This is a genomic window from Streptomyces sp. NBC_00442 (genome assembly GCF_036014195.1).
In the GTDB taxonomy this organism is placed as follows: domain Bacteria; phylum Actinomycetota; class Actinomycetes; order Streptomycetales; family Streptomycetaceae; genus Streptomyces.
Window position 1 is genome coordinate 569344 of the sequence record NZ_CP107918.1, and the last position, 227908, is coordinate 797251.

Annotated in this window: 204 protein-coding genes, 2 tRNA genes and 6 pseudogenes (1 of these 212 cut by a window edge); 72 read left to right on the forward strand and 140 right to left on the reverse strand. The window is 72.1% G+C overall.

All coding sequences use genetic code 11. The annotated features are described in order from the left end of the window. Positions 1 to 643: the start of an AMP-binding protein gene (locus OG432_RS02610; protein ID WP_328307278.1), read on the reverse strand. The gene continues 797 nt to the left of window position 1, outside the view; 643 of the gene's 1440 nt are visible here — the first part of the coding sequence; the start codon lies at positions 641 to 643; its stop codon lies off the left edge, out of view. A gap of 205 nt (positions 644 to 848) precedes the next feature. Further along, entirely contained in the window at positions 849 to 1895 is a 1047-nt protein-coding gene (locus tag OG432_RS02615) for a glycosyl hydrolase family 18 protein (RefSeq protein ID WP_328307280.1), read from the reverse strand. A 71-nt stretch (positions 1896 to 1966) separates the two neighbouring features. Between OG432_RS02615 and OG432_RS02620 the strand changes: the two genes are divergently transcribed. Beyond that, positions 1967 to 2428 (forward strand): type II toxin-antitoxin system PemK/MazF family toxin, encoded by a 462-nt coding sequence (locus OG432_RS02620; RefSeq protein WP_328307282.1) that lies wholly within the window; start codon positions 1967 to 1969, stop codon positions 2426 to 2428. On the opposite strand, the gene OG432_RS02625 is transcribed toward OG432_RS02620, so the two are convergent. Then, positions 2413 to 3291, reverse strand: a complete 879-nt coding sequence (locus OG432_RS02625) for a TIGR02452 family protein (protein ID WP_328307284.1) — start codon at positions 3289 to 3291, stop codon at positions 2413 to 2415. The genes OG432_RS02620 and OG432_RS02625 overlap by 16 nt on opposite strands. A 138-nt stretch (positions 3292 to 3429) precedes the next feature. On the opposite strand from OG432_RS02625, the gene egtA reads away from it, so the two are divergent. From egtA to egtD, 4 genes are read left to right on the forward strand one after another with little or no spacing between them, the layout of a single operon-like run. Beyond that, positions 3430 to 4683, forward strand: coding sequence for an ergothioneine biosynthesis glutamate--cysteine ligase EgtA (gene egtA / locus OG432_RS02630; protein ID WP_328307286.1), 1254 nt, complete (start codon positions 3430 to 3432; stop codon positions 4681 to 4683). Continuing rightward, positions 4629 to 5981 carry an ergothioneine biosynthesis protein EgtB gene (egtB, locus tag OG432_RS02635; RefSeq protein WP_443058324.1) on the forward strand — a complete coding sequence of 451 codons (1353 nt, stop codon included), beginning with the start codon at positions 4629 to 4631 and terminating at the stop codon, positions 5979 to 5981. Before egtA ends, egtB begins: the two co-directional genes overlap by 55 nt. Further along, a complete protein-coding gene (gene egtC, locus OG432_RS02640; protein WP_328307290.1) occupies positions 5981 to 6733 on the forward strand; it encodes an ergothioneine biosynthesis protein EgtC in 753 nt (250 codons plus the stop codon). Before egtB ends, egtC begins: the two co-directional genes overlap by 1 nt. Then, positions 6733 to 7695, forward strand: coding sequence for an L-histidine N(alpha)-methyltransferase (gene egtD / locus OG432_RS02645; RefSeq protein WP_328307292.1), 963 nt, complete (start codon positions 6733 to 6735; stop codon positions 7693 to 7695). Before egtC ends, egtD begins: the two co-directional genes overlap by 1 nt. Positions 7696 to 7752: 57 nt before the next feature. Here egtD and OG432_RS02650 read toward each other — a convergent pair whose 3' ends face one another. Beyond that, a complete protein-coding gene (locus tag OG432_RS02650; protein ID WP_328307294.1) occupies positions 7753 to 8199 on the reverse strand; it encodes a nitroreductase family deazaflavin-dependent oxidoreductase in 447 nt (148 codons plus the stop codon). Positions 8200 to 8441: 242 nt separating this feature from the next. Here OG432_RS02650 and OG432_RS02655 point away from each other — a divergent pair, with 242 nt between their 5' ends. Together OG432_RS02655 and OG432_RS02660 are read left to right on the forward strand one after the other, a co-directional pair. Beyond that, positions 8442 to 8936: a DUF2243 domain-containing protein gene (locus OG432_RS02655; protein WP_328307295.1), complete on the forward strand. Its 495-nt coding sequence runs from the start codon at positions 8442 to 8444 to the stop codon at positions 8934 to 8936. 26 nt (positions 8937 to 8962) lie between these two features. Next, positions 8963 to 9778, forward strand: a complete 816-nt coding sequence (locus OG432_RS02660; RefSeq protein ID WP_328307296.1) for a cytochrome c oxidase assembly protein — start codon at positions 8963 to 8965, stop codon at positions 9776 to 9778. On the opposite strand, the gene OG432_RS02665 is transcribed toward OG432_RS02660, so the two are convergent. The 3 genes from OG432_RS02665 to OG432_RS02675 form a co-directional block, all read right to left on the reverse strand. Next, positions 9758 to 11119 carry an NAD(P)/FAD-dependent oxidoreductase gene (locus OG432_RS02665; RefSeq protein WP_328307298.1) on the reverse strand — a complete coding sequence of 454 codons (1362 nt, stop codon included), beginning with the start codon at positions 11117 to 11119 and terminating at the stop codon, positions 9758 to 9760. The genes OG432_RS02660 and OG432_RS02665 overlap by 21 nt on opposite strands. Positions 11120 to 11364: 245 nt before the next feature. Continuing rightward, complete coding sequence (locus OG432_RS02670) at positions 11365 to 11856, reverse strand: peptidylprolyl isomerase (protein ID WP_328307300.1); 492 nt, start codon at positions 11854 to 11856, stop codon at positions 11365 to 11367. Positions 11857 to 11940: 84 nt separating this feature from the next. Continuing rightward, entirely contained in the window at positions 11941 to 13197 is a 1257-nt protein-coding gene (locus OG432_RS02675; RefSeq protein WP_443058325.1) for an extracellular solute-binding protein, read from the reverse strand. A 252-nt stretch (positions 13198 to 13449) separates the two neighbouring features. Here OG432_RS02675 and OG432_RS02680 point away from each other — a divergent pair, with 252 nt between their 5' ends. Continuing rightward, positions 13450 to 13671: a dodecin gene (locus OG432_RS02680; RefSeq protein WP_328307302.1), complete on the forward strand. Its 222-nt coding sequence runs from the start codon at positions 13450 to 13452 to the stop codon at positions 13669 to 13671. Positions 13672 to 13779: 108 nt separating this feature from the next. Here OG432_RS02680 and OG432_RS02685 read toward each other — a convergent pair whose 3' ends face one another. Then, positions 13780 to 14301, reverse strand: coding sequence for a phosphatase domain-containing protein (locus OG432_RS02685; RefSeq protein WP_443058326.1), 522 nt, complete (start codon positions 14299 to 14301; stop codon positions 13780 to 13782). 55 nt (positions 14302 to 14356) lie between these two features. Between OG432_RS02685 and OG432_RS02690 the strand changes: the two genes are divergently transcribed. From OG432_RS02690 to OG432_RS02715, 6 genes are all read left to right on the forward strand, one after another. After that, positions 14357 to 15388 (forward strand): MsnO8 family LLM class oxidoreductase, encoded by a 1032-nt coding sequence (locus tag OG432_RS02690; RefSeq protein WP_328307306.1) that lies wholly within the window; start codon positions 14357 to 14359, stop codon positions 15386 to 15388. Between the two features lie 175 nt (positions 15389 to 15563). Then, positions 15564 to 17918 (forward strand): excinuclease ABC subunit UvrA, encoded by a 2355-nt coding sequence (locus tag OG432_RS02695; RefSeq protein ID WP_328307308.1) that lies wholly within the window; start codon positions 15564 to 15566, stop codon positions 17916 to 17918. A 128-nt stretch (positions 17919 to 18046) separates the two neighbouring features. Next, positions 18047 to 19753, forward strand: a complete 1707-nt coding sequence (locus OG432_RS02700; RefSeq protein WP_328307310.1) for a right-handed parallel beta-helix repeat-containing protein — start codon at positions 18047 to 18049, stop codon at positions 19751 to 19753. Continuing rightward, a complete protein-coding gene (locus tag OG432_RS02705) occupies positions 19750 to 20157 on the forward strand; it encodes a hypothetical protein (protein WP_328307312.1) in 408 nt (135 codons plus the stop codon). Before OG432_RS02700 ends, OG432_RS02705 begins: the two co-directional genes overlap by 4 nt. Before the next feature lie 245 nt (positions 20158 to 20402). After that, on the forward strand, positions 20403 to 22151 hold the full coding sequence (locus tag OG432_RS02710) for a carbohydrate binding domain-containing protein (RefSeq protein ID WP_328307314.1): 1749 nt from the start codon (positions 20403 to 20405) through the stop codon (positions 22149 to 22151). Positions 22152 to 22313: 162 nt separating this feature from the next. Beyond that, positions 22314 to 23684 carry an eCIS core domain-containing protein gene (locus tag OG432_RS02715; RefSeq protein ID WP_328307316.1) on the forward strand — a complete coding sequence of 457 codons (1371 nt, stop codon included), beginning with the start codon at positions 22314 to 22316 and terminating at the stop codon, positions 23682 to 23684. Between the two features lie 59 nt (positions 23685 to 23743). Here OG432_RS02715 and OG432_RS02720 read toward each other — a convergent pair whose 3' ends face one another. From OG432_RS02720 to OG432_RS02730, 3 genes are read right to left on the reverse strand one after another with little or no spacing between them, the layout of a single operon-like run. Beyond that, the gene (locus OG432_RS02720; protein ID WP_328307318.1) at positions 23744 to 24499 is read right to left on the reverse strand and encodes a succinate dehydrogenase/fumarate reductase iron-sulfur subunit; all 756 of its coding nucleotides are present in this window, start codon (positions 24497 to 24499) and stop codon (positions 23744 to 23746) included. Further along, positions 24496 to 26445 (reverse strand): fumarate reductase/succinate dehydrogenase flavoprotein subunit, encoded by a 1950-nt coding sequence (locus OG432_RS02725; RefSeq protein WP_328307320.1) that lies wholly within the window; start codon positions 26443 to 26445, stop codon positions 24496 to 24498. The genes OG432_RS02720 and OG432_RS02725 overlap by 4 nt, the downstream gene beginning before the upstream one ends. A 1-nt stretch (position 26446) precedes the next feature. Next, complete coding sequence (locus OG432_RS02730; RefSeq protein WP_328307322.1) at positions 26447 to 27175, reverse strand: succinate dehydrogenase; 729 nt, start codon at positions 27173 to 27175, stop codon at positions 26447 to 26449. Between the two features lie 83 nt (positions 27176 to 27258). Between OG432_RS02730 and OG432_RS02735 the strand changes: the two genes are divergently transcribed. After that, a complete protein-coding gene (locus OG432_RS02735) occupies positions 27259 to 28161 on the forward strand; it encodes a LysR family transcriptional regulator (RefSeq protein WP_328307324.1) in 903 nt (300 codons plus the stop codon). 57 nt (positions 28162 to 28218) lie between these two features. On the opposite strand, the gene OG432_RS02740 is transcribed toward OG432_RS02735, so the two are convergent. From OG432_RS02740 to OG432_RS02750, 3 genes are all read right to left on the reverse strand, one after another. Next, the gene (locus tag OG432_RS02740) at positions 28219 to 30393 is read right to left on the reverse strand and encodes a putative bifunctional diguanylate cyclase/phosphodiesterase (protein WP_328307326.1); all 2175 of its coding nucleotides are present in this window, start codon (positions 30391 to 30393) and stop codon (positions 28219 to 28221) included. Continuing rightward, entirely contained in the window at positions 30390 to 31202 is an 813-nt protein-coding gene (locus OG432_RS02745) for an SAM-dependent methyltransferase (RefSeq protein ID WP_328307328.1), read from the reverse strand. Before OG432_RS02745 ends, OG432_RS02740 begins: the two co-directional genes overlap by 4 nt. A 256-nt stretch (positions 31203 to 31458) precedes the next feature. Further along, positions 31459 to 32409, reverse strand: coding sequence for an SCO0930 family lipoprotein (locus OG432_RS02750; RefSeq protein ID WP_328307330.1), 951 nt, complete (start codon positions 32407 to 32409; stop codon positions 31459 to 31461). A gap of 226 nt (positions 32410 to 32635) precedes the next feature. On the opposite strand from OG432_RS02750, the gene OG432_RS02755 reads away from it, so the two are divergent. The 3 genes from OG432_RS02755 (at position 32636) to OG432_RS02765 (ending at position 34766) form a co-directional block, all read left to right on the forward strand. After that, entirely contained in the window at positions 32636 to 33223 is a 588-nt protein-coding gene (locus OG432_RS02755) for a hypothetical protein (protein ID WP_328307332.1), read from the forward strand. A gap of 25 nt (positions 33224 to 33248) precedes the next feature. Continuing rightward, the gene (locus OG432_RS02760) at positions 33249 to 34013 is read left to right on the forward strand and encodes a bestrophin-like domain (RefSeq protein WP_328307334.1); all 765 of its coding nucleotides are present in this window, start codon (positions 33249 to 33251) and stop codon (positions 34011 to 34013) included. Between the two features lie 204 nt (positions 34014 to 34217). Then, positions 34218 to 34766 (forward strand): hypothetical protein, encoded by a 549-nt coding sequence (locus OG432_RS02765; protein WP_328307336.1) that lies wholly within the window; start codon positions 34218 to 34220, stop codon positions 34764 to 34766. 112 nt (positions 34767 to 34878) lie between these two features. On the opposite strand, the gene OG432_RS02770 is transcribed toward OG432_RS02765, so the two are convergent. Continuing rightward, the gene (locus OG432_RS02770; RefSeq protein WP_443058327.1) at positions 34879 to 35343 is read right to left on the reverse strand and encodes a hypothetical protein; all 465 of its coding nucleotides are present in this window, start codon (positions 35341 to 35343) and stop codon (positions 34879 to 34881) included. A gap of 353 nt (positions 35344 to 35696) precedes the next feature. Between OG432_RS02770 and OG432_RS02775 the strand changes: the two genes are divergently transcribed. Continuing rightward, positions 35697 to 36356, forward strand: coding sequence for a class F sortase (locus OG432_RS02775; protein ID WP_328307341.1), 660 nt, complete (start codon positions 35697 to 35699; stop codon positions 36354 to 36356). Positions 36357 to 36404: 48 nt separating this feature from the next. Here OG432_RS02775 and OG432_RS02780 read toward each other — a convergent pair whose 3' ends face one another. Together OG432_RS02780 and lysX are read right to left on the reverse strand one after the other, a co-directional pair. Continuing rightward, positions 36405 to 37250, reverse strand: a complete 846-nt coding sequence (locus OG432_RS02780; protein WP_328307343.1) for a polysaccharide deacetylase family protein — start codon at positions 37248 to 37250, stop codon at positions 36405 to 36407. A 129-nt stretch (positions 37251 to 37379) separates the two neighbouring features. Then, positions 37380 to 40649 carry a bifunctional lysylphosphatidylglycerol synthetase/lysine--tRNA ligase LysX gene (lysX, locus tag OG432_RS02785; protein WP_328307345.1) on the reverse strand — a complete coding sequence of 1090 codons (3270 nt, stop codon included), beginning with the start codon at positions 40647 to 40649 and terminating at the stop codon, positions 37380 to 37382. 71 nt (positions 40650 to 40720) lie between these two features. On the opposite strand from lysX, the gene OG432_RS02790 reads away from it, so the two are divergent. Beyond that, positions 40721 to 41200, forward strand: a complete 480-nt coding sequence (locus OG432_RS02790) for a universal stress protein (protein WP_328307347.1) — start codon at positions 40721 to 40723, stop codon at positions 41198 to 41200. An 80-nt stretch (positions 41201 to 41280) separates the two neighbouring features. Here OG432_RS02790 and OG432_RS02795 read toward each other — a convergent pair whose 3' ends face one another. Further along, positions 41281 to 42471 carry a CapA family protein gene (locus tag OG432_RS02795; RefSeq protein ID WP_328307349.1) on the reverse strand — a complete coding sequence of 397 codons (1191 nt, stop codon included), beginning with the start codon at positions 42469 to 42471 and terminating at the stop codon, positions 41281 to 41283. Positions 42472 to 42823: 352 nt separating this feature from the next. Here OG432_RS02795 and OG432_RS02800 point away from each other — a divergent pair, with 352 nt between their 5' ends. Beyond that, the gene (locus OG432_RS02800) at positions 42824 to 43528 is read left to right on the forward strand and encodes a sigma-70 family RNA polymerase sigma factor (RefSeq protein WP_328307351.1); all 705 of its coding nucleotides are present in this window, start codon (positions 42824 to 42826) and stop codon (positions 43526 to 43528) included. Here the strand turns inward: OG432_RS02800 and OG432_RS02805 are convergent. Further along, positions 43498 to 43734: pseudogene (locus OG432_RS02805) on the reverse strand (hypothetical protein); the annotation flags it as partial. The gene OG432_RS02800 and the pseudogene OG432_RS02805 overlap by 31 nt on opposite strands. Here OG432_RS02805 and OG432_RS02810 point away from each other — a divergent pair. Further along, positions 43677 to 44171: a hypothetical protein gene (locus OG432_RS02810; RefSeq protein ID WP_328307353.1), complete on the forward strand. Its 495-nt coding sequence runs from the start codon at positions 43677 to 43679 to the stop codon at positions 44169 to 44171. The pseudogene OG432_RS02805 and the gene OG432_RS02810 overlap by 58 nt on opposite strands. Before the next feature lie 19 nt (positions 44172 to 44190). On the opposite strand, the gene OG432_RS02815 is transcribed toward OG432_RS02810, so the two are convergent. The 4 genes and pseudogenes from OG432_RS02815 to OG432_RS02830 all read right to left on the reverse strand — a co-directional run bounded on the left by OG432_RS02815 (position 44191) and on the right by OG432_RS02830 (position 48301). After that, positions 44191 to 45417: a sensor histidine kinase gene (locus OG432_RS02815; protein WP_328307355.1), complete on the reverse strand. Its 1227-nt coding sequence runs from the start codon at positions 45415 to 45417 to the stop codon at positions 44191 to 44193. Next, positions 45414 to 47090 carry a sodium/solute symporter gene (locus OG432_RS02820; protein ID WP_328307357.1) on the reverse strand — a complete coding sequence of 559 codons (1677 nt, stop codon included), beginning with the start codon at positions 47088 to 47090 and terminating at the stop codon, positions 45414 to 45416. The genes OG432_RS02815 and OG432_RS02820 overlap by 4 nt, the downstream gene beginning before the upstream one ends. A 59-nt stretch (positions 47091 to 47149) precedes the next feature. After that, positions 47150 to 47509, reverse strand: a pseudogene (locus OG432_RS02825) (hypothetical protein); the annotation flags it as partial. Between the two features lie 45 nt (positions 47510 to 47554). Continuing rightward, positions 47555 to 48301, reverse strand: a complete 747-nt coding sequence (locus tag OG432_RS02830; RefSeq protein WP_328307359.1) for a LytR/AlgR family response regulator transcription factor — start codon at positions 48299 to 48301, stop codon at positions 47555 to 47557. Between the two features lie 165 nt (positions 48302 to 48466). Here OG432_RS02830 and OG432_RS02835 point away from each other — a divergent pair, with 165 nt between their 5' ends. After that, positions 48467 to 49087 carry a zf-HC2 domain-containing protein gene (locus OG432_RS02835; RefSeq protein WP_328307360.1) on the forward strand — a complete coding sequence of 207 codons (621 nt, stop codon included), beginning with the start codon at positions 48467 to 48469 and terminating at the stop codon, positions 49085 to 49087. Between the two features lie 221 nt (positions 49088 to 49308). On the opposite strand, the gene OG432_RS02840 is transcribed toward OG432_RS02835, so the two are convergent. Both OG432_RS02840 and OG432_RS02845 read right to left on the reverse strand, forming a co-directional pair. After that, on the reverse strand, positions 49309 to 50169 hold the full coding sequence (locus OG432_RS02840; protein WP_328307362.1) for an Fpg/Nei family DNA glycosylase: 861 nt from the start codon (positions 50167 to 50169) through the stop codon (positions 49309 to 49311). A gap of 64 nt (positions 50170 to 50233) precedes the next feature. After that, positions 50234 to 51379 carry a serine hydrolase domain-containing protein gene (locus OG432_RS02845; RefSeq protein ID WP_328307364.1) on the reverse strand — a complete coding sequence of 382 codons (1146 nt, stop codon included), beginning with the start codon at positions 51377 to 51379 and terminating at the stop codon, positions 50234 to 50236. 242 nt (positions 51380 to 51621) lie between these two features. On the opposite strand from OG432_RS02845, the gene OG432_RS02850 reads away from it, so the two are divergent. After that, a complete protein-coding gene (locus OG432_RS02850; protein WP_328307366.1) occupies positions 51622 to 52326 on the forward strand; it encodes a TetR/AcrR family transcriptional regulator in 705 nt (234 codons plus the stop codon). A 78-nt stretch (positions 52327 to 52404) separates the two neighbouring features. Here OG432_RS02850 and OG432_RS02855 read toward each other — a convergent pair whose 3' ends face one another. The 5 genes from OG432_RS02855 to OG432_RS02875 form a co-directional block, all read right to left on the reverse strand. Then, positions 52405 to 54414, reverse strand: a complete 2010-nt coding sequence (locus OG432_RS02855) for a SpoIIE family protein phosphatase (RefSeq protein WP_328314977.1) — start codon at positions 54412 to 54414, stop codon at positions 52405 to 52407. Between the two features lie 174 nt (positions 54415 to 54588). Continuing rightward, the gene (locus OG432_RS02860) at positions 54589 to 55620 is read right to left on the reverse strand and encodes a hypothetical protein (RefSeq protein ID WP_443058544.1); all 1032 of its coding nucleotides are present in this window, start codon (positions 55618 to 55620) and stop codon (positions 54589 to 54591) included. A 140-nt stretch (positions 55621 to 55760) separates the two neighbouring features. Further along, positions 55761 to 56939, reverse strand: a complete 1179-nt coding sequence (locus OG432_RS02865) for a DUF6777 domain-containing protein (protein WP_328307368.1) — start codon at positions 56937 to 56939, stop codon at positions 55761 to 55763. Positions 56940 to 57076: 137 nt separating this feature from the next. Then, positions 57077 to 59125: a S9 family peptidase gene (locus OG432_RS02870; protein WP_328307370.1), complete on the reverse strand. Its 2049-nt coding sequence runs from the start codon at positions 59123 to 59125 to the stop codon at positions 57077 to 57079. A 218-nt stretch (positions 59126 to 59343) separates the two neighbouring features. Continuing rightward, positions 59344 to 59517, reverse strand: coding sequence for a hypothetical protein (locus tag OG432_RS02875; RefSeq protein ID WP_167152006.1), 174 nt, complete (start codon positions 59515 to 59517; stop codon positions 59344 to 59346). 342 nt (positions 59518 to 59859) lie between these two features. Here OG432_RS02875 and OG432_RS02880 point away from each other — a divergent pair, with 342 nt between their 5' ends. Continuing rightward, entirely contained in the window at positions 59860 to 60462 is a 603-nt protein-coding gene (locus OG432_RS02880; RefSeq protein WP_328307378.1) for an inositol oxygenase family protein, read from the forward strand. Positions 60463 to 60588: 126 nt separating this feature from the next. Here OG432_RS02880 and OG432_RS02885 read toward each other — a convergent pair whose 3' ends face one another. The 3 genes from OG432_RS02885 to OG432_RS02895 all read right to left on the reverse strand — a co-directional run bounded on the left by OG432_RS02885 (position 60589) and on the right by OG432_RS02895 (position 63264). Continuing rightward, positions 60589 to 62115, reverse strand: coding sequence for an SDR family NAD(P)-dependent oxidoreductase (locus tag OG432_RS02885; protein WP_328307380.1), 1527 nt, complete (start codon positions 62113 to 62115; stop codon positions 60589 to 60591). 358 nt (positions 62116 to 62473) lie between these two features. Further along, the gene (locus OG432_RS02890) at positions 62474 to 63019 is read right to left on the reverse strand and encodes a Clp protease N-terminal domain-containing protein (RefSeq protein WP_328307382.1); all 546 of its coding nucleotides are present in this window, start codon (positions 63017 to 63019) and stop codon (positions 62474 to 62476) included. 2 nt (positions 63020 to 63021) lie between these two features. Further along, positions 63022 to 63264 carry a hypothetical protein gene (locus tag OG432_RS02895; RefSeq protein ID WP_161248636.1) on the reverse strand — a complete coding sequence of 81 codons (243 nt, stop codon included), beginning with the start codon at positions 63262 to 63264 and terminating at the stop codon, positions 63022 to 63024. Between the two features lie 380 nt (positions 63265 to 63644). Here OG432_RS02895 and OG432_RS02900 point away from each other — a divergent pair, with 380 nt between their 5' ends. Continuing rightward, positions 63645 to 64580: a DMT family transporter gene (locus tag OG432_RS02900; RefSeq protein WP_443058328.1), complete on the forward strand. Its 936-nt coding sequence runs from the start codon at positions 63645 to 63647 to the stop codon at positions 64578 to 64580. Here OG432_RS02900 and OG432_RS02905 read toward each other — a convergent pair. Further along, entirely contained in the window at positions 64550 to 65800 is a 1251-nt protein-coding gene (locus OG432_RS02905; protein WP_328307386.1) for a peptidoglycan DD-metalloendopeptidase family protein, read from the reverse strand. The two genes, OG432_RS02900 and OG432_RS02905, sit on opposite strands and share 31 nt — an antisense overlap. Before the next feature lie 231 nt (positions 65801 to 66031). Between OG432_RS02905 and gndA the strand changes: the two genes are divergently transcribed. Beyond that, positions 66032 to 67474 (forward strand): NADP-dependent phosphogluconate dehydrogenase, encoded by a 1443-nt coding sequence (gndA, locus tag OG432_RS02910; protein WP_328307388.1) that lies wholly within the window; start codon positions 66032 to 66034, stop codon positions 67472 to 67474. A gap of 78 nt (positions 67475 to 67552) precedes the next feature. Here the strand turns inward: gndA and OG432_RS02915 are convergent, their stop codons facing one another. The 6 genes from OG432_RS02915 to OG432_RS02940 form a co-directional block, all read right to left on the reverse strand. Further along, positions 67553 to 67822 carry a hypothetical protein gene (locus OG432_RS02915; RefSeq protein ID WP_328307389.1) on the reverse strand — a complete coding sequence of 90 codons (270 nt, stop codon included), beginning with the start codon at positions 67820 to 67822 and terminating at the stop codon, positions 67553 to 67555. A 61-nt stretch (positions 67823 to 67883) separates the two neighbouring features. Continuing rightward, entirely contained in the window at positions 67884 to 68642 is a 759-nt protein-coding gene (locus OG432_RS02920) for an arylsulfatase (protein WP_328307391.1), read from the reverse strand. Beyond that, the gene (locus tag OG432_RS02925; RefSeq protein WP_328307393.1) at positions 68639 to 68977 is read right to left on the reverse strand and encodes a GNAT family N-acetyltransferase; all 339 of its coding nucleotides are present in this window, start codon (positions 68975 to 68977) and stop codon (positions 68639 to 68641) included. Before OG432_RS02925 ends, OG432_RS02920 begins: the two co-directional genes overlap by 4 nt. 94 nt (positions 68978 to 69071) lie before the next feature. Further along, the gene (gene panD, locus OG432_RS02930; RefSeq protein ID WP_328307395.1) at positions 69072 to 69527 is read right to left on the reverse strand and encodes an aspartate 1-decarboxylase; all 456 of its coding nucleotides are present in this window, start codon (positions 69525 to 69527) and stop codon (positions 69072 to 69074) included. A gap of 324 nt (positions 69528 to 69851) precedes the next feature. Beyond that, positions 69852 to 70199 (reverse strand): VOC family protein, encoded by a 348-nt coding sequence (locus tag OG432_RS02935; protein WP_328307397.1) that lies wholly within the window; start codon positions 70197 to 70199, stop codon positions 69852 to 69854. A 176-nt stretch (positions 70200 to 70375) separates the two neighbouring features. Further along, on the reverse strand, positions 70376 to 71227 hold the full coding sequence (locus tag OG432_RS02940; protein ID WP_328307399.1) for an aldo/keto reductase: 852 nt from the start codon (positions 71225 to 71227) through the stop codon (positions 70376 to 70378). A gap of 253 nt (positions 71228 to 71480) precedes the next feature. Here OG432_RS02940 and OG432_RS02945 point away from each other — a divergent pair, with 253 nt between their 5' ends. Beyond that, the gene (locus tag OG432_RS02945; RefSeq protein WP_328307401.1) at positions 71481 to 71747 is read left to right on the forward strand and encodes a MarR family winged helix-turn-helix transcriptional regulator; all 267 of its coding nucleotides are present in this window, start codon (positions 71481 to 71483) and stop codon (positions 71745 to 71747) included. Positions 71748 to 71799: 52 nt separating this feature from the next. On the opposite strand, the gene OG432_RS02950 is transcribed toward OG432_RS02945, so the two are convergent. The 5 genes from OG432_RS02950 to OG432_RS02970 all read right to left on the reverse strand — a co-directional run bounded on the left by OG432_RS02950 (position 71800) and on the right by OG432_RS02970 (position 77780). Then, positions 71800 to 72438, reverse strand: a complete 639-nt coding sequence (locus OG432_RS02950) for a LysE family translocator (RefSeq protein WP_328307403.1) — start codon at positions 72436 to 72438, stop codon at positions 71800 to 71802. A gap of 110 nt (positions 72439 to 72548) precedes the next feature. Beyond that, complete coding sequence (locus OG432_RS02955) at positions 72549 to 74102, reverse strand: GMC family oxidoreductase (protein ID WP_328307405.1); 1554 nt, start codon at positions 74100 to 74102, stop codon at positions 72549 to 72551. Positions 74103 to 74136: 34 nt separating this feature from the next. Further along, on the reverse strand, positions 74137 to 75705 hold the full coding sequence (locus tag OG432_RS02960) for an APC family permease (RefSeq protein ID WP_443058329.1): 1569 nt from the start codon (positions 75703 to 75705) through the stop codon (positions 74137 to 74139). A 52-nt stretch (positions 75706 to 75757) separates the two neighbouring features. Further along, the gene (locus OG432_RS02965; protein ID WP_328307407.1) at positions 75758 to 77227 is read right to left on the reverse strand and encodes an aldehyde dehydrogenase family protein; all 1470 of its coding nucleotides are present in this window, start codon (positions 77225 to 77227) and stop codon (positions 75758 to 75760) included. Between the two features lie 259 nt (positions 77228 to 77486). After that, the gene (locus OG432_RS02970; protein ID WP_328307409.1) at positions 77487 to 77780 is read right to left on the reverse strand and encodes a hypothetical protein; all 294 of its coding nucleotides are present in this window, start codon (positions 77778 to 77780) and stop codon (positions 77487 to 77489) included. A gap of 141 nt (positions 77781 to 77921) precedes the next feature. On the opposite strand from OG432_RS02970, the gene OG432_RS02975 reads away from it, so the two are divergent. Beyond that, positions 77922 to 79079 (forward strand): ABC transporter substrate-binding protein, encoded by a 1158-nt coding sequence (locus OG432_RS02975; protein ID WP_328307411.1) that lies wholly within the window; start codon positions 77922 to 77924, stop codon positions 79077 to 79079. 39 nt (positions 79080 to 79118) lie between these two features. Further along, positions 79119 to 79502, forward strand: a complete 384-nt coding sequence (locus tag OG432_RS02980; RefSeq protein ID WP_328307413.1) for a DUF4440 domain-containing protein — start codon at positions 79119 to 79121, stop codon at positions 79500 to 79502. Positions 79503 to 79539: 37 nt separating this feature from the next. Here OG432_RS02980 and OG432_RS02985 read toward each other — a convergent pair whose 3' ends face one another. The 4 genes from OG432_RS02985 to OG432_RS03000 form a co-directional block, all read right to left on the reverse strand. Then, a complete protein-coding gene (locus OG432_RS02985; RefSeq protein WP_328307415.1) occupies positions 79540 to 80718 on the reverse strand; it encodes a cytochrome P450 family protein in 1179 nt (392 codons plus the stop codon). A gap of 234 nt (positions 80719 to 80952) precedes the next feature. Next, entirely contained in the window at positions 80953 to 81483 is a 531-nt protein-coding gene (locus tag OG432_RS02990) for a DoxX family protein (RefSeq protein WP_328307417.1), read from the reverse strand. A 163-nt stretch (positions 81484 to 81646) separates the two neighbouring features. Next, positions 81647 to 82582, reverse strand: a complete 936-nt coding sequence (locus OG432_RS02995; protein WP_328307419.1) for a M56 family metallopeptidase — start codon at positions 82580 to 82582, stop codon at positions 81647 to 81649. Beyond that, positions 82579 to 82974 carry a BlaI/MecI/CopY family transcriptional regulator gene (locus OG432_RS03000; RefSeq protein WP_328307422.1) on the reverse strand — a complete coding sequence of 132 codons (396 nt, stop codon included), beginning with the start codon at positions 82972 to 82974 and terminating at the stop codon, positions 82579 to 82581. The genes OG432_RS02995 and OG432_RS03000 overlap by 4 nt, the downstream gene beginning before the upstream one ends. A 122-nt stretch (positions 82975 to 83096) precedes the next feature. Here OG432_RS03000 and OG432_RS03005 point away from each other — a divergent pair, with 122 nt between their 5' ends. Both OG432_RS03005 and OG432_RS03010 read left to right on the forward strand, forming a co-directional pair. Beyond that, complete coding sequence (locus OG432_RS03005) at positions 83097 to 83771, forward strand: DedA family protein (protein ID WP_328307424.1); 675 nt, start codon at positions 83097 to 83099, stop codon at positions 83769 to 83771. 139 nt (positions 83772 to 83910) lie between these two features. Further along, the gene (locus tag OG432_RS03010; RefSeq protein ID WP_328307426.1) at positions 83911 to 84582 is read left to right on the forward strand and encodes a phosphatase PAP2 family protein; all 672 of its coding nucleotides are present in this window, start codon (positions 83911 to 83913) and stop codon (positions 84580 to 84582) included. A gap of 75 nt (positions 84583 to 84657) precedes the next feature. Here OG432_RS03010 and OG432_RS03015 read toward each other — a convergent pair whose 3' ends face one another. After that, positions 84658 to 84858, reverse strand: coding sequence for a hypothetical protein (locus OG432_RS03015; RefSeq protein WP_328307428.1), 201 nt, complete (start codon positions 84856 to 84858; stop codon positions 84658 to 84660). 333 nt (positions 84859 to 85191) lie between these two features. Next, entirely contained in the window at positions 85192 to 86427 is a 1236-nt protein-coding gene (locus tag OG432_RS03020; protein WP_328307430.1) for a hypothetical protein, read from the reverse strand. A gap of 309 nt (positions 86428 to 86736) precedes the next feature. Here OG432_RS03020 and OG432_RS03025 point away from each other — a divergent pair, with 309 nt between their 5' ends. The 3 genes from OG432_RS03025 to OG432_RS03035 all read left to right on the forward strand — a co-directional run bounded on the left by OG432_RS03025 (position 86737) and on the right by OG432_RS03035 (position 89038). After that, positions 86737 to 87741, forward strand: a complete 1005-nt coding sequence (locus OG432_RS03025; RefSeq protein WP_328307431.1) for an SPFH domain-containing protein — start codon at positions 86737 to 86739, stop codon at positions 87739 to 87741. Then, the gene (locus OG432_RS03030) at positions 87738 to 88637 is read left to right on the forward strand and encodes a hypothetical protein (protein WP_328307433.1); all 900 of its coding nucleotides are present in this window, start codon (positions 87738 to 87740) and stop codon (positions 88635 to 88637) included. The genes OG432_RS03025 and OG432_RS03030 overlap by 4 nt, the downstream gene beginning before the upstream one ends. Positions 88638 to 88780: 143 nt before the next feature. After that, positions 88781 to 89038 (forward strand): hypothetical protein, encoded by a 258-nt coding sequence (locus tag OG432_RS03035; RefSeq protein ID WP_328307435.1) that lies wholly within the window; start codon positions 88781 to 88783, stop codon positions 89036 to 89038. A 30-nt stretch (positions 89039 to 89068) separates the two neighbouring features. On the opposite strand, the gene OG432_RS03040 is transcribed toward OG432_RS03035, so the two are convergent. Beyond that, entirely contained in the window at positions 89069 to 89893 is an 825-nt protein-coding gene (locus OG432_RS03040) for an SAM-dependent methyltransferase (RefSeq protein WP_328307438.1), read from the reverse strand. A 126-nt stretch (positions 89894 to 90019) separates the two neighbouring features. Beyond that, positions 90020 to 90904, reverse strand: coding sequence for an ABC transporter substrate-binding protein (locus OG432_RS03045; RefSeq protein ID WP_328307440.1), 885 nt, complete (start codon positions 90902 to 90904; stop codon positions 90020 to 90022). Positions 90905 to 91144: 240 nt separating this feature from the next. Here OG432_RS03045 and OG432_RS03050 point away from each other — a divergent pair, with 240 nt between their 5' ends. After that, positions 91145 to 91666: a hypothetical protein gene (locus OG432_RS03050; protein ID WP_328307441.1), complete on the forward strand. Its 522-nt coding sequence runs from the start codon at positions 91145 to 91147 to the stop codon at positions 91664 to 91666. A gap of 78 nt (positions 91667 to 91744) precedes the next feature. Here the strand turns inward: OG432_RS03050 and OG432_RS03055 are convergent, their stop codons facing one another. Next, a complete protein-coding gene (locus OG432_RS03055) occupies positions 91745 to 92428 on the reverse strand; it encodes a chaplin (RefSeq protein WP_328307442.1) in 684 nt (227 codons plus the stop codon). 383 nt (positions 92429 to 92811) lie between these two features. On the opposite strand from OG432_RS03055, the gene OG432_RS03060 reads away from it, so the two are divergent. Further along, complete coding sequence (locus OG432_RS03060; RefSeq protein ID WP_328307443.1) at positions 92812 to 93528, forward strand: hypothetical protein; 717 nt, start codon at positions 92812 to 92814, stop codon at positions 93526 to 93528. 79 nt (positions 93529 to 93607) lie between these two features. On the opposite strand, the gene OG432_RS03065 is transcribed toward OG432_RS03060, so the two are convergent. The 7 genes from OG432_RS03065 to OG432_RS03095 form a co-directional block, all read right to left on the reverse strand. Continuing rightward, on the reverse strand, positions 93608 to 94327 hold the full coding sequence (locus tag OG432_RS03065) for an MgtC/SapB family protein (protein WP_328307444.1): 720 nt from the start codon (positions 94325 to 94327) through the stop codon (positions 93608 to 93610). Positions 94328 to 94438: 111 nt separating this feature from the next. Further along, complete coding sequence (locus OG432_RS03070) at positions 94439 to 95959, reverse strand: helix-turn-helix domain-containing protein (RefSeq protein WP_328307446.1); 1521 nt, start codon at positions 95957 to 95959, stop codon at positions 94439 to 94441. A 376-nt stretch (positions 95960 to 96335) separates the two neighbouring features. After that, positions 96336 to 98447, reverse strand: coding sequence for a xanthine dehydrogenase family protein molybdopterin-binding subunit (locus tag OG432_RS03075; protein ID WP_328307449.1), 2112 nt, complete (start codon positions 98445 to 98447; stop codon positions 96336 to 96338). 173 nt (positions 98448 to 98620) lie between these two features. Next, entirely contained in the window at positions 98621 to 99607 is a 987-nt protein-coding gene (locus tag OG432_RS03080; protein WP_328307451.1) for an FAD binding domain-containing protein, read from the reverse strand. Next, the gene (locus tag OG432_RS03085) at positions 99604 to 100218 is read right to left on the reverse strand and encodes a (2Fe-2S)-binding protein (RefSeq protein ID WP_328307452.1); all 615 of its coding nucleotides are present in this window, start codon (positions 100216 to 100218) and stop codon (positions 99604 to 99606) included. The genes OG432_RS03080 and OG432_RS03085 overlap by 4 nt, the downstream gene beginning before the upstream one ends. 152 nt (positions 100219 to 100370) lie before the next feature. Continuing rightward, positions 100371 to 100841 (reverse strand): Dps family protein, encoded by a 471-nt coding sequence (locus OG432_RS03090; protein ID WP_328314980.1) that lies wholly within the window; start codon positions 100839 to 100841, stop codon positions 100371 to 100373. A 213-nt stretch (positions 100842 to 101054) separates the two neighbouring features. Beyond that, a complete protein-coding gene (locus OG432_RS03095) occupies positions 101055 to 101405 on the reverse strand; it encodes a PRC-barrel domain containing protein (RefSeq protein ID WP_328307454.1) in 351 nt (116 codons plus the stop codon). A 330-nt stretch (positions 101406 to 101735) separates the two neighbouring features. Between OG432_RS03095 and OG432_RS03100 the strand changes: the two genes are divergently transcribed. Genes OG432_RS03100 through OG432_RS03115 form a run of 4 tightly spaced genes read left to right on the forward strand, consistent with a single transcriptional unit; the run spans position 101736 to position 104474 of the window. Continuing rightward, entirely contained in the window at positions 101736 to 102296 is a 561-nt protein-coding gene (locus tag OG432_RS03100) for an STAS domain-containing protein (protein WP_328307456.1), read from the forward strand. A 32-nt stretch (positions 102297 to 102328) separates the two neighbouring features. Further along, positions 102329 to 102985, forward strand: coding sequence for a response regulator transcription factor (locus tag OG432_RS03105; protein WP_328307458.1), 657 nt, complete (start codon positions 102329 to 102331; stop codon positions 102983 to 102985). Between the two features lie 17 nt (positions 102986 to 103002). Then, entirely contained in the window at positions 103003 to 104082 is a 1080-nt protein-coding gene (locus tag OG432_RS03110; protein ID WP_328307459.1) for a PAS domain-containing sensor histidine kinase, read from the forward strand. After that, complete coding sequence (locus tag OG432_RS03115) at positions 104082 to 104474, forward strand: response regulator (protein WP_328307460.1); 393 nt, start codon at positions 104082 to 104084, stop codon at positions 104472 to 104474. Before OG432_RS03110 ends, OG432_RS03115 begins: the two co-directional genes overlap by 1 nt. Before the next feature lie 114 nt (positions 104475 to 104588). Here OG432_RS03115 and OG432_RS03120 read toward each other — a convergent pair. Beyond that, positions 104589 to 104662: transfer RNA gene (locus OG432_RS03120), tRNA-Pro, on the reverse strand. Positions 104663 to 104755: 93 nt separating this feature from the next. Here OG432_RS03120 and OG432_RS03125 point away from each other — a divergent pair. Further along, entirely contained in the window at positions 104756 to 105241 is a 486-nt protein-coding gene (locus tag OG432_RS03125; protein WP_328307462.1) for a DUF309 domain-containing protein, read from the forward strand. Here OG432_RS03125 and OG432_RS03130 read toward each other — a convergent pair. From OG432_RS03130 to OG432_RS03155, 6 genes are all read right to left on the reverse strand, one after another. Beyond that, complete coding sequence (locus tag OG432_RS03130) at positions 105231 to 105863, reverse strand: LutC/YkgG family protein (RefSeq protein WP_328307464.1); 633 nt, start codon at positions 105861 to 105863, stop codon at positions 105231 to 105233. The genes OG432_RS03125 and OG432_RS03130 overlap by 11 nt on opposite strands. Then, positions 105860 to 107272 carry a LutB/LldF family L-lactate oxidation iron-sulfur protein gene (locus OG432_RS03135; protein ID WP_328307466.1) on the reverse strand — a complete coding sequence of 471 codons (1413 nt, stop codon included), beginning with the start codon at positions 107270 to 107272 and terminating at the stop codon, positions 105860 to 105862. Before OG432_RS03135 ends, OG432_RS03130 begins: the two co-directional genes overlap by 4 nt. Further along, the gene (locus OG432_RS03140; protein WP_328307468.1) at positions 107269 to 108024 is read right to left on the reverse strand and encodes a (Fe-S)-binding protein; all 756 of its coding nucleotides are present in this window, start codon (positions 108022 to 108024) and stop codon (positions 107269 to 107271) included. Before OG432_RS03140 ends, OG432_RS03135 begins: the two co-directional genes overlap by 4 nt. A gap of 44 nt (positions 108025 to 108068) precedes the next feature. After that, on the reverse strand, positions 108069 to 109298 hold the full coding sequence (locus OG432_RS03145; protein ID WP_328307470.1) for a cytochrome P450: 1230 nt from the start codon (positions 109296 to 109298) through the stop codon (positions 108069 to 108071). A 109-nt stretch (positions 109299 to 109407) separates the two neighbouring features. After that, positions 109408 to 110265: a class II fructose-bisphosphate aldolase gene (locus OG432_RS03150; protein WP_328307473.1), complete on the reverse strand. Its 858-nt coding sequence runs from the start codon at positions 110263 to 110265 to the stop codon at positions 109408 to 109410. A gap of 52 nt (positions 110266 to 110317) precedes the next feature. Further along, positions 110318 to 111202 (reverse strand): SIS domain-containing protein, encoded by an 885-nt coding sequence (locus OG432_RS03155; protein WP_328307474.1) that lies wholly within the window; start codon positions 111200 to 111202, stop codon positions 110318 to 110320. 131 nt (positions 111203 to 111333) lie between these two features. Between OG432_RS03155 and OG432_RS03160 the strand changes: the two genes are divergently transcribed. Then, positions 111334 to 112113, forward strand: coding sequence for a DeoR/GlpR family DNA-binding transcription regulator (locus OG432_RS03160; RefSeq protein WP_328307476.1), 780 nt, complete (start codon positions 111334 to 111336; stop codon positions 112111 to 112113). A 70-nt stretch (positions 112114 to 112183) separates the two neighbouring features. On the opposite strand, the gene OG432_RS03165 is transcribed toward OG432_RS03160, so the two are convergent. Then, on the reverse strand, positions 112184 to 112783 hold the full coding sequence (locus OG432_RS03165) for a TetR/AcrR family transcriptional regulator (protein ID WP_328307478.1): 600 nt from the start codon (positions 112781 to 112783) through the stop codon (positions 112184 to 112186). A 170-nt stretch (positions 112784 to 112953) separates the two neighbouring features. Between OG432_RS03165 and OG432_RS03170 the strand changes: the two genes are divergently transcribed. The 3 genes and pseudogenes from OG432_RS03170 to OG432_RS03180 all read left to right on the forward strand — a co-directional run bounded on the left by OG432_RS03170 (position 112954) and on the right by OG432_RS03180 (position 115867). Continuing rightward, positions 112954 to 113940 (forward strand): phosphatase PAP2 family protein, encoded by a 987-nt coding sequence (locus OG432_RS03170; protein WP_328307479.1) that lies wholly within the window; start codon positions 112954 to 112956, stop codon positions 113938 to 113940. Beyond that, the gene (locus OG432_RS03175) at positions 113937 to 114890 is read left to right on the forward strand and encodes a DMT family transporter (protein WP_328307481.1); all 954 of its coding nucleotides are present in this window, start codon (positions 113937 to 113939) and stop codon (positions 114888 to 114890) included. Before OG432_RS03170 ends, OG432_RS03175 begins: the two co-directional genes overlap by 4 nt. A gap of 53 nt (positions 114891 to 114943) precedes the next feature. After that, a pseudogene (locus tag OG432_RS03180) lies at positions 114944 to 115867 on the forward strand (IS5 family transposase). Positions 115868 to 115883: 16 nt separating this feature from the next. On the opposite strand, the gene OG432_RS03185 reads toward OG432_RS03180, so the two are convergent. From OG432_RS03185 to OG432_RS03195, 3 genes and pseudogenes are all read right to left on the reverse strand, one after another. Then, positions 115884 to 116207 (reverse strand): hypothetical protein, encoded by a 324-nt coding sequence (locus OG432_RS03185; protein ID WP_328307483.1) that lies wholly within the window; start codon positions 116205 to 116207, stop codon positions 115884 to 115886. Between the two features lie 31 nt (positions 116208 to 116238). Beyond that, positions 116239 to 117083: pseudogene (locus OG432_RS03190) on the reverse strand (IS5 family transposase). A 37-nt stretch (positions 117084 to 117120) separates the two neighbouring features. Continuing rightward, positions 117121 to 117519 carry a hypothetical protein gene (locus OG432_RS03195; protein ID WP_328307485.1) on the reverse strand — a complete coding sequence of 133 codons (399 nt, stop codon included), beginning with the start codon at positions 117517 to 117519 and terminating at the stop codon, positions 117121 to 117123. 328 nt (positions 117520 to 117847) lie between these two features. Between OG432_RS03195 and OG432_RS03200 the strand changes: the two genes are divergently transcribed. Then, entirely contained in the window at positions 117848 to 119056 is a 1209-nt protein-coding gene (locus OG432_RS03200) for an IS701 family transposase (protein ID WP_328307487.1), read from the forward strand. A 329-nt stretch (positions 119057 to 119385) separates the two neighbouring features. On the opposite strand, the gene OG432_RS03205 is transcribed toward OG432_RS03200, so the two are convergent. Then, the gene (locus OG432_RS03205) at positions 119386 to 120495 is read right to left on the reverse strand and encodes an FAD-dependent monooxygenase (protein WP_328307488.1); all 1110 of its coding nucleotides are present in this window, start codon (positions 120493 to 120495) and stop codon (positions 119386 to 119388) included. Positions 120496 to 120704: 209 nt separating this feature from the next. On the opposite strand from OG432_RS03205, the gene OG432_RS03210 reads away from it, so the two are divergent. After that, positions 120705 to 121670, forward strand: a complete 966-nt coding sequence (locus OG432_RS03210) for a TetR/AcrR family transcriptional regulator C-terminal domain-containing protein (RefSeq protein WP_328307489.1) — start codon at positions 120705 to 120707, stop codon at positions 121668 to 121670. Here OG432_RS03210 and acuI read toward each other — a convergent pair. The 8 genes from acuI to OG432_RS03250 all read right to left on the reverse strand — a co-directional run bounded on the left by acuI (position 121660) and on the right by OG432_RS03250 (position 130411). Beyond that, complete coding sequence (acuI, locus tag OG432_RS03215; protein WP_328307490.1) at positions 121660 to 122646, reverse strand: acrylyl-CoA reductase (NADPH); 987 nt, start codon at positions 122644 to 122646, stop codon at positions 121660 to 121662. The genes OG432_RS03210 and acuI overlap by 11 nt on opposite strands. A gap of 141 nt (positions 122647 to 122787) precedes the next feature. Further along, positions 122788 to 124980 carry a TIM-barrel domain-containing protein gene (locus OG432_RS03220; protein ID WP_443058546.1) on the reverse strand — a complete coding sequence of 731 codons (2193 nt, stop codon included), beginning with the start codon at positions 124978 to 124980 and terminating at the stop codon, positions 122788 to 122790. 1086 nt (positions 124981 to 126066) lie between these two features. After that, positions 126067 to 126477, reverse strand: a complete 411-nt coding sequence (locus OG432_RS03225) for a transposase (protein ID WP_328307491.1) — start codon at positions 126475 to 126477, stop codon at positions 126067 to 126069. Positions 126478 to 127061: 584 nt separating this feature from the next. Continuing rightward, a complete protein-coding gene (locus tag OG432_RS03230) occupies positions 127062 to 127427 on the reverse strand; it encodes a hypothetical protein (RefSeq protein WP_328307493.1) in 366 nt (121 codons plus the stop codon). 302 nt (positions 127428 to 127729) lie between these two features. Then, positions 127730 to 127951, reverse strand: coding sequence for a hypothetical protein (locus OG432_RS34900; RefSeq protein WP_443058330.1), 222 nt, complete (start codon positions 127949 to 127951; stop codon positions 127730 to 127732). Between the two features lie 40 nt (positions 127952 to 127991). After that, the gene (locus OG432_RS34905) at positions 127992 to 128696 is read right to left on the reverse strand and encodes a hypothetical protein (protein ID WP_443058331.1); all 705 of its coding nucleotides are present in this window, start codon (positions 128694 to 128696) and stop codon (positions 127992 to 127994) included. Between the two features lie 45 nt (positions 128697 to 128741). Then, positions 128742 to 129461, reverse strand: a complete 720-nt coding sequence (locus OG432_RS03245; RefSeq protein WP_328307495.1) for a helix-turn-helix transcriptional regulator — start codon at positions 129459 to 129461, stop codon at positions 128742 to 128744. Between the two features lie 11 nt (positions 129462 to 129472). Next, positions 129473 to 130411 (reverse strand): alpha/beta hydrolase, encoded by a 939-nt coding sequence (locus OG432_RS03250; protein WP_328307496.1) that lies wholly within the window; start codon positions 130409 to 130411, stop codon positions 129473 to 129475. Positions 130412 to 130775: 364 nt separating this feature from the next. On the opposite strand from OG432_RS03250, the gene OG432_RS03255 reads away from it, so the two are divergent. The 3 genes from OG432_RS03255 to OG432_RS03265 are packed head-to-tail and all read left to right on the forward strand — an operon-like array spanning position 130776 to position 133767. Continuing rightward, entirely contained in the window at positions 130776 to 131213 is a 438-nt protein-coding gene (locus OG432_RS03255) for an NUDIX hydrolase (protein ID WP_328307498.1), read from the forward strand. Further along, the gene (locus tag OG432_RS03260) at positions 131210 to 131743 is read left to right on the forward strand and encodes an NUDIX hydrolase (protein ID WP_328307499.1); all 534 of its coding nucleotides are present in this window, start codon (positions 131210 to 131212) and stop codon (positions 131741 to 131743) included. The genes OG432_RS03255 and OG432_RS03260 overlap by 4 nt, the downstream gene beginning before the upstream one ends. After that, on the forward strand, positions 131740 to 133767 hold the full coding sequence (locus OG432_RS03265; protein ID WP_328307500.1) for an ABC transporter ATP-binding protein: 2028 nt from the start codon (positions 131740 to 131742) through the stop codon (positions 133765 to 133767). Before OG432_RS03260 ends, OG432_RS03265 begins: the two co-directional genes overlap by 4 nt. Positions 133768 to 133866: 99 nt before the next feature. On the opposite strand, the gene rph is transcribed toward OG432_RS03265, so the two are convergent. Next, positions 133867 to 136569, reverse strand: coding sequence for a rifamycin-inactivating phosphotransferase (gene rph, locus OG432_RS03270; RefSeq protein ID WP_328307502.1), 2703 nt, complete (start codon positions 136567 to 136569; stop codon positions 133867 to 133869). A 401-nt stretch (positions 136570 to 136970) separates the two neighbouring features. Here rph and OG432_RS03275 point away from each other — a divergent pair, with 401 nt between their 5' ends. After that, complete coding sequence (locus tag OG432_RS03275; RefSeq protein ID WP_328307504.1) at positions 136971 to 138416, forward strand: aminopeptidase P family protein; 1446 nt, start codon at positions 136971 to 136973, stop codon at positions 138414 to 138416. A gap of 109 nt (positions 138417 to 138525) precedes the next feature. After that, positions 138526 to 139968, forward strand: coding sequence for an aminopeptidase P family protein (locus OG432_RS03280; RefSeq protein ID WP_328307506.1), 1443 nt, complete (start codon positions 138526 to 138528; stop codon positions 139966 to 139968). Between the two features lie 42 nt (positions 139969 to 140010). On the opposite strand, the gene OG432_RS03285 is transcribed toward OG432_RS03280, so the two are convergent. From OG432_RS03285 to OG432_RS03345, 13 genes are all read right to left on the reverse strand, one after another. After that, positions 140011 to 140769 (reverse strand): DUF1206 domain-containing protein, encoded by a 759-nt coding sequence (locus OG432_RS03285; RefSeq protein WP_328314981.1) that lies wholly within the window; start codon positions 140767 to 140769, stop codon positions 140011 to 140013. A 347-nt stretch (positions 140770 to 141116) separates the two neighbouring features. Beyond that, positions 141117 to 142721: a fused response regulator/phosphatase gene (locus tag OG432_RS03290; RefSeq protein ID WP_328307508.1), complete on the reverse strand. Its 1605-nt coding sequence runs from the start codon at positions 142719 to 142721 to the stop codon at positions 141117 to 141119. After that, on the reverse strand, positions 142718 to 144163 hold the full coding sequence (locus OG432_RS03295) for an ATP-binding protein (RefSeq protein ID WP_328307510.1): 1446 nt from the start codon (positions 144161 to 144163) through the stop codon (positions 142718 to 142720). The genes OG432_RS03290 and OG432_RS03295 overlap by 4 nt, the downstream gene beginning before the upstream one ends. A gap of 21 nt (positions 144164 to 144184) precedes the next feature. Beyond that, positions 144185 to 145249 carry an ATP-binding SpoIIE family protein phosphatase gene (locus OG432_RS03300; RefSeq protein ID WP_328307512.1) on the reverse strand — a complete coding sequence of 355 codons (1065 nt, stop codon included), beginning with the start codon at positions 145247 to 145249 and terminating at the stop codon, positions 144185 to 144187. After that, positions 145237 to 145659 carry an ATP-binding protein gene (locus tag OG432_RS03305; protein ID WP_328307514.1) on the reverse strand — a complete coding sequence of 141 codons (423 nt, stop codon included), beginning with the start codon at positions 145657 to 145659 and terminating at the stop codon, positions 145237 to 145239. The genes OG432_RS03300 and OG432_RS03305 overlap by 13 nt, the downstream gene beginning before the upstream one ends. Continuing rightward, complete coding sequence (locus OG432_RS03310) at positions 145656 to 146027, reverse strand: STAS domain-containing protein (RefSeq protein ID WP_328307516.1); 372 nt, start codon at positions 146025 to 146027, stop codon at positions 145656 to 145658. The genes OG432_RS03305 and OG432_RS03310 overlap by 4 nt, the downstream gene beginning before the upstream one ends. Continuing rightward, positions 146024 to 146875 carry an STAS domain-containing protein gene (locus tag OG432_RS03315; RefSeq protein ID WP_328307518.1) on the reverse strand — a complete coding sequence of 284 codons (852 nt, stop codon included), beginning with the start codon at positions 146873 to 146875 and terminating at the stop codon, positions 146024 to 146026. The genes OG432_RS03310 and OG432_RS03315 overlap by 4 nt, the downstream gene beginning before the upstream one ends. A 266-nt stretch (positions 146876 to 147141) precedes the next feature. Continuing rightward, a complete protein-coding gene (locus tag OG432_RS03320; protein WP_328314982.1) occupies positions 147142 to 147579 on the reverse strand; it encodes an ATP-binding protein in 438 nt (145 codons plus the stop codon). Between the two features lie 189 nt (positions 147580 to 147768). After that, positions 147769 to 148410: an endonuclease gene (locus tag OG432_RS03325; RefSeq protein WP_328307520.1), complete on the reverse strand. Its 642-nt coding sequence runs from the start codon at positions 148408 to 148410 to the stop codon at positions 147769 to 147771. Continuing rightward, positions 148407 to 149417: a non-homologous end-joining DNA ligase gene (gene ligD / locus OG432_RS03330; protein ID WP_328307522.1), complete on the reverse strand. Its 1011-nt coding sequence runs from the start codon at positions 149415 to 149417 to the stop codon at positions 148407 to 148409. The genes OG432_RS03325 and ligD overlap by 4 nt, the downstream gene beginning before the upstream one ends. Continuing rightward, positions 149414 to 150091, reverse strand: coding sequence for a DNA polymerase ligase N-terminal domain-containing protein (locus OG432_RS03335; protein ID WP_328307524.1), 678 nt, complete (start codon positions 150089 to 150091; stop codon positions 149414 to 149416). Before OG432_RS03335 ends, ligD begins: the two co-directional genes overlap by 4 nt. A 338-nt stretch (positions 150092 to 150429) precedes the next feature. Then, a complete protein-coding gene (locus OG432_RS03340; RefSeq protein ID WP_328307526.1) occupies positions 150430 to 153189 on the reverse strand; it encodes a KGGVGR-motif variant AAA ATPase in 2760 nt (919 codons plus the stop codon). A gap of 678 nt (positions 153190 to 153867) precedes the next feature. Next, a complete protein-coding gene (locus OG432_RS03345; RefSeq protein WP_328307528.1) occupies positions 153868 to 154479 on the reverse strand; it encodes a class I SAM-dependent methyltransferase in 612 nt (203 codons plus the stop codon). An 84-nt stretch (positions 154480 to 154563) separates the two neighbouring features. On the opposite strand from OG432_RS03345, the gene OG432_RS03350 reads away from it, so the two are divergent. Next, entirely contained in the window at positions 154564 to 155253 is a 690-nt protein-coding gene (locus OG432_RS03350) for a TetR/AcrR family transcriptional regulator (protein WP_328307530.1), read from the forward strand. Positions 155254 to 155342: 89 nt separating this feature from the next. Here the strand turns inward: OG432_RS03350 and OG432_RS03355 are convergent, their stop codons facing one another. From OG432_RS03355 to OG432_RS03380, 6 genes are all read right to left on the reverse strand, one after another. Beyond that, positions 155343 to 156953 (reverse strand): FAD-dependent oxidoreductase, encoded by a 1611-nt coding sequence (locus tag OG432_RS03355; protein WP_328307533.1) that lies wholly within the window; start codon positions 156951 to 156953, stop codon positions 155343 to 155345. 127 nt (positions 156954 to 157080) lie between these two features. Next, positions 157081 to 158049 (reverse strand): AurF N-oxygenase family protein, encoded by a 969-nt coding sequence (locus tag OG432_RS03360; RefSeq protein WP_328307535.1) that lies wholly within the window; start codon positions 158047 to 158049, stop codon positions 157081 to 157083. A gap of 33 nt (positions 158050 to 158082) precedes the next feature. Continuing rightward, on the reverse strand, positions 158083 to 159582 hold the full coding sequence (locus OG432_RS03365; RefSeq protein WP_328307537.1) for a flavin-containing monooxygenase: 1500 nt from the start codon (positions 159580 to 159582) through the stop codon (positions 158083 to 158085). A gap of 191 nt (positions 159583 to 159773) precedes the next feature. Further along, on the reverse strand, positions 159774 to 161387 hold the full coding sequence (locus tag OG432_RS03370; protein WP_328307539.1) for a Na+/H+ antiporter: 1614 nt from the start codon (positions 161385 to 161387) through the stop codon (positions 159774 to 159776). Between the two features lie 307 nt (positions 161388 to 161694). Beyond that, positions 161695 to 161768, reverse strand: a tRNA-Pro gene (locus tag OG432_RS03375). Between the two features lie 96 nt (positions 161769 to 161864). Continuing rightward, positions 161865 to 163061: a Gfo/Idh/MocA family protein gene (locus OG432_RS03380; protein WP_328307541.1), complete on the reverse strand. Its 1197-nt coding sequence runs from the start codon at positions 163059 to 163061 to the stop codon at positions 161865 to 161867. Between the two features lie 1080 nt (positions 163062 to 164141). Here OG432_RS03380 and OG432_RS03385 point away from each other — a divergent pair. After that, complete coding sequence (locus tag OG432_RS03385) at positions 164142 to 165350, forward strand: acyl-CoA dehydrogenase family protein (RefSeq protein WP_328307543.1); 1209 nt, start codon at positions 164142 to 164144, stop codon at positions 165348 to 165350. 24 nt (positions 165351 to 165374) lie between these two features. Here OG432_RS03385 and OG432_RS03390 read toward each other — a convergent pair whose 3' ends face one another. The 7 genes from OG432_RS03390 to OG432_RS03420 all read right to left on the reverse strand — a co-directional run bounded on the left by OG432_RS03390 (position 165375) and on the right by OG432_RS03420 (position 172785). Further along, the gene (locus tag OG432_RS03390) at positions 165375 to 165947 is read right to left on the reverse strand and encodes a GAF domain-containing protein (protein ID WP_328307545.1); all 573 of its coding nucleotides are present in this window, start codon (positions 165945 to 165947) and stop codon (positions 165375 to 165377) included. Positions 165948 to 165949: 2 nt separating this feature from the next. Continuing rightward, the gene (locus tag OG432_RS03395) at positions 165950 to 166567 is read right to left on the reverse strand and encodes a GTP-binding protein (protein WP_328307547.1); all 618 of its coding nucleotides are present in this window, start codon (positions 166565 to 166567) and stop codon (positions 165950 to 165952) included. Continuing rightward, positions 166545 to 166916, reverse strand: coding sequence for a DUF742 domain-containing protein (locus OG432_RS03400; protein WP_328307549.1), 372 nt, complete (start codon positions 166914 to 166916; stop codon positions 166545 to 166547). The genes OG432_RS03395 and OG432_RS03400 overlap by 23 nt, the downstream gene beginning before the upstream one ends. 2 nt (positions 166917 to 166918) lie before the next feature. Then, entirely contained in the window at positions 166919 to 167353 is a 435-nt protein-coding gene (locus tag OG432_RS03405; RefSeq protein WP_328307551.1) for a roadblock/LC7 domain-containing protein, read from the reverse strand. A gap of 7 nt (positions 167354 to 167360) precedes the next feature. Then, the gene (locus tag OG432_RS03410; protein ID WP_328307553.1) at positions 167361 to 169379 is read right to left on the reverse strand and encodes an ATP-binding protein; all 2019 of its coding nucleotides are present in this window, start codon (positions 169377 to 169379) and stop codon (positions 167361 to 167363) included. Positions 169380 to 169742: 363 nt separating this feature from the next. Beyond that, positions 169743 to 171818: a transglycosylase domain-containing protein gene (locus tag OG432_RS03415; RefSeq protein ID WP_328307555.1), complete on the reverse strand. Its 2076-nt coding sequence runs from the start codon at positions 171816 to 171818 to the stop codon at positions 169743 to 169745. Between the two features lie 79 nt (positions 171819 to 171897). Continuing rightward, a complete protein-coding gene (locus OG432_RS03420; RefSeq protein ID WP_328307556.1) occupies positions 171898 to 172785 on the reverse strand; it encodes an NmrA family NAD(P)-binding protein in 888 nt (295 codons plus the stop codon). Positions 172786 to 173455: 670 nt separating this feature from the next. Here OG432_RS03420 and OG432_RS03425 point away from each other — a divergent pair. Next, positions 173456 to 174457, forward strand: a complete 1002-nt coding sequence (locus tag OG432_RS03425) for an alpha/beta hydrolase (RefSeq protein WP_443058547.1) — start codon at positions 173456 to 173458, stop codon at positions 174455 to 174457. A gap of 66 nt (positions 174458 to 174523) precedes the next feature. Here OG432_RS03425 and OG432_RS03430 read toward each other — a convergent pair whose 3' ends face one another. After that, positions 174524 to 174946, reverse strand: a complete 423-nt coding sequence (locus OG432_RS03430; RefSeq protein WP_328307557.1) for a hypothetical protein — start codon at positions 174944 to 174946, stop codon at positions 174524 to 174526. Positions 174947 to 175139: 193 nt separating this feature from the next. After that, on the reverse strand, positions 175140 to 175622 hold the full coding sequence (locus OG432_RS03435) for a zinc ribbon domain-containing protein (protein ID WP_328307558.1): 483 nt from the start codon (positions 175620 to 175622) through the stop codon (positions 175140 to 175142). 285 nt (positions 175623 to 175907) lie between these two features. Here OG432_RS03435 and OG432_RS03440 point away from each other — a divergent pair, with 285 nt between their 5' ends. Genes OG432_RS03440 through narI form a run of 4 tightly spaced genes read left to right on the forward strand, consistent with a single transcriptional unit; the run spans position 175908 to position 182587 of the window. Then, the gene (locus OG432_RS03440) at positions 175908 to 179579 is read left to right on the forward strand and encodes a nitrate reductase subunit alpha (protein ID WP_328314984.1); all 3672 of its coding nucleotides are present in this window, start codon (positions 175908 to 175910) and stop codon (positions 179577 to 179579) included. 4 nt (positions 179580 to 179583) lie between these two features. Continuing rightward, complete coding sequence (gene narH / locus OG432_RS03445; protein ID WP_328307560.1) at positions 179584 to 181233, forward strand: nitrate reductase subunit beta; 1650 nt, start codon at positions 179584 to 179586, stop codon at positions 181231 to 181233. Continuing rightward, positions 181230 to 181850: a nitrate reductase molybdenum cofactor assembly chaperone gene (gene narJ / locus OG432_RS03450; RefSeq protein ID WP_328307562.1), complete on the forward strand. Its 621-nt coding sequence runs from the start codon at positions 181230 to 181232 to the stop codon at positions 181848 to 181850. Before narH ends, narJ begins: the two co-directional genes overlap by 4 nt. Continuing rightward, positions 181847 to 182587 (forward strand): respiratory nitrate reductase subunit gamma, encoded by a 741-nt coding sequence (gene narI, locus OG432_RS03455; RefSeq protein WP_328307564.1) that lies wholly within the window; start codon positions 181847 to 181849, stop codon positions 182585 to 182587. Before narJ ends, narI begins: the two co-directional genes overlap by 4 nt. A 339-nt stretch (positions 182588 to 182926) precedes the next feature. Here the strand turns inward: narI and OG432_RS03460 are convergent. Both OG432_RS03460 and OG432_RS03465 read right to left on the reverse strand, forming a co-directional pair. After that, a pseudogene (locus tag OG432_RS03460) lies at positions 182927 to 183010 on the reverse strand (NAD-dependent epimerase/dehydratase family protein); the annotation flags it as partial. A 31-nt stretch (positions 183011 to 183041) separates the two neighbouring features. Beyond that, positions 183042 to 183629, reverse strand: a complete 588-nt coding sequence (locus OG432_RS03465) for a MarR family winged helix-turn-helix transcriptional regulator (protein ID WP_328307566.1) — start codon at positions 183627 to 183629, stop codon at positions 183042 to 183044. Positions 183630 to 183771: 142 nt separating this feature from the next. On the opposite strand from OG432_RS03465, the gene OG432_RS03470 reads away from it, so the two are divergent. Both OG432_RS03470 and OG432_RS03475 read left to right on the forward strand, forming a co-directional pair. Then, positions 183772 to 184023: a hypothetical protein gene (locus OG432_RS03470; protein WP_328307567.1), complete on the forward strand. Its 252-nt coding sequence runs from the start codon at positions 183772 to 183774 to the stop codon at positions 184021 to 184023. A gap of 244 nt (positions 184024 to 184267) precedes the next feature. Beyond that, a complete protein-coding gene (locus OG432_RS03475; protein WP_328307569.1) occupies positions 184268 to 186175 on the forward strand; it encodes a chloride channel protein in 1908 nt (635 codons plus the stop codon). Positions 186176 to 186219: 44 nt separating this feature from the next. On the opposite strand, the gene OG432_RS03480 is transcribed toward OG432_RS03475, so the two are convergent. Beyond that, positions 186220 to 186645 (reverse strand): thiol-disulfide oxidoreductase DCC family protein, encoded by a 426-nt coding sequence (locus OG432_RS03480; protein ID WP_328307570.1) that lies wholly within the window; start codon positions 186643 to 186645, stop codon positions 186220 to 186222. A gap of 107 nt (positions 186646 to 186752) precedes the next feature. On the opposite strand from OG432_RS03480, the gene tsaD reads away from it, so the two are divergent. Further along, positions 186753 to 187814, forward strand: a complete 1062-nt coding sequence (tsaD, locus tag OG432_RS03485) for a tRNA (adenosine(37)-N6)-threonylcarbamoyltransferase complex transferase subunit TsaD (protein WP_328307572.1) — start codon at positions 186753 to 186755, stop codon at positions 187812 to 187814. Between the two features lie 72 nt (positions 187815 to 187886). On the opposite strand, the gene OG432_RS03490 is transcribed toward tsaD, so the two are convergent. Further along, complete coding sequence (locus OG432_RS03490; RefSeq protein ID WP_328307573.1) at positions 187887 to 189083, reverse strand: MBL fold metallo-hydrolase; 1197 nt, start codon at positions 189081 to 189083, stop codon at positions 187887 to 187889. A gap of 125 nt (positions 189084 to 189208) precedes the next feature. Further along, positions 189209 to 189658 (reverse strand): PPOX class F420-dependent oxidoreductase, encoded by a 450-nt coding sequence (locus OG432_RS03495; RefSeq protein WP_328307574.1) that lies wholly within the window; start codon positions 189656 to 189658, stop codon positions 189209 to 189211. Positions 189659 to 189728: 70 nt separating this feature from the next. Between OG432_RS03495 and OG432_RS03500 the strand changes: the two genes are divergently transcribed. Next, complete coding sequence (locus tag OG432_RS03500) at positions 189729 to 190328, forward strand: GNAT family N-acetyltransferase (RefSeq protein ID WP_328307576.1); 600 nt, start codon at positions 189729 to 189731, stop codon at positions 190326 to 190328. Positions 190329 to 190417: 89 nt separating this feature from the next. Continuing rightward, positions 190418 to 191407 (forward strand): NAD-dependent epimerase/dehydratase family protein, encoded by a 990-nt coding sequence (locus OG432_RS03505; protein ID WP_328307578.1) that lies wholly within the window; start codon positions 190418 to 190420, stop codon positions 191405 to 191407. Between the two features lie 45 nt (positions 191408 to 191452). Here OG432_RS03505 and OG432_RS03510 read toward each other — a convergent pair whose 3' ends face one another. Beyond that, entirely contained in the window at positions 191453 to 192244 is a 792-nt protein-coding gene (locus OG432_RS03510; RefSeq protein ID WP_328307581.1) for an SGNH/GDSL hydrolase family protein, read from the reverse strand. Positions 192245 to 192555: 311 nt separating this feature from the next. Here OG432_RS03510 and OG432_RS03515 point away from each other — a divergent pair. Further along, positions 192556 to 193677 (forward strand): annotated as a pseudogene (locus OG432_RS03515) (erythromycin esterase family protein). Between the two features lie 109 nt (positions 193678 to 193786). Here OG432_RS03515 and OG432_RS03520 read toward each other — a convergent pair. Further along, on the reverse strand, positions 193787 to 195031 hold the full coding sequence (locus OG432_RS03520) for a S53 family peptidase (RefSeq protein WP_328307583.1): 1245 nt from the start codon (positions 195029 to 195031) through the stop codon (positions 193787 to 193789). 409 nt (positions 195032 to 195440) lie between these two features. Between OG432_RS03520 and OG432_RS03525 the strand changes: the two genes are divergently transcribed. Next, positions 195441 to 196256, forward strand: coding sequence for a tyrosine-protein phosphatase (locus tag OG432_RS03525; protein ID WP_328307585.1), 816 nt, complete (start codon positions 195441 to 195443; stop codon positions 196254 to 196256). Between the two features lie 33 nt (positions 196257 to 196289). Here OG432_RS03525 and OG432_RS03530 read toward each other — a convergent pair whose 3' ends face one another. The 18 genes from OG432_RS03530 to OG432_RS03615 all read right to left on the reverse strand — a co-directional run bounded on the left by OG432_RS03530 (position 196290) and on the right by OG432_RS03615 (position 216237). Next, complete coding sequence (locus OG432_RS03530) at positions 196290 to 196460, reverse strand: DUF6126 family protein (protein WP_328307587.1); 171 nt, start codon at positions 196458 to 196460, stop codon at positions 196290 to 196292. Positions 196461 to 196475: 15 nt separating this feature from the next. After that, positions 196476 to 197069: a helix-turn-helix domain-containing protein gene (locus tag OG432_RS03535; RefSeq protein ID WP_328307588.1), complete on the reverse strand. Its 594-nt coding sequence runs from the start codon at positions 197067 to 197069 to the stop codon at positions 196476 to 196478. A 91-nt stretch (positions 197070 to 197160) separates the two neighbouring features. Then, positions 197161 to 198597 (reverse strand): aspartate aminotransferase family protein, encoded by a 1437-nt coding sequence (locus OG432_RS03540; RefSeq protein ID WP_328307590.1) that lies wholly within the window; start codon positions 198595 to 198597, stop codon positions 197161 to 197163. After that, positions 198594 to 200501 carry a 1-deoxy-D-xylulose-5-phosphate synthase gene (gene dxs / locus OG432_RS03545; RefSeq protein ID WP_328307592.1) on the reverse strand — a complete coding sequence of 636 codons (1908 nt, stop codon included), beginning with the start codon at positions 200499 to 200501 and terminating at the stop codon, positions 198594 to 198596. The genes OG432_RS03540 and dxs overlap by 4 nt, the downstream gene beginning before the upstream one ends. A gap of 117 nt (positions 200502 to 200618) precedes the next feature. Then, positions 200619 to 201641: an adenosyl-hopene transferase HpnH gene (hpnH, locus tag OG432_RS03550; RefSeq protein WP_328307594.1), complete on the reverse strand. Its 1023-nt coding sequence runs from the start codon at positions 201639 to 201641 to the stop codon at positions 200619 to 200621. Positions 201642 to 201646: 5 nt separating this feature from the next. After that, entirely contained in the window at positions 201647 to 202288 is a 642-nt protein-coding gene (locus tag OG432_RS03555; protein WP_328307595.1) for a phosphorylase family protein, read from the reverse strand. Further along, positions 202288 to 204282 carry a squalene--hopene cyclase gene (shc, locus tag OG432_RS03560; RefSeq protein ID WP_328307597.1) on the reverse strand — a complete coding sequence of 665 codons (1995 nt, stop codon included), beginning with the start codon at positions 204280 to 204282 and terminating at the stop codon, positions 202288 to 202290. The genes OG432_RS03555 and shc overlap by 1 nt, the downstream gene beginning before the upstream one ends. Before the next feature lie 109 nt (positions 204283 to 204391). Beyond that, a complete protein-coding gene (locus tag OG432_RS03565; RefSeq protein WP_328307599.1) occupies positions 204392 to 205501 on the reverse strand; it encodes a polyprenyl synthetase family protein in 1110 nt (369 codons plus the stop codon). Continuing rightward, positions 205498 to 206880, reverse strand: coding sequence for a hydroxysqualene dehydroxylase HpnE (hpnE, locus tag OG432_RS03570; RefSeq protein ID WP_328307601.1), 1383 nt, complete (start codon positions 206878 to 206880; stop codon positions 205498 to 205500). The genes OG432_RS03565 and hpnE overlap by 4 nt, the downstream gene beginning before the upstream one ends. 136 nt (positions 206881 to 207016) lie before the next feature. Further along, positions 207017 to 207967, reverse strand: a complete 951-nt coding sequence (gene hpnD / locus OG432_RS03575) for a presqualene diphosphate synthase HpnD (protein ID WP_328307603.1) — start codon at positions 207965 to 207967, stop codon at positions 207017 to 207019. Next, positions 207964 to 208875: a squalene synthase HpnC gene (gene hpnC, locus OG432_RS03580; RefSeq protein ID WP_328307605.1), complete on the reverse strand. Its 912-nt coding sequence runs from the start codon at positions 208873 to 208875 to the stop codon at positions 207964 to 207966. Before hpnC ends, hpnD begins: the two co-directional genes overlap by 4 nt. Positions 208876 to 209277: 402 nt before the next feature. Then, complete coding sequence (locus OG432_RS03585; protein WP_328307607.1) at positions 209278 to 210093, reverse strand: ABC transporter ATP-binding protein; 816 nt, start codon at positions 210091 to 210093, stop codon at positions 209278 to 209280. Next, on the reverse strand, positions 210080 to 210961 hold the full coding sequence (locus OG432_RS03590; protein WP_328307609.1) for an ABC transporter permease: 882 nt from the start codon (positions 210959 to 210961) through the stop codon (positions 210080 to 210082). The genes OG432_RS03585 and OG432_RS03590 overlap by 14 nt, the downstream gene beginning before the upstream one ends. A gap of 55 nt (positions 210962 to 211016) precedes the next feature. Then, positions 211017 to 211901, reverse strand: coding sequence for a glycosyltransferase family 2 protein (locus OG432_RS03595; protein ID WP_328307611.1), 885 nt, complete (start codon positions 211899 to 211901; stop codon positions 211017 to 211019). Further along, on the reverse strand, positions 211898 to 212677 hold the full coding sequence (locus OG432_RS03600) for a CDP-alcohol phosphatidyltransferase family protein (protein ID WP_328307613.1): 780 nt from the start codon (positions 212675 to 212677) through the stop codon (positions 211898 to 211900). Before OG432_RS03600 ends, OG432_RS03595 begins: the two co-directional genes overlap by 4 nt. Continuing rightward, a complete protein-coding gene (locus OG432_RS03605; protein WP_328307615.1) occupies positions 212655 to 213716 on the reverse strand; it encodes an iron-containing alcohol dehydrogenase family protein in 1062 nt (353 codons plus the stop codon). The genes OG432_RS03600 and OG432_RS03605 overlap by 23 nt, the downstream gene beginning before the upstream one ends. Continuing rightward, positions 213704 to 214441, reverse strand: coding sequence for a phosphocholine cytidylyltransferase family protein (locus tag OG432_RS03610; protein ID WP_267057466.1), 738 nt, complete (start codon positions 214439 to 214441; stop codon positions 213704 to 213706). The genes OG432_RS03605 and OG432_RS03610 overlap by 13 nt, the downstream gene beginning before the upstream one ends. Continuing rightward, a complete protein-coding gene (locus OG432_RS03615) occupies positions 214438 to 216237 on the reverse strand; it encodes a DUF5941 domain-containing protein (protein ID WP_328314985.1) in 1800 nt (599 codons plus the stop codon). The genes OG432_RS03610 and OG432_RS03615 overlap by 4 nt, the downstream gene beginning before the upstream one ends. Positions 216238 to 216647: 410 nt before the next feature. Here OG432_RS03615 and OG432_RS03620 point away from each other — a divergent pair, with 410 nt between their 5' ends. Together OG432_RS03620 and idi are read left to right on the forward strand one after the other, a co-directional pair. After that, a complete protein-coding gene (locus tag OG432_RS03620) occupies positions 216648 to 217589 on the forward strand; it encodes a cation diffusion facilitator family transporter (RefSeq protein ID WP_328307621.1) in 942 nt (313 codons plus the stop codon). A gap of 152 nt (positions 217590 to 217741) precedes the next feature. Continuing rightward, a complete protein-coding gene (gene idi, locus OG432_RS03625; RefSeq protein WP_328307623.1) occupies positions 217742 to 218344 on the forward strand; it encodes an isopentenyl-diphosphate Delta-isomerase in 603 nt (200 codons plus the stop codon). On the opposite strand, the gene OG432_RS03630 is transcribed toward idi, so the two are convergent. Together OG432_RS03630 and OG432_RS03635 are read right to left on the reverse strand one after the other, a co-directional pair. Then, positions 218319 to 218819, reverse strand: a complete 501-nt coding sequence (locus tag OG432_RS03630) for an ATP-binding protein (RefSeq protein ID WP_328307625.1) — start codon at positions 218817 to 218819, stop codon at positions 218319 to 218321. The genes idi and OG432_RS03630 overlap by 26 nt on opposite strands. 135 nt (positions 218820 to 218954) lie before the next feature. Then, positions 218955 to 219659, reverse strand: coding sequence for an HdeD family acid-resistance protein (locus tag OG432_RS03635; RefSeq protein ID WP_328307627.1), 705 nt, complete (start codon positions 219657 to 219659; stop codon positions 218955 to 218957). A 74-nt stretch (positions 219660 to 219733) separates the two neighbouring features. Between OG432_RS03635 and OG432_RS03640 the strand changes: the two genes are divergently transcribed. Next, on the forward strand, positions 219734 to 220501 hold the full coding sequence (locus OG432_RS03640; RefSeq protein ID WP_328307629.1) for an enoyl-CoA hydratase/isomerase family protein: 768 nt from the start codon (positions 219734 to 219736) through the stop codon (positions 220499 to 220501). Here the strand turns inward: OG432_RS03640 and OG432_RS03645 are convergent. Both OG432_RS03645 and OG432_RS03650 read right to left on the reverse strand, forming a co-directional pair. After that, entirely contained in the window at positions 220473 to 221111 is a 639-nt protein-coding gene (locus tag OG432_RS03645) for a DJ-1/PfpI family protein (protein ID WP_328307631.1), read from the reverse strand. The genes OG432_RS03640 and OG432_RS03645 overlap by 29 nt on opposite strands. A 329-nt stretch (positions 221112 to 221440) precedes the next feature. Further along, complete coding sequence (locus tag OG432_RS03650; RefSeq protein WP_328307633.1) at positions 221441 to 222403, reverse strand: GlxA family transcriptional regulator; 963 nt, start codon at positions 222401 to 222403, stop codon at positions 221441 to 221443. Between the two features lie 199 nt (positions 222404 to 222602). Here OG432_RS03650 and OG432_RS03655 point away from each other — a divergent pair, with 199 nt between their 5' ends. Both OG432_RS03655 and OG432_RS03660 read left to right on the forward strand, forming a co-directional pair. Continuing rightward, complete coding sequence (locus tag OG432_RS03655; RefSeq protein ID WP_328307634.1) at positions 222603 to 223466, forward strand: SCO6745 family protein; 864 nt, start codon at positions 222603 to 222605, stop codon at positions 223464 to 223466. A 66-nt stretch (positions 223467 to 223532) separates the two neighbouring features. Then, entirely contained in the window at positions 223533 to 225995 is a 2463-nt protein-coding gene (locus tag OG432_RS03660; protein ID WP_328307636.1) for a Tex family protein, read from the forward strand. A gap of 188 nt (positions 225996 to 226183) precedes the next feature. On the opposite strand, the gene OG432_RS03665 is transcribed toward OG432_RS03660, so the two are convergent. After that, positions 226184 to 227821, reverse strand: a complete 1638-nt coding sequence (locus OG432_RS03665; RefSeq protein WP_328307638.1) for an ABC-F family ATP-binding cassette domain-containing protein — start codon at positions 227819 to 227821, stop codon at positions 226184 to 226186. Between the last annotated feature and the right edge of the window lie 87 nt (positions 227822 to 227908).

The following is a 227908-nucleotide window of genomic DNA, read 5'->3' on the forward strand; positions in this document are numbered from 1 at the left end:
GCGTCCCCTCGCCGTCTTCGCCGACCAGGAAGAACGCCACCTGGCGGGCGTCGAGCGTGAGCGCGGGGCCGGGTGCCTCGTCGAGCAGGCTCAGCGGGGAGTACTGGCAGCCCGCCGGGTCGGTCGTGAGGCCGCCGTACGGCGAGGTGGTGCCGGGCGGCTCCCAGGTGAACACCCGTCGCAGGAAGGGCCGTCGGGCCGCGATGCCCGCGCACATCGCCGTGTGGTCGAAGCCCCGGTGCGTCGCGGGCCCGACGTAGGCGACGGCCTGGGCGACCCGCACGAGGTGGGCCACCTCGGGGCCGCGGTGGGTGAGCGGGCAGAGCACGGGAATCACGCCGGCGCGCATCAGTGCGAAGACGGTGACCACGACGTCGGGAACGTTCGGCAACTGGACGACGGCCCGCTGCCCGGGGCGCAGGCCACGCATGCGCAGTGCGGCCGACATGCGGTCCACGCGCCGGTTCAGCTGCGCGTAGGTGACGCGGTCGGCGCCGTGCACGAGCGCGGTCCGCGGACCGTACTGGTGGGCCCAGCCGCGCAGCAGGTCGTCCAGCGTGTTGCCGCGCCAGTGCCCCGCCGCCCAGTACCGGTCGACGAACTCCTCGGGCCAAGGCGTACAGCCCGCGAGCAGGGATGGCATGTGCTTCCTTCCACCGGAGCGTCCGCGCGCCCCGGTTCCGGCCTGCCATCCAATCCGCTCGGCTCCCCGCGCTCAATGCGCGTTCCGCACGACGGCCACCGGCCCGTCCCGGGCGAAGCTCCAATACCGACGCCCGACCGGCCGAAACGCCGCGCCGCACACCCCTGCGGTCCAACCTCGACACGTCTCGGCCGCGTTCACCCGTTCACACACGGCCAAGGACCGGCCAGAGCTGCGGGTCCTCGAAGTTGAGGGCCCAGATCGTGGTGTTGCGGATGCCGTAGCGGCGGAGCACCGGCACGTCCGCGGCGACGCCCGTCGCGTCCTGGTACCAGACGTCGCGGACGCTGTCGTCCTCCTCGTAACGGAAGTGGGGCGTCCGGGAGTCGGGGTCGAGGTGGTAGGGAATGCCCTTCGTGGTGCGCAGCGCCTCGGCCTCCCGCCAGGTGACGTGCCGGGTCGCGCCGCCGTCGACCCAGTCCCAGCCGTAGGCGGGCAGGCCCATCTCCAGTTTGGCGGCGGGGATCAGCGCGGTGGCGCGGCGCAGGATGTCGTCGTACCACTGGGGCGTGGCCAGCGGGCCGGCGCTGCCGCCCTGCCAGTGCAGGTCGTACCCCATGATGCGGACCGTGTCGGCGGCCCGGCCGAGTGCCGGATAGTCCCAGATCCGGCCGGTGGTCGCGGTCTGCGGCGACACCGTGAGCACGCACTTCTTTCCCGACGCGTGCAGTTTCGCGCACAGTTGTGAGGCGAAGGACGCGTAGGCGGCGCGCACGGCGGGGTAGGCGGTGTCGCCGGTCGTCGCGATGGACTCGTAGTCGATGTCGATGCCGTCGTACGCGTGGCCGGCCACGAGCGTGAGCAGCGTGTCGATGTGGGTGGCGCGCAACGCCGGGTCGGTGAGGATGTCGGCGAGCGCTCCGCGTTCCATCGTCTCCATGACGGTGGGCACGACCTTGATTCCGGCGGCGTGCAGCCCGTCGATGATGCGGGTCTCGCCCGCTCCCGGGTGGCCCTCGATCCGGTCGGCCGCCGCCGCCCGGTACCAGAACGGGCTGACGGTGTGCAGTTGGGCGGCGTGGCGCAGGGCGTCCGCGTAGGCGCCCTCCTGGTCCCAGTACGGCAGCCACCCGGAGACGGTACGCGGGAGGGGTTCGTCGGCGGCCGCCGGGGGCTGCACGAGGGTGACGAGCAGGGCCGTGACGGCGCACAGCACGGACAGGCGCACGCGTGCGCCGAAGCGAAGGGCCATGGTGTCGAGCCTGCGGTGCGCCCGGCGTGCCCGCCCAGCGGGTTGGGCCGTCCAGGTCCTACCGTGTGCGGATGACCGCATATCTTGACGACGCCACCGACCGTCCCGCGCTCCCCGGCCGGAGCGGCCCGACGGCCACGACCGAGGCCGATCCGCTCGAGGTGGGCACCGTACGCATGGGTTACGCGCCGGACCGGGACGGCGATCCCGATCCCGGCGAGATCGTCTGGACGTGGGTGCCGTTCGAGGAGAACGACGGGCGCGGCAAGGACCGTCCGGTGCTCGTGGTGGCCCGCGAGGGCGCCGGTACCGTGCTGGCGGTGCAGTTGTCGAGCAAGCGGCACGACCACGACCGCGAATGGGTGCCGATCGGCGTGGGCCCCTGGGACCGGGAGGGGCGCGAGTCGTGGGTGGACCTCGACCGCGTACTGCGGCTGCACGAGCGGGGCATGCGGCGCGAGGCGTGCGCGCTGGACCTGCCGCGCTTCACGCTGGTCGCGGACCGGCTGCGGGAGCGCTACGGCTGGCGGTGACCGCCGGCCCCGCGCGCGCGGGTCGCGGGAGTCAGTGCCGCTTGGAAGGCCCGCAGGGTGGCCTGTTCGCGGGTGCGGTCGAGGACGGCGAAGACGACCTCGTCGAAGTGGCCCGCGAACCGGCCGTCCCCGGCGAGGTGGCGGCGGAAGGCCCCGGCCACCCGGGCGGGGTCGTTGCGGAAGACCCCGCAGCCCCAGGCGCCGAGCACCAGGCGGCGGTAGCCCCACAGGACGGCCGTCTCCAGGACCCGTTCGGCGCGCGCGTCGAGCACGGGCCCGACACGGTGGGCCTCGTCGGGTGTTCGGCTCCTGATCACGCCGGCGTTCGGCGCGGGCGAGGTGAGGAATCCGGCCAGGAAGGGCCGGTCGAGGAGCCGGCCGCGGTCGTCGCGGAAGACCGGTACACCGGGTGAGTGGATGACCCGGTCGGTGTAGAAGACGTCCCGGTCCTCGCGGTGGTGGGCGTAGAAGTCCGGTGCGCGCAGCAGGGTGGAGTACAGCGCCGAGGAGCGGCAGAGCGCTTCCTCCTGGGCCTGGGCGCCGTTGAGGAACCCGCCGCCGGGATTGCGCGCGGAGGCGAAGGTCAGGACGGCCACCTCCCGCCCGTCCTCCCCCTCGTCACCGCCGGTGGTCACCATGCGGCGGGCCGCGTCCAGGCTGCTCTCGCCGGTGACCTCGACGCGGGTCGACCGGTCGCGGCCGGGGGCGACCGCGAGCGGCCCCGGGCCGTGCACGGTGGTGCCGGCGAGGGCGGCGGCCACCGGCTCGGCGATCGACACGTCGAGGCCGTTCTCGCTCCGGTACCGGCCGCTCTCGGTGATCTCCACCGTGTGGCGGGCGATCCCGCGCAGTCGTGCACTCATGGGTGGCATCGTGTCCGCCCGCCGAAGGTTGTCGCAAACGGATATCCGGGCGCGGAGGCGCTCTTGTGCGATGCGGCGGCGGCGTCTTAGGTGGGACGGCATGTCTTTTCACGGACCCACGAAAGGAGGGCTTTCCCCATGACTCCACGGGAGTTGAGCGAGACGGCGGCCGACGATCTGCTGCGCGGCATCTGCTTCAAGACGGGCCCGCCACGCGCCGTCGGCGTGGAACTCGAATGGCTCGTCCACGATCTGGACCGCCCCCGAGTCCGCGTCCCGCACGACCGTCTCGAAGTCGCCTACGCGGCCTTGCGCAAGCTGGGGCTGCGGTCGGCGCTCACCGTCGAACCCGGCGGTCAGCTTGAGCTCAGCTCGCTGCCCGCCGCATCCCTCATGGAGTGCGTCTCCAGCGTTTCCTCCGATCTCACCATCGCGCGCGCCGCGCTGCGCCGGCACGGACTGGCACTCGTCGGTCTCGGTCAGGACCCCTGGCATCCCCCGCGCCGCATCCTGCGCCAGGCGCGGTACGACGCCATGGAGGCCCATCTCGACCGTACGGGCCCGGCCGGCCGCGCCATGATGTGCTCCTCCGCCTCCGTCCAGGTCTGTGTCGACGCGGGGTACGAGGAGCCGGGCCCGCTCGGCTTCGGGCGCCGCTGGCTGATGGCCCACCTGCTGGGCGCGGTCCTGGTCGCCGCGTTCGCCAACTCACCTTTACAGAAAGGGACGTTGACGGGCTGGCGCTCGACGCGTCAGGCCAACTGGACCACGCTCGATCCGGTGTGCGCCCTGGCTCCGCCGCTCGACGCCCCGCCGCGCGCCGCCTGGGCCGCACACGTACTGGACTCGCCGGTCATGTGCGTCCGCGCCGATCGGGGCCCGTGGTCCGCGCCGCGGGGGCTCACCTTCCGGCAGTGGGTGCGCACCGGGGTGCCGCGGCCCCCCACCCGGGCCGATCTCGACTACCACCTGACCACCCTGTTCCCGCCGGTGCGCCCGCGCGGCCATCTGGAACTGCGCATGATCGACGCACAGCCCGGCGACGACGGCTGGACCGTGCCGCTGGCCGTGACCAGCGCGCTCTTCGACGACCCGGAGGCCGCGGAGGCCGCGTACCGGACCGTCAAACCCCTTGCGGAGCGCGCTGGTTCGGCGCCCGCGCCGCGCAATGCGCTGTGGGAGTCGGCGGCCCGCGACGGGCTCGCCGACCCCGAGCTGCGCGAGGCCGCCACGGCCTGCTTCACGGCGGCGCTCGGCGCGCTCCCCCGGCTCGGCGCCTCGCGCGAACTCACCGACCGGGTCGCCGCCTTCACCGACCGCTATGTCGTACGGGGCCGATGTCCGGCCGACGACTCATCCTCGCCCGCCCCACCGGAGGACCTTCGCCCATGACCGACCCGGAGCTGCTCAGGGAACGCGCCCTGGCAGCGCTCATAGCCGCGCGCGCCCGCACCGGCGCGCTCACCTCCAGTGTCGACGATCACGAACTGACCTCCCAGCACTCCCCCTTGATGTCCCCGCTGGTGTGGGACCTCGCCCACATCGGAAACCAGGAAGAGCAGTGGCTGCTGCGGGCGGTCGCCGGGCAGGACGCGATCCGGCCCGAGATCGACTCCCTGTACGACGCGTTCGAGCATCCGCGCGCCGCCCGGCCCGCCCTTCCGCTGCTGGCCCCCGCCGAAGCGCGCCGCTACGCGGCCGACGTCCGGGGCCGGGCGCTGGACGTCCTGGAAAAGACGCCGCTGCGCGGAGGCCCGCTGACCGACGCCGCGTTCGCCTTCGGGATGATCGCGCAGCACGAACAGCAGCACGACGAGACAATGCTGATCACCCATCAGCTGCGCCGTGGGCCGGCCGCACTCACCGCGCCGGACCCCGCGCCCGGCACCACCGAGGGCCTCCCGGCCGAAATCCTCGTCCCTGGCGGCCCGTTCACCATGGGGACCTCCACCGAGCCCTGGGCCCTGGACAACGAACGGCCGGCGCACCACCGCGTCGTGCCCGCGTTCCATCTCGACACGACGCCGGTGACGTGCGGCGCCTATCTCCGCTTCATCCAGGACGGCGGCTATCGGGAGCCCCGCTGGTGGGACCCGGACGGCTGGGCGATGGTGCGCGAGCACGAGCTGGAGGCGCCGCTGTTCTGGCGGCGCGAGGGCGGCCAGTGGCTGCGCAGGCGGTTCGGCGTCAGCGAGCCGGTGCCGGCCGACGAGCCGGTCCTGCACGTCAGCTGGTACGAGGCCGACGCGTATGCCCGCTGGGCCGGGCGCCGCCTGCCGACCGAGGCGGAATGGGAGAAGGCGGCCCGCCACGACCCGGCCTCGGGGCGCTCGCGGCGCTACCCCTGGGGCGACGCCGACCCGACGCCGGCCCACGCCAACCTCGGCCAGCGCCATCTGCGCCCCGCGGCCGCGGGAGCGTATCCGGACGGCCGGTCCGCCCTGGGCGTGGGGCAGTTGATCGGTGACGTCTGGGAGTGGACGTCGAGCGACTTCCTGCCCTATCCGGGCTTCGTCGCCTTCCCCTACCGCGAATACTCGGAGGTCTTCTTCGGGCCCGGACACAAGGTGCTGCGCGGCGGGGCGTTCTCCGTGGACGAGGTCGCCTGCCGGGGCACGTTCCGCAACTGGGACCTGCCGGTGCGGCGGCAGATCTTCGCGGGCTTCCGCACCGCGAGGGACGCCGACTGATGTGCCGTCACATCGCTTACGTGGGCGTGCCCCTGGTCCTCGATGACGTGCTCGTGCGACCGGCCAACGGCCTGTACCGGCAGTCGTGGGCGCCGCGCCATCAGCGCCACGGCACCGTCAACGCCGACGGCTTCGGCGCCGGCTGGTACGCCGACGGCGATCCGGTGCCCGCCCGCTACCGGCGCACCGGGCCCATCTGGTCGGACCCGAACTTCGCGGATCTGGCCCGGGTGGTGCGCACCGAAGCGCTGCTCGCGGCGGTCAGGGACGCGACCGAGGCGGGGGCCGACGGCGAGGCGGCGGCCGCACCGTTCTCCTCCGGGCGCCTGCTGTTCAGCCACAACGGTGCCGTGCGGGACTGGCCGCGCAGCGCGGCCGGACTCGCCGCGGCCCTGCCCGCCCGTGCGCTGCTCGGGCTTGAGGCCCGGTGCGACTCCGCGTTCGTCTGGGCGCTGGTGCTGCACCGCCTCGACCGCGGCGCGACGGCCGGTGACGCGCTGGCCGTCACGGTCGCCGAAGTGGCGGCCGCCGCGCCCGGCTCACGCCTGAACCTGCTGCTCACCGACGGCGAGACGATCACCGCGACCGCGTGGGGCGACACGCTGTGGTTCCTCCACACGCCCGGCCGCTCCACCGTCGTCGCGTCCGAGCCGTACGACGACGATCCCCACTGGCGCGAGGTGCCCGACAACACCCTGCTCCGCGCCGGCCGAACCGATGTCCTGCTCACCCCCCTCAAGGAGCCCCAGTAGTGCGCCCGTTCCAGTTGACCCGCACCCTGCCCGAGGACGCCACCGGGGCCGCACTGCGCGCCGATGTGCTCCACGGGCTCACCCGCACCCCCAAGTCCCTTCCGCCCAAGTGGTTCTACGACGCACGGGGCAGCGAACTGTTCGAGGAGATCACCCGGCTGCCCGATTACTACCCGACCAGGGCCGAGCGGGAGATCCTGGCCCGGCGCGCGGTGGAGATAGCCGGGGCGACCGGTGCGCGCACCCTGGTGGAGCTGGGCTCCGGCTCGTCGGAGAAGACCCGGCTGCTCCTGGACGCGCTGCCCGAGCCGCTCACCTACGTGCCGGTCGACGTGAGTGAGAGCGCTCTCGGCGGCGCGGCGCGGGCCCTGCTCGCCGAACGGCCGGGCCTGAGCGTGCACGCGCTGATCGCGGACTTCACCCAGGTGCTCGAACTGCCCGAGGCACCGGGGCCCCGGCTCGTGGCGTTCCTCGGCGGCACCATCGGCAATCTGCTGCCGGCGCAGCGCGCCGCATTCCTCGCCTCGGTCAGGAAGTTGACGGCACCGGGCGACTCCCTGCTGATCGGGACCGACCTGGTGAAGGAGGAGTCCGTCCTCGTCCGCGCCTACGACGACGCGACGGGCGTGACGGCGGCGTTCAACAAGAACGTGCTCAGCGTCATCGACCGTGAACTGGGCGCCGACTTCGATCCGGACGACTTCGACCACGTGGCGCTGTGGAACCGCCGGGAGGAGTGGATCGAGATGCGGCTGCGGGCCCGCCGCGAGGTGACCGTGAAGATCCCCGAACTGGATCTGGCGGTCTCCTTCGCGGCCGGCGAGGAGCTGCGCACGGAGGTGTCGGCGAAGTTCCGCGAGGAGGGCGTACGGGCCGAGCTGACGGCCGCCGGATTCGTGCCGTCGCACTGGTGGACCGATGACGCCGGGCGGTTCGCGCTCTCCTTGGCGACGGCGGGCTGACCGCCCGGGGCGGCCCCCGCTCGGCGTGCATGGCCGAGGGGGTCCGCCCGCAGGCGGTCAGTGGCCGCCGGGCACCGTTTCCAGGACGAACACGGGGATCTCGCGGTCGGTCTTCTTCTGGTAGTCCGCGTAGTCGGGGTAGGCCTCGACGGCGCGCCCCCACCACAGGGCCTTCTCCTCGCCCGTCACCTCGCGGGCCTTCATGTCCTGGCGCTCGGTGCCGTCCTGGAGCTCGACCCTGGGGTCGGCGACGAGGTTGTGGTACCAGACGGGGTGCTTGGGCGCGCCGCCCAGCGAGGCGACCACCGCGTAGCGGCCGTCGTGCTCGACGCGCATCACGGGCGTCTTGCGGATCTTGCCGCTCTTGGCACCGTGCATCGTGATCAGGACGACGGGCATGCCGCGCATCGTCATCCCTTCCCGGCCGCCTGATCGCTCGATGGCCTCGACCTGCTCGCGCGCCCGCTGGCTGGTGCTCGGCTCGTACTCGCCGTCGAGAGGCATGGTGGGGGGTCCTTTCGTCCGTGACGTGCGGTCCGGTCCGGCTTCGCCCGGGGCCGGACCACGCTGGTGGCTGCATCTCCATCTTCCCCTCGGCGGACGCCCGCGCCCCGCAAGGCACCGCCGTCCGGGGCAGGAAGGCCGGATCCGGACGCTTGTTCGTGCGGGGGCACGGGCAGCAGCACCGGGTGTCCCGCTCCACGTCGGCCGATCTCCCGCAGACTCCCCCCGAGGACGTGCCTCCGATGGCGACTCCAGCCGCTTCGCCCCGCACCCCGCAGCAGCCGCGAACCCGTCCGCGACATGCCCGTTCGGCCTGGTCCGGTGTGCTCATCGGCGTGGGCGTCGCGGCGTTCGTCGACGAGACCGTCTTCCACCAGCTGCTGCACTGGCACCACTTCTACGACCGCTCGACCCCGGACATCGGCCTGGTCTCCGACGGCCTCTTCCACGCCTTCGGCTGGTTCGCCGTCGTCATCGGCCTGTTCATGGTCGCCGATCTGCGCCACCGCGCGGCCCTCGCGGGTCGCGCCCTGGCCGGCGGCATCCTGGCGGGCGCGGGAGGGTTCCAGCTGTACGACGGCACCGTGCAGCACAAGCTGATGGGGCTGCACCAGATCAGGTACCACGTGGACCTCGCCCCGTACGACCTCACCTGGAACATCCTCGCCGTGGTGTTCCTCGCGGCCGGCACCCTGCTGCTGCGCGCCGGCCGCCGTGCCCCCGACTCGCTTTCGTGACAGCACAATTGACGGTTCATCAGCATGTGGGTGGTCAGCCGGGCGCGCCCGCGCTGCTCGCGGCGGGGCTCGCGCTCGGCGGTGCCGCGGCCTATGTGCTCGCGGCGGCCCGGCTGCGCCGCCGCGGGGACCGCTGGCCGCCGGTGCGGGACGCCGGCTTCGTGGCGGGCGCGACGGCCCTGATGGCGGCGGCGCTCGCCCCGCCGCCCGGCGGGCCCTTCGCGGCCCACATGACGCAGCACCTGCTCACCGCGATGACGGCCCCGCTGCTCCTCGCCCTGGCCCGCCCGGTCACGCTCGCCCTGCGCTCCCTGCCGCCCGCGCCCCACCGCAGGCTCCTCGGCGTGCTGCACGCGCGCCCGGTCGCCCTGCTCGCGCACCCGGCGACGGCCGCGCTGCTCGACGTGGGCGGTCTGTGGCTCCTGTACCGGAGCCCGCTGTTCGCCGCCGCACACACCAGGTCCTGGCTCTCGGTCCTGGTCCACGTCCATGTCTTCGCGGCCGGACTGCTTCTCTCGGTCACCCTCTGCGGGCTCGACCCACTGCCGCGCCGCCACGGAACGCCGCTGAAGGCTGCCGCCCTCGTCGGCGCGGGCGGCGCGCACTCCGTCCTGGCCAAGAGCCTGTACGCCGCTCCCCCGCCCGGCACCCGCTTCGCGCCGGGCGATCTCGCGGCCGGCTCCGAGATCATGTACTACGGCGGCGACCTGATCGAGATCGCTCTCGCGGTCGCCGTCGCACTCCACTGGTACGCGGCCGGCAGCCGCCGCCTGGCCCGGGAGAGGCGGCGGGCGGCGGCACGGCCCGCGCCGCCGCCCGCGTCAGCCTCGTACGGTCAGTGAGGCCGTGTGCGAGCGGACCTGCTCCGGCGTCAGATAGGCGTCGGTGTACTCGAAGTCCTTCAGCGTGGCGGGCTTCTGGGCCTGGAAGCCGGTGCGGACGAAGTCGTCGCCCGCGACCGCGTTCAGCATCCAGTTGGTCAGCACGCGGGTCTTGGCGACGTTGGTGCGCAGCGCCGACCAGTGGTAGCCGCGGGCCACCGCCTGGGCGGGCAGGCCGCGCAGCTCGATGCCGAGCGGCTTGGAGACGGCGTCACGGCCGCCGAGGTCGACGACCAGGCCGAGGTCCTTGTGGACGTAGGGTCGCAGCGGCTCGCCCCGCAGCGAGGACACGATGTTGTCGGCGGCCTTCGGTCCCTGGCGCATCGCGTGCTGCGCGGTGGGCGGGCAGAAGGCGCCTTCGCCCTTGGCGAGGTCGGGCACGGCGGCGGCGTCTCCGAGCGCGAACACCCCGTCGAGACCCGGCACCGTCATCTCGGGCGTGACCAGGAGGCGGCCGCGTTCGGTCTCGGCCTCCAGGGTGCCCACGAGCGGACTCGCGGCGACGCCCGCGGTCCAGATGAGGGTGCGGCAGGGCAGGACGCGGCCGTCGGTGAAGGTGACCTTGTCCGCGCCGGCCTCGGCGATGGAGACGCCGAGCGACACCTCGATGCCGCGCTTGCGCAGGATCCCCAGGGCGACCTTGCCGAGCTTGTCGCCCAGTTCGGGCATCAGCTTGGGCGCGATGTCGATGAGGTGCCACTTGATCTGCCGCGGGTCGAGGCGGGGGTACCGCTTGATCGCGTTCATGGTGATCCGCTGGAGGCAGGCGGCCGTCTCGGTGCCCGCGTAGCCGCCGCCGACCACGACGAAGCGGAGCCGGGAGGCCCGCTCGTCCTCGTCGTCGCTCGCGTCGGCCAGGTCGAGCTGGGCGATGACGTGGTCGCGGATGTACGCGGCCTCGGCGAGGGTCTTCATGCCACGGGCGTTTTCGACCAGGCCGGGAATGTCGAAGGTGCGGGTCACGCTGCCGGGGGCCAGGACGATGTAGTCGTACGGCTGGTCGAGTGTCTCGCCGGTGATCTTGCGGATGACGCAGATCTTCGCCTTGGGGTCCACACCGATGGCGCCGCCCGGAATGATGCGGGTGCGGTGCTTGGCGCTGCGCCGCAGGGACACCGCGACCGACTGCGGGGTCAGCACCCCGGCCGCGACCTGCGGCAGAAGCGGCAGATACAGCTGGTAGGAGAACGGCGTGACCAGGGAGATCTCCGCTTCTCCCGGGGTGAGGCGGCGTTCCAGGCGCCGTACGCATTCGACCCCGGCGAAGCCGGCGCCTACGACGAGAATCCTCGGTCGTGCCACGGTGTGCGTCCTTTCCCTGGGACCTGCGAACGGGGCGAGTACTGAGCCGTCACTGCCCGAGTGCCCCCGACCGGCGTCCGTCAACACCTCCATAGTGATCAACGCAGCACCACCGCACCACCGCACCACCGAACGCCCCGCCCCGGACACGCGAAACGGCGCCATCGCGCCGGATGGAGACCCGGGGCGGATGGCGCCGTTCGTGTGGTGCGTGCGTCGGGTGACGCCCTGCCGTGGTGCGTGCGTCAGGCGACGGTGCCGCTGTCGCTGATGACGACGTCGGCGCGCGGGGCGCCGCTGGGGGTGCCGAGCGCCTCGATCTGCTTCACCAGCTCCTGGCCCTCGACGACCTCGCCGAAGACGACGTGCTTGCCGTCGAGCCAGGGGGTGACGACGGTCGTCACGAAGAACTGGGAGCCGTTGGTGCCCGGACCGCGGTTGGCCATCGAGAGCAGGAACGGGCGGTCGTGCTTGAGGGAGAAGTTCTCGTCGGTGAAGGTGGCGCCGAAGATGCTCTTGCCGCCCGTGCCGTTGCCGTGGGTGAAGTCGCCGCCCTGGAGCATGAACCCCGGGATGACGCGGTGGAAGGAGGAGCCGGCGTAGCCGTAGCCGTTCTCGCCGGTGGAGAGCTCACGGAAGTTGCGCGCCGTCTCCGGGACGACGTCGTCGAAGAGCCGGAAGACGATGCGGCCGGCCTTCTCGCCGCCGATGGTGATGTCGAAATAAACGTTCTGCATGGCCCCATCCTGACATCCGCCGTCGCACGACCCGGCCGCGGCTCACCCATTGGCCCCTCCGCGCCCCGAGCCGGGCCTCGCGCCTCAGGGGAAGAGCAGCGTCGTGATCCGGTCGGACGCGGTCTTCGCGGCCTTCTTGGGGTCGGCTCCGTCGAGCACGGCCGTCATGTACGGCTTGATGGGGTTGTCCGCCTCGACGGCCGCCCACTGCGGCGAGTTGGGGGTGGCGCGGCCCTGGGCGGCGCCCTTGGCCATGGCCGCGGTGCCCTCCTGGCCCTCGACGGCGGGGGCCAAGGTGGACTTGTTGGGAACGTAGTTCATGGTCGTGGCCAGATCCGTCTGCCACTTCTCACCGGTCAGCGCCGCGACGACCTGGACGGCCGCGGCCCGGTGCGCGGTCTTGCGCGGGATGATCAGGTCGGAGCCGCCGGTGAAGACCGCGCCCGGTCTCGCATCGGTGGGCCCCGGGACCGGGAAGTAGCCGAGCTTCCCGGCGAGCCCCGGGTTCGCCTTCTGGATGGCCTTCGCGGCGCCGGGCACCGCGATCATCTGGGCGGTCCGGCCCTTGGCGAAGACGCCGGCCTGCGGCGGGGTCTCCTCGTCGGCGCCGCGCGGCCCCTTGCCGAGCGCCTGGAGCTGCTTGTAGAACTCCATGCCGCGCAGCGCGGCCGCGCTGTCGAGGGCGCCCTTCCAGTCGCCGGTGTCCTCCTGGGCGAGCTCGCCGCCCTCGTCCCAGACGAATCCGGCCAGCGTGTACCAGTCCTGACCGGCCAGGTAAATGCCTTGATTCTGGCCGGTGTTGAGCTTCGCGGTGTCGGCGAGCCACTCGGCGCGGTCCTTGGGGGGCTCGCTGATGCCGGCGGCCGCGAAGAGGTCCTTGTTGTAGATGACGACGCGGTTGGCGGCGTACCACGGGATGCCGTACTGCATGCCGTCCACGTTCCCGGGCTGGGCGAGGCCCGCGAGCCAGTCGCTGCTGCCCCAGTCGCGCAGCGATTCCAGGGTCATGTCGAGGAGCCCGCCGCTCGCCGCGTACTGGGGCACCTGGGTGTTGCCGACCTCGATGACGTCCGGAACGTCGCCGCCGCCCTGGAGGGCGGTCGTGATCTTCTGACCGATTCCGGTCCACTCCTGGATGCGGACAGTGAGCTCGACGCCGTCGTGCTCCTTCTCGAAGTCCTGCTTGAAGCGCTGCACGAAGTCGTCGGACGCGCTGTCCTTCATGAGCCACACGGTGACCTTGGTGGTCTTCCCGCCGAACCCCGGCAGCGCGCCGCAGCCGCTGAGGGCGCACACCGAGACGAGCGCCAGGGAACAGGCGAGGGCACGACGGATCTTCACGAAAGGTCACCTTCTGCGTGTGGGCAAGCAGTCATGACCCGACGTGGGGCAAGCGCGTGTGGCTTGTTCGGGTGCGATTCGTGAGTTTGGTATGGACCAATGGGGTGGTCAAGCCCCGGCGGGGACCGAACTTTTCCGGCCACCGAAAGGCGGCCGGGAACGGGCGGGAACGGGCCCGGCGCGGGCCGATGTCTCGCGGAGCGCGGCCGAGTGGGGCACGGTGGAGGAACGCGACGAGAGGAGAGCGTCTCCATGTCCAACCACACGTACCGCGTCAGCGAGATCGTCGGCACCTCCCACGAGGGCGTGGACCAGGCCATCCGCAACGGGGTGACCCGCGCGGCACAGACCTTGCGCAATCTGGACTGGTTCGAAGTGACACAGGTCCGCGGCCACATCGAGAACGGCGTGGTCGAGCACTACCAGGTCGGCCTCAAGGTCGGTTTCCGGCTGGACGACGACGCGGAAGTCTGACCCGTAGGTCCGACCCGTAGGGAGGCCCGGCGGCCACCCGGGCCGGTGGGACCGGTCCCGGGCGGGCCGGTCCCCGGTGGGCCGGTCCCCGGTGGGCCGAGACCGTCCTCAGGTGCGGCCCTCGCGCTCCTGGGCGTTCTTCAGCGCCTCGCTCGCGCCGGTCCACCGCGCACGTACGACGTGGAACCCCGCCTCCTCGGCGGCGTCGCAGACCAGCTCGTCGTCGTCGACCAGCATGCGGATCTCGCGGCCGCGGCCCAGTGCGCGCAGGGTCTCCAGTTTGGTGAGGCGGGCCGGGCGGCGGTCGCTGTCGCGGCGCATGTGCAGGGCCCCGCCGGGCAGCCCCTGCGCGGCGAGCCACTCCACGGTGTCCTCGCGGCACCGCTCGGGCCGCCCGGTGAGGTAGACGACCTCGCACTCCTGCGCCGCCTCGCGGCACAGCGTCACGCCCTCGGCCAGCGGCGGGTCGGCGGGTGCGGCGGCGAAGAACGCGTCCCAGTCACGGGGTCTGCGGTCGAGGAGGTGCTGGCGGTGCGAGCTGTCGGCGAGCGTGCCGTCCAGGTCGAAGACGGCCAGGGGCCGGGTTCTGTCGATCACGCTCCCCAGGCTAGGGCCCCGCGTCCCCGTCATGCCGTGCCGGGCCGGGTTACGGGAATCCTCGTGCACCTCGGGTGTTGAACCCTGTGTGAGCTCACTGATCGCGACGACCCGATTTTCCGTGCTGGACCGCTCGCGCGTCCGGGCAGGGCACGACGGACCGCAGGCGCTGCGGGACACCGTGGCCTTCGCCCGCGAGGCCGAGCGGCTCGGCTACCACCGCTTCTGGGTGTCCGAACACCATTCGGTGCCCGGCGTCGCCGGCTCCGCGCCCGCCGTGCTCGCGGCCGCCGTCGCGGCGGCCACCTCGACGATCCGGGTCGGCACCGGCGGTGTGATGCTGCCCAACCACCAACCCCTCGTCGTGGCCGAGCAGTTCGGGGTCCTCGAGTCGCTCTTCCCCGGGCGGATCGACATGGGACTCGGCCGCTCGGTGGGGTTCACCGACGGCATCCGCAAGGCGCTCGGCCGCGGCAAGGAGGACGCCGAGGACTTCGGCGCGCAGCTCACCGAACTGCTCGGCTACTTCGACGGGACCCAGCGGGCCCACCCCCAGGTCCACGCCCACCCCGCGCAGGGCCTCGCCGTGCCGGCCTTCGTGCTTGCCACCGGCAAGGGAAGCCGCGTCGCCGCGGAGGCCGGGCTCCCGCTGGTCATCGCCAATGTGCGGGGCGAGGAGACGATGTTGCGGGCCATCGACGACTACCGCGACGCGTTCCGCCCCTCCGCGCACGCGCAGCGCCCGTACGTCGTGGTGTCCGGCGCGGTCGCCGTGGCGGACACCACCGGCGCCGCCCGCCGGATGCTGCTTCCGGAGGCCTGGTCGACCGCGTACTCCCGCACCCGTGGCGCTTTCCCGCCGCTGCTCCCGCCCGACGAGGTCGTCGCGCAGGTCATGAGCGACCGTGAGCGCGCGCTGTTCGACGAGGCCTTGCGCGGGCAGGTGTACGGGACCGAGGCGGAGGTGGCCGACGCGCTGGACACACTCCTTGCGCGCAGTGGCGCGGACGAGTTCCTCGTCACGACCAGCACGTACGACCGCGAGGCGCTGTTCGACTCCTACCGAAGGCTCGCCCGGCTCGCCCCGCTCGCGGGAACGGCCACCACCGCCGGGCCCTGACACGGCGGGGGTCTGAGACGGGCGGAGGGCCCCGACGCAAGCGGCGTGTCCGGCCCGCGGGTCCCGCAGCCGGGCCGGCCGCCGTCGCCGGGCCCGCCCCGCGCGGGTGGCCGCTCGCGCACGCTCCGCCGCGCTGCGAAGATCGCGGAACCCCGTCCGCCCGTAGAATTCCGGTATGCACAACCCCTCCACCCCCTCCATCGCCTCCGACCCGTTCGTCCGTGTCCGTGGCGCCCGCGAGCACAATCTGCGGGGGGTGGATGTCGACATTCCGCGTGACTGCCTCGCGGTGTTCACCGGCGTCTCCGGGTCGGGGAAGTCCTCGCTCGCGTTCGGCACGATCTACGCCGAGGCCCAGCGGCGTTACTTCGAGTCGGTCGCGCCCTACGCACGCCGGCTGATCCATCAGGTGGGCGCGCCGAAGGTCGGCGAGATCTCCGGGCTGCCACCCGCCGTCTCCCTCGAACAGCGCCGCTCGGCGCCCTCGTCCCGTTCATCGGTCGGCACGGTGACCACGCTCTCCAACTCGCTGCGGATGCTCTTCTCCCGGGCCGGCCGCTATCCGGCGGGCGCCGAGCGCCTCGACTCGGACGCGTTCTCGCCCAACACGGCCGTCGGCGCCTGCCCCGGGTGCCAGGGGCTCGGCCGTGTCCACCGCACCAGTGAGGAGCTGCTCGTCCCCGATCCCTCGCTCTCGATCCGCGAGGGCGCCATCGCCGCGTGGCCGGGCGCCTGGCAGGGCAAGAACCTGCGCGATGTGCTCGACACCCTCGGGTACGACGTGGACCGGCCCTGGGGGGAGCTCGACCCGAAGGACCGGGACTGGATCCTTTTCACCGACGAGCAACCGGTGGTCACGGTGCACCCGGTGCGGGACGCCGGCCGCATCCAACGGCCCTACCAGGGCACGTACTTCAGCGCACGGCGCTATGTGATGAAGACGTTCGCGGAGAGCAGGAGCCAGACGCTGCGGGCGAAGGCCGAGCGTTTTCTGACCGCGACCGACTGCCCGGTCTGCGGCGGCACCCGGCTGCGTCCCGAGGCGCTCGCCGTCACGTTCGCGGGCCGTACCATCGCCGACCTGGTGGCGCTTCCACTGACCGCGCTGGCCCGGTTGCTGCGCGACACCGACGGCGGTCCGACCGCCGCCGCCGTCACCGGCGACCTCCTGTCCCGCATCGCCCCGGTCGTCGAGCTGGGCCTCGGCTATCTCAGCCTGGACCGCACCGCACCCACGCTCTCGGCGGGCGAGCTGCAGCGCCTGCGGCTCGCCACCCAGCTGCGCTCGGGGCTCTTCGGCGTCGTGTACGTCCTGGACGAGCCCTCGGCGGGGCTGCATCCGGCCGACACCGAGGCGCTGCTCACGGTGCTCGACCGGCTGAAGGCCGCGGGCAATTCGGTGTTCGTGGTCGAGCACCACCTGGATGTGATGCGGAACGCGGACTGGCTGGTCGACGTGGGCCCGCTGGCCGGCGAGCACGGCGGCCGTGTCCTGCACAGCGGGCCGCCGACCGGGCTGGCCCACGTCGAGGAGTCGGCGACCCGGCGCTACCTCTTCGACCGCGCCCCGGCGCCGCGCCGCACCGTGCGCGAGCCGCGCGGCTGGCTGGAGCTGACCGGCGTGACCCGGCACAATCTGCGCGGTGTCGACGCGGTGTTCCCGCTGGGGGTGTTCACCGCGGTGACCGGCGTCTCGGGCTCGGGGAAGTCCACGCTCGTCGACGAGCTGGACGATCAACTGCCGGGCGTCGGACGGCTGGTGAGGGTGGATCAGAAACCCATCGGCCGGACACCGCGTTCCAACCTCGCCACGTACACCGGCCTCTTCGACGTCGTGCGCAAGCTCTTCGCCGGGACCGACGAGGCGAAGGCGCGCGGCTACAAGGCGGGCCGGTTCTCCTTCAACGTGGCGGGCGGCCGGTGCGAGACCTGCCAGGGCGAGGGATTCGTTTCGGTGGAGCTGCTGTTCCTGCCGAGTACGTACGCGCCCTGCCCGGACTGTCATGGCGCGCGCTACAACGCCGAGACGCTCGAGGTCACCCATCGGGGGCGCACCATCGCCGAGGTGCTCGACCTGACGGTGGAGGCCGCGGCCGAGGTCTTCGCCGGCACCCCCGCCGCGGCGCGCAGCCTCGCGACGCTGCTCGATGTCGGGCTGGGCTATCTGCGGCTCGGCCAGCCCGCCACGGAGCTGTCCGGTGGGGAGGCCCAACGCATCAAGCTGGCAACGGAGTTGCAGCGCACGCATCGCGATCACACCCTGTACGTGCTGGACGAACCGACGACGGGTCTGCACCCGGCCGACGTCGAGATCCTGCTGCGCCAGCTGCACGGTCTGGTGGACGCCGGCCACTCGGTGATCGTCGTGGAGCACGACATGACCGTGGTGGCGGGCGCCGACTGGATGCTCGACCTGGGCCCGGCCGGCGGCGACGAGGGCGGCCGTGTGGTGGCCGCCGGCCCCCCGTCCGAGGTGGCCGACGCGGGCGCCGGGCGCACGGCGCCCTATCTGGCCAAGGTGCTGGCCTGACGCGGCTCGCCGAAGACGCGGGGCGGACGGTCGACTGGGCCTGGCGCGACGGGCGTTGAGCGACCTTGCCGCCCCCGGCCGCTCGGGTAATATCGGCGGCTCCAGCGGGCCGCGCGTGGAGGGCGGGAATGGTCGCGAGGTATCTCGTCTCGCCGCAGGGTGGTCGTCGTGCGTACCCCGACATCACCTCCGCTCTGGCTGCCGCGGCCCGACGGGGCCGGGCGGCGCTGATCGAGATCGCACCGGGCCGCTACGAGGAGGCGCTGACCGTTCAGGGCGAGGTCCAGTTGGCCGCGCTCGGCGACCCGGGCTCGGTGGTGGTGAGCCGGCCGCACGGCGCCGTCCTCGACGCCTCCGGGTCGGTTCGTGTGCACGGCCTCGTGCTGGTGGGCCGCGAGGCCGACGTCGTCGGTTGCCGCGCGGGATCACTCACGGTGGAGCACGCGGAGATCCGGGCGCACAGCGGCGTCGGTGTGCACGCGCGGGCGAACACCTCCGTGACGCTCCGGGACAGCGTGATCGTGCATGGCCGGGCCCTCTTCAGCGGGGCGGTCGGGCTCGTCGAACGGTGCCGGTTCGTCGACGCCATCGACAACGCGGTCGCCGTGATCAAGGGCGCCCACGTCTCGGTCCACCACAGCTGGATCGGGGGCAGTGCGATCCACGGCGTGCGGGTCAGCGGTGCGCGTGCCCAGGTCACCGGGTGCGAACTGACCGGCACCGGCAAGGCCGCCGTCATGGCGGACGCACAGGCGGACCTCACCGTGGCCGGCTGCTCAATCACCGCCGTGCACGCGGAGGGAATCGCGTTCATCGAGCAGTCGAAGGGTTCGGTCGACGGCACGCGCGTCACCGATGCGCAGCACGGCGTCGCGGTGGTGAGCGGCGCCGATCCGGTGGTGCGCGACTGCGTGTTCACCGAGTGCCGCGACACCGGCATCAATGTCCACGCCTCGGGCCGTGGCCGGTTCGAGGACTGCGAAGTTCGCGACGCGGGCAACATCGCGGTGTTCGCGACGAAGGGCGGCGCTCCCGAGGTTCATGGCTGCCGCATCGCGCGAGGCAACGTCGGCGTGGCCGTCACCGACGGCGCCAGAGGCCGCTTCTCCCGGGTGGAGATCGAGGATCTGACGAGCGTCGCGCTGCGGGTGCACGACGGGGCCAAGGGCGTGTTCGAGCACGTCCGTGTCGAACGCTGTCCGTCGCACGTGGAGGCCCGGGGCGACGGCGGGACCACGGCGAGCATCGCCGACGCGGTGTTCCGTGATTTCGACATGTCCGCCGTGGAGGTCATCGGCCAGTCCCGGGTCACGTTGAAGGGCGTCTCGGCGGAGCGCGGAACGCTGGGCTTCGGCGTCGGCGAGGAGGCGCAGCTGTTCGTGGACGACTGCGCCGTCACAGCGGTGAGTTCGTGCGGGGCGCTCGCGTTGGGCAAGGGCAGGCTCACCGCCCGGAACCTCACGGTGACCGGCTCGGAGGCCTTCGGTCTGTGCGGAACGGACTCCGCCCGCTTGGACGTCGTGAACAGCGAGTTCGCCGACTGCGCGACGGCGGGTGCGAGCTTCCAGGACACGTGCGGGGGACGGATGGTGGACTGTTCCGTGAGCGGAACGCGGGGTGTGGCCGTCCAGGACAACGGCCGTGTCGACCTGGTCTCCCTCCGTACGTCCTTGCCGGTCGTCAAGCAGCTCGCGAAGCCGGCCGAGCGCCCGGCGATGATCGTCAACCACTACGAAGGCCCGGTGTTCAACGCCGAGGTCCACGGCGCTCAGCTGGCGTGGAACAACAACAGCGTCATCCAGGAGCAGACCAGCGAGGACGGTTCCAGCACATGAACGAGCCACGGAGCGGCGACCACTACGAGGGGCCGGTGTTCAACGCCGCGGTCTCCGGCGCCCAGATCGCCTGGAACAACAACACGGTCACCCAGAACCAGAGCAACACCAGTGCCGTGACCCCGGGTTTCGAGGAGCTCGCCGAGCTGGTCACCGGCCTGCTGCGGCAGCTGCCCCGGGCGGGGCTCGCCGATCAGGACCGCGAGGACGCCGATGCGGCGGCCAGGGAAGTCCTCGCGACGATCACCCGGCCGGAGCCGCCGGAGCCGGGCAGGCTCCGCCGCGCGATCGCCACGCTCCGGGGAGCACTGGCTCCGGTCGCGACCGGGGTGGTGGCCGGCACGGCGGTGGGGGCACAGGAGTGGGCGCGGACGGCGATCGAGGGCTTGACCGGCATCGTCTGATCAGCGTCCTTCACCGAGGTGGCGGTACGTGCGCCGCGTCGGCGAGCGCATCCGGCGCGGGGGCCGCCGGGGCTCCGGCCGGGCGGCCACCTGCCGGGCCGAGGAGTCGACTCCCTTATGGCACACGTCAGTTGGCGTCACGGCAAAGCGCGCGGAATTAATTGGCCTAGACCCTTGACCGGTTGCTGGTCCAGACCAATCATGGGGCGTCCGCACCCTTCTCTCACCCCCGTCGGAGAGCCCCGATGAGACGCCCGAGATCCGTCCGCGCCCTGCTCGCCACGCTCAGCACCGTCGCCGCGTCCGCCGGCCTGGTCATCGGGGCGGGCGGCGCGGCGCACGCCGCGACCCCGCTGCCCGCCCACATCTTCGCGCCGTACTTCGAGGCGTACGCGTCCGACAGCCCCGCCGATCTGGCGCAGAAGTCCGGCGCCAAGTACCTGACCATGGCGTTCGTGCAGGCCGAGGCCAAGGGGTCCTGCACCCCGTACTGGAACGGCTCCACCGATCAGCCGATCTCGTCGTCCGTGTTCGGCGCGGACATCACCACGATCCGCTCGCGCGGCGGCGACGTCATCCCGTCCTTCGGCGGGTACGCGGCCGACAACGGCGGCACCGAGATCGCCGACAGCTGCACCAATGTGGACTCGATAGCCGCCGCGTACGAGAAGGTCATCACCACCTACGACCTCTCGCGCCTCGACATGGACATCGAGGACAACTCGCTGACCAACAAGGCCGGCGTCGACCGCCGCAACCAGGCGATCAAGAAGGTGCAGGACTGGGCCGCCGCCAACGGGCGCTCCGTGCAGTTCTCGTACACCCTGCCCACCACCACGGGCGGTCTCGCGGACAGCGGGCTCGCGGTGCTCAAGAGCGCGGTCAAGTACGGCGCGAAGGTCGACGTCGTCAACATCATGACGTTCGACTACTACGACGGCGCCACGCACAACATGGCGAACGACACCCAGACCGCGGCCACCGGGCTCTACAACCAGCTGGCCTCGCTCTACCCGGGCACCTCCTCCGCCCAGCTGTGGGGCAAGATCGGTGTCACCGAGATGCCCGGCATCGACGACTACGGCCCGGCCGAGACGTTCACCACCGCGGACGCGACCGCCGTCTACAACTGGGCCGTCGCCAAGGGCATCAACACCCTCTCGTTCTGGGCCCTCCAGCGCGACAACGGCGGCTGCCCGGGTACCGGCGGGTCGGACACCTGCTCCGGAATCGCGCAGGACACCTGGTACTTCAGCCACACCTTCGAGCCCTTCACCGGAGGCGGCGGGCCCGTCCAGGACGACTTCTCGGTGGGTGTCACACCCGGCTCGGCCTCGGTCGCACCCGGCGGCTCCACCACCGCGACGGTCAGCACGGCGGTGACCTCCGGCAACGCCAAGTCCGTCGCCCTGACCGCCACCGGCGCCCCCGCGGGCGTGACGGCGACGCTCAGCCCGAGCTCCGTCACCGCGGGCGCATCGGCCCAGCTCACGGTCGCCGCGTCGGCCTCGGCGACGCCCGGAACGTACCCGATCACCGTGACGGGCACCGCCGGCACGCTCACCCACTCGACCACCTTCACGCTCACCGTGTCGGGCCCCGGCGGGAACACCGGCGCGCTGGTCAACGGTGGCTTCGAGAGCGGCTCCCTCACCCCGTGGACCTGTGACAGCGGCGCAGCCGTAGTCAGCAGCCCGCTGCACGGCGGCTCGTACGCCCTGAAGACCGCGCCCGGATCCGCGACGACCGGCGAGTGCGCGCAGACGCTCACGCTCTCCCCCAACACCGCCTACACGCTGAGCGGTTGGGTGCAGGGCAGCTACGCCTACCTCGGGGTGCGCGGCGGCGCCACCGGCAGCGCCTGGACCAGCTCCACCGGCTGGACCAAGCTCTCCGTGCCGTTCACGACGGGCGCCTCCGGCACCGTGACCGTCTACCTGCACGGCTGGTACGGCCAGGGCGCCGTGTACGGCGACGACCTCTCGGTCGGCTAGGTCGACCAGGTCGGCCCGCTAACGCAGGGTCCGTGCGCACGTTAGGGAAGCGTTGGCGCCGGCTGGGACGGTCGTGCACTGCCCGGAGCCGTCGGCCGTACACGCCGTGTCGCCGCGCTTCCCCGACACAGCACCGCGAGCCACCACTCGCGAGAGGACCCGATGCACGCCAACGAACAAGCCCGCACCCCCGGAGCCAAGAAACCCCAGCGTTCCGGGGCTTTCGCGCCGGGCCGCCCCACACCGGTCGGACTCCTCGCCCTGCAGGGCGCCGCGGGCAATGCCGCGGTCGTCCAGATGCTCCGGGCGGGCGGGCATCCCTGGGCGCAGGAGCAGCATCAGCACAACGCGGGCTGCGGTCGCCGGCAGACCGAGCGGGCGGCGCAGCCTTCGGTGCAGCGCTCAGCGGTCCACGACGTCCTCCGCGGCGGCGGACGGCCCCTGGACGACGCGACCCGCGCCGACATGGAGGCCCGTCTCGGCGCCGACTTCTCCGACGTCCGCATCCACAACGACAGCGCCGCCAGAGCCTCCGCCGCCGAAGTCGGCGCCCGCGCGTACACCTCCGGCAGCCATGTGGTCATAGGTGAGGGCGGGGCGGACGGTCACACCCTCGCCCACGAGCTCACCCATGTCATCCAGCAGCGCCGAGGGCCCGTCGCCGGCACCGACAACGGCACCGGGCTCAGGGTCTCCGACCCGTCCGACCGGTTCGAACGGGAAGCCGAGGCCACCGCCGGCCGCGTCATGGCGTCCGCGCCGGCCGGCCTGCGGACGGACGCCGTCCCCGCGGCGGACGGGACGGCGACGGAGCACTCGTCCGACACCGGCACACCGGTGCAACGTGTTGCCGGTGGACCGCTCATGCAGGGATACAGCCGGCCCAACATCAGTGCCGCAGCGACGAACGAGATGCTGGAGTACCAGGGAGCCGGCCCGAACGCGCCGGGATCTCCCCGCGCACAGAGCAGACTTGCCGCCCTCCAGAATCCCAATCCGTTCGACACCGATCTGGCGAACAACTGGGCCGCCAACAATCGCATCGGAAGGGACTCCAACGGGGACAAGATGTCCCGCAACCACAGACTGTCGGATCACTACGTGGGCCACATCGTGGAGTCGATCAGCAACAGCTACCAACAGCTCGGTGCCCAGGGCCTGCCGATACCGCAGGCCGCGAGAACCGCGGTGTACGGATTCGTGACGGCCTGCGTCCCGTCGCACAACATCCAGACGGTCTTCGCCGGGCTGGAGCAGATGGCCCCGAATCCGAACGGCGGCGCCTTCCGCAGCGTGGTGTCGGACCTCTCGAACAACGGACGGAACCTGCGGGCCGGCAACAGCAGCCTCAACAGCGGAATCGGGGCGAACTTCGACCCCAGTCTCTTCGCCAGCGGCGGCGGGACGCCCATCACGGCCGGCATCGAGCAGGCCGTCATGGACCTCGCCAGCGCCGGTGTGATTCCCGTGCACATCGCCACCGAGGCGCTCACGCCGCTGCGGCCGGACTGGACGTCGTCCGCCCTTCGCTAGCGGACGGGCCGCCGCCGGTCAGGGGCCCGGCGGCTCCCTGCGGTCGCGGGGCGGACCGCTCATCGCCCCGCCTTCCTCGCCTTCCTGGTCGCGCGCAGCCACTCCTTGTTCATGGCCGCGATCGACGGCAGCGGGATGCCCTTGGGGCAGGCCGTCGCGCACTCCCCCGTCAGCGTGCAGCCGCCGAAGCCCTCGTCGTCCATCTGACCCACCATGTCCAGGACCCGGGTCTCGCGCTCGGGCGCGCCCTGCGGCAGCACGTTCAGATGGTTGATCTTCGCCGAGGTGAACAGCATCGCCGAGCCGTTGGGGCAGGCCGCCACGCAGGCGCCGCAGCCGATGCACTCGGCGTGCTCGAAGGCGAAGTCGGCGTCGGGCTTGGGCACCGGGGTGGCGTGCGCCTCGGGGGCGGCGCCGGTCGGCACGCTGACGTAACCGCCGGCCTGGATGATCCGGTCGAAGGCCGAGCGGTCCACCACCAGGTCCTTGACCACCGGGAACGCCGCGGCACGCCAGGGCTCGACGTCGATGGTGTCGCCGTCGTGGAACGAGCGCATGTGCAGCTGGCAGGCGGTGGTCCTCTCGGGGCCGTGGGCGTCGCCGTTGATGACGAGCGAGCAGGCGCCGCAGATCCCCTCGCGGCAGTCGTGGTCGAAGGCGACCGGTTCCTCGCCCCTGAGCGTGAGCTCCTCGTTGAGGGTGTCGAGCATTTCGAGGAACGACATGTCCGCCGAGATGTCGTCGACGTCGTATGTGGCCATGTCTCCGGGCGAGTTGGCGTTCTTCTGTCGCCAGACGCGCAGGGTGAGCTTCATGCGTAGCTCCGCTGAGTGGGGTGGACGTACTCGAAGACCAGGTCTTCCTTGTGCAGGACGGGTGCGGCGCCGGTGCCGGCGAACTCCCACGCGGCCGCGTAGGAGAATGCCTCGTCGCGGCGTTCGGCCTCGCCGTCCGGGGTCTGGGACTCCTCGCGGAAGTGGCCGCCGCAGGACTCGGCACGGTGCAGCGCGTCGAGGCACATGAGCTCGGCGAGTTCCAGGTAGTCGACGATCCGGTTGGCCTTCTCCAGGGACTGGTTGAACTCCTCGCCGCTGCCCGGCACCTTGATCCGGCGCCAGAACTCCTCGCGGATCTGCGGGATCCGGTCGAGCGCCTTGCGCAGGCCCGACTCGGTGCGGGCCATGCCGCAGTACTCCCACATGAGTTCGCCGAGCTCGCGGTGGAAGGAGTCCGGGGTACGGTCGCCGTTCACCGCCAGGAGCAGGTGGAGGCGGTCCTCGGTCTCGGCGACGGTTTCGGCGACCGCCGGATGCGCGTCGGTGACGGGCTCCTGGTGCGGGTTGCGCGCGAGGTAGTCGTTGATGGTGGAGGGCAGGACGAAGTAGCCGTCGGCGAGGCCCTGCATCAGGGCGGAGGCGCCGAGGCGGTTGGCGCCGTGGTCGGAGAAGTTGGCCTCGCCGATCGCGAACAGGCCCGGCACGGTGGTCTGGAGGTCGTAGTCGACCCAGAGTCCGCCCATCGTGTAGTGCACGGCGGGATAGATGCGCATCGGTGTCTCGTACGGGTCCTCGGCGGTGATCCGCGCGTACATGTCGAAGAGGTTGCCGTACTTGGCCTCGACGGCGGCCCGGCCCATCCGCGCGATGGCGTCGGCGAAGTCGAGGTAGACGCCCTGTCCGCCGGGGCCGACCCCGCGTCCCTCGTCGCAGACGTTCTTGGCGGCGCGCGAGGCGATGTCGCGCGGCACGAGGTTTCCGAAGGCCGGGTAGATGCGCTCCAGGTAGTAGTCGCGCTCGTCCTCGGGGATCTCGGCCGCCGGGCGGGTGTCGCCCTTGGCCTTCGGCACCCAGATGCGGCCGTCGTTGCGCAGCGACTCGCTCATCAGGGTGAGCTTGGACTGGTGCTCGCCGGTGCGCGGGATGCAGGTCGGATGGATCTGCGTGAAGCAGGGGTTCGCGAAGTACGCGCCCCGGCGGTGGGCCCGCCAGATCGCGGTCGCGTTGGAGTTCATGGCGTTGGTCGACAGGTAGAAGACGTTGCCGTAGCCACCGCTGGCGAGAACCACCGCGTCCGCGAAGTACGTGTCGATCCTCCCGGTCACGAGATCGCGGGCCACGATGCCGCGGGCCCTGCCGTCCACCACGATCAGGTCGAGCATCTCGGTGCGGGCGTGCAACTCCACGTTGCCCGCCGCGATTTGGCGCGAGAGCGCCTGGTAGGCGCCGAGCAGGAGCTGCTGTCCCGTCTGGCCCCTGGCGTAGAAGGTGCGCGAGACCTGGACGCCGCCGAAGGAGCGGGTGTCGAGCAGTCCGCCGTACTCACGGGCGAACGGCACGCCCTGAGCCACGCACTGGTCGATGATCTCGACGGAGATCTGGGCGAGGCGGTGGACGTTGGACTCCCGGGCGCGGAAGTCGCCGCCCTTGACGGTGTCGTAGAACAGCCGGTGGACGGAGTCGCCGTCGTTGCGGTAGTTCTTCGCGGCGTTGATGCCGCCCTGGGCGGCGATGGAGTGGGCGCGGCGCGGGGAGTCCTGGAAGCAGAACTGGACGACGTGATAGCCCTGTTCGGCGAGGGTGGCGCCGGCCGAGCCGCCCGCCAGGCCCGTGCCGACCACGATGACGGTGTGCTTGCGGCGGTTGGCCGGGTTGACCAGCTTGGCTTCGAAGCGGCGGGTGTCCCAGCGCTCCGCGATCGGCCCCCGGGGAGCGCGGCCGTCGGCGACCGGGTCGCCCAGCGTGTAGTCGGTGTACGAGGTCATGTCAGCTCACCACTCCGGTCATGACGGCGACGGGTACGGAGACGAATCCGGCGAAGAGCAGCACGGCGAGGACGACCGCGAGGGTCCTCAGGACCCGGTCGCGGGTGGCGCTGCCGGCACCGAGGGTCTGGGCGGCGCTCCAGAAGCCGTGCTGGACGTGCAGGGCGAGCGCGGCCACGGCCACGATGTAGATCGTGTTCCCGTACCAGGTGGAGAAGGTGTCCACGAGGTTCTGGTAGGGGTGGCCCGGCCGGAAGCCGGAGTGCACCGTGCCGGTCGTCAGGTCCAGGATGTGCCAGACGATGAACAGCGCGAGGATGACGCCGCCCCAGCGCATCGTGCGGGTGGCGTAACTGGCGCGGGCCCGCTTGTGGACGTATCCGGTGGGGCGCGCACGGAGGTCGCGGCGACTGAGCTGGTAGGCCGCGACGGCGTGCCCGACGACGGCGGCCACGAGCACCACCCGGATGAGCCACAGCGCCCACTCGTAGTGGAGGAAGGGCTCTCCGATGGTGCGCAGCCAGTGCGCGTAGGAGTCGAACTGGCCGGCCCCGAAGAAGATCTTCAGGTTGCCCATCATGTGCACGACCAGGTAGGACAGCATGATCAGACCGCTCACGGCCATGACCGTCTTCTTGCCGATGGTCGAGTCCCACAGTGCCCGCGGCAGGGACGGCCGTGTGTCCGAACGTCGGTCCGTCCGCTTGTCGGTGCGCGTTGCCAGAGCCATGTCATTGACGCTAGAGGCCAATGACCCAAGAGGTCCAAGACATGGTTCGGCTGATCTCCATAGGTATGCCCTATCGTAGGTGTATGCAGTTCCAGCAGCTCCTCTACTTCGTGGCGGTCGCCGAGACCCGGCACTTCACCCGGGCCGCCGAGCGCGTCCACGTCTCACAGCCCTCGCTCTCGCAGCAGATCAAGGCGCTGGAGAACGAGCTGGGCGCCGAGCTGTTCAGCCGCGCCCGGGGCAACATCGCGCTCACCGACGCGGGCGAGGCCCTGCTTCCGCTGGCCCGGCGCATCCTGGCGGACGCGGACACCGCGCGCATCGAGGTCCAGGAGCTGGCCCAGCTGCGGCGCGGCCGGGTACGGCTCGGCGCGACGCCGAGTCTGTGCACCGGGTTGCTGCCGGATGTGCTGCGTGCCTTCCACGACCGCCATCCCGGCATCCAGCTCCTCATCGAGGAGGGCGGCTCGCACGATCTCGTGCGCGAACTGGCGCGCGGCGCACTGGACTTGGCGCTCATCGTGCTGCCGCTCCCGGCCGCCTCCCCCGCCCTGACCACCATCGAGCTGCTCCAGGAGGACCTGGTGGTGGTCTCGTCGCCGGCCGAGGCGCCTCCCGGGTCGGGTGCATCGGTGCGGATCGGCGAGCTGCGCGAGGCTCCCCTCGTGATGTTCCGGCACGGTTACGACCTGCGGGAGCTGACCGTGGCGGCCTGCCGCGCCGAGGGGTTCGAGCCCGCGTTCACCGTGGAGGGCGGCGAGATGGACGCGGTGCTCGGCTTCGTACGGGCCGGGCTCGGGGTGGCGGTGGTGCCGAGCATGGTGGCGGCGCGGGCCAAGGACCTGCGGGTCACCCCGCTCGCGCGCCCGGGTCTGCGCCGCGCCGTCGCGCTGGCCCATCGCAGCGACGTGGACCCGCCGCGCGCCGCGCGGGAGTTGCAGCGGGTGCTGCTCGGCATCGGGACGGGGCGGCGCGGCGGCGGCTGACCCGTCGTGCGGGGCCGGGGCCGCGGCTCTCTGCCCCGGGCCCCGCCCCCGCACGGGTCACACCGCGTCCACCAGCGCCAGCGAGTGGATGCGGTCCGGCGCGCCCGGACGGGCGTAGTACCAGCCCTGGGCGGTGTCGCAGCCCAGCTCCTTCAGCTGCTCGGCCTGGGCGCCCGTCTCCACGCCCTCCACCGTCACCGCGAGCGACAGGCTGTGCGCGAGCGCCACGATCCCCTCGACGATCTTGATGTCGACGGGGTCGGCGGGCAGTTGCTGCATGGACTGGGTGAAGGACCGGTCCAGCTTGAGCACGCTCACCGGGAGCCGGCGCAGGTTCGCGAGGTTGGAGTAGCCCGTGCCGAAGTCGTCCAGGGCTATGTCCACACCCATGTCGGCGAGCTGGCGCAGCGGCTTGAGGAGGTCGTCGTCGGCGCCGATCAGCGCGGACTCGGTGACCTCGAGGCACAGCGCGCCCGGGGTGAGCCCGGTGCGCTCCAGCATCTCGACGGTGTCGGCGACGAGCCCCGGATGGTAGAGCTGGGTCGGCGACAGGTTCACGTTGATGCGCAGCGGGCCGCCGTCGGTGGCGCCGGGGTGGGCCAGCTGCCAGGCGCGAGCCTGACGTACGGACTCCTGCATCACCCAGCGGCCGAGCGGCACGATGAGCCCGGTGTGCTCGGCGAGCGGGATGAACCGGTCGGGGCCCAGCACGCCGTGCTGCGGATGCGACCAGCGCACCAGCGCCTCGGCGCCGTGCACACTGCCGTCGCCCAGGTGCACGAGCGGCTGGTACTCGATGAAGAACTCGCCGCGCTCCAGGGCGGCGGGCAGCGCGTTGGTGAGCCCGTGCCGGGTGATCGCGCGGGCGTCCGCCTCGGCGTCGGCGAACTCGAAACGATTGCCGCCCGCCGACTTGGCCCGGTACATGGTGATGTCCGCGCTGCGCAGCACCTCGGCGGCGCTGCGCTCGCCCGCCGGTCCCTCGACGACGCCGATCGAACCGCGCACGGTCAGCTCGCGGCCCTCGATGCGGATCGGGGTGGCGAGGGTGTTCAGGATGCGCGAGGCGAGCTCGTCCGCCTCGAACTCGGTGTCGGGGCCCGTGGTCAGCGCCACGAACTCGTCGCCGCCGAGCCGGGCCACCATCTCGCCGGGCCCGGTCGCACAGCTCTGCAACCGGTCGGCGACCTCCACCAGGAGCCGGTCGCCCGCGGAGTGGCCGAGGCTGTCGTTGACCGCCTTGAAGCCGTCGAGGTCCAGGTAGCACAGGCCGAACCGTTTGCCGTCGCCCGGTGCGAGCGCCTTCTCCAGGCGCTCGAAGAACAGCGTGCGGTTGGGCAGGCCGGTGAGGGCGTCGTGGGTGGCCTCGTAGCGCAGCCTCAGATTGAGCAGCCGCCGCTCGGTGGTGTCCTCCATGAGGGCGAGCTGGTACTTCGGGTTGCCCTCGGCGTCGCGCAGCAGCGAGACGGTGAGGTTGGTCCACAGGACGGTGCCGTCGCCGCGGTAGTAGGGCTTCTCGACCCGGTAGTGGTCGCGCTCGCCCCGGACCAGTTCCCCGTAGAGCCGCCAGACGTGCGGGGCGTCCTCGGGGTGCACCCACTCGCTGACGTTGCGGCTGCGGATCTGTCCCTCTATGCCGCCGAACATCCGGGTGAGGGTCTCGTTGACCTCCAGGACCTGGCCTTCCAGGTCGGCGATGCCGATGCCGATCGCGGCGCCCTCGAAGACGGCGCGAAAGCGCGTCTCGGTGGTGTGCAGGGCTTCGAGGGCCGCGCTGCGCGCCGACATCGCGGAGCGGGCGATGGCTTCCTGCTCGGACCGGGTCCGTTCGCGCAGGGCCCCGGCGAAGCCGGCCGCGAGCGCGTGCTGGAGCCGGGCGCAGCGGGCGCGCGCCTCCTCGGCCGAGAGCCCGTCGCCCGTGCCGCAGTACAGCACGAGGTAGGACTCGACCACGCCGAGGCTGCGGCTGAGGGCGTCCGGGTCGGTGCAGTGCGCGGCGACCAGGGCGGCGCCCGCCTCCTGCGCGGGCGAGGGATCGAAGTGGCGTCCGTGCAGGGCTTCGATGAGGCGGCGGGCTAGCGGCACCAGGTGCCGCTCGAACTCGGGCCGGGTCAGCGAGGTCGCCGTCACCGGGAAGATCGCCCGGCTCCAGATCGTCGCGAACCGTCTGAGCCGGTCTTCGGGGCTGTCCGGCGCCAGGTCCGGAGCGGGCGCCCGGGGCGGGGTGCTCACGCCTTGCGCCCCACGCCGGCAAATCCGGAGAAGGCGTACGGATCTTCCTGGTCGGTGTCGTTCTCGGGCCGCCACAGGGGCATCGAGACCAGGCCGGGCTCCACCATCGTGAACCCGTCGAAGAATCCGGCGACCTCCTCGCGCGAGCGCATCACCAGCGGATTCTTGATGTTGCGGTAGACGCCCACGGTGCCGCCCGCCTCTTCCTCGCTGAGCGGGATGCCCTCGTAGGAGGCGTGGGTGAGCACGAGCAGGCTGCCGGGGGCGAGCGCGTCGCGCAGCTCGGCGACGGCCGCGCACGGGTCGTCCTGGTCCTCGACGAAGTGCAGCACGGCGACCAGGAGGAGCGCCACCGGACGTGACAGGTCGAGGAGTTGGGACAGCTCTGGGGCGCTCAGGATGTCCTGCGGCTTGCGCAGGTCGGCCGCCGTGATCGCGGCCTGTTCGTTGCCATCGAGAACGGCGCGGCTGTGGGCGACGGCGACCGGGTCGTGGTCGACGTACAGGACGCGGGCCTCGGGGCTTGCCGCGTGGGCGACTTCGTGAACATTGCCGAAAGTCGGGATTCCGGATCCGATGTCAAGGAATTGCGTGATGCCCTCGCCGACCGCGAATCGCACGGCGCGGCGCATGAAAGCACGGTTGGCCTGCATGACCTTGGGCAGCCCCGGCATGAAGCGCATGGCCTCGCGCGCGGCCTCCCGGTCCACCTCGAAATTGTGCGAACCGCCCAGGTAGTAGTCGTATATGCGGGACACGCTCGGCACCGAGATGTCGATGCCCTGGGGGGCCCAGGCGGGACGCTCCATCAATGTCTCCAACAAGTCGCCGCAGGAGGCCATGACCATGACCATTGTTTGCGCCTGAGGCTACTGATCGTCCGCCGGGAGAGCGAGTAAAAACGGAAATTGCTCGTCCGTTCTTGGTCACAGGCCCAGGGCATGTGCGCCATATCGTACGGGCAGGCGCGGTGGCGTACGCAACCGTACCGGTGGGTGGACACACGCATCGGCCCGGCACCGCGCGAGGGGTCGCGGTACCGGGCCGACGGGGGTGGGCGCGTGGCTACTTGGGTGCGCCGACGAGCTTCCCCTGGGGGGACACGGCGTACCAGGTACCGCCCATGCCCTGGCCGTTGGTGTCGCCCGGCTGGGTGTCGCCGGAGAACGTGTAGACGGGCCAGCAGGTGATGGACTGCTGCTTCACGCCGTCCGGCCGGTCGAAGGTGACGAATCCCTTGAGGGCGATGCCCTTGGTGTCGTTCTTGGCGACGGGCGCCACCGCCGGCCACTTCTGCAGACAGGCCCCGGTGCAGGCCGACTTCATGGGCCAGGCGGAGTCCTTCTTGAACCGGTAGACGGTCATGCCGCGGGCGTCGACGATGACGTCGCCGAGCCGCGCGTCCTTGCGCACCGAGAGGCCGGGCAGCGATGCGGCCGCGGCCGGCGCCGCCGCCGATGCCTTCTTGCCGTCGGGTGCGGCGGCGTGCCAAGTGCCGCCCACGTTCTGCCCGTTGGTGTCGCCGGGGTTGGTGTCCTTGCTGTAGCGGTACATCGGCCAGCCGCCGATGGTGAGCTGCTTGGTCCCGTCGGCGCGCGTGACGGAGCCGAGCTTGGACTGGTCGGTGCCGGCCGCGGCGGTGACACCCGCGGCGGGCACCGCGGGCCACGCGGTCGCGCAGTCGCCGTCGCACTTCGACGCGGGGGGACTCGCGGTGTCCTTGTCGAAGCGGTACAGGGTGAACCCCGCACTGTCGGTGACGACCTTGCCCAGGTCCTTGCTGTCGGTGACGGTCAGTTGGCCGGCCTGTTTGGCGGCGGACACGGCGCCACCCGCCTGACCGTACGCGCCGCCCGACCCGTAGCCGGTGTCGGAGCTCGCGGTGCCGGCGTTGGCGACCGGCTGCCCGGCGCCGCTTCCGTAGGCGCTTCCCTTGTCCTGGCCGCAGGCCGTCGCGGTCAGTGCCAGGACTGCTGCCGCCGCTGCCGCGAGCGCTGTGCTGCGCCAGGTGTTCATGGCAACTCCCGTTGTATATAAGGCTGTTGAGGCGCCGGTGGCACCGGTTGTCGGTCCTAAGTACGGGCGGCGGGTGACGGTTCGTTCAACGCGGACCCGGGAATTTTCCGAACGAACCCGAACAGCGGGTCAACGTGGGGGACGCGGAACGCCGGTAAGTCCCTCGTTCAGGCGAATCGGTCCGGCAGCCCCTCGGATGTGGGCCCGGCCGCCCGATGATCACTGAGTGCAAGGACGACAACTCGCCGGACGGCTGCTCGCCGCCACGGCCTTCACCGTGCTGCTGGCCGCACCGGCACCGGCCGCGCGGGCCGACGCCTGCGCGTACGCGGGCACGGGCGGCGGTTCCCCCTGGGCGGTGGCGGGCTCGGGCCACCACCACTGCCCGTTCCCGCCCTGGCCGCATCCGAGGCCGACGCACACCCGGGTGCCGCCGACGCCGCCGCCCGTCACACCGCCGCCGCGCCCGCCGGTTCCGCCCGTGCCCCGGCCCACGCCGCCGCCCCGCCCCGCCCCGCCGCCCGCCCCTCCGGCGCCTCCGGTGGTGCACAGGCCCGCCGCGCCGGCCCCGGCCCGGCCGGCGCCGCCCGTTCCCGATCCGGCGCCGGTGGTGCCCCCGGCGCCGCCCGTGCCCGCCCCGCCCCATCCGGCGCCGCCGGCCGCGAAGCCGTTCGTCCTGCGTGCCTACCGGATGCCGCCGCGCAAGAAGCCCGCGCCGCGGCTCTCTCCCGTCACCCTCACGCTGCTCATCACCGCGCCCGCCGTGCTCGGCGCGGCGCTGCTGCGCACCCGCTCCGGCTCGCGCTCGCGCTGAGCCCCCCTTTCCTGAGAGGCCCCCCGTGTCCGACTGGCTCGTCCTGGTCATCGCGATGGCCGCCGCCTGCGCGGTCGTCCTCACCATCACCCTGTTCAGCAACCGCCGGGTCGACCCCGAGACCGACGACCCCTCCGACACCCCGGACGTCATCGAGTACATGACGATGATGATCGGCGTGGTGTACGCCATCGTGCTCGGCCTCGCCATCGCGGGCGTCTGGGAGGGCCGCGGGGCCGCCCAGGCCGACGTGCAGCAGGAGGCCCAGGCACTCCACGAGATCAGCCAGCGGGTCCAGGTGTACCCGGCGGAGGTGCGCGACCGGACCCGGGCCGATGTCGAGGAGTACGCCTCCTACGTGGTGCACACCGAGTGGAGCCACATGGCCAAGCACGGCGACCTCACCGACGAGGGCGCGCAGAAGCTGGAGAAGATCCGCCGCGACGTGACGGACTACCACCCGGCCAACGACTTCGAGGCGCAGGCCTACCAGCCGCTGATCGACCAGGTGGGAGCCGTGGACGCAGCCCGGACCGCCCGCGGCCAGGGGGCCGGGGCCACGATGCCCGGGGTCGTCTGGTTCGGCCTGATCATCGGGGCGCTGGTCACGGTCGGCCTGATCTTCACGCTGCAGATCAGGCGCACCTGGCGGGAGCTGCTCCTCGCGGGGTTCTTCAGCGCGCTGATCGCCTTCCTGCTCTTCCTGATCTGGGACTTCGACGCCCCCTTCGGGCGCGGCATCTCGGCGACGGCGGGGCCCTTCCTCGACCTGTTCCCCGGCATCGGCTGACGCGCCGGGGGCCCGGCCGCGTCCGGACACCGCGCCGCGGCGGCGCGGTGTCCGCTCGGCCGGGCGGGGGACCCGGATGCCCCATTCGCCGGACAGCGATCGCGACACACCGGGTCGCCTCCTAGCGTTTCGGGCATCGAGGTGCATTCACCGCTTTTGTGGAATCGGTTCCGCAGCTGCTCCTCGGGGACCGGAGGATTGACCATGGGCGCGATACGCATCGCATCCGCCGCACTCATCGGCGCCGGCGCGCTCGCGCTCGCCCCGTCCACCGCCACAGCGGCCCAGAACAGCCCCAACGCGACCAGCGACACGTCGTTCGCCTTCAGCGTGACCCCCTCCGTGATCGCACCGGGCGGCCAGGTCACCCTGAACGTCACCAACTGCCCCGTCGAGGCCACCGTGTCCTCCGGGGTCTTCGACACCGTCACCGTCCCCCAGAACAGTTCGCGCAACGCGACGGTCGACTGGGACGCCAAGCGGGGTGCCACGTACACCGTGACGTTCACCTGCAACGGCACGCGGCGCACCTCCCAGCTGACCATCACCGGCGCCTCGCCGACGACCAGCTCCACCGTGCGCCCCACCGTCCGTTCCACCATCTCCCCGCTCGGCGTGCGGGGCGGGCTCGGCGGCAGCGCCAAGGGCGACCTCGACACCGTCGAGCTCGCGGTCGGTGCCACGCTGATCGCCATCGCCGGCACCGGCGTGTTCTACGTGCTGCGCAAGCGCTCCGGCGGACGACAGCACTGAGCGCCGCGCCCTCGGGGCGCCCGCCGTCGCCCCGCCACACCCGTCGCCCCCGAGTCCTGGCCAGGACTCGGGGGCGACGGGTCGTTGGGGTCCTTCCGGGAGGTTCGTCCGGTCAGACCCGTACGCCTGCGCGGCGACGGCGGGCGAGGAACAGCGCGCCGCCGACCGCGGCGGTGCCGGCGAGGCCGCCGCCGATCGCCATCTCGGTGTCGGTCGGTCCCGCGGCGCCGCCGAGTCCGCCGTCGGCACCCCGCCCCTCGAGCACGCGGAAGCTGCGGGTCGCGACCCGGTCGTTGTCGTTGCACTTGACGGCCAGGCTGTACGAGCCCGGTGACGTGTCGTCGCGGATCCGGGCGGTCGCGTAGTTGATGTCGCCCGACGACAGGTGGACCTCGTCGAAGGCGTTCGAGCTGACCCTGCCACCGTTCTGGCAGCCCCTGGCGGTGATCCTCAGGGTGGCGCCCCGGTGGACCGCGGAGGGGTCGACATCGACAATGGTCGGCCCGCCGGACGGCGGGCCCCCTGCGACGGCCGCCGGGGCGGCGAACCCGCCCGCGGCCCCGACCACCAGCGCCACCGTTAGAGCGCGTGAAGCACGCATCGTTGAACCTCCATGGGAGGACGCCCCGGAGCCGTGCCCCGGGATGATCGACGAGTACGCCTCCCATGACAAACCCTCACCGCCGCTCATACAAGCCGCATTTCGACACTCATCCACCCTGGTGAACGGCGTGGCCGCGCGCGTCCCCGGAATCTGACGGACCCGCAGGTCACAGACCGTCAGATCATTTTCGGCGCCCCGTGACCCGGATGGGTCAGGCCCGGTGGACGGCACCCGTTCGCCGCCCTCCGATCGCCGAGTGGCCACCCCGCCCTTACGGTGCTCGAAGGCGCGCTGAGGGTGGACGGCGAAGGAGTTGACGAAGAGACATGGCGCACGAAGAGAGCGGCCTGGAGCGTCGCAGGCGTTCCCCGTGGGGGGCGCTTGCCCTGGTGATGCTCACCGGCCTCGCGCTGATGCGCAACGGTGCGGATGTGACGATGGGCCCGCCGCAGCCCGCCGCGGCGGCGGCGCTGACCAGCGGCGCGGGGACCGCGTCCGCGGCTCCGTCGGCGGCCGCGGTCCAGCCGCTGGCGTTCGCCCCCGCCTCGCGCGTGCGGATCGAGGCGATCAACGTGGACGCGCCGGTCATGGACGTCGGCACCGATGCCCAGGGCTGGGTGCAGGCTCCCCCGCCCGAGGACCCGAACCTGGCCGGCTGGTACCAGAACGGCGTGGCGCCGGGCATGCGCGGCACGTCGGTGATCGTCGGCCACGTCGACAACATGAAGGGCCCGGCGGTCTTCTACGGGCTCGGCTCGCTCCAGAAGGGCAACCACATCGAGGTGCAGCGCTTCGACGGCCGCACCGCGGTGTTCGAGGTGTACGGCGTCGAGGTGTTCGCCAAGGCCACGTTCCCGGGTGCCCGGGTGTACGGCGACACCGGGCACCCGGAGCTGCGGGTGATCACGTGCGGCGGCGGCTTCTCCAGGGCTCGCGGGTACGACGGGAACGTGGTGGCGTTCGCCCGCCTCGTGTCCGTCAAGTAGCCCCGGAGCGGCCGGGCGCGTTCACCTGAAGGCCGCCGCTCGCGGGACTCATCTGCGGCGCGGCGGAACCTTCAACTCATATCCTTGCGCGAGGAGTTCGGGCAGATAGCTGCGCAGGGCGGCCACGCTCTGCGTGCGGTCGCCGCCCGCGTCGTGCGAGAGCACCACGACGCCGGGCGCCGCCCCGTCGAGGACCCGGCGGATGATGGTCGGGGTACCGGGCGTGGTCCAGTCGAGGGTGTCGACGGTCCAGGCGAGCGGCTCCATGCCCATCTCGGCCTGGATTTCGAACACGTTGCGGTTCCACGCCCCGTACGGCGCGCGGAACCACTGCGGCGGCTCGCCGAGGATCTGCTCGATGACCTCGCTGGTGCGGCCGATCTCGTCGCGGATCTTGGCGGACGGCATCTTGTTGAGCTGGGGGTGGGTCCAGGTGTGGTTGCCGATGACGTGCCCGTCGTCCCGCATCTCGCGCACCAGGTCGCGGTTGTCGGTGGCCATCTCGCCGCACAGGAAGAACACCGCGCGCACGTCGTGCTCGCGCAGGGTCTTGAGGATGCCGGGGGTGTAGTGCGGATCGGGTCCGTCGTCGAAGGTGAGCACCATCGAGTGCTCGCCCAGCTGGGGCATGCTCAGGAAGGGTCTGGTGCGCACCGGCGGGAGCGCGGTGTGGTAGCGCGGCGGGGTGTAGGCGGTCATGGGTTCCAGGCGGTACGCGCCGGCCCGCGGCCGGGGTGCCGCGGCCGCGGGACCCGCGGCCGGTGCGGCGCGGGGCGCGGGCGTCGGGGTGACGGCGTCCTCGGCGGTCAGCATGCGGACCGCCGCGGCGGCTCCGAGGCAGGCGGTGACACGGAGCAGTGTCCGCCGACTGGGGACCATCTGATCCCTTTTCATGACATGCGGCTTTTGTTCGTCATGGCGGAAGATTAGGACCTGGCGGCCGCGGTGGGGCCTGCGAAACGTCAGCACCCGCGCGACACCAGCACGAATGGAGGCACCCGGCGGTACCGTTCGCCGCGCGGTTCAGCTACGGCGGACCAACGGGAAGGGCAGGGTCTCGCGGATGGTGAGGCCGGTGAGGAACATGACCAGCCGGTCCACGCCGATGCCGAGTCCGCCGGTGGGCGGCATCGCGTATTCGAGCGCGTCGAGGAAGTCCTCGTCGATCTCCATCGCCTCGGGGTCGCCGCCCGCCGCGAGCAGCGACTGTGCGGTGAGCCTGCGGCGCTGTTCTACCGGGTCGGTCAACTCCGAGTAGGCCGTGCCCAGTTCGGTTCCGAAGGCGACCAGGTCCCAGCGTTCGGCGAGCCTGGGGTCGGTGCGGTGCTGGCGGGTCAGCGGGGACACCTCGGTCGGGAAGTCCTTGTAGAAGGTGGGCAGCTGGGTCTTCTCCTCGACGAGTCGCTCGTACATTTCGAGGACGACGTCGCCGCGCGTGTTCTCCGGGGTGTGCGGCACTCCGGCCCGGTCGCAGAGCCGGCGCAGCGCCTGTTCGTCGGTGTCGGCGCCGACCTCCTCGCCGAGCGCCTCGGAAACCGCGCCGTACAGCGTCTTGACGGGCCAGGGCCCGGAGATGTCGTACTCCACGACCTTGCCGTCCGGTCCCGCCTTGCGGGCGATCGGGGAGCCGAAGGCGGCGGTGGCGGCGCCCTGGATCAGCTCGCGGGTGAGGTCGAGCATCACGTCGTAGTCGGCGAACGCCTGGTAGGCCTCCAGCATCGTGAACTCGGGGTTGTGCTTGTAGGAGACGCCTTCGTTGCGGAAGGTGCGGCCCATCTCGAAGACCTTCTCCACGCCGCCGACGCAGAGCCGTTTGAGGTACAGCTCGGGCGCGATGCGCAGATAGAGGTCGAGGTCGTAGGCGTTGATGTGGGTGGTGAAGGGGCGGGCGTTGGCGCCGCCGTGGATCTGCTGGAGCATCGGCGTCTCGACCTCCAGGTAGCCCCGGTCGAGGAGGCCCTGGCGCAGCGCCTGGACGGCGGTGGAGCGGTGCCGGACCACGTCACGGGCCTCCGGGCTCGCCACCAGGTCGATATAGCGCCGGCGCACCCGGGCTTCGGGGTCGGCGAGGCCACGCCGCTTGTCGGGCAGCGGGCGCAGGCACTTGGCGGTCATCTGCCAGCCGGTGGAGAAGAGCGAGAACTCGCCCTTCTCCGTGGTGGCGCTGGTGCCGGTCGCGGTGATGTGGTCGCCGAGGTCGACGTCGTGGGTGAACCGGTCGAGGACGGGTGCGCCCGCGCCCTCGCGGGTGAGGACCACCTGGAGGTCGCCCGACCAGTCGCGCAGCACGGCGAAGACGACGCCGCCGAAGTCGCGCACGGCCATGACGCGGCCGGCCACCGTGGCCTCCGTGCCCTCACCGGCGGCCCTGAGACCGGCCAGGGTGTGGGTGCGGGCGGCGATGACGACGGGGTAGGGATCGGTACCGCCCGCGCGCAGCCGGTCGAGCTTGTGGTGGCGTACCCGTACCTGGTCCGGAAGTTGACGCTCCGTCACATCTCCTGCGCCGGCCCCGGTGAGGCCGAGCGCCTCGATGGAGGGCAGACCCGCGGTGGTGACGGGCTTGGTGACGCCCTTGGGGCGTCCGTTGCCCCAGAGCTTGCGCAGGCTCGGAACGGAGACGAAGCCCTCGGCGATCCCGGAGGCGAGGCCGACCCGGGCGAGCGAGCCCGCGTCGCCGTAGCAGAGGAAACGGGGGAACCACTGCGGCTGGTACTTCACGTTGGAGCGGTACAGGGCTTCGAGCTGCCACCACTTGGAGAAGAAGAGCAGCAGTCTGCGCCACAGCCGCAGCACCGGTCCGGCTCCGATGCGGGCGCCCTCCTCGAAGGCCGAGCGGAACACCGCGAAGTTGAGGGAGACCCGGCGCACCCCCAACTTCGGTACGGTGGCGCACAGTTCGGCGACCATGAACTCCATGACGCCGTTGGGCGCGCTGCGGTCGCGACGCATCAGGTCGAGCGAGATGCCGTCGGGGCCCCACGGCACGAAGGAGAGCAGCGCGATGAGGCCGCCGTCGGCGTCGAAGGCCTCGACGAGCAGACAGTCGCCGTCGGCGGGGTCGCCGAGCCGGTCGAGGGCCATGGAGAAGCCGCGCTCGGTCTCGGTGTCGCGCCAGGCGTCGGCGCGGTCGACGATGCGCCGCATCTCCTCGTCGCTGAGCGCCGAGTGGCGGCGGATCCGCGTGGTGGCGCCGGTCCGCTCGACGCGGCGGACGGCCTGGCGCGTGACGCGCATGTCACGGCCGTCGAGGTCGAACTTGGCCACGTTCAGGATCGCCTCGTCGCCGAGCTGGATGGCACCGAGCCCGTGACGTGCGTAGGCGGTCGCGCCTTCCTCGGACGCGCCCATCACGGCGGGCGCCCAGGCGTACTGGCGGGCGATGTCGAGCCAGGCGTCGATGGCGGGGGCCCAGGCGCCCGCGTCGCCCACCGGGTCACCGCTGGCGAGCGCCACGCCCGCCTCGACCCGGTAGGTGACGGCGGCCTTGCCGTTGGGCGAGAACACCACGGCCTTGTCGCGGCGGGTGGCGAAGTAGCCGAGCGAGTCCTGGCGGCCGTACGCACCGAGCAGGGCGCGGATGCGGGGCTCCTCGTCGCCGTGCAGGGCGGCTTCCATGCGCTGCGAGCGGAAGAGCGAGGAGGCGGCCGTCAGGAGGGCGACGGCGCCGAACAGGCCGAGGAAGAAGTACAGGGGCCTCGGCGGGCTCCCGTCGAACTGGCCGCCCGAGGCGAGCCCGCCGAAGACGCGGTTGGCGGCCCACAGCAGGCGCTGGCCGCGCGGCAGCGTGCCGGGGAACAGCTCCACGAGGCCCCAGCCGACCAGGACGCCGGCCGCGAGCCCGAGGCAGAGCACCCCGACGGCCCGGCGGAAGGCGCCCCTGCGGGTCTGTGCGTAGAACTGCTTGCGCGCCACGATCAGGATCACCAGGGCGGCGCCGCAGAAGACGCCGTTGGGGATCCACGCCCATTCGGTGACCGCGACGAGGAGCACGTCGAGCAGGAACAGCAGGCCCAGGTAGATGACGACGAGCCACCAGGCGACCTTCTTGCGGGCGCCGATCGCGGCCGCGAGCAGCAGCAGGAACACGGCGTACGCGAGGTTGGCGCTGACCGGCACGGTGACCCGGTCGAAGAACCACGAGATCGGATGGAGCAGCCTGCGCAGCGGGGGGATGAGGGCGATGACGGCGCAGAACAGCCCGAGCGCGCCGAAGAACATCGCGAACGCTTCCGGGACCCGCCCCGAGAAACCGGTCCGGGACGGCATCGGCGCCGCCGTGCTGACAGTCATGTTCAGCACTCTAGGGAGGGGGGCGCCGGGCCGCCTGTCGGAGCCGCCACCCGGCCGGTTAGCCTCACAGCGTGACAGAGCAGCGGCCCCAGCCCCACCCCGAGTCCCAGCGCTTCGAACGCGGCACCGACGGTCCGAAGGTGATCGTCGCCGGTGTCGACGGCTCGGACTCCTCGCTCAGAGCGGCGGCGTACGCCAGCGGCCTGGCCCGGCGCCAGAACGCCCTGCTCGCCATCGTGTACGTCCAGCCCGTGCTTCCCGCGGGTGCCGCGCTCGGCGCGCCGGTCGCCGACACCACCGGCGAGATCGCCGAGGGCCTGGTCGCCGAGATCAGGGCGGCGGCGGAGCGGGTGCGGGAGATCTGGGACGTCCGCTGGGAGTTCCACACCTTCCGCGGCGACCCCTACTCCGGCCTGGTGACCGCGGCCGACGAGCTCACGGCGGACGCGGTGGTGGTCGGCGCGTCCGAGTCGGCGGGCCACCGCATCATCGGTTCGGTGGCCGTGCGCCTGGTCAAGGCGGGCCGCTGGCCGGTCACCGTGGTGCCGTAGCGGGCGGGGCCGCTCCGGCCGCACGCCGTGCCGCGGCGGCCCGGCCGCCCGCCTGCCTGCCCGCCTGTCCACCTGCCGGTTCAGCGGGACATCTTCAGGCCGTCCTTCGCCGCGCCGCGGCTCAGGACCGCCTCGCTGATCTGCTCCTGCGTGGCGGTGTAGTCCTCCTGGCCGGGCGCCTTCGCCAGAGCGTCGGGCAGGCTCATCACGCGGCCGCGGTCCACGTCGATCCACTGCGGGACGAATTCCGCCCTGCGGACCTCCCAGCGTGAGCCGGGTCTGCTGGGCGGGGCGAAGGTGAAGCGGGCGATCGAGCTCATGTTGCCGCGGTCGTCGCGCGCACCCGTCTCGTTGAACATCTCGCCCGCGATCTGGTCGCCCTCCCCGTAGACGATCCAGGTCCCGTTGACCTTCTCGTACGCCTGCGGGATGTGCGCGTGGGTGCCGAGGATCAGGTCGATGTCGGGACGGTCGCCGGTCTTCGACGCGGTGAGCGCCTTGCCGAGGGAGAGCTGCTGCTCATCGGGCTCGGTCTGCCATTCGGTGCCCCAGTGGAGGCTGACGACCACGACGTCGGCCCCCGCCGCACGGGCCGCCCGCGCATCCGCGATGATCTTCTTCTGGTCGATGAGGTGGACCGCCCACGGCCGGCCTTCCGGCATCGGGTAGCCGTTGGTGTCGTAGGTGTAGGCGAGCTGTGCGACCTTGGCGCCGCCGGCCGACATCAGCGCGGGCCGCGCGGACTCCTGCGCGGTCCGGCCGGAGCCGGTGTGTTTCAGGCCCGCCCTGTCGAAGGCCTTCAGGGTGCGGGCGAGACCGTCGGCGCCGTCGTCGAGGGTGTGGTTGGACGCCGTCGAGCAGGAGTCGTAGCCGGTGTCCTTCAGGGCGGCGGCCACCTGCGGCGGGGACGTGAAGGCGGGGTAGCCGGTGAAGGGGCCCTCGTCGGGGCCGTACACCGTCTCCATGTGACAGATCGCCAGGTCGGCCCGGGAGACGATGGGCTTCACGCCCGCGAGCATCGGCCGGAAGTCGTAACTCCCGTCCTGGGCATCGGACTTGGCGCGCTGAATCGTCGAGTCGTGCGGCAGTACGTCGCCGGTCGCCACCAGGGTGAAGGGGCGCTGCGCGGGCGCCGCGCCGGAGGCCGGTGAGCGCTGGGCGTTCCGACCGTGCGGGGCCGTGTGCCCGCCGGCGCATCCTGTCGTGGCCGCGAGCAGGAGGGCGGCCAGGGCCGCCGCCCGACGTCGGGCGCGTGGGGTCGGCTTGTGCATCGGCGTCGGACTCCGTTGGTCGGGGACGGGGGCGAGCGGGGACGCGTGATCGCGGGGCGCGTGCGACCGGGGCGGTGTCTGTCCGGGGCGGTGTCTGTCCGGGGCGGTGTCTGTCCGAAATCCACCCCGTGGGAACCGGCCGGTCAAGCCGAAAAGCCGTTGATAGGACTAAAGATCGCTGGAACGGACGCACTCCGGCCGGGGCGCGGTGGCCGGCCGGCGACCGCTCGACGCACCACTCGCCGCTCGCTTCGACCGCTCGTCGCAGCGTGCCGTGCGAGCCCTGTCCCCCCGCGCCCGTACGCGCTCGGATACGGAGCGTCCGAGCGGTTCCGGGGAAAGGGCGTGCACGGTGACGACGGCGGTCGCGGAGATACGGCGCTACGCCCGCGAGGGGGACCTGGCCGAACTGCAGCGCGTGCACGGCCCCGCGCTGCTGCGCTTCCTGCTCGGACTGACCTACGGCGACCGCCAGCGCGCCGAGGACCTGCTGCAGGAGACGCTGGTACGGGCCTGGCAGCACCCGGAGGCCTTCGACGCCCCCTACAGCTCGATGCGGCCGTGGCTTTTCACCGTCGCCCGGCGTCTGGCCATCGACGCCCGGCGCGGCCGTCTCGCGCGTCCCGCGGAGGTGGGTGACGAGGTGCTGCTCGCGACGCCGGCACAGGACGGCGACCCCACCGAGCGGTCCGCCGCGGCCCTCGACGTCCGTGCGGCCGTGAGGTCGCTCACACCTGAACACCGCGCGGTCCTGGTGCAGTTGTATTTCCGCGGCCTGAGCGTGACCGAAGCGGCCGATGTGCTCGGTGTGCCGCCCGGGACGGTCAAGTCCCGTTCGTACTACGCGCTGCGCGCGCTCGGCCGGCTCCTGCCCGGCTATTCTGCGTCAGGCCCCGAAGGGCTCTCCTCGGTGGGTTCCAGGTCCGCCTCGGTGAGCAGGGCGAGCAGTGAGGCCGCCTCGGCGGCCTCCAGAAAGGCACCCCGGCACGGTGCGCACCGGCGCAGATGCGCGGCGACGGCGCGGTCCTCGCCGGGCGTGAGGGCGCCCAGCACGTAGGCGCCGAGCAGCTGCCGCACATGCATGAGCACCTCGTGTCGTGTGACGGATCCTGCCCTTCTGGCCACGGCGGGCACGCGCCCCCGGTTCAATGCTCCCTGGAGCTCCCCGGGAGCGCCGGGACGGTCGATGAAAGAGGCGAGACAGGATGCGTCCGGAGGGAAGCAACGGGACCAGCGGTGGCGAGCTGGTGGTGCCGATGGCATGGATGTACGCGGAGTACATCGCGGATGAACTGCTGCGTACCGGCGACCTGATGCCGCCGACGACGCTGGAGTTCCGGGCGGGGCGCCACGCCCTGGCCCTCACGATCTTCCTGTCCGACGGGGCGGTCGGCGGGGCGCGGGTGGTGGCCCGTCTGGAGGAGTGGAGTTCGCTCACCGCGGCCGGCCGGCCCTGGCGGCGCTGGGTCCGTGGACGGCTGCGCGGGCTGGCCCGCGACCCCGGGGCGGGTCCCGATCTGGCGCTGGCCCTGGCCGCGTGGCGGTGGCTGGAGGAGACCGAGCTGCTCGCCGCGGATCTGGACGCGGTGGTGCCGGGCGGGGTCGATCCGCACACCCGCGAGGAGGACGAGCCGCGGGTGTGGACACCGGCCTGGGAACTCGGGCTTCCCCTGGGCCACCTGGCCATTCACCTGTTCTGAGCACACGGCACGCGGGACCTCAGCTGTGGACGCCCGCACGGTATTTCGGGATGCGCGCCGTCACCTTCATGCCCGCGCCGACGCCGGTCTCGATGACCAGGCCGTAGGCGTCGCCGTACACCTGACGCAGCCGTTCGTCGACGTTGAGCAGGCCGATGCCGCCCGAGGGCTCGCCGTCGCCGCGCAGGATGCGACGCAGGCGCTCGGGGTCCATGCCCGCGCCGTCGTCCTCGATGACGACCTCGGCCTCGTTGCCCGCGTCCAGGGCGCTGATGGTGATGCGCAGGGGCGCGTCGCGCGCACCCACGGCGTCGACCGTTGGGGCCCCGGTCTTGACGACGGCGCCCTCGACGCCGTGTTTGACGGCGTTCTCGACGAGGGGTTGCAGACAGAGGAACGGCAGGGCGACCGGCAGGACCTCGGGGGCGACTTGGAGGGTGACAAGGAGCCGGTCGCCGAAGCGCGCCCGCACCAGCTCCAGGTACTGGTCGATGCAGTGCAGTTCCTCGGCGAGCGTGGTGAAGTCGCCGTGCCTGCGGAACGAATAGCGCGTGAAGTCGGCGAATTCCAGGAGCAGTTCGCGGGCGCGCTCGGGGTCGGTGCGGACGAACGAGGCGATCGCGGCGAGGGAGTTGAAGATGAAGTGGGGGGAGATCTGGGCGCGCAACGCCTTGATCTCGGCCTCGATCAGGCGGGTGCGGGAGCGGTCGAGCTCGGCGAGTTCCAGCTGGACCGAGACCCAGCGGCCGACCTCGCCCGCCGCGCGCGCCAGGACCGCCGACTCGCGCGGCGCGTAGGCGACGAGCACGCCGAGCACCCGGTGGTCCACCGTGAGCGGGACGGCGACCGCCCAGCGCAGCGGACAGTCCGCGTCCTCGCAGGACAGCGCGAACGCCCTGTCGCGCCCGGTGTCGAGCAACGCCCTTATCTGACGCATCACTTGGGGCCCGTGGTGCTGCTCCCCCGCCCCGTCCCAGGTGAGGATGGTGTCGCGGTCGGTGAGGCAGAGGGCGTCGGTGCCGAGGAGCGAGCGCAGACCCCGGGCGGACTTGCGGGCGGCCTCCGCGGTGAGCCCGGCGCGCAGCGGGGGCGCGGCCAGCGAGGCGGTGTGCAGCGTCTCGAAGGTGGCGTGCTCGACGGGGGTTCCCACATCGCTGGGACGGGCCCGGCGCGCGGTCCGCCGGCCGAGCAGGAATCCCGCGGCGGCGAGGAGCGGGCCGAGGAAGAGCAGAGCGGCGAGCGTCATCGGGGGCCTCCTCGGCGGACCGGCGCCTCGGGCAGGTGGAAACGGGCCAGGGCGGCGTTGGTGCCGGGCGGGATCCGCCCCGGGGTCGCCAGCGACACCCCGGTCATGGTGAGGAAGGCGAGGGGCACCGACCACACCGCGGGCCGGGCGAGGAGCGCGTGCACGAGGCCGGGCGGGACCGCGCCGAGTGCGGTGACGGCCACGGCGACCAGCGCCGAGCCGCCGCCGATCACCAGCCCCGCGGCCGCGCCCGGAGGGGTCAGCCGCCGCCACCAGATGCCGAGCACGAGCAGGGGACAGAACGAGGAGGCCGACACCGCGAACGCCATGCCGACGGCGTCGGCCACCGGCACCGCGCTCACCAGGAGCGCGACGCACAGCGGCACCAGGATGGCGAGCGGAACGGCGAGCCGGAAGTGGCGCACCCCGCGCGCGGGCAGCACGTCCTGGGTGAGGACGCCCGCGACCGCCATGGTCAGGCCGGACGCGGTCGACAGGAACGCGGCGAAGGCGCCGCCCGCCACCAGCGCGCCGAGGAGATCGCCGCCGGGCCCGCCGACCAGCCGCGCGGGCAGGAGCAGCACGGCGGCGTCGGCGTCGCCGGTGAGGGCGAGTTCGGGTGCGTACAGGCGCCCCAGCGCGCCGTAGACGGGCGGCAGCAGATAGAACGCGCCGATGAGCGCGAGCACCACCACCGTGGCGCGGCGGGCCTCGCGGCCGCCGGGGCTGGTGTAGAAGCGCACGACGACGTGGGGCAGGCCCATGGTGCCGAGGAAGGTCGCCACGATGAGGCCGTACGTGGCGTACAGCGGGTACTCGGTGCGGGTGGCGCTGTCGGGGACCCGCGTCGCGGCGGCGAGGTCCAGCCGGGTTCCGGCCGCGATGCGGTGTTCGCCGCTGTCGAGCGTCAGCGCCCCGCCGTCGTGACGCCGGCCGTCGACGGTGCCGTTCGCGTGCACGGGCAGCGGCCGGGTCAGGCGCAGGGTCAGATCGTCGGCGAAGCGCACGGTCCGCTCGTGGCGCAGCGCGGCCGGTTCGTCGTAGGCGGGGCGCGGCGCGCCGTCACCCCGCCAGGCGATGACCAGGAAGAACACGGGGACGAGGAGCGCGGTCAGTTTCAGCCAGTACTGGAAGGCCTGGACGAAGGTGATGGAGCGCATCCCTCCGGCGGCGACCGCGAGGACCACGACCCCGGCGACGAGCACCGGTCCGAACCAGCTCGGCGCGCCGGTGAGGATCTTCAACGTCAGCCCCGCGCCCTGGAGTTGGGGCACCAGGTACAGCCAGCCGGCGCCCACCACGAACACGCTCACCAGGCGGCGCACGGCGCGCGATTCGAGCCTCCCCTCGGCGAAGTCGGGCAGGGTGTACGCGCCCGAGCGGCGCAGCGGGGCCGCGACGAACAGCAGCAGCACGAGGTAGCCGGCGGTGTAGCCGACCGGGTACCAGAGCATGTCGGGGCCCTGGACCAGGACGAGGCCCGCGATGCCGAGGAAGGAGGCCGCCGAGAGGTATTCACCGCTGATGGCGGCCGCGTTGAGGCCGGGGCCGACCGTGCGGGAGGCGACGTAGAAGTCGGAGGTGGTGCGGGACAGGCGCAGGCCGAACCCGCCGACCAGGACGGTGGCGAGCACGACGGCGGTCACCGCCACCACGGCGTACGTCTGGCTCACGGGGCGGGACGGCCCTGCGGCGGGCGGCCCTGCGGCGGGCGGTCACGGATGGGGCGGACAGGGGCCGGGCGGTCGGCTATCAGGCGGCTGAAGTCGCGTTCGTTGCGCTCGGCGGTACGCACGTACCACCAGGCGATGAGGCAGAGCGGCGGATACAGGGCGAAGCCGAGGACCCACCAGGTGACCGCGTCGTCGTCGAGGGCGCGGAAGGCCAGGGGCAGCGTGGCGACCGTGAGCGCGAGGACCGCGAACCCACTGAGCGCGGCCCGGAGTTGACCGCGCATCAGAGAGCGTACGTACGCGCCGCCGAGCGCGGTCTGCTCGTCGATCTCGGACTGGGCACGGTGGCGCGGCAGCGGGCGGATCCTCCTCGGCTCCCCCGTGACCGTCTCGCGTCGCGCCGCCTGCTCTGCGGACATGGCGCGGAGTGTACGCAGCGGCCGGCGGATCGCGAAAGGGCCAGGTCAGTGGGGAGCGCGCCGCAGCAGGCGGTCGCGCACGGTGCGCGCGTGGCGCCGGCTGACGGGAAGTTCGGCGTCGCCGACCCGCACGCTCATGCCGCCGGCCTCCAGACGGAGTTCGTCGATCCGGTCGAGCGCGACGAGGTGGCTGCGGTGGATCCGGACGAAGCCCCGGCTGCGCCAGCGCTCCTCCAGGGTGGACAGCGGGATCCGTACGAGATGGCTGCCCCGGGCCGTATGCAGGCGGGCGTAGTCGCCCTGCGCCTCGGCGTACGCGATGTCGCCGATGGGCAGGAAGCGGGTGACGCCGCCCAGTTCGACGGGTATCTGGTCGGGTTCCTGCACGGTTGCGGCGCGGTCGCCGACGAGCTCGGCGACCCGGCGGACCGCCTCGGCCAGGCGTTCCCTGCGGACCGGTTTGAGCACGTAGTCGACTGCCTTGAGGTCGAAGGCCCGCACGGCGAAGCCCTCGTGCGCGGTGACGAAGACGATCAGGGGCGGCCGGGCGAATCCGGCGAGCAGGCGGGCGATGTCGAGGCCGGTGAGGCCGGCCATGTGGATGTCGAGGAAGACCACGTCCACGCCGCGTTCCCCCTCCTCCCCCGCGTCGAGGGCGGCGCCGATGAGCCGCAGGGCGTCGGTGGCCCCGGTGGCACCTTCGGCGCGGTGGACGCGGGGGTCGGAGCGCAGGAGGTAGAGGAGCTCTTCGAGGGCGGGGGCTTCGTCGTCGACCGCCAGTACGCGCAGCATGGGGCCGGAGTTTAGGGCCTGCCCGGCGGATCTGGCCGGCCGTGGCCCCGGGTGGGCTTGGGGCGTCGGAGACCCCCGCGTGCCGACAGGATCCGCCGGACAGGCCCTATGGGCGCGGGAGCTGGTGTCTTGAGTGTTCGCGGCGGTTTCTCCGTACCTGACGGCATGAGTTCGCCGCAGATCCATCAGGACGCCGGGGCGTACGCCCTCGGTGTGCTGGGCGCCGCCGACGCGTCCCGTTTCGAGGAGCACCTCGCCGGCTGCGCCCGTTGCCGGGCGGTGCTCGCCGAGTTCGGCGGCGTGACGGCGCTGCTCGCCGCGTACGCGGCCCAGGGTGCGGTGCCGGCCGGCCCGGTGGAGCCCGCGGTGCTGCACCGGATGCTGGGGGTGGCGGCCGGGCGGCGCCGGCGCGGGCGTGCGGTGCGGATCGCGCTCGTGGCCGCGTCGGCGGCGCTGGTGGCGGGCGGCACCGGCGCCGCCCTCGACCGTGCGGCGCCCGCGTGGCGGGTGACCTCGCACGCGCCCGGCGTGACGGCGACCCTGCTGACCGGGACGCGGGAAGGGGGCACGGACGTGGAACTCGCCCTCGCGGGCGCGGCGCCGCAGACGTGCACGCTGGTCGCGGTCGGGCGGGACGGATCGGAGCAGACGGTGGCGACCTGGGCCACGCGGGGCGGCGGCCCGGTACGGATACCGGGCGCGGCGGCTCTGCCACGGGACTCCATCGCGCGGTTCGAGGTGCGGGCGGCGGGCGGGGCGCGCCTCGCGACGCTCGCACCGGGGTGAACGGCGCGGCAGGGCGGGACGGGCCTCGCGGGGCCGGCTCGCTCCGGCCCGGCGTCCCACGCCCCGGCTCACCTCGGTCCGGCTCACCTCGGTCCGGCTCCTCCTGGTGCGGCCCTCCTCGGCGCGGCCCTCCTCGGCGCGGCCTTCTTCGGTCCGGATCCCCTCGGTCCCCTTCGTCCTGACCCGGCGCCCTCGGTCCGGCTCCTCCTGCCGCGGCCGCGCTACTTGAGGAACTTCGACGTGCGGCGGTCGGCGAGGATCTTGCCGTCGGTCTGGCAGGTGGCGCAGTACTGGAGGGAGGAGTCGGCGAACGACACCTCGCGCACGGTGTCCCCGCAGACCGGGCACGGCTGCCCCGTCCTGCCGTGCACGCGCAGCCCGCTCTTCTTCTCCGCCTTGAGGCGGCCCGCCGCCAGGCCGCGGGAGCGCTCGACGGCGTCGGTGAGGGTGGAGCGCGTCGCCTCGTACAGCCTGGTGATCTCCTCGTCGGTGAGGTGGTCGACGGGCTTGAAGGGCGACATCTTGGCCACGTGCAGGATCTCGTCGCTGTAGGCGTTGCCGATCCCGGCGATGAGCGACTGGTCGCGCAGGGCGCCCTTGAGCCGGCGCCGCTCGCCCGCGAACAGCGCGGCGAACTCGGCACGGCCGAATCCGGGGGCCAACGGGTCGGGGCCGAGCCGGGCGATGCCCGGGACCTCGCGGGGGTCGCGGACCAGGTAGGCGGCGAGGCTCTTCCGAGTACCCGCCTCGGTGAGGTCGAAGCCCGCGCCCCCGGCGAGCGTGACGCGCAGGGCGAGCGGCCCCTTGCCGGGCTTCGCCGGCGCGGTGGGCATCGTGTCGTGCCAGCGCAGCCATCCGGCACGGGCGAGGTGGACACACAGGTGCAGCCCCTCCGCCTCGATGTCGAGGAACTTGCCGTGCCGTGCGACCCCGGTGACGGTGCGCCCGGCCAGGTCGGTCCAGGGCGGGTCGTACGTCTTCAGGACGCTGATCGCGACGGGCAGGGCGCTCGCGATCTCCTGCCCGACCAGGTGGTCGGAGAGGAAGTCCCGCAGGGCCTCGACTTCGGGCAGTTCCGGCATACCTACCAGGGTGCCCCGGCCGGGCGTGCTCAGCTAGCCGCGCCCGGCCGGGGCGTTCTCCCGCTCATCCCATCGCCACGCGGTGGAACGCCGCGAGCGCGTCGTCGATGGGATGGCGCTGGGGGCGGCCCTCGGAGTCGAGGCGCCCCCACCGCTGGAGGTTGACGGCCACCGCCACCTGCCGCGAACCGTCGGTGCGGGCCATGGCCAGCGTTCCGGCACCCCAGGCCGAGCCGCCGTGCCCCCAGAACGGCCCCTCTCCGGACGCCTCCCACGGGTGCAGGCCGAGCCCGTAGGCGATCGTCCTCCCCTCCTGGGAGACGACCGGGACGGTGCGGCGCATCTGCTCCAGCGACGACGGGGCGACGATCTCGCCGGCGAACAGCAGGCCGAAGAAGCGATTGAGGTCCCCGACGGTCGATATCAGCGAGGCCGCGGTCCCCACCCAGGACATGTCGAAGACGCTGTAGTCGCGCGGGGGGTCGATCATGCCGAACCACGCCTCGTACATCCGCGCGTGCGGCCCGCCGATGTGCGGCCCGGTGGGCAGTTCGGTGTTGCGGAGCCCGGCGCGTTCGATGACGTTCTCGGTGATGCAGCGCTCGGCCGTCATGCCGCTCACCCGTTCCAGGAGTTGACCGAGGAGCAGGTAGTTGGTGTTGGAGTACACCCCCGGGGTGCCGCCGGGGGCGCCGGTGGCGGGCGCCGTGACGCCGAGTCCGATCAGGTCGGCCGGGCGGAACCGGGTGAAGCGGTGGTCGTCCAGGCTCCGGGGATCTGTGCCTGCGGCGTTCGGGAACGCCTTGAGGGAGGGGTAGGCGCGGGGGAGGTACTCGGCGAGGCCGCTGGTGTGGTTGATCAGCGTACGGACCGTGATCGCCTCGCCGCGCCCACCGGGGACCAGGGCCGGCAGGTAGTGGCCGATCGGTGCGTCGAGGTCGACGCGGCCCCGCTCCGCCTGCTGGAGCACCGCGGCGGCGGTGAAGGTCTTGGTGACGCTGCCGACGCGGTGGCGCAGGTCGGGGGTGGCGGGGCGGCCGGTGTCCAGGTCGGCGACGCCCGCGGCGCCGCGCCACACCTGATCACCGGCGCGCACCTCGGCGAACACGCCCGGTACGCCGGCCCGGTGGATGCCGTCGAGGGCGGCGTCGAGCTCCGTGGGTTCGAGCTCCGTGGGTTCGAGCTCGGCGGGATCGAATACGCCGGTCATGTCGGATGTCCTTTCGTCGGGGCGCGCGTCATTCGTCCTGGGCAGAGGGCCGCACGGGGCTCCGCCCGGGGCGGGCGGAGCGCACGGCGGGTCGCCTGCACGTGGCTGTGGCCGTGGTCGTAGTCGTAGTCGTAGTCGTGGCGGTGGCCGTGGCGCCCTCATGCCCTCACGTCCTCATTATGCACGCGGTGCGTGCAACACCAAGTGCAGCGGTTAGACTGGCAGTCGACGAGAGGAGCGGTATGGCAGGCCGCAGGCGCTGGACGACCGACGAGATCCTGGATGCGGCGGCGGAGCTGCTGCGCACGAGCGACGCCGAGTCGTTCAGCGTGCGGCGGCTCGCCGCGACGCTCGGGACCGATTCATCGAGCCTCTACCGGCACTTCCGCAGCAAGACCGAGCTGCTGCGCGCGGTCGCCGACCGGGTCCTGCTGGCCGCCATGGACGACTTCCGGCCGCAGGGCGACTGGAAGCAGCGCATCACCGGTCTGGCCCTGCGGCTGCGCGAGGCCTTCGGCCAACAGCCCCAGCTCGCCTCGGTCTGGGGCCGCTACGCGTCGAGCGGCGCCGGCTCCCGGCTGGTCATGGAGGAGGTCCTGCAGGCCCTGCGGGCGTCGGGCCTGCCCGAGGCCGAGATCCCGGGGCGCTACCACCGGATCGCGATCCTCATCGCCGCGTTGATCTCCTCCGAGGCCGGGGTCAGCACCGTCGCCTCCGACGAGTTCGAGCAGGGCATGGAGCTGTTCCGTGTCGCGGTGCTCGGCGCCGACCCCGAGCGCTTCCCCGCGCTGGCCCACTTCGCCCGCGACGTCCGCCCTCTGGGGGTGGACCGGCGCGCCGCGTTCGAGGACATCCTCGCCGCCCAGCTCGCCCACATCGAGGGTGCGGTCGGCCCGGTCGCGCCGGCCCCCGAACGCAACCGGCCGACGGGGACGGGCAGCCGCTGAGCGCAACCGGTCAACCGGCTCCGCCGGCCATCCAGTCCCGCCGATCAGCCGGTCCCGCAGGTCAGCCGGCTCCGCGGGTCAGCCGGCTCCGCCGGTCCCGCCGGTCCCCCGCTCCGGGACGACGAACTCGCACCACACGCACTTGCCGCTGCCGCGCGGCTCAACGCCCCACACGTCCGCGAGCCGGTCCACCAGCATCAGGCCGCGCCCCGACACTCCGGACGCGCCGGCCTCCCGGCGGCGCGGCAGGGCGCTGGAGCGGTCCTCCACCTCGACGCGCAGCCGGCGTTCGGGCCCCGAAAGGGCCCGGATGGTCACGATCGCCCCGCCGTCGGTGTGCATGAGGGCGTTGGTGATGAGCTCGTCGGCGGCCAGCTCGATCTCATCGGAGCGCTCGCGGGCGCCCCAGGCGCGCACGGCCGCACGGATCATGTGCCGGGACGAGCTGAGCGCCTCGGGGTCGTTCTGCGCCACGTGCTGGCGCAGCCTTCCGCCGCCCTGCGGCACTTCCGTGACGTTGCGGCGCAGGAGCAGCAGGGCCACGTCGTCGTCACCGGCCCGCTCGTCGACGACGTCACAGAGCCGGTCCGCGAGCGCCTCCAGCTCCTCGGGCCCCGATCGCACCAGGGAGGCAAGGAGCTGCATTCCGTCGTCGAGGTCGGTGCCGGGCTGCTCGACGAGCCCGTCGGTGTAGAGCAACAGGGTGTGGCCCGGGTCGAGTTCCACCGTCGAGACGGGGTATTCGAGGCGTCCGAACTCGGCCGAGAGCCCCAGCGGAAGGCCGCCCTCCACCGGCAGTCTGCGACAGCTGCCGTCCGGGAGGCGCACCAGCGGGTCGACGTGCCCGGCCCGCACGATCTGCAGCACGCCGGTGCCGAGGTCGGCCTCCGCGTACGTGCAGGTGGCGAAGCGGTCGGTGTCCAGTTCGTGGAGGAAGACCGAGGCGCGGGCTATCACGGTGGCGGGCGAGTGGCCCTCGGCCGCGTACGCGCGCAGCACGATGCGCAGCTGTCCCATGACGGCGGCGGCGTGCGTGTCGTGTCCCTGTACGTCGCCGATGGCCACGCCGACCCGGCCGCCGGGCAGCGGCACCACGTCGTACCAGTCGCCGCCGATGTCCCGGCCGAGCCGGGCCGAACGGTAGCGGACCGCGAGCTGGGCTCCGGGAACCCCGGGGATGCGGCGAGGCAGCATCGCCTGCTGGAGCCCCTCGGCCAGGTCGTGCTCCTGCTCGTACAGCATGGCGCGCTGGAGGGACTGGGCGATCGAACTGCCCAGCGCCACAAGGAGGTTGCGCTCCTCGCTGCTGAATCCGCGCTTGTCGCCGTAGAGCAGGCCGATCGCGCCGATCGGGCGGGCCTGGGCGATCAGCGGGAGATAGGCGGCGGAGGTGATGCCGAGGCCGCTGATGTTCGGCCACAGGCCGGGGTAGGACGTGGCGAAGTCCTCCGGCGATTCGATGAACCGGGGCGCGAGCGTCCGCACGACCTCACTCATCGGGTACTGCTCGTCGACCCGGGTCCACCGGGTGCCGGGCACGAAGCTGCCTTCGGGGCCCTCGGCGATCAGATGGATGCGGCCCGCCTCCAGAAGGCCCATCACCAGGCTGGTGGCACCCAGGTACTCGGGGCCCCGGGAGTCCCGCATGACGTCGATGACATCGGTGACGGTCCTGGCGTGCGCGAGGGCGGCCGTGGTCGCCTCCACGACGCTGGTGGTGCGGCGCCGTTCGTCGTCGAGGCCGACCCGCGCGGTGGCGTCCGCGAGCTCCTGGGCGGCGTCGCGGACGATGCCGACGATGCGCAGCGGGCGCCCGGTCTCGTCGCGGCGCACGAAGCCCTGGGTGTGGGTCCACTGCAGGCTGCCGTCGCGGCGGCGGATACGGAAGTACACGCCGTAGTTGACGCTGCCGTTCTTGAGCGCCTGCGAGACGAGCGCGTCCAGCCTCAGGGACTCGGCGGGCGGCACCCGTGCGGACAGCGTCTCGGGTCTGTTGTCGTACTCGTCGGGACGCAGGTCGAAGACGCCGAGCGCGGGCTCGTCCATGTGCATCTGGCCGGTGACCAGGTCCCAGTCGAAGCTGCCCATCCGCAGGTCTGGGCCGTACGAGTGAAGGAAGCGGCATTCCTCGCCGTCGGCCGGGTCACCGCAATGGCACAGGTCGGCCGCCCCTCCGCCCCCTTCAGCCACGTCCATGGGGCCACGCTAGGCGCAGCCCGGACCGCGCGCATGCGGGAGGGCGGGGGCGCGGTCCCGCGGGGGTCAGTGCGCCGGGGACGCCTTGCGCAGGGCGGTGATGCAGGTGCCGATGGCCGCCTGGAGGTCTTCGAGGCGCTGGACCATGTCGTCCTCGTAGATGTCGTCGGCGTCATCGAGGGTGAGCTCCTCGAACACCTTGGTCGCCTTCTGCAGGCTGCTGTAGAACTTCGTGCGGCGTTCCTGGACCCGCAGCTCGGGGTCGGCCTCGACGGCCTCGGCGACCAGGCCCTTGACGGTGTCGTACGCCTCGGTGGCCCACTCGCCGGCCTCTTCGGAGCCGTCGAGCTCGTCGAGGAGCGAGAGGTGCCGCTCGGCCTCGGCGCGCAGGTCGGCGGGGGCGTCGACCTTCTGGCCGGCGGCGGTCCGGATCTGGCCGTTCTCGACGATCTGACGGACGTATCCGATGCGGTCGGCGGCCCTGGTCTCGCTGGCCACCGCCTTCTTCAGTTCGTCGGTGCGGGCGATGTCGCGGGCCAGCTCGGTCTGGAGCGCCGGGTCTTCCTTGATGCGGTCCAGGAGCGCCGTGCGGGCGGCCTGGGCGGTGCCGGGGTCGGCGAGGATCGCGGCGCGCAGCGCGGTGGGGTTCTCGGCGACCTCCAGGGCCTTGGTCGGCCGGATGCCCTCGGCCTCGGCGGCCGCCGTGATGGCGCTTCCCCGTTCGGAGGACGCTCCGGAGCGCGACACGTAGTAGGCCGACCACGCGTCGGCGTCGGGCAGTTGGATGTCCTCGCCCGGCACGAGCGCCTCGAAGAGCGGGACGAGGCCGTCGTCGGATGCCTTGTCCCACGCCTTGTAGTAGCGCATGACGCGCTCGGCGGAGCAGCCGGCCAGCGCGCTGAACTCCTTGGCCGAGACCTTGGGCGTCTCACCGGCGGCCTGCCCGCCCGGACGGACGCTGCGCGCCACCTTCAGGGCGAACGCCCAGCCGCCGGTGCGGGCGTAGGCGCCGAACTCGCGGGCGTCACGCGCCACGCTCTCGTGCACTTCGCCGGCGGACGGTGCGGACGGTTCGGGCAGGTCGATCGCGACGGTCACGGAGGACGCTCCTGGCTGCTCGGGGAGGCCGACGAAGGAGTCGGACAAGGGGTGCAGCCTATATGCACCCCTTGATCCGGCTTTTCGTGACGCCCCGTGCCGGGCGCGGTGCGTGGCAGGGACGGGCCGGCCGGGGCCCGTCAGACGTTCTCGGATTCCGGCGAGGGTCCGTAGATGTCGTAGTCGTCGGGCCCGCTCGGCAGGCCGCTCGGGACGTCGCTCGGCAGGTCGTTGGGCGGTGAGGGCAGGTCGCCGGGCGGGCTCGCATCCGGTGCGGGCGAGGAGGACGGCGGCGACGGGGAGAGGGAGGGCGGCGGCGCGGTCACGGTCGCGGTGGCCGTCGGGCAGCCGCTGGTGGCCGGCGCGGGCTCGCTGGGCGGTGCGGGCGGCGTGGCGGGCGCCGACGGGCTCGGCGTCTCGGTGGCCGTCACCGTCGGGGTGGGCGTCGGGCAGTCCGGGCTCGGCGGCGGGCTGGTGACCGGCGGCGAGGTGCTGGGGGACGCGGGAGGCGACGGCGGCTCGGGAACGGGCGGCTTGACGGGATCGATGTGGATGTCGGGGCGTCGGCGGTCGCGTTGGCCGTCGTCGCCGGTCTGCCGCTCGATCCAGGTGTTGTTGACGATGTTGACGATGATCAGGTTGTTGACGACGACCGTCGTGGGCCGCACCACGATGACGCGGTCACCGCGGTAGCCGGGCCAGGGCTTGCCCTTGTCGTTCCAGTTGCCCTGGTGGGCGTTGGGCGGCTTGAGGGGGTTTCCGCAGGCGCACCGCACCCGCGGCGCGCCGTGGTCGTCGACCAGGACGGCGGTGCCGGCCTGGAGCACCGACTGGAAGCTGGTGGCGGATCCGTCGCGGAAGCCGTGGTTGGTGACGCGGGTGTCTGCCCGCAGCACGACGGGCGTCAGGTCGCGCAGGAACCCCGCGACCGAACCGGGGCCGATTCCCGCGGCATCGGCGAAGGCCCGGTTCTTGGCCCGGTCGCCGCCGAGGAAGCGGATCTGCTTCTCCACGTCACAGCTGGCGACCGACTGCGTGCCGCCGTACAGGCCCGGGGTGGAGCCCGAGACGGTGCGCGCCGGCGAGAGCCCGGCCGTCGGGTTGCCCCTCCCGCTGCCGGGTGGCGTGGCCGGGGTGGGGGTCGCCGTCGACTCGGCCGTGGACTGGGTGAACGGGTCCGGTCCCTGGGCCGCGATCGGCTGGAGGGTGAGGTCCTGCCGGCTGTCGGCTCCGTTGGCACCGCCGCCGCATCCGGCGGCGAAGGCACCGACGGAGAGCACGGCGACGGCAGTGGCGATGGTGCGCAGGGTCGAGGGCACGTGGATCTCCCACCTGTACGCCCCGAGTTGGCCCCTCATTGTGTGCAGCAGGCGCGCGCCCCGCGCAAACGCACTGGGCGAAACGGGCGAGTCACCCCCTCACCCGGACCGCTCCGCCCGGTCGCACGCCGGGTGCGTCACAGCAGTTCGGGGCGGTGCCAGGGGGTGCCGAGCACGTGGTGGTCGAAGAAGTTGAGCAGCGTCGCGTACCAGAGCCGGGCGTGGGCGGCGCCGAGTACCCAGTGGCCCTCGTCGGGGAAGTACAGGAACTTCGCGGGGACGCCGAGGCGCTGGAGGTCCTGGAACAGGGACATGCCCTGGCCGACGGGCACCCGGTAGTCCTTCGCGCCGTGCACCACCAGCATGGGCGTGCGGATGCGCTCGGCGGCGAGGGAGGGCGAGTCCTCCTCATAGCGTTCCGGCTGGGTCCGCGGGTCCCCGAAGACGCGCCGGAAGTGCACCGAGGCGTCCGTCTCGGCCTGGTGCGACCGCAGGTTCCAGATCGAGGCGTGCGAGACGATCGCCTTGAAGCGGTCGGTGAGGGTGGCGATCCGGTTGGCCATGTAGCCGCCGTACGAGGCGCCCGCGAGGCCGGTGCGGGTGGCGTCGATGTCGGGGCGGGCCTCGGCGGTGTCGGTCATCGTCATCAGGTCCCGGTAGGGCCGGCCGCCCCACTGGCCCCAGCCCCGCTCGTGCATCCGCGGCCCGTAGCCGGGCGAGAGCGCGGGGTCGGGCAGCAGGACGGCGTAGCCGCGGGCCGCGAAGGGCCAGGGGTTCCAGCGCCAGGTCCAGGCGTTCCAGGAGGTCTGGGGGCCGCCGTGCGGGAAGACGATCAGCGGTGCGGGCCGTTCGGCGCGGGCGCCTTCGGGCAGCACCAGCCAGGAGCGCAGCGGGAAGCCGTCGTCGCCCACGGTGTGCACCTCGGTCAGGGTGCCGGGCAGCCGGCCGACGGCGCCCGGCGCCTTGAGCGCGACGGGTTCCTGGTCGGGCGCGGCGGCGTCGAGGCGGACCGGGGTGGGCGGTGCGTCCACGGCGCTGCGCAGCGCGTACAGCGTGCGGCCGTCGGGTGCCACGCAGAGCGAGGTGTACGCGCCGGAGGCGGTGAGCCGGGTGAGCGTGCCGTCCGGGTCGCGCCGGAACACCGGCGAGTGGCCGAGTTCGTCGGCGGTGAACCAGAGGGTCTCGTCGTCGCGGCGCGGCGAGACCACGGCCGCAAGGGGCCAGTTCGCGAACCCCGCCAGGAGGTCGCTCTCGGCGCCGCCGGGCAGGTCGATGCGGACCAGGGTGTAGGAGAAGGACGTCTCGTACGTCGCGACCAGCTCGCGGACGCACACCAGGGCGGAGCCGTCGGCGGTGAACAGCGGGGCGCCGTACTCGTATCCGTCCCGGTCGACGACGTGCAGTTCCTCACCGGTGGCCGCGTCGGCGACCACCACGACGCTTCGGTTGCCCTCGGGCACCGGGCCGTGCACGAAGCGGGTGTGGGCGACGCGTGTGCCGTCGGGCGAGAGCGCCGTCTCCGCGTCGCTCACGAAGCCCTGCCCGCCCGCGTCGACGGCCGAGCCGTTTCCCTCACCGGCGGCCGGGCCGCCGTCGCCTGCGGTGCGGACGAAGGTGTGCGGCTCGTCGGGGCCGAGGTCGGAGTCCCAGAACCGGGTGATCCCCGACTCGTGGAGGATCGCGGTGACCTTGGCCTCGGCCCTGTCCTTGCGCAGCTTGCCGTGGGCCTCGGCGTCGGGCGCGCCGGGCAGCAGCCCGGCGGTGTAGGCGAGGACGCCGGCGTCCCTGGCGAGCGTGAACCCGGCGATGCCCCCCGGGTGACGGGCCGCCGGGCGCGCCTCGCCGCGCTCGGGCAGCGCCCAGACGCCTGGGCCCTCGTCGTCGTGCTCCCCCGCGGCCGGGTCGTTGTTCTCGCGGCCCGACAGGAAGTACAGGGTGCCGTCCGCCGAGAACGCGGGCGCCGATTCGCCCGCGCGGGAGCGGGTCAGCCTGCGCGGCTCGTTCACCCCGGCGGGGTCGATGTCCCACAGGCCCGAGACGAAGCCGTTGCCGTCGGCATTGGGGCCCTGCACGGCGGCCACCAGCCGCTGCCCGTCGGGCGAGAGGGCGAGCCGGTTGACGCGCGGCGTCGCGAGGAAGGCGGACAGGTCGTGGAAGGCGGTGGGCTCGCCTGCTGTCTCGGGCATGCCGGCCATCCTGCCGCGCGGCGCTCCCTGCCAGCAAGAACGCCGGAAGCCGGGCATGAGTTCTGACGTTCCGTCACAACCCTCTGCGGGCAACGGCATTGGGGGCGCCATGCCACTCGGGCGGGCACCCGCATCGGGGCGTCCCGCCCTGTCGCCGAGGGTGCCCTACGGCCCGCGCCCCCTGCGAACAGGGGGCGCGGGCCGGTGGATCGCGCGGGTCAGTCGATGCCGGGCAGGATGTGCGGTTCGGCGAGGTCCTCCTCGTAACCGGCGAGGCGGATCGGTGCCGATCTGGCCCAGACCTCGATGTTGCGGAGCTTCTCGGGCCGTCCGGCCCGCTCGCCGCCACGTTCCGGTGTCCGGCGTTCTCGCTCTGTCGTCTCTGGTGTCACCGCGCACTCCTCTGTGTCGCGTAACCCTGGGCGTCCCGGTTGCGTCGTCCGCGACCCGGTGTCCGTCCACCCGAGGGCGGGGGCAAGGGCAGTTCTGACGCGGTGGCGCCGGCTCTCTGTCCGCATCACGGCCACAGGTTGCGGGACGGATCCGGAACGGGCCTGGAGGGTTGGTGGACCCGCCGTGGCTACCGTGCGCACCAGAGTAACCAAATGAGCGCGGTCGCGCTCGATAGGGCCACTTCCTTTGCGTCAACTTTCCTTCGCCGGGCGTTCAGCCCGGCGTTCACCCGCCATGATCTGCTGACCTGGTCGGCTGCCGCGCGCGGGGAGGGGAAACGGATGGAGCTGTCGGGCAGGACCGGTGCGGGGCGGTCGGTGGGCTCGGCGGGCTCGGTGGAGGAGCTGATGGAGCTCCTCCACGACTGCCGCGGCGCCTGGGACACCCCCGATCGCAGCGGCGATCCGGTGGACCTCCACGACCACGCGCTGCAGACCGCCCACCTGCTGCGCCGCTCACACCCGGCCGACAAGGAACTCCAGGTCGCGGGGCTCGTGCACGATCTGGGCCATGTGCTCCGTCCGGGTGATGACGCCGGGCACGCCGACACCGCGGCACGGGCGGTGCGGTCGCTGCTCGGCGCGCGGGTGGCCCGCCTCGTCGAGCTGCACGTGGCCGCGAAGCGCTATCTGGCGGCGGTCGAGCCCGACCGTACGCTCTCGCCCGAGAGCGCCCTGACGCTGCGGGCGCAGGGCGGGGTGATGGGGCCCGCGGAGGCGGCCGCCTTCGCGCGGGATCCCCTGGCCGAGGATGCGGTGACCCTGCGCCGGGCGGACGACGCGGGGAAGGTCGTGGGGCTCGACGCGGGCGTCATGGACGACTGGCGTCCGGTACTCGAACTCGTCGCGGAACGCGCGGGACAGCCCTCGGACCGCGGCCGCTGATGCCCGGTCCGGAGCCCGGCCGCTGACGCCGAAGGGGCGCCGCACGTCCGTGCGGCGCCCCTTCGGCACGGGCTTCTTGCTGGGATTCCCGAGGTGATTCCTGAGGGGCCGAAACCGGCCCGGCACCTACCAGTTGGCGGGCCGGTAGTCCTTGAGGAAGACGCTGTGCAGGTCCTCACCCAGCTCGCCGCGGACGATCGGGTCGTAGACGCGGGCCGCGCCGTCGACCAGGTCGAGGGGGGCGTGGAAGCCCTCCTCGGCGAGGCGCAGCTTGTCGTGGTGCGGGCGCTCGTCGGTGATCCAGCCGGTGTCGACCGAGGTCATGAGGATCTTGTCGGTCGCGAACATTTCCTGGCCGCTGGTGCGCGTGACCATGTTCATGGCGGCCTTGGCGGCGTTGGTGTTGGGGTGCCCCGCGCCCTTGTAGCCGCGGCTGAACACACCCTCCATCGCCGAGACGTTCACCACGTAGGCGCGGCCGTTCGGCGCCTTGCGGGCGGCGTCGGCCATCGCCGGGCGGAGCATGCTGATCAGGATGAACGGCGCCGTGTAGTTGCACAGCTGGGTTTCCAGGAGCTCGACCGGGGAGATCTGGTCGATGGACTGCACCCAGGTGTTGGAGTCGACGACGTCCGGGAGGAGACCCCCCGCGTCGAGGGCGGTGCCGTCCTGGTACTTGGCGATGCTGGCGTTGCCGGCCACGAGGGCGAGGTCGGCGACCCGCTGGGCGTCGAGCCCGGAGGCGCCGACGGGAAGCGCGGTCAGCCCGTCGACGGCGCCGGAGTTGAACGCTCCGATGACGTGATGGGCGGGAAGCTCACCGGCGGGAAGCGGCGCGCTCTCGCCGTCGACCAGGGCCGCGTAGGCGGAGGGCAGCCGGCGCACGGTCTGGGTCGCGTTGTTGATCAGGATGTCCAGGGGGCCCTGCCGCGCGGTCTGCTCGGCGAGGGCGACGGCCTGCGCGGGGTCACGCAGGTCGATGCCGACGACTTCGAGGCGGTGCATCCACTGCGCGGAGTCCTCCATCGCCTTGAACCGGCGGATGGCGTCCTTGGGGAAGCGCGTGGTCACGGTGGTGTGCGCGCCGTCACGCAGGAGTCGCAGCGCGATGTACATACCGATCTTCGCGCGGCCTCCGGTGAGCAGGGCGCGCTTGCCGCTGAGGTCCGTGCGTGCGTCGCGGCGGGCCCGGTTCATGGCGGCGCACGGCTGGCAGAGCTGGTGGTAGAAGGCGTCCACCTCGACGTACCGGGCCTTGCAGATGTAGCAGGAGCGGGGGCGCCGGAGTATGCCCGCGATCTCGCCCGTGACGGACGAGCTGGGCAGCAGACCCTCGGTCTCGTCGTCGATGCGCTCGGCGGAGCCGGTGGCGGTCGCCTCGGTCACGGCGCGGTCGTGGGCGGTCTTGGCGGCCCTGCGCTCCTGGCGGCGGCGCTGCTTCACGGTGCGGTAGACGCCGGCGGTGGCACGGCGCACGGTGACCGCGTCGGGGTGGTCGACGTCGATCTGGTCGAGTTCCGCCAGCACGCTCAGGCAGAGCGCGAGCCGCTCGGGATCGATGCCGGGGCCGAAGTCCTGGTCGACGCCCTGTGCGGGCCGCTCGTCGACACCGGGGCCGGTCCCGTGGCCCTGGAAGTCCTCTGTCACCGTCATCGCCGCTGCGTTCCTCGATCAGTCAGAGATCAGTCAGATCAGTCATGAGTATCAAGTTCCCAAAAGCGCCATGGTACGGAGCGATCCCCCCACATACCAAACCGCCCGCCCCCGCGGAAGCGGGGGCGGGCGGTGGCGCGGGATCCGGTGGCGGACCACGGGCGGCGCCGCGGCCGTCGAGGCGGGCCGAGGCCACGTAGCGCCGGGTGGTGGAGGTGTCCTGCGCCTTCACGCCGGAGGCGCCGCGCGGGCAGGAGCGCCGGCCGAGGGTGAGGTCGACCCGGTCGACGAGGGGCATGCCACCAGCAGCGCGCCCCCAACTCCCTTCCGCCGCCCGCCCGTACGGGGCCGTGGGCGCTTACGCCTCGGCGGCCGCGACCCGGGCCAGGGCCTCCTCGCGCAGACCCGCCCGGTCGGCGCCCAGCGACGCCAGGACCTCAAGGCCCCGTCCGCCGTCGGGCGCCGCGAGCAGGCCGAGCAGGATGTGCTCGGTGCCGAAGCGGTCGTGCCCGAGCGCCTGGGCCTCGCGGAGGGTGGCCTCGAGTGCCTGCTTGGCGTGGGGCGTGTAGGCCGGCCTGGGGTACTGGAAGGCGCCGGGTCCGAAGCTGCTGTCGGCCTGCCGCTTGATCTCCTCGACGTCGATGCCGATGGAGGCGAGCGCGTCCTTCGCGGGCTGCCCGCCGCTGCTCGGCACCCCGGCCGCTTCGAGGACCCGTACGGTCTCCGCGCGCAGCCGGTCCACCTCGATTCCCCGTGCGGTCAGCGCGTCCCGGGCGATGCCGTCGGTTCCGGCGAGTCCGAGCAGGATGTGCTCGGTGCCGATGAAATCGTGGCCGAGCGCGATCGCCTCGTCCTGCGAGGCCACGATCGCCCGCTTGGCCGGCTCGGTGAAAAACTCGAACACCTTCAGTCCTCCTTGCCTGTGGCTTTGCGCCTGCTCGCATGCTTTTCGTGCACCGACTGCCTGCTGACCTGCAGGGACGACGCGATGTTCTGCCATGACCAGCCCTGCTCGCGGGCGTTGTCGACGTGCACGCGCTCCAGTTCCTCCAGGAGGCGGCGCAGCGCGACGACCGCCGCGAGTCCGACGGCGGGGTCCTTGTTGGTGACTTGTCCGGCCAGCGAGGCCGGTGTGTCCTCAGCTCCCATGACCGTCAGGATTCCCTGACAGCATCGGGCTTGTCAAGATGCCCTGACACAGCGCGTCCGGGACGAGGCAGGGCGGCACGGAGTGGCGAGGGGATGACGGGGGATGACGGGGGTGTCTAGTTCATGCCACTTTGGCACGAAGTCATGGGTGGCCGGTTCCACGCCCGCGGGCAGGACGTTCGCCGTCCCGCGGCCCGGTCCGGCCCGCGGGACGGAAGGTGATCTTCCGAAGCCCTTGACGCCCATTTTGAGCTGCGGTTTTACTGATAGTCCGATATCTGGGACGCCTTTGGTCGTATGTCTCTACTCCTCCTGGAGTACGGCGCATTCGGTGCTCAGGGACGACGACACGGGGTCCACAACGAGACATCGTGGGAGCCATGAGCGCCCTTGTCCTGGCCGTGCTGCTGTCCCTGGTCGCCGCCGTCGCGTACGCGGCGGCGGCGATTGTTCAGGAGCGCGTCGCCGCGTCCGCCCCGAGCAGCGCGTACGCCCCCGTACGGCGCCCGGCGTGGTGGGGCTCGGTCGGCCTCAACGGGCTCGGTGCGACGCTGCACGTCGCGGCCCTCGCCTTCGGGCCGCTGACGCTGGTGCAGCCCATGGGCGCGCTCACCATCGTCTTCGCGCTGCCGATGTCGGCGGTGTTCGTACGGCGACGTGCGGGGGCCGCGGCCTGGCGCGGGGCGGTCATGGCCACGGTCGGCCTTGCCGGGCTGCTCGTCCTGACGCGCGGCGCGGACAGCGATGTACTCGCCCCGCAGTCGCGTCTGATCCTGGTCGCGGCGGGGTACGGCGCGGTGGCGGCGCTGTTCCTGGCATCGAGGGCGCCGCGCCGTGCGGCCACCCGCAGCGTCCTGCTCGCCACGGCGGCGGGCGCCGCCTTCGGCCTCGCCTCCGTGTTCACCAAGTCCGTCGCCGAGGACTGGAACGCGGGGCTTCCCCTGCGGGAGGTGCCCATCCTGTTCGCGATAGCCGGATTCGCGTGCGCGGGCCTGCTGCTCTCGCAGGCGTCCTACCGCGGCGCCGGCCTCGCGGCGCCGCTCGCCACGGTCACCGTCGTCAACCCGGTGGTCGCCGCAGCCATCGGCCTGACCCTGTTCGGCGAGTCCTTCCGGTACGGGACCGCGGGCACCGCGATCGCCCTCGGATGCGGTGCCGTGGCGGCGGGCGGGCTGGTCCTGCTCACCACGGAGCGGCTCGCCGCCACCCGCCACGACAAGCCCGTCCTGACCGCGGGCACACCGCCCCGGCCCGACGGCGACGAGCGCCGCGAGGACACCCCGGATCAGACCGCGACGCCACCGGCCCTCAGATAGGCGAGCGGGTCCACGTCGGAGCCGTAGCCGGGTCCGGTCCTGATCTCGAAGTGGAGGTGCGGCCCGGTCGCGTTGCCCGTCGCGCCCGAACGCCCTATCCGCTGGCCGGTGTTGACCTTCTGGCCCGTCTTCACGGTGAGCGCGGACAGGTGCGCGTACTGGCTGTAGCGGCCGTCGGGATGGTGGATCACCACCTGGTATCCGTACGCGCCGCCCCAGCCCGCCTCGACGACCGTGCCCGAGGTGACCGCCCTGACCGAGGTACCGGTGGAGACGGGGAAGTCGACGCCGGTGTGGTAGCCGCTCGCCCAGGACGAACCGGCCTTGCGGTACGGGGTGCTGGGGTGCGCGTCGACCGGTGCGGTGAACCCGGCGGACTTGACGGGTGCCTTCGCGACAGGCTTGGCGGGCGCCTTCGCCACGGGCTTGGCCGCCGGCGCCTTCGCCGCGGGCTTGGCGGCGGGCCCCGGCACGCTCTTCGGCGGGGCGGTCGGCTTGGCGGGGGCGGCGCCGGGCAGCGCCAGGCGCTGTCCCGGGCGGATGAGGTCCGGGTCGGCGCCCACGACCGTGCGGTTCTCGGCGTACAGGTGCGGCCAGCCGCCCTGGACGCGCTCGCGCTCCGCGATCAGGGACAGCGAATCGCCGTGCACCACGGTGTACGACTCGCGCACCCCTGGCACCTTGGTGGGGCTCGCCTGCTCGGCCTTCTGCGCGGCGGACGGCTTGGTGGCCGTCGCCTTCACGGCGGACGGCTTCGCGGTGTGCGGCTTGGCAACGGGAGCCGCGGCCTGCTTGATCTCGGTGCGGCGCTGGGTCGTCGTGGTCAGGTGCGGCGCCGAACCGCCCCGGGTCAGACCCGCCTCGCCCGAACAGACCGGCCAGGCGCCGGGACCCTGCCCCTTGAGTACCTTCTCGGCGACGGCGATCTGCTGGTCGCGGCCGGCCAGATCGGCGCGCGCCGCGTACTGGCGGCCCCCGTACGCATCCCAGGTGGACTGGGTGAACTGGAGTCCGCCGTAGAAGCCGTTGCCGGTGTTGATGTGCCAGTTGCTCGTCGACTCGCAGGCCGCGACCTTGTTCCACACGTCGACGGAGGCGGCGTCCGCGGTGCCGGCCGCGATCAGCGGAAGGGCGATGCCCACCCCGCCCGCCGTGACCGTCAGGGACGCCTGGTTGATCCGGCTCGGCTGGTACCGGCGGTGACGGCCGCGTAAGGCCATGAGTCCCCCTCGAAGGCATCAAGAGCCGCCAAAATAGGGGCTGCGAACTGGCCATGACAAGGGGTCGGACGAACAGAGAACGGCGCTCGGACCGGGGCAGGACTTTCGGCACCCGTGTCGGGCACCCGGTCCATCCCGTCTGACGTGGTGCGTTACATAGGGTGGGCCGCAACCGCGCGTCGTGACGGTTGCTCGTGGCGCCGCGAACCCCGAGGATCCAGGAGCACACGCATGAGTGGAACAGCCCAGATCGGCGTCACCGGACTCGCGGTCATGGGCCGCAACCTCGCCCGCAACTTCGCGCGCAACGGTTTCACGGTCGCCGTGCACAACCGGACGGCCGCCAAGACCCGCGCGCTGGTCGAGGAGTTCGGTTCCGAGGGCAGCTTCGTCGCGGCCGAGTCGCCGGAGGATTTCGTCGCGGCCCTGGAGCGGCCGCGCCGTCTCGTCGTCATGGTCAAGGCGGGCGACCCGACGGACGCGGTCATCCAGGAGTTCGCCCCGCTCCTCGACAAGGGCGACGTCATCATCGACGGCGGCAACGCCCACTTCGAGGACACCCGCAGGCGCGAGCGCGAGCTGCGCGAGCGCGGCATCCACTTCGTCGGCGTCGGAATCTCCGGCGGCGAGGAGGGCGCGCTGAACGGCCCCAGCATCATGCCGGGAGGATCGGCCGAGTCGTACAAGTCCCTCGGACCGCTCCTTGAGCGGATCGCGGCGAAGGCCCCCGACGGCGCGCCGTGCGTCACCCACGTGGGTCCCGATGGCGCGGGCCACTTCGTGAAGATGGTGCACAACGGCATCGAGTACGCCGACATGCAGCTCATCGCGGAGGCGTACCACCTGCTGCGCGCGGTCGCGGGCTACTCCCCCGAGAAGATCGCCGAGACGTTCCGGGGCTGGAACACCGGCCGTCTCGACTCGTATCTGATCGAGATCACGGCCGAGGTCCTCGCGCACGTCGACGCCGGGACGGGCAAGCCGTTCGTCGATGTGGTCGAGGACGAGGCCGAGCAGAAGGGGACCGGGCGCTGGACGGTGCAGATCGCCCTCGACCTCGGGGTCCCCGTCTCGGGCATCGCCGAGGCCGTGTTCGCCCGCTCCCTCTCGGGCCACGCCGAACTGCGGGAGGCGGCCCGCTCGCTGAACGGACCCACGGCGGACCCGCTCGGCGCGGCGGAGGCCGCGGAGTTCGCCGCGCAGGTGGAGCAGGCGCTGTACGCGTCGAAGATCGTGTCCTACACGCAGGGCTTCCACCAGGTCCAGGCGGGCAGCCAGAACTACGACTGGGACGTCGACCCCGGCACGGTCGCGGCCATCTGGCGCGCGGGCTGCATCATCCGGGCCGCGTTCCTCGACCGGATCCGGGCCGCCTACGACGGACAGCCCGACCTGCCGAGCCTGCTCTCGGACAAGCACTTCGCCGACGAAATCGGCGCCGCCCAGGACGACTGGCGTGCGGTGATCGTGGCGGCGGCCCGCCAGGGCGTTCCGGTGCCGGGCTTCTCGGCGGCGCTCGCCTACTACGACGCGCTGCGCGCCGAGCGCCTCCCGGCGGCGCTCACGCAGGGTCAGCGCGACTTCTTCGGCGCGCACACCTACCGTCGCACCGACCGGGAGGGCTCGTTCCACACGCTGTGGGGCGGGGACCGGTCCGAGGTGAGCGCCGGCTGACGAGCCGGCGGGGGCCGGCCCGGGGCGAGCGCCGGCCGACGAGCGCCCCGGCCGGACCCGCTGGGCCGCTGGATCCGCTCAGCCCGCCGGTTCCGGCTGCGGCGGCCCGGGTACGGGTTCGGGGCCCGGAGGCTGCGGCACCGGGTCCGGCAGATCCGGATCCGGGTCGGGCTGCGGCGGCCGGGGGTCGGGACCCGGGCTCGGCGGCTGCGGGTCGGGACCGGGGCCGGGCCGTGGCGGGACCGGGTCGGGGCCGGGGCCGGGGCCCGGGTTGGGAATCGGGCCCGGTTCGGGGTCGGGCAGCGGCGTGGGCCACGGCGGGGTCGGTTCCGGGTGCGGCACGGTCATGGTCGGCCTCCTCAAGGTTCGAGTTCAGCTTCACCCGCGCGCCTGCCCTGCGCCCGCCGGTTCAACCCGTCCGGGTCGGCCCCGCCGCGGCCACCGCCGCCCGCAGCCCGAGCCGGGGACTGGCGAGGACGGAAACGCCGCACGTGGTGCGCGCGGCCGCCGGGGCCATCGAGGCCTGTGCGAGCACGACGACATCGACATCGCACAGCGCGTCGACGGTCCGCGCGATCGCCGCGCAGTACGCCTGCGCGTCGCCCGACTCGAAATGCGCCCAGGCTCCTTCGGCCAGGACCGTACGCAGGACGAGCGCCTGGACGGCGCCGGCCCCTTCGCCGGTCGCCCCCTCGCCGCGCACGACGCCCCGTACGCGCGTCGCGCCCTGGTCGCGCGTCGCGCCCTGGTCGCGCGTCGCGCCCTGGTCGCGGAGCGCGTCCTCTTCACGGATCAGCGCCGCGGTCGGTTCCAGGGTGGACTCGACCGTCGCCACCACCGCGATCCGACGGCCGTGCGCCACGGCGGCCGCGGCCATCGGCCGGTCGACCCGGAGCACCGGAACGCCGAGCGAGACCGAGGCCGCCTCGGCGACGGCACCGATCGTGGAGCAGGTGCACAGAACCGCGTCCGCACCCCGGGCCACCGCCCCGGCCAGGACGGCGCGCACGTCGCCGGTCACCGCGTGCGGACCCGACTCCCGCGCCCTGTCGAGCAGTTGGCCGTGCACGAGGTGGCGCAGTTCCAGGCCGGGGGCCTCGTCGTCGCGCAGGGCGTCGAAGACCGGAACGTGTGCGGGAGAGGTGTGCAGCAGTGCGAGCCTCGTCACCAGCGCTCCGGATCCGCCGCGAGCCGGGCACGGGCCGCCTCGACCAGCGCGGCGGGTGCGGCCGGGGCCTCGTCGGGATGCCGTTCGGCCCAGGTGGCGGCGTACGGGCACAGCGGCACGACCGGCACGCCCTCGCGGGCCGCCATGGCGTAGAACTCTCTCACCAGGGCGCTCGCGATGCCCTTGCCCTCGTGCTCGGGCTCCACCACGGTGTGCACCGCGACCAGCGCGGCGGGCCGCCCGTCGAGGGTGAAGTAGTCGATGCGGCCAACCGCTTCCCCGTCCTCGGACGCGGCGAGCAGACCTCGCGAGCGGTCGTCTCGTAGCTGCACCATGTGCGGGTCCTCTCCGAGGAAGCCGGTGGCGGCGCCGACCGGGGCGCGCCCGGGTCGGCACCTGATCCGCCGGCCGGGAGCCCGGCCGGGCGGTTCAGCCGTGGGGGGTGTTCTGCGCGGTGCCCTGCGGGGCGGGGATACGGGCGTGCGGGCTGCGTTGCTGGTCGCTGCCGGGAACGGGGGCCGAGGCATCGGCACCCAGGGCCACGATCCGGTTGTCTCCGTCCACGTGCACCACCCTGGGCTTGAACGCGCGCGCCTCGACGTCGTCGATCTGGGCGTAACTGATGAGGATCACCAGGTCACCGGGGTGTACGAGGTGGGCGGCGGCCCCGTTGATGCCGATGACGCCGGAGCCGCGCTCGCCCTCGATGACGTACGTCTCCAGGCGGCTGCCGTTGTCGATGTCGACGATGTGGACCAGCTCACCGGGGAGCAGGTCGGCCGCCTCCATCAATTCGGCATCCACGGTCACCGAGCCCACGTAGTGCAGATCGGCCTGGGTCACGGTGGCTCTGTGGATCTTGGACTTGAACATGGTGCGTATCATCGAGGCACTCCTGGACGCAGGCTCCCTGCCTGCGTTTTTGCAGGTCAAGGGCGGTTTCTCAACTTTACAACGAGTCGCACCGGACAGCGATCCCCAGGTTCTCCAGGACTCGCGCTGACCACTCGCCGACTTCGCTGACGCGCCGTCAGGCGAATGAAGGAGAGCTTCGCCCGCCCTCCTGGACACCACCGCGACGACGGCACAAGCCTACGCAGCACCCTGCGAAGGATGTCCGTGATCACCGTCACTCCGGCGGTCCCGGCAGCACCACCGGCACCATCACCGTCGTGACGAGCGACAGCAGCGACAACTCAGCAGACCGGATCAGGCCATCGGGTTCTCCAGCAGGGTCACCAGGTTGCCGTCCGGGTCCTCCAAGGCGGCGAACCGGGCACGTTCACCGCCGGTTTGCACCGGTCCCGCCGTGAGACCGCGCTCCGCCAGCTCGGACAGCGCCTCGTCCAACGCGGGCACCTCCAGATTGAGCAGCGTCGAGCCGGCGTGCGTCGGGTCCTCGAAGACCTGGAGCCAACCGCTCGCGGTGAGATGCCAGTCGGCCAGTGACGGCATCGGCCGAAGGTCCGCCGGGCGGCCCAGCAGCCGTTCATACCAGGCCACCGCGATGTCGATGTTCCGTACCGGAGAGACCATCAGTACGCGAGTCACGTCCATGAGAATCACCTGCTTCCACAGCGCGTTCAGGGTGCTTGCTCCACTGCAGACAACACCCGGAGCCAGAACTCATCGGGGCATCCCACGCCGGACGGGAAGCCCCCTCACTCGCCATCTGGAGCGCAGCCTTCAGCGCCAGGCACCCGCATCGCCGTTCGTCTCGGACCGTGAGCGGGTCAGGCGTCCACGCGGTGCCCCGCGAGCCGGGTGACCATCTCGGGGTCGTGATGGTCGAAGAACAGGGAGCCGCCCGTGTCGAGGCCGGCGATCCGGGCCATCTGCTCGTCGCTGAGCCGGAAGTCGAAGACGTCCATGTTCTCGGCCATGCGCTCGGCGTGCACGGACTTGGGGATGGCCACGACGCCGCGCTGGGTCAGCCAACGCAGGACGACTTGGGCGACGGACTTGCCGTACTCCTTCCCGATCCCGGCGAGCAGCGGGTTGGCGAACAGGTCGTTCCTGCCTTCGGCGAAGCCGCCCCAGGACTGGATCTGCACCCCGTGCTCGCGCATGAGGTCCTGGTAGTCGGCGCGCTGGAAGAAGGGGTGGGTCTCGATCTGGTTGACGGCCGGGGCGATCTCGTTGTTGATGATCAGGTCGATCAGCCGGTCGGGGTAGAAGTTGGCGACGCCGATCGCCTTGGTCAGGCCCTCTCGGTTGAGGGCCTCCATGGCGCGCCACTGGCCGTAGACGTCACCGAAGGGCTGGTGCATCAAGTACAGGTCGAGGTGGTCCAGGCCCAGCTTGTTCAGGGACGTCTCGAAGGCGCGCTTGGTGTTCTCCTCGGCGGGGGCGTCCTGGACCCACAGCTTGGTGGTGACGAACAGGTCGCCGCGCGGAACACCGCCGGCCTTGATGGCGCGGCCCACGGCTTCTTCGTTGCCGTAGGCGGCGGCGGTGTCCAGCAGGCGGTAGCCGGCGGCCAGGGCATCGGAGACGGCGCGCTCGGTGTTCTCGGCGGGGATCTGGTAGACGCCGAAGCCGAGGAGCGGCATTTCGACGCCGTTGTTGAGGGTGACGGTCTCCATGAGCGGATGTCCTTCGCTGTCGGCGTGGGGGCGGGCGTTCGGGAGCGGACGAAGGCCTTGAGGAGGTCGGTGCCGTTGCCCCCAGTCTCCCCGCGTCCGGCGGGTCGTGCCGGTCGGAGCCCGCCGGAGGACGGGGCGCCGCCGCTGACCTCGCTGGGCGTGATCACGAGCCTGGGCATGGCGTCTCCGTCCAGGTCGCCGTGAGCTGAAGGTCCGTGGGCGAGCTCGCGGACCGCGTGCCCAGCGGCACGGCGTGCGCCACCAGAGCCAGAGCCGCACCGTGAAGGACTGGGAGAGCCTGGGCTTCGGCGCCCGGCGGGAGGACCCTCAAGACCGCCGTGGATTCCTGGTCACCCTCACCCAGGAGGGCCGCGCCGCGCTGGACAAGGACCGCAAGGCCGGACGCGACTGGGTCGCCCAGGCCGTCGACGCACTCCCGAGCCCGGACGAACAGATCCAGCTCGCCGCCCTGCCGCACCTCCTGGACCGGCTGTCCGACTACGGCGACAGACGGGGATGATCCTTCACGTGGTCGCGGCGGTCTAATGAACTCCCGTACTGAGTACGGGAGTTCAGTCGGATCCGAGGGCCAGCCTCGCGGCGAGTCCGGCGAAGACCGTGCCGCTGAAGAGGTCGAGTCCCCGTGCCACCCGGCGGCTTCGTCGCAGCAGCGACGAGAGCCGGCCGGACAGCAGGCCGACGCAGGCGTCGACGGCCAGCCCCACCAGGACCAACGTGAGCCCGAGGATCAGGAGTTGACCCACCCCGTGGCCGAGATCCGGGTTGACGAACTGGGGCAGGAAGGCCACGTTGAAAAGGATCACCTTCGGGTTGAGCACATTGGTCACGGCCCCTTGCCGGAACGTCCGGACCCGCCCCGGGACGGGACGCGCGACGGCCGTGGCCTCGTCGTCACCGGGGCCCGACCGGTGACGGAACGCCTGAACCGCGAGGTAGAGGAGATAGGCCGCGCCGACCCAGCGCAGGGCGTGGTAAAGCGACGGCAGTGACATGAAGAGCGCGGAGAGACCCAGCGCGGCGGCGCCCGCGTGCACCAGGGCGCCGAACGCCACCCCCAGGGCCGCCATCAGGCCCGTGGCGGGCCCGCCGCGTCCCCCCATGGCCACGATGAACATCATGTCGGGCCCCGGAGTGATGCACAGGGCGAACGCGGCGGCCAGGAACGTCAGGTACAGAGATGTATCGACCATGGCCGCCATGCTGATCAGAGCGCCCGCGCACGGCGACCCAATTCCGAGGGGTGAGACACGGGCCGCCGACCGTCCGTGCACGGGGCGGGTCCGTCACCGCCCCGCGTCCCTCACCGCCCCGCGTCCTCCTTCAGCATGTCGGCGCACTTCTCGCCGATCATCATCGTCGTGATGCACGGGTTGACGGTGACGAGGTCCGGCATCGCGGAGCCGTCGGCGACCCGCAGGTTCTGGATTCCCTTGACGCGCAGCCGGGCGTCGAGCGGGGCGGTCGGGTCGTCGTCCGCGCCCATCTTCACCGTGCAGGACGGGTGGTAGACGGTGTTGTGCGTCGTGGTGATGTAGTCGAGCAGCTCGTCGTCGCTCCGCACGCCGGGCCCCGGCGCGAGTTCGGCCCCCGCCCACGGCGCGAGCGCGGGCTGTGCGGCGATCTCGCGGGCCAGCCGCAGCCCGTGCGTCATCACGCGCACGTCGTGCTCGTCCGTGAAGTACCGCGGGTCGACGCGCGGCTTGTCCCGGAAGTCGCGGGTACGCAGCCGCACGGTGCCGCGCGAACGCGCGCGGGTGACGTTGGGGGTGAGACAGAACGCGTTCTCGCTCGTCGGGTAGCCACGCCGGTAGGTGTTCATGTCGAACGGCATCGAGCCGTAGTGATACATCAGGTCGGGCCGGTCCAGGCCGGGGACGGTGTCGACGAAGATGCCGATCTCCCACCACTGCTGGGACGTGGTCACCATGGGCCGCTTGGCCTCCCACATGATGACGCCCTCCGGATGGTCCTGGAGGTTCTCCCCCACACCGGGCGCGTCCACGACCGGGTCCACGCCCACGTCCCGCAGGTGGCCGGCCGGCCCGATGCCCGAGAGCATCAGGAGCTTGGGCGTGTCGATCGCGCCGCAGCTCACGATCGTCTCGCGGCGCGCGGTGACCGTACGGGAGTGGACCAGGTCCGGGTCGAGATAGGCGGCGCCGGTGCAGCGCCGGTCGGCGTCGATCAGCAGATGCTTGGCACGGACTCCGGTGCGCACCTCCAGGTTCGGCCGCTTGCCGAGCACGGGATGCAGATAGGCGACGGAGGCCGACTGGCGCATGTTGTTCTCGTCGGAGTTGATCTGGAACCATCCGGCGCCCCGCAGGACCGTCGTCCCGGTGTTGAAGGCGGTGGTGGGGATGGAGGCCTCCGCGCACGCCTTCAACAGGGCGCTGCCGCACGGGTCGTTGGGCTGGACGGTGCGGATCTTGACCGGGCCGGAGCGGCCGTGGTGGTCGCCGGGCCCGTCGTTGGTCTCAAGGCGCCGGTAGAGGGGGTAGGTGTCGGCCGCGCCCCAGCCCGAACAGCCCGCCGCTTCCCAGGCGTCGAGGTCCTCGGCGGGCGCCCAGAAGGCGATGCAGGAGTTGTGCGAGGAACAGCCGCCGAGTACGCGGGCGCGGGCGTGCCGCATGTAGCTGTTGCCGTGCTCCTGCGGTTCGACGGGGTAGTCCCAGTCGTAGCCGGATTCGAGGAGCCCCATCCAGCGCTCCAGGCGCAGGACGTTGTCGTCGCCGACATCGCTCGGCCCCGCTTCCAGGAGGCAGACCGTGACCGACGGGTCCTCACTCAGCCGGGCGGCGACGACACAGCCGGCGGTGCCGCCGCCCACCACCACATAGTCGAACTCGTCCACGTCTGCTCCTTCGCGTCGGTCGGTCGTGGGGCCTCTACGGTGCGCCGTGGGCCATGGGTTCCGAGGGGCCTCCGGCGGAGTGCTCGGCGAGGACTCCGGTCTGCTTGCGCTGGACGAACCAGTAGTAGAGGAACCCGCCGACCCCGACGACGCCGACGAACAGGACGCCGCCCCAGCGCAGGTACCAGTGCTGCGGCCCGGTGGCGTTGTAGACCGCGGCGCGCGGCCACAGCAGGTTGACGGTCATCGCGGCGCCCCAGAGCACGGCCAGGATGTTGACGGGGATGCCGAACCTGCCGAGCGAGAAGCGGCCGGGCGATGTCGTCCAGCGGCCGCGGAGCCGCTGGATCAGCAGCGGGAGCGTCACCAGCAGATAGGCGATGTAGATCATCACGATGGCGATGCTGGTGACGACGGAGAAGATCTGCGGCTGGTTGATGTTGACGACCAGGATGACGATGGCCACGATCCCGATCAGGCACGTGGCCAGGACGGGCGTCTGGAACCTCGGGCTGAGCCGGGCCAGCTTCGAGCCGCCCGGCAGGTTGTTGTCCCGGGCCATCGCGAACGCGAGGCGGAGTCCCGCCGTCTGCACCGACAGCGCGCACACGGTGATGGCGATGACGACGCACCACAGCACGACCACGCCGATGGTGTGGCCGAGCGCGGCCTTCACCACGTATTGCAGGCCGTCCACGGACAGCTCTTTCGCGTGCAGGTCGGGGGCGGCGAGCAGCGCGAACAGCAGGATCAGGCCGCCCAGCAGGAAGGAGGCGATCAGGGCGCGCAGGATGGCGCGCGGCGCGTTGCGGGCGGGGTCGATGGATTCCTCACCGAGCGAGGAGGCCGTGTCGAATCCGTACATCACGTACGCCGAGGCGAGTGAGGCGGTCAGGAACGCGCCGAGGTAGCCGAGCGACTGCCCCTGTCCGTAGCCCTCGGTCTGCACGATGGCGCTCGGGCCGCGGGTGATGTGCGCGGCGAGCAGCCCGACGAGGACGACGGCCGCGACCAGCTCGATGAAGACGCCCGCGGAGTTGATGGTGGCCATCAGCTTGACGCCGAACGCGTTGACGACGGTCGTGAAGAGGATCAGGATCGTGCCGAGCAGCACCGCGTTGGCGGCCTTGTCGTACTTGCCGGTGCCGTCGCCGATGATCTGGAAGACGCTGGAGATCTGAGGGAGCGTCAGCTGGTAGGCGAGGGCGACGGCCGCCAGCGACACCATGGTCGCGACCGTCATCATCCAGCCCGCGAGCCAGCCGACGTGCGGGCCGCCGGAGTGCTTGGACCAGTTGTAGACCGACCCCGCGACGGGGAAACGGGCGGCGAGTTCGCAGAAGCACAGGGCCACCATCAGCTGCCCCAGGAAGACCATCGGCCAGGACCACCAGTAGGCGGGCCCGCCGAAGCTCACGCCGAAGTAGAACAGCTGGAAGGTGCCGGTCAGGATGGAGATGTAGCTGATGCCGGCGGCGAAGGTGTGGAAGTTGCCGAGCGTCCGCTTGAGTCCGGGCTTGTAGCCCAGCTCGGTCAGGGCCGCGTCTTGGTCGGAGGACGCGTTCGTGGCCGGGTCGTCCGGGCCGGGCGGCATGTCCGCCATGGCAGGTCTCCTCGTTCCGTACGGGCAGGGGGCAGCGCTTCGCAGGACGGGATCAGTCGAACCAGCGCTGCGGTTCGGCCGCGGTGTTGCGCCAGATGTGCTTGGCCTCGCTGTACTCGGCGAGGCCCGCGGGGCCCAGTTCACGGCCCACTCCGGACTGCTTCATGCCGCCCCATTCGGCCTGCGGGACATAGGGGTGGAAGTCGTTGATCCAGACGGTGCCGACCCTCAGGCCCGCGGCCACCCGGTGGGCCCGGCCCTCGTCGGTGGTCCACACGGCGCCCGCGAGTCCGTAGACGGTGTCGTTGGCCAGGGCCACCGCCTCGGCCTCGCCGCGGAACCGCTCGACCGTCACCACCGGGCCGAACGACTCGTCCTGGACCACGGACATCTGCGGGGTGCACTCGTCGAGGATGGTCGGCGGGTAGTAGAAGCCGTTCGCGAGCGCCGGGTCGTCGGGCCGCGCGCCGCCGAGCCGCAGGACGGCGCCTTCGGCGACACCGGCGGCTACGTACGCCTCGACCTTGTCGCGGTGCGCGGCAGAGATGAGGGGGCCGGTGCGCGCGTGTTCGTCGAAGGGGCCGCCCATGCGGATCCGCCCGGCGCGCTCCACGAGTTCGGAGACGAAGCGGTCGTGCAGCTCGTCCTCGACCAGGAGCCGGGCGCCCGCCGAGCAGACCTGTCCCGAGTGCAGGAAGACGGCCATGAGCGCGTAGTCCACGGCGGTGTCGAAGTCCGCGTCCGCGAAGACGATGTTGGGGTTCTTGCCGCCGAGTTCGAGGGCGATCTTCTTCACGGTGGGCGCGGCGGCCGCCATGATGCTCCGCCCGGTGGCCAGGCCACCGGTGAAGGAGACCAGATCGACCCGCTCGTCCGTGGTCAGGGGCGCGCCGACGACCGCTCCGGTGCCCAGGATCAGGTTGGCGGCCCCGTCCGGAAGGCCCGCCTCCTGGAGGAGCCCCATCAGGAGGATCGCGGTGTGCGGTGTGAGCTCGCTCGGCTTGAGCACGAAGGTGTTGCCGGCGGCGAGCGCGGGCGCGACCTTCCACGCGGTCTGCAGCAGCGGGTAGTTCCACGGGGTGATCAGGGAGCAGACGCCCACGGGTTCGTGGACGACGCGGCTGTCGACGGTCGGGGTGCCGGTGTCGACGATCCGGTCCGTGCCCCCGGCCGCGGCGAGGTTGCCGAAGTAGCGGAAGCAGTTCGCGATGTCGTCCATGTCGTACTCGGACTCGACCAGGCGCTTGCCGGTGTCGAGCGACTCCGCACGGGCGAAAGCGGCCTTGTCGCGTACGAGGAGGTCGGCGACCCGGAGCAGCAGCGCGGCCCGGTCCGCGACGGGTGTGCGCGGCCACGGGCCCCGGTCGAACGCGTCACGGGCGGCGGCCACGGCTGCGGCCGCGTCCTGCGGTCCCGCCTCGTCCACCTGGGCGACCAGCGTGCCGTCGGCGGGGCACCTGATCTCCCGCGTGTGCCCTTGCGCGGCCGCCGTCCACCGGCCGGCGATGAACAGCTCGGGCATGGCAATCCTCCAGGTCAGGCCCTACGGCACGGCCGGCATGCGGATGCCTTCCGGTGCGGCACGGCCCGTCGTCACGACGGACGGTTGACCTGTCAGACGTAACACGGCCAGGACCGGCGCGCACGGCGGCCCGCACCGCCGCCCCGACGGACCGCGGTCGTTTCCCGGTCGGCCGGGGCCCGCACCCCGAAGTACTCGGGCTGCGGGGGACGCGCCGCGAGGTGCCTCGGGCGCGCGGGGGCACACGCCCCGACCTGTCTCAGGCGTGCGCGTGGCCCGGCGCGGCGGTCCCGCGGGAGGCCGCATGGTGCGCGACGCGCGCCGAACCGCGGGCCTTGAGGCGCTGCAGCCACAAGGACGCGAGGCCGAGGAGGCCGCTGAAGATGGCCAGGAGCAGGGCCGACACCCACATCTGCCGACTGCCGGGGGACTGCCAAGCCGTCCAGGCGGTCGACGCGGCCCACAGGGTGAGACCCACGGCGTAGAAGGCACGGACCTGGCGCAGTTGCCGCACGGCCCGCAGGGACATGACGAGTTCGGTCTTGGCTGCCATGCCGGGCCGTGTACCCCGGCGAGCGCCGCTCAACAGGCCGGTTTCGCCGTCATGGGCGCGGCTGTCCCGGTTGCCGGTGTCGTTGTGCGGCCCGGGGATATTCGCTTGCTCGCCCGTCCGGGCGCCGGTGCAATGGCCCGCATGGTCATCCACACGATCGGCGCCCTCGTTCCGCTGTCCCGGCCCGGGTGGGTCGAGGCGGGCCGGCACCTGCTCGCGGGGCTTGAGTTGGGGGTGCGTGAGGTCAACGCGAGCGGGGGCATCGCGGGGCAGCCGCTCGCGCTGGAGGTCCGGGACACCGCGGCCGATCCGGACCGGGCCGGGGCGGCCGTGGAGGAACTGGCCGGGCTCGGCGTGGCCGCCGTGACGGGCGAGTTCCACAGTGTCGTCGCACGGGCCGCCGCCGAGCGGGCCGCCGCTCTCGGCGTGCCCTACCTCTGCTCGTCGGCGGTGCTCGACGCGCTCACCGAGCGGCCGGCGGACCGGGTCGCGCGCCTGGCCCCCGCGCAGTCCCACGGCTGGCGGATCTACGGCGACTTCCTCCTCGCCGCGGGCCACCGCCGCATCGCCGTGGCCACCCAGCCGAGTGTCTACTGGGCTTCCGGCACCCGCATCCTGCGCGACCATCTCGCTCCGCACGGCGCCACCGTCGTCGAGTTCGACATGAGCGCCCTCTCCCCCGACGCCCTGTGCGGCGAACTCGTCGACCACCGGGCGACCGCCCTCCTGCTCCTGGTCGGCCATCCGGAACCCGCCGTCCCGATCGTCACGTCCGTACGCCGTGACGCGCGCCTGGCCGGCCTCCTGATCGGCGCTCCGGCCGGCCAGCCGGAGCTGCCGGGGTGGGCGGAGCTCCTCGGGGACGACGGCGCCGCGATCCCGTTCCTGCGCTACCTGCCCGAACGGCCGACCCCGCTCGGCAGGCGCGTCGGGTCCGCGCTGCGCGAACGCCTGGCCCAGGTGCCGTCCTTCGTCGCGTTCGAGGGGTACGACGCGATTCTCGTCCTCGCCGATGTCCTGCGCACGGCCGTCCAGCGCACGGCCCTCGTGCGCCCGGGTGCCCTGCCCACGCGCGCCGCGGACCGGGCGCCCACCGGCGGGGCCGCGCCGGTTCCTTCCGACATGTGGGCGGCCGTCGCCGGCGGCTGGTCCGGTGTCGCCGTCGAAGGCACCCGCGGGATGGTCCGTTTTTCCCGTGCACCCGGCATCGGCGTGTGGCAGTGGGTCTGGGCACCGGTCCAGGTCGTCGACCGGGACCCGGCCGACCCCACCCGTTTCCGGGTTCTCCACACCGGCTGAGGCCGCGCGGCGCCCGGCACACGAGCGCATGATGGACAGATGACCGAACGTGAAGCGTTCCTCGCGTGGGTCGACACCGAGTTGCACGACGCGGAGATCGCGCTGCACAACGGCGACCCGGGCCCGCGTCGCGCGCTCTGGTCGCGCGAGGAGCCCGTGAGCGTCCTGGGAGCCTGGCGCAACGTCTTCAGACAGGAAGCGGTCGGCGAACTCTTCGTCCAGCTGGCGGCGCGGCTGTCCGACTGCACGTCGCTCGTGTTCGACCTGCGGTCGTGCGACGTGGTGGGAGACATGGCGTACACGGCCGGTTTCGAGCACATCTCCGTGACCATGGACGGGCACACCGCGCGTGTACACACTGCGGGCGACCCAGGTGTACCGCCGCGAGAACGGCGCGTGGCGGGTCGCCCACCGGCACGGTGACGCGTCGGCCGAGTGACCGGCGCGCCCCGAGCCGCGGCTATGCCAGGACGGGGAGCGCCGCCAGGCCGCGGACGAGCCGGGTGCGCCGCCACTGGAGCCGATCGGCCGGTACGGCGAGGCGGAGGCGCGGAAAGCGGGCGATGAGGGCGCGCAGCACGATCTCGGCCTCGGCCTTCGCCAGCGGAGCGCCCACGCACCGGTGGATGCCGTGCCCGAAGCCGAGATGGGCCGCCGCGTCCCGGTCCCAGTCGAGCAGGTCGGGTGAGGCGAACCGCTCCGGGTCGCGGTTGGCGGCCCCGAGGGCGATGGTCACCGCGGCGCCCGCCGGGATCGCGGTGCCGCCCAGGGTGAGGGCCTGCGTCGCGAACCGGAAGGTCGCCGTGCTGACGGGGGAATCGAAGCGCAGCAGTTCGTCCAGTGCGGCCGGCATGCGGTCCGGGTCCTCCCGCAGGCGGGCCGCCGCGCCGGGGTTCCGGAGCAGGGCCAGGACGGCGTTGCCCAGGAAGTTGGTGGTGGTTTCGTGGCCCGCGATCAGGAGGAGCACGGCGAGGGAGACCAGTTCCTCCTCGCTGAGCCGGTCGTCGCCGTCGCGCGCCACTACGAGGTCGTCGAGGAGCGAACTCCCGGGCCGTGCGCGCTTGGCCGCGATGAGGCCGGTCATGTACGCCGCGATCGCGTGCGAGGCCGTGTCGACGCGATCCGGCTCGCCCGCGGCGAACAGCTCGCCGGACCAGCGCCGGACGGCGGGCCGCTCCGCCTCCGGTACGCCGAGCAGCTCGCAGATCACGATGACGGGCAGCGGGGCCGCCAGGGCGCCGACCAGATCGACCTGCTCGCCGGCGGGCCACCGGTCGAGCAGCTCATCGGTGACCCGGGCGATGAACGGGCGCATCCGGGCCACGGCTCCCGTCGTGAACGCCTTCGTCACGAGCTTGCGCAGCCGGGTGTGCCGGGGTGGATCGCTGGCCAGCATGGTGTGCGCGACGGCGGGGTGGAGCCGGCGTCGTGACTCCTTGCCGGCGAAGAAGACGGCGGTGTCCTTGGACAGCCGGGGGTCGGCGAGCGCTTCCCTGGCCTGTGCGTAGCCGGTGACCACGTAGCCGGAGCGCGTTCCCGAGCCGTTCGCCATGGGCTGCACGGGACACGCGCGGCGCAGCGCGGCGTAGGCGGGATACGGGTCCTGGGCGAACAGCGGGTCCTGCGTCGGCTCGGTCACCCCGCCAGGCTCCGTCCCGTTGCGGACGGGGCCCGTCAGCGACACGCCCAACGTGGCGTCCCGGTCGGGCAGTTGACCGGTCGGCTCCCGGGACGGATCGGTTTCAGCCAGGACAACTCGGCACACATCACCATCGGCCGGTGCGGGGTCGAGGCGGTCACCCGGTTCACCCGGCTCCGTTGGTCCGGCATCCAGCCGGCTCGGCCGGTCCGGCGTTCAGCCGGTTCATCCGGTTCAGCCGGAGGACTCGTCCTCGGACTTGCCCCGCTCCTTCGCCCGGCGTCCGACCACCGCCGCGGCCGCCACGGCGCTGCCGAGGAAGGCGAGGGCGACGGTCCAGGGCTGGTCGACCACATGGTCCGTGGCATGGTCGAGGGAGTAGCGTCCGGCTCCGGCGAGGCCGATCGCGGCGGCGGTGAAGCCGAGGAACGCGGGGTATTCGAACCCGCCGGCCTGGGCGAAGAAGCCGGCCGGGGCATGCACCGAGACCGCGCCCGCCATGGCGCCGGCCGCCGCGGCCCCGGCGGCGGGGGTGGCAAGGCCGAGGGCCAGCAGGGCGCCGCCGCCCATCTCGCCGAGCCCGGCGGCGATCGCGCTCTGCTTGCCGGGGCGGAAGCCCATGTGCTCCATGGCGGCGGCCGTGCCGTCGATCCCGCCGCCCCCGAAACAGCCGAAGAGCTTCTGGGCGCCGTGCGCCATCAGGACCGCGCCGGTGCCGGTCCGCAGCACGAGCAGTCCCAGGTCGCGTCGGTTGAGGCAGGTCATGGATTCTCCCGGGGCGTGGGGCGATGGACTCGACTCCCACTCTCGGGTCCCCGCGCAGCCGACCCGCAGCGTTGCTGGGCCGTACGGGTCACGGGACCCCCGGGCCCCGCCCCGAGCGTGCGTGCCGGACCCGGCCGGCCGGACGGGACTTCGAGGACACGACCTAGTGGTGGCCGGTCTCGCCCTGGGCCGTTTCGATGCCGCCGTGCAGATCGGCTGCCGCGTCGATCGCCGAGGCCGCCGAGGCGCACAGGCAGCTCAGCAGGACGGCCGCTATCAGCCGGGCTCCGGCCGAACGGGCCAGGCCCGTCGCGGGGTGGCGGTCGAGCAGGGCGGCGACCCGGCGCGGCACCGGTCCCGCGGTCGCGGCGAGCACCGCGCGGGGCCGCGTGCCGGGGGTGCGGGAGGCGAGGGCGGCGCGGCCGATCGCGCGTGCCGCGAGCCTGCGGTCACCGACGGCGGTCGCCGCGTACTCGTCGGCGGACCGCTCCAGGGCGAAGGCGAGGGGCGCGCGCAGCGACCGCAGGCCGGGGTGGCAGTGCCCCGCGAGCTCGGCGGCGGCCAGGAACAGGTGGTGGCGGCCCATCAGGTGGGCGCGTTCGTGCGCGAACAGGGCTTCGCGCTCGGCGGGTTCGAGGGTGCGCAGCATTCCGGTGGTGACGACGATCCGCCCCGGCCGGCCGGGCAGCGCGTAGGCGTCGGGGTTGGGGTCGCGCAGGACGGCCAGTTCGCTCTCGGCCGGCCTCAACAGGGCGCGGGCCGAGCGCAGTTCGGCGAGATGCCGGCGCAGGGTGCGGATCACGGCCGCACCCGAGAGGGCGACGAGCGCGGCGGCGGTGGCCGCGGCCGGGAAGGCGAGCCACGCGGGAAGCGCGTCCAGCGGCGCCGTCAGGTTTCCCAGCGAGGCGAAGAACGGCAGCCGCAGTGCCCCGGCCAGCGCGATGAGTCCCAGCGCGGCGGTCGAACAGAGGGCGAGGCCGGCCGCCGCGGCGGCGAGCAGCCACGCGGCCGGGCGGGGCGGCAGCGCCTCGGCGAGCCGACGGGCCGCGGGCACCGCGAGGAACGGCACGAGGAGCGGGATCCACACCGAGAAGATCATCCCCCGTCGCCTCCGGCCTCCTCCAGGAGCGAGCGCAGCAGCCGCTCGTCCTCGTCGCTGAGCTGGGAGACGAAGCGGGCGAGGACGGTGGAGCGGTCCTCCTCCTTGGCCAGCTCGGTGTGCATGCGGCGGGCGGTGAGCCCCGGCGCGTCCTCCGTGGGCGTGTACGTGTAGCCGCGCCCGGCGCGTCGGCGCGTCACCGCTCCCTTGTCGTGGAGCCGGCTGAGAATCGTGGTCACGGTGGTACGGGCGAGACCGCCGCCGAGCTGTGCCTGGACCTCGCCCGGCGTGAGCGGCGCTTCGGCGGCCCACAGCGCCGCGAGGACCCCGGCCTCCAGCTCCCCCGCCGGCCGTCTCGGCTCCCCGTGTCCGACGCCTCCCCTGGCAGTCATGGGGCACTCCTCCCGCTCACTCGTCTACAGTGCTGTAGACCGTCTTCATCACTGCAGTCAGCCGGGCCGCGCACGTCCCGACGTCGTTCGGCCCGACCACCATTATGCGAGGGTCCACTGACATGACCGCCGTCCCCCTGCTCGCAGCCTCGTTCCCCCAGGCCGTGAACATCCTCGACGCGGGCTCGCTGCTCTCCGCGTTCGGCGCCCTGGGCGTTGCCGTGGTGCTCTTCGCCGAGACCGGTCTGCTCGTGGGGTTCCTCCTGCCGGGCGATTCCCTGCTGTTCACGGCGGGCCTGCTGTGCGCGCCCGGCGGCAGCGGGCCCGTGTCGCTGTCGCTCAGCGAGGTCCTGGTCTGTTCGGTGGCCGGCGCCCTCGCCGGCGCCCAGGTGGGGTACTGGATCGGCCGCCGCGGCGGCCGGGCCCTGCTGGGCCGCAGCAGGTCGCGCAAGCTGCACGAGGGAGCGGCCCGCGCCGAGGAGCTGCTCGCGAAGTACGGCCACGCGAAGGCGATCGTCCTCGCGCGCTTCGTGCCGATCGTCCGCACGGTACTGAACCCGCTCGCGGGCGCCCTTGGCGTACCGGCCCGCGTCTTCGCCCTCTGGCAGGTCGTGGGCGGCCTCGTGTGGACCTGTGCGCTGGTGCTCGGCGGCTACGCGCTCGGCTCGTCGGTGCCGAACATCGACCGCTACCTGCTGCCGATCGTCGCGCTGGTCGTGGCGGTGTCGCTCACGCCGGTCGCTCTGGAAGTGCTGCGTGCCCGCCGCGCGCGTACGGCCACCGAGGACGTCCGCTGATGGACGCCGGCCTGCATCGGCGGCACGCCGGTCCCCGTCGGCGCGGCCGGGGCGACGGCGGCGACCGGGGCGCCGGGCAGTGACCGGGGCCGGCACCACCGACGGCGGCCGCCCGGGGACGAACGCCCGGAGCACGGGCGTGGTGGCCGTGGTCCTGCTCGCGCTCCTCGTCGCGCTCACGGTCGCCGTCGTCGTCCGGCACGGCGCCCCGCTTCCGGGCGACACGGTCCTGCACCGCCGGTCCCTGCACGACCGTCCTCCGGTCGCCGTCGCCACCGCGCGCGCCGTCACGGCGACGGGCAGCGGGGTGGTGCCCTACGTTCTCGCCGTCGTCGCGGGCCTGCTCGCGGGCCGCGACGGCAAGGGGCGCCGGTACGCGGTGGCGGGAGCGCTCGCGGTGCTCGTCCTCGGCCAATTGGTGCGGTACGGCCTGATGGCCGCCGTCGCCCGCCCGCGTCCGGCCTCGCTCGACTGGGCGACCACGGCGTCCGGATTCTCCTTCCCCTCGGGGCACACCACCACCAGCGCCCTCACCGCGGGGCTGCTCGCCTGGGCGGTGCTGACCCGGCGCACCCCCGCGGCCGCCCGCCCCACCATCGCCGTGCTCTGCCTCTGGGCGGTGGCCGTCGGCGTCTCCCGGATCTACCTCGGGGTGCACTGGGCGAGCGATGTGCTGGGCGGATGGCTCTTCGCCTCGCTCTGGCTCTGCCTCGCGGCGCTGGTCACGTCGCCTCGCGTGCGTGCCGCGGGCCGGCGCAGGACCGGCCGCGTCCGGGCGCCCCTGGGTGCCCGCCCACCGGGCGGCGCGTGACGCGGCTTCTCGCCGACCGGTCAACTCCCCTGCGTCAAGGCTTTGTTGAGCCCGACCGATTCACGGGGCCGGCCCTCAGCAGGCGGCCATGCAGTCCCCGCAGTAGCGGTCGGCGTCGGTGAGTTCCGGCCGTGCCGGCCGCGCCGCCGCCTCCCGTTCGAGGCTGCGGCCGCACAGGGTGGTGGGGTCGTCGTCACTCATCACGTGCCACAGGAGGGCCTTGCGGCGCTCCGCGTCCACCCCGTCGAGAACCGCTTCCGCTCGCAGTTCGTGCATGGTGTGCTCCCTCCGCCCCGAGCTGCGCCGGGGCCGCTTTCCGCTCCGGGTCCCGAGGCCGCCGGTGCGTGCGGGCATGCCGCCCGGCCCGGCCCGGCCGGGACCCGGATCCGTCCTTCGAGCAGACCCCGGGCTCCGACCGTCCGCCTCTCGGCGCAGTCCGAAGCGCACCGTGGAATCGGGCGCGTCGCCCCCTGTCGCCCGCATCGCCGCAGGGTGCGCCGGTCGGGTCGCGTTCGGTCAAAGTGGAGAGCGCGACACCCGATCGAGTGATCTTTGGCGGAGCGGCCCGCCAACGGGTCACCTCGGGTGGGGCCTTGCGACAGACCCGCCTCAGGCCGCCTTGAAGAAGGCGTTCCAGCCGCCCGGGGGCGCCTGTCCCACCTCCAGCGAGCGGAGCCGGTCGAGCACCCTCGGGTCCTGCGCGTCGAGCCAGTCCACGAACTGGCGGAACGACACCAGGCGTACGTCCGGCTTGCCCGCCATGCCCTTCAGCGCCTCCTCGACGGCGTCCATGTAGATGCCGCCGTTCCACTCCTCGAAGTGGTTGCCGATGTAGAAGGGCGCGCGGTTCGTCTCGTACGCCCGCTTGAAGCCCGCCATGTACGAGGCGGTGGCCTGGGTGCGCCAGCCCGGGTAGCGCGAGGTCATGCCCTTGGTCGAGTTCTTCGACTGGTTGGCGAGGATGTTGTAGTCCATCGACAGGACCTCGAAGGAGTGCCCGGGGAAGGGAATGCCCTGGAGCGGCAGGTCCCATACGCCGTGACGTTTCTCCGGCCACTTCTGACGGCCGCCGGGCGACGAGGCGTCGTAGCGCCAGCCCCGCTCCTCCACGGCGGCCAGCAGGTTGTCCTGGCCGAGCAGGCACGGCGTACGTCCGCCGACGAGTTCCCTGTGGTAGTCGAACGGAAGCGGGTCCTCCTCGCCCCAGCCGGTGTTGGTGCGCCACTCGGTGACGAAGGAGACGGCCTGGTCGATCTCGCTGTTCCACTGGGCGGGCGTCCAGTTGGCGACGGATCCCGAGCCGCCGCAGAAGTGGCCGTTGAAGTGTGTGCCGATCTCGTGGCCGTCCAGCCAGGCCTGCCGGGTGTACTTGAGCGTCTCCTTGACGTGCGCGTCGCTGAGGTAGCCGATGTCGGAGGCGCCGACGGGATTGTTCGGCGGGCGGTAGAGGCTCCGCTTGGACTCGGGGAGCACATAGAGGCCGGAGAGGAAGAACGTCATGCCCGCGCCGTGGTCCCTGGCCAGGTCGAGGAAGCGCGGGAAGAGGCCGTTGCCCACCTCGCCCGCGCCGTCCCAGGAGAAGATCACGAACTGCGGCGGGGTCTGGCCGGGTTCCAGCCGGACGGGCTTGTCGGGCTGGTTGGGCTGCCTGCCGGTGTCCGCCGTCGAACCGTCACCGATGAGCCTGGCCTGCGATTTCGCCGGCTTGCCCGGCCCCCGCCCCAGCCCCGGGAGCCCCGTCTGACCGGCGTCGCCGCCCCCCGAAGCACCGCACCCGGCGAGCCCCGCCGCGGCGACCGCCCCAAGTCCCGCGCCCAGCAATCCCCTTCGACTGATGTCTGGCATGCCTGCTCCCGTCACTGATCCCACGGACCCCTGATGTGTAGACCGAAGCAGGGTGAATTAACCCTATTTCCACCTAATTTGAGCCACCCGCCCTCCCCCCATGAGCCCGATGGCCGCCCATCGCATCCGGGCTCATGCCGTCCCTCCTCGGGGCGGGCAAAGCGGAGTTAAAGGATTTGCCACGCCACCCCCATCGCCCGACGCCCCCAACTCGCTCCGGACGGACTCCCCTTCCTCTCTTTAATGTCATCTTGACGATAAAACGGGAAGTCGCTATCGTCATGTTGACGAAAAGAGAGGGGTTTCCCCATGGCCGACATCTCCAGGCGCTTCGGCTGGCGCCACCTGCGGTCCGCACCCACCGCGCACGTCCGCCACCACAGGAACGGCAGGCCCGCGCACGACGGCGCCGGGCTGAGCTTCTGGTTCCGGCCCCTGAGCGCCGCGCTGTCCGAAGTGCCGGTCGCCGACCGGGAACTGGCCATGGCCTTCCACGCGCGCACCGCCGACTTCCAGGACGTCACCGTGCAGGCGACCGTGACCTACCGGATCAGCGAACCGGGCACCGCCGCCGACCGCCTCGACTTCTCGATCGACCCGGACACCGGGATCTGGCGGGGCGATCCGCTGGAGCAACTGGCCACGCTGCTGACCGAGACGGCCCAGCAGCACGCCCTCGACGTGCTCGCCCGAACCGACCTCGCGGCCGCACTCGCCGACGGCGTCACCGCGGTACGGGAGCGGATCGCGGCCGGGCTCGCCGCGGAGCCCAGGCTGCCCGCGACCGGCATCGAGGTCGTGGCCGCGCGGGTCGTCGCGATCCGCCCGGAACCCGAGGTCGAGCGCGCGCTGCGGACGCCCGCGCGCGAACGGATCCAGCAGGAGGCGGACCGCGCGACGTACGAGCGGCGGGCGGTGGCCGTCGAACGGGAACGGACCATCGCCGAGAACGAACTCGCGAGCCGCATCGAACTGGCCCGCCGCGAAGAGGAGTTGGTGGAGCAGCGCGGCACCAACACCCGGCGCGAGGCGGAGGAGGCGGCGGCCGCGGACGCGGTACGCACCGAGGCGGAGGCCGCCCGCACGGTGCGGCTGGCCCGCGCCGAGGCGGAGGCGGCCCGGGTGTCGGGCGAGGCACGGGCCGGGGCGCAGGGTGCGTGGCTGCGGGCGCACGGCGAGGCGGACACGGCCACGCTGCACGCGCTGGCCGCGACCCGGCTGGCCGAGAACCTGCCCCGCGTCGAGAGCCTCACCCTCTCCCCCGACCTGCTCACCGACCTGTTGGCACGGCTCGGCCGAGGGGGGCGGGCATGAGCCTGGCCCCTCGCGCGGTGCTCGTCCACCGCTCCTCGGAGTACGAGGAGTTGCTGGCCCGGCACGGCACGCACGGCCAGGCCGCCTTCTTCCTCTCCTCGCACGGCCGGGACATCCGCGAGGTGGCCGACCGCCACCACCGGGCGGCCCGCGCGCTGGCCGACGTTGCGGCGGCCGTGCCTGTGATGTGGCGTCAGGCCCGGGTCGAGCGCCGCGACCTCGACCGTTTCCTGTTCGCCACGCAGGACGTGGTCGTGGTGGTCGGACAGGACGGGCTCGTCGCCAACGCCGCGAAGTACCTGGCGGGGCAGCCGGTGGTCGGCATCGACCCGGAGCCCGGCCGCAACCCGGGTGTGCTGGTACGCCACCGGCCGTCTTCGGCGGCGGCCCTCCTGGCGGCGGCGGCCTCGCCCGGCTGCACGGTCGAGGACCTCACCATGGTGGAGGCGCTCACCGACGACCGTGAGCGGCTGCTCGCGCTCAACGAGATCTATCTCGGCGCCCCCGGCCACCAGACGGCCCGCTACCGCATCGGCCCCGACGACGACGCCGCCACGGCGGAGGCCCAGGCGTCGTCCGGCGTCCTGGTCGGCACGGGCACCGGGGCCACCGGCTGGCTGGGCTCGCTGGGACGGGTCCGCGCGGACGCACCGGCGCTGCCGGCCCGCACGGACCGCCGCCTCGTGTGGTTCGTGCGCGAGGCATGGGCCTCGCCCGTGACCGGCACCGCGCAGGTCGACGGGGAACTGTGCCGGTCCCAACGGCTGCGCATCACCGTCGAGTCGGACCGCCTGGTCGCGTTCGGGGACGGCATGGAGGGCGACGCCCTCGACCTGACGTGGGGTCAGTCGGTGCGTGTCGGCGTCTCGGACACGGCTCTCCGGCTGGTGGATTGAGGAGTGCGCCGCGGTGGCACCGGCGGGACCCCGGCGGTGCGACGCCCTGGTCCTGACCGCGCGTCAGCGGGCCGTGACCGTCGATTGTCAGTGCCGTACGGCATCGTGAACGGTGAGCCCGTAATGCCGAGGGAAGGCCGCCGATGACCGCCACCGCTCTGATGACGTCCCATGAACGCTCCGCCGCCCAGGCCTATCTGCGCCTGTTGAGCACCGTGCGCGCCGCTCTCGACTCGCCCGCGGACCGACCCGTGGCCCCGCTCGCGCTGGAGGGAGTCATCGCCGAGGCGGACGACGCTCTCGCACGGGCGGGGCTCGCGGGCAACGAGGCCGCGCTGTTCACGCTCGTCGGCAGCCTGCACACCGGCGGGGCGCCCGGACCCGGGCGGGCCGGGCCGTGAGCGCCCCGGTGCGGGGTGCGGGTGCCGGGATCAGCTCTTGAGGCCGACACCGCCGAACATGGCGACCTCGTCGGGCAGCGACCCGGCCTGCTCGGGGCGCCAGCGCGAGCACGACACCACCCCGGGTTCCAGCAGGTCGAGTCCCTCGAAGAACCGGGCCACCTGCTCGGGGGTGCGCTGGGTCAGCTTCGGGGTGCCGTGCTGGTTCCAGAACGCCACGGCGTCGTCGACGTCGGGCATCGCCGGGCTGGTGATGGTGTGCGAGAGCACGAGGTAGCTGCCGGGGGCGAGCTCCTTCATCAGGTTGCTCACGAGAGAGCGCGCCTCGGCCTCGTCCTCGATGAAGATGACGACGCCGAGCAGCATGAGGGCGACCGGCCGGCTCAGGTCGAGGGTCTTCGCCGCGTGCTCCAGGATGGTCGCGCTGTCGCGCAGGTCGGCGTCGAGGTAGTCCGTGCGCCCCTCGGGGGTGCTGGTGAGCAGGGCGCGGGCGTGGGCGAGGACCAGGGGGTCGTTGTCCACGTAGACGATCCGGGCATCGGGTGCCAGCCGCTGGGCCACCTCGTGGGTGTTGTCGGCGGTCGGCAGTCCGGTACCGACGTCGAGGAACTGGCGTACGCCCCGGTCGGCCACCAGGTGGCGCACGGCCCGCCCGAGGAAGAGCCGGTCGGCCTGCGCGTAGTCGCCGATGCCGGGGTGGAGCGCCCGGATCTGGTCACCCGTCTCCCGGTCGACGGGGTAGTTGTCCTTGCCTCCGAGCCAGTAGTTCCAGATCCTCGCGGTGTGCGGCTGTGCGGTGTTGATGCGGTCGCGCACATGGTCGGGCGTCGAGGAGGGTGCGGGATTCTCGGTCACGGGTGTGTCTCCTGGAGATGCGTCGCTGCGTCAACCGCCAATCTAGATACTCCCGTTGCGAACTGTCACAGAGAACGTGCCGGATAACGGAGGTTCCGCGGACGGGCGGGCTCGTGCCGGCCCCCGTCATGCCTCTCCGGCCGCGCTCCCGTACGCGTCGAGCGCGGCCGCGACCTGCGCGAAGAAGGCGGCGTGGGCGGTGGCACCGCACGGCGCCTCGGGGTTCCACGCCAGCAGGCGGGCCCCCTCCTCCAGGGCGCGCCATGCGGCGTCGGTCCGCAGGGTCTCCAGCGGGGCCGCGTTGGACCTGATGTCCATGAGGACGATGTCGGGCCGCAGTTCGACCGCCGTCGTACAGCGCGTGGTGAACCAGCTGGCACCCGGGCCCTCGCCCGGCTCGATCACGTGCACACCGTGGCCCGCCAGTTCGCGCAGCTCGGGCCAGGCCTGCGGGCGGGCCAGATGGACCTGGTCCGGGCCGGCGGGCGACAGGGCGAGGACGCGGGGCCGTGGCGTGCGGCCGGCCGCCGTGCGCAGGCGTGCCTCGGCGGCGGACACAGCGGCGGCGTCCCGCTCGGGGGCGCCCAACGCCCGTGCCAGAGCGGCGAACCGGCCCCTTGTTCGCGCCAGAGTGTGTGCCTGTCCCACCTCGACGACGACCACGGGAACCCGCTCCTCCAGATGCTTGGCGGTCTCCGGGTCGAGCCCGTACACCTGGCCGCCGCCGTAGCTGACGGCGACGACGAGGTCGGGTGCGACGGCGAGCAGCGCGTCCACATCCAGGTCGCCACCCGCTCCCAGGTAGCCGACCTCGCCCGGCGGCAGCGCGCCGCGCTTGGCCGGGTCGGGTTCCGGCCCGTCGTGGAAGGAGCCGAACACCGCCACCGGCCGGACGCCGAGATCCTCCAGCGTGGCCCCGGCTTGGATGTAGGCCACGACACGGGACGGCGGGGCCGCCGCCGTCGACACCTGTCCACGGTCGTCCGAGAATCGCCAGGCCGTCTGCTCCATGACGTCATCCGCCCCCAATGCGGTCGAGTCGCCGGCCCTGGGCGGACCGGTCCCCCGCTTGCCTTCCCAACACCGGTGACCGTCAAGCCAGTTGCGCACGCCGCCTGCCCCTCGCGGCATGTCGGCGCGCGCCGCCGCAGGGGACCCTTCGTCCCGCCGCACGCACACACCGGCGGTTTCGAGCCGCAGGGCGGCGATGCGGGCGACGTCGGGGGCGTACGGCTTCTAGTCTGCGGAGCCATGAAGACGACACGCCTCGCGGGTCTCGGCCTCGCCGCTGTCCTTTCATGCGCCGGCGCCCTGCTGTTCGGCGTGGGCACCCCCGCCAACGCGGACACGGCCGACCTGACGTTCAGCACGGACACCACCGAGGTCATTCCCGGCTCCACCGTCGACCTGACGATGACGCTCACCAACAGCCAGACGACCGAGATCCGGTTCGTCTACCAGTCGATCCGGCCCACCTGGGCCACCAGCCGTCAGTCGGCGCTGAAGTACGCGACGGCGTCCTGCCGTTCGGAGGACGACCCGTGCAAGGACGACGGCTCCGGCAACCTGGGCCTCGACTACGCGCTTCCCCTCGCCCCGGGTGAGACCCGCTCGGTGACGCTGACCTACCGCATCGCGCCGGAGTCGGCCTGCGGCCAGGTCCTGGCCTTCTCCTCGTACCTCTACTACGAGTACGGCGGCGGCTTGTTCTCCACGAGTGACACCTACGCGAGCCCGGTGATCCGGGTCGCCTGTCCGGCCGCGCACTCCTGAGGCGCGCCACCGCGGACCGCAGCGGTCCGGCCCCGGTGGTGTCACCGGGACCGGACCGCTGCGGGTGTGTCGGGTGCGCTAACGCGTGGCGCTCCGGAACCTGCGGTAGAGGACGCCACCGCCCACGAGCAGCGCCGCGGAGGCGGGGATCGCGAAGCCGAGCCCATCGGCACCGGTGTGGGCGAGCGTGGCCGCCTGCGGCAGCTCCTGCGGCACGGGGAGCGCAGGAGCGGCGGGCGGTGCCGGGGCCGGCTTGGGCGGGGCCGGCTTGGGCGGCGGCGCGGGGAGGTGCCTCACCGGCGGCGTCGACTGGTTCACGGACGTGTTGCCGATGGCCGGGTTGCCCACGCCGACGACGCTCACGGAGTTGCCGCTGATGTTGACCGGGAGGTCGATCGGCAGTCGCAGCCCGTTGCCGGAGAGCACGCCGGGCGAGCCCTTCTCGGCTCCGGACGCGGAGGCGCCCCCGCCGTTGCCCGAGTGCGTCGCACCCGGCCGGCCGGCGTCGCGGTGGGTTCCGCCCGAGGTGTTGGCGCACGCGTTGCCCGCGGCCGGGTTGAGCAGCCCGAGCACGTCGACGGTGTTGCCGCACGCGTTGACCGGGAGGTGCACCGGAAGCTGGACGGCGTTGCCCGCCAGCACCCCCGGCGATGAAATGGCGCTCCCGTCGGCGCTGGAGTCCGCATGGGCGTAGCCGGTCGCTGCCAGCACTCCGCCCGTGGCCACCGCCGTGACCAGGCCCTTCATGGCGACCCGTCTCATTGGTTTCCTGCCTTCCGGAGTTGGTCGCGGACCGCTCGCCCGCACCGCCATCAACGGGCACGGGGCCAGATGGGTTATGGCTAATACGCCTTTCACCCCATCGAGTGGCCTGACTTTCGATTTCTCCGGACAACCAAGTTTTGCGGCGGTATGGGGGGATCTGCCGAGTGCCGTGCACGGAGCGACCCGTGGGGCCCGAGGGAGACAGGGGGCGGCCCCGAACTCGTGTGCCTGCCGTGACAGGATCGTTCGAAGGCCGGCGGGGAGTCCCTGGCCGGGGCGGGTCTTGGGGGTTGATGGTGCGCGGGGAGACGGACACCCGGGCGCGGGTGGCGGGGCCGAAGACGGCCCGCACGCGGGACGCGCGCCCGCCAACCGCCCCCGTGGCCGCATCGCGCGATGCGGCCGAACGCGGCCCCAGGCGGTTCGTACGTTTCCTCGGGCGGAACCTGCACCGCGAGTTCCGCTCCATCGTCGTGGAACCGGTCCGCGCCCTCGTGCGGCGCGGGCTCCCGGGTGTTCTCCTCGCGGTCCTCGCGTCGGCGGCCGTGCTCCTGTTGCACGCGGTGGACCAGTCACGGACCGGCTCCGCCGTGGTGCGGCTCACCTCGCACGTCCGCGGTGACATCCCGCTCCCGCTCGCCCTGCTCCGTACGCCTCTCTCGCTGTTCGTGCCCGCGCGCGACCTGCCGGCGCTTCCGGGCATCCCCGTCCTGTTCACCTGTTTCGCGCTGGCGCAGCTGGTGCTCGGGCGCACCCGGACGCTGGTGGTGGCGTACGCGGTCTCGCTGGCGGGCACGCTCGGCGCCCGCGTCATGCTCGCGGTCGGACCTCGGTGGTGGGGGCTGCCCCCGGAGGCGGCCCATGTCATCGACACCGGGGCTTCGGCCGCCGTGGTCGGGCTCTTCGCCCACATCGCCGCGCTCAAGCGGGCACCCGTGCTGTTCGTGTGCGCCGTCATGCCGACGGTGCTGCGGTCCTTCGAGAAGCCCAATCTGGCGGGCCGCGAGCACATCGTCGCCATCACTGTGGCCGTGGGGCTCGGCCTCGTCGCCGGCCGCGAGCGCACACCGGGCGCACTGCGCGGCGGGACGTCCTAGTCGGAACGTCCTGGCCGGAACCTCCTGGCCGGGACGTCCTGGTACGGATGAGGGCGGGGTCGGCGGTGCGCCGGCCGGGTCACTCGTCCTCGTCGCCCTGGCGGCTGCAGGCCACCACTCCGGCGATGTCCGCCAACTGGACGGTGAGCGCGCTCGGATCACCGCGGCCCACCGCCCTGATCAGCACCTCCGCCACGTCGCCTGCGCCGTTCGGCCTGCGCACCTGGAACCCTTCGACGGCGAACCCGCCGCGCTCGCACCGCTTCATGAGTTCCTGCGGCAGCCCCGGACGCTGCTCGTAGGCGATCCGGAAGGTCGAGGCCACCGAGCGCATGGCGGGCAGCCGGTGGACCAGGGGACGCACGGCGTAGGCGGCGACGAAGTAGGCGGCCGCCGCCAGGATCGACAGGAGGGGCAGCCCCGCCGCGGCGGCCGCGCCGACCGCGGCCGTCAGCCAGATCGTCGCGGCCGTGGTGAGGCCCTGGACGGAGCCCCGGTGCACGAAGATGACCCCGGCGCCGATGAAGCCGACCCCGGACACGATCTGCGCGGTCACGCGGGACGGGTCGAGTTCGATGGTCCCGGTGTGCAGGACATCGCCGAACCCGTACTTGCTGACGAGGGTGAACAGCGCAGCTCCGACACCCACCGTGGTGTAGGTGCGCAGCCCCGCCGCCTTCTGACGGATCTCCCGCTCCAGACCGATGGCCGCCGACAGCAGGAACGCCAGGCCGAACTCGCCGGCCTGGAGCCAGCCCTGCCCCGAGGGTTCCACCGCCACGGCCGCCAGCGTCACCATCCCGAAATCCCCTTCCCGCGCAGCCCGCGCCGACCGCGCGAACAGGCTCTCCCTACCCATGGAGCCACATTCCATGGCGCTCCGCCCGCACGAACGGTCCGGTCAGCGGCGTCAACGGCAGTGCAGCGCCGCGTACAGGTCCAGCTTGTGCTCCAGGAGGGAGAGGTCGCGACCGGTCAGCACCTCGATGCGCTGGACGCGGTAGTGGACGGTGTTGACGTGCAGATGCAGGGCCTCGGCGGTACGCGCCCAGGAACCGTTGTGCGCGAGGAAGGTCTCCAGGGTCTCCCTGAGCATCTGTGAGGAGGAGTGGGAGTCGTCGGCGAGGGGTCCGAGGACGTGCTCGTGGTAGGCGGTACGTACGTCGGCGGGTATTCCGGCGAGCAGTCCTTCCAGGGTGGTGAGGTCGTTCATGGAGATCACCCGCGCCCCGCGGGGCTCCTGCGCGCGCGAGGTGGCGCGGGCGTAACGGGCCCCGGACAGCGCGGCGTGCAGCCGGCCCGGTGTGACCGCGGGACCGATGCCGGCGTGGAGCGGGGTCCGGGGTGCGCAGGCGTGCACCTCGGGCCACAACTCCCTGAGCCTGCGCGCCACTTCGGTTCCGCCTTCCACCACGGCCACCGCCTCGCCGTGCGGGAGCCGGTCCAGCGCGAAGGGCCGGCCCGGCGTGTGACGCAGGGCCTCGGCGAGGGCGTCGGCCGCCGTGCCCTGCGCACCGTCGGCCTGCGCGACGGCGCTGACCACCTGGAACGGCCCGTCGGCCGAAAGACCGCACGCGGTGAGGGCGCCGGCGAGTGCCGCGGGGTCGGTGGGCTGCGCTTCGATGATCCGGATCAGCTCGCCGGCCCGCCGCCGTGCCTCGTCCCTGAGTTGGTCCCGGTCGTAGCGGTGGTCGGCGAGGACCTCCGCCGTCTCGTGCAGGAGCCTCGGCGGCGCGGCGTCCGCGTCGATGAGGTACAGGTGCCAACTGTCGTAGGCCGTGCTGTCCGTGCCGATGCGCAGCGTGATGCCGTCGGGTGCCCGGCGCAGGAGCTCCCTGGCGCGCTGCGGTGGCAGCGCCGGCGCCTTGGGGGTGCGTGCCACGGTGCGACCCGTCGGCGTCAGAACGTAGCAGGCGGGTGCCCCGAGGTGGCCGAGCGCACGGTCGAGCAGGACATCGGGGGCCGCGCCCGAGCGGACGAGTTCACTGAGTTCGTTGCGGACGTTCTCGGGCAGCGCGTACCGGTGCGAGGTGGGCCGCCTGCTGAGGTCGCCCCACTGACGCAGATAGACGGCCTCGGTGATGGCGCGGAAGTTGGTGCGCGAGGGCACGGCGATGAGGGCGATCCCGCTCTCCCGGCACGACCGGGCCAGCTCTTCGGGCACGGAGCCGTGCGTCTCCTCACCGGCCAGCAGCGCCGCGGCCCCGGCGCCGGCGAGCGCGGAGACGAATCGGCTGACCTTCTCGGTCCCGCCCGCACTGCTCCACCACACGAGTCCGCTGAGCACGACTTCGCCCGGCCGCACGAAGCGGGCCGGGTCCTCAAGATCGGTGGCGGTCACCCCGGTGATCTCCCGGTCGAGCTGCCGCTGCTCGCCCCAGAGCAGCTCCAGGTCGAGCGATTCGAGACGCAGGAGGTCTTCGACGTGCATGAGTGGCTCCTTGGTGCGGTCCGGGTCCATGGCACCCGGGTCTCGCATTCACCAGGTGAATATGCGTTTATGCATCGTAGATGCAAGGGGAGATGGCCGATACTCCCCTTGGTTGATCATCCAGTCGGCCCGCTCGGCTCTGGTGGTTTTCCGTGTGGCCCACCAGTCGAGCCGCATCGTGCCCAGGTGCTTGACTCGAGGTCGGGCGGCGGCCCGGCCGAGCCGCTCCGCCCGACGGGCATGCCGGCGAGCCCGGCCCCGCACCCACTCGAATGGGTACGGATCCGGGCTCGCGGGGGTGCCTTCCGCGCGGCTGGGGCCTTTCGTCCGGATCAGGCCGGATCAGGGAGCGGGGGTCCGGTCCGAACGAAGGACCCTAGGGCCTGGCGTGCGCTCGCAGCCCGGCGTGTACGCGGTCGGGTGTGAGCGGGAGCTCCCGGTAGCGCACGCCCGTGGCGTGGTGGACGGCGTTGCCGATGGCGGCGGCGGTGCCGACGATGCCGATCTCGCCGATCCCCTTGCTGCCCATCGGGTTGAGGTGGTCGTCCCGCTCGTCGATCCAGTGCGCCTCGATGGCGGGCACGTCCGCGTGCGCGGGCACGTGGTAGCCCGCGAGGTCGCTGCCGATGAAGGCGCCCGAGGCGGCGTCCACGCTGCCGCGCTCGGTGAGGGCCATGCCGAGTCCCATCACCATGCCGCCGATGAACTGGGACCTGGCGGTGCGTTCGTTGAGGATGCGCCCGGCCGCGTACACGCCGAGCAGCCGGCGCACGCGTACCTCACCGGTGTGGGCGTCGACCGCCACCTCCGCGAAATGGGCGCCGAAGGCATGCCGTGCGTAGGGGGACTCCGCGTCCGCGGCGCCCTTGGTGTCCGCGGACGCGGTGAGGCCGTCGGGGGGCAACGGGCCGCTCCGTTCCCGGAGTTCACGGGAAAGCGAGCGGCACGCCTCGTGCACGGCCCAGCCCCACGACGCCGTGCCGGCCGAGCCGCCGGCGAGCGGCGCCCTGGGCAGCCCCGTGGTGCCGATCTCGGTGCGCACCGCCTCCACGCCGACTCCGAGCGCCTGGGCGGCGACCTGCGCCAGTACGGTACGGGCGCCGGTGCCGATGTCCGTGGCGTTCACGCGCACCACGTACAGCCCGTCGGGGTGGGCGGTGACGGTGGCACGGCTGGGCGAGACGAGCACCGGATAGGTGGCGGCGGCCACCCCGGTGCCCGACAGCCGGGCGCCCGAACGCCGTGTCCCCGGCCGGGAGTCACGGTCCGCCCAGCCGAAGCGCCGCGCCCCCTCACGCAGGCAGTCCACGACGTGGCGGCTGCTGAACGGCCGCCCGCTGTCGGGCTCTTCGCGGGGTTCGTTGTGCGCCCTCAGCTCGATCGGGTCCATGCCGAGGGCGTCGGCGAGTTCGTCGACGGCGGACTCCAGGGCGTACATGCCGGGCGCCTCCCCCGGTGCGCGCATCCAGGACGGCGTGGGCACGTCCAGGGCGGCGACACGGTGGGTGGTGAGCATGTTCCGGGCGGCGTACATGACACGGGCGGGCACGGCCGCCTGCTCGACGAACTCCTTGATCCGCGAGGTGTGGGTGGTCACCTCGTGGATCACCGAGAGGAGGGTGCCGTCCCGTTCCGCGCCGAGCCGCAGCCGGTGGTCGGTCGGCGCGCGGTGGCCGACCAGTTCCGTCAACTGCCGCCTGGTCAGCGTCAGTTTGACGGGGCGCCCGGTGTGCAGCGAGGCCATCGCCGCGAGGACGACGTGCGGCCGGGGCGTGCCCTTGGATCCGAACCCCCCGCCCACGTGCTCGCAGACGACCGTGACGTGGTCCTCGGGCAGCTCGAACAGTCCGGCCAGGACGGCGCGCACCGTGTCGGCGCCCTGGCTGGTGTCGTACACCGTCAGGCGCCCGTCGCGCCAGGTCGCGGTCGCTCCGTGCGGCTCCATCGGGTGGTTGTGCAGGGGCGGCACCCGGTAGCGCACGTCGACGCCCACCGGTGCGGCGGCGAAGCTGCCTTCCGGCTCGCCCCGACGCCGCTCGGCGGGGTGGCCCCCGTTGGCCTCGTCGGGGGCGTAGGCGTCGGCCAGGTTCTCGCTGAGGACCGAGGCGTGCGGCTCGGTCTCGTACGTGACGCGCACGGCCGCGGCCGCCGCGCGCGCCGCCTCCGGGCTCTCACCGACCGTGAGGGCGATGGGCCAGCCGTGGTGCGGAACGCGGGTGTCCTGAAGGAGGGTGAGGGTGGGGTCGTCGGATTCGGCGAGCCGGGGCGCCGACTCGGGGGTGATGACGGCGAGCACCCCGGGCAGGCCGAGCGCGGTGGCGGTGTCGAAGGAGGTGACCCGGCCGCGGGCGACGGTGGCCGTGACCGGCCATGCGTACAGGCATCCCGGCGGCATGTACTCGGTGGCGTACAGGGCGGCGCCCGTCACCTTCGCGCGGCCCTCACGGCGTTCGATGGGTGCGCCGAGCGCGTTCGCTTGCGAGGCCATGGCGGATCTCCTCCCGGTGCGGGTCAGGGGCGGCACGCCTCGTCGGAGGCGGTCGGGCTCGTCGGAACGGTCTCGTCATCGGCGGTCGGTCCGAAGGGGAGGGACCGGTCGACGGTGGGTGCTGGGGCGTGGCCGGCCGGGCACGGCCGGCTGCGCCCGTCGGGACGATGCGGTCAGGACGGTGCGGTCAGGGAGTCCAGCACCTGTGTGGCCAGGTCCTGGGCGAGCGACACCTTGTAGGCGTTGTCCCGCAGCGGTACGGCCTCGTCGAGCTCGGCCCGCACCGCCTGCGCGAAGACGTCGGGGCCGGGGCGCGCGCCGAGCAGGGCGGCCTCCGTTCGCCGGGCGCGCCAGGGCCGGTGGGCCAGGCCGCCGAAGGCGACCGCGGCGTGCCGGATCTCGCCGTCCTCGACCTGGAGCACCGCGGCCACCGAGGCGAGCGCGAAGGCGTACGACGCCCGCTCCCGCACCTTGCGGTAGCGGCAGACCGCCCCTTCGGGCAGGGGCGGCAGCAGCACGCCGGTGATCAGTTCGCCGGGGCGGATCTCGGTGTCGAGGTCGGGCCGGTCGCCGGGCAGGCGGTGGAACTCCGTCACCGGCACGTTCCGTCCGCCTCCGGGGCCGGCCAGTTCCACGACCGCGTCGAGCGCCGAGAGCGCCACGGACAGGTCGGAGGGGTTGGTCGCCACGCAGTGCGGCGAGTGGCCGAGCACAGCATGATCGTGATTGACGCCCTCGATCGCCGCACAGCCGCTGCCGGGGACCCGCTTGTTGCACGGTTTCGACAGGTCCTGGAAGTAGGCGCAGCGGGTTCGCTGGAGGAGGTTCCCACCGGTGGTGGCGGCGTTGCGCAGCTGCCCCGACGCGCCGCTCAGGACCGCCTGCGAGAGCAGAGGGTGGCGCTCGCGGATCAGGGGGTGCGCGGCGAGGTCGCTGTTGCGTACGGTCGCACCGGCCCACACCGAGCCGTCGGGCCGCTCCTCCACCCGGTCCAGCGGGAGGCGGGAGACATCGACGAGGACTTCCGGGCGATCCACGCCGAGCTTCATGAGGTCGACCAGGTTGGTGCCGCCACCCAGATAGCGGGCCTCGGCCCGGCCTCCGTGAGCGGCGGCGGCCTCTTCCACGCTGTGGGCACGCAGGTACGACACGGGTTTCACACGATCACGTCCCGGACCGCGTCCACGATGTGCGGATAGGCCCCGCACCGGCACAGGTTGCCGCTGAGCCGTTCGCGGATCTCCTCGTCGGTCAGCGGCACCGGGCCGCCGTGCGTCCTGCCCGGGTCGGTGACCACGGAGGGCGCGCCCGATCCTGCCTCGGACAGCATGCCGACCGCCGAGCACAGCTGCCCCGGGGTGCAGTAGCCGCACTGGAACGCGTCGCGTTCCAGGAAGGCGCGCTGGAGGGGGTGGAGGTCGCCGTCCGCGCCGTCCAGGTCCGCGAGGCCCTCCACGGTCACGATGTCGCAGCCGTCCATCGCGATGGCCAGAAGCAGACAGCTGTTGCTGCGCCGGCCGTCGACGAGCACCGTGCAGGCCCCGCACTGGCCGTGGTCACAGCCCTTCTTGGAGCCCGTCAGGGCGAGGCGCTCACGCAACAGGTCCAGCAGGGTGGTGCGGTGGTCGACTTCGACCGCGTGGGTGGCGCCGTTGACCCGCAGGGTGACCCGCGATCCTGTGACACCGGGGGGAGAGTCTTCGGGGCGGGGCCAGGGCGCATAGCGCTCCGCCGTCCCGGGGCCGCTGTGGGGCCCCTCGCTGCTTTCCATCGTTCCTCTGTCTCTCGATCCGGACGGCCCGCGCCGCCCGCATCACCAGCCTCGTACAGCTCACCCCCTCCGGCATCCCGGCGACGGCCGACGGGCGGGTGGCGGGCCCGCTCGCACGGCGTCTCGTACGGCTCGTACGCTGACCGGCCGAGTCAGCTGTTCTCGGCCCGGAACATCCAGGCGTGCTTCTCCAGCTCGGCCGTGAGAGCGATCAGGAGGTCCTGGCTGACCGGGTCCGGCTCGTCGGTGGCCGCGATACGCTCACGCATCCGCTCCACGATCCCGCCGAGCGCCACCACCAGGATCTCCACCGCATCCGAATCCTTGATCCAGCCCTCCGGCACCGTCCCCAGCGCACTGGCCCCCGCCACCGAACCCGCACGCCCGTCCGGATTCACACCCAGCGCCGCGGCACGCTCCGCCACCGTGTCCGAAAACTCCCGCGCCGTGGTCACCACATCATCGAGCTGCAGATGCACCGACCGAAAACGCGGACCGACCACATTCCAGTGCACCTGCTTGGCCGCCAGCGACAGATCCACCAGATCCACCAGCGCCCCCTGCAAGGCCGAACCGACGACCTTCAGCTCCGCATCGGACAACGAACTCTTCACGACAGACACTGCTTTACTCCATTTCGCATGACGACTGGCCGTCCGCCACAGCTCGCCGTCGAGCGCGGGCATGTACGGGACGGACCGTGCAATGGGACCGCTTTAAGGGCCCGATATGTCGCGTTCCTCGAAAAGTGGGGCCCAAACGGGGGAGCGGACAAAAAAGGAGGTGGCCCGCCGGAGGTCCGGCGAGCCACCAACCAAGCGTCGGCAGGCGCGAATTCAGAGGAGAGGCGCGCCGTAGTAGCGGCCGACGATGTCGCGGTACGAGGCGTCGTCGAGGTGCGTGGCCGGTTCGAACTCCGGCGAGTCCTTGACCTGCTCCCTGGTGAGGGCGACGTGGATCCTGTTGTCGTCCGGGTCGAGCCTGGTCACGGTGCCGGCCGGCAGCAGCACGCGCTTGCCGAAGATCCACGGCCCGGTGTCCACCACGAGGTGCGCCGAGCCCACCTCGTCGGAATGGCTGTCGACCTTGCCGATGCTCCCGTCGGCCGCCTCGACCTTCCATCCGCGCAGATCCACCCCGGACAGATGGCCACTGGTGTCCTTGAAACCCCACAGGTCCTCGTACATCGGAGGGTGCCCCTTTCCGTTTGGGTATCGCCTTCTCGGCGTACGCCTCGCGCCGTGACCCAGTCAGTGAAACCCCAGTCGGTGAAACCGGAGTCAATGGTCAATTCCTCGTGCGTTCAGCGTGACGTCTGGCCGATTCGGTGACATCCAAACGGCCGGACGGCCTCGCCTTTACGGGACACGTTCACGGGACCTCGCGAATCGAGTGCCCGCCTCCGCGCACGGGCCGTGGCACTCCTGCGCCGTCAACCCCCGCGGGCGCGTATTGACTTCCGCGACTAGTGCAGATTCACTAGAGCAACCCTGATGCCTGTGCACTACAAACCGGTGGTGCGACCGCGACACCAGGCGGCCCGTCCGCAGGGCGGGCCGCACCACCGCGCGGCGCCGGTCCGCACCGCATCGGAGCACCGGAAGGTGGGGGACGTCGTCGTGGCCGTCTACCCGTTCACGTCGCACGCCGTTGTCCGCGCGGGTGTCGCACGCGTGACGCTCGCGGGCGAACTCGACCTCGACACGGCCCCGCTGGTCGGCGACGCCGTCGTGGCCTGTCTGGCGGAGCGGCCCACGAGCCTGTGCCTCGACCTGGCCGGCGTGACCTTCTGCGACTGCGCCGGCCTCGGTGTCCTGCTGAGGACGCGGATGATCGCGCTCGACACGGGCCTGCCCCTGGTGGTGGAGGGGATCGGGCCGCAGCCGGCGCGGCTGCTCGCGCTGATCGGAGGCGAGGACATCTTCACCCGGCCCCTCAAGGACGCGGGCCCAGGCCCAGGCACGGACACGGGCCCAGGCACGGGCGCCACCGACGGGCTCCCGGCCGAGGATCCCGAGCGCCTCGACGCCGGGGCCGAAGCCGCCTTGTGGCCGCCGGTCCGGGACCTTCTGGCATGATCGTGCGGTCCGCCACCAGCAAGGATGCGCCGATGCCTTCACCTTCCCCGCACGGCCGACCGGTCAGGATCCTGCTCGTCGAGGACCACGACATGGTGGCCGAGGCGATATGTCTCGCCCTGGAGAGATCACCCGATCTGCGGGTCGTGGGGCGCGCGGCATCGCTGGCATCGGCCCTGGCCGACGCGCGGCGGTGCGAGCCCGACGTCGTCCTGATGGACCGGCGTCTGCCGGACGGCGACGGGGTCGCCGCCATCACCGACGTCCTGGCCCTCGTCCCGGACGCGCGCGTCCTGGTCCTGGCCGCCGAGGGCAGCGGGTCGGTGGCCGCGCGCGTCGCGCGGACGGGCGGCTCCGGCCTGATCCTCAAGGAGCGCGGCCTGAGCGAGCTGGAGGACGCGTTGCGCCGGGTGGCGGCGGGCGAGGCGGTCTTCAGCCGGGAAGTCCTCGGCGATGTCCTGGGGCAGCTGACCGGCCGGGTGCCGGGACCCGGGGCGAACCTGACCCCGCGCGAGCGCGAGGCCCTCCACCTGCTCGGCGAGGGCCACACCACGGCGGAGATCAGCGATCAGCTGGGCGTGGCCGTCAATACGGGACGCAATCACGTCCAGCGGGTGCTGGAAAAGCTGGGCGCCCGCTCCCAGCTGGAGGCCGTGGCCATCGCCCGGCGCGAGGGCCTCCTCAAGTGACCCGGGAGCCACGGCAGATGGCGGCGCGCAAGCCCGCAGCCCCCCTCTCGGAGACGGCCTTCACGCTCCTGGTGCAGGGGGTGCTCGACTACGGCATCTTCATGCTCGACCCGTACGGTTACATCGTCAGCTGGAACGCCGGCGCGGAGCGGATCAAGGGGTACCGGGCCGGCGACATCCTCGGACAGCACTTCTCCGTCTTCTACCCGCCCGAGGACCAGGCGTCGGGCAAGCCCCAGTGGGAGCTGGAGACCGCCGTGGCCGAGGGCCGGCTGGAGGACGAGGGCTGGCGCGTGCGCAAGGACGGCTCCCGGTTCTGGGCGAACGTGGTGATCACCGCCCTGTGGGACGAGAAGGGCGTCCTGCAGGGGTTCGGCAAGGTCACGCGCGACATGTCCGAACGCCGGGCGGCCCAGCATGCCCTCACCGAGCGACGACGGCTCTTCGACCACCTGGTCCGGGCCCAGGAGACGGAACGGCGCCGCATCGCCTGGGACGTCCACGACGACTCCATCCAGGCCATGGTCGCCGTCGGGATGCGCCTGGAACTGCTGGCCGACCAGGTGCCCGAAACCCAGTCCGCCGAGCTCCGGCGCCTGGACGCCTCGGTGCGCGAGGCCATCACCCGGCTGCGCAGTCTGACCTTCCGGCTGCACCCGCCGGGGCTGGACCGGCACGGCCTGGTCGAAGGACTGGCGAGCCACCTGGACGACGTCGTGGGCACCGCGTGGGGGATGCCCTACTCCTTCTACCACCGGCTGGACCGGGAGCCCGCCCCGGAAACGGCCGTCACCATCTTCCGCATCGTCCAGGAAGCACTCCTGAACGTGCACAAACACGCACGGGCCGGCCGGGTCGACGTCGTCATGCGCTCCTGCGACGGCGGCATCACGACCCGTGTCGTGGACGACGGGACGGGCGCTCCCAGGACGCGGGACGGCTCCCGCGACCATTTCGGAGTCATCGAGATGCGGGAGCGCGCCGAGACGGCGGGAGGGTGGTGGTCCCTGCGCGCGCGTCCGGGGACCGGCACGACCGTCGAGTTCTGGGTGCCGAGCCCGCAGCCCGAAACGGACACGGCGGACGCGGTGCCCTGATGGCCGCGCCACCCCCCGCCCGCCGGGACGCGCCGTTCAGCGTGCTCCTGTGTGACGACAACGCGCTGCTGCTCGAGACCCTGACGGAGGTCGTGCGGGCGCAGCCCGATCTGGAGGTCGTGGGCACCGCGCGCGACGACGAGCAGGCCACGCGGCTGGCACGCCGTCATCAACCGGACCTCGTGGTCCTCGATGTCCGCCTTCCCGGCGGCGGCCCCCATGTCGCCCGGAACATCGCGGGCTGTTCGCCGGGGAGCCGCATCGTGGCGTTCTCGGCGTACGACGACAAGGCATCCGTCGAGCAGATGCGCAGCGTCGGCGTCCACGAATACATACTCAAGGGCACCGGCAACCGCGAACTCGTCGCCGCGCTGCGCCGGGCGGCCCGCTGAGGACCGAGGTCATGCCAGAACCCGCATCGGACCCGCCCGGACCCGCACCGGAAAACGACCGAGGGCCGGTGTCGGATGTCTCCGATACCGGCCCTGATCTGCGACTCTTTCGAGTCGGGACGACAGGATTTGAACCTGCGACCCCTTGACCCCCAGTCAAGTGCGCTACCAAGCTGCGCCACGTCCCGATGCCCGTCTGACCTGGTGTTTCCCCCGGCCGTTCGTGCATGAGAACCATACCGCACTCCGGGGCCGCGCCAGGAACGGGGCACAATCGGCGCATGGACAGTTCTGCACCCCGGGATCGTGACGCGCAGGGCCGGGCCCGCAACGCCCGGCCCCGGGACGGGCTCGGCCGGCCGCTGCCCTACGGCGCAGAGGGCGTGGACCGGCAGCCGGAGGGCGTGCGGCGGTCTCCCGAGGAGACGGTGCGCGAGGCGCGGCGGCTGCTGGCGGAGGGGAAGCCCTTCCACGCGCACGAGGTGTTCGAGGACGCGTGGAAGGCGGGCCCCGCCCAGGAGGAGCCGCTGTGGCGGGGGTTGGCTCAGCTCGCGGTGGGGCTCACGCATGCCGCGCGCGGCAACGCCAAGGGCGCCGCGTCGCTCCTTGAGCGCGGCACCGGATCGCTCGCCCGGTATGCGGCACACGGGGGCGGAGCGGCGTACGGCATCGATCTGGACGGGCTCGCCGTGTGGGCGCGGGAGCTGGCGGGCCGGCTGCCCGGCCCGGTCGACGCGGCGGCCGACGCGCCCCGGCTCACGGGCTGAGGAGCACCACGTCGAGGGTGCGGGGGCCGTGCACGCCCTCCACCCGGTCGAGTTCGATGTCGCTGGTCGCGGACGGGCCGGAGATCCAGGTCAGCGGGCGTCCGGGGTCGAGGCGGCCCATGGCCTGCGGGACGGAGGCCACGACCTGGTCGGGTACGCGCACCACGCAGATGTGGTGGTCGGGCACGAGCGTGATGCGGCGCCGCCCCTGGGCCGTCCCCGCGTCCAGGACGATGGTTCCGGTCTCCGCGATGGCCAGCGCGCAGCCGGTGATCACGCTGTCCACGGCGTCGAGTTGGGCCGCGGTTGCGCCTTCGGTGTCCTCGACGACGCGTACCCGGTGCGTGTCCGCGAGCCAGGTGTCCGGCAGTCCCGCCGGGACCAGGACGCTCCTGGCGTTTCGCGCGGCGAGCAATTGCGCGACGAGCGGCGCAAGGCAGGCGGCGGCGGTGCGGTGCACCCGGGCCCGGTAGTCGGCGAGGTTGTGGTGCAGCAGGTCGAGTACGGCCGCCGGGTCGCCCGGAGTGTGGCTGTTCAGGTAGGAGCGGGTGGGCGCGGGGGCCGCGGGCGCGCCGTCCACGGCGGCACGGACGCGGGCCAGGATGCGGTCGCGTGAGCTCATGTGCGGTTCTTCTTCCACCAGTCACGGAAGGGTTCGGCCGGCAGGTCCGGCAGGTCGCGGCTGTCGGTCCAGGCGCCCGCGCCGGGCGGCCGTTTCGGGTGCAGCGCGCGGGTCCTCGACGCGATCCGCTCCCCCGCCGCCATCGCCGCGGGGTGGTCCATGGCCAGGGCGGCCGCCTTCATGGCGGCCTTCTCCCAGAGGTGGCCGCCCTGGCTCGCGACCTTCTCGCGGAGGTGGACCAGGACCTCCGGGATGTCGATGGCGACCGGGCAGACCTCGTAGCAGGCGCCGCACAAGGAGGAGGCGTAGGGGAGGGAGGCGTCGATCTCGCTTGTCGTGCCCCGGAGTTGAGGTGTGAGGATGGCTCCGATGGGTCCGGGGTAGACCGAGCCGTAGGCGTGGCCGCCGGCCCGCTCGTAGACCGGGCACACGTTGAGGCAGGCCGAGCAGCGGATGCAGCGAAGCGCCTGGCGGCCGACGTCGTCGGCGAGGGCGTCGGTGCGGCCGTTGTCGAGCAGGACCAGGTGGAAGCTGCGCGGGCCGTCGCCATCGGTGGTGCCGGTCCACGTGCTGGTGTACGGGTTCATCCGCTCGGCCGTCGAGGAGCGCGGCAGGGTCTGCAGGAAGACTTCCAGGTCCCGCCAGGTGGGGATCGTCTTCTCGATGCCGACGACCGAGATCAGCGTCTCTGGCAGGGTCAGGCACATACGGCCGTTGCCCTCGGACTCGAACACGACCAGGGTGCCGGTCTCCGCGACCATGAAGTTGGCGCCGGAGATCCCCACCTTGGCGCGCAGGAACTTCTCGCGCAGGTGCAGCCGGGCCGCTTCGGCGAGGTCGGCGGGCTCGTCCGTGAGGTCCTGCGGGGCGGCCCTGCCCCACCTCCCCATCCGTTCGCGGAAGATGTCGCGGATCTCGGCGCGGTTGCGGTGGATGGCGGGGACCAGGATGTGCGAGGGCCGGTCGTCGCCGAGCTGGACGATGAGTTCGGCGAGGTCGGTCTCGTAGGCGTGGATGCCTTCGGCGGCGAGCGCTTCGTTGAGGCCGGTCTCCTGGGTGGCCATCGACTTGACCTTGACCACCTCGCTCTCGCCGGTGGCCTTGACGAGGCCGGCGACGATCCGGTTGGCCTCCTCGGCGTCGGCGGCCCAGTGCACGGTGCCCCCGGCGGCGGTGACCGACCGTTCCAACTGCTCCAGGTAGCGGTCGAGATGGCGCAGGGTGTGGTCCTTGATCTGCTTGCCGGCGTCCCGCAGCTGCTGCCAGTCGGCGAGTTCCGCGACGGCTTGGGCACGCTTGCCGCGGATGGTGTGGGTGGCGTGCCGGAGGTTGCCGCGCAGGGTGGCGTCGTGGACGGCGGCGCGGGCGGCCCGGGGAAAGGCGGGCATGCCGATGAAGGTGCCGCTCATGGGTGGGGCTCCGCTTCCGTGCTGAGGAGGATCTCGGCGATGTGCAGGGCCCGCATCGGGGCGTCCTGGCGGTGCAGGATGCCGCCGATGTGCATCAGGCAGGAGTTGTCGGCGCCGCACAGCACATCCGCTCCGGTGGAGGTGGCGTCGCGTACCTTGTCGGCGCCCATCGCCGCCGAGACGTCGGGGTTCTTGAGGGCGAACGTGCCGCCGAAGCCGCAGCACTCCTCCGCGCGCGGGAGCTCGCGCAGGTCGAGGCCCTTGACGGCGGCGAGGAGCCGGCGCGGCCGGTCGCCGAGGCCGAGCAGGCGCAGGCCGTGGCAGGAGGGATGGTAGGTGACGGTGTGCGGGAAGTACGCGCCGACATCGCTCACGCCGAGCACGTCGACGAGGAACTCGGTCAGCTCGTACACGCGCGGCACCAGCGTTTCGGCGGCCTCGGTCAGCTCCGTGCCCCTGCCTTCGGCGGCCGCCCTGCGGGCGATGCGCGGATAGGTGTCGCGGATCATCGCGGCGCAGGAGCCGGAGGGGGTGACGATGTGGTCGTAGCCCGCGAAGACCCGGGCCATGCGGCGGACCAGGGGTTCGCTCTCGCGCCGGTAGCCGGTGTTGTACTGGGGCTGTCCGCAACAGGTCTGGCCGGCCGGGAAGGCGACGTCGACGCCCAGGCGTTCCAGCAGTTTCACCGTCGCGATGCCGGTGGCGGGATACACCGCGTCGTTGACGCAGGTGACGAAGAGTGCGACGCGCATGGTCGGAGGATATGCCGGGTGGCCGGCACGGGATCACGACGGGCTCACCAGGTGAGCGGGAGTTCCTCGGGCGACCGGTGGATCATCGTCGGCCGCATGACGACGGGTCTGTCCTCGGCCAGGCGCAGCCCGGGAAGCCGCGCCGTCAGGAGCTCCAGGGTGATCCGCAGCTGTTCGCGGGCCAGTTGGGACCCCGGGCAGCCGTGTACGCCGTACCCGAAGGCGAGGTGGCGTGCGGGCGGCCGGGTGATGTCGAAGACGTCGGGCCGTTCGTGGCGGCTCGGGTCGCGGTTCGCGGAGCCGTACGCGACGAACACCACGGCCCCGGTGGGGAGTTCGGTGCCGGAGAGCACGACCGGGCGGGTCGTGATGCGGCGGAAGCCCTGGATCGGGCTGTCGTAGCGCGCGGCTTCCTCGACGGCGGCGGGTATCAACTCGGGCTTTTCGCAGAGCAGTTCCCACTGGGCGCGATGGTGCATCAGATGGAGCAGCATCGAGCCGATCAGGGCGCTCGTGGTGAGGTGGCCCGCGAGCAGGAAGTTCTGGAGGTGGGCGACCATTTCGTGGCGCTCGTCGAGGGTGAGCCCGGCGCCGGCCGGCTCGCCGCCCGCGGTGAGCGCGGCGATCAGCGAGCTGCACAGGTCGTCCCGCGGGTGGGCGTGCCGTTCCCGGACGTAGCCGTCGAGGAGGTGCTGCATCTCGACGATGTCGCGGGCGGCGGCGAGCTGGTCCGCCTCCGGCATCGGCCGGAACAGCAACTGCTCGGCGCGGTAGCCGCCGTGCACGGCGAGCGGGACGTCCGCCGGGTCGAGGCCGATGAGGTGTCCGATGACCTGGCCGGGGAGTTTCAGGGCGAATGCGGCCATGAGGTCGGCCGAGCCGCGGGCGGCGAAGGCGTCGATCAGGTCCGTGGCCCGTTCGACGGCGTACGGCACCACGGCGGCGACGCGGGCGGGCGAGAGGCCGTGCACGACCGGGGCGCGCAGCCGCTGATGCAGGGCCCCGTCGGAGCTCACGACGACGGGCCGGCCGCCGAAGCCCCGGCCCATCTCGGCGAGGACGGCGGGCTCGGGCAGGACGTCGGGGCGCAGCGCGTTGGCGGAGGAGAACGCCTCCGGGCGGCGCAGCACTTCGCGCACGTCCGCGTCCCGGGCGACCAGCCACGCGTCGAGTTCCGGCACGAACGTCAGCCCTTCGGCGTTCCGGGCCCGCGCGTAGTGCGGATACGGGTCGCGCTGCAGCGCGTCGAGCCGAGCGTGCTCATGCCTGTCCACAGGCCCATCGTCTATGACGTCAGGCCACATCGGAAGAGCGCCGCAGCGGCGGAACGTGGCACTTTCGCCGCCGGGGCCGTGCGAGGCGCCGGCGGCGGGTGCGGGCGGCTCAGGAGATCCGGTCGAGGACCCCGATCAGGCGGGTGACGGTGGCCGCCATCGCCTGGCGTCCGACGGTCAGATAGGTGCGGGCGTCGACGGCCTCGGGGTGGGCGGCGAGGTAGCTGCGGATGGCGTCGGTCATCGCCAGGTTCAGGGCGGTGCCGATGTTGACCTTGGCGATGCCGCCGGCGACCGCGGCGGACAGCGCGTCGTCGGGTACGCCCGAGGAGCCGTGCAGCACGAGGGGAACCCGCAGCGCCGCGTCGAGCCTGGCCAGCAGGGCGTGGTCGAGTTCGGCGGTGCGCGAGGTCATGGCGTGGGTGCTGCCGATGGCGACGGCGAGTGCGTCGACGCCCGACTCGGCGACGAACTGCCGTGCCTGTTCGGGGTCGGTGCGGGCGCCGGGCGCGTGGGCGTCGAGCGGCGCCTTGCCGTCCTTGCCGCCGACCTCCCCCAACTCGGCCTCGATCCACAGTCCTTGGGTGTGCGCCCAGTCGGCGGCGGCGCGCGTCGCCGCCAGGTTCTCCTCGTACGGCAGGTGGGCGGCGTCGTACATCGCGGAGCTGAAGCCCGCGTCGGCGGCCTGGCGCAGCAGTTCGTCCTGCTTGACGTGGTCGAGGTGGAGCGCCACCGGTACGGAGGCGGCTTCGGCGGCGGCGGCCGCCGCGCGGGCCAGGGGCAGGACCCGGCCGTAGCGGAACTTGACGGCGTTCTCGCTGATCTGGAGGACCACCGGGGACTTGGCCGCCTCGGCGCCCGCGATGACGGCCTCGGCGTGTTCGAGCGTGATGATGTTGAAGGCCGCGACGGCGCGGCGTTTGACGGCGGCCTCGGCGACGAGTGTGCCGGTCCGTGCGAGTGGCATCAGTGCTTCCCCTTCACCTGTGTCACGTGGTGCGGTCTCGGGCCGGGCCCGCTCAGGCGCCGTCGAGGATGACGGAGCGGGTCAGGTGGCGCGGCCGGTCCGGGTCGAGACCGCGGGCGGCGGCGACGGCGACGGCGAGGCGCTGGGCGCGGACGAGTTCGGCGAGCGGGTCGAGGCGGCCCTCGATCCACAGCGCGCCGGTGGCGGCCACCTGGTCGGCGAGCCCTTCGGGGGCCTCGCCGAACATCCAGGTCGCGGTCGTGGTCGTGGAGATGCTGATGGGGCCGTGGCGGTACTCCATCGCCGGGTAGGCCTCGGTCCAGGACAGCGATGCCTCGCGCATCTTGAGGGCGGCCTCCTGGGCGAGGCCGTTGGTCCAGCCGCGGCCCAGGAAGCTGAACTGGGTGGATTCCACGAGCCCTGGGGGCAGCGGCTCGGCCAGCGCCGTGCGGGCATCGGCGACGGCCTGTTCGGTGTGCAGCCCGAGGTGGGCGCGCAGCAGCGTGAGGGCGGTGGTCGCGAAGCGGGTCTGGACGACCGACTCCTCGTCCGCGAAGTCGAGGACGACGATGTCGTCGGCGGCCCGCATCACCGGCGTGGCGGGGTCGGCCGTGATGGCGGTGGTACGGGTGCCGCCGCGCACCTGGGCCAGCAGGGCGAGCACTTCGGTGGTGGTGCCGGAGCGGGTCAGGGCGACGACCCGGTCGTAGGCGCGGGCGGCGGGGAACTCCGAGGCGGCGAACGCGTCGGTCTCGCCGAGGCCCGCGCTCTCACGGAGCGCCGCGACGGCCTGCGCCATGAAGAAGGAGGTTCCGCAGCCGACGACGGCGACGCGTTCGCCCGCGGCCGGCAGGGCGTCCTTGTGCTGGAGGGCCGCGTCGGCCGCCCGCTTCCAGCATTCGGGCTGGCTGCTCAGTTCGTTCTCGACATGACTCATGCCCGGCTCCCACCCTCTGGGTCTGCGTGCTTGTTTCTGCAAAATATAGCTCGATTTCGAGCATGATCAAGCATTTACCGGTGCGCTAAGGTCACTACGGACGGTTACCGGTACGAAGAACGGGGATGCGGATGTCGCGTGACGGCCGCTGGCAGACGCTCCTGGAGCTGCTCGTGGAGCAGGGCCGCCTCGACGTCGACGAGGCGGCGAGCGCCCTCGGAGTGTCGGCCGCGACGATCCGCCGCGACTTCGACCAGCTCGCCGAGCAGCAGATGCTCGTCCGGACCCGGGGCGGGGCCCTGGTGCACGGTGTCTCCTACGAGCTGCCGCTGCGCTACAAGACGGCACGGCAGGCCTCCGAGAAGCAGCGGATCGCCAAGGCCGTGGCGGATCTCGTCGCTCCCGGCGAGGCGGTCGGCCTGACCGGGGGCACGACGACCACGGAGGTCGCAAGGGCGCTCGCCGTGCGCCCCGAACTGTCCCATGGATCACCGGCGTTGACGATCGTGACGAACGCCCTCAACATCGCGAACGAGCTGGCGGTGCGGCCGCAGTTCAAGATCGTGGTGACGGGCGGGGTGGCCCGCCCGCAGTCCTACGAGCTCACGGGGCCGCTCGCGGGCGGGGTCCTGAACCAGATCACGATGGATGTGGCCGTGCTCGGCGTCGGGGCCTTCGACGTGACGCACGGGGCCTCGGCGCACGACGAGGACGAGGCCGGCATCAACCGGCTGCTGTGCGAGCGGGCCGAGCGCGTCGTGGTGGCGGCGGACTCGACGAAGCTGGGCAAGCGGACGTTCGCCAGGATCTGCTCGACATCCCTGGTGGGCACGCTGGTGACGGACACGGCCGTGTCCGAGGAGACGGTGGCCCGCTTCACGGAGGCCGGGGTGACGGTCATCGCGGTCTGACCCTGCGTCAATTGCCGCACGGCCGCGCGCTGTCGACCCCCGAGGTGCCCCCTGCGGCGACCCCTGCGGGTCAGCCGATGCGCAGCGCCGGGAAGATCACGGACTCCAGCAGTCCGAGCAGGTTCTCCTCGCCCCTGAAACGGTCCTCGAAGAGCCGCTCGACACGCAGCATGCCCATGATCATGGGGGCGACGTACCCGAGTGCCGGATGACCGGCCGCGACCTCGCCGCGCTCGACCCCACGCGCGAGCATCGCGTCGAGCGCGGCGATCTCCGGGTTGAGCACCGTCTCCCGCAAGGCCTCGCGCAGGTCCGGATGTTTGATGTAGGCCTGCCCGACGGCCTCCATCAGCTCGCCGTCACGTCGATCGCGCCGGCCGACCGCGCGGGCGGCCTCGCGCAGGTCCCCGGCCAGGGTCCCCGTGTCGATTCCGGAGAAGAACGAGCAGCGGTTCGTGCTGAGCGCCGCCGTGACGAGCAGCGGCTTGTTCTTCCACTGCCGGTACAGGGTCGCCTTGCCGCACTTGGTGCGCGCGGCCACGCCCTCCATGGTCACGGAGTCGTAGCCGCCCTCTCTGAGCAGGTCGAGCACGGCGTCGTACAGCTCGGTCTCCCGCTCGGGGCTGATCTTGCTGCGGCGGGCAGCGGCCGTGGCGGCCTGCGTCGACATCGTTCCCTCCGAGGAAAAACAAGCGGCACTCCTGCACGTACGAGAGTAGGCTCCGCTCAATCGAGACGCAAACGTATCGAGACGTTTGCGTCTCGATGAGTTTCGATCTAGCCTTCCTACGTTTGCTTGAGTTTTTCCACGTATCGATCCAGGTTCAAAGGGGCCGGAGCATGTTTGCCGGTATAACCACGGGGACACGTCGTGAGACCCGTCCCGCCGGACCGGGGACGACCGCTTCCCGGCCGCCCCTGGTGCGCGAGCTGCTGCTCGTGACCGCGCTCTTCCTCGTCTACAAGTTCGGCCGTCAGCTGGCCAACGGACACGAGGCCAGTGCCTTCGACAACGCCGACCGCGTGTGGAGCTGGGAGCGGGCGCTGCACCTGCCGGGCGAAGGCTCCGTCCAGCATCTGCTGCTGCACGGCGACACCCTGGTGAAGATCGCCAACACCTTCTACGCGACGGTGCACTTCCCTGCCACGGTGGCCTTCCTCGTCTACCTCTACCTGCGCCGCCCCGGCCACTACCTGTGGTCGCGCCGGGTGCTCGCCGGACTGACCGCCGCCGCCCTCGTGCTGCACATCACGGTCCCGCTCGCCCCACCGCGCATGCTGACCACGGCCGGACTCGTCGACACCGCACAGGTCTACGGCCCCTCGGTGTACGCGGCGACCCCCGACACCGACACCATGGCCAACCAGTTCGCGGCGATGCCCTCGCTGCACTTCGGCTGGGCCCTGATGGTCGCCATCGGGCTGATCACGGCGACCCGCGGCCGCCGGCGCTGGCTGTGGCTGCTGCATCCGCTGCTGACGCTGCTCGTGGTCGTCGGCACCGCGAACCACTACTGGCTGGACGCGATCGTGGCCACCGCGCTGCTCGGTGCGGTGCTGTACTTCGTGCCGGCACCGCAGCAGCCCATACGGTTGCCTGCGGCACCCAAGCGGGTCCACCGTGCGGCGCCTCCACAGGCGGCGCCCCTTTCCACGGCGCCGGCCGTCCACGTACCCACGCACCCTCCGCTGCCCCGGCAGATCCCCGCATACGCGGCCACGCCCCTGACCCAGGCCGCGCCCCTGACCCAGGCCGCCACCGTGACCCCGCAGGCACCCACTCCCGCGCGGACCCCCGCGCCCCACCTCTCCGAGGCCGTGCGATGAACCAGTCCGCGCTGCTCGCCATCCTGCTCTCGCTCGCCTCGGCCGCCGGCTACGCGCTGGCCGCCGTCGCCCAGTCCCGGCTCGCCGGCCAGGGCGGAAGCGGTGTCGGCCAGTTGCTGGCCCGGCCACTGTGGTGGTGGGCGGTCGGCCTCAACGCGGCGGGCGCCCTCATGCACGTGGCCGCCCTCCACTACGGCCCGCTCACGCTCGTCCAGCCGTTGGGCGCGCTCACGCTCGTCGCCGCGCTGCCGCTGTCCGCGTACTACGAGCGGCGCCGGGTGACGCGGCGCGAGTGGCGCGGCGCGGCCTGGACGCTGGGCGGACTCACCGGCCTGATCGCGGTCACCGGGCCCGCGAGCCCCGGCGACGCCCTCAGCCTGAGCGAGGCCCTCGCCATCACGGCAGCCACCGCGCTCCTGCTGGCCTTCCTGGTGCGGACCGGCACGCACCGGGCGCACGGCGGCCGGCTCGGCCTCGCCACCGCGTCCGGTGTCGCCTCGGCGGTGGCCTCAGCGCTGACCCAGACGGTCACCGCCTCACTGGCCACGGAGCTGCCGTCGGGCCCCCTCAGCTGGTGGCAGACCACCCTGCTCACGGTGCTCGTGGCGACGTTCGCGGTCGGCGGCCTGCTGCTCTCGCAGGCGTCCTACCGCGGTGGCCTCGCCGCCCCGCTGGCCGTGGTCAACCTCGCCAATCCTGCGGCGGCCTCGGTGATCGGTGTCGCGCTGCTCGGCGAAAGCTTCCACGGCGGCCCGCTCGGCTGGCTGACCGCCGCGGCGGCGGCGGGCGTGGCGGCCCGCGGCGTCATCATGCTGACCGCCGCCGCACCCACGGCGGAGCATCCGCCGACGACGTCCCAGCCCATGCCCTTGCCCATGCCCATGCCTGCGACCTTGCCCCTGCCCACGGACCTGCCCTCCCCGGAACCGGCCGTACACATCCCCGCCTAGGACTTGTCCGGCCGATCATGCGATTGCTTCGGGTCCATGTCGTTGATGTGGACATGGGGCGGGGTCATCTGAGCGATGCCGAGTGGGAACGGCTGCGGCCGTTGCTGCCGGTCGGCACCAGGCGTTGTGGCAGATGGCGGGATCACCGGCAGGTGATCGACGGGATTCCGCACCGGTGCGGCCTGGCGTGCACTGGCGTGACCTGCCCGAACGCTTCGGGCCCTGGAAGACCGTCTCTGAACGCCACCGGCTGTGGTCGGCCGACGGGACGTGGGAGCGTCTGCTCCAGCAGGTCCAGGGCGCGGCCGATGCCGCAGGCGAGATCGACTGGGACGTCTCGGTCGACTCCGCCATCGTCCGCGCCCACCAGCACGCAGCCGGCGCCCGCACCGATCCGCCGCCGGGCCCCACTCCGGGGGCGAACCGCACGAACATCGGAGCGAAACCGCGTGGCAGAGCCTGCACGGCCGGCTGGTGGAGGTGGTGCGGGAGGTAAGGGCCTGGGCCGCTCGCGCGGGGGCTTCACCAGCAAGAGCCACCTGAGAGGGGACGGCTGCTGCCGCCTGTCCTTGATCATCACACCCGGGCAGCGAGCCGACTGCACCCGGTTCGAGCCGGTGCTGGAGAAGATCCGGGTCCCCCGCCACGGACTTGGCGGGCCCCGCGAGAAGCCGGACAGTGTCGCGGCCGACAAGGCCTACAGCAACGGTCCCTGCCGTCAGTACCTTCGAAGGCGAGGCATTCGGCACACCATTCAAGAGAAGACCGGCACCCAGGCCGCCCGCCTGCGCAAGGGGTCACGAGGTGGACGGCCACCGAGCTTCGACGAGGACCGGTACAAGAAGCGCGACACCGTCGAACGGGCCATCAACAAGCTGAAGAATCCCCGGACGGTTGCGACCCGCTGTGACAAGCGTGGGTACGTCTTCCTCGGCACCGTCACCACAGCCACCCTTGTCATCCGGCTCCGCACATGATCGGCGCCCGACAGCTCTAGTCCAAGAGCTGAAAAGGAGCCCGGCGCCATGGGGCACCAGGCGCATCCCGCTCGGCAGCCCAGCTGATTGGCAGGTCGGCGAGCTGTCGCATGCTCGAGTCGTGCTCGATCGCGGCCCATATACACAGGACAGCACACGCGCCAGCGAGGTTCGGATCGTTCACGCCATCGCCGACAAGCCAGGAGTTCTCTTCGGTGTGGCCGATGAACAACGCCGGGAGGTCTCCGCTCGCTACCGTCCACTGAACGACGGCTCCGAGGTTCGGAGGGAACTCAGCCTTCTCGAAGGGCCACGGAAGCGACCTGAAGATCTCATGCACGGGAGCACGCTACTAGGCAGTTTTGTTTGGATCACCGGGCGGACCAGAGGAAGATGCCCGCGATATGGAGTGCGGCGAGGTAGATGGTCGCGGTCTTCTCGTAGCGGGTGGCGATACCGCGCCACCGCTTCAGGCGGTTGATGCACCGCTCGACGGTGTTGCGTTGCTTGTACGCCTCGCGGTCGAAGGCCGGTGGTCGTCCGCCGGCCGGTCCGCGCCGTCGGCGGTTGGCCTGCTGGTCGGCCCGTTGCGGGATCACCGCCCGGATGTCGGGTCTGCGCAGATGGTCGCGGATCGCGCGGGAGGAGTACGCCTGGTCAGCCGGGATCAGGTCCGGCCTGGTGCGGGGCCGTCCCAAGGAGCGGGGAACGCGCGGACGGGCCATGACCTCCGTGAAGGCCGGTGTGTCTGCGGCCTGACCGGGGGTGAGGACGAACACCAGCGGCCGGCAGTGGCCGTCGGCCGCGAGGTGGATCTTCGTGGTCAGTCCGCCCCGGGACCGGCCGATGGCGTGATCGCCCGGCTCTCCGGCCGGGGCCCCTTTTTGCGGGCTCCGGCAGGGTGCTGGTGAGCGCGCACGATGGTGGAGTCCACGGACACGGCCCAGCTGACGTCTTCGTCCGCGTCGGCCTGGGCCACCAGGGCGGTGAACACCCGCTCCCCCGTGCCGTCGACGGCCCACTTCCGCAGCCGGTTGCAGATGCCCCGCCCGTTGCCGTACTTCTCCGGCAGGTGTACCCACTGGGTACCGGTCCGGAACTTGAAGGCGATCGCGTCGATCACCTCACGATGGTCCCGCCGGCGGCCATCCCGCTTCGGCGTCCGGTCCGGGAGCAATGGCTCAATCCACGCCCCCTGCGCATCAGTCAACGGCACACCCGGACCAGCGACCGACTGATCCAAACGAACCTGCCTAGGGGTTGAGGCGCTTGCGGACCTGCTCCATCGCCGCCCGTCCTTCAGGGCTCTCGTATGCCCGCATGAGCGCCTCGTAGCTCGGATTGACGAGGGACGCGATGCTGTCCCGCACCTCAAGGATCCAATTGGGCTGGGCGGACGCGGCCCAGGAACCACGCTCCGCGAGACGACCACTGGCGGACACCTCGTACAGGCGGACCTGGACGACGGGGTCCGATTCACCGATGACCGAAAGAACCCAATCGCCGGGCGAAAGGTCCACGCGCGCACCGAAGTTGGCGTACAAGCCGTCGAAGGCTCGCCTGCCGCTCTCCGATGGGTCCACCGACGACAGCACCATGAGCCAGTTGTCCCGCGCTGGCCCGCCGAGCCCGGTGGGCATGTTGACCATCATGGATCGAACGGTAGCAGCGACGCTTTCACGGAGCCACCTGCCAGCCTGAACTGCCTTGCGCAGCTTGCCACTTCGGGCGACCGAGGTCGCGTGCCGGCCACCCGGTCCCGCTCAGCCACGCCGGCCGACACCGGCGCCCGACGGCGCCCGCACCGTGTCCCAGCCTTACCCCGACCTGGCACTAGGCAGTTTCGTCCGGATCACCGGGCGGACCAGAGGAAGATGCGGGCACACCCGGTCCAACGACCGACTGATCCAAACGACAGGCCCTAGTAGTGCTTTGTTAGGTGTCCTTGTCGTGTCGGGGCTCTGGTAGTTCGCTGGCTGTATGAGGGCTGGGGAGCTTGCGGCGGTACGGATGCGGCTGGAGGAGTTCGCGTCCGAGGTGTTCGCGCCCTTGGTGCGGCGGGATCAGCGCGAGAAGGGTGCCTTGTACCTGCGGGGGCTGCTGCTGGACGGCCGCAGGAAGTCGATGCAGCCGATGGCGGAACGCCTCGGTGTCGATCACCAGCAGTTGCAGCAGTTCATGACGTCCTCGACGTGGGCGGTCCAGGACGTGCAGTCCCGGCTGGCATGGCGGGCGGTGGCGTCGGTGCGGCCGCAGGTGTGGGTGGTGGACGACACCGGTTTCCCCAAGGACGGCCGTTGTTCGCCCGGGGTGGCCCGGCAGTACTCCGGCACTCTGGGCAAGGTCGGCAACTGCCAGATCGGCGTCAGCGTTCATGCCGCGTCCGATACCGCCTCGTGTCCGTTGTCCTGGCGGCTGTTCCTTCCCGCCCCCTGGGACGGGCCCGAGGCCGCGGCACGCCGGCGGGCCTGCCGGATACCCGAGGCCGAACACCACCGGCCCAAGTGGCAGCTCGCCCTGGACATGCTCGACGAACTCGCCGCCACCGGTCTGCGGCCCGCTGTGCTGGTCGCGGACACCGGCTACGGCGCCAACGCCGACTTCCGCCGCGGCCTGGAAGACCGCGGCCTGGCCTACGTCCTGCAGGCCAAGGGCGAGATGACCGCCCATGGCGAACAGGCCGCACCCCACCAGCCGGCCTACGGCGGTCTGGGACCTCGGCCGCTGCCCCGCTACCGCACCAGCCCGTGCTCCCTTCGCGAGCACGCCCTGACCGCGGGCCGCGACAGCGGCCGGACCGTGTCCTGGCGCAAGGGCTCGAAGGCAGCGATGAGTTCACACTTCGTGTTCCTGCGGGTGAGGCTCGCCGGGCGCCGCCCCAAGCCCGCCGACGACGGAACGATCCCATTGGTCTGGCTGATCGCCCAGTGGCCCGGGGGCGAGAGCGAGCCGGTGAAGTACTGGATCTCGAACCTGCCCGCCGGCATGCCCGCCAAAGACCTCGTTCGCCTGGCGAAAGCCCGCTGGCGGATCGAGCACGACTACCGGGAACTGAAGACCGCCCTGGGCCTGGACCACTTCGAAGGCCGCTCGTTCACCGGCTGGCACCGCCACGTCACCCTCGTCACCGCCGCCCACCTGTTCCTGACCGAACAGCGGACCAGCCCAAAAGCCCCTGCCAGGGCCTGACCCTCTACCAGGCCCTGGACCTCCTTCAACACATCATCGCCACCTGGACCGGCACATGCCCCACCTGCCGACAACCCACCTGGCAGCCCTACGACACCACCTAACAAAGCACTACTAGCAGCCCTCCGCGCTTGACCGGCCGAACAGCTCCTAAGCCCCCGCGGCTCCGCCGCGGCGGGCCCGAGCCATGGGCGCCGGGGTGCCTCCAGGGGCTCGCGGGGAACTGCGCGACCAGCCACCCACCGGCCCGCGCCCGAAAGCGAACCCGGGTTTGAGGGGCGCGGGGAACTGCGCGGGCGAGCCTCCACCGCGCACCCGGCACGCCCCGCTCAGCCGCGCAGAGCGAACGCGTTCTTGGCCCGCCCCACCGACTCCTCGCTCGCCGGCCCGCCCGGATTCTCCGTCGCCAGGGCTTGGTTGAGCCCCACGAAGGGCCGCAGCCGCGCCTCGTACCGCGCGAAAGCGGAACCGTGCTCCCCGCCCGCGCGGCCGAGCGCGTCCGCGAGTTCGTACGCGCCCACGAGCGCGACGCTGGTGCCCTGCCCCGAGAGCGGCGAGGCACAGTACCCGGCGTCCCCGAGCAGTACCACCCTCCCCCGTGACCACCGGTCGAGGCGGATCTGGGCCATCGCGTCGCTGTAGAAGTCCGGCGCGGACCACAGCGCCTCGAGCAGCCGGGGCCGCTCCCAGCGCAGCGCGCCCATCCGCTCGGCGATCTGCCGCTTCAACGCCTCGGGGTCGCGGGCCCCGGGGTCGAGCGGTCCCGACGCGAAGCCGAAGGTGACCCTCAACTCGCTGTTGCCGCGCACCGGATAGATCCCGTACCCGGCGTCGCCGTCGCGCTGCCACAGCTGCCAGTCGTCCAGGCCGAGGAAGTTCTCCGCGCTGAAGACCGCCAGATGCATGCCGAGGTGATACGCCCACTCCCCCTCCGGGCCGAACACGAGCCCCCGCACCGCCGAGTGCAGTCCGTCGGCCCCCACCACGAGATCGAAGGCGCGGGCGGGGCCGTGCTCGAAGCCGGCCAGGACGCCGCGCTCGTCCTGCGAGAGCGCCGTGACACGGTCCCCGTAGATGAACTCGGCCTCACCCAGGGCCAGTTGTTCCAGCATGCCCACCAGGTCCTCGCGCAGCAGCTCGACGTCCCCGCTGTCGAGGCGGCCGCTGCTGAAGGTGGCCTCCGTGGACCGGTGGACCTCGTGGCCGTCCGCGTCGAGCACCGACATGCCCCGCATGCGGGTGGCCGCCCCGCGGACCCGCCCGAGCAGGCCCATCCGTTCCACCACGTCGAGCGCCACTCCCCTGATGTCGACCGCCTGCCCGCCGGGCCGCACCCCGGGAGCGCGCTCCACGACGGTCGGCGCGAAGCCGTTGCGGCCCAGCCAGTACGCGAGAACGCAGCCGGCCACCCCGGCGCCGGAGATGAGGACGGTCTTCATGACTGTCTCCTTGATCACTCAGCGAAAATACCCCGTACACCTACTGAATGTACGACGTATGCGCACAGCTACCAACCGCCCATTTTCCATGTACTGCACTAGGACAAGGACGGCATGAACGCCTCCGCTGCTGCTAGCCTCTGCACTAGTACAGGTCACGAGGGCCGTCCCAGAAACTTTCCACGGCCCGCGACGGAAGGCGAGCCGGCATGCCAGTGGAGAGCGAGCCGCCCTACCGGCGCATCGTCGGCGAGATCCGGCGCCGCATCACGAGCGGCGAGCTCGCCCCGGGCGACCGGGTGCCCTCGACCCGGGGGATCGTCAAGGAGTGGGGGGTGGCGCTCGCGACCGCCACCAAGGTGCTCACCACCCTGCGCCTCGAAGGCTTCGTGGAGACGCTGCCCCGGGTCGGCACCGTGGTGAGCGAGCGCGCCCCGGCCCCGCGGGCGCGGGTGCGCCTCGGGCCCGAGCACGAGCTGACCCGCGAGCGGATCGTGCGGGCGGCCATCGAGATCGCGGACGGCGAGGGCATCGGTGCGCTCTCGATGCGCGGGGTCGCCGCCCGGCTCGGCGTCGCCGCGATGTCGCCGTACCGGTACGTCGGCAGCAAGGACGACCTGGTGCTGTTGATGGCGGACGCCGCCTTCGGCGAGGCGGGCTATCCGGCCGAGCCGCCCGACGGCTGGCGGGCTCGGCTCGAACTGGGCGGGCGGACCCTGTGGGCGGTGTTCCGCAAGCATCCTTGGTTGGCCCAACTCGCCCCGCTCACCCGCCCGTTGCTGCTCCCCAACCTGATGGTCCACGCCGAGTGGGCGCTGGCCGCGCTCGACGGGTACGGCCTGGAACCGGCCACCATGATGGACGTCCATGTGCTCCTGTACGGGTATGTGCAGGGGCTCGCGGCCGGCCTGGAGCAGGAGAGCCAGGCCGCGGCCGCCACGGGAGTGAGCGAGGAGGGATGGATGGAGCAGCAGGCCGCCGCCCTCGACGCGCTCGTGAGGTCCGGGAGATATCCGGTGTTCAGCCGGATCACCGCGGACCTCGCCGACGGGTACGACCTGCGCTTCGACGAGCTCTTCGCGTTCGGTCTCGGCCCGCTCCTCGACGGCTTCGCGGCCATCGTGGAGCGCGGCGGGTCCGGGCCGGCCGCGCCCGCCGCGACGGTCAGGCGTTGACGTCCACGACGGTGCGCCCGCGCACCTGGCCGGCGAGGATGCGCTCCGCGACGCCGGGCACCTCGTCGAGGCCGACGACCGTGGTCATCGCCTCCAGGCGTGCCGTGTCGAGGTCCCGGGCGAGCCGCTCGTACGCCCTGATCCGGCGCTCCATCGGGGCCCGCACGGAGTCGATGCCGACCAGGGTCACCGCGCGCAGGATGAACGGCATCACGGTGCCCGGCAGGTCCACGCCCTGAGCGAGGCCGCAGGCGGTGACGGTGCCGCCGTAGCGGGTGCCCGCGAGGACGTTGACGAGGGTGTGGCTGCCGACCGCGTCGACCGCACCGGCCCAGCGTTCCTTGCCGAGCGGACGGCCGGGCGCGGAGAGTTCGGCACGGTCGACGATCTCGGCGGCGCCGAGGTCGCGCAGATAGCCGGCCTCGGCGGGCCGCCCGGTGGAGGCGAGCACGCGGTACCCGAGCCCCGCGAGCAGCGTCACGGCGACCGAGCCGACACCGCCCGCGGCGCCGGTCACGAGCACGTCACCGCTGTCCGGGGTGAGTCCCGCGTCCTCAAGGGCGAGCACGCTGAGCATCGCGGTGTATCCGGCGGTGCCGATCGCGGCCGCCTGCCGGGTGGTCAGGCCGGCCGGCAGTGGGACCAGCCAGTCGCCGCTGACCCGGGCCTTCTGCGCGAACCCGCCGTCGTGGCCCTCGCCGACGCCGTAGCCGTTGAGCACCACCTTGTCGCCGGGCGCGAACGAGGCGTGGCTCGACGACTCGACGGTGCCGGCGAAGTCGATGCCGGGGACCAGCGGGTAGGTCCGCACGATGCCCTTGCCGTGGGCGAGCGCGAGGCCGTCCTTGTAGTTGACGGTCGAGTAGTCCACGGCGACGGTCACATCGCCTTCGTGGAGATCGCTCTCCTGGAGCGTGACGATCTCGACCCGCTGACCCTGTTCGTCCTTGTTCACACGGATGGCGCGCAATGACATCGAATCGCTCTCCTGGCAGTCGGGGGTGCCTGTTCAGCCGTACGCCGATCCTGCCCCAGCCCGCGCGGCACACGTGCGGAGGGGCCGCACCGGACGGCTCACGGTACGGCCCCCGACCCGGTGGCGGACGTCAGGTCACGCTCACGCGATCCGGACGGAGAAGGCGTGCCCGGTCGGCTGCGACGGCGTCCTCACCTCCGTCACGCCGGTCGCGGCATCGAAGTACCAGCCCGCACCCCCGGCATTCAGCTCGGCCGCCGAGCCGTAGCGGTGCAGCCGCTCCCCGCCGAGTGCGACGATCCCGGGAGCCGCGGTGCCGTGCACGGTGAGGCGGTAGGCGCGGCCGGCCGGCTTGCCCCGATAACTCCCCACACTGGCACCGACGTCGATGACGCAGGCGCGTCCGGCCGAGGTGACCTGGACGCGCTGGGTCGCCGACGCCCCCGTGGCGAACTGCCGGGTGACGCCGTCGTCCTCGTACAGCGTGTAGGAGGAGCTGCCGAGCCTCGGGTAGACGTCGTAGTCCAGCTCGCCCTTGTCCCGGGTCTGCCAGGACGTGGTGCCCTTGGGCCACATCGGGACGATGGATCCGCCCTTCACGAACAGCGGGAGGGTGTCCAGCGGGGCGGCGTAGTGGTCGATGGTGGTGGGGCCCTGGTAGGTCTTGCCGGTCCAGTAGTCGGTCCAGGTGCCCTGGGGCAGGTAGATGCCGTCGCGGACGCTGGTGTCGCTGTAGACGGGCGCGACCAGGAAGTCCGGGCCGGCGAGGAACTCGTACTTTGCCTTGTCGCCCAGGGTGTTGGGGTCGTCCGGGTACTCCAGGGAGAGCGGGCGGACCGCGCCGACGCCGGTCTTCGTGGCGTCCTTGGAGAGCCCGTACGTGTACGGGATGAGCCGCTCCTTCAGCTGGAGGTACTTCCGGTTGATGGAGGCGTACGGCTCGCCGTCGAGCCAGGGCTGCTGATCGGCGGCCTTGCCGGTGGTGAGGTCCTTGGCCCAGCCGTCCATCGTCATGATGGCGGGCAGGAACGTCTTCCATTGCAGGTCACGGGTGTACATCTTGGGGTCGTGGCCGAAGATGCTGCCCACGTCTCCCGTGTTGTACGCGATGCCGGAGAGCGTGGCGCCCGCATAGGTGGGGATCTGCCAGCGCAGATAGTCCCAGCTGAGCTTCTGGTCGCCGCTCCACAGGACGCCGCAGCGCTGGGCGCCCGCCCAGGAGACGGGCAGCCATACGAAGCCGCGGGCGTCGCTGTTGTCCTCGATGCCGGCCTTCGCCTGGTCGCAGGCCTTCAGCGCGAACCCGTAGCCGTTGCCGACCCAGGCCACGTCCAGTTTCGCGACCCGCTGGCCCGCCTTGACCTGTTCGGCGAGCTTGTCGAGGCCGTCCTGGGTCCACAGCCCCAGCTGGGCGTTGTGGGCCTGGAGGCCCTTGCCGGTCTCCGCGAGGTTCTCGTAGCCGCAGCCGTAGCCGTCGTTCACGAGCATCCAGCCGAGCGGCATCTGGTTCTGGGTGTAGCCGTCGGCGACCTTGAGCGCGTCCAGGGTGTGGCGCTCGCCCCTGTTGGCGTTGTGCAGGTAGCAGTCGGAGTCGCCCGGTTCGAGCCCGTACACCGGCGGCATGAACGGCTTGCCCACCAGCGAGGTGTACGTGCCGATGACGGACTTCACGTCGCCGGTGAAGTAGTAGGCGTCCAGGCGCCGTTCCTGCTGTCCGGTACGCACCCGCGGTCCGAAGTCGTACACGCCGGGCGTGAAGGTGTTCCGGAACACCCCGTATCCGGCGGAGGAGATGTAGAAGGGCTGGGAGTTGTTCCAGCCGCCCTCGTTCCAGTTGGTGTTGTTGCCGACGTTCATGACCTGGTCGCGGTGGGAGAAGCTGCCGTTCTGCTCACCGCCGCCGAAGAACTGCTCGTCCGCGCCGCGGGTCAGGCTCTGGCGCATGCCGCCGGAGGTCCAGCGCAGCGGGTCCGCCTCGGACCAGATCACGGTCCTGTTGTCGCCCTTGTAGAGCGCGAAGCGCAGCGGCTTCTTGTAGACGCGCAGGACGACGTCGTTGCTGCGAATGCCGTAATAGGCCCCAAAATCAAAGGAGTTGGTGTTCTTCTGCGGTTTCGGCGGGGTCTGGATCATGTGGCTGCCGGGCGGGTCGGTGAAGATGCCGTCCGGGGCCGCGCGCAGCCGCAGGGTGTCGTCGGCGAAGAAGTCCACCCGGGCCTTGAGGGCGCCCGCGGCGATGTCGTACGTGCCGCCCCTGCCGGCGAAGGCCGTCAGGTTGCCGGCGTCGGTCGGCTCGGGCAGGTAGGCGGTGCCCGTGAACGAGTTGTCGTGCACGTCGTAGGGAACGACGACGACGTGGTACGTCCCCGACGCCTTCGGGATGACGGTGGCCTCGGGGTCGGCGGTCCCGGCGCTCGACGCGACCTGCTTGCCCGCGTCGTCATAGACGTACAGGTCGAAGTCGTCGGTGGGGGTGGCCCATTGGACGGAGACGGGCACCCCGCCCTCGGGGTTGTCGTCCCACTGGCCGGCCGGCGGTTTCACGGTCAGGTCGAAGCGTGCGCAGATCGCGCCGTCGGGATCCTGCGCGGGCGGCGGGCACTTGTCGGGCGAGTCGACGGTGCCCTTCTCATAGACGGGGCTCCGCCAGGTCAGCGACTTCGTACCGCTGTCCAGGACGCCGCCGGGCGGCGCCGCGGCCTCGGCGTGGGCGGCCGCCGGAACGGTCAGGGCGGTGAGGGCGAGCGCGAGCGCCGCCAGCGCGGCGACGGCGGGCCGTCGGGGCGGGTGGGAGCGATGCCAGGGGGTCCGCAAGGGTCGTTCTCCGTTCGTACCGAGCAACAGCCGGGCGCGGTGTGCGCGTTCATGCTTGGAACCATGGAGTTTCGAGCATCAAGATTCACCGTAAGGCGGGTACATGTCAACGTCTGGCGCGGGTGCGGCTTCATCCGCCGTACGGTCACCGGGCCGCGCACGCGGGGCGGGGGGTGTGGGGCGTGAGGTGCGGGGTGTGGGGCGTGGGGTGCGGGCCGCCGCTACGGAGAGGAGACGGCCCGGTCGGGTCGGGCCGGGCCGCAGGCTCAGGTCAGGTCAGGTCAGGTCAGGTCAGGTCGGAGAACGGCCTGCGCGGGTCGCCGGGGCGGTGCCCGGTTCTGTGGTGCCCGGATCCGTGGTGCTCGGATCCGTGGTGCTCGGATCCGTGGTGCCCTCTTGGAGGGAAGGCCTCGATCCGGATGCGCCGGCACCGGACTACCAGCGGCTCGTCGAGGTCTTGGCGGGCGGCGGGGAGGTGATGAACTGTCGTCGGCTCGCGGCGGCCTTGAGCCTGGAGGTGGTCGCGGCGAAGGTGGAGGGGGTGCGGTCCAAGGTGAAGCGTCTCTTCCGCGCGGGGCTGGCTGGCCGAGGGACGCCCGGGGATGTTCAGCGTGCCCGCCGGGCGAGCCAGCGGCTCATGACCATGCTCATCGACCACCGGATCATCGTCTCGGAAGTGTCGGTGCGGGTCTCGTAGTCGCGGGCCAGACGGCGTGAGTGCATCAGCCATGCGAAGGTCCGTTCCACCAGCCACCTTTTCGGCAGGACCACGAAGCCCGTGGCGACGTCGCCGCGTTTGACCACCGTCAGTGCGATCCGCAGGACATCGCGGGCGAGGTGGACCAGGCGCCCGCTGTAGCCGCCGTCGGCCCACACCAGCGAGATGCGCCAGTGCCGCTTCCGCCGCCGGGCCAGCAGCGTCTGCCCTGCGTCCCGGTCGGTGACCGACGCCGCGGTGACCATCACCCCCCAGCAGCAACCCGAGAGTGCCCACGACGACGTGCCTCTTGCGGCCATTCGCCTTCTCCCCGCCGTCGAAACCCCGGCTGGCGGCCGGCACCGACACGGCCCCCTTCACCGACTGCGCGTCGATGATCCCGGCGGTCGGTTCCGGATCACGGCCCGCGGGCTGGCGGACCCGGTCGCGCGGCCGGTCGTGGAACTCCACGACCAGGCCCCTGTCCGGCCGGCGCCGGAACAAGGCGCAGACGCCGTCCCACGCGGGGAAGTCCGCGGGCACCGCCCTCCAGGCGATGCCGGCCGCGACCAGGTAGCGCACCGCGTCGGCCGGTTTGCCGATGGCAGTAGCCCTCCGGTCGCCCGCCGCGGCCCTCCAGCCGGGCCGGGACGGGCATCGCGTCGCGCGCGATCGCCCACTCCGCGTCGGTCATGTCCGAGGGGTACCGCGGACGCCTGCGCGAACGATGCCCGGCGTTCCCGAACCGGTGAGCGAGGCAATCACACGACAGAGCAGCGGAGTTGGACACCAGCGACGCGGAAGCCCGCAGCATCAGGGGCCTCCTGTTGCTCGGCTGGATTCGACATCGCTGGAGTCGGCACCGCAGTTCCCAACTACTGACTTCGGCTCGTCAGAACCCGCTCTAGCCGTTGAGGATTTCCACGCCGTACACGATCTCCTGAGAACTGAAGTTGACCGTGTTGGCCCGCGTGCCGGTCGGACCGATGTTGATGTCACCAACGGAGGTGTGGAAGAGACCGTGGTTCCAGTCGGCGGTGATCCTGTAGACGCCGGTCAGGTTGAGGTTGGATATCGCGCCGGGAGTGCCCGTGTAGCAGAAGTTACCGGAGTGGGTCCAGACTTCCAGGCCGTGGCTCATGGGGTTGTGATTGTTGTTGGTGGGGCACCCGGAGCCGCCGATGGCGCTGGCCGGCGTGGCGATCGCCACGCCGCCGGCCAGGATGCCGCCGACGAGCGCTATGGTCGAGAGTTTCGTGCGAACCGTCAAGATCGTCTCCTGTGCCTTGCGCTGGCCCCGACCCCATGCCGGTGATCGAGGTGGTCCGAGTGGTGCCGTCCGGAACGGACGGTACGTAGCATGGCCAGGCCACGGCATGGACCTTCATACGCGTACGCAGGATGACCGGATGCCACTGAGGAGTGGCCGGTTCCAGGCGAAGCCCTTCATCGAGCTCGGTGCCGGTGAAGGCTTGCCCTCCAAGCCCGCGTCACTACAAGGGAGTTCCTCGGGAGCCTCAGCGTGATGACGCCCACTCGCGGTGCCTCTCCTGGTCTCCTCCGGCGTAGACGCTACCGCGTCACGAACTTCGCGGATGGACTGGACCGCGACCACCCCGCCTTGAGGGAGAGCCGCGGAACCATGGCCAGGACATGCCGGTTGCGCCCGTTGATTTTCTTTCCGCCGTCGAAGCCGCGCGAGGCGGCGGGCACAGTCGCGTCCGCCTCGACCGACTGGGAGTCGATGATCGCGGCGGTCGGTTCCGAATCCCGGCCGGGTGTCTTGTCCACCACGACCGGAACGACAACGGCTTCTCAGGTCAGGTCAGGTCAGTTATGGCAGGACGAACCAGTCCATGCCGAACGCCGCGGCGAGGCCCACCACGAGGAGCCAGGATCCCAGGCGGGTACGCCCGTTGCGGCTGAGCTCGATGACCACGCCGCACAGGATGAGCGCGATCCCGTACACGCCGACGACGAGCACGGAGGAGCGGGTGGCCAGGCGCACGACGAGGATGACGCCCACCACGGCCATGAGCACACCGGCGGCGATCATGCGGATCCGCCTCGCCTGGCCGGGAGCCATCCCGACCCGGCGGGGTCCGTCGTCGGCCGGGGTGTCTTCGGGAGCCGAGGTGTCACCCAACTCACGTCCAGGGCGCGGTTGTTCGGCGCCTCGCGTCATGACGAAGGCTCCCGCGTCAGCGCCGCGGTTCGCCTCCCGCTCTCCCGCGCCGGGCCCGGGGTTCGCCTCTTCCTGCGCCGCGTCGGAAGCGGGGGCCGACCCCCGCCGGCCCAGGTCCTCGGGGCCCTCGGGGGCCCCTTGTTGCGCGGTGCGCTCCGGGGCCGCGGGCGCGTCACCCGCACCGGCTTCGGCCTCGCCCGGATCCTCGGCGGGCACGGGGTGTTCCCGCTCCGAAGGAGCTTTCGCCGTCGGCCGGTTGGGCTCCTGGCCGGGTATCTCCGGCGTCTTCGCTCCGGGCGACCCGGACGCTTCCGGGGCCGCGTCCACCGCTTGTTCCTGATCCGAGGTGCTCATGAGCCCGGATCGTAATCGCTCTCCCCCGAGCGTGTTCCACCCCGGTCACGGCGTGGGCAGGAGCGGGCCCAACGCCGTGGGACGCACCGTGTCCGCGGCCGCCGAGCCGCGCAGCAGGGTGGCCAGATCACGCGGCCGCGCCCGCTCGGCGCCGGGGACCGCAGCCGTGATCCGGTCGAGGCGGAAGCCCCGGCCGGCCTGCCGCGTGCGGCACCAGGCGATGAGGTACCACCGGCCGTCCGCGGTGAGCAGGCCGGCCGGTTCCACCACGCGGGCACTCCGGCGCCCCGCAGCGTCGATGTAGGACAGCCTCAGAACCGTGTGGGCACTGAGGGCCCGTTCCACCGCGCCGCGGACCGCGGAGTCGTCCGACGAGGGCAGCGTGACGATCCGTGCGGCGAGGTCCCGCGCGGCTGCCGCCGCGGCGCCGGTCATCGACGCGGCGATCTTCTGTGCTGCCGTGCGGGCCGCGCCGGAGTACGGGGTGGTGGCCCCGGCCGCGGCGAGCGCCACGGTCAGGGCGGCGGCCTCGTCGGCGGTGAAGCGGATCGGGGGCAGCGTCATCGCCGGATCGATCGACCAACCGCCACCCCGTCCCGTCGTGGTGCGCACCGGGACGCCGGTGTCCATCAGTACCTGGAGGTCGCGTTGGACGGTGCGGGTGCTCACCTCGCATCGCGCGGCGAGCACCGCGACGGTCAACGCACGCGGCGCCGCCGCGCGCAACTCTTCCACCAGCCAATAGAGCCGAGCAGTGCGGTTCACGCTGTCGGACGCTACCGTGCCGCCGCAGCCAGGAACTCCCGTTCGCGCCGAAGTTCCCGCTCGGTGACGGTCAGCGGGAACAGTGTGAAGCCGTGCATCGCACCGGCGACGACATCGAGTCGCACCGGAGCGCCCGCGGCCTGCCACCGTGCGGCGAGGAACAGCGAGTCGTCCCGCAGCGGATCCTCGGTGCCGACCACGATCCGTGCGGGCGGCAACCCCGTCAGGTCGGCGAACAGGGGCGAGACGTCGGGGTCCCTGCGTCGCTCCGCCTCCATGTCGGGAGTGAACAGCTCATAGGTCGACCGGAGCGTGTCCGTATTGCTCAGCAGCCGCTTCGAACCGAAGGTTCGCTGGCTCGGCGTCATCGACAGGTCGTACGGGCCGAAGAGCAGGTGGGCCGCCCCGAAGGCGCCGCTGATGCCGTGCCGGTCCCGGAGGCGCAGCAGGGTCACGACGCCGAGATGGGCGCCGGCCGACTCGCCGCCGATCAGGAGCCGGCGGGTACCGAACTCCGCTTCGGCACGGTCGACAAGCCATCGGGCGGCCGTCTCACAGTCGTCGGGCCCTGCCGGAAAGGGGTGTTCGGGAGCGAGCCGGTACTCCACGCTCACCACGGCCAGCCGAGCCTGCTCCGCGAGCCGCCACAGCCTCTCGTCCTGCCCGGCCGCAGAACCGAAGGCCCAACCACCTCCGTGGATGTGCAGGTACACACCCTCCACGCGGCCCGGCCGGAACGTCCTGACGCGAACTCCGCCGGCGATGACTCGATCCTGGCCCTGCGGCAGTCTCACGGGTGGCTCGTCACCGCCGAGCCGGTTGCGTCGCAGCGCGGCGAGCAGGGTGGCGTCCGGCGGCCCCTCACGCGCCGGGCGGCTCGCGGCCGTGGCCGCGAAACGGTCGTTGAAGGCCAACGTCTCGGCGAGGCAGTCCTCGTCTCGGATCATCATGGTCCCGACGGTCCCAGCCCTCCGCGACAACGTCCTGTCACCCTTTCCGAGTGAGCCGCGCCACACCGTCGTCATGGCCGGCCCGAACGGGCGGACCACTCGGGCCGGTGTGCTCGCGTCGCCCGGTGTGCTCGCGTCGCCCGCACGACCCTTGGCGATCAGGGAATGACAATCACCGATTCGGGTGACGGCTCCCCCAGGAGTGGATCGAACGCAAGATCACGACGCTGGGGCCCGCCATCGCGGCCCCCTTGAGGCTCACTAGAACGTTTCGTCGAAGATTCGCCCGCCCCTCACCGTTACGCATGACCCGCCCCGCCAGTTTTCCGAGCACCTGTCCGTACTGATGCCATCGGAGGACCCCGTGCGCGCCCAACCCAACATCGTCGGCGTACATCTCGTGTTCGAGCATCTCGGTCGGGTCCTCCTCCAACGGCGCGCACCGTCGGTCGCGTTCGCCCCGGGCGTCTGGCACGTCCCGGCCGGGCATCTGGAGACGGAGTCGGCCACGGCGTGCGCGGTGCGGGAATCGGGAGAGGAACTCGGCGTGAGCATCGAGCCCCAGGACCTCCGGCTCGTCCATGTGCTCCACCATCGCGCCGCCGCGACGCCCCGCATGCAGCTGTTCTTCCGCGTCCTGGCCTATCGCGGCACCCCGAGGATCTGCGAGCCCGACCGGCACACCGCCCTGGAGTGGCACCCCTATGCGGCGCTGCCCACGCCGCTCGTCGACTACACCGCCGTCGCCCTGACCTCCATCGCGGCGAACCGCCCCTACGCCGCCATGGGGTGGGGCGCATGAGCGCCCCCAAGCCGGCGCGCGCCATGGCCGGTTCGGCCGCGGCCGCCTTCATCCGGCGCGACGACGGCCGTGTCCTGCTCGTCCACCACGCGGGGACCCGGCGCTGGGTCATGCCCGGGGGCAAGGCCGACGACGGCCCGTACGGCGGTGAGACTCCGCGCCAGTGCTGTGAGCGCGAGGGCCGGGAGGAGACCGGCGTGCGGGTCACCGCGGGGCGGCTGCTCGTGGTGCAGTGGCTGCCCATCGGGCGCATCGGCGCCTACGCGCACAACCCGTTCGCCTGCCACCTGTTCGTCTTCGCCGCCACGATCGCTGTCGGCGATCTGCCCAACATCCGTATTCCCGGTAGGGAGTTGCTCGGGTGGCGGTGGTGGGACCCGGCCGAGGCGCCCGGCGCGATGGACGCGACCAACGGCCGCCTGCTGAGCGCCGCGGCCCGCGCCGCGGCGGGCCAGGAGGCGGCGCCGGCCTACTTGGAAGAGCTGCCCACCACCACGCCCACCACGGGGGCCGGGGGTGTCCGCCCGTGAAGCTCACCCGGAAGCAGCGGCGGTCGGACCGGCCGGCCCCATCCACCCCCACCTCCGCGTCCGAGGAAGCGCTGTTCGGCGGCTCGCTCCGCTACGACCTCGGCTGGAACAAGCACGACGACGCGTTCCTCGAACTGAACCTGCGCGCCATGCTGGTGCGCCTGCCCCGGCTGATCGCCCTCACCGTGCGGCTGGCGTGGCAGGCCGACCGCCAGGCGCTCCGCCTGGTCACCGCGGCCGAGATCGGCCGGGGCAGCTGCCAGGCCATCGGTCTGATCGCCGTCAACCAGGCTCTCTCCCACCTCCTTTCGGGCGGAAGCACGGCCCAACGGCTCACGGCGGCGAGCGGGGCGATCGCCACGGCCGCGCTCACGGCCGGTGCCGGCGCGGTGCTCCGGGCCCTGTCGACCGCGGGGACGGGGCGCCTTGAGCCGAAGGTCGAGAGGGTGGCGACCGAGCAGTACCTCACGCACACCGCCGCCGTGGAACTCGCCGCCATCGAGGACGACGGGTTCCACCGTCTGCTCGACAGCGCCTCCTACGGCGCCGGTTCCGCGCGGCGCCTGGTCAAGTACGTACAGAACATCGTCACCGGCCTGCTGTCCCTGGCCGCCGCCGCGGGTGTGCTCGCGGTTCTGCACCCGCTGCTGATCGTTCTGCTCATCGCGATGACCGTGCCCAGTTCCTGGGCGGCGCTGACCGTGGCCCGCCGCCGCTACGCCTCGTTCCAGACCTGGGTGCAGCACTCCCGGGCCGGTCAGCTCATCAGCCGGCTGCTGATGTCCACGGAGGCCGCCGCCGAGATCCGGGTGCACGACGTGGCTCCGTACCTGCTGCACCACTTCCGGCGGATGTCGATGGACCAGGAGGCCGAACAGCGCAGGCTCGCCCACCTCGCCGCCCGGACCGGTCTCGTCGCCGCGGGCTGGACCGGCCTCGCGACGACGGCCGCGTACGCCACCCTGGGCGGGCTGTTGTGGAGCGGGGCGATGGCCCTGTCCGTCGGCGGCACCGCGATCCTCGCCATCCGTGCCGGGTCCGCCAGCCTGTCCAACCTCGTCCTGCAGATCAACTACTGCCACGAGGAATCCCTGTTCGTCGCCGACCTCCACGAACTGTGCGCGGAAGCAGCCGCCCGCGCCATTCCCGTCGGTGGCCGGGCACTTCCCGCGAAGCCCCATGAGATCCGCTTCGAGAGTGTGGTGTTCACCTACCCGGGCAAGGAATCCTCCGCGTCGAAGGACGGCAGGAGAGCACTCGACGGCATCGACCTCACCATTCCCACCGGGAAGATCGTCGCCCTGTGCGGGGAGAACGGATCCGGCAAGTCCACCCTGGTGAAGCTTCTTGCCGGGCTCTATCAGCCGGACGGCGGCCGCATCCTGTGGGACGACGTCGACCTCCGCACCGCGGACCGGCAGGAGCTCGTCTCACGTATCGCCATGGTCGGCCAGGACTTCTACCGCTGGCCGTTCACCGCCGAGGTGAACGTCTGCATCGGGCGCACCGACATCGCGCCGAGCACCGAGCGGCGCGACCGCGCGGCCCGCTACGCCGGAGCCGACACACTCGTCGCCGCACTGCCCAACGGATGGAACACCCTCCTCGCCCGCGGCTACAAGGACGGCCACAATCCGTCCGGCGGCGAATGGCAGCGCATCGGCATCGGCCGGGCCCACTACCGCGGCGGGGAGATCCTCATCGTCGACGAGCCCACCTCGGCCCTGGACGCCAAGGCGGAGCAGAAGCTGTTCGACCGGTTCCGCAGCCTCGCCGACGAGGGCCAGACGATCGTCCTGATCACCCACCGGCTCGGCTCCGTCCGCACCGCGGACCTCATCCACGTCCTCGACCAGGGGCGGGTCGTCGAGAGCGGCACCTTCACCGAGCTGCTGTCCGACCGTGCTCCGGGAGTGTTCCGGGCTCTGTACGAGCTCCAGGCCGCACAGTACCGCCCGACCGGAGCGGCCGGCCTTCCCCGTCAGGCCGGGCCGGTATCGAGGGAGGGCGCCGACCCCGCGTGACCTGACCCGGCACGGACCGGACCGGGTCGGCCCCGGCCGGGTCGGCCCCGGCCGGGTCGGCCCCGGCCGGGTCGGCCCGGCTGGGTCGGCCGTGGGCGGTCAGGGCAGGATCTCGACGTACCCGTCGGCCCCGTGCACACGGATCCGCTGCCCGTCCCGGATCAGCCGGGTGGCCCGCTCCACGCCCACGACGGCGGGAAGGCCGTACTCGCGGGCGATCACCGCGCCGTGGGTCATCACGCCGCCCACCTCCGTCACCAGGCCCGCGATCCCGACGAACAGCGGTGACCAGCTGGGGTCCGTGAAGGTCGTGACCAGGATGTCGCCGGCTTCGAGGTCGGCCCGCGCCATGTCGAGGATCACGCGGGCCCGCCCCTCGACGGTCCCGGCGGAGACCGGGATGCCCAGGAGGGCGCCGGCCGGCGCGTCCTCGCGCCGGTACGCCCCGGTGAGGGCCTCGCCGTCCGAGGTGAGCACCCGCGGCGGTGTCAGCGACGCGTGGACCACGAACGCCTCCTTGCGTTCCTCGATGAGCCCGCCGTCCACGTGGTTCGAGCGCACGACGGCGTCGAGCTCCCCGACCGTGAGGTAGTGGATGTCCTCCTGCTCGGCCAGCACGCCGGCCCGCACGAGGCGTCCGGCCTCCCTCAGGAGTGCTTGCTTGTAGACGAAGTAGCGGCTGATGACGCCGTACTTGGGATACTCCCGGTACCCGGCGAAGGTCCTGACCCGGTCGATCATCCGCTTGGTCTCGTCGGCCTTGCGGTCCCCGTCCGGCAGGGCGCGCAGGCGGGTCAGCACGTCCTGTTCCTTCTGCCACGCCTTCTGCCGGCCCTCCTCGAAGCGGCGCGCTGCGGCTCCCGCCCCGAAGTTCCTGACGTTGTCCAGGATCGCGGGCACGAGGGTGGCGGGGCGCTCGCTCCAGCGTGGCCTCGTGATGTCGATCTCGCCGACGCAGCGCATCCCGTACCGGTCGAGGTAGGCCACGATGGCGTCGCGCGCCTCGGTCCCGCCCGCGAACGCCGTCAGTCCGTCGAGGAACGCGTCGCCCTCGACATCCCGCATGAACGCGATCACCTCCGGATGCGGGCGGATCACGTCGGCGACGTCGAGCAGCGCCAGACCCATTTCGGACGTGATGTTGTCGGGGGCGGACAGCGTGAGCGTGTCGGCGGCGTTCTTCTCGCCCAGCCACTCCCCCAGCTTGTCGTTGAGCCACCAGGCGGCCTCCATCCCCGCCATGATGGCCTGCATGCTCAACGGGTCGCCGAGCACCCGCTTGTGCTCGGCGAAGGCCTCCTTCAGGAAGTCGAACAGGGCCGGGCCCGTCTTCGTCCCGATGGCGGCCTTCAGAGCGGCGAGGGATGCCTCGCTGCGTCGGATCAGTTCGGTGACGACGGCCGGGTCGGTCTCGATCGGCGCGGGCGGCCCGCCGGCCGACGGCCTGCCCGCGGGCCGCTCGGCCGCGGACTGCTCGGCCGCGGACTGCTCGGCCGCCGACTGCTCGGCCGCCGACTGCTTGCCCACCGATTGCCCGACGGCCACCGGGCCGCCCGGGTCCGCGTCCGGCAGGGGCCGGACGAATCCGTCGCGCTCCAGGACGGTCTCCAGGGCGTCCCTGGTCAGCGGATCACCCCTCCCGATGAGGTCCAGAAGCGCGGCGCGGCTCGCGGGCGACGCGAGACGCGCGGTGGCGTCGACGAACAGCCTGCCGCCCGCCTCGCACATCGGCGCCATCGCCGTCGCCTTCCACACCGAGAGCCCCAGCGGCTTCATGGCGTCGGTCATCATCTGCTGATGTCCGACGGACAGGTAGACGCGGTTCTCCTCGTCGCCGCTGTCGGGAACCGGGAACAGCGTCGTGATGGGCCGGCTCTGCACGACGTGGAAAGCGTCGTCGGCCAGGCACCACTCGATGTCCTGCGGCCGGCCGAAATGCGCCTCGATCCGTCGTCCGATGCGCACCAGCCGCAGGGCCTGCGTGTCCGTCAGCGCCGGCTGCTCCCGCCGGTGTGCGTCGATGGCCACGTCGCGCGTGCCGCCGGCCGGCGAAGCGTCGATGGCCCGGTGTCCGGCGGCGATCGTCCTGGCGACGATCGTGTCGTCCCGTACCGTGAAGACGTCCGGGTTCACCAGGCCGGAGACCAGCGCCTCGCCAAGGCCGAAGCCGGCGTCCACGGTGGCCACCTTGCGGTTGCCGGTCACGGGGTCTGCCGTGAACAGGACGCCCGACGCCTGCGGGAACACCATCCGCTGCACGACCACCGCCATGTGCACCGCGCGGTGGTCGACGCCGTTGCGGCGCCGGTAGGTCACGGCCCGCTCGGTGAACAGGGAGGCCCAGCACCGGCCGATGTGCCGCAGCACCTCCGCCGGTCCCACGACGTTCAGGTAGGTGTCCTGCTGGCCCGCGAAGGATGCGGTCGGCAGGTCCTCCGCCGTCGCACTGGATCGCACGGCGTACGCGGCCCGCTCGCCGAACCGGGCGAGCACGCCGGTGATCTCCGCGGCGATGTCGTCCGGAACGGCGATCCCTTCGACGGCCCGGCGAAGCTCCGCGCTGAGCGTGCCGACCGCCTCGCGGTCGTCGGGCTCCACCCGTGACAGCCGGTCGAGCAGGGCGTCGACGGACGGCACCCCCGCCACGACCCGCCGGAAGGCGTCCGTCGTCACGCAGAAGCCGGCCGGCACCCGGATTCCCTCGATCCGCGACAACTCGCCCAGATGCGCGCCCTTGCCGCCGACGAGGGCGACCCGCGTCGCGTCGGCCTCCTGCAGATCCAGCACGTACTGCTCGGTCACTGCGATTCCTCCGTGGGGATGTGTCGTTACCGCGTTCGTGTCGTTACCGCGTTCGTGGCGTTACCGCGTTTGCGCAGGCAGGGGCATCGGCCGCTGATTGTGCGCCACCACGGGGGCCTTGCGGCAAGCCCCCCACCGAGCTATACGTTGAGAGAGGCAGGGAGAGACTTCTCCCTGCCTTTGTCATGCTGCCTTTCCCTGGCGACGCCCTGCGGATTCCGCGCCGCGACCCCGGAGCCCATCGACAGATGACGAAAAAACACCTCCGGCCTTTCATACATCTGTACGACGTGGGGTCCGGAAGGTTCTGCGAGAGTGCCGTTCGCGACAAGAGGCGGTGTCGGGGCGGGAGTTGAGTTCCTTCCGCTCGACCGCCGACGCATTCGCTTCAGGAGGCTGTGGTGACGGACGAGCCGGACGAGACGGACGAGAACAAAACGCGCAAGAACGGCCTGTACGGGGGCGTGAGCGCGGAGCTCGCCGCGAACATGAAAGAGGGCTGGGCGGACACCGAGCGCCGCCACCTCCAGCCCATCACGCAGGCGCCGCACACCGCGCGCCGCCGGGCGGCGCTCTCCGCCCTGTTTCCCGGCGAACTCCTCGTGATCCCGGCCGGCAACCCGAAGGTGCGCTCCAACGACACGAACTACCCGTTCCGGCCGTCGTCGGACTACGTTTATCTGACGGGTGATCAGTCGCAGGACGCCGTCCTGGTCCTCGAACCGCGCGAGGCGGGCGGGCACCAGGCCCTCGCCTACCTCCTCCCCCGCTCCGACCGCGAGTCCGGCGAGTTCTGGCTCGACTACCACGGCGAGCTCTGGGACGGCCGCCGCAACAGCCTCACCGAGAACGAGCGGCTCCTCGGCCTGCCCTGCCGGGACGTCCGCACCCTGCCCCGGCGGCTCGCGGAGGCGAGCGGACCGGTCCGGCTGCTGTGCGGGTACGACGCGGAGGCCGAGGCCGCGCTGAGCGACCGGGTGACCACCGAGCGGAACATCGAGTTCCGCGCCGCTCTGTCCGAACTGCGCCTGGTCAAGGACGAGTTCGAGATCGAGGACCTGCGCCACGCCTGCCGGGCCACCGCGCGTGGCTTCGAGGACGTCGTGGCCGTCCTCGGCACGGACACGCCGACCCCGGAACGGGTCGTCGAGGGCACCTTCTGGATGCGCGCACGCATCGAGGGCAACGACGTGGGCTACGCCTCGGTCTGCGCGGCGGGCAGCCACGCCACGACCCTGCACTGGGTCCGCAACGACGGCGAGGCCCGTCCGGGCGACCTGCTGCTGCTCGACGCCGGCGTGGAGAGCCGCGACCTCTACACCGCCGACATCACCCGCACCCTGCCCGTGGACGGCCGCTTCACCCCGGTGCAGCGCCAGGTGTACGACGCCGTGTACGCGGCACAGTCGGCCGGCATCGCCGCCGTCGGGCCGGGCGCCAAGTACCGCGACTTCCACCACGCCGCCCAGCGCGTGCTGACCGAACACCTCGCCGCCTGGGGCCTGTTCGGCGGGCGGTCGGTCGACGAAGCGTACGAACTCGGCCTGTTCCGGCGCTGGACCCTGGCCGGCACCGGGCACATGCTCGGCCTCGACGTCCACGACTGCGCCAAGGCCCGCACCGAGCTGTACGTGGACGGCACACTGGCCGCGGGCATGGTGCTCACCGTCGAGCCGGGGCTGTACTTCCAGCCGGACGACCTGACGGTGCCCGAGGAGTTCCGCGGCATCGGTGTCCGGATCGAGGACGACATCCTGGTCACCGAGGACGGCAACGAGAACCTGTCGGCCGCCCTCCCGCGCTCCGCCGACGACGTGGAGGCCTGGATGGCCCGGCTGCGGAGCTGAGAGCGGCCCGCCCGGGGGCCCGGCCACGCCGACACGGCGCGGCCGGCCCCCCGGGCCGACCTGCTGGGATCTTTCCCGGAACGGACCACCACACGAGGGGACGAGAGCGATGGAACAGCGGGACGGTTCGCGCGGACTGCGCAGCCACGATCGTCACGTACCGGACGCGGTGGCCGAGGTCTTCCGGCACGGGTGGGCCGAGACCGGGCTGCGGACGCCACCCGTGCCGGGGGCCGCGTGGGCGGCCGAACGGCGCGCTGCGCTCTCCGACCGGTTCCCCGGCGAGCGGATCGTCATTCCCTCCGGCGGCCCCAAGACCCGCAGCAACGACTTCGACTACGCGTTCCGGCCGCATTCCGCGTACATCCATCTCACGGCCGAGCAGGGCACGCACGCGGTGCCGGACAGCGTGCTCGTCTTCGAGCCGACGGCCCACGGGCACGACGTCACCCTGTTCGTCCGGCCGCGCTCGCCCCGCGACGCCGGCCCGCACGGCGCCGAGCTCTACAGCGACCGCCGGCACGGCGAGTTCTGGGTCGGCCGGCGCCGGACGCTCGCGGAGACCGCCTGCGCCCTCGGCATCGAGGCGGTCTCCCGCGACCACTTGGAGCGGGCGCTCGCCGGCGGTGTGCCGACGCGGGCCCTGCGGGGCGAGGACCACGTGGTCGACGCCCTGGTGGCGCCGTCCGCGCCCGCCGACACAGAGCTGCTCGCCTTCCTCTCGGAGCTGCGGCTGGTCAAGGACGCGTGGGAGATCGAGCAGCTGCGCGCGGCCGTGCGGCACACGGTGGCCGGCTTCCACGACGTCGCCGCCGAACTGCCGCACGCCACCCGCGTGGAGCGGGGCGAGCGGTGGGTCGAGGGCACCTTCAACCGGCGCGCCCGGATGGAGGGTTACGGCCTGGGATTCGAGACGATCGCGGCGGCCGGCGCGCACGCGTGCGTACTGCACTGGATGCACAACGACGGACCGGTGCGGGAGGGCGAGCTGCTGCTGCTCGACGCGGGCGTCGAGGCCGACTCGTTCTACACCGGGGACGTGACCCGCACTCTGCCGGTCGGTGGACGCTTCACCGATGTGCAACGCCGGGTGTACGACCTGGTGTTCGCCGCCCAGTCCGCGGGGATCGCCGCGTTGCACCCCGGCGCGCGGTACGGCGCGTTCCACGACGCCGCGACGCGCGTCATCGTGGAAGGCCTCGACGCCTGGGGGCTGCGGCCGGGCGGCGACGTGATCGCGCACGAGCCCGCCCTGTACCGCAGGTACACCGTGTGCGGCACGGGTCACATGCTCGGTCTCGACTGCCACGACTGCGCCGCGGCCCGCAGCCGGACGTACGCCCAGGGCGTGCTCAAGGAGGGCCATGTGCTCACCGTCGAGCCCGGACTGTACTTCCAGCCCGACGACTTGACGATCCCGGAGGAACTGAGGGGCATCGGCGTGCGCATCGAGGACGACTTCCTCATCACGGCGGACGGCGCCGAGTGCCTGTCGTCGGGCCTGCCGCGCGGCGCCGACGAGGTCGAGGCGTGGATGGGCGAGCTGCGATGAGAGCACTGCGGTGAGAGCGCCCCGGCGACGGGCCGGGGTCGGCTACAGGCGGCGCCAGCGTGCGGAGGCGAAGGAGAAGGCGCCGAAGAGGATCAGGCCGAGGGCGACGGCGAGCAGGAGCCAGGGGCCCATGGGGGTGTCCGCGAGGCTGCGCAAGGTCGCGTCCATGCCCTTGGCCTGGTTGGGATCGAAGCGGACGGCGGCCACCAGGACGAAGACCCCCGCGGCGGCGAACACGATGCCGCGGGCCGCCCCGCCGCCCACGCCGAGCGCGGTGACCCCCATCTTCGTACGGGAGCTCATCGCGGCGGTGTCCAGCTGGCGCAGGAAGCGTCGCATCGCGGCCCGCACGGCGAGCGTGAGGCCGACGCCGATCAGGACACAGCCCGCCGCGCCCACCAGGAACCGGCCGAAGGAAAGCTTGAGGGCGGTGGCCGTCCAGTCCCGCGACTTCTCGTTGCCGTTGGAGCCGCGGCTGTCGCCGGTCGCGAAGGTCGCGGTGGCCCAGCAGACGGAGGCGTAGAACACGGCGCGGCCGCCGTCCATGACGCGTGAACCGGCCTTGCGGTGCGGCCCTCTGGTGAGCACGGCCCGCGCGCCCCGCCACAGTGCCATGCAGCCGAAGCCGACGACGAGCAGCCACAGCATCACCTTCCCGAAGGGCTGCGCCGCGACCTGGTTGAGGGCGCCCTGCCGGTCCGCCTGGCCGCCGCTGCCCAGGGCTATGCGGATGGCCAGCACACCGATCAGGACGTACACGACGCCGCGGGCGACGAATCCCGCCCGTCCGGCCGCGCTCAGCGTCTCCCTCTGGGCACCGCGCCGGCCGAACTTGCGGTTCACGGACGTCAACGCCCTGCTTCCGGCTCCTTGATGACGTGCGTGGGACGAGCTCACGATGTCCTCCTTCGGGGCCGAACGCGCCCTGCGGTAGCGTGTCGCGAAACGGTCGGCCGGTGCGACGACCACGACGCCCACGGGAAGCGGTGCCGCGTGCCGTGGACCGCCGGTCCTGTGTGCACGTCGAGTGTGCCCCCGCCCGCGAAGGTCAACCGGTGGGTGACGTCCCCCGATCAACCGGCGGACGCGCTCGTCGTCCACCCTGCGTAGGGGGACTGTCCCGCCAGGTGAACAGCGCGGTGATCAGGTCAGGTGAACAGCGCGGTGATCAGGGCGATGTCGTCGTCCTTGTTCCGACCGAAGCGCGCGAGCAGCACATCGCACATCTCCTCCAGGTCGGTGGGGCCTTCGGCGACGGCGTCACGGAACTCGGCGAGGGTGACATCGAGGCCGACGTTGCGCACTTCCACGAGGCCGTCGGTCACCATGAGCAGGCGTGTGCCGTGGGGGACGGGCAGGACCGAAGGCGGCGGATGGCTCAGGCCCAGTCCCAGAAGCGGGCCGTGCGCGGTGTGGAAGCGCGGGCCGGTCCGCGGGTCGATCACCAGCGGGGGGATGTGACCGGCGTTGGCGATGTGCATCCGGCGCTCTCCGGGCGGGATCAGAACGAGGCAGAGAGTCACGGTGATGCCTGGCTGGGAGTGGCCGAGCAATATCTCCAGACGTTCAAGGATGCGGTGCGGCGAGTGGCCCTCGATGGCATAGGCGCGCAGCGCGTGGCGCACTTCGCCCATGACGGTCGCGGCGGTCACCGAGTGGCCGACCACGTCGCCGATGGCGAGCAACAGGCCGTTGTCGGTGTGCACCGCCTCGTAGAAGTCGCCGCCGATTTCGGCGTGTTCGGAGGCGGGCAGATAGCGGAAGGCCAGGTCGATGCCCGCCACTTCGGGCAGTTCCTTGGGCAGGAACGAGCGCTGCAGGGCCAGGCCCAGCGCGTGTTCCTCGTTGTAGGTGCGCAGGGCTTCGAGGGCGAGTGCGCTGGCGTTGGCCAGTTGCTGGAAGACCTGCTCGTCGTCGGCGCTCCGCAGGGCGTCCGCGGGGACCGCCAGACAGATGGGCGGGCGACCGCGTTTGGTGCGGGCCAGTGCCAGAGCGACATCCCCACGGAGGTGGTCGCCGGGGAGCAGGGCTCGCCAGTGCCCCTGCGGGATCCGCACGATGGTGACCCCGGTGCCCCCGTGCAGTCCATGGGCCGACAGCTGATCCAGCAGGTCGGGGTGGGCGGGGTGCACACGCAGCGCGCTCCGGGGGCCGTCGATCATGCTGTGCACGGCCTGCGCCTGGGGCGAGAGGAACACCCCGCTGGCGGGGCACGTCAGGACGGTGGCGGCGCCGCCGGTGGCCGCCGAGGCGAACGAGTGGAACCCTACGGCGCTGTAGACGTCCAGCGTCGCCCTGTTGAGGGCGATGAGGCGCTGGGCCAGTCGTTCGGCGCGCTGGCGTGCACGGGCGTAGCGCAGGGTCGCGGTGACGGTGGCGAGGAGCTCGCCCGGGTCGATGGGCTGGTCGAGATAGGCGTCGGCTCCCCTGCGCAGCCCCTCCGCGTGATCGTCCGGGCTGACGGCGGCGGCGGAGATCTGGATGACGGGCAGGTGGGCCGTCAGCGGGTCGGCCTTGACGCGTTCGCTGACTTCGAAGCCGCTCATGTCCGGAAGCCGGACGTCGACGATCGCGATGTCCGGGAGTTCGGCGGACGTGCCGTCGAGTAGGGCGAGCCCCTGTTCGCCCGTGCCCGCCGTGAGGACGGCGTGGCCGGCCCGCTGCAGCCACCGCGTGAGGACGTAGCGGTTGGTCTCGTTGTCGTCGATGACCAGAACGGTGGCGGGCCGGACGTCGGGGGCTCTGTCGATCACTGGCCTGCCCCTTTGGCGTGCGGGTACGGGGGGTTCGTATGGCTGAGGTCCGGCAGGCGCAGGCGGACACAGGTGCCGACACCGACGGTGCTGGTGAGCGTGAGCGAGCCGCCGAGCAGCTCGGCGAGGGTGCGGGCATAGGGCAGGCCCAGGCCGGTGCCGGGCCGCCCGCTCTGGTGCGGGCCCCGGACCTGGTAGAACACCTCGAAGACCCGTTCCAGCTCGTCGGGCGGGATGCCGACTCCCGTGTCGCTGACGGTGAACAGCACCGAGGGGCCCGACGGTGCGGGATCGGCGGCTATGTCGAGGCGTACCTCGCCCGCCTCGGTGAACTTCAGCGCGTTGGTCAGGAGGTTGCGCAGAATGCGCACGAGCAACGTCTCGTCGGTGACCAGCGGCGGCAGCTGTTCGAGGTCGGACGTGACCAGCGTGAGACCGTCGTGGCCATGGCTGCTCACGACCAGACTGCCGAGGTGACCGACGAGCAGCCTCAGGTCGACCCTTTCGGGATGGATCTCGACGTGTCCGGCCTCGGCCTTCGCGACGTCCAGCAGGTCGCCGACGAGCGACAGCAGCGTGTGGCCGCTGGATGCGATGAGGCCGACCTGCTCGTGCTGCTCATCGGTCAGCCGGGGCGAGCTGGGTGCCAGGAGCAGGGTCGAGAGGGCGACCACGGAGTTGACCGGGGTGCGCAGTTCGTGGCTGATGTTCGTCCAGAACCGCGTCTTGGCCTCGCTCGCCTCCTGCAGCTGACGGCGCTTCTCCTCCAGCTCCGAATGCAGCGCCAGCACCCCGCTGTTGGTGTCTTCGAGCTCCTGCGTCAGCTCCGAGTACAGCGCGAGAACGCCGCGGTTGGTTTCCTCCAGCTCTTCGTTGAGCCGGTGCAGTTCCTCCCGCTGGGCGCGTGTCTCCTCCAAGGCGGCGATCAGGTCCCGGGTCTGGGCACGCAGGTCGTCGGCCTCCGTGGAACGCGCTTCGGCCTGGAGCACTCTGGTCAGGCCGGCACGTTGTTCGGCGCCGCTCGCGCCCTGCAGGGGGAGCGGCTGCGTAATGACGATACGGCTGGGCGCGGCCTCCCCCTCGTAGGCGACCCGAACGAGCTTGCGGACCAGGTCGAGGGTGTCCCGGCCGGGCGGAGGGCCGTCGGCCCAGGTGAACGTGACGACGAGGGCGTCGTGCTGCGCCGTCTGGTCCAGGCCGAAGGAGACTTCGAGGCCGGTGCAGGCGAGGCGGTCGCGTCCGAGTTCGCTCAGGGCGGTGGCCAGCCGGACCTGGTCCTGTCGGTCCAAACCCAGCACCGCGGCCGCTTGTTGGGCGCTGCGGCGCAGGCCGAAAACGTCCTGGGCCGAGGTCAGGGCGAAGGATGCCGTTGGGGCTGGAGTGCTACGGCCGGGCTGGAGCACGGCGGCGTGGCGGCCCGGCTCAAACGCGTCGGCTGCCATGCTCGCCCCGCCCCTCGTCGCTCACCAGTCCCCCTTGACGACGACGACGCTGGCGTCGTCGCGCCGCACTGCCGCTTCGCGCAGCAGTTGGCCCGCCGTGACGAGCGGCGAGTGGTGCAGCAGTCCGGGCATCTTCCCCGGATCCCATCGCTCGGTCAGCCCGTCGGAGTGCATGACCAGGGCACCGTAGCCGGGCAGCGGCTCCTCGAAGGTTCGCAGGCGCCGCATCTGCGCGCCGACGATGCCGGGAGCCGACAGCAGGGCCCTGCGCCCGTCGTCACCCACGAGGAAGCCGCTGACGTTGCCGATGCCGCAGTACAGCACCCGGCCGGCTTCGGGCTCGATCCGGGCCACGGCGGCCGCGCCGCCGCGGGTCCCCTGGAGAGCGCGGTGTACGGCGTTGAGGATCCCTTCCGGGCTCGACTCGGTGGTGGACTCGAACGCCTTGACAGCGGCGGAACTCGCGCGGGCCGCGAGGGGCCCGTGGCCCAGGCCGTCACACATCATGACCAGGACGACGGGCTTCCCGCCCCCGGTGTCGACGCTGCGCACCGCCCACGCGTCCCCGCACACGCTCTCTCCGCTGATGGGCCTCGTGACCCCCGCGGCGAGCGAGGAACCGGGCGAGGCGACAACCGCCCTGCCGTCCACGGAGCGGGGCCAGAACTGGGCGGCCATGACGGTCCCCCGGCCGGGAAGGGAGTGCAGGTCGAAGTGGTCCGCGAGCCGCGAGACCGCTCCGAGGCCGATTCCGAGGGTGCCGGCGCTGGACGCCCCGTCGGCGAGGGCCGCGGACACGTCTGTCATGCCGGGCCCCGAATCGACGGTGAGGAACTCGACACCGGCTTCGCCGTCGTCCTCACGTATCACCCGGAGCAGGAGCGCCCCGTCCACGGCATGCCGGTGCACATTGGTGGCCGCTTCGGTGACGGCGAGCGCGACTTCCGCCGCACGGTGGGCGTTCAGGCCGATGCGTCTGGCCAGCGCGGCGGCCGCTCCGCGTGCGGCCGCCGCGAGCGACGCGCCGTCACGGAACCAGGCCACGTCCTCGGAGGTCAGAATCTTCGTGTTGTTCATCGCACCCATTTGATGATGGTGATGGTCGTGCCGTCGCCCGGAGCGGTGTCCAGAGCGAAGTCGTCGACCAGCCTGCGGGCCCCGCTGAGTCCGAGCCCGAGCCCGCCTCCGGACGTCCAGCCGTCCGTCATGGCCTGCTCGACATCGGGGATTCCGGGGCCGGAGTCCTCGAATATGGCGCCCACGCCGCGTTTGCCCGCCCGGCTCACGGCGCCCGCCGTGACCGTGCCGCCGCCGCCGTAGATCAGCGTGTTGCGTGCGAGCTCGCTCGCCGCGGTGATCATCTTCGTCTGGTCGACCAACGACAGCCGGCACTCCTGGGACAGTGCCCTGATGGCCTGGCGGATCTGTACGAGATCACCACTGCGCTCGATCGAGTAGACGCGTGGCTCCTCCCCCGCCGCCCACGGGGCGGTCACCGCAAGCCCGAACTGGCTGGCTGGCTCAGCTTCGCCAGCCCCTTCTCCAGGTTCAGGGCCGTGCTGACCCCGCCGAGCGAGAGGCCCAGCTCGACGAGGGTGATGGCCACGGCCGGGCGCATGCCCACGACCACGGTCCGGGCGTCGAGCACGCGTGAAATGGAGGCGATGGTCGCCAGCATGCGTCCCACGAACGAGTCGACGATCTCCAGCGCGCCGATGTCGATGATGACGCCCGTGGCCGACCTCGCCACGATCTGGTCCGCCAGGTCCTCCTGGAGGTTCAGTACCGTCTGGTCCTCCAGGTCGAATTGCACGGACACGATCAGCGTGTCTCCGATCCGGAGGATCGGAATGCGGTCACTCATCGCTGTCCGCCCTGATGGGCGACCAGGTCGACGCCCGACCGGCGCAGGGCCAGCTTCAGGGCATCGGCCAGGCTCGCCTTCGTCACGATGCCGTCGAACTCGATGCCCAGGGCGACGATGGTCTGCGCGATCTGCGGGCTGATGCCGGACACCGTGCACTCGGCGCCCATCAGACGGGCGGCGACGATCGTCTTCAGCAGGTGCTGGGCGACTTGGGTGTCCACGGCGGGCACACCGGTGATGTCGATGATCGCCTGCTCGGATCCGGTGTCCACGAGCGCCTGGAGGAGCTTCTCCATGACCACCTGGGTGCGCGCCGAGTCCAGCGTGCCGACCAGGGGCACGGCGATGACCCCGTCCCACAGGCGCACCACCGGCGTCGACAGCTCCAGCAGCTGCTCCGCCTGCGCGGAGATGAGCTCGTCGCGCGTCTGCGTGTACGTCTCGATGGTGAACAGGCCCAACCCGTCCAGGATGCGCCCGAGCTGCAGATAGGCCCGCACCACGTCGGCGGAGCCGTCCTCGAGGAGCGGTTCGAGCACGCGCTTCAGGGCGAAGACGCTGACGGCGGTCTCACTCGGCGAGAAACCCTGCCGCGCCCTGTTGCGCGAGAGCTCGGTCAGCAGGGCACGCACCTCCGACATCTGCTCGGAGTGGACATCGACGGCGCCCTGGCGCAACGCCTCCACCAGAGCCTCGTACAACTCCCGCAGTTCACGTTCCAGTTCGGCCTTGCCCATGCGTCTGCCGAGCGTTCCCGATACCTCGCGAACCCACGACGAGGCCAGGTCCTTGTCCTCTACCGAGAGGATCCCCACCAGGTCCACGGCGCTGTCTCGCTTCACCATTCAGGTGCTCCTTCGGCATTCATATGTTCGCGTCAGCGTTGACCCGTGCAGCCTACGGCACCGTTGAAGTGCGCAGTGTCGGCCTATTGCCTGGTCCCCCGTAGGGGGTGGCACCCGCGAAAGCCGGACGGCAAAGCGGCGGCGCGAAGAGCCGGGGCGGCCCCGTGCCTGCCTGTCCCACGCGAAGCCGGGGTGAACCGGATTCGGCCCTATCGCCCACGCGTTTCACCGTCCGTACGCGCCCACTGGGCGTTCGCCCCGGAGGGTCAGGTAGCGACGCCGGCCGGATCACCACCGGGGTCGTCGGTCAGGGCGATCTTGATCGTGACGCGCTTGCCGACCGGCTCCCGACGGACCTCGAAACTGCGGCACACGCCCATCACGATCTCAAGGCCGTGCTGGCCCACCCGCCCGGGGTCCACGGGGCGGGCCATGGGAAGGGACGACTCGCTGTCCCAGACGCTGACCTCGACCATGCCCTCCCTCACCTGCAGGTCGAGCAGGCAAGGGCCCGGCGCGTATTTGTAGGCGTTCGTCACCAGCTCGCTCACCACCAGCTGGACGGTTCCCATCACGCGGGACGACACCGGGATGCCGTGAACGGCCTGCACATCCGCCAGGAAGCGACGTGCGAGGTCGCGGGCCGCCGCGATGGGCTCATCGCCACCGAACGTGCCCGCCGACCATATCGGCCGGTCCGGCATTACGCGCCGGACCGCGTCATCGCACACTCTTGGATCCACAACGCCATCCCCCGTTCCCCCTGTGCTCAGCTCTCCCCCGCGTACCCACGAATGACTCCGCCACACCCTGGCACCGGGCCGTGCCTGCGCCGGAGCCGTCCAGCCCGCCGGTACGGCCGAGCCGATACGGCCGATACGCCGGCATCAAGCTCACCGAGCGAGGCAGTCCTCCACCACCTTGCGGTCCAGCGCGGCGCGCACGAGCGCCGCCGCCAGTTCCGCGCGCGGGGTGTCCCCGGCGAGACGGATCAGCGCGGCGCAGTCCCGGGGCAGGCCGAGCCGTTCGGCGCCCTCGACGGCCTTCGCGTCCAGGAAGGGCGCGAACTCCGGCCAGACGTCCTGGACCTCGCGCAGGAAGATGGTGACCCCGGTGGGCCCGAGTCCCGGGGTGCGCCGCAACAGGGCGCTCAGTTCGCCGGCGTCACCGTCCGCCTCCTCGCGCAGGTTGCGCAGGTCTCCGCTCCACTCGTCGAGCAACAGCCGCGCTCCGTCCCCGAGTTGGGTGGCGGTGCGTTCGTCGTAGCGCCGGTAGCCACCCTCCCCGAGCGCGTCGACGCGCTGCTGCCACGTCGCGTCGGCCATGCGGCGCGGATCGCGCAGCCCGGCCTCGTGCAGTGCCCTGGACGTCGCGACCGCCACGGAGGCCCGGATCCGCGCGCTGAGCAGATCGGCGAGGACCAGCGTCCGGTACAGCGGCTGGGGGGTGTTCTTGAGCCGGATACCGGCCTCGGCCGCGTACGTCCGTGCGTGCCGGCGCAGCAAGGTCCGCATCACCTGCGCGTGGTCGCTCATCGCTCCGGATGCTCCCTCACGATGCCGGCGGGATCCTTGTCGTCCCGCAGGCCCTGGTAGCGGGGATGGCGCAGCAGACCGTCACGTGTCCACTCCGTGAAGGCGATCTGCGCCACGAGCCGCGGGCGCACCCAGTGCGCGGCGCGCTGCGCCGGACGGTCCGCGAAGGGGCAGTCGGCGTCCCGCAGTTCGTCGAGTTCGTGCCGCAGGCGGAGCAGGGCGCGGCGGTCGAATCCGGTGCCCACCTTGCCCGCGTAGCGCAGCAGCCCGTCCGCGTAATAACCGATGAGGAGGGCGCCGATGCCCTCACGGCTGCCCGCGGGCTCGGTGAAGCCGCCCACGACGAACTCCTGACCGCGGGCACATTTCAGCTTGAGCCAGTCGCCGGAGCGGCGGGCCTGGTACGTGCTGTCGGCCCGCTTGGCGATGAGCCCCTCCCAGCCGCGCCGGCACGCGTCTTCCAGCAGCGCGGAACCGCCCTCGTTGCGGTGGGCGGTGAAGCGCAGCGGCGCCGCGAACGTCATGGTGCGGCGCAACAGGGCCTTACGGGTGCGCAGCGGCAGACGTCGCACGTCGACGCCGTCCAGGCGCAGAAGGTCGAAGGCGTAGTAGGTGACGGCCACGTCGCTCGCCGCGACGTCCGCGGGCCGGGTCAGCCCCATGCGCTGCTGGAGGCGCGCGAAGTCCGTTCTGCCGTGTGCGTACGCCACGATTTCGCCGTCGATCGTGAAGTCCGCGCAGTCCTGCTGGGCGAGGGCCTCGACGATCTCCGGATAGGTGGCGTCGAGCCGCCGTCCCGAGCGCGATCTGAGGGTGACCCTTCCCGCTTCCCGTACCGCGAGGACCCGGATGCCGTCCAGTTTGCGCTCGAAGACCCAGCCGGAGGGAAAGTCGCGTCGGTCACTGAGGGTGGCCAGCATGGGGGACTCCGCCAGTTCGATGCCGGGTGCCGCCCGCGCGGTGCGCGCCACGAGGTCGGGCGCCAGCGCGTCCAGCGGGCCCGTCACCGCCCGCCACCGCTTCCCGGGTTCCAGGTCTCGGCGTCCGGATCCTCGGCCATCTGGCGCAGTGTGCGACCGCTGCGTACCGAACGGGCCCGCCGGGGATCGGGGGTGCCGCCGTGGGCGGCGCCGCGGCCCGAGCCGGTCCGCACCAGGAGCCACGGCGGCTTGGCGGCCGGGCCGTGGCGCTCTTCCTCGCGTCCGTGGAAGCGGGTCAGCGCGTACTGTCCGCGGAGCTTCTCGCCGTGCAGGACGAACGTGGCGTGCCCGTGCTCCAGGGCCTGCCCGAAGGGCACTGGCCGGTCGCGCTTGTCGTGGCTGGTGGGCCGGTACGTGCCGCGGTCCCACACGATGACGGTCCCGCCACCGTATTCGCCCCGCGGGATCACGCCCTCGAAGTCCTGGTAGTCCAGGGGGTGGTCCTCGGTGGGAAGGGCGAGCCTCTTGTCACGCGGGTCGGTGGACGGGCCCTTGGGCACCGACCAGGACTTCAGTACGCCGTCGACCTCCAGACGGAAGTCGAGGTGCAGGGAGCTCGCGTCGTGGATCTGCACCACGAACGAGGGATCGCCCTGAGCGGTTGGTGGTCCGGCGTCGGCGGCGCCGCTGCCGCGCGGTTCGCTCGTCCTGTCGAAGTGGCGCTTCCCGCGGTAGGTCCGCAGGTCGTCCTCCTCACCCATGGCGACCTCCTCCTGTCCGGGCGGCACGGCGGCCGGGCGCGCGCGAACGCGGTGCCCGGGACCCCACCGGTCATGCGCGCCCCGCGTCCCACGGTGGTGCCTGCCTGTGTCGCACGGTGATGCCCGTCCCGTCGTGTCTCATCATGGCCCGGCGCGGTGCCCGGGGCATCAGGACGCCGTGGTCACCCTGCCGGGTGAGGACTGGACGAGGCCGCCACGACGGACTGAGGCCGTCCGTTCCACGGCAGAAGTGCCAACCCACGGCGGATGAGGGGTCGCCGACCTCAGGCCGGGGACCCCAGACACCCGCACGCCCATCTCGAACCTGCGCCAGCCGTCTACCAGAGCACCCTGGCGCGGCGCTCACTGTTGAACCCAAGGCCGTGCCGATAGATCTCCGGCACCCAGTACCGCCCGTCCGACCCCTTGCTGAAGACACCGGATTCGATCAGCAGGTCTGCCTCCGCGACGGTCAGCTCGACCTGTTCGAGTTCGAACGGGACCAGGACGGAGTGACCGAGTCCTTGCATGTGGGCCAGTAGCCTGCCAATTTCCTTATCCTCCTCCCCTACTGAAACGATCTTGTTTCTGCTGCACTGGAGCAACGCCTTGCGCATGGCGGTGGGGACGAGCACGCGGTCGTCCACAGTCTCGTTGTACTGCTCAGAGTTCTTCGCTGCCGTCGCGAGGAACATGACGACGTCCCGAGCCTGCACCTGGCCGTTGAAGTCCCCGAGGGCCGCAGGCACCCACAGATGAGAGCGCGCCTCGCGTGACTTCTCGCTGCCCATCTTCCAGCCCCACACCTGGATGAGACTGTTGATCAGCTCGTCCTCCGACAGATCGGTGATCTCGGACAGAGGCACGGGTTCGGTCAGTGCTCCGGCATGTGCGGTCACCCACAGGGCGAGACGCAGTGCCTCTTCTTTGCTCCAGTGAAGGGCGTAGTGGTCGAACCTGCCAAGGAGCTGTCCGCTGTTCTGCCGGACCGCCCCGGTGACCAGATCACGTCGGACGAAAACCACGAGCCCGAAGGGCCGACCCCGCAGCGAACGGAGCCACCCCAGGACGTCGATCAGCAGGACCCTCAACGCCGTGCGTTTCGTATCGCTGTCGAGGTTTTGCAGAAGGTCCTCCAGGCCGTCGATCACGAATACCGCTTTGGCCCTTCGGCCAAGATCGATCAACGCCTCTTCGGAGCTCCGCTGCTCGGATACCTCCAACCCGCAGGCCATGGCGAGACATTCGAGCCAGAGGCTCCGCCAGCCGAGTTCCTCTTGGCCGCCGAGCTGACCGAGGCCGGCCTTCAGTCTGTCCGCGATGCTGGACGCGGTGACGTCCAGACGCGGCACGTCTCCGTGGGCAGCCGCGAAGGTGTCACGGAGGTCCTGGGGTTCGAAATCCGCGGACTCCAAATTCGCCGACTCCAGGACAGGCACGACGGGGGCCTCTACCGTCACGCCTCCAACCCCAGACTGCGCCGCGAAGGTCTGCCACGTGCGTGCCGCACAAGCCTTTGCGTACATGAACGTCTTGCCTGCCCCCTTCGCCCCCACCACTAGAGCCTGCGGAAGCTCAGTACGGTGGTCGGCCAGTAGACGGCGGAGCGGTTCCGTCACGAGGAAGCCACCGGCCGAGGAGAGCCCGCTCTGTTCCGCGTAGACGAGGTTGCCTGCGGTTCGTGCCAGCTTGCTCCGCAACTGTGCGTAGTCCGCCTCCGCTTCCGGCCCCGCGCCGGACACAGGTCCACTCGCTCCTCGGAGCGCCGGGGCCGGAAGAAGTGATTCGAGCCCGTCGGCGACTCCACACGCCGCGATCACCTCGAGCACGGCGTCCCACGAGGAAGGAAGCGCAAGGAGCTCTTCTCTGAACAGGCTGAGTACGGGCTGGGCAAGCAGCGCCGCGTCCACGGTTCCGGTGTCGTCCCCGTCCGCTGCCGCCACCGGTCCGTGAAGTGCGGCCCTAAGAGCCGCCGCCAGGGAGTCGCACGCGGCATCGGCCTGGGCGGTGTGGGTGTCCATCCGGTACTGGGTAATGATGATCGCGGTAGCAGGGTCGGCGCCTTGGAGGGTGGGCGCCTTCCCGCCAAGTTGACGAACCATCAGCTCTGTACCGGCAAGCGACTGATGGCTCAGCGTGGTCACGAATACACGCTGAACCCTGGGGTCGAGAAGTACCGGGGCAGAGAGTTCGGAAGCGCCCGCCCGGAGGTCGACGACCACGGTGTCCACTCCGAGACGCGCCCCCAGCGCTGCCAGTGCTTCGGTCACGAAGTACGTGGGTCGCCCGGGTGAGAGGAGATCAGCGGGCTCGATGCGGGGCGGAGTCAGAGTTACACGGCGACTTGAGGGCATCACCGTGATACTCCCGCCACTCGCGTAGTGGCCGGCCTGCTGGTTGGGAAGGTAGGCCGCGGCGATGTCGACCGCTGTCGTCGAGTCGTCGTTCTCATCACCCTGCAGGAGAGTGATGAAGTCCTCGTAGGTGAAGTCGCACTGCCCCCCTTGCTCCTTGTGCATCCAGGTGATCCCCGGAGCCTCCAGGTCGGCATCGACGAGCAGAACCCTGCCACCATTGCGCGCCAGCCTGTCGGCCACGGCGACCGCGTGCACCGTGCGCCCGACGCCCCCCTTGAAGGAGTGGAATGCCATGAGCTGCACGTCATCGACGAAGGTCGGCGCCTCAGGCCGGTGAAGGGGTTCTGCCAGTTCGCGCGTGATGTGCTTCTCACGAAGCAACGGCACGCGCCTCCTCTGCGTACCGGGCTGCTCAGGGTCCACGGTGAGCTCGACCCGCAGTCCGGTGAAATCGGTGGTACGCGGATCGTCGAGACCGAGCAACAGCGCGCCATCGACCCACCCAGCCGACCCGGTGCCGAACACCGCGTCCAGCCAGCGCTTCACTTCTTCCGGCGCGATGCCGCTCTTGGTGATCAGTTCCAGACAGTCCCACCAGCCGTCCGCGGCAACGAGCCAGTCGGGCCACTCGCCCGCCAATGCCAGTCTGGTCAGGTGCTCATCCACGTCCACCCAGCTGAAGAGGTGGCCAGGAGGCATGATTCCGCTGTCCATGATCTCCAGCTTTCCCGGTTCCGCCACGACTCGACGCCCCTTAGTCCTGCTCGCACCATGAGATGAGTTCGTCCAGCAGGTCACGGGCTTTCTTTTCGTCCTCTACGTGCAGTTTCACACCATAACGCCAGGCTTGATGCAAGTCGGCGAGAGCTACGTCCACTCCGGGCTGCCCCGCCGCTCGACAGTTCTGCATCCCTCTCAGTGCCGCGCCCAGGCGCCGCGGAAGCCCGAGGTCCCTGGCCAGCTTCCAGAGATCATGCGTCGGCTCGAGATGCGATGTGTCCCGGAGGCCCTTGCGTACGAGCACCCTCTCCTTGAGAGCACACTCCGCCGCATAGAAGAGCAGGAGGCACGACGTGACTGTGTCCCCGCCGTCAGCCAACCGGCCCGCGCTGTCCCGCAACTGCCCCCGCCGCTTTCGGAGAGCGTGCGCCCCCACGTGAAGCACCATGCGTCACATCATCGCATCGTGACCGCATGGCGCGGCATCAATACGATCAAGCGGCCAAAAGACGCCCGTGCAAGGCAGAATGAAGACGCCGGAGACGAACAAGCGACCGCGTCCAAGGCGTCGGCAGAGCCGCGGGCCGACGGCGCGCGGCGGCTGCACGGCCCAGGAAGTGGCGCAAGAGCCGTGAACAGTCCGCTGCGCGAATCTCACACCGGCCTCCCGCGGTCGACTGCCGTCGCCGTGACCTCGGCTCAGCCGTCGCGGCGATGGACGCTGACGGCGTAGCCGCCGTCCTCGTAGGGCGCCGCGTCCCACGTGGCGAAGCGGGCCACGGGGGTGAGGCCGGCGGCGGCGCAGTGGGCGTCGTACTGCGCGAGCGTGAGGGCCGGCGGCACGGGCAGGTGGGCGGTGTCGAGGCCGAAGCCCGCGACCAGCAGGCCGCCCGAGCGCAGGGCCGCGGTCAGGCGCTGAAGCACCGTGGCTTCCGTGCCCGGCGTGACCAGCGGCAGGACGTTCCCCGCGGCGACGACGAGGTCGAAGTCGGCGGCGACACCGAGCTCGGCGGGATCGAAGGCGGCCAGATCGGTCCGGAACCAGGGCAGTCGAGGCGCCCGCTCCCGTGCCACGTCCAGCATCGAGGCGTCCAGGTCGACGCCGACGCAGTCGTACCCGAGCTCGGCGAGCCGGATCATGACCCGCCCGGTGCCGCACCCGGCGTCGAGCACCCGGGCCCCCGCCGGCACCAGGGCCGCGCAGAACGCCGCCTCGCCGTGCACGTCCTTTCCGCCGCGGGCCAGCGCCTCGAAGCGCGACGCGTACTCGGCCCCGGACGTTCCACCGGTCAGATCCTGCCAACGACTCATGACGCCGACTGTAGATCGTCGGGGGGGCCCGGCCGTCGCCCCCGGCCCCATGGGCCCGCCGAGCCGGTCCGATATCCTGACGAGGTGGCGGAAAGAACCGGCGGAGAGCCGCAGATCGACGGTCGCTCCACCCGGTGGGACGAGCACAAGGCGCAGCGCCAGGTCGACTTGGTGGACGCGGCCGTCGCCCTCATCGAGGAGGAGGGCACGCGCTTTCGCGTGCAGCGGCTGGCCGAGCGGGTGGGATTGCCTCGCTCCGTGCTCTACCGGCACTTCAAGGACCGCGCCACGCTGGACGAGTTGATCCGCCGGCGGGTCGTGGATTCGTTCATGCGCCGCATGGAGCCCACCCTCACCTTCGAGGGGACCGTCGAGGACGCCGTGCACCGGGTGGTGGGCGCGCACCTGGACTGGGTGGCCCAACACCCGCGCCTGTACGCCTACATGGGCGTCGCGGAGCATGCGATGGGGGACGGCTCGCTGGTGGCCGACACCAAGACGGCCATCGCCCTGATGCTCAGCGAGCGGTTCGGGGACGTACTCAAGGCGCTCGGGGTGCCGCAGGCGCCGATCCGTTCGGTCGCGGTCGGCATCGTGGGTTTCGTGGACACCGCGGTCAACCAGTGGGCGCACGACGAGCGGCGTGAGCAGACCGAGGAGGAGCTGCGCGCGATGTTGTGCCGCTCGGTCTGGGCGATCCTCGACGCGACGCTGCGGGAGCTGGGCGTGCACCTGTCGCCGCAACAGCGCGTGTCGGATCTGGAGCCGCGCTGACCGGGCTCCGGCACCGCCGGGTGGGCGTCCTGCGGTGACGTCCTGTTGTGGCCCCGCGCCAACCGGTGGGGTCGAACCTGCCGGGGCCGTCAGCCGCGTACCGCCGGAACCGCTCGTGCCGCGGCGCGGTGCAGGGACTCCGTGTCCGTGAGTTTGACGCGGGGACGCCCCTGGGCCTCGCCCGCCGCGCGCTCCACGCGGTCGATCGCACGCCAGGCCTCCAGGCCCAGGGCGTTCCCGGCCGTACCCACGGTGGACACCGGCCGGGCGAGGCGGCCGTCGGCGAAGTCGTCCAGGAGGGAGGCGACCGTCTCGTGGGCGCAGGTCTTGTTCGTTCCGATGAAGCCCGTCGGACCCCGCTTGATCCAGCCCGCGACGTAGACGCCGGGCTCGACCCGTCCGGACTCGTGCGGGACCGTCGCGGTGTGCTCGTCGAAGGGCAGGTCCGGGACGGGACGGGCCCGGTAGCCGATGGAGCGCAGCACGAGGCCGGCATCCAGGGTGCTGATGTCGCCGGTGGGCCGGGCGCGCACGGTGCCGTCGTCGTCGGTGCCCAGCGTGGTGGCGGTGACCTCGACCCCGCGTACGGAGCCGTCCCCGACGATCCGCACCGGGCCCGTGAGGAAGCGCAGCACGATACGGCGGCGGCCTTCGACCGGCGCGCGGGCGGCCAGCTCCGCCAGCAGCCGCGTCTTGTCGGTGGCATCGGGTGCCAGGCCCTCGGGCCAGCCCTCGACGCACACGTCCACGTCCTCCAGGGCGCCGAGCGCGAGGAGTTCGGGCACGGTGAACGCGGCCTGCGCGGGTCCGCGGCGGCCGAGGAGGACGACCTCACGCACCTTGCTGGTGCGCAGCGCGGAGAGCGCGCGGTCGGAAATGTCGGTACGGGCCAGGGCTTCGGGGTCGGCGGTGAGGACGCGGGCGATGTCGAGGGCGACGTTGCCGTTGCCGATGACGACCGCGCGTTCGCAGCCGAGGTCGTGGCCGTCGTGCGCGCGGTCGGGGTGGCCGTTGTACCAGGCGACGAAGTCCGTCGCGCAGAGACTGCCGGCCAGGTCCTCGCCCTCGATCCCGAGACGCTTGTCGGTCGCGGCGCCGACCGCGTAGATCACCGCGTGGTGCTCGCGCAGCAGGTCGGCGTGGGTGATGTCGGTGCCGACCTCGACCCCGAGGCGGTAGCTGAAGGCGGCCTGCGCCTCGATGGCCCCGAACAGCTCCGTGACCCGCTTGGTGTCCTGATGGTCCGGCGCGACTCCGGCCCGCGCGAGACCGTACGGGGTGGGCAGCCGGTCGTAGACGGTGACGCGCACGCCCGGATGGCGCAGCAGCTCGTCGGCCGCGAAGAGCCCGGCCGGTCCGGCGCCGACGACCGCGACGGACAACTCGCCCTCGGGAATGCGGCGTTGACGCGGCACCACGTACATGGGGGCCCGGTCGGCGTGCGCGTTCTCCTTGTAGTACGAGGCGTTCAGCTCAAGGAACGGCAACTCCGCCTGGGCCAGCGCCGTGTGCGGTTTGAGGGCGTCCACCGGGCAGGCCGTCGTGCAGGCACCGCAGTCCACGCAGGTACGCGGATCGACGTACAGCATCTCCGTGGTCCCGAAGCCCGGCTCGCTCGGCGCGGGGTGGATGCAGTTGACCGGGCAGGCCAGCACGCAGGAGGCGTCGGCGCAGCAGGATCGGGTGACGACGTACGGCACGGCGGGCTGGTCTCCGTTCGGGCGTTCAGGGCTTCAGACATTCGGGCGTTCGGGGGGTGGGGGGTCGAGGAGTTCAGGCATTCGGGCGGTCGGGGAAGGCGGGGTCGGCGCGAGGGCCTGCGGGGCTTCAGTCGGTGAGCGGGGCCGGCTCGCCGCGGAAGCGTGCGGGGCGGCCGTCGATGCGCAGGGCCCTCCACAGCGGGCGGGACGCCCTGTTCATCAGGCCGATGTCCTCGGCGAGCATCCGTACGTCGGAGAAGAGCTCGTGCAGCATCGTCCGGCCGGCCTCGGACTTCCAGAAGACGTCCTTGATCACCCAGGCCGGGATGCCGACCTGCTCCGCGGACTTCCGGTCGGGGATCATGATGACGTCGCACAGGCTGCGCATGATCAGCGGGAAGAGCACGGACAGGGCGCCGCGGCGGGCCTTGCCGAAGCGCGGGACGCGCAGGCGCAGGAACTCGTGCGCGAAGGAGATGTGGCGGGCTTCCTCCGCTATGTGGATCTGCATGATCCGCTGCGGCAGGGGATGCACCGGTTCCCCGCTGCGCAGGGCCCCCTTCTGCAGATGGTCGATGGGCTCCTCCCCGGCGAGGATGCCGGTGAAGAACGCCTCGGGATAGAGGGAGCCGAACAGGGGCAGCACACGGCTGAGTTGACGGAACCAGCGCTTTCCGCCGGCGGTGTCCACGCCGGTGCGGTTGACCAGTTCCTGGAACATCTGGGTGTGGTGGGTCTCTTCGGTGACCTCGTGGGTGAGGTACCTGAACTCCTGGTTCCGGTTGCCCAGTTGGTAGACGTAGTCCAGCGCTCCGCGCATCAGCAGGTTCTCGAACTGCATGCCCACCTTGGCGATCACGGCCCAGCGCCAGATCCCGATCCGGATCCGCGTCTCCAGCGGCTGCTCCTGGTACCAGGGGTGGGCGCCGAGCGCGTCCGCCGAGGTGAGGACCCAGCGCGGGTCGCTCGGGTCCACCGCGAACGCGGGGTCGTCCCATGCGATGTCGGTGAACGCGTTGAAGTGGACGTTGACGGAGCCCTCGGACAGGGTCCGCAGGCGCTCGTCGTAGGCCTTCCTGGTCAGGTGCGCGGTCATCGTCGTCCTCGCTTGTCTGGTGGGCCGCGCCGGTCAAGCGGCGCGGGTCTGTTCCTGGGCGCCGGACGGGGCCGCCTTGCCGAAGCGGAGCGGTGCGTCCTCGATGGGGGCGCCGCGCAGCATGGCGCGGTCGCGGTAGTAGTTGTTCCACAGCCGCCACGGGTCGCGGGTGCCCTGGCGCGGCATGGCCTTGTCGGCCCGCGCGATGTAGCCGGAGGTCAGCGCCTCGCCCATGACGGAGAACTCCGAGCGGTCGGCATCGCGGGCCACCGGGGTGGCGATGTCGTGGCCGTGACGCCGCATGTGCGCGACGAGGCGGGCGGTGTAGCCGGCCGCCAGGTCGGCCTTCAGGGTCCAGGAGGCGTTGGTGTACCCGATGACGAGGGACATGTTGGGCACGCCCTCCAGCAGGACGGCCTTGTAGAGCACGCGGTTGGTGACGTCCACCGGGTCGCCGTCGACGGTGAGTGCCATGCCGCCCAGGAGGCGGACGTTCAGCCCGGTGGCGGTGACGACGATGTCGGCCTTCAGCTCCTCGCCGGACTTCAGCCGGATGCCGTCGGCGGTGAACGTGTCGATGTGGTCGGTGGCGATGGCGGCCTTGCCGCTCCTGAGCACCTTGAACAGGTCGCCGCCGGGGACCACGCACAGCCGCTGGTCCCAGGGCTTGTAGCGCGGGCTGAAGTGACGCATGTCGACGCTCTTGCCGGCCCGGACCCGCACGAGACCCAGCAGGACCTTGCGGGCGAGCCGGGGGTACTTGCGGCAGAAGGCGTAACTCCCGCGCTGCAGCGCGATGTTGCGGGTGCGGGCGATCGCGTGGGTGAGCCGGGCCGGGGCACGCAGCTTCTGCAGGAGGGAGGTGACCGGGTCGACCTCGGGCAGGGCGAGGATGTACGTGGGCGAGCGCTGCAGCATGGTGACGCTCGCGGCGGCGCCGGCGAGGGCGGGGAGCAGGGTGATGGCGGTGGCGCCGGAGCCGATGACGACCACGCGCCGGTCCGTGTGGTCGAGGTCCTCGGGCCACTGCTGGGGGTGGACGAGCGTGCCCCGGTAGTCCGCCTCGCCGGGGAACTCGGGGCGGTAGGGCTCGTCGTAGTCGTAGTAGCCGGTCGCGCCGACGAGGTAGCCCGCACTGTAGGACTCGCGCTCGCCGGTGGTCTCGTCCTCGACGTCGACCGTCCACCGGCCGTCGGTGTGCGAGAAGTCCGCGCTGATGGCGCGGCGGCCGAAGCGGATGCGCTCCAGCACCCCCGCGTCGGCGGCGGCGTCCTCGACGTAATTCCGGATGTCCGCGCCCTCGGCGAGAATGCGGGCCTGGCGCCAGGGCCGGAAGCCGAACCCGAAGGTGGCCATGTCGGAGTCGGAGCGGATGCCGGGATACCGGAACAGGTCCCAGGTGCCGCCGACGCGGGCGCGCCGCTCGAGCACGACGACCGAGGCGCCGGGATTGTCCCGCAGGACATGGCACGCGGCGCTGATGCCGGATATGCCGGCGCCGACGACCAGGACGTCGACATGCTGCTGCTCCATCGCGCAGACCTCGCTCTCGCTCGTGGCACCTGAACGGGGAAGGGCGGAAAGCCGCTGCCGCTCGGGGCGCTGACGCTTGCTCAGGCTTGTGGTGACACCCGTGCGCCTCCTCGCAATTTACCTGCGACACAACGTTTCAGATACCGCCGGTAACGTGATGTGGGTCACTTCGATGCGGAGGTGGGCCCCGCTCACTCCCCCACCGGGGCGTGCCCCAGCAGGTGGAGCTCCTCGGTGTCGAGCCGGCCCTGCAGGCGGCGCAGCACGGTGTCGTCGATGTCGCCCGTGTCCCGCAGCCGGATGACGACCGCCCGGCGCTCGGCGAGGAGGGCGAGGCTGAGCGCCGTGTGGTCGTCGGTGAGGCGCACCGGGTGGACGGCGCGTTCCTCGGGATCGTCGGGGATCGTGGCGCAGCGCTGTGCCACGGTGTCCGCCCGCAGCTGGTGGGAGCGCAGGACCGCCTCCCGCACGGTGGGCGCCGTCTCCAGGCGGGCGGCCAGGCCGGGCAGGGCCGCGAGCGCGGACTCGAGCGCCGCCGACTCGGCGAGCCACTCCTCCCGGGCGACGGTCCGGTCGTGCGGGATCCGCGCCCAGCGCACCACCCACGGCAGGATCAGTGCCTGCGCCATCGTCACGACGATCACCACGCCGGTGACGAAGACGACGAGCTGACGGGACGGGAAGGCCGCACCGTCGTCGAGGCGGGCGGGCACACCGAGCACGGCGGCCAGCGAGATCGACCCGCGGAACCCGGACAGGGCGCTCACGGTCAGCCGGCGGCGCGAGTACGTCGTACCGGAGGCGCGGGCGGTGCCTCCGCGGACGATCCGGAAGAACGCGGCGACGCCGAAGTAGTAGGCGAAGCGGACGGCGATGAGCGTGCCGGCCACGGCGAACCCGGTGGCGAGGGCGCGCGGGGTCTCGGCGTCGCCCATCGTGCGGACCGAATAGTCGAGTTCGACCCCGATGAGCACGAACAGGGAGCCGTTGAGAAGGTAGGTGGCGACCATCCAGAAGTTCTGCGCCTGAACGCGCACCTCGGCCCGCACGGTGCGCGGCCCGCTCTGGCTGAGCATGAGGCCGCACACCACGACGGCGACCACGCCCGAGGCGTCGATGTCCTCGGCGACGAGATACGCGGAGAACGGGGCGAGCAGCAACAGCACCTGCCCGCGCAACGCGTCCGTCTGCGCCATCCGGGCCCGCAGCCACTGCACGACCGTGCCCGTGGCCAGCCCGATCAGCGCTCCGCCGCCGTACCCGAGGGCGAACAGCCATCCGACGTGGGGGGCGGTGATGTGCTCCGTGCCGACGGTCACCCCGACCGCGATGCCGTAGACGACGAGCGCCGTGCCGTCGTTGAGCAGGCTCTCGGCGCGCAGCAGCGTGACGTCCCTGCGCGGCAGCAGCCGGGCCACGACGTTGACCGCGGTCGCGTCGGTCGGCGCGACCGCCGCGCCCAGCACCCAGGCCGGGCCCCAGCCGATCCCCAGTCCGTGCGCGACGCAGGCCACGGACGCCGCGGAGGCGATGACCAGGACCGTGGCGGCCAGCGCGACGTCCGTGAGGTGGCGGCGGATCTCCCGCAGGGACGTGTTGAGGCTCTCCCAGGCGAGGAGCGGGGGCAGGAACAGCAACAGCACCACTTCGGACGGCAGTTCCACCTTCCGGAGCGCGGGGATCAGGCCGATCAGCACGCCCATGACCATGAGCACCACGGGCGGCGCGATGCGCAGCCGGTCGCCGAGCGCGGAGCCGACCAGCACGGCGACCCCCAACAGCACGACAAGCTCCAGACCGAGCACACGTTCCTCCCTCAGACACGGCGATGCCTCAACTGTGCCGTGCGCGTGCGCGGTATCCGGCCCCGGCACCCGGGTGTCGGCCCTGCCGGGCGCATGCGCATCGGCCAGGAACGCCGGGCGGCCGGTGGCCCGGCAATCCGGGGTTCTGGCGACCGCCTCACACGGGGGCCGCCACGGGGTGGACCGCTGGGCGGGTTCTTCCGGGGGGCCGCTGGGGGGCGCCCCCGGTGAGTGCCACTGGACGGAAAGACCGAAGGGCCGGTGTCGGATGTCTCCGATACCGGCCCTGATCTGCGACTCTTTCGAGTCGGGACGACAGGATTTGAACCTGCGACCCCTTGACCCCCAGTCAAGTGCGCTACCAAGCTGCGCCACGTCCCGATGCCCGTCTGACCTGGGGTTTCCCCCGGCCGTTCGTGCATGAGAACAATACCGCACTTACCCGGGTGGTCACGAACCCCTTTCCCTCAGGCTCCCTCAGGCCGCCGGGTCCGCCCGCTGCCCCCGCTCGAAGTACGCCGCGAGCTCCGGGTCGAGCGGGGGGACCTGGCGGGGGCTGCCGCCGGTGCGCAAAGAGGCCGTGGCCTCGTAGCCGGCGGCGACCGCCATCCGGGCCGCGACGGGCGAGGTGTCGGTGGCTCCGCCGTCGCGCGCGAAGCGCAGGAACTCGTCCATGATCAGCGGATCCGCCCCGGCGTGCCCACGGCCGCCGCCGTTCCCGGGGATCGCGTACGTCTCGTCGGGCTCGGCCCGGTACCCGGAGCGCCGGGCGTTCCAGACCTTGACCTGGCCGCCGGGGCCGTCGCCGAAGTTCTCCAGGCGGCCCGCGTCACCGATGACCGTGTAGTTGCGCCAGTAGTCGGGGGTGAAGTGGCACTGCTGGTACGAGGCGAGGACACCGTTGTCCAGGCGCATGTTGAGCAGGGACACGTCCTCGATGTCGATCACCGGGTTCAGCGCGCGCTGGGTGTGCGGCGGCCAGTGGCCGTCCTTGGTGTACCAGTCCTCGGCCTTCGGCTCGCCCGGAGCGCGGCGGTGCGGGTTGTCTCCGTACACCATCAGGTCGCCCATGGCCTGGACGTCGCGTGCGTAACCGCCCGACAGCCAGTGCAGTACGTCGATGTCGTGCGCCGCCTTCTGGAGCAGGAGGCCGGTGGTGTACTGACGCTCGGCGTGCCAGTCCTTGAAGTACCAGTCGCCGCCGTACCCCACGAAGTGACGCACCCAGACCGTCTTGACGGTGCCGATGGCGCCGCGCCGGACGAGGTCGCGCATCAGCCGCACGACGGGCATGTGCCGCATGTTGTGGCCCACGTACAGTCGGGTTCCGGTCGAGCGCGCCGTGCGCAGGATCTCGTCGCACCGCTCGACCGTGATGTCGAGGGGCTTCTCGACGAAGACCGGCTTGCCGGCCCGCAGGGCGGCGCAGGCGAGGTCGGCGTGGGTGTGGTCGGGGGTGAGGACGAGCAGGGCGTCGATGTCCGGGGCCTCGATCACCTTGCGGTGGTCGACGGCGGACCACGCTCCGGGGAACGCCGCGGCGGCCGCCTCCCGTGCCAGGGGGTCGGGGTCGGCGAAGGCCGCGACGGCGGCGCCGCGCCCCGGACGGTGCGCGGTGCGCGCGATGCTGCCGCGCAGGCCGTATCCGATGACACCGATACGGAGGTCTTCCATGTCAACTTCCTTCCCGTGGGGCTGTGTCGGCGGCCCGCCGCGTGGCCGGATTCCTCACCATTTCCCCACACCCCGGGGACGGCACGGGTCTCCGCGGCGGCGCGGGCCGCGCGCCCGGCCCGCGGTGCTTCGCGGCGGCGCGTGTCTTGATGCGGGCGTTCACCGGTCCGAGTGCGCCGGCTCGGCGAGCGTCCGGCCAGGGAGGCGTCCGATTCCGCATCGCACACTCCGTCGCGCGCCCCACACCACCGTCATGCCCCCTTCGCGCCGGTCCTCGCCCCAATGCGCCGTCCCCGACCTCAAGCGAAAGAACACGGCAAGGGTCCCACACGCCGCCCGGAGCGGCTGCGATTCCCCTTATCGATGGGGGGATCCGCAGTTCACGGCCGTGGGACCGATCCCGCGCGCGCCTCCCGTGCCGGCCCCTGCCCGCCGAGCGCCACCCCTCGCGCCCCGGGTCGCACGCCCGCTCCGCCCCCTCCCGGCCTCTTCGCCGACTCCCCGGAACCGCCGGAAGATCACCAGGTCAGCGGCGCCGTACGGGCGGCAGGGCCGCCCTCGCGACCAGGTGCACGGGGCACCCGCGTTCGGTTCGCCACGCCGGCCGGATGCCTCGCTCCGCCACCCCCCGCCACCCCCGCGGCGCCTCGGTGCCCGCGGACGCCGCGGCGAGCCCCCGCCTCGTTCACTCACACGCGTGAAGGAGAGTCCACTTTCGTCACGGTCGAAGCTGAATCGGTTCTGCACTTGTCCTCAGATGTCACGACCGTGCCCATGCGATTCCGCTTCCTGTCCCTCAGTGCCACTTGCCCACGAAACCTTTGCCGTGGGCATGTGGCAGAAACTTGTGTGAAGGGGATGCAATCGACGGGGGCCGGACGGGGCCGAGTCCCCCACAACACATCGTCTTTGAAACGCCAACTCGCTTGATTCTGGCCAAGGTTGACGACGAATGAGTAAAAACCGACAGTGATCCACCGCAGGAGAGAAGTCGGCCCCTTCGGGAGGGGACCGCTGCCGATGCACCACCTGCCGGGGCCACCCCCCACGGCAGGCGTTTTCGCGGAGGAGGGCTCGCGGATGTACGGAGACTTCACCAGCCGACCGCACCAGCAACTCAGGGAAGATGTAAGGCACTTCGCCGAACACGAGGTACGGCCGCGGATAGCCGGGATGGAAACGGCCCGGACCGTCCAGCACGAGCTGTCGCGGCTCATCGCACGCCAGGGCTGGATAGGGGCCACGGTGAGCCCCGAGTACGGCGGCATGGGGGTCGGGCACCTGGGCAAGACCATCATCATCGAGGAGCTGTCACGGGTCAGCGGCGCGATGGGCGCCATGGTGCAGGCCTCGCAGCTCGGCGTCGCCAAGATCCTGCACTTCGGCAGCGAGGAGCAGCGCAAGAGGTGGCTCCCGGCCGTCGCGGCGGGAGAGTGCCTGCCGACGATCGCGGTCACCGAGCCCGAGTCGGGCGGGCACGTGCTCGGCATGGCCGCGAGCGCGGTGCGCGACGGCGACGACTACGTCCTCAATGGCCGAAAGATTTATGTGGGCAACAGCCATGTGGGCGATCTCCACGGGGTGATCCTGCGCACCGGACCGGGCTCCCAGGGGCTCTCGGCCTTCCTGGTCGAGTCCGACCGGCCCGGCTTCTCGCTGGGCGAGCACCGCGAGTCGATGGGGCTGCACGGGTTCAGTTTCGGCGAGGTCCGCTTCGACAACTGCCGTGTGCCGGCGGCCAACCGGCTGGGCGAGGAGGGGGACGGTCTCGCCGTCGCGTACTCCTCCAGCGTCCTGTACGGGCGGGCCAACCTCACGGCCGTGTCGCTCGGCATCCATCAGGCGATCCTGGAGGAGACCACGACGTTCTGCCGTGAACGCATCCGTTACGGAAAGCCGCTGCACGAACTGCCCAACATCAAAATCAAGTTGGGACAGTTGCAGTCACGGGTGATGACGGCGCGGCTGGTCGCCTACCACGCGGTCCAGCTGCTCGACCAGGGGCTGCCCTGTGACGCCGAGCTGATGAACGCCAAGGTCGTCAACGTCGAGTCGGCTCTCGACTCGGCGCGCAACGCCATGGAGATCCATGCGGCGGCCGGTCTGTTCACCGACCGCCCCATCGAGCGGTATCTGCGCGACGCCCACCACATCTTCGCCCCGGCCGGAACCTCCGACATCCAGTTCCTGAGACTGGCCGAGATCGCGCTGGGCACGGCGAAGGGCCAGTGGTCGCAGCGGCTCTCCGAGCTGGTGCGTGATCAGGAGCCGGCCGCGGCCTCCCACTGACCACCGGTGCACCGCGGGGACGGCTCAGATGCGGCCGTCCTCGCGCCGGTGGATCTGTTCGATCAGTTCCGCCGCCATCGACTTGATCGTCTCGAGGCCGGCCCGGCCCCACGGCCGGGGTTCGGTGTCGACCACGCAGATGGTGCCCAGGGCGATGCCCGTACGGTCGATGAGCGGCGCTCCGAGATAGGAGCGGATGCCGATCTCGTCCACCACCGGATTGCCCGCGAACCTGGGGTAGTCGCACACGTCCTCAAGGACCAGGGCCTTGCGCCGCACCACGACGTGGGGGCAGTACCCGTGGTCGCGGGCCATGATCCGGCTCACCCCGCCGGCCCCGGCGACCGCGGCGCCCAGGTCCGAACCGGTGTGGGCGCCGTTCGGGGTGTGCAGGCCGGCGAAGAACTGCTGGTTCTCATCGATGAAGTTGACCATCGAGAAGGGGGCGCCGGTCACCTCGGCGAGCTTGCGCGCGAACTCGTCGAAGGCCGGATCGGGCAGCTGCCCCATGCCCAGCTGCCGCAGCCGCTGCACGCGGACCGGTGCCTCCCGGTCGACGGGGGTGAGCAGAAGGTGTCCGGTCGGGTCGTACGTCATAGTCAGGCTCCATGGCTGGTGGCTGCCGGGACGGTGGCGAGCAGATGCTGGACGAGGGTGACCAGCGTCCGGATGCCGGAGCTGCCGATGCGGGCGTCGCACAGCACGACGGGCACCTCGGGCTTGAGGTCTATGGCGGCCCGCACCTCCTCCGGGTCGTAGCGGTACGAACCGTCGAACTCGTTGACGGCGACGAGGAACTGGATGCCGCGCCGCTCGAAGAAGTCGACGGCGGCGAAGCATGCGTCGAGTCTGCGGGTGTCGGCGAGGATCACCGCGCCGAGCGCCCCTTCGGACAGCTCGTCCCACATGAACCAGAAGCGTTCCTGTCCGGGCGTGCCGAAGAGGTAGAGCACGTGGCGGTCGTCGAGGGTGATGCGGCCGAAGTCCATGGCGACCGTGGTGGTGGTCTTGGACTCGATCCCTTCGAGGCTGTCGTGCGCCACGCTGACCGTGGTGAGGAGCTCCTCGGTGGAGAGCGGTTCGATCTCGCTCACCGCTCCGACAAAGGTCGTCTTGCCGACCCCGAACCCGCCCGCGACGAGGATCTTCAGCGCGGTCGGGAACAGGTCCACGGCGTCCCCGGCGGGGCGGGCGTCACAGCCGTCGTCGTAGGCCATCGAGCACTGCCTCCAGCAGAGATCGGTCGGTGGGCGCATGCGTGGAGCGCGGTGCCCGTGCGGTCACCGCACCGCAGTCCACCAGATCGGAAAGGAGCACTTTGGTGACGACGGCGGGCAGCCGCAGATGGGCCGAGATCTCCGCCACCGACGTGGGGCCCTTGCACAGGCCGAGCGCCTGTGAGTGTTCGGGGCCCAGATGCGTCTGGGGAAGGGTGCCGGTGGCCATGATCTGGGACAGCAGGTCCAGGGCCGCGGTGGGCCTGGTGCGGCCGTTGCTCACCGTGTAGGGGCGGATCAGGCGACCGGCCGCGTCGTCGAGCCACGGCCCGTCCTGTGAGGACGCCACGGTCAGCCCCTCAGGCCGCTCGGCGCTCCGGCGCCCTGCCTGGCCGGCGTCACGAGGTAGGGACGTACGCTCTTGACCAGCATGGCCATCTCGTAGCCGAGGACCGCCGCGTCCGTCTCCCGGCCGGCGAGGACGGCGAGACAGGTGCCCGAGCCCGCGGTGGAGACGAACAGCAGCGTGGAGTCGAGCTCCACCACCACCTGCCTGACCTCTCCCCCGTCGCCGAAGCGCGCGCCTGCGCTGCGGCCCAGCGAGTAGAGGCCGGAGGCGAGGGCCGCCATGTGGTCGGCGCTGTCGGGGTCGAGGCCGTGAACGGATTTCACCAGACCGTCGCAGGAGAGCAGAACCGCATTGCGGGTGTAGGGAACCCGCTGGACCAGTCCGCTCAGCAGCCAGTCGAGGTCCGAGACGTGTCCGGTCGGCGCATCGCTCGCCATGGTGCATCTACTCCTTGGAGTGTTCGGCGTCCGTTTCCGACGGGAGCGCCGAGGGTGACTGGTGGGTCGGTTGTGCGGTGGGGCTCTGCTGCGCCTCGGCGAGCCCGATGCCCCGCTGGAAGGCGGCCATCAACCCCGGGTCGTGCAGGGTGTGTTCGTCGTTCCTGCGCGGTGCCGGTGCGTCCCGAAGCTGCGGTACGAGGTGTTCCTGGCTGCGGCGTTTGGGCAGGTCGGGGCGGCCCATGGTGCCGCGCACGGCGCCGTTCTGGGATCTCGGCGCGACGATCAGCCGGGGCTCGGTGCTCTCGGCGGCCGCGCCGTGGTGGACGCCGGGCGCCGCGGCGGCCGGGTTGGGCCGCTCCTCGTGCGCCCCGCGCACGGGCAGCGGACCGCTTCCGCGCCCGGCCGTGGTGGGCTCGGACAGCGGGTGCCGGGGCGGCGGCAGCAGACCGGCGGAGGGCGCCCGATGTACGGGCTCCGACTGTACGGGTACGGGTTGTAGGGGTTCCGGTTGTACGGGTTCCGGTTGTACGGGTTCGGGGCGGGCGAGGGCCGGTTCGGGCGAGGGCGCCGTAAGGGGCCCGGCCGGCAGAGGTGCGGGGGGAAGGGACGCGGGCGGCTCGGCCAGGCGGGCGGCCGGGTCGGGGGCGGGCGGCGCGGCGACCATCCGCCCCGCGCTCTGCGGATCCGCGCCCGGCTCCTGCACCTGCGCCTGTACCTGCGCCTCTGGACGGTCCTGCTGGTTCCCGTCGCCGGGCTCGGCGCCCAACAGGCCCTGGGGCAGCACCAGTACGGCCTGCACTCCGCCGTAGATGTTGGTCTGGAGCCGGACCGCGATGCCGTGCCTGCGGGCGAGCGCGGAGACCACGAACAGCCCGATGCGGCCGTCCTGGAGGAGATGGGCGACGTTGACCTGGTCGGGGTCGCAGAGCAGCGCGTTCATCTTGTTCTGCTCGGTGACCGGCATGCCGAGGCCGCGGTCCTCGACCTCCACGGCGAGCCCGGCCGTCACGAACTGCGCGCGCAACAGCACTTGGGTGTGCGGGGCGGAGAACACCGTGGCGTTCTCGACGAGTTCGGCGAGCAGGTGGATCACATCGGCCACGGCGTGGCCGCGCAGCGTCCCGTCGATCGGCGGGACCAGCTTGACCCGCGGGTACTGCTCGACCTCCGCGATCGAGGAGCGCAGCACCTCGGTCATGGTGACCGGGTGGGACCACTGGCGCCGGGAGATGGCGCCGCCGAGGACGGCGAGGTTCTCGGCGTGCCGGCGGATGCGGGTGGCCAGGTGGTCGACGTGGAAGAGCCCCTTGAGCAGCTCGGGATCCTCGACCTCGTTCTCCAGCTCGTCCAGGAGCTGGATCTCGCGGTGCACGAGGGACTGAAGCCGGCGGGCGAGGTTGACGAAGACCTCGACCTTCTGTTCGTTGCCGACGCTGCTGGAGAGCTGGGAGGCCTGCACCACGGCGACCACGGCCGCATCGTGCGAGCGCGTCAGCTCGTGCGCCAGCAGCTCGAACTCATCTGCACCCGGCGGCAGTTGGGCCGGTGCCGGGCGCGCGGGCGGCCCCTCTCCTCGGCGCAGCGCCTCGACGACCGTCCGCAGATCGGCGGCCGACCTCGCGCTGCCACGGCGCAGCCCGTTGGCGCGGCCGAGCACGGTCTTGGCGGCCCGGTCGGCGCCGATGCCGGCCGCGACCAGGGCGGCGAGCGCCAGCACGGCCAGGCCCGCGAGCAGCGCCCAGAGACCCATGGAGGGGTGCCTGCCGGTGGAGTGCAGGGTGAAGGCGACGGCCGCGGCGCCGCAGAGCACCGCGACGGTGGCGGGCAGGACGGCGGCGCGCAGCAGGTGCGGTCGTATGCGGGATTCGGGCGCCGCGCGCGGGCCGGGGGCCCGTGGGACGCGGCGCGCCGGATCGGGGTGGCCCGCATCGCTCTGGGTCTGCTGCGGCCGGGTGGTGGTGCGGCCGTGCCGTCCGCCCTCGCGGCGGTCCGGCCGCGCTGCGGGTGCGCGGAGATGAGACATCGGCGTCCTCGGTGCGTGGGGTCCCATGGATCACTCTGGCGGGCCCAACTCGGCTGATGTAAGGCCCATTTTGATCGTCGACCACTCACCGTAGTCGCCTGTGCGACACCCTCGGTGCGCTGTTGCCAAAGTTCCCCGGGAGGGGTCCCACTCTGGTATGACGCGTCGCACTGCAGATCGATAACCTGCGAGAACGCGCCCTGCCCGCAGCGGAACGCCGCATACCGTTTCCGTCGCCGTTCCGGCCCCGCGGCGCGCCACAACCGCGGGGCCCGCGATGCGCGCGGGGCCGGAGCGGACTCCCGCCCGCTCCGGCCCCGCCGTTGATCGGTCGGCTTCGGACTCGCCCGCCGTCGCCGCTCCTCAGCCGTCCGATCCCGGCAGGGTCGTCGTGGTGAGGGTGCCCGCGGGGACTCCGGCGAGCGCACCTTCGATGGAGTCGCGCCAGACGGGGCCCGCGAGGGTGCCGCCGAAGGCCTGGCCGACGGTGGTGCCGCCGATGCTCTGGCCGTCGAGGTCGTGCGGGCTCCTGGTGTCACTGACCACGGCCGCGCCGGACAGTTCGGGAGTGAAGCCGGCGAACCAGACCTGCTTGCTGTCGTCGGTGGTGCCGGTCTTGCCCGCGCTGTCGCGGTCGGTGAGACCGGCGGGCTTGCCGGTGCCGTCCTGCACGACGCCCAGGAGCATGGTCGTGACGGTGTCGGCGGTCTGCGGGGACATCACCTGGTGGCAGTCGGCCTGCGGCACCGCGATGCTCCCGCCGTCCGGCTTGGTCACCGAGGTCACGGCGACCGGGGTGCAGTACGTGCCGTGATTGGCGAAGGTCGCGTACACGTTGGCCATCTCCAGCGGCGTCAGGTCATTACTGCCGAGCGTCAGTGAGGGAACCACCTGGAGCTTGGTGCCGCCCGCCTGGGCCTTGATGCCCAGCGAGTTGGCCATCTTCGCCACCTCGCACAGCCCGGTGTCGGCCTCCAGCTCGGCGAAGTAGGTGTTGACGGACTGGGCCATGGCGTCCGGCATCGCGAAGGGCCCGACCAGGGAGTGGCTGTCGTTGTGGACCTCGCCGTTCTCCGGGTAGGTGTTGCCGGAGCAGTCCGACATGGCGGGCCAGGGCATGGAGTAGGGCGCGGGGTACTGCTGACTCGGGCTCGTGCCCTGCTCCAGCGCCGCGGCCGCGACGATCGGCTTGAACGTGGAGCCGGTGGGGAAGCCGAGGCCGCCGCCCATCTTCGTGCCGACGTTGAGGTTGATCTCCGTCTGATGCGCACCCAGGCCGTAGTCACGGCTCTGCCCCATCGCGACGATCTTGCCGGTACCGGGCTGGACGAGGCTCATCACCGCGGCGGCGTCGTCCGTGGTGTACGCGTGCGAGGTGACCGAATCCTGAAGGGCCTTCTGCGCCTTGGGGGAGAGCGTCGTGTGGATCTGGAGCCCGCCCCTGCTCCACAACGCCCGCCGCTCGACGGCCGTCTTGCCGAACGCCGGGTCGCTCAGGACGGTCCGGTGCACGTAGTCGCAGAAGAAGCCCTCCCCCTGATGGGCGGTGATGCAGCCCTGCCGCGGCGCGCTGATGTGCAGCTTGATGGGCGTGCCGATCGCCTGCTGGGCCTGGGCGGCGGTGATCGAACCGTACTCGGCCATCTTGTTCAGGACGGTGTCGCGGCGCTGCTTGGCGAGGGCGGCGTTGGTGACCGGGTCGTACATGGACGGCGATTGGACGAGCCCGGCCAGCAGGGCGGCCTGGGGCAGGGTCAAGTCCTTGGCATGGACGCTGAAGTAGCGCTCCGAGGCCGCCTCGATCCCGTACGCCTGCTCCCCGAAGAACGTGATGTTGAGGTAGTTAGTGAGGATCTGGTCCTTGGGGAGGGTCTGTTCGAGCTCGATGGCGTACCGCAGCTCCTGGATCTTGCGGCCGATGGTCTGGCGCTGGGCTTCGAGGACCGCTTTCTGGTCAGTGCCCGCCTGCTCGACGAAGACGTTCTTGACGTACTGCTGGGTGAGGGTCGAGGCGCCCTGGGCCACGCTTCCGCTGGCGGCGTTCTTGTTCAGCGCGCGCAGCACGCCCTGCAGGTCCACGGCTCCGTGCTGGTAGAACCGGTTGTCCTCGATGTCGACCAGCGCCTTGCGCATGACCGGCGCGATCCGGTCGCCGGGTATCACGGTGCGGTCGCGGTCGTAGACCGTGGCTATGAGCCCGCCGTCGGCATCGAAGATCTTGGACGCCTGCGACAACGGCGGTGTCTTGAACTCGTCGGGCAGACTGTTGAAGCTCTCCGCCGCGGATTTGGCGCCCACCCCCAGCGCGCCCGCCACCGGCAGCGCGATACCGGCGGCCATGACGCCCGCCAGGACGCTCACTCCGAGGAAGCGAAGGGTACGGGTGACGGGGGATCCGGTGGCCGGGGGCCCGGCCGGACGGGAACGCGTGAAGGGCATACAGCGAAACATACGCAGTACACCTATGAATCAACCCTCGGGGTGGCGGGCGGCCGGACGGTTGCGGTGCGAGACCGGCCTACCCCGCCGCGCCGTCGCCGATCAGGTGCCTGAGGTGATCGTGGACCCAGGAAGCGAGGGTGGTCGGGGTGGTGGTGCGTACCGTGCGCGGCTGTTCGGGTACGAAGTCCTCGCGCAGGCCGGTCGACATGCCGAGCACCGCCTCCACGAGGCCGTCGGTCATCCCGGCCCGGTGGAGCTGCGCGCGCATCTCGTCGTCCGTGATCCGTTCGACGCCGATCTGGCGTCCCGTGGCGGCCGTGACGATGCCGGCGACCTCGCGCCAGGTGAGGTCGGCGGCGCCGTGGACCGCCTGGACGCACCGGCCCGACCAGGCGGGCGAGAGCAGCCGCCCGACGGCCACCTCGGCGATGTCGCGGGGTGCGACCCAGGCCATGGGCTGGTCGAGCGGGAGGACGACCTGGAGGGTGCCGGCGCGCAGCGCGTCGAGTTGCAGTTCGAGGTTGGTGAAGAAGTAGCCGCAGCGCAGATGGGTCACGTCGATGCCGAGGGCATCGAGAGCGCTCTCCGTGTGGGCCAGGCCGTCGATCTCGCCCGCGCCGTGACGCTTCTCGGCGCCGACGCTGCTCTGGAAGACGACGCGGCCGATCCGGTTCTCGGTGACGGCGCGGACCACGCTCGCGGTGGCACGGGCGTAGTCGTCGAGGGGGTCTTCGCTGCCGGTGGTCGGGTCCACCCAGAACAGGGCGTCCACGTCACGGGTGGCGGCCGCCACGGAGGCGGCGTCGTACTGGTCGACGCGCACGGCGTCCACGACGTCCTTGACGTCGGGATCCAGCCGCGAGGGCTCGCGCAGCAGCACGCGCGGGCGGACGCCGGCCCGCAGCAGCGCGGCGACGACGTGCCGTCCGACGTTGCCGGTCGGGGTGGTGACGGCGATCTGCATGATGTCCTCCCATTCGACGGCCGGGCCGGAACCGGGCGGCCTCTCGTTCGACGGCCGGGCCGGAACCGGGCGGCCTCTCGTTCGACGGCCCGGCTCCGCGGCGGCGGACCCGCGGCCGCGGGCGGCACCGGACGGGCGGGCAGACGTCGGCAGGATCGCCGACGCGGTGACGGGTGCCCGCCAGCAACACGCGTTCCCGAATCCGCCCCTCGAATGCCACCCGCCCCGGAACGCCTTCCGGCCGCCCCCCCTCGGCCGAACGAATTGCCCCTCGGCCGGCCGGGGTGCCCACCCGCAGGGGCGACTTGCCGACGGACGGCGCCCGCCGGGGCGGCCACCAGCGGAGGGCCACCAGCCCGCCGCCGCCCCCTCCCGCCGTGGGCGCCGGCCCACCAGGCCGACCGCCGCTTCGCGCCGGGGACGGTTGCCCGCTCGGCCCCACGTCGATGCCCCTCATGTCCCGCGTCCGCCCGGGTGCTTGACTGGGTGTCATGGTTCTCGCTCCCGCGCATGCCGCCCGTACCGACGCCCTCGCACGCTGCCGTGGACGCGACGCCGGATCGCGAGCGGGCACGTCGCACGGTGGTCCGGCGTGAGCGCGGACGGCGCCTCCGGTAGCGGCCCGGACGGCGCGTCCGGCGACATCCGGTCGGCGGGTACGGCGGGGCCGGTGACGCCCCCGCCCCCGTTCGACCCCGAACTGCGCGCCGCGCTGGGCGCGTTGGAGGCCGGCGTCAGGGAACCGTTCACGCCCGGGAACCTCGCGGCCCGGCAGGAGCGGGACGCCGCGGCGCGGCCCCGGCCCACGGTCCAGGAGCTGTGCGCCGATGGCCTGTTCGAGGTGGCCGAGCTGTGCGTACCGGGAGCGTCGGACGGGCGGGAGGTCACGCTCGTGAGCGCGCGCCCCGCCGGAGCCGACGGGCCGCTGCCCCTCCTGTACTACCTCCACGGCGGCGGAATGATCATGGGCAACGCCTGGTCCGTCCTGCCCAAGGTGCTGCGGGAGTGGGCCCTCCCGCTGGGCCTCGCCGTCCTCTCCGTCGAGTATCCGCTGGCACCGCGGGCCCGGTATCCGGTGCCGGTGGAGGACTGCTACGCCGGCCTGTGCTGGGCCGCCGATCACGCCGCGGCGCTGGGGGTCGACGCCGGCCGGATCGTCGTCGGCGGCAAGAGCGCGGGCGGCGGACTCGCCGCGGCCCTCGCCCTGATCGCCCGCGACCGGGGCGGCCCGGCGCCGGTCGGTCAACTGCTCCTGTGCCCCATGCTCGACGACCGCGGCGCCACGTTCTCGGCCCACCAGATGGCCGGCGCCGACATCTGGGACCGGACCTCCAACGCGACGGCGTGGCAAGCCCTGTTGGGCGAGCGGTACGGCACGGCGGACGTACCGCCCTACGCCGCGCCCGCACGCGCCACGGATCTGACGGGGCTGCCACCGGCGTACGTCGAGGTCGGCTCGGCCGAGACCTTCAGGGACGAGGGCGTCGCCTACGCCGACGCGATCTGGCGGGCCGGAGGCCAGGCCGAGCTGCATGTGTGGCCGGGCGCCTTCCACGGCTTCGACACCTTCGCCCCGCGCGCCGCGCTCAGCCAGGACGCCCGGGACGCCCGCACCCGCTGGCTGCGGCGCGTCCTGGCCCAGTCCGGCGCGAGCGGCAAACCGCCGGCCTGAATTCGGCCTGCACGCCCGGCAGTTGGGGCGGGTGGGCATGGCGGCCCCGGGCGCGTCTCCCATCTGTCACATCTGGCGGATCACCACGAACAGCACCAGCAGCACCGTGGCGCCCGCGCACACGCCGTGGGCGACGACCGCCGTGAGCGGAAAATGGCGCTCCGCCGTGGTGCCGCCCGTGGAGTGCCGTCCCGAACTGGGCAGCCAGCGCAGCAGCATCGTGAAGCCGAACGCGGCCACGACCAGGACGCCGGCGCAAGCCGCCCAGGCCAGACTCCGCAGATCGCCCAGGAGGTATCCACCCCAGGCCGCGAGGCCCGCGACCGCGACGAGCACATGGCCGCCGATCAGCCACAGGGGCAGCCGCGTCACACCGGGTGCCCGCTGGCGCAGGCCGCCGTGGCGGATCCACACGAGGGCGAGGTAACCGCCCAGAGCGGCGGTCAGCAACCAGGCACACAGCACGAAGACGCCCACGTACTCCCCCAAGGATTCCCGTCACGGGATGCAGTGCACCAGCACAGCGCACGGCGCGAAGGCGACCCGGACGCCCATTCCCCGATTCACCCGTTGGCGTGAACAGTGGCCCGACTTCACCGCATCACAGCCCCCCGCTGTGCCATGGGTGCCCGACCCATGGGTGCCCGACCCATGGGTGCTGAACCCACAAGTCGGGCCGCTCTCACCCCTCCAGCGCCGTGCCGCAGCTCCAGCAGAAGCGCGCGCCGCGTTCGGTGGCGAGCCGGCCGCACTCCGGGCACACCTGCGCGAGGAGGCACGCCGCCTCACCGCCCTCCTCGCTCGGCGGCCCGCCGATGGTGAGGCCGGGCCTGCGCGGGTGCACGGAGAGGTAGCCCATGCCGTCGACGCCGGCGACCAGGGCACGGCGGGAGCCCTTGGGCAGCCAGAGCGCGGTGACGGGGCGCAGCTCCTGGACGCCTTCGTGGGTGCGGAGTTGCCCGGCGCCTTCGAGGACGACCAGCAGGACGTCGAGGTGGAGGTCCGTGTGCTCGTCGATGGCGCGGCCGGGCGGCAGCCGCAGCAGGTTCGCGTCGAGCCCCCGACCGCTCCCACTCAGGCGCCACAGCGCGCCACCGGTGTGCAGCGACGCCGCCGCGAGCTCCCGGCCGAGATCGGCCACCACTCGGGCACTTTGCTGTTCCATCAGTCCGTCACCCTCCCATTGACCAGCACTTTTTCACTCCGGGCCGCCCCTTCGGCCGGTCACACACATGCGTATTGCAAGTATTGCAAAGAGCAAGACAAAAAGCGTATAGCTCGCATCAACTCTCCGGAGTCGCACCGTCACACGCAGCCGCACGGATGCAGTCTGAAGGTGAGGCGGAACACCGGCCACCGTAAGCCAGAGCGGGGGACCGGTGCGTTCCGGGCAGCCCTGGAAGGAGCGACGGTGTCAGTACGGCGCAGTGCCCGCAAGGAAGCGGAGAAGGTGGCGGCGAACACCACGGAACAGCTTCTGCGAGCCGGGCGGATACTGCGGCGGACCACGACGACACCCGATCTGAGGGCCGTGTACCGCGCGGACCAGAAGGTCAACGACGAGCCGTACCGCGAGCGTTGGGCCCACGACAAGGTGGTGCGCTCCACGCACGGGGTGAACTGCACGGGGTCGTGTTCGTGGAAGGTGTACGTCAAGGACGGGCTCATCACCTGGGAGACGCAGGAGACGGACTACCCGTCGGTGGGCCCCGACCGCCCGGAGTACGAGCCCCGCGGCTGCCCGCGCGGCGCCTCCTTCTCCTGGTACACCTACTCCCCCACCCGCGTACGGTTCCCGCTGGCCCGTGGGGTCCTGGTGGAGATGTACCGCGAGGCGAAGGCGCGCCTGAAGGACCCGGTGGCGGCCTGGGCCGAGGTCACCGAGAACCCCGAGCGGCGCCGGCGCTACCAGTCGGCCCGGGGCAAGGGCGGCCTGGTGCGGGTCGGCTGGGGCGAGGCCCTGGAGATCGCGGCCGCCGCCCAGGTGCACACCATCAAGGCGTACGGGCCCGACCGGGTCGCGGGGTTCTCCCCGATCCCCGCGATGTCGATGGCCTCGCACGCGGTCGGCGCCCGCTACCACTCCCTCATCGGCGCGCCCATGCTGTCCTTCTACGACTGGTACGCGGACCTGCCGATCGCCTCGCCGCAGGTCTTCGGCGACCAGACGGACGTCCCGGAGTCGGGCGACTGGTGGGACGCCGCGTACCTCATGCTGTGGGGCTCGAACGTGCCGGTGACCCGGACGCCGGACGCGCACTGGATGGCCGAGGCACGCTATCGGGGGCAGAAGGTGGTGGTGGTCTCCCCCGACTACGCCGACGCGACGAAGTTCGCGGACGAGTGGCTGCACCCGCATCCCGGCACCGACGGGGCGCTGGCCATGGCCATGGGGCACGTCATCCTGAGCGAGTTCTTCGTGAAGCGGCGGGTGCCGTACTTCATCGACTACGTACGGCAGTTCACCGACCTGCCGTTCCTGGTGGAGGTGACGGCGCGCGAGGACGGCCGCAACGTGGCGGGAAAGTTCGTGACCGCCGCCGACGTGGGGCTCGGGGACGAGCCGGACGCCGCGGCCGACCGGTTCCGGCCGGTCCTGGTCGACGAGGTGTCCGGCAGGCCGGTCGTGCCGGGCGGCACCCTCGGCGACCGCTGGTCCAAGGAGGGCGAGGGGCGGTGGAACCTGGAGCTGGGTGACGTCGTGCCCGAGCTGACCTTCCACCGGGCGACGGGCGCGTTGAGCGCCGAGATCCTGCTGCCCCGCTTCGACCGGGCCGGCACGATGCGGCGCGCGGTGCCGGTGCGGGAGATCGGCGGGCGCCGGGTGACCACGGTCTTCGACCTGCTGCTCGCCCAGTACGGCGTGTGGCGCGAGGGGCTCACGGGGCAGTGGCCCGTCGACTACGAGGACGCCTCCCAGCCGTGCACGCCGGCCTGGCAGGAGACCATCACCTCGGTGCCCGCGGGCGCGGTGGTGCGGGCGGCGCGAGAGTTCGCGCACACCGCGGAGAAGACCCGCGGCCGCTGCATGATCGTGATGGGGGCGGGGACCAATCACTGGTTCCACTCCGACACGATCTACCGCTCCTTCCTGTCCCTGCTGCTCCTGACGGGCTGTCAGGGCGTCAACGGCGGCGGCTGGGCGCACTATGTGGGGCAGGAGAAGGTGCGCCCCTACACCGGCTGGCAGCAGATGCAGTCCGCGGCGGACTGGGTGCGCCCCTCACGGCAGATGGCCGGAACGCCCTTCTGGTATCTGCACACCGACCAGTGGCGCTACGAGAAATACGGTGCGGACGCGCTCGCGTCGCCGGTCGGGCAGGGCCTGTTCAGCGGGCGGCACACCGCCGATCTGGTCGCGCAGTCCGCCCGGCTCGGCTGGATGCCCTCGTACCCCACCTTCACCGCCAACCCGCTCGACCTCGGCGCCCGGGTCCACGCCAGTGGGCACGAGCCGGGAGAGTGGACGGCGGGCGAACTCGCCGCCGGGCAACTTGAGTTCGCGGCGTCCGATCCGGACGCTCCGGCCAACTGGCCCCGGGTGCTGACCGTGTGGCGGGCCAACCTCATCGGCTCGTCCGCCAAGGGCAACGAGTTCTTCCTGCGCCATCTGCTCGGCACCAGCGACAACGCGTCGGCCGACGAAGCGGCCCCCGAGGAGCGGCCCCGCGACGTCGTCTGGCGGGAGGAGGCGCCGCGCGGCAAGCTCGACCTGCTGCTGGCCCTCGACTTCCGCATGACGTCCACGACGCTGATGGCGGACCTGGTGCTGCCGGCCGCCACCTGGTACGAGAAGCACGACCTGTCCAGCACGGACATGCACCCCTATGTGCACGCGTTCTCGCCGGCGATCGACCCGCCGTGGCAGGCCCGTACCGACTTCGAGATCTTCCACGGGCTCGCGGCCAAGTTCAGCGAGCTCGCCGCGGGACACCTGGACACGGCGTACGACCTGGTGGCGACGGCCCTGCACCACGACACTCCGGGCGAAATGGCCCAGCCCGGTGGCAGCACCCCCGAGTGGCGGGGCGGCCCCTCCCCCGTTCCGGGGTTCAACATGCCGGACCTCACGCTGGTGGAGCGCGACTACACCGCCGTCGCCGACCGTCTCGCGGCATTCGGCCCGCTGGCCGAGCAGCACGGCATGACGGTGAAGGGCGTCACCGTCCACCCAGGACCCGAGGCGCGCTGGCTGGCCAGCCGGTGCGGTGTGGCGCCCGACGGTCCGGCGAGCGGCAGGCCGCTGCTCGACACGGACGTCAAACTCTGCGAGGCGATCCTCGCCCTGTCCGGCACCACCAACGGCCGCCTGGCCGCCGAGGGATTCGAACAACTCGCCCTGCGCTGCGGGCCCGAGAGCCATCTGGCCTCCCTCTCCCAGACGGTCTCCGAGCGGCGCGTGGTGTTCTCCGACACCCAGCGCGGGCCCGTCCAGGTCGGGGCCAGTTTCGAATGGTCGGGCAAGGAGGCCCCCGACCGCCGCTACTCCCCCTTCACGATCAACACCGAGCACCGCAAGCCCTGGCACACCCTCACCGGTCGCCAGCACTTCTACCTCGACCACGACTGGATGGCCGAGCTGGGCGAGCAACTCCCGCTGTACCGACCGCCGTTGGACCTGGCGGCGCTCGGCGAATACACCGGGACACAGGAGCCGGGGGCCCGCTCGGTGGCGGTCCGCTATGTCACCCCGCACTCGAAGTGGTCCATCCACTCCGAGTACCAGGAGAACCTGCTGATGCAGACCCTGGCGCGCGGCGGGCCCGTCATCTGGATGAGCGTCCAGGACGCCGAGGCCATCGACGTGGCGGACAACGACTGGGTCGAGGCGGTCAACGCCAACGGCGTCGTCGTGGCCCGCGCCATCGTCTCGCACCGCATGCCGGCCGGCACCGTGTTCATGTACCACGTGCAGGAGCGCATGGTGAACGTCCCCAAGTCCGAGACGACGGGCCGGCGCGGCGGTGTCCACAACGCGCTCACCAAGGTCCTGATCAAACCGACCCATCTGATCGGCGGATACGGCCAGTTGTCGTTCGCGCCCAACTACTACGGGCCGACCGGCAACCAGCGCGACGCCGTCACCGTGATCCGCCGCCGCTCGCAGAACGTGGAGTACTGAGACCATGCCCCGTCGCGAAGCACGCATCGGACGTGTCATGGCGCAGGTCGCCATGGTCATGAACCTCGACAAGTGCATCGGCTGCCACACCTGTTCGGTCACCTGCAAGCAGACGTGGACCAACCGCTCGGGCACCGAATACGCGTGGTTCAACAACGTCGAGACCCGCCCCGGCCAGGGTTACCCGCGCGGCCACGAGGACCAGGAGAAGTGGAAGGGCGGCTGGCGGCTCAGGAGCGGCCGTCTCGTGCCGCGCAGCGGCGGCCGGGCGCGGCGCCTCGCCACCCTGTTCGCCAACCCCGAACTGCCCACCCTCGCCGACTACTACGAGCCCTGGACCTACGACTACGAGACGCTGACCAGCGCCCCTCTCGGCGACGACGTCCCCACGGCCCGGCCGCGCTCCCTGATCGACGGCCGGCCCACCGAGGTGACCTGGGGGCCGAACTGGGACGACGACCTGGGCGGCGGCCCCGAGCACCTGGCCGGCGACCCGGTGCTGCGGCAGATGAACGAATCGGTGCGCCTGGAGTACGAGCAGGCGTTCATGTTCTACCTGCCGCGCATCTGCGAGCACTGCCTCAACCCGTCGTGCGTGGCGGTCTGTCCCTCGGGCGCCCTGTACAAGCGCATCGAGGACGGCATCGTCCTGGTCGACCAGGACCGCTGCCGCGGCTGGCGGATGTGCGTGTCGGGGTGCCCGTACAAGAAGATCTACTTCAACCACCAGAGCGGCAAGGCCGAGAAGTGCACGTTCTGCTACCCGCGCATCGAGGCGGGTGAGCCCACCGTCTGTTCGGAGACGTGTGTGGGGCGGCTCCGCTACCTCGGCGTGATGCTGTACGACGCCGACCGGGTCGGCGAGGCCGCCGCCGTCGCCGACGACAAGGATCTGTACGAGGCGCAGCTGGGCTGTTTCCTCGACCCGGACGATCCCGAAGTGGCCCGCGCCGCCGAGGAGTCGGGCATCCCGCACGACTGGATCACGGCGGCGCGCCGCTCACCGGTCCGCGCCCTGATCACCGACTACCGGGTCGCGCTGCCGCTGCATCCGGAGTACCGCACGATGCCCATGGTCTGGTACGTGCCGCCGCTCTCGCCGGTCGTGGACTCGCTGACGCGCATCGGCCACGACGGAGAGGATCCCGCCCAGCTCTTCGGCGCCATCGACTCGTTGCGCATCCCGTTGGAGTACCTCGCGGGCCTGTTCACGGCCGGTGACACCGGGCCGGTGGAAGCGGCGCTGTGCCGGCTCGCCGCGATGCGCGCCCACATGCGCCGCATCAACCTCGGTGAGGAACGCGACCCGGCGATCGCCCGCGGTGTGGGCCTTGACGAACGGCGCATCGAGGAGATGTACCGGCTGCTCGCCGTGGCGAAGTACGAGGACCGCTATGTGATTCCCACCAGCTACACCGGGTCGGTGCCCAGCGATCCCGGCGACGGGTGCAGCCTGGACGGCGACGGCGGTCCCGGCATGTACGAGGCGGGGCTGCCCGGCATGGAGGCCTTCCACGCGTCACCGGTGCCCGCGACCGGTGCGGGCGTTTCGGCGAACGCCGGGCTGCGCGGCCGGGTCAACCTGCTCAACTGGGACGGCCGGGGCGCCCCGGGCGGGCTCTTCCCGCGCCGCGGAAAGGAGGAGGACCGGTGAACCGCCCCGCTCTCCACCAGGCCGCCTCGCTCCTGCTGGGCTACCCCGACGCCGAGTGGCCGGGGCGGCTGAGTCTCGTACGCACAGCGCTTGGCCAACTTCCCTGTCCCGAAGCGGAGTTGCTGGGCGGTTTCTGCGACGCCGTGGCCACCGTGGCGCCGTTGGAACTCGGCGCCCGCTATGTCGCCACCTTCGACCGCAGCCGGCGCCGCGCGCTGCACCTGACCTACTACACCGATGGCGACACCCGGCGCCGCGGCGCCTCCCTCGCCCGCCTCAAGGCCCTGTTCCGCGACCACGGCTGGGAGCAGGGCGACGGAGAGCTGCCCGATTTCCTGCCCGGCGTCCTGGAGTTCGCCGCTCGCTGCCCCGAGCCGGGGCTCGCCGTCCTCGTCGAGCACCGGGCCGCGATCGAGCTGCTCGGCCACGCTCTGGAGAAGTTCCGCAGCCCGTACGCCGATGTGGTGCGGGCCGTGTGCCGGACCCTGCCGGGGCCCGCGCCGGCCGACCACGCGGCGGCCCTGCGCCTGGCGCGCAGCGGCCCGCCCACCGAGACCGTGGGTCTCGCCCCCTTCCCGCCCCGAGGTTCGCGGCCCACCGAAGGAGCCCGCCGGTGACGCACCTGCACATCGCCCTGTGGGGCGTCCTGCCCTACCTCGTCCTGACTGTCCTGGTCGCCGGCACCGCCTGGCGCTACCGCTACGACCGCTTCGGGTTCACCACCCGCTCGAGCCAGCTCCACGAGTCGCGGCTGCTGCGGGTGGGCGGCCCGCTGTTCCACTACGCGCTGCTGCTCGTCGTCGGCGGGCACATCACGGGTCTGCTCGTGCCCGAGGCCCTCACCCAGCGCCTGCACGTCAGCGAGGAGATGTACCACGCCTCGGCGCTGGCCATGGGCGGCGCCGCGGGGGTCGCGGCCGCGGCGGGCCTCGGCATTCTGCTGGTACGCCGGCTGCGCACCCCGGGCGTGCGCCGCGCCACCAGCCGCAGCGACCGGCTGGTCCACCCGCTGCTGGCGCTGGTCCTGCTCGCGGGGCTCACGGCCACCGCGACCAGCGCCACCAATCCGTACGACTACCGCCTCGGCGTATCGGTGTGGTTCCGCAGCCTGTTCGCGCTCGATCCCGACGTGGACGCGATGGCGCACGCGCCGCTCGTGTACCGCCTGCACGCGCTGCTTGCGATGACCCTGTTCGCCGCGTGGCCCTTCAGCCGGCTCGTCCACGCCTTCACGGCGCCGGTGGGCTACCTGGTCAGGCCGTACGTCGTCTACCGCTCGCGGGCCCGCTCCACGCCGTACCGCCATCCCGCGGCCACGGTCCGGTCGCGGCGCGAGAAGCCCGTGCCGCGCTGACCGCGGCCGCGAGGTGCCACTCCGCCCCGCTCAGCCGTCGGCGACCGCCGCCACGTCCGCCCCGTCGGCGGGGTTGACGCGGAAGTCTCCGCTTCCCAGGACGATGGCGCGCCCCTTGCGGGCCATGGCCAGGAACTCGTCCATGCCGGAGAAGTACCCGTTCGGGGGTGGAGCACGGTGTGCGCGAGCCCGGAGCGCCTCAGTTCCGCCTCGAACTCCCGCTTGGCCCGGACCAGTTGGACGCGTTCGAGGCCGGGCGAGCGCACCACCGACACCGAGACGAACCTGCCGGCGCCGGCGCGCGCACGGACCGGCGGCCAGTCGGTCCCGCGTGCGGGCCGGCGCCCTGACCTCGTGGCCGCGCTCGGCCAGCTCGCGTACGACCCGGCCGCCCAAGTAGCCGGTCGCGCCCGCCACCAGCACCTTCGTCCGTCCCGCCCCCTCGCGATCGCCGTCAGCGTCCGGGCGCGAGCGGATCCTCGACGAGCCCGCCGACGCGGCGCACCTCGTCGAAGGGGTCCACGGCCAGCTCGCCGGCCGCGCGGGTCAGGGCACGCAGGGCCGGCACGAGCCCGGCCCGCTCCTCCGCGGGCACGCGGGCGACGAGCGCGCCCACCTCGGCCCGGCGGTGCGCCATCACCTTGCCCACCAGGGAGCGGCCCGCGTCCGTCAGGTTCAGCACGACCTCGCGCCGGCTGGCCGGATTGGTCCTGCGGTCGACCAGACCGGCGGCCTCAAGGCGGTCGACCATCCGCATGGCGGTGGACGGGTTCACCCCGAGCGTCGCCGCCATGGCAGCCAGCTTGAGCGGCTCACAGCTCTCCAGGACCACCAGCGCGCGCAGTTGCGGCAGCGTCATGGAGTCGTCGATCGACGTGAGGGCCCGCGCGGAGATGGCGACCAGGAGCCGGGAGGCCGCCATGACCGCGAGCGCGACCTCCTCGGCCTCCCGGTCCAGCGCATGCCGGTCGGCGGCCGTGTGACCTGCGGCACTGCCGGAAGGCCGCCGCGGCTGCTGTGCTGCGGGTTCGTCGTGCGCCATGGACATCGATATCCACCCCGATGTGTCGAGACTGCCTCAAGACGGACAAGCGGCCCCTGTAATCATTGCAGTCTGCAATGTTAGCCTGTGCTCGGATCGACCGGACCTGCGCGGGCGCGACGGGACGGTCAGCAAGGAGTGAATGACGATGACGGTGGAGCCGATACGCGAAGCCTATTCGTTCGTGTGCCTGCACTGCGGGCACGCCTGGGAAGGTTCGTACGCGATACACCACTCGACGGATGCGAACGGCGTCCCGCGCGCGGACTACTACGTCCGGGGCGTTCGGGTGCCCTCCCCTCTGACCGGGAACATGTGCCGGGTCTGCCACCGCACCACGATCCGCGTCCTGCGTTCCGGCCGCGTCGCGGCGGCCCGTCCGCCCGTCGGCTGACGGGGCCGCGTCCGCAGGCTCCGCGCTCGACGAAGCGCGCCGCGCCTTCGGGCACATGAGCGCCCAGACCCCGCTCCCGCGCTCCCCGGCCTCCCTCTCTCCGTCCCTGTTCCTTCTCCCTTCCCGACGGGCAGCGTCGCCCGTTCTCTCTCCCCCCCCCCGCCGCCCCGGGCCCGCGGGCACCCAGCCGTGCCCGGGTCGGTGGACCCCGCCCTGTTGCCCTGCCCTCGTACGGAGCCCCGCCATGCCCTTCTCCAGTGCCGCCCATCCTCATCCACCCGCACGCCACGGCGTGAAGGTCCCGCACCTGGGGGACTTCCACGTCCCGCCGCGCGTCGTGGCCATCACCGCGCTCGCCCTTCCGATCGGCGCAGCCGCGGCGCTGGTCGCCGTCGCCCTCCTCAAGCTGATCGCGCTCGTCACCAACCTCTGCTTCTACGGCCGGTTCGCCTTCTCGACGACGGCGCCGCACGGCACCCCGCACCGCTGGCTCCTGGTGGTCATGCCCATCGTCGGCGGCCTGGTCATCGGCCTGATGGCGCGGTACGGATCGGAGAAGATCCGCGGCCACGGCATGCCCGAGGCCATCGAGTCAATCCTGATCGGCGGCAGCCGCGTACAGCCCCGCGTGGCCGTGCTCAAGCCCCTGTCGGCGGCGATATCCATCGGTACCGGCGGCCCGTTCGGCGCCGAGGGGCCCATCATCATGACCGGCGGCGCGGTCGGCTCGATCATCTCCCAGCACCTGCGCGTCACCACCGACGAACGCAAGGCGCTGCTCGTCGCGGGGTCCGCGGCCGGCATGGCGGCGACGTTCAACGCGCCGCTCGCCGCCATCCTGCTCGCCGTCGAACTGCTGCTCTTCGAGTGGCGGCCGCGCTCCTACCTGCCCGTCGCCGCCGCCGCCGCGACCGCCACGCTGGTACGCGGCCCGCTGCTCGGTACCGCGCCCCTGTTCGGCGGCTCCCACGTCCCCGCACATCTGTCCCCGTCCGCGTACGGGCTGTGCGTCGTCGCGGGCCTCGCCGCGGGACTGCTCGCCCTCGGCTCGACCTGGCTCGTCTACTTCTCCGAGGACCTCTTCGCCAAGCTGCCCTTCCACTGGATGTGGTGGCCGGCCATCGGCGGTGCGATCATCGGCGTCGGCGGCCTCTTCGAGCCCCGCGCCCTCGGCGTCGGCTACGACGTCATCGACCAGCTCCTGACCGGGCGCGCCACGACGGGCCTGATCATCGGCATCCTCGTCGTGAAGACCCTCATCTGGGGCCTGTCGCTCGGCTCCGGCACCTCGGGCGGCGTCCTCGCGCCCATGTTCATGATCGGCGGAGCGCTCGGCGCCGCCGAAGGGCTCGTCTTCCCGGGGGTCAGTCCCGGCTTCTGGGCACTGGTCTCGCTCGCGGGCGTGCTGGGCGGTGTCATGCGTTCACCGCTCACCGGCATCGTCTTCTGCCTCGAACTGACCCATGAGATGAACGCCCTCATCCCCATGGTCATCACCGCCTCGGCCGCGTACCTCCTGTCGGTCATCGTGCTCAAGCGCTCGGTGCTCACCGAGAAGCTCGCGCGGCGGGGCATGCACCTGACCCGCGAGTACTCCGTCGACCCGCTGGAGGTCCATCTCGTACGGCAGTTGGAGACTCCGCTGCGTCTGACCCTGGAGGCCGGGCGGACGGTGGGCGAGGCCGCCCGGACGCTGCACGGCGCCTACGAGGCGGGCGACCCCGACGGGCTTCTGGCGCAGCGCCTCTACCCCGTGCTCGACGGAGACACCCTCGCCGGTGTCGTCACCCGCCATCAGCTGGTCCACGGCGCCGACGACGACGGCACCCTCCTGGCCGACGTCGCACGCCCGGCCGTGACCGCGTTCGAGGACGAGACGCTGCGCACCCTGGCCAACCGCATGGCCGAGCACGACATCACCCGGATCCTCATCGTCGGCCGCGGTGAACACCCGCGCCTGGAGGGTCTGGTGAGTCTGCGTCAGCTCCTGCACGCACGCCGGGTCGACCTGCACGAGGAGCAGCACCGCCAGCGCCATCTGACGCTGCGGCCCCGCCGCGGCCGCTCCCTCGTCGTGGCGTCGGGCGCCGGGAGCGAGCCGCGGCCGGCCGACGAGGAGCCGACACCGCTCCCCGCCCGGCACGCCGGCTGACGGTTCTCGCCCGCGCCGGCCGAGGCGGCCCGGCCGTGCCGGGCTCAGTACCCGGTCGGCGAGGGCGCGGGCCCGGCGGCCGGCCGCCGCTCCGTGGGGAGCGCGCAGGCCGGCGTGCCTCCCGGCATCCGATCGCGGTTGCCTGCGACGAGCCGGTAGAGCCCGTGGGCGATCCACCGCACGGGAGGCAGCGTGAGCAGCGCCCCCAGGACGCCCCACCCGCCACCCGTACTCAGCAGCAGCTTGGCCACGGCCTGCGCCCCGCCGTACACCGTCGCGGCGGGGGTGACCCACACCACCTCGTGCTCGGCCCGCTGCTGGGTGACCCCCAGAGCCTCCAGATCGGCGAATTGCCACGGGACGCTCTCGCAGCGGGGCCGCAGACGCCGCTCGGCGAAGCTCACACAGGTGCCGCGGAAGGCGCAGTCACCGTCGTAGACGAGGACCGGTCGAGTGCGTCGCGTACGCATGCCGCCATTCTGCCGCGCCCCGGCGCGGCCCGTCGGCACCGAACGGCCGTCTATCCTTGTTGCGCAAGGTTCGCAATAGCAAGAAAGATGCAGAAGAGGTGTTCGGGGTGGGCGGTCCGGTGGTGCTCGGGATCGAGTCGTCGTGCGACGAGACCGGCGCGGGTCTGGTGCGGGGCGGGCGGCTGCTGGGCCACGCGGTGGCGTCGAGCATGGATGAGCACGCCCGGTACGGCGGCGTCGTGCCCGAGATCGCCGCCCGCGCCCATGTGCACTCCTTCACCCCGGTCGTCCACCGGGCGCTCGACGAGGCCGGGCTGCGGATGGCCGACATCGACGCGGTCGCCGTGACCACCGGGCCCGGCCTGTCCGGCGCCCTCCAGGTGGGTCTCGCGGGCGCGAAGGGCCTGGCGTACGCCCTGGACGTGCCGCTGTTCGGGGTCCACCACCTGGCGGGGCACGTCGCCGCCGACACTCTGGAGCACGGCCCGCTGCCCGACCCGTGCGTGGTGCTCATCGTGTCCGGCGGCCACACCTCGCTGCTGCTCGTACGGGACCTGGCACGCGATCCGATCACGCACCTCGGCGACACCCTGGACGACGCGGCGGGCGAATGCTTCGACAAGGTGGCACGCGTCTTCGGGCTGCCCTACCCCGGCGGCCCCGCCATCGACCGCGCGGCCCGGACCGGCGACGCGAACGCCGTCGCATTCCCGCGTCCGCTGACCGGGCCGCGCGACGACCCGTACGCCTTCTCCTTCTCGGGGCTCAAGACGGCCGCCGCCCGCTGGGCCGAGCGGCACGCGGGCCTGCCGCTCGCCGTCGCCGACGGCTCGGCCGCGCTCCAGGAGGCCATCGCGGACGTCCTCACCCGCAAGGCGGTGGCGGCCTGCCGTGCGCACGGGGTCGCCACGCTGGTCGTGGTGGGCGGGGTCGCCGCGAACTCGCGGGTGCGCTCGCTCGCCGAGCAGCGCTGCGCGGCGGCCGGGATCACGCTGCGGGTGCCGCCCCTGAAGCTGTGCACCGACAACGGCGCGATGATCGCCGCCGTGGGCGACCTGCTGATCCGCGCGGGCGCCGAACCGGCTCCGCTCGACGTCTCCGTCGACCCGTCGGCCCCGCTGGAGTACGCCGCGCTGCACCCGCGCGCCCGTGCCGTGCGCGCCGCGTAGCCCCGCATCCGTACGGGGCCACGCCTGCCGGCTCCACCCGCGTCGGCGGGTCCGAGCCGGCTCAGCCCCGCGTCACCGTTCGCCCGCGAGGTCGAGCTCGCCCAGCGGCTCCACCGCGACGGCCGGAGCCCCCGCCGTGCGCCAGGGATGGTCGAGCGGCGCGGACAGCGGCTGCCACCAGGGCGTCGTGGGCAGCTCGCCCGCGGGCTCGAAGGGTTCGCCGGGGCGGGGGAAGGCCGCCGCCTGTTCCGCCCTCTCCGCGGCGTCCTTCGTCCACTCGGCGGGCTCGGCCCAGGCGTGCGGGGCCAGATTGAACGTGCCCCAGTGGATCGGCATCGTCACGCCGCGCGGAGCGCCGCCCTGCAGGTCGAGGTGGGTCTGCATGCCCTCGGCCGGAGTCATGTGGATGTCGGGCCAGAACTCGCTGTAGGCCCCGATCTGGATCATGGTCGCGTCGAACGGTCCGTGCTGCGCGCCGATGTCCTTGAAGCCGTCGAAGTAGCCCGTATCGCCGCTGTGGTAGATCCGGTGGTCGGGCCCGGCCACCACCCACGAGGCCCACAGGGTGTGCTGCTGGTTGCGCAGACCGCGACCGCAGAAGTGGCGGGCCGGCGTCGCGGTGAGCGTGATCCCCGCGACCTCGGCCGACTCGTTCCAGTCCAGCTCGTGGATCCGGTCCGGGCCGATACCCCAGTGCTCCAGGTGCGCGCCGACGCCGAGCGGCACCGCGAACACCGTGCCCGTCCCGGCGAGCGCGCGGATCGTCGGCAGGTCGAGGTGGTCGTAGTGGTCGTGGGAGATCACGACGACGTCGACCGGGCCGAGCGCGGCGAGCGGCAGCGGGACGGGGTGCAGCCGCTTGGGTCCCGCGAACGCGAACGGGGAGCAGCGCTCACCCCACACCGGGTCGAACAGCACCCGCCGGCCGTCGATCTCGGCGAGCACGCTCGAATGCCCCATCCAGGTGAGGCGCAGCCCGGTGGCCGGCGGCACGGCGATGTCGGCGAGGGTGGTCGGGTGGACCGGAATGGTTCCGGTGGGTGCGCGCCGGGCGCGTTGCTCCTTGGCGAGGAACTGCTTGGCGAACTCCACGGTGGAGCCCGAGGGCCGGGTGCGCGCGCCCTCGGGGTTCTGGAACACGCCGTCCGCGAAGTTGGGCGAGCGGCGGATCCGGGCCCAGCGCTCGCCCTTCGAGTCCGCGCCGAACGCGTCGGACCGCAGCTCGCGGAGTCTGGAACGGAGCGGATGCAGAGAACCAGCGCCGGTCACGGCACCTCCTGGGATTCGGGTTGTTTTCATTATGTGCGCCCCCTCGTCCGCCCTCACGCCCGCCGTCGCGCGCGCACGCCGGGCGCTCGCGCGCCGGGGCGGTGGGCGCCGTCGGCCGGGCACGGTCAGGCTCCGCCCCGACGAGCCTGACCGTACGCCCGCTCCACATGCAGCCGCAGCACGAGACGCCGGTCGCGGACCATGGCGGCGCGGAACTCGTCCCAGTCGGGGTGCTCCCCCTGCGCGTCCCGGTAGAGGGCGACGAGTTCCTCGACCGTCGCGTCCTCGGGGTCCTCGGCGACGGGGGTGAGGTCGGCCGTCCCCTCCGCGACCGTCCATGCCCAGCGGTCGTCGCTGGTCACGTGGTAGCTCGCCCGGGGATCGCGCCGCAGGTTCCGGGTCTTGGCCCGGTCGTCGGTGAGCGAGACCTTGATGACGCCGTCCGCCGGGTAGAAGACGTGGTTGACGTTGGAGAGCTGGGGCCGCCCGTCCCGCTTCAGGGTGACCAGTACGCCACCGCCGTGCTCGGCGACCAGGGCGAGCAGCGCTTCCTGAGGTGCCTCGAATGCCGTCATGGCTGGGGAACGCGGATCCGGGCGGCCGGATTCCCGGGACCGCCCCCGCGCCGCCTGCCATGATGCGGGGATGATCACTCCGATACCCCCCGTGGTGCCCGCCGGGCGGATGGCGCGGCATCCCCAGCCCACCTTCGTCCTGCCCGGCGGCCGCGAGCTGCGCCCCTGGCGCGAGTCGGACGCGCCCGTCCTGGTGGCTTCGTGCCTGGACCCCGCGATCGTGCGGTGGAACCGGGTCGAACCGCTGTCGCCGGACACCGCGCGCAAGAAGATCGCCCGCTGGGGGCGGCGCTGGTCCGAGGAGGCCGGGGCGATCTGGGCGATCTCTCGGCGCGCGGACGACCGGGCTGTCGGCCTGCTGGGGATCGGGGACCTCGATCTGCACGGCGGCAGCGGGGAACTCCTGTACTGGCTGCTCCCCTCGGGCCGCGGCGCGGGCGCCGCTCTCGACGCCACCGTGCGGGTCGGCCGGTGGGCGCTCGACGAACTCGGGCTGCACCGCCTGCGCATCACGCACTCCGTGCGCAACCCCGCCTCGTGCCGGGTGGCGCGGCGGGCGGGGTTCGCTCTCGAAGGCACGATGCGCGGCGCGCTGCTGCACGCCGACGGCTGGCACGACGAGCACCTGCACGCCCGGGTGGCGGGCGATCCCTGGCCGCACGAGGCCTGACCCGGCCCGATCCGCGCCCGGCCCGCGCCGATTACGCCCACAGCAAGCAACCGTTGCCCGCCTCCCGCTCCGCGGCCAGAGTGGCCGGCATGAGACTGCTGATGCTGGGTGGAACGGAATTCGTCGGCCGGGCCGTGACGGAGGCCGCGCTCGCCCGCGGGCACGAGGTGACGGTCTTTCACCGGGGCCGGCACGAGCCGCCCGCCGGGGTGGCTTCGCTGCACGGCGACCGCACCGCCGCCGAGGGGCTCGCGGCGCTCCGGGACGGCGAGTGGGACGTCGTCGTCGACACCTGGTCCGGCGCCCCGGTCGCGGTACGCGACGCCGCCCGCCTGCTCGCCGGACGGGTCGAGCGGTACGTGTACGTGTCGAGCCGCTCGGTGTATCCCCATCCCACGCCGCCCCGCGCCGACGAGGGGGCACCGGTCGTGGACGGCTCCCCCGACGAGACGGGCGAGGTGCCCTATGCGCAGGCCAAGCGCGGCGGCGAACTGGCCGCGGTCCGTGAATTCGGCGCGGACCGGGCGCTGTTGGTGCGTGCGGGACTGATCCTCGGCCCGTGGGAGAACATCGGCCGCCTGCCGTGGTGGCTGACCCGGGCGGCACGCGGCGGCGACATGCTCGCCCCCGGACCGCGCGACCTGGGCGTGCAGTACATCGACTGCCGCGACCTCGCCGAGTGGATCCTGGCCGCGGCGCGGGCCGGCCTGGGGGGCGCGTACAACCTCGTCGCCCCGCCCGGCCACGCCACGATGGGCTCGCTCCTCGATGCCTGCGTGCGGGTCACCGGCGGGCGGGCCGTACTGCGCTGGACCGGCCCCGAGGCGATCCTCGCCGCCGGAATCGAGCCGTGGCAGCACCTGCCGGTGTGGATTCCGCCGGGCGAGCTGTACGACACGATGCACCGCACGGTGCCCACGAAGGCGCTGGCCACCGGGCTGCGCTGCCGCTCCGTCGAGGAGACGGTCGCCGACACATGGGCCTGGCTCCGGTCGGTCGGCGGGACGGCGCCCCAGCGCCCGGACCGCCCCCGCGTGGGCCTCGACCCGCAGACCGAGGCGGCGGTACTCGCCCGCTGATCACCCGACTCGCCCGCTGCGGCGTCCCGTTCAGCGACGGGACGCTCAGAGCGGCAGCAGGTCGGGACGCTTGGCGGAGACGGCGTCGCCCGACGACTCCCCGCGCAGCCGTCGCCCGATCCACGGCACCAGGTATTCGCGCGCCCAGTGGATGTCGTCGCGCCGCACCTCGAGGGTGCCCCGCGGCGGGAGCGGCGGCCACGGCTGGTCCGGGTCGGCCGGCACGTCGAGCCCGAGCACCTGGGCGGCGCGCAGCGCGACCCGGGTGTGCCCCTCGGCGGACAGGTGCAGCCGGTCGCCGTCCCAGGCCCGCCGGTCCTGGACGGACTTGAGCGACCACAGGTCGAGCACCGGGCAGTCGTAGCGGTCGGCGATGGCCCGCACGTGCCCGTTGTACGTCGCGATCTTGCCCCGCAGATGGCGCAGGAGCGTGACGCCGCGGGTGTCGAAGCCCGTGGTCACCATGACGGCGCCGACGGCGGGCTTCAGGTCGGCCAGCGCCCGCTCGAAGCGTTCGGCCACCTCGTCGGGGTCGGTGCCGGGACGGATGATGTCGTTGCCGCCGGCGCAGAAGCTCACCAGGTCGGGGGCGAGTTCCTTGGCCCTGGGGATCTGGTCCTCGACGATCTGGTCGAGGAGCTTGCCCCGCACCGCGAGGTTGGCGTAGCGGAAGGAGCCCTCCGGCCGCTGGTCGGCGAGGAGTACGGCGAACCGGTCCGCCCAGCCGACGAACGTCCCGTCGGGGCCGGGGTCGCCGACGCCTTCCGTGAAGCTGTCGCCGATCGCCGTGTACGACCCGAACGTGCCGTTGCTGAATGATCTCGAATCGTCTGCCACGAGGGCTCATCCTCCTCCAACGCGAGTGACCTACGCCACCGTAGGGAGGGGTTGACGGGGGGTGATATAGACCACCCGGTCAGTTTCCCCGGACCGGGAATAGCGCCGGCCGGCCTCCCCAACTGCCGTACCGGAACGGGTGCTTCACCTCCGCTCGCACCCCTGTGCCGCGACACCCTTGACCTCGCCCGCACTTGAGGTCACAGGCTGAGCGGCATGACCGAAGACCCCTCGCCTCGGCGCGCGCCTCCCTCGCCCCTGCCCCCTCCTCCACCCCCTCCCCTACTTCGCTCTCCGCCCCCTCCCTCGACGTGCTGGCCGCCGGCCTCGCCAACGGGGCGGCGGCCGTCGGCGCCGGCGAGTCCACCCGTTCCTCCCGGGAGACCTTCGGCGTACGCGACCAGCTCCTGCGCCGGCTCGTCGGCCGGCACGGCTTCCGGGCCCTGGCGGTGCAGGACGGTGCGGACACCGGTGCCGACCTCGACCGGTACGTACGCGGAAGGCCGGGCACGGCCGCATCGGTGCTCGCCGGCGCCTGGCGGCCGTGGCGCACCGAGGAGATGGCCGGGACGCTGGAGTGGATCCGCGCGTTCAACCGGAGCCATCCGTAGGACCAGGTACGGATCTTCGGCGTGAAGCCCGTGCAGGCACGACCCAAGGACTACGACGCGGTTCTGGCTCATGTCCGCGAGCGCGCCCCGGAGCTGCTCGCGCGGGCGGCCTCCCATCTGGACCCGATCCGCACCGCCCACCAGAGCGACGAGCACGTGCAGCGCGCGCGAGGGACGCATCCTGGACGCCCCTTCGCCGACGACGCGCGCGACGCGCTCGCGCTGGTCCTGTCCCTGCCGGAATCCGACGGGCACGAGGCCGTCGTCGCGAGGATGCGCACCATCGTGGACTTCCACGAGCGCAGTGTGGCCGGCCGGGGCAGCTTCGCGGGCGAGCCCGAGGCGGCGGCGCGGATCATCGAGGACTTCCACGAGCGCACCGGTCTGCGCGTCGTCTACTGGGACGGCATCGCCCACACGGCGGCCGCGCCGACAGAGCTGGGCATGGCGGCCGGGAGCGGGCACGGGCACGGGCACGGGCCCAACGTCGGCAGCCGGCTGCGTGAACGCTACGGCGCCCGGTACGTCTGCGTAGCGATCGGTTTCCATCACGGGGATCTCGGCGCGGTCGTCGTACCGCCGCCGGCCGGGGACACCGTCGACGCGCGGCTGGGCGAGGTGGATCTGCCCGCCCACTGGCTCGATCTGCGCGGCGACGCCGCGCGTCGCGACTGGGGCGGTCCGGCGAAGCTGCGCGTCATCAGCGGCGTGTACGACCCGGCGCGCGACACCCTGGAGCATCTCGCCGTCGGCTCGCTCCCCGACGCGTTCGACGTGCTGGTCCACATCCGGGAGGCGTCCGTGGTGCGGTGGCTGCCGTGAAGAGGCGCCCCGCACAGGACGCGACGTCGCGGGCGCGACTCCGCGGAACGGCCGGAGGGGCCGCCGCGATGCGGCGGCCCCTCCCCCTTTCCATGGGTGGTTGGGCGGATCAGCCGGTGAAGGCGGCGGTGCCGTTCGGGGTGCCGAGGCCGGTCGGGCCGTCGTAGCCGGAGCCCGCCGTGCACAGGTAGGTGCCGCAGCTGCCGTTGGCGCCGGAGGTCACGTCGTTGAGGGCGGAGGTGTGGGCGTAGGGGAAGGAGGCGGGAGTGGAGTCGGCGCTCGGGGCGCCGGCCAGGGCGTACACGCCGGCGATGATGGGCGAGGACGCGCTGGTGCCGCCGTACACGTTCCAGCCGCTGGCCTGGTAGCTGTCGTACACGGCGAGACCGGTGGCCGGGTCGGCGACCGCGGAGACGTCGGCGACGGTGCGCTTGGCGCAGCCGCTGTCCTTCTGCCAGGACGGCTTCGCCTCATAGGCGGAGCAGCCCGAACCGGCGCCGTCACCACCGCCGTTGGAGCCCCAGACCGACTCGGACCAGCCCCGCGTACTGCTGTCCTTCTTCAGGGAGGTGCCGCCGACCGCGGTGACGTACGGGGAGGCCGCCGGGTATTCGACGCCGTAGCCGCTGTCGCCGGAGGAGACGGTGATGGCGACGCCCGGGTGGTTGAAGTACTTGCTGTCGGCGGCCGTGTCGCTGGAGTCCTCGGAGCCGCCGTAGCTGTTGGACACGTACTTGGCGCCCATCGTGACCGCGCGGTTCACCGCGGCACCGAGGTCGTCCATGTTCGCCGAGTTCGCCTCGACGAGCAGAATGTGGCACTGCGGGCACACGGCACTGACCATGTCGACGTCGAGGGAGATCTCACCGGCCCAACCCGAGTCCGCCGTCGGGTAGTTGGTGCCACCGTTCTGATCGGCCTTCTTGAAGCAGCCGTTCGCGGTGGTGCACGCCGGAAGACCGTACTGGGAACGATAGGTGGCCAGGTCCGACTCCGCGCTCGGATCGTCCTGCGCGTCCACGATCGCCACCGTCGTCCCGGCCCCGGCGTTCGCCGGCAGGTTGTACGCCTTCTGGAGATCGGCGGGGCCGAGACCGGAGGGGGCGGCGTCGGCGGTGACGCCTCTGTGGTGCTGGACGTCCGTACGCTCCAGCGCGAGGCAGTGCATCACGCCGGGCTTCGCCTGCGTCGCGCACAGCTGCTTGACGCCGGATGCGGGGGCCGGCGCCTGCTGGGCGCCGGCCGACGGAGCGGCGGCGAGCAGGCCGCCCGTGACAAGCGCGAGAAGGGAGACAACCGCGGACGCGGTGCCGGCGGATCGATGTCCGAACCTGGAGGTTCGTATGTGGTGCACGGTTCTTCCTCCATGGGTGGATCGTCCGGACCTGGGACGGACCGGACGCGAAGAAACGTCGAGTGCATGACAAATTGACGTTCGGAGATTGCCACCACGGCGAGTGGGGGCAGTCATGAACGTACCTACAGGCACCACTGGTTGACAGGAGCCCCACGGCAAAGGCTTTCTCTCGACTCTGTGGGGACTTGTGGCTGCGGTGACGGAGCGGTGAAGAGATCCCACCGGAATCGGCAAGGCCCTTGCCCGCGACCCGCATTGGACTCCCGGGCCGCGCTCCCCCGGGCCCCGCCGCGCCGTCGGGGCGACATCCGAGCGGGTGGGCAAGGGGACGGCTGCCCCAAGGACGCGTGTCGTATCGTCGGGAGACGCGCAGGCCGCGCCGCCAGGATCGACGTCAGGAGTCCCCGTGACCCAAGAGATTCCGCAGGCCCCCACGACCGAGCCCGAGCTGTCGGGGGTGCGCAACTTCCGTGACGTGGGCGGGTTGCCGACCGTGGACGGCCTGCGGGTGCGCGGCGGCAGGCTCTTCCGCAGCGGTCACCTGGCCCACGCCACCGCGGCGGACGCCGCCTTCCTCACCACGCTCGGGCTGCACACCGTCTTCGACTTCCGCAACGCAGGGGACCAGAAGCTGGAGGGGCCCGACATCGCGCTGCCGGGCGTGCGCAACGTCAACATTCCGCTGACGGACCCGGCCGACGGGGCCGAGTTCTGGAAGATGGTCCGCGACGGCGACCTCGACGAGCTGCGGTCCGCACTCTCGGGGACCAAGGGCGCGGACCGGATGATCGCGTCGTACCGCGAGGTGGTCACCGGGCGCACCGCGGAGCACAGCAGGGTGCTGCACGCACTCGCCGAGGACAGCGTGCCCGCCCTGATGCACTGCGCCGCGGGCAAGGACCGGGCCGGCATCTCCATAGCGGTGGCCCTGCTCGCGGTCGGCGTGGAGCGGGACGCCATCGAAGCCGACTACCTCAAGTCCAACGCCCCGCACCGTCGCTACCGGGTCCGCCGCACCAGCTCGTCGGCCGACGCGATGTCCCCCGAGGTGATGGAGCTGCTCAGCCCCCTCTTCGATGCCCGCGCCGACTATCTGCACGCCGCCTTCGACGCCATCGGGACGACCTGGGGCTCCAACGAGCGCTACTTCCGGGAGGGTCTGAAGCTCACCGACGAGACCCGCGAGCGGCTGCGCGGCCGGCTCCTCGAGGGCTCCGCCTGAGGGCTCGCGTCACCGTGGGCACAGGGCCGGACGCTACTTGCCGCCCACCTCGAACAGGAGATAGAGGAAGCCCGCGAAGATGTGTCCGGCGATGAGGTAGGCGAAGAGGCGTACGACCAGTCCCCTCGGGAACTTGGTCTCGGCGGTCTCCTCGATGTTCTTGCGGGGCCTCACCACGGTGGGAGCGCTCTCGTGCTCGGACATGTCGGTGCCGTCCTCTCAGCTGTGCGGGTGGTGCGGATGCGGATCGGGGCTCTGCAGCAGGGTATGTACGAAGAGGAACTCGGCTCCGCCGTGCGAGGCGGCGGAGATCCGGTGCGGGGTCAGCGAATCGAAGTGCGCGCTGTCGCCCGGGTCGAGTTCATGGGCGGCGTCACCGAGACTCAGCCGCAGCCGCCCGCTCAGGACGTAGAGCCACTCCTCGCCCGGGTGGACCCGCACGAGCTCCCGCTGGGTGCCGTACGGGACCTCGACGCGCAGCGCCTGCATGGCGCGGCCGGGGCCGCCGGTCTGGTGGTACGTCCAGCCGTCGGCCTCGCGCGGCGCGCCACGGCCGGCCCGGATGACGGGCTCGCGCTCGGGCGGCATCTCACCGAGCAGCTCCGAGACCGTCGTACCGTAGATGCGGGCCAGCGCGAGCAGCATCGGCAGCGAAGGCTGGCGGGCGCCGGTCTCCAGGCGGGACAGATGGGCCGGCGAGAGGCCGGCCCGCTGCGCGGCGGCCTCCAGGGTCAGCCCGCGCCGGCGGCGCAGTTCGCGCAGCCGGGGTGCGACGCCCGGGAGTGCGGCGATATCCTCGCCAGGAGTGCTCATGCACTCCATTCAGGCAGGCCATTGCCTCAGAGGCAAACTTTTTGCCTCTGAGGCAAAGTCCGCGACGAGGCGGCGGTGGGCGCCGCCCGGGTCAGCGGTTGGCGACCGCCTGTGTCACCAGGGTCCGGCCGAAGTCCCACATCAGCGATCCTCCGCCATGCGCGTCGTCCATGACGGCCGTGAAGGCCTCGACGAACCGGTCCACCTCGCGCTCGGTGACGGTGAGCGGCGGAATCAGCTTGATCACTTCCAGGTGGTCGCCCGACACCTGGGTGAGGATGCGGTGCTTCTGGAGCAGCGGCACGACCACCATCTGCGCGAACAGGCCCTTGCGAGCGGCCTGGAGCATGGTCCAGCGACTGCGCAGCTTGAGCGAGGACGGCCGCCCGAACTCGATGCCGATCATGAGCCCGCGTCCTCGGACGTCCGCCAGAAGCTCGTAGCGGTCGATGAGAGCGGCGAGCCGGGTGCGCAACAGATCTCCGGTGGTGCGCGCGTTCTCGACGATCCCCTCCTGATCCATCACCGACAGCACGGCGAGCCCCGCCGCCATCGCCTGGGCGTTGGAGCCGAAGCTGGCCGAGTGCACGAGGACACGGTCCATCGACGAGTAGACCTTCTTGAAGATCCACTCCTTGCCGAGGGTGGCACCGACCGGCACATAGCCACCCGAGAGCGCCTTCGCGACGCACACCAGGTCCGGCTCGACGCCCGCCTCGTGCTGGTAGGCGTAGAAGTCGCCGGTGCGCCCGAGGCCGGTCTGCACCTCGTCGGCGATGAGCAGCGCCTTGTGCCGGTGCAGCAGCTCCTGCGCGGCGAGCAGATAGCCGGGCGGCGCCTCGTGCACGCCCTTGCCCTGGATCGGCTCGACGATGAGGGCCGCGACGTCGCCCCGCTTCAACTCCCTTTCCAGCGCGCCCAGATCACCGAGCGCAAGCGCCGTGTCGGGCAGCAGCGGGGCGAACCCGTCGCGGAAGCCGGCCTCTCCGTTGACGGAGAGCGAGCCGGTGGTCAGACCGTGGAAGGCGTGCGAGCAGTAGAGGACCCGGGGCTTTCCGGTCGCGTACCGGGCGAACTTGAGAGCGGTCTCCACGGCCTCGGTGCCGCTGTTGCCGAAGAAGACCCGGTCCAGGTGCGGGCTGTGCGCGAGGAGCTTCTCCGCGAGCAGGCCGGGCAGCGGCTGGCAGTCGAAGCGGGTCAGGTCCGCGAGCGAGGCATCCAGGACGTCGTGCAGCGCCTTGCGCACGACGGGGTGGTGGCGGCCGAGGCCCATGACGCCGAACCCCGCGAGCATGTCGAGGTAGTCGTTGCCCTCGGCGTCCCAGAAGTACGCACCCTCGGCCCGCTCGTAGACCTTGTCGAAGCCGATGGTGTGCAGCATCCGGGGGAGCTGGTGGTTGAGGTACTTGCCGTGCAGTTCGTAGCGCTCGCCCCCGCGCTCGGCGAGGAGCCGCGCCAGGTCGAAGGCCTTGCCCTCGGGGGTCTTCGTGTCCGGTGCCGCGAAGGCCTGCGGCTCGCCGTCGGTCATGCGTCCTTCTCCTTCCCTGCCGCCGCGGCGGCTTCCTCCGTGGCCGCGAGCGCGGCGCCGATCCGTCCCGCGATCTCCACCGGGGTGAGCCCGATGTCGGCCAGCACCTCGGCGCGCTTGGCGTGCGCGAGGAACTGTTCGGGGATGCCGAAACCGCGCAGCGGCACATCCACGCCGGCGTCCCGCAGGGCCTGGCCGACGGCCCAACCGACGCCGCCGCTGCGGACGTTGTCCTCCACGACCGCGACCAGACGGTGCGCCGCCGCCAGCGGAGCGAGCTGTTCGTCGACGGGCTTGACCCAGCACGGGTCGACCACCGTGCACCTGATGCCCCGCCCGGCGAGCAGCTCGGCCGCCTGGAGGCAGACCGGGGCGAGCACGCCGACCGCGACGAGCAGGACATCGGCGTCCTCGTCCCGGCGCAGTACGTCCATGCCGCCGATCCGGGCGAGCGCCGGGATGTCGGGCCCGGCCGACTCCTTGGGGAAGCGCAGGACCGTCGGTGCGTCGGCCACGTCCACCGCCTCGCGCAGCTGGGTCCTCAGCCGGCCGGCGTCGCGCGGCGCGGCGATCCTCAGTCCGGGCACGACCTGGAGCATCGACAGGTCCCACATCCCGTTGTGGGAGGGACCGTCCACGCCGGTCACCCCGGCCCGGTCGAGGACGAACGTCACTCCGCACCGGTGCAGCGCGACATCCATGAGCACTTGGTCGAAGGCCCGGTTGAGGAACGTCGCGTACACGGCGACGACCGGGTGCAGGCCGCCGGTGGCGAGCCCGGCCGCGCTCACCGCGGCGTGCTGCTCGGCGATGCCGACGTCCCACACCCGCTCCGGGAAGCGCTCGGCGAACGCGCCGAGCCCCGTGGGGTGCAGCATCGCCGCGGTGACGGCGACGACGTCCGGCCGCTCGGCGCCGATACGGACCATTTCCTCGCCGAACACCGCCGTCCAGGAGGGCCCGTTGGACGGCGCGAGCGGGGCGCAGGTCAGCGGGTCCATCGCGCCGACCGTGTGGAAGCGGTCGGCTTCGTCGTCGAGGGCCGGCTGGTAGCCGCGGCCCTTCTCGGTCAGGCAGTGCACGAGGACGGGGCCGTGGAAGCTCTGCGCGCGGCGCAGCGCGGACTCGACGGCCTCGGTGCTGTGCCCGTCGACCGGGCCGAGATACTTCAGCCCGAGGTCCTCGAACATGCCCTGGGGCGCGATCGCGTCCTTGAAGCCCTTCTTCGCCCCGTGCAGCGACCCGTACAGCGGCTGCCCCACCACGGGCGTCTGCCGGAGCACCTCCTTGCCCCAGGCCAGGACCCGTTCGTAGCCGTCGGTGGTGCGCAGGGTCGCGAGGTGGCGGGCGAGGCCGCCGATGGTCGGCCCGTACGACCGTTCGTTGTCGTTGACCACGATGATCAGCGGGCGGTCGCGTGCGGCGGCGATGTTGTTGAGCGCCTCCCAGGCCATGCCGCCGGTGAGCGCGCCGTCCCCGATGACGGCGACGACGTGGCCCGTGCGCGCGAGCGCCTCGTGGGCCTTGGCGAGCCCGTCCGCCCAGCCCAGCACGGTGGAGGCGTGCGAGTTCTCGATGACGTCGTGCTCGGACTCGGCGCGCGAGGGATAACCGGACAGGCCGCCCTTGGTGCGCAGCTTCGAGAAGTCCTGCCGCCCGGTGAGCAGCTTGTGTACGTAGCTCTGGTGGCCGGTGTCCCACAGGATGCGGTCGGCCGGCGAGTCGAAGACCCGGTGCAGGGCGATGGTGAGCTCGACCACACCCAGGTTGGGCCCGAGGTGGCCCCCGGTCCGCGCCACGGCGCGGATGAGGAACTCCCTGATGTCCAGGGCGAGTTGACGCAGCTGTTCCGGGTCGAGCGCGCGCAGGTCGCGCGGCCCCCGGATGTTCTCCAGGATCGTCATGTTCGGGCCCCCTCCTGTCGATCCCGTTCGGCGCGCGATCGCCCCCGCGCTCCGCGGCGCCGCCGGGCCGATCACGCGACGAGCCCCGGAGGGACCGGCCCTCCGGGGCTCACGACATCAACCGCGGTTGCCCTGGATGGTCTCGCGGACCGCCCTGAGCGACTCCTTCAGCGACCCCATGGTGGCGAGCACGGCGGTCGGCTCGTAGCCGCAGTGCGCCATGCAGTTCGCGCACCGGTCGTCCTTGCCGCGGCCGTACTTGTCCCAGTCGGTGTCCTCGACCAGCTCGCGGTAGGTCGGCACGTACCCGTCGCTCATCAGGTAGCAGGGCCGCTGCCAGCCGAAGAGCGAGTAGTTGGGGATCGCCCACGCCGTGCAGGGGAAGTCGGCCTTGCCCTCCAGGAAGTCCAGGAAGAGCGGCGAGTGGTTGAGCCGCCAGCGGGCGCGGTTGCCCCCGGAGAAGGCCTTCTTGAAGAGCTCCCTGGTCTGCTCGACCCCCAGGAAGTGCTCCTGGTCGGGCGCCTTCTCGTAGGCGTAGGCGGGCGAGATCATCATCTCGTCGACCTTGAGGTCGTCGTTGAGGAAGTTGAGCACCTCGATGATGGTCTGCGGGGTGTCGGTGTTGAAGAAGGTCGAGTTGGTGGTGACCCGGAAGCCCTGTCGCTTGGCCTCCTTGATCGCCTCCACCGCCTCGTCGAACACCCCCTCCTTGGCGACCGACTCGTCGTGCCGCTCGCGCAGCCCGTCGATGTGCACCGCGAACGCGAAGTACGGCGACGGCGTGAACTTCTCCATTTTCTTGCGCATGAGGAGAGCGTTGGTGCACAGGAAGACGTACTTCCTCTTGGCCACCAACTGGCGCACGATCTCATCGATCTGAGGGTGCATCAGCGGCTCGCCGCCCGCGATGGAAACCATCGGGGCGCCGGATTCCAGGACCGCGCCGACGGCCTGGGCCACCGGCATCCGCTGCTTCAGGATCCCGGCCGGATGCTGGATCTTGCCACAGCCCTCACATTTCAGGTTGCAGGCGAAAAGCGGTTCCAGCTCGACGATCAGCGGGAACTTCTCACGCTTGCGCAACTTCTGTTCAAAGAGATAGGTCCCGACCCTGATGGACTGGCGAAGCGGCATGGCCATCTGGCTCACCTCCTGGGGAGCAGCAAAGAACGGTGCCATTCAAAGAAAGCGGGGAGAACGGCACGAAGAACGCGGAAGGCTGATATTCCACCGCGCACCGTGCCGATCCGGACGAGTTCATGTTCTGGAGCGTCCACGACCACTCGTACGGCCGCAACCGGACGCGGTCCGGCCTGCCGGGCTGTCCACAGCGTGGCGGCGGACTCCATGTCCACCGCGATCGCCCCGGTCGCCCTCAGGCCGGCCCGCTCGGGTCCGCGTACGACGTGGTCGGAGCCCGCGAGCGGGCCGGTGTGGACCGTGCGGCCCGGCAGCGCCTCGGTGAGTGCCGTGACGAGCACGTCGATGTCGCTGCAGACGGTGGTGCCCCGCGGATCGCGGGTTTCCTCGGCGACGACCAGGTCCCCGGGGTGCATCCCGGGGACGAGGCCGGCGCAGAAGCCTGAGGCGATGACCGCGGCGTCGAGGGCCGCGGGCCCGCTCAATGTGCGCCCGAGAGCGCGTTCGGCGGCCCGGGGGCCCATGCCGCTGCGGACCACCGTGACGGGGCCCGCCGCGCCGCGGGCGCCGCGCAGCGCGAGCCGCTCGATGGTGAGCGCGCAGGCGATCACCAGCGGAGCGGGCCTCGGGGCCCGAGGCGTGTCCATCAGCTCCCCTTGGCGGCGCTGAGGGAGAACGGTTCTCCGTGGACATAGCGGCCGAGCGCGGTCAGCGGGAAGACCTGCCGGTAGAGGTGGTAGTTGATGGAGAAGTCCCAGGGGAACCCGGTGCCGGTGAAGTACGGCTCGTCCCACGAGCCGTCCTCGCGCTGGTTCTCGGCGAGCCAGGCGATGCCGCGCTCGGCGGCCTTGCCGTCCCGCTCCCCCGCCGCGAGCAGCGCGAGCAGCGCCCACGCGGTCTGCGAGGCGGTGGAGGGACCGCGGCCCACCCATTCGGTCTCGCCGTACGAGCGCAGGTCCTCGCCCCAGCCCCCGTCGTCGTTCTGCACGGTCTCCAGCCAGCGCACCGCGCGGCGGATCGAGGGGTGCGAGACGGGGATGCCGGCCGCGGTCAGCGCGGGCACCACCGACCCCGTTCCGTAGACGTAGTTGACGCCCCAGCGCCCGAACCAGGCGCCGTTGGCCTCCTGTTCGGCGAGGAGCCACTCGATGCCGCGCCGGGTGCGCGGATCGTGCGCCTTGCCCTCGTGGGCGAGCATCTCCACCACGTGGGCGGTGACGTCGGCCGACGGGGGGTCGATGACCTCGCCGAAGTCGCAGAACGGGAGCCGGTTGGGGAAGGCGCTGGTGTTGTCCGCGTCGAACGCCGCCCAGGCGCCGTTCTTCGACTGCATCCCGAGGGTCCAGCGCGCCCCGCGTTCGACGGCCGCGTCGATCTTCTCCCGCTGCGGGTGCTTGACGCGGCGCAGCGCCAGGATCACCTCGGCGGTGTCGTCGATGTCGGGGTAGTTGTCGTTGTGGAACTCGAACGCCCAGCCACCCGGGGCCAGTTGGGGACGGCGGACCGACCAGTCGCCGGGCCGGGTGATCTCCTCGGCGAGCATCCAGTCGGCCGCCTTGACCAATGCGGGGTGATCGGCCGGGACGCCCGCGTCGGCGAGCGCGATGGCGGCGAGGCAGGTGTCCCACACCGGGGACTGACAGGCCTCGATCATCCGGGACCCGTCCTCGCGCCACACCGCGAACCGGTCGAGCGATTCCAGGCCGGCCCGCATCACCGGGTGTTCGAGGTCGTAGCCGAGCAGGTGCAGGGCGATCACCGAGTACACCGCGGGGGGCTGGATGCCGCCCCAGCAGCCGTCGTTCTCCTGGCGCTCGACGATCCAGCGGCCGGCGCTGCGCATCGCGGCCCGGCGCAGGGTGCGGGGCGCCACCTTGCGGTAGGCGTGCAGCACCTTGTCGAGGCGCTGGAAGGTTCCGCTCCAACTCGCCACGGGAGCAAGGGGCTTGGGAGGATTGGGGCGGGCCGCGTCGGTGTACAGCTCGTCGAGTGCGAAGGGCGCGGGCCGCACCGGGCGCTTGGCCGACACCACGGTGAGCGGCACGATGGTCTGCCGCGCCCAGCAGCCGAAGTCGTAGATGTTGAGCGGGACCCACGGGGGCAGGAAGATCAGCTCGGGCGGCAGCTCCGGCAGGTCGTCCCATTTCCACCAGCCGAACAGGGCCAGCCAGATCCGGGTGAACACCCGCGCCGATGCGATGCCGCCCTTGGCTCTGATCCACGCGGAGGCGCGGGCCATGTGCGCGTCCTCGGGCCGGTCGCCCGCGAGCCTGAGGGCCACATAGGCCTCGATGGTGGCGGACAGCTCGCCGGGCCCGCCGTAGAAGGTGGCCCACGTTCCGTCGTCGCGCTGCTCGCCCCGGACGAACAGGGCCGCCGCCTGGAGCGTCCTGGCGTCCTGGATCCCGAGGAACTGGCGCAGCAGCAGGTCCTCGGCGTCCATGGTGACGTTGGTCTCCAGGTCGCCCTTCCACCAGCCCTCGGCGTCCTGTCTCGCCAACAGGTGCGCGACACCGCGATCCGCCGCCAGCCGGGCGGCGTCGAGCACCTCGTCCGCGCCGGGAGCCGTCCCGGCGGTCGTACTGGCCGCGGCGGCCCGGGGCTGGGTGGCCCCGGCGCTTCCGTCGGTCGTCGCTGTCATGGCTTCCCCTTCGTGCAGTGGCTACTTCTGCTGTGCTGGGGTCTGACGTCGGAGCGGGCCCGGTTGCCCGGGGCCGTCCGGCGACTGCGAGGTCATATGGGAATGGTGATCATCTCTTCCGTACGACGACGAAGTCCGCGAGCGCGGTGAGCTGGGCACGGACGGTTTCCGGCATGTCCACGGCGCCGAGCGCCTCGATCGCGATGGTGTGCTGCCTGCGGGCCTCCTGGGAGGTCCACTCGCGTCCGCCGGCCTCCTCGATCAGGGCCGCCCGGGTGGCGAACTCCGCCTCGGAGAAGCTGTCGAAGTCATTGCTCTTGGCGTCGGCGGCGAGCAGCTCGCCGAGCCGCGTGGAGGCCGGGCCGCCCGCGGCGAGCGCGGCGACCACCGGCAGCGACTTCTTGCGCTGGCGCAGGTCGCTCCAGGTCTGCTTGCCCGTGGCGTCCGGGTCGCCCCAGATGCCCAGCAGGTCGTCGACGGCCTGGAAGGCGAGGCCGAGGTGGTAGCCGTACGCTTCCAGGGTGTCGGCCATCTTGTCGTCGGCGCCGCCGAGGACCGCGCCGATGGAGCAGGCGCAGGCGAGCAGGGCGCCCGTCTTGTTGCCCTCCATCTCCAGGCACTCCTCGACCGTGACCCGCTCGCGGTGCTCGTAGGAGATGTCCTGGGCCTGACCGTCGATCAACTTGCGTGTGGCGGTGGTGAGTCGGCGCGTGGCGCGGCCCGCTTCGACGGTGCCGAGTTCGAGGAGGACCTCGTTGGCGAGGGCGAACAGGGCGTCGCCGACGAGGATCGCCTGGGCCGGCCCGTGCACCTTCCACACCGTGTCGCGGTGGCGGCGCTGCTCGTCGCCGTCCATGAGGTCGTCGTGCAGGAGCGAGAAGTTGTGGACGAGCTCCACGGCGACCGCTCCGGGCACTCCGACCTCGGCGGCGGCGCCCGCCGCCTCCGCGGAGAGCAGGGCGAGCGCGGGCCGTACGGCCTTGCCGCCGTCCCCGGTCGAGGGACGGCCCTGGGCGTCGATCCACCCGAAGTGGTAGGCGGCGACGGTGTCCATGGGAGCCGCGAGCCGGTCGACGGCCGCCCGCAGCTCCGGAGTCGACAGCGCGCGCCCCCGCTCCAGCAGGGCGGTGACGTCCACGGTGTCCACAGCCGGATTCGCCGAAGCCGAAGGCACAGTCGGCACAGTCTCTCCTCTTGTTCCAGTACTGCTTACAGTCATGCCGCCTCCTGAAGCGGATGAACGTGGGGGCGGCCCAGGGCGGCGAGCGCGGCGCCGGCGGCGCTGAATCCGCTCCGTACGGCGCCTTCCATGGTCGCGGGCCAGCCGGTCGCGGTCCACGCGCCGGCCAGGTAGAGGCCGTCCTCGCGGGTCCGCGCCGACGGCCGCAGCCGTCCGACGCCGGGGGTGGGGGCGAACGTCGCTGTCCGCTCCCGGGTGACGAAGAAGTCGAGGATCCCGGCGCCGCGCGCCGCGGGCAACAGCTTTTCCAGCTCGGGGAGGTAGCGCGCGCGCAGTTCGGCCACGGGCAGTTCGATCTCGTCGCCCGCGTCCGACTGCGAGAGCGCCAGGTACTGGCCCGCTCCGGTGAGCCCCGAGGAGTCCGTACGGTCGAAGACCCACTGCACCGGGGAGCCGAGCGCGGCGAAGAAGGGCTGCTTGAGCACCTTGCGGTCGTAGACGACGTGCACGTTGAGGATGGGCGCGGTCCCGATGCCGAGCAGCCTGTCCGGCTCATCGAGGGCGCCGTCGGGCAGCAGGCCGTGCGCCTCCTTCTGCGGCACCGCGAGCACCACGACCTCGGCGTCCAGCGTCTCGCCGCCGAGCGTGACCTGCCAACTGCCGTGTCCGGTACGGGAGATGGCCTCGGCCTTGGTACGGGTCGACACCCGTACGCCCGCCGCGTCGAGCGCCTTGCGGGCCAGCGTGTCGTGCAGGTCGCCAAGCGGCACTCGGGCCCAGCCGATGTCGGCGGCGCCCGCCTCGGAGAGCAGGCCGGTCTTGAAGACCATGGCGGCGAGCCTGAGGGAGGCGTGCGGCGCGGTGGCGTTGAGGGTGGCCACGCCCACCAGGTCCCACAGGGCCTCGATGGTGCGCTCGGACTGGCCGTGCCGCCTGAGCCAGGTGGCGAAGTCCACGTCGTCGAGCGCCGGGTCGGCGGGGTCGAGTTTCCTCAGCGCCAGGGCGGCGCGCCCGACGGATGCGCGCTCGGCGAGCGAGAGGTGCGGGTAGGTCGCGAGGCTCCGTGCCAGATGTAGCGGCACCGGCAGCGCGTCGCGGCGCAGCCGGCCGAGCCGGGGGCCCCCGGGGTGGGCCACGTCGAGGACGGGCACGTCCAACGTGGCCTGGACGGGCGCGAGTTCGCTGCCGCCGACCCGGTCGAGGAACCAGCTGTAGGCGGTGCAGCAGCGCAGATAGACGTGCTGCCCGTTGTCGACGGTCAGGTTGCCGCGCCGGAAGGAGAACGCGAGGCCGCCCAGACGCGGCCTGCCCTCGGCCAGGGTCACGCTCAGACCCGCGTCGGCGAGTTCGAGCGCCGCTGTGATGCCGGCGAGTCCGCCGCCGACGACCACGGCGCGCTGGGGCCGCGTGCCGCTCATACGCCCTCCCCTCGCGTCGCGCCGGTGGCGTGCGCACGACGGCCCGATGCCGTCAGGGACGCGACGGTACGCCACGAGGTTGCACGTCGGGCCCGCGCCACGGTGCTCGGCCCGGAGTCGGGGTGCGCGTGGTGCATCAGGCGCGCCTCCTGGCGCTCTGGCGGGAGACGTGCCGGGTGTCGAGTCCCGACAGCCCGCGCACGGCGACGTACGCCTTCTCCCGGCCGGGCAGGGACACCCGGCCGCGCAGCACGGCCTCGGGGTCGCGCTCGATGCGGTCGAGCAGGCGGCGGTAGATACCGGCCATCGCGGCGACGCAGGCACCGCTGCGCCGGTCCAGCATGGGCAGCAGCCGGTAGCCCTCGGCGAACAGGGCGCGGGCGCGGCGCACTTCGAAGTGGACGAGGCCGGCGAAGTCGGAGCCGGGGGGCGGCAGCGGGCCGTCGAACCCGGTCGAGCAGCCGAACTTGGCGAGATCGTCGGCGGGCAGATAGGTCCGCCCGGTGCCGGCGTCCTCGCGAACGTCCCTGAGAATGTTGGTGAGTTGGAGGGCCAGTCCCAGCGTGTCGGCGTACTCCGGGGCGCGTTCGCTGCCGGGCGCGCCGGGCTGTGTGCCGAACACGCCGAGCGAGAGCCGCCCGATGGCGCCGGCCACGCACCGGCAGTAGGCCTTCAGGTCGTCCCAGGTCTCGTAGCTCTCGCCGTGGACGTCCATCAGCACGCCGTCGATGAGTTCGTCGAGCCCGCCCAGCGGGATCGGGAAGCGGCGTGCCGCGTCCGCTAGCGCGACCGCGACCGGGTCGGTGTCGTCCTCGTCGACCGCGCCGTCGCGCACCCGCCCGAGCAGTGCCCGGGTCTCTTCCAGGCGCGTCCGCTTGGCGTCGTTGGCCAGCGTGCCGTCACCGATGTCGTCGACCCGGCGCGAGAACGCGTACAGCGCGGACATCGCCTGCCGCTTGTCGGCCGGCAGCAGCCTGATGCCGTACGCGAAATTGCGCGCCTGCTGCCCGGTCACGGCCTCGCAGTAGCTGTATGCGGCCTGTACCGGTGCGGACACGGGTGCCTGTGCCTCCACTGTCCGGCTCACCCCTCTCTACGCGCTCTTCGCAAGACGGCTCCCACCTCGCGCACCAGCCGCGCCTTGGTGGGCTTGGGCGGTCCCGGAAGTACGTCGTGGCCGGCGGCAGCCACCGCGTCGAGCGCGGCGCGGCCTCCGGCCACGAATCCGGCCAGCAGCAGCCTGAGTCTGCCGTGGACGCTACCCACCAGGGGGGTGCCTTCATTCAGCAACGACCCGGCGCGTTCCGCTTCGAACGCGACCAGGGCACGCACCGAAGCGCTCCCTCGGGGGGCGGCCAGATCGGCCTGCGTGACATGGAAACGGGACATGTCCTCGGCCGGCAGATAGATCCGGTCCCGGCCGAGGTCCTCCTTCACGTCCTGGAGGTGTTCGACGATCTGCAACGCGGTGCAGATCGCGTCGGAGCGGCGGATCCGCTCCGGGCTCGTGGTGCCGGTGATGGCGAGGACGAGCCGCCCCACGGGATTGGCCGAGAGCTCGCAGTAGGCGAGCAGGTCCTCGTACGTCTCGTAGCGGCGCACCCGCTGGTCCTGGCGGTTGGCCGCGATCAGTCCGAGGAACGGCCCGGGGGTGAGCGCGCAGCGCTCCACCGTCGGCCGGAGCGCCCTCAGGAGCGGGTGGTGCGGGCTGCCGTCGAAGACCCGGAGCAGGTCCGCCTCGAAGGCGTCGAGCATCACGAGCCGGTCCTCCGCGTCGGCGGGGGCCACCCCCAGGTGGCGGGCGTCGGCGCCGCCGGGGGCGAGGTCTCCGTCGCCGATGTCGTCGACGAGCCGGGCGAAGCCGTAGACGGCCATCAGGTCGTCGCGCCAGGCGCGCGGCAGGAAGAAGGGGGCCACCGGGAAGTTCTCGTCCGCGGCCTTGTCGAGCGTGGCGCGCGAGGAGGGCCCGGGGCGCACATCCCGGACTGGGGTCACCGGGTACCGCCCGGGGCGGGAACGGCGGCCGTCCCTTGGAGCTGGAGATCTTCCGTAGCCATGGCCGTCACATCTCCCGTTCTACACCGCCGACCCAATACATCCTATTTCGGACACGCCGCCTGACCTCCCCGGACGGGGTGACCCGCCACGCGGGGAGCCCGGGGCGTATTACCCCACTTGCCGCGAATCAGCACCGGTACAGCTTACGTTGTACAACGGCCGCCAACACCTCGGGGTGTTGCGAGCATTACAAGAACACTCCGATCGGGCCCAACCTTCCCCCCGTACCGGCAACTTGACGGGATCTTGGCTGTCGGACCACACCCTAGGACGCACGAGCCCCCGCCGGGGTTGATCGGCAGGGGCTGGGTCCGTACGGGTCCGCCGGATGACTGGGCGTCAGCGGCCCGACTCCTTCTGGTACGCCTTGACGACCTCGTCGGTCGGCCCGTCCATCAGGAGCTCGCCCCGCTCCAGCCACAGCACGCGGTCGCAGGTGTCCCGGATGGAGCCGATGCTGTGGCTCACCAGGAAGACGGTGCCCGCGTGCTTGCGCAGCTCGCGGATCCGCTCCTCGGAGCGGATCTGGAACTGACGGTCACCGGTGGCAAGGGCCTCGTCGATCATGAGGACGTCGTGGTCCTTGGCCGCGGCGATGGAGAACCGCAGCCGGGCCGCCATGCCGGAGGAGTACGTCCGCATCGGCAGGGAGATGAAGTCGCCCTTGTCGTTGATGCCGGAGAAGTCGACGATCTCCTCGTAGCGCTCCTTGACCTCCTCGCGCGACATGCCCATGGCCAGGCCGCCGAGGATGACGTTGCGCTCGCCGGTGAGGTCGTTCATCAGCGCCGCGTTCACGCCGAGCAGCGAGGGCTGGCCGTCGGTGTAGACCCGCCCGCTCTCCGGCGGCAGCAGGCCGGCGATGGCCCGCAGCAGCGTCGACTTGCCGGAGCCGTTGGAGCCGATCAGGCCGATCGCCTCGCCGCGGTACGCGGTGAACGTCACGCCCTTGACCGCGTGCACCCGGCGCATGCCCCGGGACGCTCCGCCGGTCTTGTCCTTCTTCACGATGCGGCTCAGGGCGGCGGTGGCGCTGCCCCTTCCGCCGCCGCCACCGTTGACGGTGTACACGATGTGCACGTCGTCGCAGATGACGGTGGGAATGCGCGCGTCCTCGACCGCCACACGGTTCTTGATGTCCTCAGCCACGGCCATAGCGCTCCTCAGCCTTCCAGAAGTACACGAATCCCAGGGCGCCCACGACGACGGCCCAGCCGGTCGCCAGGACCCAGACGTGCGGGGGCAGGGTCCCGCCGCCGTATCCGTCCAGCAGGGCGTAGCGCGCGAGATCCATGTAGATCGCGGCGGGGTTGACCTGCAGGACGTGCTTGAGCCAGCTCGGCTTGTCGTGGAGCACCGCGGTGATGCTGAACATCACTCCGGACGAATACATCCACGTACGCATGATGAACGGCATCAGCTGCGCGAGGTCGGGCGTCTTCGCGCCGAGCCGGGCGAAGATCAGCGCGAGTCCGGTGTTGAAGACGAATTGCAGCGCGAGCACGGGAACGATGAGGATCCACGTCATGCCCGGTGCGAAGCCGGAGGCGACCACCACGATCATCAGGACGATCATCGAGAACAGCAGCTGCTGGAGCTGCTGGAGCGCGAACGAGATCGGCAGGGACGCGCGCGGGAAGTGCAGCGCCCGCACCAGGCCCAGGTTGCCCGAAATGGCCCGTACGCCGGCCATCAGCGAGTTCTGCGTGAAGGTGAACAGGAACACGCCGGTCACCAGGAACGGGATGAAGACATCGTTGGGGATGCCCTTTCTCGTTCCCATGAGCACGCCGAAGATGAAGTAGTAGACCAGCGCGTTCAGCAGGGGCGTCGCCACCTGCCAGATCTGGCCGAGCTTCGCCTCGCTGTACTGGGCGGTGAGCTTGGCCGAGGAGAACGACAGGATGAAGTGGCGCCGACCCCACAGCTGCTTGATGTAAGCGGTCAGCCCGGGACGGGCACCGCTCACCGACAGCCCGTGCTTGGCGGCGAGGTCCGCCGGGGACAGGGTTGTGTCACTCACAAGTGGAAACTTTCGTGTTCAAGAAGTACGCCCGATGGTCTCAGAGCCGAGACTCTCAGATGACGGGGGGACGGCCCAGCCGGGTGAGCTTGAAGACCGTACGCCACTTCATGGGGCGGCGCGGTCCGCAGGGCGTCGTCCAGCCCTCCTTGAACCCGCCGAACCAGGCCTTCAGGGCGGGACCCGAGGGCTTCCGCGCCAGGGTCAGGAGCAGCCAGACGCCGAGGTAGACGGGGACCAGGAGCGCCGGAAGGTTGCGGCGGGCGAGCCAGACCCGGTTGCGGGCCACCATCCGGTGGTAGACCGCGTGCCGGGACGGGGCGGTCGTCGGATGGTTGAGGACCATGTCGGCGCGGTAGTCGATCATCCAGCCGGCGTCCAGGGCCCGCCAGGCGAGGTCGGTCTCCTCGTGCGCGTAGAAGAACTCGTCGGGCAGCCCGCCGACCTCCGCGAACACCCGGGTCCGCACGGCGTTGGCGCCGCCGAGGAAGGTGGTCACACGCGATGAGCGCATCGGGTCGGAGGCGCGCAGCCTCGGCACGTGACGGCGCTGGGTGACGCCGGTCTCCGGGTCGGCGATCCGGAAGCTGACGATGCCGAGCTCCGGGTCGGCCGCGAAGGCCTGGCGGCACAGCTCGGCCGTGTCCGGACGGGCGAGCAGACCGTCGTCGTCGAGGAACAGCAGGACGTCCATCTCGGCGCCCGAGGGACCGAACGCCTCGATGCCGACGTTGCGGCCGCCCGGGATGCCCAGGTTCTCCGGCAGCTCCACGGTGCGCACGCCCTCGGGGACGTCCGGGACCGGGGCGCCGTTTCCGACCACCACGGCCTCGACGCGGTCGCCTTCCTGCTGGGCGACGGAGTCGAGCAGGGCGCGCAGCTCGGCGGGGCGGTTACCCATGGTGATGATGACCGCGCCGACCTTCATCGGGGCGCTCACTTCAGCCTGCTGGAGGCGAGGACGGACACCAGGTGCAGCAGCGTCTGAAGGAGCGCGATGCCCGCGAGCACCGCGACGCCCAGACGCGAGAAGTACAGGTCGCCACGGACCTGGTCCACGACGGCGAGGACCAGGATCAGCAGGGAGGCCTCGATGCCGAGGACGAGCCGGTGGAACTTCAGCGCGGCGGCGGCCCTGCGGGCGAGCGCCATGCCGGAGGAGCGCGGTGTGGCGGCCGCGTCCTTGACCTGCGGCAGCCCGGCCTGGTGGCGGGCGACGCCGACGAGGTCGGTCTCGGCCTTGATCAGGATGGCGCCGAGCGCCGCGAGCGTACCGAGGAAGGCCCACAGCCAGTCGATGCGGCCGGGGCCCCACAGGTCGGCGGCGCGCAGGCCGAAGCCGACCAGGACCGCCGCGTCGCACAGGTAGGCGCCGACGCGGTCGAGGTAGACGCCGGAGAGCGAGAACTGCTTCTTCCAGCGCGCCACTTCGCCGTCGACACAGTCGAGCAGCAGGTAACCCTGGACGGCGACGACACCGAGGACGGCGCCCCAGACGCCCGGCACGAGCAGCGCGGGGGCGGCGAGGACCCCGCTGAGGGTCATCAGATACGTCAGCTGGTTCGGCGTGACCTTGGTGGTGACCAGGACACGGGTGATGCGCAGCGAGATCTCGCGCATGTAGAGGCGGCCGCCCCAGTGCTCGCCGCTGACCCGGTCCTTCACACCCGCCGGGTGCACGACCGGGCGGAGCTCAGCTACGGATGGTCTTGGCATAGTCGGCGTACGCGTCCCTGATCTGGTCGGTGGACAGGTCGAGGTGTTCCAGGATGGTGTAGCGGCCGGGCCGGGTCTGCGGGGCGAACTCGACGGCCTGGACGAACTCGTCCACGCTGAAGCCGATCTCCTCCGGGGTGACCGGCAGCCGGTGGCGCCTGAGCACGCTCGCCATCAGCGCGGACTCCTCCACCGCGCCGCGCAGGTGCATGGCGAAGGCGGCACCGAGGCCCACTTGTTCGCCGTGGCTCGCGGCCCGCTTGGGGAAGAGGATGTCGAAGGCGTGGTTGATCTCGTGGCAGGCGCCCGACGCGGGGCGCGAGTCACCGGAGATCGACATGGAGATGCCGGTGAGGACGAGGCCCTCGGCGAGCACTTGGAGGAAGCCGTCGTCTCCGACGCCGCCGGGGTGGCGCAGCACGGCCTCGCCGGCCTGGCGGGCCATGGCCGCAGCGAGGCCGTCGATGGATTCGCCGGTCTCCCGGTTCGACAGCTCCCAGTCCGCGATGCAGGAGATGTTCGAGATGGCGTCGCCGATGCCGGACCGCACGAAGCGGGCGGGAGCCTCGCGGATGACGTCCAGGTCGATGACGACGGCGATCGGCGTGGGCACCCCGTAGGAGCCGCGGCCCGCGTCGTTGTCGAGGGTGGCGACCGGCGAGCAGAGGCCGTCGTGCGCCAGGTTGGTCGGGACGGCGACCAGGGGGAGACCGATGCGCGCCGCGGCGTACTTGGCGCAGTCGATGATTTTGCCGCCGCCGAGCCCGACGACGGCGTCGTAGTGACCCGACTTCATCGCGTCGGCGAGCTTGATGGCGTCGTCGAGCGTGCCGCCGCCGACCTCGTACCAGTCGGCGCCGGGCAGCGCCGGGGCCAGCCGCTCGCGCAGCACCGCCCCGGAGCCGCCGCTGATGGCCACCGCGAGTTTGCCCGACGCGGAGATGCGCTGGTCGGCGAGGACGCAGGCCAGATCGTCCAGCGCTCCGCGGCGGATGTCGACGACGACGGGCGACGGAATCAGTCGCGTCAGTACTGGCACGCGATCTCACGGCCCTTCGCCAGGTCGTCGTGGTTGTCGATCTCGACCCACGACACCTCGCCGATGGGGGCCACGTCGACGGTGAAGCCGCGGTTCACGAGCTCCTGGTAGCCGTCCTCGTAGTAGAGGTCGGGGTCGCGCTCGAAGGTGGTCTTCAGGGCGTCGGCGAGCTCCTCGGCGGCCTCGGCCTCGATGAGCGTGACACCGATGTACTCGCCGGTGGCGGTCGCCGGGTCCATCAGCTTGGTGATGCGCTGGACGCCCTTGCCCTCGGCGGTGATGACCTTCATCTCCTCGTCGGCGAGCGACTTCACCGTGTCGAGGGCGAGGATGATCTTCTGGCCCTTGCCGCGCGCGGCGAGGAGGGTCTTCTCGACGGAGACGGGGTGGACGGTGTCGCCGTTGGCGAGGATCACGCCCCGCTTGAGGACCTCACGGGCGCACCACAGGGAGTAGGCGTTGTTCCACTCCTCCGCCTTGTCGTTGTCGATCAGCGTGATCGCGACGCCGTACGTGGCCTCCAGGGCCTCCTTGCGCGCGTACACGGCCTCCTTGCGGTAGCCGACGACGATGGCGACCTCGGTGAGACCGACCTCGGCGAAGTTCTTCAGCGCGATGTCCAGGACGGTGGTGTCACCGTCGACAGGCACGAGGGCCTTCGGGAGCGTGTCGGTGTAGGGGCGCAGACGGCGTCCGGCACCGGCTGCCAGTACGAGGCCAATCATGCTGTTTCTCCTTCGTCATGTACGGCAGGTGCTCCGGAGGACACCCAGAACCGGATGGACTCCACGAGCACCACGAGCGCGATGGCCGCCGCGAGGGCGGTGAGCGCCAGGGTGAAGTCGGTGCCTCGCGTGGCGAGGACGGCGGCGAGCACCGCCACCACGAGCGTGCGGCCCTCGTGGCCGCCGATCACCCGCACCAGCCACTGCGGCGGCGCGCCGGAGCCGCCCTTGATGCGGTAGACCGTGTCGTAGTGATGGTAGGCGACCGCGGATACGAGCCCGAAGGCCGCGGGAAGGGCCCCGTTCACGTCGGAGCGGGCGGCCAGGACGAGGACCGTGCAGTATTCGGCCACCCGGAACAGGGGCGGCACGAGCCAGTCGAGGGCGCCCTTGAGGGGGCCCGCGACGGCGAGGCCGGACAGGACCGCGTAGAAGACGGCCGCGACGATCATCTGGCTGCCGCCGACGGGCTGGGTGAGCGCCGCGGCGATCAGGGCGGCGGCGCCGACGGCCGCGACGACGGGCGCGCCCGGGATCCGGGGCGCCCTGGCGGCGACCAGGTGCGCGAGGGGCCCGCTGTCGGCGAGCTCGGCGAGCGCACGGGCGGCGCGGTCGGTGCGGGTGGCGCGGCGGGTCACGGAGCGCAGGACGCGGCCCGCGGTGGTGTAGCAGGCGGCGAAGGCGCAGCCGATGAGCAGCGCGTAGAAGACGATGCGGGGCGTGGTGAGGGCGGTCAGGACCGCGATCATCGCCCAGCGCTCGCCGATGGGCAGCACGATCATGCGACGTACCCACACCGTCCAGCCGACCGAGTCGAGCCGGTCGGACAGGGCGGCGGTGGGGCTGGTGTTCGCCGTGGCGTCGGTGCCCACGACGTGCGCCTCGTTGTAGGAGAAGTCCACGACGTGCCGGCAGGTCTGGAGCACCATCGCGCCGAGCGCGAGCGCCCATACGTCGTCGCCGCCCCGGGCGGCTCCCAGTGCCAGGCCCGCGTAGTACGCGTACTCCTTGGCGCGGTCGAAGGTGGCGTCGAGCCAGGCGCCCATCGTCGAGTACTGGAGCGAGTAGCGGGCGAGCTGCCCGTCGGTGCAGTCCAGGACGAAGGAGAGGATCAGCAGCACGCCCGCCGCGACGTAACCGCCGCGGGTCCCGGTCGCCGCGCAGCCGGCCGCGATCAGGGCGGTGATCAGCGATGCGGTGGTGACCTGGTTGGGGGTCAGACCGCGGCGGGCGCACCAGCGGGCGATGTAGCGGGAGTAGGGGCTGATGCAGTGGGTGGTGAAGAAGCCGTCGCGGGACTTGACCGCGTTGCGCAGGCGAACGGCCTCGTCGTCGACGGCGGCGACGGCGCGCGCGGCCTCGGCCGCGGCGGCCCCGTCGGCGGGGACGCTCGCCACGAGCGAGCCCAGATCGGGGTGGTGCACCGCGACGCCGTCGGTCTCGATGGCCACGGCGACGTCGTCGGCGAGCACGGAGGCGACGCGGACCGGTGACGTGGGCGCGGTGGCCGCGACGGCGCGGGCGAGCGCGGGGCGGGCGTCGGCCTGGACGGCGAGGGCGCCCGGCACCGCGGCGGCGGGGAAGCGGGGGTCGGTCAGCGCGAGACGCAGCGCGTGACGGTGGCCGACGAAGCGCGGGTCGACCAGGGCGACGCGCTCACCGGCCGGGACCCGGCCGACCAGGCGGGGCAGCTCGTCGGGGAGCAGGGCCTCTTGTACGTCGAATCCCAGCGCGCGCAGATCGGGTCCGAGCTGCGATCCGGGTACCGGCGGACCGGTAAGGATGGCGGTCGACAGACGAATCCACTCCTTGCGACTGACATGGCTGAAGTCCGACGGCCCGGCCCGGCACGGGGCGGGCGGCACGTCGGCAGAGGCTATCGGATGCACGGAAGCGGGAATTCACTGGCCGTTCACGCCCGATGGGGCCCGTGGCCTCCCGGTGCGGGGCGCCGCGATCATCATGGTGGATCAAGGGCGCACCCCACAAACCGCGCGTGCGCGGTGCTCCGCCGCCGCCCGTGCCGGCCGGCCCCACGCGGGCGCGCGGCGATCCGTGCGACGCTCTGACCTGCGAGCATTTCCGCAGGTCAGAGCAGATGACAACGGTGTTCACTGCCGTGTTGCACATACCCCCTACCCGTAGTTCACTGGGCCCCTCGTAGAGACGTCGGGATTGATCGGGAACAGATCCGGGAGGGCCTTTCATGGGGGCTGGGCACGACCACGGACACACACACGGCGGGCCGCCGCCGACGGGCACCGCGGCCGCCGCCTACCGGGGACGGCTGCGCATCGCGCTCGGCATCACACTGACCGTGATGATCGTGGAGATCGTCGGCGGACTCCTCGCGGACTCCCTCGCCCTCGTCGCGGACGCGGCGCACATGGCGACGGACGGCCTCGGGCTCGCGATGGCGCTGCTCGCCATCCACTTCGCCAACCGCCCGGCCGCCGGCAACCGCACCTTCGGGTACGCCCGCGCCGAGATCCTCGCCGCGCTCGTCAACTGCATGCTGCTGCTCGGCGTCGGCGGCTACATCCTGTTCGAGGCGGTCGCACGGTTCGTCGAGCCGGCCGGCACCGCGGGCGGCACGGCCGTCGTCTTCGGGCTGATCGGCCTGGCCGCCAACTCGGTCTCGCTCTGCCTCCTGATGAAGGGGCAGCAGGAGAGCCTGAACGTGCGCGGCGCCTTCCTCGAAGTGCTCTCCGACGCGCTCGGCTCGGGCGCCGTGGTCGTGGCCGGTCTGGTCATCATGACCACCGGCTGGCAGGCCGCGGACCCGATCGCCTCCCTGGTGATCGGCGTGATGATCGTGCCCAGGACCGTCAAGCTGCTGCGCGAGACCCTCAACGTCCTGCTCGAATCGGCCCCCAAGGGGGTCGACATGGCGGAGGTGCGGTCGCACATCGTGGGGCTGCCGGGCGTCGAGGACGTACACGATCTGCACGCCTGGACGATCACGTCCGGGATGCCGGTGCTGTCGGCGCACGTGGTGGTCAGCCAGGAGATGCTCGACTCGGTGGGGCACGAGAAGCTGCTGCACGAGTTGCAGGGGTGCCTGGGCGACCATTTCGACGTCGAGCACTGCACCTTCCAGCTAGAACCGAGCGGGCACGCCGAGCACGAGGCGCGGCTCTGTCACTGATTCGGGTACCGATTCGGGTGCTCATTCGGGCACTGATTCGAGACGGTTCCGGCCGGGCCACATGGGGCATGACATGCGGATGCCGGTCAATGGCGGACAGACCGCTGTTGTACGGCAGACTGGGCAGCCGAGGACCGAAGCGAAGGATGGTTATGCCGAGCACACCAGCCACCACGGCGAACAACTCGTCGAACGGGACCGCGGGCGCCGCACCGGAGATCATGCTCGAACTCGTCGACGAGAACGGCAACACCATCGGAACCGCGGAGAAGCTCTCCGCCCACCAGGCGCCCGGACAGCTGCACCGGGCGTTTTCCGTTTTCCTCTTCGACTCCGCGGGCCGGCTCCTGATCCAGCGCCGGGCCCTCGGCAAGTACCACTCCCCCGGCGTCTGGTCCAACACCTGCTGCGGCCACCCCTACCCCGGCGAGTCCCCGTTCGCGGCGGCCGCCCGGCGCACCTACGAAGAGTTGGGCATCTCGCCGACGCTGCTCGCCGAGGCGGGCACGGTGCGCTACAACCACCCGGACCCGGATTCGGGTCTGGTCGAGCAGGAGTACAACCACCTGTTCGTGGGCCTCGCGCAGTCGCCGCTGCGGCCGGACCCGGAGGAGATCGGCGAGACCGCGTTCGTGACGCCCGAGGAACTGGCCGAGCGGCACGCGGCCGCCCCGTTCTCGGCGTGGTTCATGACGGTGCTCGACGCGGCGCGGCCCGCGGTGAAGGAGCTCACGGGGCCCGACGCGGGCTGGTGATCCCCGGCAGGGGGGCCAGCGGGAGTGCGGCCCACACGATCTTTCCGCCGCTCGCGGTCTGCTCGACGTCGCACACCCCGCCGGCCTCCTCGGTGATCTCCCGGACCAGGAGCAGCCCCCGGCCGCCGGTCTGGGCGTAGTCCGCCTCCAGGGCCTTGGGGCGGTAGGGGTGGTTGTCCTCCACGGACACCCGGATCCATTCCGCCCCGATGGCCACCTCGACGGCGACCTCCGGGGAGAGCAGGGCCGCGTGTCTGACCGCGTTGGTGACCAGCTCCGAGACGATGAGCAGCAGGCCCTGTACGAGGTCGTCGTGGGCCGGCACGCCCTGGCGCCGCAGCAGGTCGCGCACCGCGTGCCGGGCCTGCGGCACGGAGACGTCGACGGCGGGGGCGGTGAACCGCCACACGCCTTCGTACGCCTGCTGCCTGACCGGGGCGGCGGGTTCGGGCGGGAGGCTCCCGCGGATCTCCATGTTCTGGCACCCACCCTTGCGGCTCGACGGCACACCCCACTCCTGAAGAGTGTCGGGAGTGCGCTGGTCCGGACCGGCTGACTGAACAGAAGTCAGCATCTATCGCCGCTTTTTGATGAGCGATGAAAGAGAAGGTCACCTCTCCGGCGGGTTCTGATCCCTCTCTGACGGCTTTGCCATGGCTTGCGGGGGTGTCGGAGACATCGGAGGTGTGCTTTTCGCGGCCTCGGGCGAGGCCACCGCGTCGCTCACAAGAGTGACGATTCTGCGGCCGCCGACGCCGATCGCGATCAGCCCCAGGCCGTCGAAGAGCAGGGCCAGCGAGAAGAAACAGCCGATGACGTACCGGCTGTTGCTCGGCCAGTTCGCCAGCACCAGGATGCCCAGGAGCACACCGAACGCGCCCTGCACCAGCGTCCAGCCGAACTGCGGCCCGCGCACCACCACGCTGCCGGCCAGCCGGAAGACCCCGCCGGTCAGGAACAGCAGGGCGGCGAACATCGTGAGCGCCTCGGCGCTGCCCTCGGGGCGGCGGATGATGACGACTCCGGCGGCCAGGTTCAGCGCGGCGACCACGACCGCGAGCCAGAAGAAGCGCGAGCCGCGTGACTGGATCGCGTGGGCGAGACCGACGACACCGCCGATGAGCAGCAGCCAGCCGAAGAGCAGCATCGTGGTGAGGGTCGCGAATTCGGTGTAGGCGAGGCCCACGATGCCGGCCACGACCAGGACGGCTCCGAGCAGTGCGAGCACACCGAAGCTCCGGCTCAGTCTTCTGCCTTCGCGTCGGGCGTTCCGCTCGCCGCCTTCGCCTTCGACGTTCCGCGTGGGCTTGGCCATCAGCGTCTCCTCAGCGATCCGCGTGCGCCCCCCTTGCGATCATAGGCAGCGGGTACCCGGATAGCATCCGGCGCATGCAGCCGCAGCTACAGCAGAGCGTGAGCGAGGGCGTCGCCACCGTAGTCATCAGCAACCCCGCCAAGCGCAACGCGATGACCTCCGCGATGTGGCGCGCGCTTCCGCCGCTGCTCGACGCCCTGGCCACCGACCCGGGCGTACGGGCGCTGGTGCTGACCGGGGCGGGCGACACGTTCTGCGCCGGGGCGGACATCTCCTCGCTGCGCGAGCCCGGCGAGGATCCGAGGGCGCTCGCGGTCCGGGCCGAGGAGGCGCTGGCCGCCTTTCCCCGGCCGACGCTGGCCGTGGTGCGCGGCCACTGCGTGGGCGGCGGCAGCCAGCTGGCGGCCGCCTGCGATCTGCGGTTCGCGCGGCAGGGTGCGCTCTTCGGTGTGACGCCCGCCAAGCTCGGCATCGTCTACCCGGCCTCCTCCACCCGGCGCCTGGCTTCGCTCGTCGGGCCGGCGACCGCCAAGTACCTGTTGTTCTCAGGGGAGTTGATCGACAGCGAGCGGGCGCTGCGCACCGGTCTCGTGGACGAGGTGCTGCCCGAGGGGCGACTGGGCGAGCGGGTGGCCGAGTTCACCCGCCTGCTGGTGTCGCGCTCGCAGCTCACCCAGGCGGCGGCGAAGGAGTTCACGGGCGGCGTTGCCGGACGCGAGGAGTACTGGGCGGAGCAGGAGCTGGGCTGCGGCGACAGCGCGGAGGGAATCGCCGCCTTCCTGGAGCGCAGGCCCCCGCGGTTCGGCTGGCCGCTCAGTCCCGGGGGAACCCGTTCGACCTGAACTGCTCCACCAGGTCGGCGGGGGCCTTGAGGGGCGAGCCGGCGTCGTAGGGCGGCCGCGGGTCGTACTCGATGAGGAGCTGCACGGCCTGCGCGTACCGGTCCCCCGCGATCGCCCCGAGCAGCGTGAGCCCCATGTCGATGCCCGAGGAGACCCCGGCGGCGGTGACGTACTTGCGGTCCATGACGACCCGCTCCCCCGTCGTGTTCACCCCGAACGCGGCGAGCTGGTCGAGGGCGAGCCAGTGCGAGGTCGCCCTGCGCCCCTTGAGGAGTCCGGCCGCGCCGAGCAGCAGCGAGCCGGTGCACACCGAGGTGGTCCAGGTGGAGGCGACGTCGGCGGTGCGCAGCCAGTCCAGGAGCGGCCCGCCGTGCAGGTGCGGCTCGACGGCCCCGGGCGGGGCGCCCGGCACGACCACGATGTCGGGCCGCAGCACCTCGGCGAAGGCCTTCTCGGCGACGAGGGTCAGACTGCCGCTGTCGTTGCGGACCGGACCGGCCTCTTCGGCGACCAGCACCGTCTCGGCACCGGGAAGCCGGCTGAGGGTCTCGTACGGGCCCACCGCGTCCAGCGCGGTGAACCCGGGGTAGAGGACGACGGCGATCAGCATGGGCTGTCCTTCATCGAAAGGTCGCTGGGGGGGGCGGGCGAGCGCGGTCGTGGTGGTGGTGAGCGGTGGGGCCCGGGGGCGGGGCCTCCGCCGCGTGCCGGCGCGGGGCGTCACCGGGGTTACGTGATCTTCGGGCGGTGCGCCGCCCTGCGTCGCGTGGTGAAGCGCTGCGCGCTGATGCGCCCTGTTCGTGCCGCGGGCTGAAGCCGTTGCGCGCTGGGGCGTTGCGTCGTCGTGGAGGGGAGCAGGCGTCGCGGGGCATCCAGCGGAGGGAGGCGCCGGGCGGGGGCAGGGCGTCAGGCGGGGCAGGGCGCCAGGGGGGCGGAGCGTCAGGCGGGGGCGGGGCGGAAGCGGCGGCGGTACTCGGCCGGGGCGGTGCCCAGTGCCTTGACGAAGGCGCGCCGCATCGCCTCGGGGGTGCCGTAGCCGGCCGCACGGGAGACCTCCCGCACCCCGTCGGGGGTCTCCTCCAGAAGGCGCCGGGCGTGTTCGAGGCGGACCCGCTCGACGTAGCGGCCGGGAGTCGTGCCGGTCTCGGCGTGGAAGGCACGGGCGAAGTGACGCGGGGAGAGCCGGGCGCGCTGCGCGAGCGCCTCCACGGACAGGTCGCCGTCCGGGTGTTCGGTGATCCACTGCTGCAGTTCGCGCAGCGGCTCCCGCCGGGCCGTCTGCGCGGCGAGCTGCGCGCTGAACTGGGCCTGGTTGCCAGGTCTGCGCAGGAACACCACGAGGATGCGGGCGACGGCGAGGGCGGTGTCCCTGCCGTGGTCCTCCTCCACCAGGGCGAGGGCGAGGTCGATCCCCGCGGTGACCCCGGCCGAGGTGGCGATGCGGCCGTCCCGCACGAAGATCGGGTCCGCCTCGACCCGGACCGCGGGGTAGCGGCGGGCCATGTCGGCGCAGGACGCCCAGTGCGTGGTGGCCCGGTGCCCGTCGAGCAGCCCCGCCTCGGCGAGGAGCAGCGAACCCGAGCACACGGAGACCAGGCGCCCGGCGTCCGGCCCGTGCACCCGCAGCCAGTCGACGAGGCCCGGCGCGGGCCGGTGGGCACCGTCGCCGCCCGGGACGAGCAGGACGTCGTCGGCTCCCGCCTCCCCGAGCGCGCAGTCGGCCATGAGGCGCAGCCCGCTGTGCGAGGCGACGGGCGCCCCGTCGAGCGAGGCGAAACGCAGCCGGTAGGCGCCCGGGTCGCCCAGGACGCGGCCGACCATGGCGAACACCTCGGCGGGGCCGGTCACGTCGAGACTCTGGACGCCGTCGAAGAGGACCACGAGGACGGAGCGCTGCGTCATGCTCCCCATCCTTGGGCCCCACCGCGATGGCCGCAATGACAAGAATCCCACCTTTCCTGCCATCAGGACCCGGATACGACCTCCGCCACGCCCCCGAACAGGCCCGCAGCGAGTCCCGACACGCCGCCCGGCGCGAGCCGCGTCGTCGCACGCGGCCCACCCCTTCCCGACGTACCGACCAGTCGGTAACGTTCTGGCCATGAGCTCTCTCCCGCCCCGCGCCGCACGCCGCTGCAACAGCCCCGTCAACTCGCTGCACGCCACGATCTACTTCTCGCCCGACTTCACCCAGGAGCTCGCCGCACTCGGCATCGAGGACCGCGGCGCCGCCTACTTCGCCGGGCGTGCGGCCGCGATGGGAGCGGTGGGGCCGGGTGTCGTGGCCGCCACCTTCTACAACTTCAACCACGCTCTCATCGCCCGGCACCTGCCCGCCGTGTGGCGCACCGCCTCCCCCGAGGCCGTCCTGGCCGCCCGCCTGCGGGCGGTGGACAGCACGCTGCGCATGCTGCTCGGCGAGGAGACCTGCGCCTCCGAAGAGATGGCAGAGGCGGCCCGGCTCGCGCTGCGCGCCGCCGAGGGCTGCACCCGGCACGCCCGCCCGCTGTACGCGGCCCACGCCGACCTGCCCGTGCCCGAGCAGCCGCACCTCGCCTACTGGCACGCGGCGACGCTGCTGCGCGAGCACCGGGGTGACGGCCACCTCACCGCGCTGCTCGACCTCGGGCTCGACCCGCTGGAGGCGCTGGTCAGTCACACCGCTACCGGCAAGGGCATGGCGCCGCGCTGGGTGTTCGCCACGCGCGGCTGGCAGGAGACGGAGTGGGACGCGGCCGCCGCGCGGCTGCGCGAGCGCGGACTGCTGGATACCGAAGGCGAGTTGACCGAGGCCGGGGTGGCGCTCCGCGCCGACCTCGAAGACCGCACCGACCGGCTCGACCTCGCCCCCTACGAACTCCTCGGTGAGCGGGACGTGGCCCGGCTCACCGAACTCGCCAAGGGATTCCTGGTGACGGCGGCCCTGGCAGGCGGCTTCCCGGCCGACCTCGTCGGCAAGGGCTGATCGGCGATTACCGTCGCCGCCTGCCACAATGGCGCCTCAGGCTCAGCGAGAAGGCGGTACGGCAACGTGACGACGTCCATCGAAAGCAGGATCGCCGAGGAACTCGGCGTACGGGAGCGGCAGGTGAAGGCCGCCGTCGAGCTGCTCGACGGCGGATCCACCGTCCCGTTCATCGCTCGCTACCGCAAGGAAGCGACCGAGATGCTGGACGACGCCCAGCTGCGCGCCCTCGAAGAGCGGCTGCGCTACCTGCGGGAGCTGGAGGACCGGCGCGCCGCCGTCCTCGACTCCGTACGGGAGCAGGGCAAGCTCACCGACGCGCTCGAAGCGCAGATCCGGGGCGCCGACACCAAGGCCCGCCTGGAGGACATCTACCTGCCCTTCAAGCCCAAGCGGCGCACCAAGGCGCAGATCGCCCGCGAGGCGGGTCTCGAACCGCTCGCCGACGGCCTCCTGGGCGACCCGTCGGTGGACCCGCTCGTGGCGGCCGCCGCGTTCGTGGACGGCGAGAAGGGCGTCGCCGACGCGGCGGCGGCCCTGGAGGGTGCCCGCGCGATCCTCGCCGAGCGGTTCTCGGAGGACGCCGACCTGACCGGCGAGCTCCGCGAACGCATGTGGACCAGGGGCCGGCTCGCGGCGAAGGTGCGCGAGGGCAAGGAGGAGGCGGGCGCCAAGTTCGCCGACTACTTCGACTTCACCGAGCCGTTCACAGCCCTCCCCTCGCACCGGATCCTCGCGATGCTGCGCGGCGAGAAGGAGGACGTCCTCGACCTCGTCCTGGAGCCCGAGGAGCCGTCGGCCGAGCCCGGCCCTTCGGCGTACGAGAACATGGTGGCGCGCCGCTTCGGCGTCGCCGACCGCGGCCGGCCCGGCGACAAGTGGCTTGCCGACACGGTGCGTTGGGCCTGGCGCACCCGCATCCTGGTGCACCTCGGCATCGACCTGCGGCTGCGCCTTCGCACCGCAGCCGAGGACGAGGCGGTCCGCGTCTTCGCCTCCAACCTGCGCGACCTGCTGCTCGCCGCCCCTGCCGGCACCCGCGCCACACTGGGCCTCGATCCGGGCTTCCGCACGGGCGTGAAGGTGGCGGTGGTGGACGCGACCGGCAAGGCCGTGGCCACCGACGTCATCCACCCGCACGTCCCGGCCAACAAGTGGGACCAGGCACTGGCGAAGCTGGCCGCGCTCTGTCAGGAGCACGCGGTCGAACTGATCGCCATCGGCAACGGCACCGCCTCCCGCGAGACGGACAAGCTCGCCGGTGAACTCATCGCCAAGCACCCGGAGTTGAAGCTCGCGAAGGTGATGGTGTCGGAGGCGGGCGCTTCGGTGTACTCGGCTTCGGCCTTCGCCTCGCAGGAGTTCCCCGACATGGACGTGTCGCTGCGCGGCGCGGTATCCATCGCCCGGCGCCTGCAGGACCCGCTCGCCGAGCTGGTGAAGATCGACCCGAAGTCGATCGGCGTCGGCCAGTACCAGCACGACCTGTCCGAGGTGAAGCTGTCGCGCTCGCTCGACGCGGTGGTCGAGGACTGTGTGAACGGTGTGGGTGTCGACGTCAACACCGCGTCCGTGCCGCTGCTTTCGCGGGTGTCCGGCATCGGCTCGACGCTCGCCGAGAACATCGTGGCGCACCGCGACAACAACGGCCCGTTCCGCTCCCGCCGGGCGCTCAAGGACGTGGCGCGGCTCGGCCCGAAGGCGTACGAGCAGTGCGCGGGCTTCCTGCGGATCCGCGACGGCGACGACCCGCTTGACGCCTCCAGCGTGCACCCCGAGGCGTATCCGGTGGTGCGGCGGATGGTGAAGACCGCGGGCAGCGAGGTCGCGTCGCTCGTCGGCAACACCGGGGTGCTGCGCTCGCTGCGCCCCGACGACTTCGTGGACGACACCTTCGGCCTGCCCACGGTCACCGACATCCTGCGCGAGCTGGAGAAGCCGGGCCGCGACCCGCGTCCGGCGTTCAGGACCGCCACCTTCAAGGAGGGCGTCGAGAAGATCGGCGACCTGGCGCCCGGGATGGTGCTCGAAGGGGTGGTCACCAATGTGGCGGCGTTCGGGGCGTTCATCGACATCGGTGTGCACCAGGACGGGCTCGCCCACGTCTCGGCGCTCTCGAAGACGTTCGTGAAGGACCCGCGGGACGTGGTGAAGCCCGGCGACATCGTCAAGGTGAAGATCCTCGACGTGGACGTGCCGCGCAAGCGGATCTCGCTGACACTCCGGCTCGACGACGACGCGTCCGCGCCGGGCGGCGCGCCCCAGCGCGAGCGGGGCGAACGCGGCGGCCAGGGGCAGGGCGGCCGGCCCCCTCGCCAGCGGCAAGGCCAGGGCCAGGCGCAGGGTGCGGGCCAGAATCGGAGCCAGGGCCAGGCCCAGCGACGTGCGAGTGACGGCGAGAGCCGCGGCGGCGGCCGTCAGGGCGGCGGCCAGGGCCGCGGCTCGGCGCCCGCGCCGGCGAACAGCGCGATGGCGGACGCGCTGCGCAAGGCCGGCCTCGTCGACCCCAAGGGCCGCGGCGGGCGCTGAGCCAGGCTGGGCAGCTGAGCCCGGAGGACGCCGAGGGGCGGGCGTACGTCAACTGACGTACGCCCGCCCCTCGTTACGCGTCCGGCGGCCCGCCACCACCCGCGCTCGGTGAGCCGTCCGTACTCGGTGAGCCGTCCGTACTCGGTGAGCCGTCCGTACTCGGTGAGCCGTCCGTACTCGGTGAGCGGTCAGTGCTCGGTGAGCTTTCCGTCCGCGACTTCCAGGCGGCGGGTGGTGGTGACGGCGTCCAGCATCCTGCGGTCGTGGGTGACCAGGAGCAGGGTGCCGGTGTAGGAGTCGAGCGCCGACTCCAGCTGTTCGATGGCGGGCAGGTCCAGGTGGTTGGTCGGCTCGTCGAGGACGAGGAGGTTGACGCCCCGGCCCTGGAGCAGGGCGAGGGCCGCGCGGGTGCGTTCGCCCGGTGAGAGCGATCCGGCCGGACGGAGCACGTGGTGCGCCTTGAGGCCGAACTTGGCGAGCAGGGTGCGGACCTCCGCGGGCTCCGTGTCGGGGACCGCGGCGCAGAACGCGTCGAGCAGTGCGTCGTCGCCGAGGAACAGTCCGCGCGCCTGGTCGACCTCGCCGACGACGACGCCCGAGCCGAGCGTGGCGTGGCCGGCGTCGAGGGGCAGCCGGCCGAGGAGGGCGGCGAGCAGGGTGGATTTGCCGGAGCCGTTGGCGCCGGTGATGGCCACGCGGTCGGCCCAGTCGATCTGGAGCGAGACCGGCCCGAAGGTGAAGGCTTCGCGGTGCACCTCGGCGTCGCGCAGGCTGGCGACGACGGCGCCGGAGCGGGGCGCGGAGGCGATCTCCATCCGCAGTTCCCACTCCTTGCGGGGCTCGTCCACCACGTCGAGGCGCTCGATCATGCGCTGCGTCTGGCGGGCCTTGGACGCCTGCTTCTCGCTGGACTCGCTGCGGAACTTCTTTCCGAGCTTGTCGCTGTCGGTCGCCTTGCGGCGGGCGTTCTTGACGCCCTTGTCCATCCAGGAACGCTGCATCTGGGCGCGGCCTTCGAGCGCGGAGCGCTTGTCGGCGTACTCCTCGAAGTCGTCCCGCGCGTGACGCCGTGCGGTGGCGCGCTCTTCCAGGTAGGCCTCGTAGCCGCCGCCGTACAGGTTGATCTGCTGCTGGGCGAGGTCGAGTTCGAGGACCTTGGTGACGGTGCGGGCGAGGAACTCGCGGTCGTGGCTGACGACGACCGTGCCGGCCCGCAGTCCCTTCACGAACGCTTCGAGCCGCTCAAGCCCGTCCAGGTCGAGGTCGTTGGTGGGCTCGTCGAGCAGGAAGACGTCGTAGCGGGACAGGAGCAGCGAGGCGAGGCCCGCGCGGGCTGCCTGGCCGCCGGAGAGCGCGGTCATCGGCTGGTCGAGGCCGGTGGTGAGGCCGAGCGAGGCGGCGACCTCCTCGGCCCGCTCGTCCAGGTCGGCGCCGCCCAGTGCGAGCCAGCGCTCCAGGCTGTCGGCGTAGGCGTCGTCGGCGCCGGGGGCCCCGTCGACCAGGGCCTGTGTCGCGATGTCCATCGTTTCCTGGGCCGCGGCGACACCGGTGCGCCGCGCGAGGAAGGCGCGGATCGTCTCGCCGGGGCGCCGGTCGGGCTCCTGCGGGAGATGACCGACGCTCGCGCCGGGCGGGGAGAGCCGCAGCTCGCCCTCCTCGGGGGCGTCGAGCCCTGCGAGCAGGCGCAGCAGCGAGGACTTGCCTGCTCCGTTGGGTCCGACGAGGCCGATGACGTCGCCGGGGGCGACCACCAGGTCGAGCCCGGCGAACAGGGTGCGGTCGCCGTGGCCGGCGGCGAGATCCTTGGCGACGAGAGTTGCAGTCATGAGGTGACCGATCCTAATCCGTCCCCCGGCCGCCCCGGATCCCCGGCCGCCGCACGCTCCCCCGGCCGCGGTCCCGGCCCCGTTCAC

Coding starts and splice junctions, on each gene's coding strand:
- OG432_RS02830 (WP_328307359.1), bottom strand. CDS start 48,301: ATGCTGCGCGTACTGGCGGTCGACGACGAAGCCCCCGCCCTCGAAGAG.
- OG432_RS02625 (WP_328307284.1), bottom strand. CDS start 3,291: ATGAGTGCACGACTGCGCGGGATCGCCCGCCACACGGTGGAGATCACC.
- acuI (WP_328307490.1), bottom strand. CDS start 122,646: ATGTCATTGCGCGCCATCCGTGTGAACAAGGACGAACAGGGTCAGCGG.
- OG432_RS03470 (WP_328307567.1), top strand. CDS start 183,772: ATGACGATGACGGTGGAGCCGATACGCGAAGCCTATTCGTTCGTGTGC.
- OG432_RS02935 (WP_328307397.1), bottom strand. CDS start 70,199: ATGGACGTGACTCGCGTACTGATGGTCTCTCCGGTACGGAACATCGAC.
- OG432_RS03175 (WP_328307481.1), top strand. CDS start 113,937: ATGAACCAGTCCGCGCTGCTCGCCATCCTGCTCTCGCTCGCCTCGGCC.
- OG432_RS03405 (WP_328307551.1), bottom strand. CDS start 167,353: ATGGCGAGCGATGCGCCGACCGGACACGTCTCGGACCTCGACTGGCTG.
- OG432_RS02745 (WP_328307328.1), bottom strand. CDS start 31,202: ATGGAGCGTCCCGCCTGGGCCCCCCAGGGCATCGACATCTCGGTGCCG.
- OG432_RS02995 (WP_328307419.1), bottom strand. CDS start 82,582: ATGATCTTCTCGGTGTGGATCCCGCTCCTCGTGCCGTTCCTCGCGGTG.
- OG432_RS03065 (WP_328307444.1), bottom strand. CDS start 94,327: ATGGTGACGCTGGCGGCCGTGGCGGTGGAACCCTCGGGGCAGGGCTGG.
- OG432_RS02915 (WP_328307389.1), bottom strand. CDS start 67,822: ATGACCGTGCCGCACCCGGAACCGACCCCGCCGTGGCCCACGCCGCTG.
- hpnE (WP_328307601.1), bottom strand. CDS start 206,880: ATGAGCGGCACGCGGCCCCAGCGCGCCGTGGTCGTCGGCGGCGGACTC.
- OG432_RS03335 (WP_328307524.1), bottom strand. CDS start 150,091: ATGGGTGAGGAGGACGACCTGCGGACCTACCGCGGGAAGCGCCACTTC.
- lysX (WP_328307345.1), bottom strand. CDS start 40,649: ATGACTGTCAGCACGGCGGCGCCGATGCCGTCCCGGACCGGTTTCTCG.
- OG432_RS02815 (WP_328307355.1), bottom strand. CDS start 45,417: ATGACGCTCGCCGCTCTGCTCTTCCTCGGCCCGCTCCTCGCCGCCGCG.
- OG432_RS03310 (WP_328307516.1), bottom strand. CDS start 146,027: ATGAGTGACCGCATTCCGATCCTCCGGATCGGAGACACGCTGATCGTG.
- OG432_RS02725 (WP_328307320.1), bottom strand. CDS start 26,445: ATGACCTCGTACACCGACTACACGCTGGGCGACCCGGTCGCCGACGGC.
- OG432_RS02900 (WP_443058328.1), top strand. CDS start 63,645: ATGAGCGCCCTTGTCCTGGCCGTGCTGCTGTCCCTGGTCGCCGCCGTC.
- OG432_RS02970 (WP_328307409.1), bottom strand. CDS start 77,780: ATGGCAGCCAAGACCGAACTCGTCATGTCCCTGCGGGCCGTGCGGCAA.
- OG432_RS02710 (WP_328307314.1), top strand. CDS start 20,403: ATGAGACGCCCGAGATCCGTCCGCGCCCTGCTCGCCACGCTCAGCACC.
- OG432_RS02750 (WP_328307330.1), bottom strand. CDS start 32,409: ATGAACACCTGGCGCAGCACAGCGCTCGCGGCAGCGGCGGCAGCAGTC.
- OG432_RS03585 (WP_328307607.1), bottom strand. CDS start 210,093: ATGGCCGTGGCTGAGGACATCAAGAACCGTGTGGCGGTCGAGGACGCG.
- OG432_RS02990 (WP_328307417.1), bottom strand. CDS start 81,483: ATGACCTGCCTCAACCGACGCGACCTGGGACTGCTCGTGCTGCGGACC.
- OG432_RS02795 (WP_328307349.1), bottom strand. CDS start 42,471: ATGCACAAGCCGACCCCACGCGCCCGACGTCGGGCGGCGGCCCTGGCC.
- OG432_RS02925 (WP_328307393.1), bottom strand. CDS start 68,977: ATGGTGCAGCTACGAGACGACCGCTCGCGAGGTCTGCTCGCCGCGTCC.
- OG432_RS03505 (WP_328307578.1), top strand. CDS start 190,418: ATGAGACTGCTGATGCTGGGTGGAACGGAATTCGTCGGCCGGGCCGTG.
- OG432_RS02685 (WP_443058326.1), bottom strand. CDS start 14,301: ATGACGGGGACGCGGGGCCCTAGCCTGGGGAGCGTGATCGACAGAACC.
- OG432_RS03610 (WP_267057466.1), bottom strand. CDS start 214,441: ATGATTGGCCTCGTACTGGCAGCCGGTGCCGGACGCCGTCTGCGCCCC.
- OG432_RS02765 (WP_328307336.1), top strand. CDS start 34,218: ATGGGCGCGATACGCATCGCATCCGCCGCACTCATCGGCGCCGGCGCG.
- OG432_RS02700 (WP_328307310.1), top strand. CDS start 18,047: ATGGTCGCGAGGTATCTCGTCTCGCCGCAGGGTGGTCGTCGTGCGTAC.
- OG432_RS03135 (WP_328307466.1), bottom strand. CDS start 107,272: ATGAGCGGCACCTTCATCGGCATGCCCGCCTTTCCCCGGGCCGCCCGC.
- egtC (WP_328307290.1), top strand. CDS start 5,981: ATGTGCCGTCACATCGCTTACGTGGGCGTGCCCCTGGTCCTCGATGAC.
- shc (WP_328307597.1), bottom strand. CDS start 204,282: ATGACAGCGACGACCGACGGAAGCGCCGGGGCCACCCAGCCCCGGGCC.
- OG432_RS03070 (WP_328307446.1), bottom strand. CDS start 95,959: ATGCACGTCGAAGACCTCCTGCGTCTCGAATCGCTCGACCTGGAGCTG.
- OG432_RS02940 (WP_328307399.1), bottom strand. CDS start 71,227: ATGGAGACCGTCACCCTCAACAACGGCGTCGAAATGCCGCTCCTCGGC.
- OG432_RS03140 (WP_328307468.1), bottom strand. CDS start 108,024: ATGCGCGTCGCACTCTTCGTCACCTGCGTCAACGACGCGGTGTATCCC.
- OG432_RS02730 (WP_328307322.1), bottom strand. CDS start 27,175: ATGGCTCTGGCAACGCGCACCGACAAGCGGACGGACCGACGTTCGGAC.
- OG432_RS02855 (WP_328314977.1), bottom strand. CDS start 54,414: ATGGGCAGCTTCGACTGGGACCTGGTCACCGGCCAGATGCACATGGAC.
- OG432_RS03160 (WP_328307476.1), top strand. CDS start 111,334: ATGTCGCGTGACGGCCGCTGGCAGACGCTCCTGGAGCTGCTCGTGGAG.
- OG432_RS03165 (WP_328307478.1), bottom strand. CDS start 112,783: ATGTCGACGCAGGCCGCCACGGCCGCTGCCCGCCGCAGCAAGATCAGC.
- OG432_RS03000 (WP_328307422.1), bottom strand. CDS start 82,974: ATGACTGCCAGGGGAGGCGTCGGACACGGGGAGCCGAGACGGCCGGCG.
- hpnH (WP_328307594.1), bottom strand. CDS start 201,641: ATGGCCATGCCGCTTCGCCAGTCCATCAGGGTCGGGACCTATCTCTTT.
- OG432_RS03415 (WP_328307555.1), bottom strand. CDS start 171,818: ATGCCCTTCACGCGTTCCCGTCCGGCCGGGCCCCCGGCCACCGGATCC.
- OG432_RS03295 (WP_328307510.1), bottom strand. CDS start 144,163: ATGGCAGCCGACGCGTTTGAGCCGGGCCGCCACGCCGCCGTGCTCCAG.
- OG432_RS03635 (WP_328307627.1), bottom strand. CDS start 219,659: ATGGCCAAGCCCACGCGGAACGTCGAAGGCGAAGGCGGCGAGCGGAAC.
- OG432_RS03620 (WP_328307621.1), top strand. CDS start 216,648: ATGGGGGCTGGGCACGACCACGGACACACACACGGCGGGCCGCCGCCG.
- OG432_RS03360 (WP_328307535.1), bottom strand. CDS start 158,049: ATGACCGCGCACCTGACCAGGAAGGCCTACGACGAGCGCCTGCGGACC.
- OG432_RS03345 (WP_328307528.1), bottom strand. CDS start 154,479: ATGAGTCGTTGGCAGGATCTGACCGGTGGAACGTCCGGGGCCGAGTAC.
- OG432_RS03420 (WP_328307556.1), bottom strand. CDS start 172,785: ATGCAGATCGCCGTCACCACCCCGACCGGCAACGTCGGACGGCACGTC.
- OG432_RS03365 (WP_328307537.1), bottom strand. CDS start 159,582: ATGGAGCAGCAGCATGTCGACGTCCTGGTCGTCGGCGCCGGCATATCC.
- OG432_RS02960 (WP_443058329.1), bottom strand. CDS start 75,705: ATGGCGGACATGCCGCCCGGCCCGGACGACCCGGCCACGAACGCGTCC.
- OG432_RS02720 (WP_328307318.1), bottom strand. CDS start 24,499: ATGAAGCTCACCCTGCGCGTCTGGCGACAGAAGAACGCCAACTCGCCC.
- OG432_RS34905 (WP_443058331.1), bottom strand. CDS start 128,696: ATGAGCACCTCGGATCAGGAACAAGCGGTGGACGCGGCCCCGGAAGCG.
- OG432_RS02715 (WP_328307316.1), top strand. CDS start 22,314: ATGCACGCCAACGAACAAGCCCGCACCCCCGGAGCCAAGAAACCCCAG.
- OG432_RS02850 (WP_328307366.1), top strand. CDS start 51,622: ATGGCAGGCCGCAGGCGCTGGACGACCGACGAGATCCTGGATGCGGCG.
- OG432_RS03015 (WP_328307428.1), bottom strand. CDS start 84,858: ATGCACGAACTGCGAGCGGAAGCGGTTCTCGACGGGGTGGACGCGGAG.
- OG432_RS03380 (WP_328307541.1), bottom strand. CDS start 163,061: ATGGAAGACCTCCGTATCGGTGTCATCGGATACGGCCTGCGCGGCAGC.
- OG432_RS03150 (WP_328307473.1), bottom strand. CDS start 110,265: ATGCCACTCGCACGGACCGGCACACTCGTCGCCGAGGCCGCCGTCAAA.
- OG432_RS02670 (WP_328307300.1), bottom strand. CDS start 11,856: ATGCAGAACGTTTATTTCGACATCACCATCGGCGGCGAGAAGGCCGGC.
- OG432_RS02840 (WP_328307362.1), bottom strand. CDS start 50,169: ATGCCGGAACTGCCCGAAGTCGAGGCCCTGCGGGACTTCCTCTCCGAC.
- OG432_RS03500 (WP_328307576.1), top strand. CDS start 189,729: ATGATCACTCCGATACCCCCCGTGGTGCCCGCCGGGCGGATGGCGCGG.
- OG432_RS03650 (WP_328307633.1), bottom strand. CDS start 222,403: ATGACGCAGCGCTCCGTCCTCGTGGTCCTCTTCGACGGCGTCCAGAGT.
- OG432_RS03325 (WP_328307520.1), bottom strand. CDS start 148,410: ATGAGCGACCACGCGCAGGTGATGCGGACCTTGCTGCGCCGGCACGCA.
- OG432_RS03640 (WP_328307629.1), top strand. CDS start 219,734: ATGCAGCCGCAGCTACAGCAGAGCGTGAGCGAGGGCGTCGCCACCGTA.
- panD (WP_328307395.1), bottom strand. CDS start 69,527: ATGATACGCACCATGTTCAAGTCCAAGATCCACAGAGCCACCGTGACC.
- OG432_RS03195 (WP_328307485.1), bottom strand. CDS start 117,519: ATGATGGTCAACATGCCCACCGGGCTCGGCGGGCCAGCGCGGGACAAC.
- OG432_RS02845 (WP_328307364.1), bottom strand. CDS start 51,379: ATGACCGGCGTATTCGATCCCGCCGAGCTCGAACCCACGGAGCTCGAA.
- OG432_RS03565 (WP_328307599.1), bottom strand. CDS start 205,501: ATGACTGTAAGCAGTACTGGAACAAGAGGAGAGACTGTGCCGACTGTG.
- OG432_RS03475 (WP_328307569.1), top strand. CDS start 184,268: ATGCCCTTCTCCAGTGCCGCCCATCCTCATCCACCCGCACGCCACGGC.
- OG432_RS03480 (WP_328307570.1), bottom strand. CDS start 186,645: ATGCGTACGCGACGCACTCGACCGGTCCTCGTCTACGACGGTGACTGC.
- OG432_RS03395 (WP_328307547.1), bottom strand. CDS start 166,567: ATGGCCTACGACGACGGCTGTGACGCCCGCCCCGCCGGGGACGCCGTG.
- OG432_RS03250 (WP_328307496.1), bottom strand. CDS start 130,411: ATGATGATCCGAGACGAGGACTGCCTCGCCGAGACGTTGGCCTTCAAC.
- OG432_RS03540 (WP_328307590.1), bottom strand. CDS start 198,597: ATGACCGACGGCGAGCCGCAGGCCTTCGCGGCACCGGACACGAAGACC.
- OG432_RS02905 (WP_328307386.1), bottom strand. CDS start 65,800: ATGGCCTTACGCGGCCGTCACCGCCGGTACCAGCCGAGCCGGATCAAC.
- OG432_RS03025 (WP_328307431.1), top strand. CDS start 86,737: ATGGCCGACATCTCCAGGCGCTTCGGCTGGCGCCACCTGCGGTCCGCA.
- dxs (WP_328307592.1), bottom strand. CDS start 200,501: ATGACGATCCTGGAGAACATCCGGGGGCCGCGCGACCTGCGCGCGCTC.
- OG432_RS02655 (WP_328307295.1), top strand. CDS start 8,442: ATGGCGACTCCAGCCGCTTCGCCCCGCACCCCGCAGCAGCCGCGAACC.
- narH (WP_328307560.1), top strand. CDS start 179,584: ATGCCCCGTCGCGAAGCACGCATCGGACGTGTCATGGCGCAGGTCGCC.
- egtA (WP_328307286.1), top strand. CDS start 3,430: ATGACTCCACGGGAGTTGAGCGAGACGGCGGCCGACGATCTGCTGCGC.
- OG432_RS03665 (WP_328307638.1), bottom strand. CDS start 227,821: ATGACTGCAACTCTCGTCGCCAAGGATCTCGCCGCCGGCCACGGCGAC.
- OG432_RS02705 (WP_328307312.1), top strand. CDS start 19,750: ATGAACGAGCCACGGAGCGGCGACCACTACGAGGGGCCGGTGTTCAAC.
- OG432_RS02780 (WP_328307343.1), bottom strand. CDS start 37,250: ATGAAAAGGGATCAGATGGTCCCCAGTCGGCGGACACTGCTCCGTGTC.
- OG432_RS02620 (WP_328307282.1), top strand. CDS start 1,967: ATGACCGCATATCTTGACGACGCCACCGACCGTCCCGCGCTCCCCGGC.
- OG432_RS03200 (WP_328307487.1), top strand. CDS start 117,848: ATGAGGGCTGGGGAGCTTGCGGCGGTACGGATGCGGCTGGAGGAGTTC.
- OG432_RS03410 (WP_328307553.1), bottom strand. CDS start 169,379: ATGTCTCATCTCCGCGCACCCGCAGCGCGGCCGGACCGCCGCGAGGGC.
- OG432_RS03280 (WP_328307506.1), top strand. CDS start 138,526: ATGGAACAGCGGGACGGTTCGCGCGGACTGCGCAGCCACGATCGTCAC.
- egtB (WP_443058324.1), top strand. CDS start 4,629: ATGTCCGGCCGACGACTCATCCTCGCCCGCCCCACCGGAGGACCTTCG.
- OG432_RS03125 (WP_328307462.1), top strand. CDS start 104,756: ATGGACAGTTCTGCACCCCGGGATCGTGACGCGCAGGGCCGGGCCCGC.
- gndA (WP_328307388.1), top strand. CDS start 66,032: ATGAGTGGAACAGCCCAGATCGGCGTCACCGGACTCGCGGTCATGGGC.
- OG432_RS03105 (WP_328307458.1), top strand. CDS start 102,329: ATGCCTTCACCTTCCCCGCACGGCCGACCGGTCAGGATCCTGCTCGTC.
- OG432_RS03630 (WP_328307625.1), bottom strand. CDS start 218,819: ATGGAGATCCGCGGGAGCCTCCCGCCCGAACCCGCCGCCCCGGTCAGG.
- OG432_RS02650 (WP_328307294.1), bottom strand. CDS start 8,199: ATGCCTCTCGACGGCGAGTACGAGCCGAGCACCAGCCAGCGGGCGCGC.
- idi (WP_328307623.1), top strand. CDS start 217,742: ATGCCGAGCACACCAGCCACCACGGCGAACAACTCGTCGAACGGGACC.
- OG432_RS03085 (WP_328307452.1), bottom strand. CDS start 100,218: ATGGAAAGCAGCGAGGGGCCCCACAGCGGCCCCGGGACGGCGGAGCGC.
- OG432_RS02695 (WP_328307308.1), top strand. CDS start 15,564: ATGCACAACCCCTCCACCCCCTCCATCGCCTCCGACCCGTTCGTCCGT.
- OG432_RS02980 (WP_328307413.1), top strand. CDS start 79,119: ATGACCGAACGTGAAGCGTTCCTCGCGTGGGTCGACACCGAGTTGCAC.
- OG432_RS03075 (WP_328307449.1), bottom strand. CDS start 98,447: ATGGCCTCGCAAGCGAACGCGCTCGGCGCACCCATCGAACGCCGTGAG.
- OG432_RS03385 (WP_328307543.1), top strand. CDS start 164,142: ATGTACGGAGACTTCACCAGCCGACCGCACCAGCAACTCAGGGAAGAT.
- OG432_RS03030 (WP_328307433.1), top strand. CDS start 87,738: ATGAGCCTGGCCCCTCGCGCGGTGCTCGTCCACCGCTCCTCGGAGTAC.
- OG432_RS03655 (WP_328307634.1), top strand. CDS start 222,603: ATGAGCTCTCTCCCGCCCCGCGCCGCACGCCGCTGCAACAGCCCCGTC.
- OG432_RS02885 (WP_328307380.1), bottom strand. CDS start 62,115: ATGACGGTGACAGAGGACTTCCAGGGCCACGGGACCGGCCCCGGTGTC.
- OG432_RS02975 (WP_328307411.1), top strand. CDS start 77,922: ATGGTCATCCACACGATCGGCGCCCTCGTTCCGCTGTCCCGGCCCGGG.
- OG432_RS03320 (WP_328314982.1), bottom strand. CDS start 147,579: ATGCCGGACCGGCCGATATGGTCGGCGGGCACGTTCGGTGGCGATGAG.
- OG432_RS02810 (WP_328307353.1), top strand. CDS start 43,677: ATGCGTCCGGAGGGAAGCAACGGGACCAGCGGTGGCGAGCTGGTGGTG.
- OG432_RS03005 (WP_328307424.1), top strand. CDS start 83,097: ATGACCGCCGTCCCCCTGCTCGCAGCCTCGTTCCCCCAGGCCGTGAAC.
- OG432_RS02950 (WP_328307403.1), bottom strand. CDS start 72,438: ATGGTCGATACATCTCTGTACCTGACGTTCCTGGCCGCCGCGTTCGCC.
- OG432_RS02775 (WP_328307341.1), top strand. CDS start 35,697: ATGGCGCACGAAGAGAGCGGCCTGGAGCGTCGCAGGCGTTCCCCGTGG.
- OG432_RS03600 (WP_328307613.1), bottom strand. CDS start 212,677: ATGCCAAGACCATCCGTAGCTGAGCTCCGCCCGGTCGTGCACCCGGCG.
- OG432_RS03530 (WP_328307587.1), bottom strand. CDS start 196,460: ATGTCCGAGCACGAGAGCGCTCCCACCGTGGTGAGGCCCCGCAAGAAC.
- OG432_RS03155 (WP_328307474.1), bottom strand. CDS start 111,202: ATGAGTCATGTCGAGAACGAACTGAGCAGCCAGCCCGAATGCTGGAAG.
- OG432_RS02735 (WP_328307324.1), top strand. CDS start 27,259: ATGCAGTTCCAGCAGCTCCTCTACTTCGTGGCGGTCGCCGAGACCCGG.
- OG432_RS03315 (WP_328307518.1), bottom strand. CDS start 146,875: ATGGTGAAGCGAGACAGCGCCGTGGACCTGGTGGGGATCCTCTCGGTA.
- OG432_RS02835 (WP_328307360.1), top strand. CDS start 48,467: ATGAGTTCGCCGCAGATCCATCAGGACGCCGGGGCGTACGCCCTCGGT.
- OG432_RS03645 (WP_328307631.1), bottom strand. CDS start 221,111: ATGCTGATCGCCGTCGTCCTCTACCCCGGGTTCACCGCGCTGGACGCG.
- OG432_RS02965 (WP_328307407.1), bottom strand. CDS start 77,227: ATGCCCGAGCTGTTCATCGCCGGCCGGTGGACGGCGGCCGCGCAAGGG.
- OG432_RS03130 (WP_328307464.1), bottom strand. CDS start 105,863: ATGAGCTCACGCGACCGCATCCTGGCCCGCGTCCGTGCCGCCGTGGAC.
- OG432_RS03170 (WP_328307479.1), top strand. CDS start 112,954: ATGTTTGCCGGTATAACCACGGGGACACGTCGTGAGACCCGTCCCGCC.
- OG432_RS02615 (WP_328307280.1), bottom strand. CDS start 1,895: ATGGCCCTTCGCTTCGGCGCACGCGTGCGCCTGTCCGTGCTGTGCGCC.
- OG432_RS03555 (WP_328307595.1), bottom strand. CDS start 202,288: ATGGACACGCCTCGGGCCCCGAGGCCCGCTCCGCTGGTGATCGCCTGC.
- OG432_RS03050 (WP_328307441.1), top strand. CDS start 91,145: ATGAAGACGACACGCCTCGCGGGTCTCGGCCTCGCCGCTGTCCTTTCA.
- OG432_RS03055 (WP_328307442.1), bottom strand. CDS start 92,428: ATGAGACGGGTCGCCATGAAGGGCCTGGTCACGGCGGTGGCCACGGGC.
- OG432_RS03300 (WP_328307512.1), bottom strand. CDS start 145,249: ATGGGTGCGATGAACAACACGAAGATTCTGACCTCCGAGGACGTGGCC.
- OG432_RS03535 (WP_328307588.1), bottom strand. CDS start 197,069: ATGAGCACTCCTGGCGAGGATATCGCCGCACTCCCGGGCGTCGCACCC.
- OG432_RS03205 (WP_328307488.1), bottom strand. CDS start 120,495: ATGAAGACCGTCCTCATCTCCGGCGCCGGGGTGGCCGGCTGCGTTCTC.
- OG432_RS03035 (WP_328307435.1), top strand. CDS start 88,781: ATGACCGCCACCGCTCTGATGACGTCCCATGAACGCTCCGCCGCCCAG.
- OG432_RS03095 (WP_328307454.1), bottom strand. CDS start 101,405: ATGTACGAGGACCTGTGGGGTTTCAAGGACACCAGTGGCCATCTGTCC.
- OG432_RS03110 (WP_328307459.1), top strand. CDS start 103,003: ATGGCGGCGCGCAAGCCCGCAGCCCCCCTCTCGGAGACGGCCTTCACG.
- OG432_RS02680 (WP_328307302.1), top strand. CDS start 13,450: ATGTCCAACCACACGTACCGCGTCAGCGAGATCGTCGGCACCTCCCAC.
- OG432_RS02880 (WP_328307378.1), top strand. CDS start 59,860: ATGGAGCTGTCGGGCAGGACCGGTGCGGGGCGGTCGGTGGGCTCGGCG.
- OG432_RS03435 (WP_328307558.1), bottom strand. CDS start 175,622: ATGGAACAGCAAAGTGCCCGAGTGGTGGCCGATCTCGGCCGGGAGCTC.
- OG432_RS03390 (WP_328307545.1), bottom strand. CDS start 165,947: ATGACGTACGACCCGACCGGACACCTTCTGCTCACCCCCGTCGACCGG.
- OG432_RS02870 (WP_328307370.1), bottom strand. CDS start 59,125: ATGCCCGAGACAGCAGGCGAGCCCACCGCCTTCCACGACCTGTCCGCC.
- OG432_RS03210 (WP_328307489.1), top strand. CDS start 120,705: ATGCCAGTGGAGAGCGAGCCGCCCTACCGGCGCATCGTCGGCGAGATC.
- OG432_RS02895 (WP_161248636.1), bottom strand. CDS start 63,264: ATGGGAGCTGAGGACACACCGGCCTCGCTGGCCGGACAAGTCACCAAC.
- OG432_RS03045 (WP_328307440.1), bottom strand. CDS start 90,904: ATGGAGCAGACGGCCTGGCGATTCTCGGACGACCGTGGACAGGTGTCG.
- OG432_RS03495 (WP_328307574.1), bottom strand. CDS start 189,658: ATGACGGCATTCGAGGCACCTCAGGAAGCGCTGCTCGCCCTGGTCGCC.
- OG432_RS03225 (WP_328307491.1), bottom strand. CDS start 126,477: ATGGCCGCAAGAGGCACGTCGTCGTGGGCACTCTCGGGTTGCTGCTGG.
- OG432_RS03260 (WP_328307499.1), top strand. CDS start 131,210: ATGAGCGCCCCCAAGCCGGCGCGCGCCATGGCCGGTTCGGCCGCGGCC.
- OG432_RS03020 (WP_328307430.1), bottom strand. CDS start 86,427: ATGCCAGACATCAGTCGAAGGGGATTGCTGGGCGCGGGACTTGGGGCG.
- OG432_RS03115 (WP_328307460.1), top strand. CDS start 104,082: ATGGCCGCGCCACCCCCCGCCCGCCGGGACGCGCCGTTCAGCGTGCTC.
- OG432_RS03465 (WP_328307566.1), bottom strand. CDS start 183,629: ATGGCGCACGACGAACCCGCAGCACAGCAGCCGCGGCGGCCTTCCGGC.